The organism is Burkholderia sp. BCC1208 (genome assembly GCF_902833095.1).
Lineage (GTDB): Bacteria > Pseudomonadota > Gammaproteobacteria > Burkholderiales > Burkholderiaceae > Burkholderia.
In genome coordinates, this window is the sequence record NZ_CADFDY010000009.1 from 285,130 (window position 1) to 447,469 (window position 162,340).

Consider the following 162,340-nt stretch of genomic DNA (forward strand, 5'->3'; position numbering starts at 1 on the left):
CGCGCGCAACGAGGAAGCGCTGAACACGCTGTGCGAGGAAATCCGCCAGCACGGCGGCCTCGCGGTGCCGGTCGCCGGCGACGTCGGCAATATCGAGGACCTACAGCGCGCGGCCGCGAAGGCGGCCGACACGTACGGCGGCTTCGACACCTGGGTCAACAATGCGGGCGTGTCGATCTTCGGCACGGCCGCCGCGGTGCCGCTCGAGGATCAGCGCCGGCTGTTCGACACCAACTACTGGGGCGTCGTGCACGGCTCGCTCGTCGCGGCCGACCATTTCCGGCGCAAGAGCGATTTCCACGGCGGCGCGATCATCAACATGGGCAGCGAGGCGTCCGACGCGCCGGTGCCGCTGCAAAGCGCGTATGTCGCGTCGAAACACGCGGTGAAGGGCTTCACCGATTCGCTGCGGCTCGAGATGGAGGCGGATCACCTGCCGGTGTCCGTCACGCTGATCAAGCCGGCCGCGATCGACACGATGTTCGTGATGCACGCGAAGAACTACATGAACGTCGAGGCGAAGCTGCCGCCGCCGATCTACGACCCCGATCTGGTGGCCGACGCGATCCTGTTCGCGGCCGCGCACGCGCGCCGCACGCTGTTCGTCGGCGGTGCCGCCAAGTTCACGTCGGCGAGCGCGTACCACGCGCCTCGCCTGTTCGATCGCGTCGCGGCCACGCTGTTCTCGCGCGGCCAGCGCACGGTGCGTCCGGCGCGGCCGCGCGACGACAACGCACTGTACGACTCGCGCCACGCGCTGCACGAGCGCGAAGGCATGGAGGGGCCGGTGCTGCGCAGCTGTGCGTACAACACGGTGGTGCAGCGGCCCAAGGTCGCCGGCGCGGTCGCGCTGGGCGCGGCGGCGGTGGTGTTTGCCGCGTTCGCGCGGTCGCGCCGCTCGTCCGCGTGATTTCATCGATTTTCCAAGGAGGCTTTCATGACATCCCGACAACATACGGGCCACGAATACAGCCACTCGCGCGCGCACGAAGGCGAGCGCACGCAGCAGGACCACGACAAGGGCGGGCACCAGACCGGGCACGGCAAGCCGCCGAGCCCGGTCGACGTGCAGAAGGCGCTGAAGGGAATGGACTACCCCGCCAGCAAGTCCGACGTCGTGCAGTGCGCGGAACGCTCGCATGCGGACCGCCAGGTGCTCGACATGCTGCGCAAGATTCCCGAGCGCGAATACGACACGCCGGCGTCGGTATCGAAGGAACTCGGGCGGCTGATGTAAGCGCCGCCCCGTTGCGTCGCGCGCGCGAGCGCGCGGCGCACCCATCATGAGGAGCACGACCATGGCGATGATCGTCGCAGGCCGTTTCACGACGTTCGATGAAGCGGAAGGTGGGGCGCGTCACCTTTACGAGCGCGCGTTCGGGCCCGACGACGTGTCGATCTTCTTCCTGAACCCGGGCGGCCAGCATGCGCGCTTCCCGATCGGCGGCGACGTATATGCCGACACGGCGGCGAAGCCGGGCGGCCGGGGCGCGATGATCGGCGCGATCCGCGGGTTGCTGATCGGCGTCGTCATCGGTTTGATCGTGTACGCCGTCGGCTTGCGCTACTGGTTCGTGCCGGCCGCGGGCGCGCTGGCCGGCGCGTATCTCGGCGCCTTCGGCGGCGCGCTCGGCCGGATGCGCGGCCAGCAGGCCGAAGGCAAGGGCACGCTTGCGCAGAGCGAAACGGGCGTGATCCTCGCCGCGCGCGTGACGCCCGACACCGCGACGGCCGCGGAAGACGTGCTGCGTGCGACCGGAGCGAAGTCGATCGAGCGCGTCGAAGGCGAATGGCAGGACGGCGAATGGCGCGACTTCGATCCGGTGCGCCGGCCGGACGAAGCCGAATCCGGCGGCCCGCACTGAATACGCCCTTTTTTCCAAACGCTTGCAACGCCAGCCGTCGAAACACGGCGGCCGCGTGCGGGCCGGCGTGCGGCCCACGCGGCACGCCGCTTGCGCAGCCTCGGCGGCATCCGTTCAAGGAGGAACCCATGACCACCCCACAGACGCCGCCGCCGCAGAAACAGGCGCATCAGCCGGGCACCGAGCGCGACATGCATCCGAAGCCGCGCGACGAAGCGGCCGACTACGTCGGCAGCGGCAAGCTCGCCGGCAAGGTCGCGCTGGTGACGGGCGGCGACAGCGGGATCGGCCGCGCCGTCGCGGTCGGTTTCGCGAAGGAAGGCGCGGACGTCGCGATCGTCTACCTGAAGGAATCCGACGATGCCGCGCATACGAAGCAACTGATCGAGCAGGCCGGCCGGCGCTGCGAGGCGATCGCATGCGACGTCGGCGATCGCCGGCAGGCGCGCGACGCGGTCGCCCGCACGGTCGAACGGCTCGGCCGCCTCGACGTGCTCGTGAACAACGCGGGCGAGCAGCACCCGCAGCCGGGCATCGAGGACGTGTCCGAGGAACAGCTCGAGCGCACGTTCCGCACGAACGTGTACGGGATGTTCTTCTGCACGCAGGCCGCGCTGCCGCACATGAAGCAGGGCGGACGCATCGTCAACACGGCCTCGGTCACCGCCTATCACGGCAGCCCGAAACTGCCCGACTACTCGGCGACCAAGGGCGCGATCGTCGCGTTCACGCGGTCGCTGTCGATCGAGCTGGCCGAACGCGACATCCGCGTGAACGCGGTCGCGCCGGGGCCGATCTGGACGCCGCTGATTCCGTCGACGTTCACGCCCGAACAGGTCGAGAAATTCGGCTCGAACGTGCCGCTCAAGCGGCCGGGGCAACCGGACGAACTGATCGACTGCTACGTGCTGCTCGCGTCGGACGGCGCGAGCTACATGACCGGGCAGACGCTGCATCCGAACGGCGGCTCGATCGTCGGCGGCTGACGGCCGCGCTCACGCAAATACAAGGAGAAAGCAGATGAGACAACCCAACTGGACCATTGCGGCGCTCGCCGCCGGCGTGCTCGCCGTGTCGGGCCTCGCCCGCGCGCAGATGCCGAGCGAGCCGCCCGCGTCGAATTCGCATGTGCCGGGCGGCGTGATCAATCCGTCGTCGGGCGCGGGCGGCGCGGGTGACCCCGGCATCGCGAAAGCGCCGAAGGGCGCCGACGCGGAGTTCGTCGACAAGGCCGCGATGGCCGGCAAGGCGGAAGTGCAGGCAAGCCAGCTAGCGCTGAAGCAGGCGCAGTCGGCGGACGTGCGCGCTTTCGCGAAACGGATGGTCGCCGATCACGGCAAGGCGAACGCGAAGCTCGAGGAAATCGCCGCGCGCAAGGGCATGAAGCCGCAGGTCGACCAGATCTCGGACCCCGACGTCGAGGCGCTGCGCGGCAAGAGCGGGCACGACTTCGACACCGCGTATCTCGCGGCGGCCGGCCCCGATGCGCACAAGAAGGCGGTCGCGTTGTTCGAGGACGAAGCCCGCGACGGCAAGGACGCGCAACTGCGCGCGTTCGCCAAGTCCACGCTGCCGACGCTCAAGCATCACCTGAGCATGGCGGAGACGGTTGCACGCAAGGTGGGCGCGCAATAGTGCGTGCCCGGTTCACCTCCGGGCCGCACGTGCGGCCCGCTTTTTCGGAGAAGCAGTCATGGCCCAACGGCAATCGAAGCACGAAGGTATCCTCGAACTGCTCTGCCAGGCATACGAGACCGAGCTTGGCGGCGCGCAGATCTACGAGGCCGCACTCCAGTGCGCGACCGACGAGGACCTGCACAAGGAATGGGAGAAATACCACCGCGAGACGCTGCATCACCAGGAGGTGCTGCGCAAGGTATTCGAAACGCTCGGCCTCGATCCCGATGCGCAATCGCCGGGGCGCGCCGCGGTAGCGGCCACCGGCAAGTCGCTGGTGCAGGTGATCGAGCAGGCGAGGAAGCAGGCCGACCCGGCGGTCGCGCAGGTGGTGGCGGCCGAGTGCGTGGTGCTGGCCGAAACCAAGGATCACCTGAACTGGGAACTGATCGGCTACGCGGCCGACCAGTTGCCCGACAGTGACGCCGCGAAGGCGCTGAAGGCCGCGCACGACGAGGTCGAGGCCGACGAGGATCATCACCTGTATCACACGCGTGGCTGGGCGCGCGAGATGTGGATCGAGTCGATGGGCTTCAAGGCGGTGCTGCCGCCGCCGGAGGAAGTGAAGAAGGTGGAATCCGCCGCCGATGCGGCACGTGCCGAGCGCTCGCGCGGCAAGATGATGTAACGCCCGGGCGGGCGGCGTCGCGCGTGGCGCGGCGCCCGCCTGCTCGTCATGAAGGTTGCGTACGCAACTTACTGTACCCGGCCGTATCGATCCCTCACGTCAGCGCGTCGACGATCATCGTCACCACCGACGCCGCCATCAGCACCACCGCCAGCCAGCCGAACAGTTTCGATACCGGGCCGCTCCCGGGCTGGCCGGCAGCGTCGCGCTTCCCCGACAGCAACATCACGAGCACGAGCATCGGCACCGCGGCCACGCCGTTGAGCACGGCGCTCCAGTACAACGCCCGGATCGGGTCGATCGGGCTGAAGCAGATCGCGATGCCGACGATCACGCACAGCGCCAGCACCGTGTAGAAGGCGGGCGCGCGCCGCACGGGCTCGTTCAGCCCTTCGCGGAACCGCCAGGCTTCCGCGCAACCGTAGGCGGCGCTGCCCGCGAACGCGGGAATCGCGAGCAGGCCGCAGCCGACGATGCCGAACGCGAACACCAGGAACGCAGCTTCGCCGGCGATCGGCCGCAGCGCCTCGGCGGCCTGCGCGGTGCTGCCGATGTCGTGCCGGCCGTGCGCGAAGAAAACGGCCGCGCCGATCACCATGATGCAGAACGACACCGCGTTGGTGACGACCATGCCGGTCCACGTATCGACCGTGACGCGCTGCTCGGTCTCGCGGCGCGTGTCGCGTTCGCCGTCCTGTTGCTCGGCCGTGGTTTGCTCGACTTCGAGCGCGGCCTGCCACACGAACAGGTACGGGCTCAGCGTCGTGCCGAGCACGGCGACCGCGGTGGTCGCATACGCATGCGTGAACGCGATCTGCGGCAGCACGATCGCATGCAGCACGTTGCCCCAGTCGACGTGCACGAAGCCGAGTTCGAGCACGTACGCGATCAGGCCAAGCGTCATCCATTTCAGCCAGCGCGCGTAGCGCTCGTATGACAGCATCACCTGCAACGCGAGCGATGCGATCCCGTAGACCGGCGCATACCAGTAGCTGCGGCCGCCGACGACGAGCGCTGTCGCATCGCCCATCGCCGCAAGATCGGCGCCGACGTTCACGACGTTGACGATCACGACCATCACGATCAGCGTCTTCGCGACGCGATCGGAAAAGTGTTCGCGAATGCCGGCCACGAGACCTTCGCGATTGCGTCGCCCGATGAACGCCGCCGCGAGCTGCACGGCGACCATCATCGGCAGCGTGACGACGATCATCCACAGCATGTTGAAACCGAACTGGCTGCCGGCCTGCGCGTAGACGGCGACGTTGCTCGGATCGGCGTCCGACGCGCCCGCGAGCAGGCCGGGGCCGAGCCGCCGATACCACGGTTTCGCGGCGGGCGGCGGCGCCCCGGCCGCCGCCCGCGCGTCTTCGCCCAGTCGGCTCATCCGGCATCCCCGTGCGACGGGTGCCCGCCGCCGTGGCGTCGCTCGCGCGCGAGGCGCGACGCGGTGCGCAGCGCGTCGACCAGCGTGCGGTACGCGTGTTCGCGGGAATCGGCGCCGCGCGTGCGCAGCACGTACGACGGATGATAGGTGGCGACGACGAGCCGGCCGTCGTCGGTGCGCACCGGCGCGCGCGTGCGCTCGAGCGTCGCGTCGTTGTCCTGCAGCACCGCGCGCAACGCCGTCGCGCCGAGCGCGACCACCACGCGCGGCTGTACGGTTTCCAGTTCGCGTTCGAGCCAGTAGCGGCACGCGGCCACTTCGCGCTGCGCGGGCGTCTTGTGCAGCCGCCGCTTGCCGCGCGGTTCCCATTTGAAGTGCTTGACCGCGTTCGTCAGGTAGACGTGCGAGCGTTCGATTCCGGCTTCGTCGAGCGCGCGGTCCAGCATGCGGCCGGCCGCACCGACGAACGGCATGCCCGCGCGGTCTTCCTGGTCGCCCGGCTGCTCGCCGACCAGCATGATCGTCGCGTCGACCGGCCCTGCGCCCGGCACCGGCTGCGTCGCGTGTTCCCACAGCGCGCAGCGGCGGCACGCGTCGAGCGTGCGCGGGGCCTCGTCGTCGGGCGGCGAAGCCGGAGGGGCGGGCGCTTTGCGGGTCATGCGGCGCCTCCGGCGCAGGCCGACGCAGCAGCGCGCCGCGATCGGGCGGAACGCTTCGGCAATCGCGTGGTCGCACGCGCAGAGGGAGGCAATCGGGCCGATTGAAGCCGCATCGCACGCATGAAGGACTCCGGAGTCGACGATACGAACGAGACAGCAACCGGCATGCCGCATGCGGTCGGTATGGGCGCGCGCCTTGCGTGGCAAGCCCGGCCAACGACAGGAGAAGCAGATGCAACCCGACCCCGGCGACGATCCCGCCGCCGACGACGTGCTGCTGTGGCGCGCGCCCGACAGCGTGCCGCGCCGCCAGCGCCGCGTGCTGGTCGTCGACGACTATCGCGATGCGGCGGATGCGCTGCGCCTGCTGCTCGAGGCGCGCGGCTTCGAGTGCCGGGTCGCCGACGATCCGTTCGCCGTGTGCGACGTCGCGCGCGACTGGCAGCCGTTCGCGGTCGTGCTCGATATCGCGATGCCGGGCCTCGACGGACTGGAACTCGCGACGCGGCTGCGCGGCGATCCGCAGACATCGGACATGCTGCTGGTCGCGTGCAGCGGGCTGGCGTCGCGGCGGGATCGCGAACAGGCGAAGGAAGCCGGCTTCGATGCGCATTGCGCGAAGCCGCTGACGCCGCACCGCCTGCTGGGCTACCTCGAATCGGCGAGCGGCGGTGCGGTGACGCCGGACGAGGACGTTACACGACCCTTGTAAAAAGGCCGGCGGCGCGCAGGGCGCGGCCGGTCAGGCGACGGTGCGCGGCGCGGCACGGGCGCTCGACCGCCCCGCCGCGACGGCCAGCGCGCTGGCGAGCACGAGCAGCGCGGCGCTGAACGCGAAGGTCGCACGGTAGCCGTGCAGGTCGAACAGCAGGCCGCCCGTCGTCGCGCCGAGCGTGATCGCCAGTTGCACGACCGCCACCATCAGCCCGCCGCCGGCCTCCGCGTCGCGCGGCAACGTGCGCGCGAGCCAGGTCCACCAGCCTACCGGCGCCGCCGTACCGAGCAGGCCCCACAGCGCGAGCAGGCACGCGGTTGCCGCCGTCGACGCGCCGAAGCCCGTCAACGCGAGCGCGATCGCGGCCATCAGCAGCGGCGTGGCGACGAGTGCCCGGTACAGCCCGTATTTCAGGACGCCGCCGATCAGCGCCGTGCCCGCGACACCCGCGATGCCGATCCCGAGCAGCATCAGCGACAGCGCGGTCGTGCCGGCATGCGTGACGGTTTCGAGAAACGGGCGCAGGTAGGTGAACAGCGCGAACTGTCCCATGAAGAACACGCCCACCGCGGCCATGCCGACCGCGACCGGCGGCCGGGCCAGCAGCGTCGCCGCACCGACCCGCGTGCGCTGCGGCGCCGAGGGCATCGACGGCAGGCTGACGAGCTTCCAGCCGAGCGCGAGGGCGGCCACCGGCACGACGCAGAAGAATGCCCAGCGCCAGCCGACGATCGCGCCGAGGAAGCTGCCGAGCGGCGCGGCCACGACGGTCGCGAGCGCGTTGCCGCCATTCACGATCGCGAGCGCGCGCGGTACCTGCCGGTCCGGCACGAGGCGCATCGCGGTCGCGGCGGACATCGACCAGAAACCGCCGATCGCCACGCCGATCAGCGCGCGGCCGGCGATGAACGCCGCATAGTTCGGCGCGAACGCGACGACCGTGCCGGACACGATCGTCAGCAGCGTCAGCGACAGCAGCACGCGCTTGCGATCGCAGCGCCCGGCGAGCGACGCGATCAGCAGGCTCGTCACGAGCGCGAACGCGCCCGATACGGAGATCGCCTGGCCGGCCTGACCTTCGCTGACGTGCAGGTCGCCCGCGATCGGCGTGAGCAGGCTGACCGGCATGAATTCGGAGGCGACCAGCGCGAACGCGCCGAGCGACATCGCAAGGACGGCGCCCCATGCGGCGGTATGGCCGGCTGCGGCGCCGCGCTCGGGAGTGGAAACGGAGGGCATGACGGGAATCGATGCGGAAGGCGTCGGTCGTGCGCTCAGTCGCAATGCGCGGCCGTGTCGCGGCCGGCCAGATGCGTGCTCGCGTCGTCGTTGCGCGCGGCCTGCACCTTCACGGCGGCGGCCTGTGCGTCGTCGACCCACGTGCGCGGATTCATGCGGGCGGGATTGAAACCGGCCGATGCGTAGCGAACCATGTCCTCGCGGACCTGGTCGCGCGTGAGGCCAGGCGCGGATTGCGCGAGCAGCGGGGCGGAGCCGACCAGCGCGGCGACGGCGGTAACGAGGGGGAAAACGCGGATTTTCATGGCGTGTGGTTCCGAAAGGGGCGGCGTGTCGGCTGGGAGCGCGACGCGACGCGATGGGTCGATGGCTTCGCAGTCTAGCGAGCCGTCCGGCATCGATTAAGTAGCTCGCCGCGCTTGGACTTATTAGCCACGCCGATGAATTGGCGCGGGCGGTGCTAGGATTGACGTTCGTCCCGACCGGAGCCTGCCGACATGGCGCGCGAAAATTTCAACGACCTGCTCGTCTTTCTCGCGGTGGCCCGCGATCGCAGCTTCACGCGCGCGGCCGCGCGGCTCGGCGTGTCGCAATCGGCGCTGAGCCAGACCGTGCGCGATCTGGAAACGCGGCTTGGCGTGCGGCTGCTGGCGCGCACGACGCGCAGCGTGTCGACGACCGAGGCCGGCGAGGCGCTGTTCCAGGCGGTGGCGCCGCGCATCGACGAGATCTCGGCGCAACTGGCCGCGCTGTCCGATTTCAGGGACAAGCCGGCCGGCGTGGTGCGCATCACGGCCACCGAGCATCCGATCGACACGGTCGTCTGGCCGAAGCTCAGGAACGTGCTGCCCGACTATCCGGACATTCGCGTCGAGCTGTCGGTCGACTACGGGCTGTCGAACATCGTCGAGGAGCGCTACGACATCGGCGTGCGGTACGGCGACCAGGTGGCGCAGGACATGATCGCGGTGCGGATCAGCCCGGACATCCCGATGGCGATGGTCGCCGCGCCGTCCTATCTCGACGGCCGCAAGCCGCCGAGGAAGCCGCAGGATCTGCTCGACCACGACTGCGTCACGCTGCGGCTCGCGACCGCGAAGGGTATCTATGCGTGGGAATTGAAGAAGGGCAAGAACGCCATCCAGGCGCGCGTGAACGGCCGGATCACCTGCAATACGCAGCCACACATGGTGCAGGCGGCGCTCGACGGTTTCGGCATCGCGTTCGTCGCCGAGGATGTCGCGCACGCGCATCTGCGCAGCGGCGCGCTGCGCATCGTGATGCCGGACTGGTGCCCGGTGTTTCCGGGCTACCACGCGTACTATCCGAGCCGCCGCCAGGCGTCGCGCGCGTTTTCGGTCGTGATCGACGCGCTGCGGCACCGGCCGTAGCGCGCGGCGTTCGCCGCCGCGGCGCGGGCAAAAAAACGCCCCGCGGGCGGGGCGTGTCGAACCGATGCGCCGGCGAACCGGCGCCGCGTCATGGTGCGGTCAATGGCGGCCGCGCGTGCGCGGATCGTCGAGGTCTTCGGTCGGGTCGGTCAGCCCGAGCTCGTCGCCGGCACTCCAGTACGGGGTGCTGCCGTAGAACTCGTGCAGCGGCTCGGCCCATTGCGGATCGGCCATCGCCGGCCAATGGTCCTTGTCGAACCCCGGCGCGTTGCGAATCCGTTCCGACGATACCGACAGCAGGAAGCACTTGCGTTCGGTGTCGAGCGTCAGCGCGCTCCACGGAATCGCGTGGAGCTTGTCGCCGATGCCGAGGATGCCGCCGCTCGACAGCACCGCATACGCGATGCGGCCGGAGCGCACGTCGAGCATGATGTCCTTGATCTTGCCGACATCGTCGCCGTCCGTCGTATAGACCTTGTCGCCTTCCAGCGTATCGGCCGCCATCACGTCGGGGCCGGGGCCGGCCGCCGTCGCGGCGCCCTTGCCGATGATGCGGGTCTGACCTTGATCGGGAGTCTGCATGGTTTCCTCCAGGCTGCGTGGGGCGCGACCGTGCCCGGGGCGGGCCCTGCGGGTCGCGCGGGGTTGTCGAGGCGGGGCGGAAATCGCTCCGTCACGTCTGCTTCGGTTGCGACACGCCTTCCAGCGTGTTCGCCACGTCGTCGCGCTCGGGGCTGGCCGTGCGCGTCGCGATGTCGGCGAGCGACAGCATGCCGACCAATCGCTTGTCGTGATCGACGACGGGCAGCCGGCGCAGTTGCGCATCGGCCATGTAGTGCTGGATCTCGTCCAGCGAATCGTCGTCGAAGCACCATTCGATCGGGCCGGACGCGACCTCGTGGACCCGCGTCTCCGGCGGTTTGCCGGCCGAGATCGCGCGCACCGCGAGATCGCGGTCCGTCACCATCCCGATCAGCCGGTTGTTGTCGCACACGGGCAGCGCGCCGATGTCGTAGCGCTCCATCAGTTGGGCGGCGTGACGGATCGAGTCGGTCGGGGCGATCCGCACGACGTCCTGCGACATGATTTCGTTGACGCGATGCATGAAATTCTCCTTGGCGGTGGGTGAAGCAATGTGCCGATGCGGCCGCTCCGTCTCCAGCAAACCGCATGCCGTGCGCGGGCCGTCCTTGTCATTCGTCGTCGCGTTTGCGCTTGTCCTGCCACGGCCCGTCGTCGTGCGTCCCGGGCGGCGTGTCGGGCTCGATGCGCGTGACGCCGCCGGTCGCGGGCGGGTCGCTCGCCGGAAACGTGTCTTCGAGCTGCTTGTCGATATGACGCTCCGAGTGGCGCGTGTGCGTGCGGTCCTGATGCTTCAGCGGCGGTTGCGGATCGGGCTGCCGCTCGTGCGCCGGTGCGTCGTGGCCGTGCCGGGTCGAATCCTTCATGGCGGTGCTCCGTATCGGGGACGATGAGCCCGCTCTGCCGCAACCTGCGTTCCCGGCCCCCGCGCGCGGCACGCGACTTGCCGCCGCAGCGGCGATGACCACGACGACGACCATGACGACACGGCGCAGCAGGGTTGCCTGCTGCGCGCACATCGAGCAGGAGGCACGACGATGATTCCGAAACGACGACCAGGAGTGCGCTACGAGATCAACGTATGCGGCGGCGGATTCGATTCGGTGAAGAGCCATTTCGATACGTGGAAGCACGAACCGCTGATCTACCGGCCCGAGCGCCGGATGTTCGAAGGCAAGGCCGACGTGCGGCGGCTCGGCGACGAGACGTTCGGCGCGACCGAGCCGGCGCGCTTCGCGCTGCAGTGCGCGTGCGAGCCGTCCGATCCGTACGCGCTCGCCGCGCGCGTGCGGGACGACGGCCGCGAGCTGTGGCTGGTGATGGCGGCGTACGACGCATAGCGGTGCGCTTGCAAGTTTTGCAGCGAGCGGTGTAGCGAATGCATGGCGAAGGCATGGCGCTTCGTCCGCGGCCGCGCGGCGGCGCGGCGACTCCGTGTAAGGGCGATACGAACGGACGGCACGCGGTTTGCGAATCATTCGGTACGCGCCCGGCGCGCCGATATCGACCCGAACCCCGCAACGATGGAATGCCGATGACCCACGAACCCGTGCAATGGCTGCAACGGCCCGAACCGCCGATCCCCGACATCGAGCCGGACCCCGAGCCGCCCGATCCCGACGACGTACCGCCGGACATGCCCGAACCGTACCGGGAACCGGAGGGCGATCCGCCCGGGCATGCGCCGCCGGAACGCGATCCGCCGTCGCCGGAGCCGCCGGTGCGTGCCGGCTTGGCGGGGCCGGTGCGCGCAAGGCCGCGAACGAAAACGGAGGTGCTGCAATGAGCATTCGCGTGAACCCCGGCATGCTGCGCGACCTCGCCGAGACGTTCGGCCGCCATTTCGAGGCGCGCGAGATAGCGTTCCATGTGGAGGAACAGCCGCCCGGTGCGCTGCATATCGGTTTTCGCGTCGACGGCCATCCGGCGTCGCTGACCGTCACGTTCGACCCCGACGCCTTCGCCGCGCTCGAACGGGCCGACGTCGAACGGCAGCGCGGCACGCTCACGCGCGTCGCGGCCGAATTCGACGCGATGATGGCGCGCCGCGCACCGACCGCTTACGCGGGCGATTTCCATTTCAACCGGCTCTGAACGGTGCCGCCGCGGCGTGGCCCCGAGCCGTCGACTCCAGGGAGGGATTCGATGAACACGATCCAGACGATACGGGTGGGCGCCTGTGCGTTCGCCGCTGCGTGCGCGCTGGGCGCATGCACGCAACCGACCAGCGGCCCCTACGGCGCGCATCCGGCGCCGCCCGCGCCGCCCGACGGCCGTGGCGCGCAGTCGACCACGACGATGCCGGATGCGAATACGCGCTACGACCCGCGTCCGTCGCCGGGCAATACGATGCCGCCGGGCGCGACCGTCGGCGAACCGGTCGACGTGCCGCCGCCGGGGCCGAATGGCACGCAGGGCGACCAGCCGCTGCCGGGCACGCCGCCGCCGATGCAGTACTGACACGACGCGTTGCGGCGACGCGTCGCGGCGTTGCGGCACGGGCAACGCCGCACCGCGATGCCGCGGGAGGAATGCGATGGCGAATCAGCACGAACATCTGGAGGACTGGCTGCGCGATGCGTACGCGATGGAGCGCCAGGCCGAGATGATGATCGACGCGCAGATGAAGCGGGTCGGGCACTATCCGCAATTGCAGGATCGGCTTCGGCTGCATCTCGACGAGACGCTCGCGCAGCAGGCGCTCGTCGAAGCGTGCCTGATGCGGCTCGGTACGTCGCCGTCGGCGACCAAGGATCTCGCCGCGCGTGTCGCCGCGTACGGTCAGATCGCGAGCGGCATGCTGGCGGACGACGAAGTCGTGAAGACCGCGTTGGCCGGTTATGCGTTCGAGCAACTCGAAATCGCCGCGTACACGGCGCTCGTCGCGGCGGCGCACGCGGCCGGCGAGGAAGAGATCCGTGCGTGTTGCGAGCGGATCCTGCAGCAGGAGCGCGACATGGCCGCATGGTTGCTGCGCCATCTGCCCGAGTTGACGACCGCCTTTCTCGATCGTTCGGCCGGTCGACCGCATCGATGCGAAGCGGTGACGGGGCACTCCCCGAGCGAAATGCGTGCCCCAAACTTCCCCCGGCTTGTAAAAAAGCGGCCTCGGCGTCCGGCAAAATGGGGTGCGAACTCCCGAGAGCCGCGACATATCGCGCTTCGCGCGACTGGCACGGAAGCTGCATCACGTTCGGCAGAAGACATACCGCGAACCGAACCGTCAGGAGGCTTTCGATGCCCGTCTCGCTTGCGCTGCAGATGCGACAGCATCTGGCACTTACGCCGAGGCTTCAGCAGTCGCTGCGGCTGCTGCAGTTGTCCTCGCTCGAGTTTCAACAGGAATTGCGTCAGGCGCTCGACATGAACCCGTTTCTCGAAGACGGCCAGGGCGACGAGGAAACGGCTGCCGAGGCCCCCGAGCAACCGACCGAAGCGGCCGCGCCCGAAGCGGCGCCCGAGCGCGACGAAATCCGCCCGCCGGATGGCGAGGTGCCGTTTACCGCCGCGCCCGCGCCGCGCGGCACGAGCCGCCAGGGCGAGGACGGAGACGGCCTGTCGCCGGGCGAATGGATGGCCGCCGAGCCGTCGCTGCATCAGCAATTGCACGATGCACTCCGGCTCTATCCCCTCAACAAGCGCGACCGCGAAGCCGCGCGCCTCGTGATCGATGCGCTGGACGACGACGGCTACCTGCGTCAGGAGCTTCCCGAACTCCTGGTCGCCGCCGATCCGGCGTGGCTGCTGTCGGAGCAGGATCTCGCGGTCGCGCTGCGGCTCGTGCAGATGCTCGACCGGCCCGGGATCGCCGCCCGTTCGTTGTCCGAATGCCTGGTGTTGCAGCTCGATGCGATTCCGGCCGGCACGCCGGCGCTCGCGGAAGCGAAAGCGATCGCGCGCGAGCATCTGGAACGTCTTGCGCGCCGCGAGACGGCCGAGATCCAGCGGCGCCTCGGCTGCAACCAGCAGACGCTGCACGCGGCCTGCGCGCTGGTGCGCGGGCTGGACCCGCGCCCCGGCAATCACTACGGCAGCACGCGCGGCGATTACGTGGTGCCCGACGTGATCGTGCGCCAGGTGCGCGACGAGTGGATCGTCACGATCAATCCGGCCGTGCTGCCGCGTGCACGCTTGCACGAGCGCTACGCGACGCTGTTCGCGCAGTCGAGCGGCGAGCGCGATTCGCCGCTCGGCCAGCAGTTGCAGGAGGCGCGCTGGCTGATCCGCAACGTGCAGAAGCGCTTCGACACGATCCAGCGCGTGGGCGAATGCATCGTCGCGCGGCAGCGCGATTTCTTCCGCTACGGCGAGATCGCGATGAAGCCGCTCGTGCTGCGCGACATCGCGGAAGAGCTCGACCTGCACGAATCGACCGTCTCGCGCGCGACCGGCAACAAGTACATGGCCACGCCGCACGGCACGTTCGAGTTCAAGCATTTCTTCCCGCGCAAGCTCGAGGCGGCCGGCAAGGGCGTGTGTTCGGCGTCGGCCGCGAAGGTACTGATCCGCGACATGATCGCGGCCGAGCGGCATACCGATCCGCTGTCCGACGTCGCGCTCGCGGAGAACCTCGCGGGCCGCGGCATTCTTCTTGCGCGTCGCACGGTGACGAAGTATCGCCAGGCGATGAAGATTCCGCCGGCCGACTTGCGGCGTCGCGACGCCGCGTGACGGCCCGATTGTCCCAACCCGCGCGTGCCGCGCATGGCGTCGGCGCGCGCGCCAACGAGAGGAGCGCAACCATGCCAGCCAAATCCCAGGCCCAGCAGCGCGCCGCGGGGGCCGCGCTATCGGCCAAGCGCGGCGACACGAAAGTGAAGGATCTCAAGCCGCCGGCGAAATCGATGGCCAAGTCGATGAGCGAGAAAGAGCTCGAGAAAATGGCGTCCACATCCGCGCACGGCAAACCGAAACACAAGCACGATGCGTGACCGGCGCCGACGTTTAGTGACGACTGCTGTCATCCAGGAGGGTTCCATGCTTCGATACGCCATCATTTTCTTCGTCATCGCGATCATTGCCGCCGTGTTCGGCTTCGGCGGCATCGCCGCGGGCGCGGCCGAGATCGCGAAGATCCTGTTCTACATCTTCGTCGTGATCTTCCTGGTCACGCTGCTGCTGGGCGTCGTCCGACGATGAGCGTGACGCCCGACCGGTCGGAGCGCGTGAAGGAGCTCGAGCACGCGTTCGCGATCGGTTTTCCGTCGCAGTCGACCGTCGTCGTGCAGCCGGACGACGCATCGGGTCGGCTGACGATCCACGTGTCGTGGGTGCGCGTGCCGTCCGACGAGGACGCGCGCGAATGGCGCTGCACGGTCGACATGCGGTTCGATGCGGACGTGATCGAACGCTACGCGTTGCTCGATGACGCCGACCGGCTGCGCGTGCGCACGCAGCTATGCGACCGCGCGCGGCGCGCGGTGGACGAGCACAAGCCGCGCATCGAGGATGCCGCGATCGAATGCAACGTGGCGCTCGACGTGACGCGCACCCAATTCGACGCGGCGCTGCGCGCGCCCTGACGCCGCGGCCGGCCCGCGGTCGTTCGCGGCGCGCCGGGCCGGCTTTCCCTGCCGTCCGCACGCGTCGCGCCGCGGCGCGTCGCCGTGCGGCGGCTTCCTATCGAATGCCACGAGGACACCTAGCGATGACGAATCCCCCATCCGCCGGCAAGACCCCGCCGACGCAACCGCACGACAGCGTGAAGTCGCGCCAGCTCGAGGAGAACCGTGCGCGGCCCGACGGCGAGGCGCTGCGCACCAACCAGGGCGTGCGGATCGCCGACAACCAGAACACGCTGCGAGGCGGCGCGCGCGGCCCGTCGCTGCTCGAAGACTTCATCATGCGCGAGAAGATCACGCATTTCGATCACGAGCGCATTCCGGAGCGCGTGGTGCATGCGCGCGGGTCGGCCGCCCACGGCGTGTTCCGCGTGTACGAGCCGATGGCCGACTACACGAAGGCCGCGTTCCTGCAGGACCCGGCCGCCGAAACGCCGGTGTACGTGCGTTTCTCGACCGTGCAGGGGCCGCGCGGCTCGTCCGACACCGTGCGCGACGTGCGCGGCTTCGCGGTGAAGTTCTATACCGAGGAAGGCAACTACGACCTCGTCGGCAACAACATGCCGGTGTTCTTCATCCAGGACGCGATCAAGTTCCCCGACTTCGTGCACGCGGTGAAGCCGGAAGCGCCGAACGAGATGCCGACCGGCGCATCGGCGCACGACACGTTCTGGGATTTCGTGTCGCTGGTGCCGGAAACGACGCACACGGTGCTGTGGCTGATGTCGGACCGCGCGTTGCCGGCGAGCTATCGCGCGATGGACGGCTTCGGCGTGCACACGTTCCGCTTCGTGAACGCGGCCGGCGTCGAGCGTTTCGTGAAATTCCACTGGCGGCCCGTGAGCGGCGCGTATTCGCTGCTGTGGGACGAGGCGCAGCGAATCGCCGGCCACGACCCGGATTTCAATCGGCGCGACCTGTGGACGGCGATTGAGCGCGGCGACTATCCGGAGTTCGAGCTCGGTGTGCAGATGATCGATCCGGCCGACGCGGACAAATTCGACTTCGACCTGCTGGATGCGACCAAGCTCGTGCCGGAAGAGCTCGTGCCGGTGCGGCCGATCGGCCGGATGACGCTGAACCGCAACCCCGACAACTTCTTCGCGGAGACCGAGCAGGTCGCGTTTCACCCGGGCCACGTGGTGCCGGGCATCGACTTCACGAACGACCCGTTGTTGCAGGGGCGGCTGTTCTCGTACACCGATACGCAACTGAGCCGGCTCGGCGGCCCGAATTTCCACGAGATTCCGATCAACCGGCCGGTGTGTCCGTTCGCGAACAACCAGCGCGATGCGCTGCACCGGCAGACGATCAACGTCGGGCAGGCGTCGTACGAGCCGAACTCGACGAGCGGCGGCTGGCCGCGCGAGACGCCGCCCGCGCCGTCCGGCGGCGGTTTCGAGACCGTGCCCGAGCCGCTCGAAGGCAACAAGGTGCGCGTGCGCAGCGAATCGTTCGCGGACCATTTCTCGCAGCCCGCGCTGTTCTATCAGAGCATGACCGAGATCGAGCAGCGGCATATCCGCGACGCGTACTGCTTCGAGCTCGGCAAGGTCACGCAGCCGAAGATTCGCGAGCGGGTGGTCAACGAGATCATCGCGCGCTTCGACGCGGGGCTCGCCGCGCAGGTCGCCGAGCGGCTCGGGCTGCCCGCGCCGCAGGCGGCCGCGACGCCGGCCGTCGCGCAGCGCTCGCCCGCGCTGAGCCTGATCGGCCGCGCGAAGCCCGGCATCCGTTCGCGCAAGATCGCGCTGATTGCGACGCCCGGCGTGAATCAGGTGCTCGTCGAGCAGGTGCGCGACGCGCTGCAGGCCGCGCACGCGGTGCCGACGATCGTCGCGCCGACGCTCGCGCCGATCGGCGGCATCGTGCCGGAGGCGACGCTGGTCGGCATGCCGTCGGTGATGTTCGATGCGGTGTTCGTCTGCGGCGGCGACGGCGACGGGCGCGACCTCGCGCACAGCGCCGACGCCCGCCATTTCGTGCGCGAGGCGTTCAAGCACCTGAAGCCGATCGCGGCCGTCGGGTCGGGGCGGCAACTGCTCAGCGCCGCCCACCTGCCCGATCCGGCCGAAGGCGTGTGCGTCGGGCAGGCGGTCGATCTCGACAAGGTGCTGAACACGTTGTCGGATCACCTCGGCCAGCATCGCGTGTGGGCGCGCGAGCAGCAGGCGGCTGAACTGCCGGCATAGGGCCGGCTGCGGTTTGCGCCGGTCGGCGCGCCTGCCTTTGGGCGGGCGCGCTTTCGGCCAGGGCCTGTTCACGCTAATAACGGGCTTGCGCTGGCCCCCAGAAGGGCCGAGCGCAAGGATTGCGACGAAGCGAATACTCGACGTATTCGCGAGGAGCATGACGCGGCGATCGGCCCTTCTGGGGGCCAGCCCCGCGAATGCATTTTTCTAAACAGGGGAACGTGCCTTTCCGCCCGCATGGCGGCGTCGTTCGTCGTTGCAATAGCAACGGCTATTGCGCCTCCTCTCTTCTTGCCCTGCGGGCGGAAAGGCACGTTCGCAAGCCCGTTATTAGCGTGAACAGGCCCTAGGAGGAACACGCATGGCACCGCGGATGATATGGAAAGGCGCGATCAGCTTCGGGCTCGTGCACGTGCCCGTGCAGTTGTTCCCGGCGACGCGCACGGTGAAGCCGTCGTTCCGGATGCTCGACAAGCGCTCGATGGACCCGATCGGCTATCGGCAGATCAACAAGCGCACCGGCAAGGAGGTCACGCGCGAGGACATCGTGCGCGGCTACGAGTACGAGAAGGAGCGCTACGTCGTGCTCAGCGACGACGAAATCCGCGCGGCGAATCCGGAATCGACGCAGACGGTCGACATCCTGACCTTCGTCGACGAGGACGCCGTGTCGTTTCTCTATCTGGACACGCCTTACTACCTGGTACCCGACCGCAAGGGCGAGAAGGTCTACGCGCTGCTGCGCGACGCGCTGAAGGACAGCGGCAAGATCGGCATCGCGCTCGTGGTGATGCGCGACCGCCAGCATCTGGGCGCGCTGATTCCGGTCGGGCCGATGCTCGCGCTCGATACGCTGCGCTGGCAGGAGGAATTGCGGCCGCTCGCCGAATTGTCGGTGCCGGCCGACGACGCGAAGGGCGCCGGCGTCACCGCGCGCGAACTCGACATGGCGAAGAAGCTGATCGACGACATGTCCGGCAAATGGACGCCCGACGAATATCACGACACGTTCCGCGACGATATCCTCGAACTGGTCGAGCGCAAGGTGCGCGCGGGCAAGATCGAGGAGATCGAGGACCGGCCCGCGCAGACCGGGCGCGCGGCGAGCAACGTGGTCGATCTCACCGAGCTGCTCAAGCGCAGCCTGAAGGGCGGCGCCGGCGCGCGCGCGGCGGATCTGCGCGACGAGCGCGGCGAAGCGGAGGGCGAGGCGTCGTCGTCGCGGGGCGGCGCGCGCCGCAAGCCGGCGGCGAAATCCGCGGCGAAAGGCGCGGCGACGAAAACCGCGGCGAAGCGAACCGCCGCGAAACGCGGCGCGACGAGCGCACCTGCGGCGAAGAAGACCGCCGCGCGCCGCAAGCACGCGGCGTGATGCCGATGACGCCGATTCCGACTCCGATTCCGACGAGGTGACGCGATGGCCGGCAAGCTCGATCCGTACCGCCGCAAGCGCCATTTCGGCGCGACGCCCGAGCCCGAAGGGGCGCACGGGAAACGTCGCGCGAAAGCGCAGACGCAAGCGGACACGAAGCCGAAGGCGAAGCCTGCCGCGCGTGCACGCCATGCGCTGCGCTTCGTGATCCAGGAGCACCACGCGCGACGGCTGCACTACGACTTCCGGCTCGAACTCGACGGCACGCTCAAGTCGTGGGCCGTGCCGAAGGGGCCGAGCTTCGATCCGCGGGTGAAGCGGCTCGCCGTGCACGTCGAGGACCATCCGCTCGAATATGCGTCGTTCGAAGGCGAGATTCCGGCCGGGCATTACGGTGCGGGGTCGGTCGTCGTCTGGGACGAAGGCACGTGGACGCCCGATGGCGGCGTGGCGCACGCGCGCGAAGGCTATCGGGCGGGCAAGCTGACGTTCCGGCTCGACGGCCACAAGCTGCACGGCGGCTGGGCGCTCGTGCGCAGCGGGCGGCAGGAAGGGCGTCAGGAGCAGTGGCTGCTGATCAAGGAGCGCGATGACGACGCGCGCGGCGCCGATGAATTCGACGTCGTCGGCGAGCGGCCGGGAAGCGTGCATGACGGCGCGTCCAACGGCGCGGCGCGCAAGCGCGCGGCGTCTCGCCGCGAATCGGCTGGCGCGGACGGCGATGCACGCGACGCGCGACACGACAACCAGCGTCCCACCGAACCGTCGCAAGTCGAAGGCGCGGTGCGCGCGCCGCTGCCCGAGCGCGTCGCGCCGCAACTCGCGACGCTGGTCGACGCACCGCCGACCCAGGGCGGTTGGTGCTACGAACTGAAGTTCGACGGCTATCGGATCCTGGCGCGTATCGTGGGGAAGGGCGCGCGTCGGCGCGTCACGTTGATGACGCGCGAAGGCCGGGACTGGACCGCGAAGCTGCGCGCGCAGCGCGACGCGCTCGCGGCGCTCGACGTCGACGACGCATGGCTCGACGGCGAGGCCGTCGTGCTCGGCGAAAACGGCCTGCCCGATTTCCAGGCGTTGCAGAACGCGTTCGGCACCGGGCGAGCGGATGCGATCACTTTCTTCGTGTTCGATCTGCCTTATCTCGACGGATACGACCTGCGCGATGCGCCGCTCACGGCCCGCCGAGCGCTGCTCGAACCGCTGCTCGCGAACGGCGACCCGGCGCGCGTGCGCTTTTCGCCCGATCTCGGCGAGGACGTCGCGTCGCTGATCGCGAGCGCCTGCGACACCGGCCTCGAAGGGCTGATCGGCAAGCGTGCGGACTCGCGCTATCGCGCCGGCCGTTCGCCTGCCTGGATCAAGCTCAAGTGCCGGCGCCGGCAGGAGTTCGTGATCGGCGGCTTCACGGAGCCGTCGGGCAGCCGGCACGGCTTCGGTGCGCTGCTGCTCGGCGTGCACGAACCGGCGCCGGCCGGCAAGCGGCGGCGCGGGCCCGGGCCGCTGCGCTACGTCGGCCGTGTCGGCACCGGCTTCGACGCGCGGATGCTCGATCGTCTCGCCGCGATCCTGCGCCGGCACGAACGCGACACGATGCCGTTCGATGCACCGCCGCGCGAACGCACGCGCACGCGCGTGCACTGGGTCGAGCCGATACTCGTCGCCGAATGCGAATTCGCGGAATGGACCGGCGACGGCATCGTGCGGCAGGCCGCATTCATCGCGCTGCGAGAGGACAAGCCGGCGGAGCAGATCGTTCGCGAGATGCCGAAACACATGGAAACGGAGGGGGCGATGGATCAGCATTCGACCACGCAGGACAAGCCGCGGCGTGCGTCGCGCACCGATCGTCACGCGAGTACGGGCACGGCGCGCGGCGCGCGCGCCTCTGCCGACGCCGATACGCTCGGCCGCGTGCGCATCACGCATCCCGAGCGCGTGCTCGACCCGCAAGGCGGCACGCGCAAGATCGATCTCGCGCGGTACTGGCAATGGGTCGCGCCGTGGCTGTTGCCCGACCTGAAAGGGCGGCCCGTCTCGCTCGTGCGCGCACCGGGCGACATCGCCGGCGAACTGTTCTTTCAGAAGCATGCGGAGCGCCGCGAGATTCCGTTCGTCACGCAGCACGAAGGGCTCGATCCGGGCCACGGGCCGCTGCTGTCGCTCGATAGCGTCGATGCGCTGCTCGGCGCGGCGCAGATGGGCACGGTCGAACTGCACACGTGGAACGCGCATGCGTCGAACATCGAGCGACCCGACCGCATCGTGTTCGACCTCGATCCCGACCCGGCGCTGCCGTGGCGCACGATGATCGACGCCGCGCAACTCGTGCGCGGGCTGCTCGACGAACTCGGCCTCGTGTCGTTCTGCAAGACCAGCGGCGGCAAGGGGCTGCACGTCGTCGTGCCGCTCACGCGGCATGCGGGCTGGGACGACGTGAAGGACTTTTCGCGCGCGGTCGCGCAGCACGTCGCCGGCACGCTGCCCGACCGTTTCACCGCGACGATGGGGCCGCGCCACCGGCGCGGCAAGATCTTCGTCGACTACCTGCGCAACGGGCGCGGCGCGAGCACGATCGCCGCGTATTCGGTGCGCGCGCGCCCCGGCATGGGCGTGTCGGTGCCGCTCGACTGGGACGAAGTGCCCGACACGACGGGCGGCGCGCAATGGACGATCGATACGCTGCACGAACGTCTGGACACGTTGAAGCGCGATCCGTGGGACGGCTACGAGAAGGCGCGCCAGCGCATCACCGCGGCGATGCGGGCGCGGCTCGGCGCCGACGCGTGACCGTCAGCGCCGATGCTGCTGCAGCCGGTAATACCAGTTCATCAGCGGCGTCGCCGAAATCCCGTGCGCGACCACCGACGCGGACACGACCGCCAGCACCGGCGCCGCGAGCGGGCGTACGACCTCGGACGGACCATGCTCGAGCGCGAACAGCAGGTAGTAGAACGAACCGATCCCGCGGATGCCGAACCACGCCATCAGCCGCCGCTGCGCATGCGTCGCGCGCGACCCGGAAAGGGTGACCAGCACCGCGAGCGGACGCACCGCGACGAACAGCACGGCGGCCAGCGCGGCGGCACCCCACGTGATCAGCGGGCCGGGCAGCGTCGAGAGCACGCTGCCGATCATCGTCATCACGATCGCTTCCGCAATCCGTTCGAGCTCGATCGTGAAGCCGAGCACCGATTCGGCCATGAACGCATGTGCCTTCTCCGGATGCTTTTCGGTGGCGACGACGTCTTCCGAATCGATCTGGCCGATCACTTCGCGCGGCGGGCGGTCGCCGCTCGCGCGATGCTCGACGCGCCGCATCGCGACGCCGGCGGCGAACGTCGCGATGAAGCCGAACGTATGCGCGAGCTGCGCGGCGCCGAACGACAGCACGATCAGCGCCAGCGCGAAGAAGCCTTCGAGGCCGAGCGCCTGCGCGTGGCGCGTGCGCAGCCAGCCGATCGTCTTCGTCGTGACCCAGCCGAGGCCGCCGCCGATCGCGGCCGCGCCCGCGATGCCCCACAGCGCGACGAGCGCGAACGTGCCGGACAGCGGCGGGATGCCGTACGTCGCATCGGGTGCGCCGCACAGCGCGAGCCCCGCGAGCGCGAACGGCAGCGCGATGCCGTCGTTCATCCCGCCTTCGCCGGACAACGCGAAGCGCACCAGGTCGCGATCGCCGGGATCGTGCACCTGCACGTCGTGCGCAAGCACCGGGTCGGTCGGCGCGAGGATCGCCGCGAGCAGCAGCGCCGGCCCCCAGCCGAGGCCCAGCGCGAGCACCGCGCACACCGCGAGCAGCGGCACGGTCACGATCATCGCGAGCAGCCCGAGCCGGCACGGCACGAGCCACAGCTTGTCGGACAGCGGCACGCGCAGCCGCAGCCCGATCGCGAACAGCGACACGAGCAGCGCGACTTCGACGATCTCGCGCAGCAGGCGGCCGTCGCGTTCGAGATCGAGGTGCAGCAGGCCGGCGCCGGCCGGGCCGAGCGCGACGCCGAGCACCAGGTAAATCATGGCCGAGCTGCAGGGGAGGTGGCGCAGCGCGGACGTCACGACGCCCATGGTCAGCAGCACCGCGCCGATGATCAGATACCAGAGGGTTTCATGCATGCGTGTGATCGCGGCAGGTCGGTACGGGCGGCGCGCCCACCGTCAGGGCTTGCGGCCGAACGCCTCGCGCAGTTTCCGCTTCGCGCGTTCGAGCGTCGTGCGGCGCGTCTTGGGCAGGTTGCGGCCCGCGCGGTTCACGTAGAAATTCAGCATCGACATCGCCGACTGGAACGGCGACGCCTTGCGGCGGCGGCTGTGTTCGGCCGAGCGCTTCAGCGACGCAGCGATCGCGGCCGGATCGTCGGATTTGAAGATGTCGGGCTCGATGTCGAGCGCCTCGCTTTTTTGCGTGACTTCGCCGGACCAGCGCTTGCGGTGGGCCGGGTCGGCGCTGCGCGCGCGGCCCGGGCGGCGCGTGTGGCGCTTGCCGTGCGGATGGGAAGCAGAAGCGGAAGGCATGGGGCAGGGCTCCGTATGGGGTCAGAGGACAGGCGTGTGGAGAAAGGCGACGCAAAGCGCGTGCCGCACCACGAACGTTGCCCGCGACGGCATGGGCCTTGCTGACAGATCGGAGCAGGAATTCCCATCACGCAATCATCCACAAGGAGAAAACGCCATGAAGTCAGCATTCGAATCGAAGTTTGTCGCGCGGCGTGTGCTGGCCTGCGCGGCTGTCGCGCTCGTCGCGGCCGCGCCGGCCGCGTGGGCGCAGAACTCGCAGCGCTCGGACGAGGGCACCGGCGCGCCGAATCCGTCGATGGACATGTCGACGCCGGGCACCAACGGCAATACGGCCGCGCCGCCTCCGCCGGCGGGCACGCAGCGGCACGGCATGAAGCACGGGATGCGCTCGCACGGCGCGTCGGCCCGTCACGTGAAGCCGGGCGGCGGCCCGAACGGCGCGGGCGAGGGCGGTAGCGGCGCCACGGGCGGCGGTGTCGGCGGCGGCTCGGGCGGGGCCGGTGGCGGCTCGGGTGGCGCCGGCGGCGCCGGCAACGGCGGTGGGGCAGGCTCGACGGGCTCGGGCGGCGGCGGGGCCGCCGGCGGCGGTTCCAGCGGTAAGTGACGGTGTCGTGCCGGCGCGGCCGGCACGGCGCGATGGCGGCGCGGTTCCCGGCATGGGCGCGCCGCCACCACGCAGGAGGACATCATGCAATCGAATTCCCGGATTTTCCTGGAGCACGACGAGATCGACGACGATGCAGTCGACACGGACGATCTCGACACGACGGTCCACGTGGACGTCGAAACGGGCAGGGTCATGTTTCATGCGGCGTGGGCGAATGCCGTCGAGGCGCCGCCGGAAGCGGCCCGACATTCGGTCGTGCTTGCGCTCGAATGCTCGACGATGGAACGCTACGCGGATCTCGACGACGGCGCGCGGATGCGTGTGCACGCGATGCTGCACGACGCCGTGCAGCAGACGCTCGAGCAATTGCCCGATACCGACGAGAACCTGACGCTGACCATCGAGTTGACCGACTCGATGCTCGATGCGGCACGCCATCTGCAGTAATCGCGTCGGATCGACGCACGGCATCGCGTTACATCACGTTGAAATCTTTGCAGCCGGGCCGGTGTTGATACGGACTGACCGGGCCACGGGGCGCCTATCCCCCCGATCGCGGGTCGTTCCCCGATGGACGCCACGCTACACGCGGGCGGCCGGAACGGCGATTGCTGCATGACGGCACGACAGGCACGGCACACCGTGTACTCCCTTATTCCCTATCCACGGAGGCATTCATGAGCGGCAGGCTGGATCATTGCAAGGTAGCGATTCTCGCGGTCGACGGCTTCGAGGAAGCCGAGCTCGTCGAACCGCAGCGCGCGCTCGCGGCCGAAGGCGCGCAGGTGGACGTGATTTCGCAGAAGCGCGGCGAGATCCAGGGTTTCCGGCACGTCGACAAGGGCGAGCGCGTGAGGGTCGACCGCACCTTCGACGATGCGCGCGAAGGCGACTACGACGCGGTCGTGCTGCCGGGCGGCGTCGTGAACGGCGACGCGATCCGGATGCTGCCGGCCGCGCGCGAATTCGTGACGGCGGCCGTCGGCGCCGGCAAGCCGGTCGCGGCGATCTGCCACGGCGGCTGGCTGCTCGTGTCGGCCGGGCTCGTGGAGGGCAAGACGATGACGAGCTGGCCGAGCCTGCAGGACGATATCCGTCATGCGGGCGGCAAGTGGGTGGACGAGGAAGTCGTGCGCGACGGCAACCTCATCACGAGCCGCAAGCCGGCCGATCTGCCCGCGTTCAACGGCGCGCTGGTCGAGCGCCTCGCAGCGCGGGGGGCATGAGCCGATGCCGGCCGATTCCGCCCGCCCCGTGACGCTCACCGACGAACCGCCGACGTTCGACGGCGCGGCGCTGCAGTTGCGCTTCGTCGTCGACGTCGATGGCGCGCCGCAGACCTGCGCGATTACCGTCGAGGCGCTGGAGGATCATTTCGGTGCGCGGTCCGCGCTGGAAGCCGACCTGCGCGATGCGTTCGAGCGCGGCCGCGCGCGCATCGAAGCCGCATGCGCGGACGTGCTGGCCAGCGGCAACCACGACGTGGTGCTGCATAGCGGGTATTTCCGTGCGCCGGACGGGCGCGCGCGGGCGGGCTTGTTTCGCCAGCGGCAGTCGTGAGGGGATTGCATTTGCCGCAGCGTTTCTTCTGCCATCGTCGCTCGCCCGCCCTTACATGCCGTTGAAAACTTTGCAGCGGCTCGAACGCGCCGTCGGGTGCCACATCGCGCGGCGCGCGCACCGCACGGACGCCGCTCGCATCACGCGGATTGGCACGATCCGTGCGTGCTCGTAACGTCGCCGGCGCACGCTTCGCGCCGCCTGCCGATGCGACGCCGCTGTCGCGTCGTGCGTAGCCGCCAACGGGGAAACGAGCATGCTGACCGCCCATGAATTTGCCGCGCTGTTCCTGGTGCATCACGCACCGGAACAGATCCAGATCGACCGCGCCGACGTCGTCGCGCTCGTCGAACAACAATTGATCGTGATGCAGCGCGACGACGCATCGGGCGCGCACCGGCCCGCATTGACGGCCGACGGACTGTCGGTCCTGCGGTGCGTGCAGCGTCATGACGCCGACGAGCCCCGTGCGATCGACATCACCGACGCGTGACGCACGGGGCCGCGCGCGGCACTCACCGCGCGATCGCGACGGATGCGTTGACCTGCACGACCGGCGGCTGGCCTTCGAACGGCGGCGCGTGCAGGAAGCGGTCGATCACGCCGGCCTCGAACAGTAGACAGTAGGTCGAGCCGCCGAACTGGAAGTAGCCGATCTCGTCGCCCTTGTCGACGCGCTGGCCCGGCACGACCTCGATCACGCACGACGACACGTCGCCCATCCCGACGAACACGGCCGCCACGGTGCCGATGCCGGGATCGTCGCTCGAGATCGCGACCACCGCGCGCGCGGCGACCGCCGTCGTGTAGCCCTGCGAGTCGTTGAGCCCGGCCGGGTCCGGGCCTTCCGCTTCGGCGACCGAGTAATACGTGCCGTCCACCCGATACGCATGCGTGACGACGCCGCGCACCGGCGCATGCCAGCGATGGTAGTTGTACGCACTGAGGTAGGCCTGGTAGACGTCGCCGCCGACGAAACGCTCGGCGAGCGACAGCCATGCGGGCGTGAAGAGGTCGCGCAGCGAATACGGCTGCGCCTTGATCCAGAACGTGTCGCGCAGCTTCACGTTGGTTTCGGTGTGATAGGGCGCGGCTTCGCACGCGCTGACGATCACGTGCGGATCGTCGGGCGCCGCAACGGGCCGCGCGCCGTCGCGAAAGCGGCGCGTGAAGAAGTCGTTCCACGAATCGAAGCCCCAGTGCGGCTGGTCTTCGCGATACTGGAATTGCGACAGCCCCAGGCGCTTGCGCGCTGCGTCGCAGAACCAGCCGTCGGGCGCCGACGTGTCGAGATGCGCGCGCGAATGCGGGCCGCCGAGGAAGTCGCACCAGACGTTCAGCACGCGTTTCAACTGCGCGTTGACGGCCGCGTCGCGAAACACCGCGTGGCCGGACGGCATGCACATCGGCCAGTCGAAGAACGCGTTCAGCGGGCACACGATCAGGCTTTCCTCGCTGAACGGCGGCGTGTAGGTCATCAGATGGTCGAGCACGGTCATCAGCTCGCCGATCGACGCGTAGCCGAGCCGGTATCCCGATTCGCGCGCTTCGTCGATTGCGCGGGTCAGGCTCATGTGCAGCACGGCGTTGTCGTCGAACAGCCGCGCGAGTTCCTGCACGGCCGGCGTGCGCAGGCGCTCGCCGGCATGCGCGCGCGCTTCGCTCGCCATTTTTTCGCGGAACGCGGCCATGTGAGATTCCTCGGTGGCCATCCATCCGCCGAGACGGCGGCGTGTGGCGGGCGGCGTGTTGCGATTCGTCGGCATCGTCACCTCCGGAACGGTTGCGGTCGAATCGATGTAGCAAGACGCTTGCCCGACGGACGGCACCGAAATTGCTGCGTTCTGGACGACCGGTTTCCTTCGATGACTCAGGAGAGAAAAATGGCTACAGCTTCGAATGCACGACAGACGAACGACGCGGGCGCGACGGACGAACGCCGCCGCAACGGACAGCGAACCGTGACGCCGACGCGCACGCGAGCACGTCCGGCGGCGTCTCGCGACGGCGCGCGGCAAGCCGGGCGCGGTAACGACAGCGGGAACGGGCCGGTGACGCCGAGCCGCGGAGAAGAAGAGGCAAGGAAGCCGCTGTGGGAGGACGACAGCGGCGAGATGCCGCCGGAAGAGTGGTCGTGAGGGGGCCGTTACTGGCCGGCCGATCCGGGGGAGTGAACTACTGGCCGCGCGCGTGTCGGGGCCGATCCTGACCCGCCGCCGACGCCGCGACGAGCACCGCCACCGGTAACCCGCCCAGATAGCGATCGAGCGCCAGCGCACCTTCCGGCGCATCGATCGCATCCCCCGCATTCAACCAGTCGATCCACGGCCCTTCAACGCCGCGCGGCAGCACGACCGCCGTATCGCCCCATTCCCGAGGCTCCACGCGCGGCAACGCCGGCGCTTCGCCCAGCAACCGGCACGCGAGCCGCGTCGCGACCACCACCACGGTGGCCGCGTCGTCGCACCGCGCGAACGCCACCGCATGCCGCCCGAGCTTGCCGCGCACACGCAGCGGAACGTACGCACCGTCCGCGAACGTGGCCGGCCATCGCGCACGCAGCGCGAGCATGCGCTCGATCAGCGCGCGCTTCACGCGCGCATCGGGCCACGTCGGCAGATACGACGCGACCGGTCCGTCGACCGATTGCGCTGCCAGCGTCGCGAACGGCACGTCGCGCCGATTGTCCGGATCGACGAGCGAGTGATCCCATGACTCGGTACCCTGATACAGATCGGGCACGCCGGGCGACGCGATCCGCAGCGCGGTTTGCGTCAGGCTGTTGACGACGCCGGCCGGCGCGATCCGCGCGACGAACGCGTGCAGCCGATGCGGAAAATCGCCGGCGCCGCGCGGCGTCAGGATCGCGCGAACGAACGCTTCGCAGCCGCGCTCGTAATCCGGCTCGGGCGCGAGCCAGTCGGTGTATTGCTTCGCTTCGCGCAGCGCCTTCGTCTGCCATTGCACGACGCGCGTCGCGAGCGCGGCGAGCCCGGCCGCATCGTCGGGCGCGAGCGCCGGCAGCCAGCAGCCGACGAGCGTCTGGTACAGCATCGCCTCGGCGGCCGGCCCGGGCGTCCACGCGAGGTCGCGGTGCGCGCCGCCGCGATGCGGCAGGTTCAGCGCCGACCAGTCGAGCGACACCGCGCGCCACGCATCGGGCGTCTCGCTCAGCACCGCGAGCCGCGCCCGCGCGTCCTCGCCGCGCTTGTGGTCGTGCGTGGCCGTCGCGACGAGCCCGTGCGGCACGGTGCGCGCGCGGCGCCGGTTGCGCGCATGGAACGCGCCGCGCGACAGGCTGAAGTCGCCGGCGTCGGCGCCGACCTCGTTGCGCGACAGCAGCCGGCCATAGCGATAGTTGGCCGTATCCTCGACGCCCTTCGCGGCCAGCGGCGCGGTGAGCTGCGCGAACGCGACACGCGCCGCGACCAGCGCATCGGCGTTCGCGCGCGGCACGCGCACGACCGGCAAGCCGAGCCACGCGGCGACGCGCTCGAGCGCGAACCGGTCGGCCGGATCGAGCGCCGCGTACGCGCCGTCGTACGCGTGCGCGAGGACGCGACGGTCGGCGTCGGCGGGTTCGTCGCCCGGCGCCGGATACATCCGGTACACGGGCAGCCGCACCGCGAGTTCGCCGAGCATGCGCTGGATCGCGATTCGGCTGACGTCGCGCGTCGCGGGCGAGGCCCGCGCGATCCCGTGCAGCAACCGCGCGACCCGGGCATGCTCGACGGCGAGCTGACGCATCAGCACGCGCCGCTTGCCGTCGAGGGCTTCCTGCGCGAACGTGCGCGTGGACCCCGATACGGCCGCCCAGTGCGCGGCGAGCGGTTCGGCGCCGGCCGGGTCGTGCAGCAGCGCGCCGACGTCGTTCATGAAGTCGTAGCCGGTGGTGCCGTCGACGGCCCAGTCGGTGCGCAGCGCCTCGCCGGGCGCGAGGATCTTCTCAACGACGACGTAGGGCCGCGCGTCGCGCTGCGCGGCGAGCCGCGCGTGCAGCCGGCGGCAATACGCGCCGGGATCGGCGAGGCCGTCGACGTGATCGACGCGCACGCCGTCGACGAGCCCGGCCGCATGGAGGCGCAGCGGCAGCGCATGAACGGCGTCGAATACGGCGTCGTCGTCGACGCGCACGGCCGCGAGCGTCGCGATGTCGAAGAAGCGCCGCCAGTTCAGCTCGTCGGCGGCCGTGCGCCACCATGCGAGCCGGTAGTGCTGGCGTTCGAGCAGATGATGCAGGCACGCGCGCGAGCGCGCGCGGCGCGGGTCGGCGCCGCGCAATACCGCGTCGAGCGCGTGCGGGCCGTGCGCGCTCGCATGGTCGCGCAGCGCCGCGTGGGCGGCGGCGAGCCGCGCGCTGTCGCGTGGCGGCGCGGCGTCGAAGCGCTCGGCGAGCGCGTTCAGGTCCGCGCGGTTCGCGATGCGCAGGATCTCCGCGTAAGTGGCGACGGCAACCGGCAGCCGCCGCCCCGGGCACGCGATGGTGAAGCGGCCCGCGGCCGGATCGGCGCGCAGCGTGATGTCGCCGGCCGCGAGCGCATCGCCGTACGGCGCGCCGAGGCACGGCAGCAGCACCTTGCCGTCGAGCGCCGGGTCGGGCGGATGCCAGTCGATGTCGAAGGTGCGCGCGTACGGGCTCGCCGGTCCCCATTCGAGCACGTCGTTCCACCAGCCGTTCGACGACCCGCCGACGCCCATGTGGTTCGGCACGATGTCGACGATGATGCCGAGGCCGCGCGCGCGCAGCGCGTCGACGAGCCGCATGAAGCCGGCTTCGCCGCCGAGTTCCGCGCCGAGCGCGCCGTAGTCGACGGTGTCGTAGCCGTGCAGCGAGCCCGGTTCGGCCGTCGACACCGGCGACAGGTACAGATGGCTGACGCCGAGCCGCGCGAAGTAGTCGGCGTGCGCGGCCGCGTCGTCGAACGTGAAGCCCGCATGCAGCTGTAGCCGCAGCGTCGCGCGTGGGGTCATGGGCCGTGCCTCCGCGCGCGGCGCGCGTGCACGACGGCGGCGATACGGGTGCGCACGTCGGCGTCGAACAGCGTGTCGATCGTGCGCGGCAGCCGCTGTCGCCAGTTCGGATGGCCGCACGGCGGTCCCGGCAGGTTCGGCTGTGCGTCGAGCGCGAGCAGATCCTCGAGCGGCAGCAGCGCGAGCGGCGACGGGCTGCTCGCGACGTATCCGAGGATCGCGGTCACCGGCGGCATGTCGGCCGGCGGCATCGCGGCGCCGGCCGGCACGCAGCCGGCCTCCTGCAGCGCGTGCCACAGCGCCGCGCGCTCGGTGGCGCGTTCCGCATGAGCGGCGAGCAGCTCGGCAGACGAGGCCCGCGGAGGCGTCGGGGGGCCGGGTTCGGGGCGCTGCACGGTGTCGTGTCCGAACGCCATGCTTTGCACGATCTCGTCCGAATCGTGCGCGCTCGCGTCGTCCGGCGCCGGTGCGCCGACGTCGCCCGGCTGCGTTGCGTCGCGTCGTCTCGCGGCTTCGGCTTCGGCCTCGGCTGCAATGCGCCGCCATCCGAGATCGATGCCGCGCCACCAGCCGGCCACGGTCGGCAAATCGTGCGTCGAGGTCGTCGCGATCGCATGGCGATCCCACGCGGACGGCGGCCGGAACGCGCCATTCGCATCGCGCTCGAACCACAGCACGCGCATGCCCGCGACACCTTGCGTGCCGAGCCGTTCGCGCAATCCGGCCGGCACGGTGCCGAGATCCTCGCCGATCGCGATCGCGCGATGGCGGGCCGCCTCGAGCGCGACGAGCCGCACCAGATCGTCGAGCGGATAGCGCAGGTACGCGCCGCTGCGCGGCGAGCCGCCGTCCGGCACGATCCACATCCGCGCGAAGCCGAGCACGTGATCGATGCGGATGCCGCCCGCGTGCGCGAACGCGGCGCGCAGCAGCTCGATGAACGGCATGAAGCCGTCCGCGCGCAGCGCATCGGGCGTCCACGTCGTCACGCCCCACGCCTGGCCGGCCGCATTGAACAGGTCCGGCGGCGCGCCGAGCGACACGCCGCGCAGCAGCGTCGTGCCGTGCGCCCACGCGTCGCTCCCGGCGCGATCCGAGCCGACCGCGAGATCGGCGATCAGCCCGGTCGCCATGCCCGCGCCGCGCGCCGCGTGCTGCGCGTCGCCGAGCGCGCGCGACGCGCACCATTGCAGGAACGTGTGGAATGCGATCGTGTCGGCATGCGCGTGCGCGAACGCGTCGACTTCCGCCGATCCCGGCATGCGCCATGGCGCGGGCCACTGCCGCCAGTCCGCGCCGATCCCGTGCTCGATGCAGAACGCCTGCAGCGCATCGAAGCGCGCATGCGCGTCGAGCGCCGCGCCGCCCGCCGCGCGAAAACGCTGGTACGTGTCGCGCGACGGGTCGTCGCTGGCGCGCCACGCGTCGAAGCACGCACGCAGGCGGCGCAGCTTCGCCGGCAGCACGCGCGGCCAGTCGATCAACGCGGTATCGGCCGTGGCCGTGGATGCGCGAGGCGCGGCATCGGCGCCCGGTACCGCGTCGCAGTCGAGATACGCGACGTTGTGCCAGCGTCGCGACGACGGCGAATACGGGCTGTCGTGCGCGGGGAGCGCCGGATAGCCGGCATGCGTCGGGCTGATCGCCACCGCCTGCGCGCCGTGGCGCGCCGCCTGCGCGGCCAGCCGCGCGAGTGCCGTGTAGTCGCCCGCGCCGTCGTCGCCGGTGCGGCGCAGGCTGTAGAGCTGCGCGGCGATACCCCAGCGGCCCGCGTCGCGTCCGCGTGCGAACGCGTCGAAGGGCTGCACACGCGGCGGCGCGATCGCCAAGCCGATGCGCTGCTCGCCGACGTCGAGCGCGTGATAGCCCGGCATCGCGAGCGGCGGCAGCGTGCCGTGTTCGCCCGCGCCGCCCACGCGCCCGTCCACGTGCCCGCCGGTTTCGAGCGAGATCCGGAAGCGCGCGCCCGGCGACGCGACGGTCGCGGGCAGCGTCAGCGGCAGGCCGGCGTCGCCGGTCACGACGCGCGGCGGCGCCGCGTTCGCGTCGGCGAGCGCCGCCGCGCTGTCGACCCGCTGGATCGCGGTGCCGCACGGCCAGCCGAGCGCATCGACGAGCGCGACGAGCGCGTCGTCGTCCACGCGCCGAGCGACGCCGCCCGCGTCGGTCCATTCGGGTTCCAGCCCGGCCGCACGGGCGAGCGCCGTGATCGGAACGTCGGTCGTCATGATGCGCTCCGTCCGTTCGCGCGGTGCTGCCGCGCATCCTGGTTGACCGCGCCGTCGCGCCACGCGATGCACGCGCGCGGCGGCAATTGCCGGCCCGGCAGCCGGTCGCGTGCGCGCGGCGGCGTCTCGAACACGATCTTGCCGACCGGCAGCCCGGGCAGCGCCGCGTCGTGCGACCCGAGATTCAGCGCGATCGTCAGCGTGCTGCTGTCGCCGAGACGCCAGCGCGCGACGAGCGCCTGCGGGTCGCCGTCGCCCGCGAGCAGGTCGACGCCGAGCGACCGCACACCGGCCAGATGCGGGATCACGAGCGCCGCGCGCACGGCCAGCGCGCTGCGGTAGAAGCGGCGCCAGGCGGCCGCGTCGGGCCACGACTCGTCGGGCGGGTGGTGCGACGACGAACGCACGAACGTCGCGATGTCGTTCGGGTCGGGAATCGCGTCGCGGTGCGCGGCGTCGGCGAATGCGGGAAACGCGGCGAATTCGCGGCGCCGGCCGTCGCGCACCGCGTCGGCGAGCGCGCCGCGATAGTCGGTGAAGAACTGGAACGGCTGCGTGCTGCCGTCCTCCTCGCCCATGAACAGCAGCGGAATCGACGGTGCGAGCAGCATCAGCGCGGTCGCCGCGCGCACGGCGTCGTCGTTCGCGAGCGCGCGCAGCCGTTCGCCGAACGCACGGTTGCCGATCTGGTCGTGGTTCTGCAGGAACGCGACGAACGCGGTCGGCGGCAAATGCGTGCTCGGCTCGCCGCGTGCGGCGCCGTCGCGCAGCGGCGACGGCTCGCCCTGATACGCGAAGCCTTCGCCGAGCGTGCGCGCGAAATGGCGCAGCGGCGCGTCGGCGTACGCGCGGTAGTAGCCGTCGCGCTCGCCGGTCAACAGCACGTGCGCGCTGTTGTGGAAGTCGTCGTTCCATTGCGCGTCGAAGCCGCCGGGGCCGAGCAGGCTCGCGGTATTGCGCTCGTTCTCCAGCACGAGATGCACGTGGCGCGCGTCGCCCGCGTACGCGCGCACGCGGCGCGCGAGTTCGCGCAGCCACGCGTCGTCGTCGATCGCGTGCGCGGCGTCGATGCGCAGCCCGTCGAAACGGTATTCGTCGAGCCAGTACAGCGCGTTGTCGATGAAGAACGCGCTCGTTTGCGGCCGAGAGAAGTCGATCGCCGGCCCCCACGCGGTCTGCTGGTCCGCGCGGAAGAAATCGGGCGCGTAGCGCGGCAGCAGGTTGCCTTCGGGGCCGAAATGGTTGTACACGACGTCGAGGAACACCTGCAGCCCGAGCCCGTGCGCGGTGTCGACCAGCGATTTCAGCTCCTCGGGCCGCCCGTACGACGCATCGGGCGCGAACGGCAGCACGCCGTCGTAGCCCCAGTTGCGCGCCCCGGGGAACGCATTGACGGGCATCAGTTCGACCGCGGTCACGCCGAGTTCGGCGATCGACGGCAGCCGCCGCTCGACGGCCGCGTAGCCGCCGCATGCGCCGACGTGCAGCTCGTACAGCACCGTTTCGTGCCACGGGCGGCCGCGCCACCCGTCGTGGCGCCAGCGGTACGCGGCCGGATCGACGACCTGGCTCGGGCCCAGCACGTCGTAGGGCTGGAAGCGCGACGCGGGATCGGCCACCGCGAGCGCGTCGTCGAGCAGGTAGCGATATAGCGTGCCGGGGCCGCACGGCGCGACCGTCTCGAACCAGCCGTCGCCGGCCGGCGTCATCGGAATCGCTCGGCCGCCTTCGTCCTGCAGCTCGACGGCGGCCGTACGGCTCGCGGGCGCCCACAGCCGGAAGCGCGTGCGGTCGGCCTCGACGCAGGTCGCGCCGAACGACGATTCGAATGCATGCGTGCCGGTGGGGCGGGCGGAACGGGTGGTCATGGCGGTCCTCAGGAAGGATGATCGGGCGGCACGGCCGCGACCGCGATCACGGCCGTGTGCGCGGCGACGTCGAGCCCGGTTTCCGGCCACGAACGCGGGCCGGCGTCGGGTGTCGCGGTATCGACCAGGATGCGGTACTCGAGCACGGGCGCCGGCGGCTTGAACGTGATGGTCCCGGCCGATGCGTTCAGCATCACGAGCAATGCCTCGGTGCGGCCGGTGCGGCCGGTGCCGACACGCCGCATCGTCAGCGCGCGGCCTTCGCCGTCTTCCCATGCGGGCACGGTGAGCGCGTCGCCGCGTTCGTCGAACCAGCCGATCTCGCGCATGCCCGGCGCGCCGTCGCGGTCGCCCGACGGATAGCGCGGCGCCGACATCACCGGATACATGCGCCGCAGCGCGGCGAGCCGCGACACGAAGCGCGTCATCTGCACGCCGTCGTCGCTGCGCGCCAGCTCCCAGTCGAGCCAGGACAGTTCGTTGTCCTGGCAATACGCGTTGTTGTTGCCGTGCTGCGTGCGGCAGAATTCGTCGCCGGCCACGAGCATCGGCGTGCCGAGCGCGGTAAACAGCGTCGCGAGCATCGAGCGCGCGATGCGCCCTCGCACGGCGCGGATCGCCTTGTCGTCGGTCGGCCCTTCGGCGCCCCAGTTCGCGCTGCAGTTGTCGTCGCGGCCGTCGCGGTTGTCCTCGCCGTTCGCGTCGTTGTGCTTGCCCGCATACGACACGAGGTCGGCCAGCGTGAAGCCGTCGTGCGCGGTGATGAAATTGACCGACGCCCACGTGCGGCGCCGCCCGTGGTTGAACAGGTCGGCCGAGCCCGACAGCCGCGCGGCCAGTTCCGGGCGCTGTCCGGCGTCGCCGCGCCAGAAGCGCCGCACGGTGTCGCGGAACCGGTCGTTCCATTCGGCGAAGCCGGGCGGATGGCGGCCGAGCTGATAGCCGCCGGGGCCGAGATCCCACGGCTCGGTGATCAGCTTGCGCTGCGCGAGCACCGGGTCCTGCCGCAATGCGTCGAAAAACCCCGCGCCCGGCTCGAAGCCGTGATCCTCGCGGCCGAGCGTCACGCCGAGATCGAAGCGGAAGCCGTCGATGTTGAAGGCGGTCGCCCAGTAGCGCAGCGAGTCCATCACCATCTGCACGACGCGCGGATGCGACATGTTCAGCGTGTTGCCGCAGCCGGTTTCGTCGACGTGGTAACGCGGATCGTCGGGCCGCAGCCGGTAATAGCTCGCGTTGTCGAGGCCGCGCCACGACAGCGTCGGCCCGAGCTGATTGCCTTCGCACGTGTGGTTGTAGACGACGTCGAGCACCACTTCGATGCCGGCCGCATGCAGCTGGCGGATCGCGATGCGCATTTCGTCGAGCCGTCGCGTCGTGAGGTACGCGGGTTCCGGCGCGAAGAACGCGGCCGTGTCGTAGCCCCAGTAGTTGCGCAGCCCGCGATGCACGAGCGCGCGCTGCTGCAGGAATGCATGAACCGGCAGCAGCTCGACCGTCGTCACGCCGATCGACAGCAGATGATCGACGAACGCCGGATGCGCGAGCGATGCGAACGTGCCGCGCTCCGGCTGGCGCAGCCCGGCGCGGCGCATCGACGCGCCGCGCACGTGGGTCTCGTAGATCACGGTGCTGCGCCACGGCACGTTCGGCCGGCGGTCGGTGCTCCAGTCGAACGCCTCGTCGACGACCACGGCCTTCGGCATCGCGGGCGCCGAATCGCGGCGGTCGATCGACAGGTCCGCCCGGTTCGAATGCACGCGATAGCCGAACAGCGCGTCCGACCAGCGGAAATGGCCGACCAGCTTGCGCGCGTACGGGTCGAGCAGCAGCTTGGTCGGATTGAAGCGGTGGCCGTGTTGCGGCTGGTACGGGCCATCCGCGCGAAAGCCGTACACGGTGCCCGGATGCGCGTTGGGCAGGTAGCCGTGCCACACCTCGTCGGTGCATTCGGGCAGGTCGAGGCGCGCGAGCTCCTTGCGGCCGGTCGGATCGAACACGCACAGCTGGATGCGCTGCGCATGCGCGGAAAATACCGCGAAGTTGGTCCCGAGACCGTCCCAAGTGGCGCCGAGCGGGTAGCAGCGGCCAGGGTCGAGACGGGCAGGCAGGGCGGTCGGCATGGGGCGGATCTCCGTGTCGAAGGCGCGGGAAATCAGGCAGGTGTCAGCCACAGGGTCGCGAGCGGCGGCAGGCGCAAGGTTGCCGACCACGCCTCGCCGTGAGCGGGCACGGCTTCGGCCCACACGGCGCCGTCGTTGCCGGCGTTGGTGCCGCCGTACGTCGCGGCATCGGTGTTCATCAGTTCGCGCCACTGGCCGGCCGCGGGCAACCCGAGGCGATAGCCGGCGCGCGGCACGGGCGTGAAGTTGCAGACGGCGACGACCAGGCGCCCCGCATCGTCGCGGCGCACGAACGCGAACACGCTGTTGTCGCGGTCGTCGCCGATCAGCCAGGAGAATCCGGCCGCATGGCAGTCGAGCGCATGCAGCGCCGGTTCGGCCGCATACGCGCGGTTGAGGTCCCGCACGAGCCGCTGCACGCCGCGATGCGCGGGCGCGTCGAGCAAGTCCCAGTGCGGCGTCGCATCGTGCGCGAACTCGGCCCATTGCGCGAATTCGCTGCCCATGAACAACAGCTTCTTGCCGGGATGCGCCCACATGAAGCCGAAATACGCGCGCAGCGTCGCGAGCCGCTGCCATGCGTCGCCGGGCATCTTCGCGACGAGCGAACCCTTGCCGTGCACGACCTCGTCGTGCGACAGCGGCAGCACGAAGCGCTCGGAGAACGCGTACACGAGCCCGAACGTCATCCGGTCGTGGTGATAGCGGCGGTGGATCGGGTCTTCGTGCAGATACGCGAGCGTGTCGTGCATCCAGCCCATGTTCCACTTGAAGTCGAAGCCGAGCCCGCCGTCGCCGGTCGGCGCGGTGACGCCCGGCCACGCGGTCGATTCCTCCGCGACGGTGACGACGCCGGCCGGCGCGTCCGCACCGTGCAGCGTGTCGTTCAACCGGCGCAGGAACGCGACCGATTCGAGGTTTTCGCGGCCGCCGTACACGTTCGGCACCCATTCGCCTTCCTTGCGCGAATAGTCGCGGTACAGCATCGACGCGACCGCATCGACGCGGATGCCGTCGACGTGATAGCGGCGCGCCCACGCGAGCGCCGACGCGACGAGGAACGCGCCGACCTCCGTGCGCCCGACGTTGAACACGCAGGTGTTCCAGTCGGGATGCATCCCCTCGCGCGGATCGGCGTGCTCGTACAGCGCGCTGCCGTCGAATTGCGCGAGCCCGTGCGCGTCGTTCGGAAAATGCGCGGGCACCCAGTCGACGATCACGCCGATGCCGGCCGCATGCGCGCGATCGACGAACCGCGCGAAACCGTCCACCGGCCCGAAGCGCGCGGACGGCGCGAACTGCGCGAGCGGCTGGTAGCCCCACGAGCCGCCGAACGGGTATTCGGCGATCGGCATGAATTCGACGTGCGTGAAGCCCATTCCCTTGACGTAGGGAATCAGCCGCTCCGCCAGCTCGTCCCACGTCGCGCTGCGCTCCATTTCCTCGGGGATGCGTTGCCACGACTCCGGATGGACCTCGTAGATCGACCACGGCACGCGATAGCGATCGGTGCGCGGCCGCGCATGCATCCAGCCGTCGTCGTGCCACGCGAACGCGTCGAGCGCCGCGACGTCGGCGACCACCGACGCCGTGCGCGGCGGCGCCTCGGTCGCGCGCGCGCACGGATCGGCCTTGTGCGGCAGCACGCGCCCGTCGGCCGCGCGCAGCTCGTACTTGTAGCGCTCGCCCGCGCCGATGCCCGGCACGAACAGCTCCCACACGCCCGACGGCCGTCGCAGCCGCATCGGATGGCGGCGCCCGTCCCACCCGTTGAAATCGCCGACCACCGATACGCGCTGCGCGGTCGGCGCCCAGACCGCGAAGCGCACGCCGTCGGTATCGCCGACGCGCACGGGCGTCGCGCCGAGGCAGTCGAGCACGGCGGCCGGGTCGCCGGCCGAGAAGCGCGCGAGCGCCGCGTCGTCGAGCAGCGTGCCGAAGGCGTACGCGTCGTCGGTCACCTGGTGCGCGTTCGGCCAGTCGATCGCGAGCAGGTAATGGGGCCAGCCGCCGTCGTGCGCGATCGTCCCCGCGAAGCAGCCGGCGCGATCGATGCACGCGAGCGCGCCGAGTTCGGCGCCGTCCGGCGACAGCGCGCGTACTCGTTCGGCGCCGGGCAGCAGCGCCCGCACGACGATCCGGTCGGCCTGTTCGTGCGGCCCGAGGCACGCGAACGGGTCGGGATGGCGGCCGGCGAGCAGTGCATCGATATCGGCGCGTTCGAACAGCGTGTCGGTCATGGGTTTCCTCCGTCGTCGGGCAGCGCGCCGTCGCCGAGCAGGCGCTCGACCAGCGCCGCGAGCCCGCCGACCGGCACGCTCAGCCAGTCGGGCCGGTTCGAGGCCTCGTAGCACAGCTCGTACGACGCCTTGTCGATCAGGAACAGCGCGAGCAGGCGGTCCGCGTAGCGCGGGTCGACGAAGCGCGCGGGCGCGAGGTCCGCGGCCGCGCGATAGCATTCGACGAAGCGGTCGGCGGCGGCCTGGCCGAAGCGGTCGAACAGCGCGCGCTTGCGGCCGGCGGCTTGCGGCGGCGCTTTTTCGATCGCGAACTGCGCGGTCGCGCTCACGTACGACAGCGAGCGCAGCAGGCCGGCCACGTCGCGCAGCGGATGCGATTTCGCGCGACGCCGCTCGAGCGGGCGCGCCGGTTCGCCTTCGAAGTCGATCAGCAACGCGTCGCCCTGCACGTCGAGCACCTGGCCCAGATGAAAATCGCCGTGAATCCGCGTGCATTGCGCATCGAGCGTGCGCGGCACGAGTTCGCCGAGCGCCCGCACGGCCGCGTCGCGCGACGCGAGCAGCGCGTCGGCCGACGCCCGGGTGGCCGCATCGAGCGCGTCGAGCCGCGTGCGCAGCACGTCGAGCGCATGCTCGAACGACGCGATCGCGTCCACGCACCAGCCGTCGACGTGCTCGGGCGTCGCGCGCTCCGGCGCGAACGCGGGATCGTCCGACGGCTGCGCGAGCGCGACGTGCAACTGGCCGAGCCGCGTGCCGATGATGCCCGCGAACGCCGCGTAGCCGAGCAGCGCATCGGGCTCTTCCTCCGTCTCGGCGGCCTCGCCATCGCCCGCGGCCGGCAGCGCCAGCTCGTCGATCGCGCGACGCAGGAAGTCGAACGAACGCGTCCATGCGTCGCCCTGGTTGTCGACGTAGCGCTGCAGGATCGCGACCGTGTGCGGCGTGCCGTCCGGATCGACGTGCACGACTTCGCCGGCCAGCGTCGCGGTGTTCGCATAACCGATGCGCGTCAGGTGCCGGCTCATTTCCGCTTCCGGATGAATGCCGTGCGCGACCTTGCGCACGAGTTTCAGCACGATCGCGTCGCCGATCACGAGCGAGCTGTTGCTCTGCTCGGCCGCGAGCCAGCGCACTTCCGCGTCGTCGCCCGGGTCCAGCCCGACGAGTGCGTCTTCCGGAAGAAAGGTGAGCCGGCCGCTGTCGGACGTCGGCACCGTCGCGCCGTCGCGCAGCTTGCGCAGCATTCCGCGCGCGAACGCCGGCAGCGCGAACGCGTCGGTCAGGTAGCCGACCGTGTGGCCGCGCCGCACGCGCGCCAGGGCGAGCTGCGCGAACAACGGATGGGACGTCTCGCCGCCCCAGGCGGCCGCGAGCGGTACCACATAGCGTTCGACGCGGCCGTCGCTCGCGGACACCCACGCCTCCGCATACTGGAACGATTCATCCGGCACCGGCGTGACGACGTTCAGCCACGCGTCGCCGATCGCGCGATCCTTCGACGCGAACCAGCGCCGCCGCGCGAGCCACGACGCGAGCGCGTCGTGCGCGAGCGCGTGCAGCTGCGAGACGTCCGGCCGCGTATCGCCGCGCCGCATCACGAGCGTCACGTATTCGGGCAGCGGCTCCGCGTGCGGCTGCCGCCACGACGGCTCGCGGCCATGCTCGGCGAGCACGAACCACAGGAACCCGTACGGCGGGAAGGTGAGGAGATACGGGAGCTGGCCGACCGGCGGAAACGGCGAATCGGACGTCATCTCGATCGGCACGCGGCCCGCGAATTCGGACAGGTCGAGTTCGACCGCCTGCGACGCGCGCGACAGGTTCGCGACGCACAGCACCGGCTCGTGGCCGTCCAGCTCGCGCAGGTACGCGAGCACCTTGCGGTTCTCCGGCCGCAGGAAGCGGATCGTGCCGCGCCCGAACGCCTGCGATGCGCGGCGCGTCGCGAGGATGCGCCGCGTCCAGTTCAGCAGCGAATGCGGATCGCGCGTCTGCGCCTCGACATTGATCGCGTCATAGCCGTACAGCGAGCCCATTACCGGCGGCAGCACGAGCATTTCCGGGTCGGCGCGCGAGAAGCCGCCGTTGCGATCCGACGACCACTGCATCGGCGTGCGCACGCCGTCGCGGTCGCCGAGGTGGATGTTGTCGCCCATCCCGAGCTCGTCGCCGTAGTAGATCACCGGCGTGCCGGGCATCGACAGCAGCAGCGAATTGATCAGCTCGATGCGGCGCCGGTCGCGCTCCATCAGCGGCGCGAGCCGGCGCCGGATGCCGAGATTCAGCCGCGCGCGGCGGTCGCTCGCGTAGGTCTGCCACAGCAGGTCGCGCTCCGAATCGGTGACCATCTCGAGCGTCAGCTCGTCGTGGTTGCGCAGGAACACGGCCCACTGATTGCTCGGCGCGAGCGCCGGCGTCTGCCGCATGATGTCGAGGATCGGGAAGCGATCCTCGCTCGCGATCGACATGTAGATGCGCGGCATCAGCGGGAAGTGGAACGCCATGTGGCATTCGTCCTCGTTGCCGAAGTATTCCTGCACGTCTTCCGGCCACTGGTTCGCTTCCGCGAGCAGCATCCGGTTCGGATACTCGGCGTCGATCGTCGCGCGGATCCGTTTCAGGATCGCGTGCGTTTCCGGCAGGTTCTCGTTGTTCGTGCCTTCGCGCTCGACCAGGTACGGCACCGCGTCGAGCCGCAGCCCGTCGATGCCGAGGTCGAGCCAGAAGCGCATCACCTGGATCACTTCGCGCACGACCGCCGGGTTGTCGAAGTTCAGGTCCGGCTGGTGCGAATAGAAGCGGTGCCAGTAGTACTGGCCGGCCACCGGGTCGTGGGTCCAGTTCGACGTTTCGGTATCCAGAAAGATGATCCGCGTGCCCGCGTATTTCGTGTCGGTATCGGACCACACGTAGTAGTCGCGATGCGTGGAGCCCGGCTTCGCGCGGCGCGCGCGCTGGAACCACGGGTGCTGGTCCGACGTGTGGTTGATCACGAGCTCGGCGATCACGCGGATGCCGCGCGCGTGCGCCTCGCGGATGAAGCGCCGCACGTCGGCCAGCGTGCCGTAGTCGGGATGCACGTCGCGGTAGTCGGCGATGTCGTAGCCGTCGTCGCGGCGCGGCGACGGATAGAACGGCAGCAGCCAGATCGTGTCGACGCCGAGTTCGGCGATGTAGTCGAGCTTCGCGATCAGGCCGGGGAAATCGCCGATGCCGTCGTTGTTCGAGTCGTAGAACGACTTCACGTGCACCTGGTAGATGATCGCGTCCTTGTACCACAGCGGATCGTCCGCACAGAGCGCGGGTTCGCGGCGGCGCGCGCGGCGCCGGCGCGGCGTGCCGGCCGGCGCGAGCGACGGGAACTGCGCGCGCCGTACGTCGTCGAGGGAATCTTCGCGTTTCATCATCCGTGGGCTCCCGAGGAGTGTCGGGCGTCGTCCGGTGCGGGCGCCGCCGCCCGCGCGGCGCCCGGAGACGGCGCGAGCCGCCAGATTGCGTACGGCCGCACGTGCGGATCGAGCGAGACGTACTGGCGACGGCCGCGCCAGGTTTGCGCATGCGCGGCGTCCTGTTCGAGCGCATCGAGCGGTTCGCCGTCGACCAGCCCGAGGCCGCGCCACAGCGCCGCATCGAGCGTGAAGTTCGCGGCCTGCGGATGCCACGGGTCGAGGCTGATTGCAACGACCACCACGCTGTCGAACGCGGGCGTCGCCTTCATGAATACGAGCACCGAGTCGTTGTCGGCATCGACGAACGTGAGCCCGAGATGAGTCTGCAGCGCCGGGTGATCGCGCCGCGCGCGGTTCAGCCGTGCGATTTCCGTGCCGATGTGCGCGGCCTTGCTCCAGTCGCGCGCGCGCAGCTCGTATTTCTCGGCATTCGCGTATTCCTCGCTGTCCGGCAGCGGCGCCGATTCGCCGAGCTCGAAGCCCGAGTACAGGCCCCACGAGCCGGCCAGCGTCGCCGCGAGCGCCGCGCGGATCACGAACTGCGAGCGCGGCGCGTTCTGCAGGTGGCGCGGGTTGATGTCGGGCGTGTTGACGAAGAAGTTCGGCCGGAAGAATTCGCGCGCGGGGCCGGCCGTCAGTTCGGTCAGGTAGTCGATGAAGTCGCGCTTCGACTCGCGCCACGTGAAGTACGTGTACGACTGCGAGAAGCCGACCTTGGCGAGCCGGTACATCATCCCCGGCCGCGTAAACGCCTCGGACAGGAACACGACGTCCGGATGCCGGCCGCGCACGTCGGCGATCATCCATGCCCAGAACGGCAGCGGCTTCGTGTGCGGGTTGTCGACGCGGAAGATCCGCACGCCCGCGTCGACCCAGAACAGCACCGCGTCGCGCAGCGCGAGCCACAGGTCGGGCAGCGCGTCCGGCGCGTAGAAATCGGGGTTCACGATGTCCTGGTAGCGCTTGGGCGGATTCTCCGCGAAGCGCAGCGAGCCGTCGGGCCGCCACGCGAACCAGCCCGGATGCGCGGCGAGCCACGGATGGTCGGGCGAGCACTGGATCGCGAAATCGAGCGCGATGTCGAGCCCGTGCACGCGCGCGGCGTCGATCAGCGCGCGGAACGATTCGAGCGTGCCGAGCTCGGGATGCACGGCCGTGTGCCCGCCGTCGGGTGAGCCGATCGCGTACGGGCTGCCGACATCGTCGGGGCCGGCGGTCAGGCTGTTGTTGCGGCCCTTGCGGGCCGACGTGCCGATCGGGTGGATCGGCGGGAAATACAGCACGTCGAAACCCATGTCGCGGATGCGCGGCAAATGGCCGATCACGTCGTCGAACGTGCCGTGCCGGTGCGGATCGTCGCTCGCCGAGCGCGGAAACATCTCGTACCAGCTCGAGAAGCGCGCCTTGCGGCGTTCGACCTCGACCGGGTAGGTCGTCGCGTCGTGCGTGACGAACGGGCGGTAGCGCAGCGCCGCGAACGCATCGGCGAGCGCGGGCGCGCCGATCCGCGCGAGGCGCTCGTCGGGCGACGCGTCCTTGAGCTCGGCGGCGAGCCGCTCCATCTGCTTGACCGCGCGCGGATCGGCCGGCTCGGCGAGCTTCAGCGCGGTCGCGAGCAGCAGTTGCGCTTCGCGCACCTCCAGCGTCACGTCCTGGCCGGCCGCCCGCTTCTTCGCGATGTCGGTGACCAGCGACGCCCAGTCGTCGCGCCACGCGATCACCCGAAATTCATGGCGACCGAGCCGGTCGAGCATGACGCGCGCATGCCAACGGTCGTTCGGCTCGGCTTCGAACGGTATTTCGCGCCAGGTGTCCTCGTCGGCGGCGCGCCACTGGAGCATGGCCGCCAGATGCGCGTGCCCGTCCGTGAAGATCGACGCACGGACGACGAGCGGCTCGCCGATCACCCGCTTGATCGCGAAGCGGCCGTCGTCGACCGACGGCTCGACGCGCTCGATCGCGATCCGGTCGCCCGCGAGCGCCGCCGACAGCACGGTGCGCTCGCGCGCAGCGTCGGGGCGCGTCGTGACGGGCGGCGCCTGCCACGCGTGCAGCAGCGCATACGCGCCGGGCGCGAGCGTGAACGGCTCGAGCGCGGCCGGCGGATGCGTTCGCGCGCCGTCCTGCGTGACGACGCGCGTGAAGCCGCCGGGCACGCCGGGCAGGATCGTCGCGGGGTCGACCGTGGCCGGCGCGTCGAGATCGGGGTTCAACGCGATCAGCAACGCCGCGTCGTCGTGTTCGAGCAACGGCCCGGTGCCGCGCAGCAGCACGGTCGCATTCGCGCCCGGCGCGCTCAGTTGCGCGATTTCGCCGCGAGCCGCCACGACGGGCGTGGCGCGGCGCCATGCATTTGCGTTGGCGATCGCGCCCGACAGGTCGAAACGGGCGTGCTCGAATGCGGCGCGGTAGCGTTCGGCATCCGCGTCGCGGGCCATCAGCGGCACCGTCACGCCGCGCTCGAAGCCCATCGGCACGAGCCAGCCGGTGCCGACGGCGGCGGCCGTCCAGAGCGCGCGGCGATACGCGCGGGCAAGGGTGTCGTCCGATGCGTCGGGCCAGTCGTCGGCGAGACGCGGGCCGTCCGGCGCATCGGGAAACGCGATCGGCGCGCCGATGCGCCGCAGCAGCCGGTGTTCGTCCGCGAACCACGGCGCGTGCAGATCCCACCAGCGCACCGATGAAAACACCGCGTCGAACCCGGCGGTTTCGAACTGCGCGAGCGCGTCGCGCGCATGGCCGGGCACCCCGGCGAGCACGGCGACATCCGGGCGCGCACGGCGCAGCGCCGCGCGCCAGCCGGGCCACCATTCGGCCGGCAGATGATGGGGGGCGTCGATCAGGAAGCCGGCCGCGCCCCCGTCGGCGAACGTCGCGAGATGCGCGCACCACCATGCCGAGAGCGCGTCGCGCGCCGCTTCATCGCCGGCGTTCGCGTGCGCGATGTCCAGCGCGTGCGCGGTGCCGCGCGGATCGATCAGCGCGTCGTCGTGCGTGTGCTCGACGTACCAGTCGGGATGCTCGGCGCGCAGCGGGTTCTCGCGCGCGATGCGATCCGGCACGACTTCGAGCAGCAGGCGCAGCCCGTGGCCCTTCGCAAGCTGCGCGAGCCGCGAGAAGGTTTCGAGCGCGCTCGCACGCGTCGCGAACGACTGGGCCGGCCGCCGGAAATCGGCCACGTGGCGCGGAAAGCCGGCGACGCTCGCGGCCCAGAATGCACCGACGAGCACGTGATCGAAGCCCATGCCGGCGATATGCGCGAAGGTTCGCGGCCACGCGTCGAGCGGCCCCACGAGGCGGGCGTCGCAGAAGTAGAGGTGCGGAGCGAACGGCGGTGTGGAGTCCATGGCGTGGGGCGGGCGGGTGGCGGGAGCGGTAAAGCCGGTGCGTCGCAACGTGCGTGCCTGCCGCGCGACCACCGGCGGGGCGGGGCGTCCGCGGGAATGCGGTTTGAAGGGGACGAAGGGGACTGTCGTTTTTACATGACCGCCGGACCCGCGCCTGCACTCACATGCGCGGTATCGACCGAATATCCGAATGCTCGCCGATGGCCGGGTCGCCGGCCGCCGGATCGCCGTCCGTGTCCGGAATCGGCACACCCGGGTCATACCGCACCACCGTGCCGTGTTCGATCCGGTGCGGGAACGGCGGCGGCTCGTCCACCTCGTCGCCGAAGCGCGCGCGCACGAACGCGCGCAGCAGCGCTTCGCGCGCGGTGTGGCCCCGGGCGCCGCAGGTCGACGGACCGTCGACGAAGGTCGCGTCGCATTCGACGTCGGCGCCATGGCTGGCGATCCGCAGATCGGTCACGCGATCGAGCACCGCGCCCGCATCGGCCCACGAGGCCGAAGGCGCGAACGGCGCATCGAGGTGCCGGAGCGCGTCGCACGCGGCCGTCACGACGACGGTGGGCGCGACGGCCGTGAAGCGCAGCGTGTCTTCGTCATCCGCGCACAACGCGCGTGCGCACCAGTAATCGAGATCCTTTCCGTCGAGTGCGTCGGTTCGCATCTGCTGGCTCCGTCGGATCGAAAAAAGCTTACCGCGCAAGCGCCGTGCCCATCGCGGGCGTGGCGAGCGGCGCCCGCATCCGGGCCACCAGCGGGTAGTGGTCGGACGCGTGCCGCGCCCGCGCGCTGCGGTGCACGACCACGTCGACCAGCAGCTCGCCCGGATGGATCCAGATCCGGTCCAGCGAGAACACCGGCCATACGGTCGGGAACGTGCGCGGCGCAGGCGCGCGCCGGAACCGCGTGACGAGCGCCTGCAGCGCACGGCCGCGCACGAACCATTCGTTGATGTCGCCGAGCAGGATCACCGGCATCGCGCCCGTGTCGAACGCCGCGAGCAGCCGCTGCACCTGGGCGCTGCGCTCGCCGGCCGACAGCCCGAGGTGGGTTGCGACCACGCGGATCGTGCCGGCGCCGCAGTCGATGTCGGCATCGAGCGCGCCGCGCGGCTCGCGCGGGTGGAACGACAGGTCGAGCGTGCGCGCCGCGCGGATCGGGCAGCGCGACAGCACCGCGTTGCCGTAGCGGCGCTCCGGCGTGTCGATCGTCGGCCCGGCCGCCGCGTGCATGCCGGTCGCGTCGCGCAGGTGCGCGAGCACGTCCGGCGCACGCGTGCCGCCGAGCGGCACTTCCTGCAGCGCGATCACGTCCGCGTCGAGTTCGTCGATCACCGCCGCGATCCGGTCGGCCGCGCGCGCCGACCATACGCCGGCCCCGCCGCGGATGTTGTAGGTCGCGATGCGCAGGTCGCGCCCGCCCGGCGCGGCGGCGGGCGCCGCGTCGGCGGTGACGACGTGCGGCGGCGGGGCCGCGTGTGTGCTCAGCGCCATCGTCGCAGCACCCTCACGAGCAGGATCGACACGCCGACGAGCACGAGGCCGATCGCCGCGAGCCACGCGAATGCACCGGGCCCCGGATGGCTGAGCGCGGCGGTCAACTGGTGCGCGAACGTAACGGTCAGCACGATGCCGGGCAGCATCCCGAGCGCGGTGCCGATCAGGAAGTCGCGCAGCCCGATGTGCGACGCGCCGGCGACGAGGTTCACGACGGTGAACGGGGCGATCGGCAGCAGCCGCAGCACGGCCATCGCGACCACGCCGCGTCGGCCGATGTGCTCGCTCAGCCGGTTCGCGCGCGGGCCGGCGAGCCGGCGCACCGCGTCGCGCCCGAGCCAGCGGCCGAGCGCGTAGGTCGCGGCGGCGGCCGCCATCGAGCCGATGCCCGCATATGCGAAGCCCGGCCAGGCGCCGAACACGAGCCCCGTCGCGGCGATCAGCAGCGTGATCGGCACCGCGAAGGTCGCCGCGACCACGTAGGCCGCGAGCAGCAGCGCCGGCGCGGCCGGCAGCCGCGCGATGCCGGCCAGCGCGTGCGACAGCGACGCGACGTTCAGGTGCTCGCCCAGCGGCGTGAAGCGCCACGCGAGCGCCAGCGCGGCGATGGCGAGCACGATCGCCCCGAGCACGAAAAAGCGCGCGGTGAGCGAGCGATGCTGCTCGTGCGGCACGAATTCGCGGACGAACCGGTCCGGCTCGATCGGCTGCTCGGGGTCGAGCCGGGCGCTGACCGGCACGAGCGCCTCGAATTGCGGCGACACGGCCGGGTCGAGCGTGCGCAGCGTGCGGCCCGGCTTCGCGCGCAGCCGGTCGAGGACGACGTTCGGCCGCTCCCCGCACGCGAACGCGTCGGCCACCGCATCGGGCGTCGTGCCGAGATGCTCGGCCAGCAGCCGCTCGCGCATGCGGGCGATCGCGCCGCGAATGCGTGCGTCGCCGGCCGCGACGAGCGCGATGCAGCATTCGGTATCGAGCAGCATCGAGCGGTTGTTCAGGTTCGCGCTGCCGATCACGATGCATTCGTCGTCGACGATCGCGACCTTGCTGTGCACGTTCACGCACGCGTCGCCGAGCCCGTCGACGTGCGGATACAGCAGCCGGTAGCGGTCGAAGCGGTCGGCCGCCGCGAGCGTCGCGTGCAGCCGCGCGCGCAGCACGCCCATCGTCGCTTCCTGCAGCCAGCCGCTCTGCACGCGCGGGGCGACGACCGTCACGTCCGGCCCGTGCGCGTCGGCGAGTCGGGCGGACAACGCTTCGCGCACCACCGCCGCGGTGAAGTACTGGTTTTCGACATAGAGGTGCCGCTGCGCGGCGCGGATCGCGTCCTCGACGAGCGCGCGCACCTGCAGTACCGGCTCGCGGCCGCCGTGGCGCGGCGCCGTATAGGCGATGCCGAGCCGCACGTCGCGCACGTCGACGCGCGCGTCGGGCGGCCACGGATCCTCGTCGTCCGCCCGGTCGAGATGGCGCCGCGCGCGGATCGCGATCGGGCGCCCGCATGCCTGCAGCCAGCGAGCCCGCGCCTGTTCGCCGATCGCGGCGGCGGCGTCGCCGTCGAACATCGCGTGCACGTCGTGGAACGGCCCGTACGGCATGCCGTGCTCGTCGCGGCGGCGCGGGTCGTCGGCCGCATGCGCGGGCGTGTCCCAGCGGGCGCGCGTCAGATCGAGGCCGCCGACGAACGCGAGCCGGTCGTCGATCACGACCAGCTTCTGGTGATGCGACGCGCCGCGCGGGTGCGCATCGTCGAGCCGGAACCGGATGCCGCGATGCGCGCGCCAGCCGGCCCGATACACGGGCGGCCAGTCGCGCTCCAGCGCGTAGATCATCGCGAAGTCCCACGCGAGTACGTAGATGCGCAGGTTGTGGCGGGCGGACGCGAGCGCGTGCAGGAAGGCCGCGAGCGTGTCGGGCAACGTGTCGTCGGCGCCGCCCGGCGCGAGCCGCATCCGGCTGTCGACGTCCCAGCCGACGATGAACACCGTATGGCGCGCGCGCAGCAGCGCGGCGCGCAATGTCGAGAAGTACGCGTCGCCGTCGACCAGCATCGCGAAGCGGTCCGCGCCGCGGATCGTGTCGCAATTGCGCCCGCGTTCGAGCAGGCCGTGCCGCGGCGTCCCGTGCGCCGGCGCGGCGTCGAGCAGGCGGTCGTCGGCGTGGGTCGCGCGATCCGGCACGATCATCGGGCGCCGACGTCCCGGTCGCCGTCGATCCGCTGCAACAGCGCATCGCAGCGCGCGCGCAGCGCCTGCAGTTCCGGCGAATGCGCATCGAGCCGCACGCGTTCGCCGCTGTGCGGATCGCCGCGCGCGACCGCGAGTTCGTAGATCTCCTGCGCGATCGTCGCCGACGCTTGCGCGATCCTGATCCGGTCGAGCCAGTCGCATTCGGCGTGCCGGCACGCGAGCCACGCGCGCAACGCGCCGACCAGCTGGCTGGTCGTGAGCCACGCGCCGCCGCGCATGCGCGCGGCCAGCTGGCTCGTCACGAGGTAGGAGAGCAGGTCGGTCTGGGTCACACGAAACTCCTTGACGAGGTGTCGGGTTGACAGGTCCGTACGCACGCGATGTTTTGCAGCGTCTCGCAAATTGCCGCGAATTCCGGTCCGCTGGTGCGCGAGAACGACACGGAGATGTCGTCGGTGTCCGGATCGTCGTCCGACTGCTGGACGATGAATCGTTTCACGCGCACGCGGCCGGGGCCGAGCGCTTCGTGCAGCGTGCCGAGCGTCAGGCCGCCGCGCTCGGCCACGAGCAGCAGCGTGCGCTGCTGGCGCTGCGCGATGAAGCGGCGCTCGAGCGGCTTCACGCCCGCGAGGATCACGAGCACGATCGCGGTTGCACCGATCGACGCAACCACCATGCCGCCTCCCGCGGCGAGCCCGACGCCGGCCACGGCCCACAGGCTCGCGGCCGTCGTCAGCCCGCGCACCATTTCGCCGCGCAGCAGGATCGAGCCCGCGCCCAGAAAGCCGATGCCGGACACCACCTGCGCGGCGACCCGCGACGGATCGAGCACGACGCCGTTTTGCCCGCGCACGTCCTCGAAGCCGAACGTCGACACCAGCATCACGAGCGCGGAGCCCACGCACACGAGCATGTGCGTGCGCAGCCCTGCGGCCCAGTTCAGGCGCTCGCGTTCGAGCCCGATCACGCTGCCGAGCAGCGCGGCCAGCAGCAGGCGTCCCAGTAGTTCGAGGTGGCCGATCATGATGTGCATCCCTTCCGGCCCTGCACGATGCGGGCCCGGTAACGGTTCGATGCGGAAAAGGGACGCAAGCAGCGTGCCGGCCGGGCACGCCGCGTGCGCACGAGGCCGACGGCGTGCGCGGCGCCCAGGCGGCGCGCATTTTTTGCATCGCCATCGCAGATAAGACAGGAGGCCACCGTGGCACATCAAGAGGACGCACAGGTTCGGGACCCGTATCGCGGTCACGAAATCCTCGTATGGGCGCGACCCAACGAGCGAGGCGCATGGCGCGACGAGGTCCAGGTGTACGTCGCCGGCGAGCGCATCGAACTGCTTGTACCGGAGGCCGCCGGCCCCGAATGGCTGACCGAGGTCGAGGCGCTGCGCGCGGGCGTCGAGCGCGGCCGCTATCTGATCGACAAGCGCGTGGACGACGACTGACCGGTATGGCGCTTGCAACGCCGTGTGCCGCGACGGCACTCCGCCGCACCCCCGTGAACCCATGCCGGCCCGCGCCGGGAGGAACCGATGAGCGATCCGCGTACTCTGCATATCTACCGCTACGACCCCGACCGCGACGCGCGGCCGTACCTGCAGCGCTACGAGATCGACGTGGACCCGGCCGACCGCATGCTGCTCGACGTGCTCGGCCGCGTGAAGCGCGACGACGAGACGCTCGCGTACCGGCGCTCGTGCCGCGAGGGGATCTGCGGCTCGGACGCGATGAACATCAACGGCAAGAACGGCCTCGCGTGCCTGACCAACATGCAGACGCTGCCGCGCGAGATCGTGCTGCGGCCGTTGCCGGGGCTGCCGGTGGTGCGCGACCTGATCGTCGACATGACCGACTTCTTCAATCAGTACCACTCGATCCGGCCATACCTGATCAACGACACGACGCCGCCCGCACGCGAGCGGCTGCAGTCGCCGGAAGAGCGCGACCAGCTCGACGGGTTGTACGAATGCATCCTGTGCGCATGCTGTTCGACGTCGTGTCCGAGCTACTGGTGGAACCCGGACAAGTTCGTGGGGCCGGCCGGGCTGCTGCAGGCGTACCGCTTCATCGCCGATTCACGCGATCTGGCGACCGCCGAGCGGCTCGACGATCTCGAGGATCCGTACCGGCTGTTCCGTTGCCGGACGATCATGAACTGCACGGACGTGTGCCCGAAGGGGCTGAACCCGACGAAGGCGATTTCGGAGATCCGGACGATGCTGGTCAGGCGGACGGTGTAGCGGTTACGGCCGCGCGGCCACCTCGTCGAGGTGCCACAGCAGGTCCGCCGGATCGTCGTACACGCGCAACGCGCCCGCGCGTTCCAGTTCGTCGCTGCCGTAGCCGCCCGAGAGCAGGCCGACGCCGAGCGCGCGGCAGCGGGCGGCGGCGAGCATGTCCCAGATGCTGTCGCCGACCACCACCGTATGCTCGATCGGCACGTTCAGCTTCGCGGCGGCGGTCAGGAACAGGTCCGGGTCCGGCTTCGCGTACTTCACCTGATCGCGCGTGACGACCACGTTCTTCGCCGGATCGACGCCGAGCGCCTCGAGATTGATCGCCGCGGTTTCCATCCGCCCGCTGGTCGCGATCGCCCAGCGAATGCCCGCGTTCGACAGCGCGGCCAGCAGTTCGCGCGCGCCCGGCAGCGGCCGGACCTGCGCGCGCAGCCGCTGGTACGCGGCCGCATGCAGCCGGGCGAGCCGCTCGACGCGCTCGGCGTCGATGTCGCCGGCCGTCTCGCGCAGCAGCTGATTCAGGAACAGGCCGCCGCTCATCCCGATCTTGCGGTGGATGCGCCACACCGACAGTTCGATGCCTTCGGCATCGAGCGCTTCCTTCCACGCGAGCACGTGCTGATAGACGCTGTCGACGAGCGTGCCGTCGAGGTCGAACAGAAATGACGTTTCAATGCGCATGTGAATCTCCTGGCCCGATGGCGTTCGGGCAAATCAAATCGTCGGCAAAACCCGATTCGTCACATTATCGGCGCGCGGCCGTGTCACCGCCATGTCCCGCGTCGCACGCACCGCGCCCGGCGGCAGCGTGCCGAACGGCGCTGGTACAATCGCGCCGATGCGCCGGGCGGGCCGCCCGCGCGCGCCCAACCTTCGCCGAATTCCCGTATGGCAACCCCCGACGCCGTCAGTTCCGAACAATCGTGGTGGGGCGTGCTGGCCCTGGCACTCGCCGCCTTCATCTTCAATACCACCGAATTCGTGCCCGTCGCGCTGTTGAGCGCGATCGGCGACAGTCTGCAGATGCAGCCGACCGCGGTCGGCCTGATGCTGACGATCTACGCGTGGGCCGTTGCCGTCGTATCGCTGCCGCTGACGTTCGTCACGCGTCACGTCGAGCGCCGCAAGCTATTGAGCGTGGCGCTGCTGGTGTTCGTCGGCAGCCATGTCGTGACCGGCGTCGCGTGGAATTTCACGGTGCTGATGATCGGCCGGCTCGGCATCGCGTGCGCGCATGCGGTGTTCTGGTCGATTTCGGTCCCGCTCGCCGTGCGGCTCGCACCGAGCGACCGCAAGAGCCGTGCGCTCAGCCTGCTCGCGATGGGCTCGGCGATCGCGATGGTGGCCGGGATTCCGCTCGGCCGCGTGATCGGCGAGGCGTTCGGCTGGCGCGTCACGTTCCTGATCATCGCGGGCGCGGCGGGCGTCGCGTTGCTGTTGCTGCGCGCCACGTTGCCGTTGCTGCCGAGCCAGGGCGCCGGGTCGCTGAGCAGCATCGGCGTGTTCCTGCGCAAGCCGGCGCTGGTCGCGCTGTACGCGATCACCGTGCTCGTCGTGTCCGCGCATTTCACGTCGTACACGTACATCGAACCGTTCGTGCAGAGCGTCAACCATGCGAGCAGCAGCCGGATCACGTACGTGCTGATCCTGTTCGGCGTCGCCGGCCTGCCGGCCGCGATCTGCTTCAATCGGATCTATCCGCACCGGCCCGACGATTTCCTGCTGGCGTCGATCGTCGCGCTGTCGGGCTGCCTGCTGATCCTGTTCCCGAGCGCGCTGAACATCGTCACGCTGTCCGTGCACACACTGGTGTGGGGCGGCGCGATCGTCTGTTTCGGGCTGGCGATGCAGGCATGGGTGCTGAAGCTGGCGCCCGAGGCGACCGACCTGGCCGTATCGATCTACTCCGGGCTGTACAACGTCGGCATCGGCGCCGGCGCATTGCTCGGCAACCATATCGCGGGCGACTTCGGGCTGCCGTGGATCGGCACCTTCGGCGGCGTGGTCGGCGCGTTCGCGGCCGGGATCGCGTGGCTCGCGTTGCGGCTGCATGCGCGGCGGGGAGTGGCTTAAGGCCTCTTCCCGCTGATTGCGGGCTTGCGCTGGCCATCAGGGCCCGCTGCTGCATCCCGAATCGTCAATGCGACCCGTCGTGCCGGATCCCCGCCGCATCGAGCTGACGAAGTTTCGTGTACAGCGTCGTGCGTGAAATGCCGAGTTGCCGCGCGGCCGCCGACACATTGCCGTCGTGCTCGTCGAGCGCCCGGCGGATCGCATCGAGCGACTGTTCGTGCAGGCTCGCCTGCGGACCGGCGGCTGGCGCCATGTTGCATACGTCGGCGGCTTGTTCGAGCACATCGGCCTGACGCGCGGCCGTCGCCCGGTCGAGCGGCGCACGTACGGTGCGCACCCATACGTGGCTACCATCGTCGCGCGCGATCCGCTGCGGCGTGCGCGCCGGTGTCAGCAAACGGCGCTGCTGCGCGGGCGTCGCGCCGGGAAACAGTTGGCGGAGATCGCATGGCCCGAGCGGCCCTTCCGGCGCGAGATCGAGTATCCGGCGCGCCAGCCGGCTCACCGCGCGCACGCGGCCCGCTTCGTCGAGCGCAATGACGCCCGCGAGCGGCGTGCCGAGCCAGCGTGCGTCATGCTGCACCTGCAGCAGATGGCAGTCGCGCAGCATCGCATAGAGCCGCTGCTCGGCGGACAGCGACGCGTGCCGGAATTGCTCGCGCAGCTGCGCGACGTTGCGCCGGCCGATGCCGGTGATATCCAGTGCACCGATCACTTCGCCGTCGAAGCCGACCAGCGGCACCGCGAGACAGAACACCCGCGAAAACTCGTCGAGATAGTGCTGCGCGCCCGCGACGACGGTTTCGGCGCCGTCGTGAATCACGCAGCTCGGGGCGGTCGTTCCGATGTTCGGTTCGACGATCCGGCGTCCGGCGACGATCGGCGTGAGCAGCGCGTCGTCGCATTGCGGGCTGCGCCGCGCATGGACGATCGTGCCGTGCGGATTGACGCACATGATCGTCCATTCGCTGCCGCCGAATGCGGCCCACAGCGGCTCGATTTCCTGCGCGACGCAGCGGGTCAGCCGCCGGTCCGCGCGCGATTCGTCGAGTTCGCGCTGCATTTCATAGCGGGCGGTTTGCCAGGGCCGGAGCCCGGCGTCGCGCGAACGCAGCCACGAGCGCGCGACGCTGGCCGGCAACGCCGTGTCCGGCAGCGGCTCGCCCGCGGCGAAGCGGGCGCGGAGCCGGTCGAGGTCGACCGGCCGTGAAACGGATTCGGGGGCTGGGTTCACGCTGCGCTCCAGTTGGGTCGAGGTCCGGGCCGGGTGTGCCGGCCGGGCGTGTCGCGCGAATGCGTAATATAGCCCGGTGCCTGAAGCGGGGTATTTTTCCGGGAAGGGCGCCGCCGCGTGCGGCCGATCTGCATCGGCGGCCGGCGGCGCCCGTTGCGTTCAATGCGGCAAACGCAGGATCGGCTTGAGCGTGCTCCCGTCGCTGCTGTCCGCCGCCGCCTGGTTGATCTGGTCGAGCGGATAGAACTTCACCAGCCGGTCGAACGGAAACCGCCCTTGCAGGTGCAGTTGCACGAGCTGCGGGATGAACGTCTGCGGCACGCTGTCGCCTTCGACGATGCCGCGGATCGTGTGGCCGCCGAGCAGCAGGCTGTTCACGTCGAATTCGGCCTTCGTGCCGAGCTTCGGCGCGCCCACCACGCCCATCGTGCCGCGCGAGCCGAGCGCTTCGATTCCTTGCGACAGCACGGCCGGCAGCCCGGTCGATTCGAGCGCGAAATCGGCGCCGCCGCCGGTGATCTCGCGGATCGCGTCGACGACGTCGACTTCCCGGCTGTTGATCGCGTGTGTCGCGCCGAGCTCGAGCGCCAGCGCGAGCCGCGACGGCACGATGTCGACGGCGATGATCGTCGTCGCGCCCGCGATGCGCGCGGCCATCACGGCGCTCATGCCGACCGCGCCCGCGCCGAAGCTCGCGAAGCTGCTGCCCGGGCGCACCGCGAGCGAATGGATCACCGCGCCCGCGCCGGTCTGGATCCCGCAGCCGAGCGGGCCGAGCAGTTCGAGCGGCGCTTCCTTCGGCACCTTGATCGCGTTGTTCTCGCGCGCGAGCGCGTAGCTCGCGAACGACGACTGCGCGAAGAAATGATCGTGCAGCGGTTGCCCGGCTTCGTCCCGGATCGCGGTCTGCCCGTCGGCATCGGCGCCGCCGAAATTCAGCGCGAAGAACTGCCGGCAATACGCGCCGTGACCGCCGACGCACGACGCGCAGTGGCCGCACGCGCCGTAGGTCAGCACGACGTGATCGCCCGCGGCGAGCGTCTTCACGTTCGGGCCGACCGCCTCGACCACGCCGGCGCCTTCGTGACCGAGCACGGCCGGCAGCGGTACCGGATAGTACTGGTCGCGCACGATCAGGTCGGTGTGGCACAAGCCGGTCGCGACGACGCGCACCAGCACCTCGTCGCCGCGCGGCGCGCGGATCCGGGCCGCCTCGATCGAGAAGGGCGCGCCGGCGGTGCGCGCGACGGCCGCGGTGACGGCGCGTGTATCGTGTTCGGTGTACATGGTCGGTCTCCTCGTCAAATCGGATAGAGCGGCGCTTCGCCCTTGATCGTCAGCCACTGCCACTGCGTGAATTCTTCCCAGTTTGCCGCACCGCCGATGCTCGAGCCATTGCCCGACGCGCCGACGCCGCCGAACGGGTTGATCGCCTCGTCGTTGACGGTCTGGTCGTTGATGTGCAGCAGCCCGGTGTTCAAGCGCTCGCCGATCCGCAGTGCGCGGCCGACGTCGGCCGACAGGATCGCCATCGACAGCCCGTATTCGGTCCGGTTCGCGAGCGCGATCGCGTCTTCGTCGGTATCGAACGGCACGACGACTGCCACCGGCCCGAAGATTTCCTCGTCGAAGGCCGGATTGCCCGGCGCGACGCCGCTCAGTACCGTCGGCTCGAAGAACAGGCCGCGATGGCCGCCGCCCGTCTCGACGCGTGCGCCCGCGCGGCGCGCCGCGTCGACCAGGTTCGCGGCATGGTCGCGTTGCGCGGCGTTGATCAGCGGGCCGAGGCCCACGTCGCCGGCGGCGGGGTCGCCGACGCGCAGGCTTTGGGCCTTCTCGACGAGCTTCGCGACGAAGCGATCGTGAATCGCGCGCTGCACGAGCACGCGGCCGGTCGCCATGCAGATCTGGCCTTGGTGCAGGTACGCGCCCCATGCGGTGTTGGCGATCGCGCGGTCGAGATCGGCATCGTCGAGCACGATCAGCGAGTTCTTGCCGCCGAGTTCGAGCGACACCTTCTTCAGGTGGCGGCCCGCCGCTTCGCCGACCTTGCGCCCGGCCGCGGTGGAGCCGGTGAACTGGATCATCGCGACGTGCGGATCGGCGACCAGCGTCGCGCCGGCCGCGCCGTCGCCGGGCAGCACGTGCAGCACGCCTTCGGGCAAGCCGGCGAGCTCGAACACGCGCGCGATCGCGACGCCGCCGCACACGGCGGTGCGCGGATCGGGCTTCAGCACGACCGCGTTGCCGAGCGCGAGCGCGGGTGCCACCGCGCGCATCGCGAGGTACAGCGGGAAGTTGAACGGCGAAATCACGCCGACCACACCGCGCGGGCGGCGGCGCGCGAGCGACAGCCGGCCGGCTGCGGACGGGAGCACTTCGCCGGCTGCGCGTGATGGCAGGCTGGCTGCTTCGTGGAGCGCCTTGATCGTGACCGAGGTTTCGAACGCCGCCTTCGCGCGCGTCGAGCCGCTTTCGCGCACGAGCCAGTCGACGATCGCGTCGAAGTGCGTTTGCGCGACCGCTGCGGCGCGGCGCAGGACCGCTGCGCGCTCGTCGTAGGGGAGGGCGAACCATGCGGGCTGGGTGCGGTGTGCGGTGGCTGATGCTTCGGCGACGGCCGCGCCGTCGGCGAGGCCGACGCGGCCGAGCGTGTTGCCAGTCGCCGGTTCGATCACGTCGGCCGCGTGCGGGCTCGCGTGCCAGCTTCCGTTGAAGATCTTGCCGCGCCAGACGTCGGTGTCGAACAGTGCGGGGTTGCTGCTGCTATCCATGTGCGCTCCTGGGGAATTCGGATCGGCCGGGTCGGGGGTGTTGGTTGGCTTGGGCGTCGACCGGCATGCGCGGGAGGGTAGGCGGGGGTGGAGAAGCGGGGCTATCCGGGTTTCTTCCCACGCGCGAGGGGCGCGTGGATTGGGAGGTGTTTGCGATTCTGTGTGCGGAAACTGAACAGTTGCTGTGGGAGGCTTTGCCGCATGCCGTCGGATGACACGCAGATATCGTTGTGCGGTACCGCCTATGCTGCGTCCGAAGGCTCGGCGCGCTGATGCGCCGAGACGGACGTTCGCTCTTCATGCTTCTCGGGAGCGGCAGTTACCGAACTGAAGCGGACGCCGAAAGCCTCGCCATATCGACGACAGCTATCAAAGGTACAACCGCCATCCGTCCTGAGAGGCGGCTGACACCTTCGCGACCTGAGGCAGCCACTCGGCATCCAAAATATCAAGAGAAAGTCGGCGGTCGCACTGTCGCGTTGTCCATCAGGTGAGTACGCAGATGATAGCTACGCCATAAGCTCTTGCGCTCGCGCAACAAGCAGTTCTACACGAGCATTGATAAACTCATCGTAGCTCTTATTCTCCGTATCAGCGGGACAGTACGCGCTCGCAAGATACTCCGACTTTTTCTCCGGATCGAGCCGTGCCAAATACTCCGACGGGGCTTTCGCACGAATTGTATTGTTGTCGGCGCGCGTAAGGAAGCAAATGTTGGCCAAAACATTTATGCTTCGCTCGTCAGCACCCAATGTCTGCAAATATTTTTGCGGGAAAATATGGTGGAATTCGTGTTTGCTGGCTTTTTTTAAGACCTTATCTGGATCAACTTTAGCACCACTCAGAAACGAATACGCATTATCAGAACTCAACAGCAGAATTAAAACGCGCGAGTTTGCGTTGGCCGTCGAAAAAGTATCCTTGGCAAAATCTATTTTAAGCTCAGTTCGCGGCAATTTGAATCTGTGATCCTCGTCATCCGCAAGTTTTTTCATTTCCACAATATCCAGCGCCTGGCGTTCATTGACGTCAGCAGAAAAGCGCCGACTGAAAAGAGATCGCCAAAACCATCGAAGTAGCATATGCTTCTGCTTTTCCGTATAATTAAGACCTTCAACCTTTTCGGTCGCAAAGAAAACGCTTAACGGAACTAAGATGCCGGGAAACGGGAGCATCTTATAATGCTTCACGTTTGCCTCTCTACTCAAAAAATCCAGCGCGCCCAAAATCCCTCGCTCGATGATCGGAAACTTTGCTCGGATCTCTTCGCCGTTCAGTTCCAGAATTCGCTTTGGAGTGGTCTCTCCGCTGATGACTCCGGCACAGATTCTGAGCTGTAGATCACGGTCATCGCCGAGGTCATCAAATCCGTGGTCCGCAATAGCATCTTGAAGAGTGGAGAATTTTTCTACAAGATCGAATTCTTCAGACCAACTCCATGCAGAAAGTAGTTCGAAAACGTTAAGATCAGTTCCCGCGCGATTGATTCGTTCGAAAACGATCGCAACCTTGTTTCGATCGTCTGATTCGAATACTTCGTTTGGAACCAAATACTCTTTAAATCGCGCCTGCAAATCATCCAGACGTTCAAGCTTTTCATCTGAAAACGTACTTGTAGCCTTCCGGTATGCTACGGTGTCAAACAATGTCTTGACAGGAAAATGTCGATTGGCATCGACCTCTGCCGTTTCAAGCGCAACGAACAGTGATTCTTGCACTGTCTCTTGTGCAAGCATATCGAAATAAACGTCAACCCATTCGTCACTTTCTGGCTCTAAATCAGTCTGGAAAACGCTAAAAAGACTCGTTAATCGTTGCTGGCCATCAAGAACGTAGTTGACCGGATAATCTTTCTGCGGCTCGGGTAACGTGAAGTAACCCATGCGTTTTTCGGCCTTCAGGCGCGTATCTGTTTTCCACAAAATAATGGTGCCAATTGGAAATCCCTTATAAATGCTATCCAACAAGAAAGCAACTTGATCCGGCTCCCACACAAAATTTCTTTGGAATGCAGGTATGCGAATATCGCCAGACGAAATTCGATCTATCAGCTTTCTAATTGTGAGTGCATCACTCATAAGGTTCACCTTTCCCGAAAATTCGACGAATTATGCGTTATGTCCGGCGTCCGCGGCCCAGCGCGACAAGCTGGGGCACTGAATTCGCTACATCATAAACGCTTGTAAGCTTTTCCGTAAATCTTTCCGCTTCCACTTCCGTTTCCGCTTCCGCTTCCGGTTCGGCGGCGGCAATTCTTGCGTCGTTGGCAACAACCCTACAGGAAGGACCGGTTATCAATGATGGTCCAGGACCGACCTACATGGTCAGCTTGCGAAAGTCCGCTGTGTAGGCCAAGGCGACATTTGACCGTCCGCGTGAGAGCAGACGGCCGTAGATGGCGGATAGCTGCCGTCGACATTCTGATGAACAATCAAGATCGGCGACGGAGACCAATACCTGCCTTTCCACTTCCTTTCCGTCGTTCTCGGAAACCGAAGAAACCGAACGCCGGCGCGTCCCGCGCCACCGCTTTCTCCTCAGGAAAACCCTGACCGACTCCGGCCAGCCGCCGATTTCAGCCAATTTTCCCGCTGCAGAAAGCAACCGCGTCGCACCCCAGCCCACGCAATATCCCGCACCCGCCCGACCACGCTCCAGCAACCCTCCCAGCCCGCATATCTAGCTAAATCAGGTATGGTGCGACGCAATATTCCCCATCATGATCCAGATTTCCATACCCACCAGGTATCAAAAATCCCGACCAAAAGTATTGGACGCTCCATTTCCCCGCCGCGTATAAATCCCTCCCATGAACTCCCCCCACGCAGCGCACCCCATGTCCTCCGCCACCATCGAACGCATCGAAACCCGCCTCGTCGACCTGCCGACGATCCGCCCGCACAAGCTGTCGGTGGCCACCATGCACGGCCAGACGCTGATGCTCGTGAAGGTGTTCTGCAGCGACGGCGTGGCCGGTATCGGCGAAGGGACGACGATCGCCGGGATGGCCTACGGCCCGGAAAGCCCGGAAGCGATGAAGCTCGCGATCGACGCGTACCTCGCACCCGCGATCGTCGGCAAGGATGCGACGCGCGTCCAGACGCTCATGGCGTTCGTCGGCAAGCTCGCGAAGGTCAACCACTTCGCGAAGAGCGCGCTCGAAACCGCGCTGCTCGACGCGCACGGCAAGCGGCTCGGTGTGCCCGTCAGTGAACTGCTCGGCGGGCGCCGCCGGGATCGCCTGCCGGTTGCATGGACGCTCGCGTCGGGCGATACGTCCAGCGACATCGCGGAAGCCGAGCGGATGCTCGACCTGCGCCGCCACAACGTATTCAAGCTGAAGATCGGCGCGAAGGCGCCGAAAACGGATATCCGCCACGTGGCCGAGATCAAGAAGGCGCTCGGCGATCGCGCGTCGGTGCGCGTCGACGTGAACATGGCGTGGAGCGAAACGCAGGCCGCCCGCGCGATTCCGGCGCTGGCCGATGCGGGCTGCGAGCTGGTCGAGCAGCCGGTGGCTTCCGCCGCGGCGCTGGCGCGCCTGATGCGCCGCTTCCCCGTCGCGCTGATGGCCGATGAAATCCTGCAGGGCCCCGACAGCGCATTCGACATCGCGAAGCATCACGGCGCGGACGTGTTCGCGATCAAGATCGAACAGAGCGGCGGACTCTTCGCCGCGCAGCGCGTGGCCGCGATCGCGGACGCGGCCGGCATCGAACTGTACGGCGGCACGATGCTCGAAGGTGCGTTCAGCACGGTGGCGTCCGCGCACCTGTTCGCGAGTGTCGCGAACCTGCAGTGGGGCACCGAGCTGTTCGGGCCACTGCTGATCACCGAGGAAATCCTGACGCAGCCGCTGGATTACAGCGACTTCGAACTGACCGTGCCGGACGGCCCCGGTCTCGGCATCGCGCTCGACGAGGACAAGGTCAGGCGCTTCACCCGCGACGGGCTGACGAAAGTCGTGCGGTAATCGAGTCAGGCAAAGACCGTCATTCCCCCAAATACACGTGGAGACAGCATCATGAGCGTCAAAGTTTTCGATACCAAGGAAGTGCAGGACCTGCTGAAGGCCGCGTCGAACGCGGGCGCGAACGGCACGAAGGGCGACGCACGTACGCAGCAGATCGTGCTGCGCCTGCTCGGCGACCTGTTCAAGGCGATCGACGATCTCGACATCACGCCCGACGAAGTGTGGGCCGGCGTGAACTACCTGAACAAGCTTGGTCAGGATGGCGAAGCGGCGCTGCTCGCCGCCGGCCTCGGTCTCGAGAAATATCTCGACATCCGGATGGACGCCGAGGACGAAGCGATCGGCCTGAACGGCGGCACGCCGCGCACGATCGAAGGGCCGCTGTACGTGGCCGGCGCACCGGTGCGCGAAGGCGTCGCGAAGATCGACCTCGACGCGGACGACGGCGCGGGCCCGCTCGTGATCCACGGCACGGTCACGGGCCTCGACGGCAAGCCGGTGGCCGGCGCGCTGGTCGAGTGCTGGCACGCGAACTCGCACGGTTTCTACTCGCACTTCGACCCGACCGGCGCGCAGAGCGATTTCAATCTGCGCGGCGCGGTGAGGACGGGCGCGGACGGCAAATACGAATTCCGCACGCTGATGCCGGTCGGCTACGGCTGCCCGCCGCAGGGCGCGACGCAGCAACTGCTGAACCGCCTCGGCCGTCACGGCAACCGTCCCGCGCACGTGCACTTCTTCGTCGACGGTCCCGATCACCGCAAGCTGACGACGCAGTTCAACATCGACGGCGATCCGCTGATCTGGGACGACTTCGCGTATGCGACGCGCGAGGAGCTGATTCCACCCGTGGTCGCCAGGACCGGTGGCACGGCGCTCGGCATGAAGGCCGACGCGTACCAGGACATCGAGTTCAACGTCGTGCTGACGCCGCTGGTGCAAGGCCAGGACAACCAGATCGTCGAACGCCCGCGGGCTACCGCCGCGGCATAACCGCCGGCGGCACGGCGACGCGCCTGCGCCGCCGCTGCCGGCCGGTCCCCCGAGATTCAACCGATACCGATGCGAGCGTGCTTGCAGGACGCGGCACGCGCATGGGAGGAGCCATCATGTCCGCCACGATCGACCACACCGACACACTGGATCACCTGCTCGACACCGCCGTGCAGGATGACAAGGAGGCCGGCATCTTCCGCTGCCGCCGCGACATCTTCACGAACGCGGAACTGTACGAGCTCGAGATGAAGCACATCTTCGAGGGCAACTGGGTGTACCTGGCGCACGAAAGCCAGATTCCGGACAACAACGATTACTACACGACGTGGATCGGCCGCCAGCCGATCGTCATCACGCGCGACAAGACCGGCGAGCTGCATGCGGTCATCAACGCATGTGCGCACAAGGGCGCGATGCTGTGCCGCCGCAAGCACGGCAACAAGGGCAGCTTCACGTGCCCGTTCCACGGCTGGACCTTCTCGAACACCGGCAAGCTGCTGAAGGTGAAGGACGAGAAGACGACCGAGTACCCGGTGCAGTTCAACACGCACGGCTCGCACGACCTGAAGCAGGTCGCGCGCTTCGCGAACTATCGCGGCTTCCTGTTCGGTAGCCTCAACGCCGACGTGCTGCCGCTCGAGGACTACCTCGGCGAAGCGCGCGTGATCATCGACCAGATCGTCGACCAGGCGCCGAACGGGCTCGAAGTGCTGCGCGGCAACTCGTCCTACATCTACGAAGGCAACTGGAAGATGCAGATGGAGAATGGCTGCGACGGCTATCACGTCAGCACGGTGCACTGGAACTATGCGGCGACGATGGGCCGCCGCAAGGAAGACGGCACCAAGGCGGTCGACGCGAACAGCTGGAGCAAGTCGGTCGCGGGCGTGTACGGCTTCGATCACGGCCACATCCTGCTGTGGACCCGCACGATGAATCCGGAAGTGCGGCCCGTGTACCAGCACCGCGACGAAATCCGTGCGCGCGTCGGCGACGTGCAGGCCGACTTCATCGTGAACCAGACGCGCAATCTGTGCGTGTACCCGAACGTGTTCCTGATGGACCAGTTCAGCACGCAGATTCGCGTGGTGCGGCCGCTCGGCGTCGACAGGACCGAGGTCACGATCTTCTGTTTCGCGCCGAAGGGCGAGAGTGAAGCGGATCGCACGACACGGATTCGCCAGTACGAGGATTTCTTCAACGTGACCGGCATGGGCACGGCCGACGATCTCGAGGAGTTCCGCGCGTGCCAGGCCGGCTATGCGGGCATCACGGCGATGTGGAACGACCTGTCGCGCGGCGCGCCGCTGTGGATCGACGGGCCGGACGAGAACGCGAGAAAGATGGGGCTGAATCCGCGTATTTCGGGTGAGCGCAGCGAGGACGAAGGGCTGTTCGTGTGCCAGCACGAACACTGGGTGCACGTGATGCGCGATGCGCTGAAGAAGGAACGCGGGGAGGTGGCGGCATGAGCTTCGATTACCGGACGATTTGCGCGACGCTGTATCGCGAAGCGCGCCTGCTCGACGATCGCGAGTGGGACGAATGGCTGACCTGCTACACCGAGGACGTCACGTACTGGATGCCCGCGTGGGACGACGACGACCGTCCGACCGACGACCCGGCCAGCCAGATCTCGCTGATGTACTACGCGGATCGCGGCGGCCTCGAGGATCGCGTGTTCCGGATCAAGACCGAGCGCAGCGGCGCGTCGACGCCCGAGCCGCGCACCTGCCACAACGTGACGAACGTCGAGGTGCTGGCCGAACGCGACGGCGAGGTGGACGTGCGCTACAACTTTCACACGCTGAACCACCGTTACCGCGTGACCGATCACTTCTTCGGCACGATGTTCGTCACGTTGCGCAAGGTGAACGACGCGCTGCTGATCTCGCACAAGAAGATCGTGCTGAAGAACGATTACATCCGGCAGGTGCTCGACGTGTATCACGTCTGACGCCGATTGTTTCGACAGGAAGGAAAGGGAGGCGACGCCATGTCCACCTACAACATTGCACTGAATTTCGATGACGGGGTGACCCGCTTCATCGATTGCAAGGCCGGCGAGAAGGTGCTCGACGCGGCCTTTCGCGCGAAGATCAACCTTCCGATGGATTGTTCCGACGGCGTGTGCGGCACCTGCAAGTGCCGCGCCGAAAGCGGCCGCTACGACCTCGGCGACGATTACATCGGCGACGCGCTCACCGAGGACGAAAAGGCGGGCGGCCTCGTACTGACGTGCCAGATGGTGCCGCAAAGCGATTGCGTGATCGCGGTGCCGACGTCGTCGGTCGCCTGCAAGACCGGGCAGAGCAGCTTTGCCGCGACGGTCACGAAGGTCCAGCAGCACAACGATGCGGCCGTCGTGCTCGAACTCGACGTCGGCGCGGGTGCGCCGGTGTTCCTGCCGGGCCAGTACGTGAACATCGACGTGCCGGGCAGCGGTCAGCACCGCTCGTATTCGTTCTCGTCCGCGCCGGGCGACGCGAAGGTCGGCTTCCTGATCAAGAAGATTCCCGGCGGCGTGATGAGCACGTGGCTCGAATCGGCGCGGCCGGGCGACACGCTCGACCTGCACGGGCCGCTCGGCAGCTTCTACCTGCGCGACGTCGCGCGGCCGCTGCTGTTCCTCGCTGGCGGCACGGGTCTCGCGCCGTTCCTGTCGATGCTCGACGTGCTCGCGCGCAGCGGGTCGCGGCAGAAGGTGCACCTGGTATACGGCGTCACGCGCGATCTCGATCTCGTGCTGGTCGACGCGATCGAAGCGCTTGCGGCGAAACTGCCGAACTTCAGCTTCGCGACGGTCGTCGCGGACGCCGCGTCGAGCCATCCGCGCAAGGGCTGGGTCACGCAGCACATCCCGGCCGACGCGCTGAACGATGGCGACGTCGACGTGTATCTGTGCGGGCCGCCGCCGATGGTCGATGCGGTGCGCCAGTACTTCGACGACGCAGGCGTGAAGCCGAACAGCTTCCACTACGAGAAGTTCACCCCCAACGTCACGGCAAAGGCGGCATGACCATGCAACGATTCTCCGGCAAGGTCGTCGTCGTCACCGGCGCGGCGCAGGGCATCGGCCGCGGTGTCGCGCTGCGCGCGGCGGCCGAGGGCGGCAAGGTGCTGTTCGTCGATCGCGCGGAGTTCGTGGCCGAGGTGGCCGCGCAAGCGCCGGGCGGCGACACGGCGGGCTTCGTCGCTGATCTCGAGACGTACGACGGCGCGCATGCGGCGATCGCGTGCGCGGTGCAGGCCTTCGGCGGCATCGACATCCTGATCAACGGCGTCGGCGGCGCGATCCGCATGCGGCCGTTCGCCGAGTTCGAGCCGGCGCAGATCGACGCGGAAATCCGCCGCTCGCTGATGCCGACGCTCTATACGTGTCATGCCGTGCTGCCGCACCTGATCGCACGCGGCGGCGGCACGATCGTCAACATCTCGTCGAACGCGACGCGCGGCATTCGCCGCGTGCCGTACTCCGCGGCGAAGGGCGGCGTGAACGCGTTGACGTCGGCGCTCGCGATGGAATACGCGGAACACAACATCCGCGTCGTCGCCACCGCGCCGGGGGGCACCAGCGCGCCGCCGCGCCGCGTGCCGCGCAATGCGGCCGGCGATACCGAGCAGGAGCAGGCGTGGATGGGCGAGGCCGTGCGGCAGGTGACCGAATCGACGTACTTCAAGCGCTACGGCAGCCTCGACGAACAGATCGCGCCGATCCTGTTCCTCGCGTCGGACGAGGCGAGCTATATCACCGGTACGGTGCTGCCGGTCGCGGGTGGGGATACGGGTTGACGGGCGCGCCTGCCGATTTGCTTGCTGCACAGGTGCACGCGCCGCGGCCGGGCGCACGGCGACCATCACATAACCGGCCGGCGCGGCAAGCGCGGCCACGGAGACACTCATGAGCAAACGCGAAGCGATCATCCCGGCCGGCATGGAAGTCGTGTACGAAAAAATCGGCTATGCGCCGGCGATCAAGGTCGGCGATACCGTTTACGTGTCCGGCCAGATCGGCCGCGACGCGGCGATGCAGCTGGTCGAGGACCGCGAAGCCCAGATCGTGCAGGCGTTCGAGAACCTCAGGCGCGTGCTGGAGGCCGGCGGCGCGTCGCTCGACGACGTGGTCGACCTCACGACCTTCCATACCGACATGCGCGACCTGCCGTTGTTCATGCAGGTGCGCGACCGCTATTTCCATGCGCATCCGCGGCCGGCGTGGACCGCGATCGGCGCGCACATGCTCGGCGGCTCGCCCGGCTATATCGTGGAGATCAAGGCGGTGGCGGTGCTGCGGGCCTAGTCGCGGCGGCACGACGCCCGCGCCGGGGTAAAACCGGGTCGGCGGCCAGCCCGTATGCATGTATCCGATGAAGGCCGCGTACAACGGCTCGGGGTCGATCAGGGACGCGGCGAACTATTCGTGCAAGTGACGGCCGGGGCGCGCTGCGGCGTGTCGCGATGGCCGGTGCACGTCGATGACGGGCGGCCTCGGCACGGGCCGCTCGCGCCGCATCAAGCGAGCCGGAATTTCTTGCGCAGGCTCGAATCGACGGGCCCGGCCGGCATGAAGCGCCGCAGCTTGCTCAGGAGCGAGGCTTCGCCCCGCGGCGTGCGCCGCATGCGCCACGCGCCGAGCGCGGCTTCGACGATGGTATCGGCCACGCCGCCGGGGGGCGGGGCAGCTTTGACGCTGTCGACGACGGCGCGTGCGGCGAGCGCGCGTTCGCGGCCGTAATCGTCGATTCGTGCGCCGGTCTGCGGCGCATTGACGTCGAGGTTGGTCCGCGTAAACGACGGTTCGACCAGCGTCGCACGAATGCCGAACTGGCGCACCTCGTGATCCAGCGTTTCGGTCAATCCCTCGAGCGCATGCTTGGACGCCGCATAGAGGCCCATGTACGGCGCCGGCAGGAATCCGAGCACCGAGCTGACGTTGACGATGCGTCCGCCGCGTCGTGCGCGCATGTGCGGCAGCACCGCTTGCGCCGTGCGCAGGATGCTGAACACGTTGGTGTCGAACAAAGCGGCCGCTTCGATCACCGACGTTTCCTCCACCGCGCCGATCAGGCTCGTTCCCGCATTGTTGACGAGCACGTCGATCCGTGCGGCGCGATCGATGATCGTTTGGATTCCGGATCGAACGGACGCATCGTCACGCACGTCCATCTCGATCAACTCGACGCCGGCGACGGGTGCGGTGCCGGCAATGCTGCGTACGGTGCCGAACACCCGGCACCCGCGCCGGGCAAACTGCTCCGCGCTCGCGCACCCGATACCCGACGACACGCCGGTCACGACGACGACGGTGGAATTCGACATGGCTGCTTCCTTCGATACGGTGAATGGGGGAGTGTCAATCGCGGGCATCGAGCGCGGGCTGAAGCGCGCGCTCGCCCGGCGATGCCGGTTCATGCCGGCCGTGATGCGAGCCGGCGGCATGGCCCGGCCTGATCCTGAACCAGATCGCGTACATGGCCGGCAGGAACACCAGCGTCAGCACCGTGCCGGCGAACGTGCCGCCGATCAGCGTGTACGCGAGCGTTCCCCAGAACACCGAATGGGTCAGCGGAATGAACGCGAGCACCGCCGCCATGGCCGTCAGGATCACCGGGCGCGCACGCTGCACGGTCGCTTCGACGACCGCATGGAACGGATCCAGTCCCGCCTGTTCGTTCTGGTGAATCTGCCCGATCAGGATCAGCGTGTTGCGCATCAGGATGCCGGACAGTGCAACGAGCCCGACCAACGCGTTGATGCCGAACGGTTGCCGGAACAGAATCAGTGTCGGCACCACGCCGATCAATCCCAACGGGCTCGTCAGAAACACCATCACCATCGCGGAAATCGAGCGCACCTGGAAGATGATGATGATCAGCGTCACCGCCAGCATGATCGGGAACAGCGGCGCCATGGCCGTCGTCGCCTTGGCCGATTCCTCGATCGAGCCCGCCTGTTCGATGCGGTAGCCGCCCGGCAGCGTGTCCATGATCGGCTGAAGCTGCCTGGTGATGGCCGTCGAGACGTCCGGCGGCTGCAAGCCGTCGGCGATGTCGCCCTGTACCGTGATCGTCGGCACGCGGTCGCGCCAGCGCATGATCGGCTCCTCCATCCGCACGTCGACCTTGCCGACCTGCGATAGCGGAACCCGCTGCCCGTTCGCGCCGGCCAGCGTGAAGTCGCCGAGCCGCGCCGGATCGAGCCGCGCATCGCCGCCCGAACGCGCGATCACCTGCACGGTGCGGATATCCTCGCGCACCTCGGTCACGGGTACGCCGGTGAGCAGGAACTGCAGTTGCTGTGCGACGGCGCTCGAGGTCAGCCCCACCGCCTGCAGTCGGTCCTGCTGCAACGTGAAGTGCAGCGTCGGCGCGCGCGTGCCCCAGTCGGCGTTGACCGTGCGCATCATCGGGCTGCGGTTCATCACGCGTTCGATGGCGGCCGCGATGCCGCGCAGCTTGTCCGGATCGGGGCCCGTGATCCGATAGGCCACCGGGAACGGCGAGTACGGGCCGAACACGAGTTGCGTCACGCGCACGCGCGCTTCGGGCGCCAGGCCGTCCGCGATCGCGCGCCGCAGTCGTGCCTTCAGCGCATCGCGTGCGTCCTGGCTGTCCGTGCGAATCACGATCTTCGCGAACGACGGATCGGGCAGCTCGGGCCCCATCGCCAGATAGAAACGCGGCGCGCCTTGCCCGACGTACGCGGTGACGATCTCGGCCTCCTTCTGTTTGGCGAGCCACGCTTCCACCTTTTTCGTCGCGGCGCTCGTTTGCGAGATGGAGGTGCCATACGGCATCTGCACCTCGACGAGCACTTCGGGGCGATCGGAGATCGGAAAGAACTGTTTCTTGACGATCGCCATGCCGAGAATGGCGAGCACGAACAGGCCGACGACCGACCCGGCAACCAGCCATTTACGTGCGATCACGCGCGTCAGCAACCGACGGAAGCGGTTGTAGCGGGGCGTGTCGTAGATCGCGTCGTGCCCGCCTTCGACCTTCCTGAAGTCGGGCAGCATCTTCACGCCGAGATAGGGCGTGAAGACCACCGCGACGACCCACGATGCGATCAGCGCGATCCCGACGATCCAGAACATGTTGCTGGTGTATTCGCCGGCACTGGATCGCGCGAAACCGTTGGGCATGAAACCGACCGCGGTCACCAGCGTGCCGGCCAGCATCGGCGCGGCCGTATGGCTCCACGCATAGGCCGACGCCGCCACGCGGCCGTAGCCTTCCTCCATCTTCACGACCATCATTTCGATCGCGATGATCGCGTCGTCGACCAGCAGCCCGAGCGCGAGGATCAGCGAGCCGAGCGTGATGCGGTCGAAGTTCTTGCCCGTGGCGGCCATGACCACGAACACGATGGCCAGCGTCAGCGGCACGGCCGCGGCGACGACGAGGCCGACGCGCCAGCCCATGCTGACGAAGCTCACCAGCATCACCACCAGCAGCGCGGCGAAGAACTTGATCATGAATTCGTCGACCGCGGAGCTGATGTTGACCGCCTGATCGGTGACCTTGGTCAGACTCATGCCGAGCGGCAGCTCGCGATTGATCGCGCCGACTTCGCCGTCCAGTGCCCGACCGAGGTCGAGCCCGTTCCAGCCGTCGCGCATCACGACGCCGAGCAGCAGCGCCGGTTCGCCGTTGTTGCGGATCATGAAGGTCGCCGGATCTTCATAGCCGCGCTCGACGGTGGCGATGTCGGACAGCTTCAGCGTGCGGCCCTGCACGACGATCGGCGTGTCGCGAATCGTCTGCAGCTTGTCGAACGCGCCGTCCAGGCGGATGAAGATCTCCGGCCCGCGGGTCTCGACGGAGCCGGCCGGCGTCAGCGCGTTCTGGCCGTTGAGTGCCGCGAATACTTCCTGCGGGCTCACGCCGAGCGTCGCGAGCCGGTCGTGCGACAGCTGCACGTAGATGCGCTCGGCCTGCTCGCCGATGATGTTGATCTTCTTCACGCCCGCCACGTGCAGCAGCCGCTGGCGCAGCGTTTCGGCATCGCGCACCAGCAGCCGCTGCGGTTCGCCCTTGGCCTTCAACGCGAAGAGCGCGAAGGTGACGTCCGCGTATTCGTCGTTGACCATCGGCCCGATCACGCCCGACGGAAGATTGTTCGCCTCGTCGCCGATCTTTTTCCGTGCCTGATAGAACTGCTCCTGCACTTCCGACGGCGGGGTGCCGTCGAGCAGCGTCAACGTCGTGAACGCGAGGCCGGGCCGCGTATAGGTTTCGCTCCGGTCGTACCAGCGCAGCTCCTGCAGGCGCTTTTCGATCTTTTCGGCGACCTGGTCGTGCACTTCCTGCGCGGTGGCGCCCGGCCATGCGGTGACGATGGTCATCACCTTGACCGTGAATGCCGGGTCTTCCGCGCGGCCCAGCTTGAAGAACGACACGAGCCCGGCCAGCGAGATCAGGCAGATCAGGAACAGCGTGATCGCGCGCTCGCGCACGGCGAGCGCCGACAGATTGAATCGGCCTTCGCTCACGATCGTGCTCCTTCGCTCGCGATCTTGGCGGCCTGCGCCGATACACGGACCGGCTGGCCGTCGTGCAGCAATTGCGCGCCCAGCGCGACGACGCGCTCGCCCGGCTTCAGTGTGCCGGACACGCGCGCGCTGTCGTCGTCGAGATGCTCGACCTTGACGGGCCGCCACGCCACCTTGGCCGGTTCGCCGGCGACGACCCAGACACCGGGCCCGTTGCCCGCGTCCAGCAGCGCGCCGATCGGCACCTGCATGCCGCCTTGCGGCGCCGCGTGCGCGTCGTCCAGTATGCGGATCGTGACGGTCGCGCCCAGCGGGGCATCGGCCAGCGCGCCCTGCAGCACGTAGCGCGCTTCGAAGGTCCGCGTCCTGGCGTCGGCGGTGTCGGAAAGCTGGCGCAGCGTCGCGGGGACGCTGACGTCCGGCTTGCCGAACAGCCCGGCCTGCGCGACCGAGCCGAGCGTCGGGCGCAGGGTTTCGGGCAACGCGATCACGGCCTCGCGGCTGCCGGCGTGCGCGAGCCGCACCACGGGCTGGCCCGCGCTGACGACCTGACCGGGCTCCGCGAGCGTTTCCATCACCACGCCGTCGCCGTCCGCGACGAGTTGCGCATAGCCGGTCGCATTGCGCGCGACGTCGGCGTCGGCTTCGGCGGCGCTGAGCTGGGCTTTCGCGGCATCGGCGGCCGCCTTGACCTGGTCGTAGGCGGATGCCGATATCGCGCCGCTGCCGCGCAGGTCGCGGTAGCGGGCTTCGTCCTCGGCGGTCTGTCGCGCCCGGGCCCGTGCGGCGGCGACTGCCTCGTCGCGCGCGCGCGCCGCGAGCTTCAGGTCGATCGGGTCGAGCCGCATCAGCGGTTGGCCGCGCCGGACCGTTTGCCCGGTATCGACGAGCCGCTCCAGCACCTTGCCGGATACCCGGAACCCGAGATCGCTCTGCACGCGCGCGGCGACGGTTCCGGTGAACGAGCGCGACGCGGGAGCGGCCGTCTGCACGAGGGCGGTACGCACGAGCGGCGCCTCCGTGCGCGGATCCGAAGGCGTTTTTCCGCTGCAGGCGGCTAACGCGAGGGGCAGTGCGCAAGTGACTGCGAAGAAAGCGAGGCGATGCCGAACCATGAAAGACCCAGTGACGAAGTGATCGGGGCTTTCATTGTGTATCTAGTGACCAATATAGTCAATAGTCACAAACGGTGACGCATCACGGCGCGAGGCTGCGGAGGACGAGGCTGGACAGTTGGGCGGGCGCGGCGTCGGTCGTGTCGAGGTTGTATTGCAGCAGCAGCGGATTCAGGTACGGCCGCATCACGAGATAGATGGCCGTCGCGGTTTCGTCCAGCGGCGTCTTGCGCTCGAACTCGCCGCTTTGCCGGCCTTCCTGCAGCACCTCCTGCAGCAGCTTCTGCACGCGTGCCTCGTAGGCCTGCACCGACCGCCAGTTTTCGGTGGCGGCCGACGCCGCGATGTCGTACAGCTTGCGGTCGCGGAAGAAGAGCCGCAGGCTCGCTTCGGTAAAGACCCTGAACATCCGCCGCAGCTTTTCGGTGGGCAGTTCGGCCTCGGCGACGGCCGCGCGGACGTCCGTTTCGATCTCGTGCAGGCAGTTCGCGCAGATCATTTCGCCGATCGCCTGTTTCGACTCGAAGAACTTGTAGATATAGGCCTTCGAGAAGCCGATCGCCTTCGCGAGGTCCGACACGGTCGTCTTTTCATAGCCGTACCGGCTGAAGTGCTCGGTGGCGGCGGCCACGATCTGATCCCGGACGTCGTGGTCGGCCGGGCCGCGTGCGGGTGCTGCGGAAGGGAGGGTTTTTTTCATGGGCGACAGCGGACAGGAATGGACAACGAGTGACTATTTGGTATTATAGTCACTATCGGATTCTTGCTAAAGCCCTCATGCTACCCAAACCCATCATTGCCGCGGCGCTGGCCGCCACCTTGTCGGCGGGATGTGCCGTCGGTCCCGACTATGTGCGGCCGGACGTGGCGATGCCGCGGCAGTTCGAGGGCCAGCATGCCGTGGACCAGCGCCACGCGGCGGCCGCCGCCGAACTCGCGACGTGGTGGACGGGCTTCGGCGATCCGCAACTGACGCGATTCGTCACGCTGGCGCTCGCGCAGAATCTCGATCTTGCGCAGGCCGCGGCGCGCGTCGCGCAAGCGCGCGCAGGCCTCGGTGCGGCGAATGCGGCGCTGCTGCCGTCCGGCAATGTGACCGGTCAGGCGGCGCGCGTCTACCAGTCGGTCGAAACGCCGCTGGGGCGCGTGTTGAATTCGACGCCGGGTTTCGATCGACATGGCAGCGACTACGAGGCCGATTTCAACGCGAGCTGGGAGCTGGACGTATTCGGCGGATTGCGCCGCGGCCGCGAAGCGGCGCTCGCCGACTATCAGGCATCCGAAGCGGCGGCGGTCGCGACGCGGCTCGCCGTCGCCGCGCAAACCGCGGATACCTACATCACAATTCGCGGGTTGCAGGGCCGGCTCGACGTCGCTCGGCGCCAGGTGCGGACCGAGCAGGATTTGCTGTCGACCCTCAACCTGCTCTATGGAAAGGGCCTCGCGGCGGAGCTTCAGGTGAGGCAGGCCGAAGGCGCGCTCGCGCAGGTGCGCGCCACGGTGCCGGTGCTCGAAGCGGCGCTGGACGCGGCGATGAATGCGCTCGACGTGATGCTCGGCTCGCAGCCCGGCACGCACCGCGCGGAATTGCTCGCCGGCGGCGAGGTTCCGGCGGCGCCGCGGATCGCGGCGACGGGCACGCCCGGCGAACTGCTCCGGCGCCGGCCCGACCTGATCGTCGCCGAGCGGCGCGTGGCGGCGTCGAACGCGCGCATCGGCATGGCCATCGCCGAGTATTACCCGAAGTTCTCGTTGAGCGGGCTGATCGGCAGCGCGACGACGATGGGCGCGGGCAACCTGTTTGCCGGCGGCGCGAACCAGGCTGCGGGCGTGCTCGGCCTGCGCTGGCGCCTGTTCGACTTCGGCCGGATCAATGCGCAGATCGCGCAGGCCAAAGGGCAGGATGCCGAAATGCTGGCCGCGTATCGGCTCGCGGCGCTGCACGCCACCGAGGACGTCGAAAACGCGTTCTCGGCGCTCGTCAAGCGTGACGAGCAGGCGGCCATTCTGGGCGACGGCGTGAATTCGCTCGGCCGCGCGCGCGCGGCATCGTTCGCGGCCTACCAGAAAGGGGTGGTCAGCCTGATCGAGGTGTTGCAGGCCGACGAAAGCCTGTTGCGCGCATCGGATGAACGCGTGCAGGCACGAACCGAATCGGCGCGCGCGGCAGTGGCTGCGTTCAAGGCGCTTGGCGGTGGCTGGCAGGCGCCGCAAGCGCAGGCCGTCGCGAGCCGGTAGCGGTATCGTCGAAACCTGATCGGTCGGGCCGGACAAGCGCCGACCGATCGCGGTTCCGGGGGCCGTGAGCCGGGCGCGTTCACGGTGCCTACGGATCTGACGCACAACGCGTCCGCGGAAAGACGATCGTCGTGGTGTTGTGTGGCGGCGACGAGTCGACGCAGAACGGCCTGCATCGTCCGGGAAGCCCCGCGCGCAGCACGCCGCTACCGATGTATCGCCGCCCGCAACCGCCTCACGTCCTGCTCCGACACCGGCGCGGCCCGATTCCCCCACGCGCCGCGCACGTAGCTGACCACCGCGGCGATCTCGGCGCTCGTCAGCGCGCCGCGCATCGCCGGCATCCGCTGCACCGGCCCTGGCGTCCCGGGCGCGGGCCGCGCGCCTTCGACCACGATCCGGATCGCGCTGGTCGGATCGGCCGCCACGACGATCGAACTGCCCGCGAGCGGCGGCCCGTGGTCGCGCACGCCCGTCCCGTCCGCGCCGTGGCAACGCGCGCAGAACCCCGCGAACACGCCGGCTCCCGGCGCCTGCTGGCCGCCTTCCGGGCGAGGGCCGGCGGCCGTCAGCCGCGGGACGCCGACCCCCAGCGGATTCGTCGCGGCGGTCGGTTGCGCCGGCAACGACTTCAGGTACACGGCGATCGCATGGCGGTCGGCGTCCGTCAGCAACGCGGTGCTTTCGCCGACGACCGGCGCCATCGCGCCGAACACCGCGCCGCGCGCCGCATGGCCGCTGCGCAGGAACGTCGCGATGTCGTCGGCCGACCAGCGGCCGAGGCCGTCCGGGTCCGCGCCGGTCAGGTTCGGCGCGAACCAGTGATCGTTGATGCCGCCGGTGAGGAACGCAGGGCTGCGCTCGTTGTAACCGCGTTCGTTGTAGGCCGGCCCGCGCGGCGTATGACATGCGCCGCAATGGCCGAGCCCCTGCACGAGATATGCGCCGCGATTCCAGTCCGCCGATTGCGACGGCTGCGGCGTGAACCGGTCGCGGTTCGCGAATGCGAGGCTCCACAGCCCGAGCGCCCAGCGCTGGTTGAACGGAAACGGCAATTGCGTGAGCTTCGCCGCGTTCGGGGAAGGCGCGACGCCGCGCATGAAATACGCATACAACGCGCGCACGTCGTCGTCGCTCAGGTGCGCGAGCGACGGGTACGGCATGGCCGGATACAACCGGCTGCCGTCCGCGCGCACGCCGCGCCGCAATGCATCGTCGAACTGGTGCAGCGTGTAATGGCCGATCCCGTGCGTCGGGTCCGGTGTGATGTTCGGCGCATAGATCGGCCCGAATGGCGAATTCACCGGCTGGCCGCCCGCGTACGGCGTATGGTCGGCCGCGTCGTGGCACGCGGCGCAATCGCCCGCGAGCGCGAGGTAGCGGCCGCGCGCGAGCGTCGCGGCGTCGGCGCTCGCGGCCGCCGCGGCGATCACCGGGCGCCGGGCGGTCGACGCGGAAGCCGCATGGGGCGGCGGGGCGGCCGCGCTCGATGCGCCGGAATCCGCTGCGCTCGCATCCCGCGATCGGGAAAGCCGCGGATCGTCTCTCGCGCGAGCGGACATCGACGCGCCGGCATCGGCCGCCGACGTGCGGATCCGCACGAACCGCCAGCCCGACGCGGGCTCGGGCGCTTGCGCCGCCGATGCGGCGCCGGCCGTGTCGCTGGCGGCGGCCGCGTCGTCGTCGCGCTGCATGTCGCACGCGCAGAGCGCGGTGCATACCGCGAGCGCGATACCCGCGCGGCGGCCCGGTACGAAGCACGAAGCGAACGAGATCAGCGCCATGGGCTGCAAGGCCCCACGAAAGCGGTGACGATCCCCGTAAACACCAGACCGATCACGAAGCCGAGCGCGGCGAGCATGCCGCAGCGCGCGAGAAAGCGCGTACTGTCGTCGCGCGTCGCGGCCGGCGCATCGGCATCGTGCCGGTGTCGCCACGCACGCGCGAGCCACGTCGCGCAGGCCGCGGCCAGCGCGAACGCGCCCGCGGCGATCAGCGCGAGCCACACGCCGACGTGCGCCCAGCGCGGCGCGGCCTGCGCGACACCGAGCGGATAGCACGCGGTGGACGCGAGCGTCTCCGACACGAGCATCTGCGCGAACCACAGCGCGGGCGCGCCGACGAGGCCGGCCGCGATCGCGAGCAGCGGGGTCCACGCGCGGCGGGCGTCGTTCATCCGGTACTCCTCAGCCAGAATGGCGATACGTACAGCGCGGTGAAGATGAACAGCCACACGATGTCGACGAAGTGCCAGTAGAGCCCGCCGACGGTCAGCGCGACGCGTCGCTCGCGGCCGAAGAACCCGGCGGCCGTCCACCCGGCGAGCAGCGCGAGGATCGCGAGGCCGGCCACGACGTGCGCGAGGTGGAACCCGGTGATCGTGAAGTAGAGGCTGCCGTACAGATGCGCGGTCGGGCCGTACGGATGGTCGCGCCATTCGTGCAGCTGGACCAGCGCGAACGCGGTGCCGAGCACCAGCGCGACGACGAGCATCGCGACCGCGCGCGCCTGCCTGCCGGCGCGTACCGCGCGTTCCGCGAGCCACACGAACACGCTGCTCGACAGCAGCACGACCGTGTTGGCGGCCGCGAGCCCGATCTTCGGCATCCCTTCGGGCGGCCACGGGGCGGACCACTGCGACTGCAGGTAGAAGTAGCAGAACAGCAGGTAGCCGAACAGCCCGGCCTCGGTCACGATCAGCGTGAGCACGCCCCACCAGCCGCCCGCGCGCTCGCCGCAACTGCCAACCGGCAGCGGCTCGATGCACGCGGCCGGCGCGCCGGCCGGGGCCGTCGCCGACGGCGGCTCGTCCGGATGCGGCCCGGCCGCCGCGGCGGGCGCCTGCGTGTCGGCGCGGGCCGGCAGGCGCGCGCGCTGCCCGAGCGTGCGGCGCGGCCACAGCCAAGCGGCGGTGGCGATCGCGCAACCGGCGAGCGCCACGCAGACGAGGGTCGGCGAGCGCGCGAGCATCGCCGCGAACACGGCGGTCGCCAGCAGCGCGAGCACGAACGGCACGCAACTGTCTTCGGGCATCTTCAGGATCGCGCTGGGTGTCGCGGCGAGCGGCGTGACCGCGAGCGCCTCGCGCCCGTCCGCGAGCCGGTAGCCGACCCGCAGGCTGGTGCGCTTCGGATCGTCGCGCGTTTCCCACAGCGGATGCCGCGACGCGACGAGCGGCAGCACCGCGAAGTTGTACACGGGCGTCGGCGACGCGACCGACCATTCGAGGCCGGCCCCGCCCCACGGGTTGTCGCCGGCGCGCGCGCCGCGCCGCGCGCTCAGCAGCGCGTTGACGACGAACATCACGATGCCGATCCCGAACACGAACGAGCCGATCGTCGTCAGCAGGTTCGACGTGTCCCAGCCCATCCCGGACGGATAGGTATAGATGCGGCGCGGCATCCCGAGCAGCCCGGAGACGTGCATCGGGAAGAAGCCGAGATTGAAGCCCACCAGCACGACCCAGAAGGTCCAGCGGCCGAACCGCTCGTTCATCATCCGCCCGGTGAACTTCGGGAACCAGTACGTGACGCCGCCGAGCACCGGAAACACGTTGATGCCGAGCAGCACGTAATGCAGGTGCGCGACGACGAAGTACGTATCGGTGAGCTGCCAGTCGAGCGGCACGGCCGCGGTCATCACGCCCGACACGCCGCCGATCACGAACATCAGCACGAAGCCCGCGAAATACAGGAACGGCGTGCGGAACACGGGGCGGCCGGTCCAGATCGTCGCGATCCACGCGAACACCGCGACCGCGCTCGGGATCGAAATCAGCATGCTCGCGGCGCCGAAGAACGCCAGCGCGAGCGGCGCGATGCCCGTCGCGAACATGTGGTGGACCCACACCTCGAAGCCGATCAGCATCGTCGCCACGGTCGACACCGCGACGGCCTCGTATGCGACGAGCGGCCGCCGGCAGAAGGTCGGCAGCGCGTCGGACACGATCCCCATTGCCGGCAGCACGACCACGTACACCCACGGATGCGCGAACATCCAGAACAGGTGCTGCCACAACAGCGGCCGGCCGCCGTGCGCGACGTCGAAGAAATGCGTGCCGGCATTGCGGTCGAGCCACAGCAGCAGGAACGCGAGGCTCACCGACGGCACCGCGACCAGGTTCGCGACCGACGCGGTCAGCGTGCCCCACACGATGATCGGCAGCCGGTCGATCGACATGCCGTGCGCGCGCATCCGCAGCAGCGTGACGACGAAGTTCGCGGCGCCGCCCGTCGTCGAGATGCCGAGCAGGATCATCCCGAGCGCATAGATGTCGATGTTCGCGCCGGCGCTGTAGTCGAGCGACGTCAGCGGCACGTAGTTGAACCAGCCGCCGTCCGGCACCGCGCCGAGCGGAAAGCTCGCGTACAGGAACAGCCCGGCGAACAGGAACGCCCAGTACGAGAACGCGTTCAGCCGCGGGAACGCCATGTCGCGCGAGCCGAGCATCAGCGGCCACAGGTAGTTCGCGAAGCCGGACAGCACCGGCAGCGCGTAGAGGAAGATCATCGTGACGCCGTGCATCGTGAACAGCGAATCGTATTGCGCGGGCGTGAGCAGCGTCGCGTTCGGCCGCGCGAGCTGGATGCGCATCACGAGCGCCTCGACGCCGCCGAGCAGCAGGAACACGAACGCGGTGACGATGTAGCGCAGCCCGATGCGCTTGTGATCGACGGTGCCGAGCCAGCCGCGCCAGCCGGGTTCCGATTCCCACTGCTCGGCCAGCGCGCGCTCGTGCGCGGAACCGGGCGGCGCTTCGCCGAGGTCGGGTACGCGGCTGAGCGGGGTGGGCGTGTCGTGGGCAATGGCCATCGGCATCCTCGGTTCAGTGCAGCGTCGCGAGATACGCGGCGAGATCGTCGGCGTCGCGCGGCGCGAGCGCGATCGACGGCATCAGCGATTGCGGCTTGATCTGCTGCGCATGCGCGATCCACCGGCGCAGGTTGTCGGGCGTGTTGTCGAGCGTGCCGGCCGCGAGCAGCCGGCGCGTGCCGACGTGCGTGAGATCGGGGCCCGCGTCGCCCGTCGCGTCGGTGCCGCGCACCGCGTGGCAGCCCGCGCAGCGCGCGGCGAACACGCGCTGGCCGCGGCGCTCGACCCCGGCGCCCGCCGTGGGCGCCGGGGCCGGCTGGCGTTGCGCGGCGAGCCATGCACGGAACGCGGCCGGCGGCTCGGCCACGACTTCGAACGCCATGTGGGCATGCTGCGCGCCGCAGTATTGCGAGCACTGCCCGCGATAGATGCCCGGCCGGTCGGCCTGCAGCCATTGGCGATTGGTCTGGCCGGGAATCGTCTGGGTCTTGCCGGCGAGTTGCGGCACCCAGAACGCATGGATCACGTCGGCGCTCTTCAGTTCGATCGCGATCGGTTCGCCCACCGGAATATGGATTTCGTTCGCGGTGACGAAGGCCGGCCCGCCGGCATCGTCCGGATAACGAACGGCCCACCACCAGTCTTGCGCGGTCACCGTGATCGTCAGCGCGGGCGGGCGCGGCGGCGCCGCGATCGCGCCCAGCACGCGCAGCATGTAGACGAGCGCGCCGAACAGCAGCAGGATCGAGATCGCGGAGCCCACGGTCACGATCGTCAGCCCGCTGCCGTGGCCGCCGCCCGCCTGCGCGCGACGGCGAAACAGCGCGATCAGCAACAGCACGGCGATCGCGACGCAGACGAACGTGCACAGCGCGAGCAGCGCCCAGCCGAGCACGAGGACCGGCTGTGCCGCGGGGCCGGCTGCGTGCATGACGTAGGCGAGCGGCAGCGGTGCGGCCGGATTGCCGGGCTCCGCAGGCTCGGCGGCCGCGCGCGCGACCAGCGGCGCGACCGCCCACGCGAACGGTGCGATGCATGCGATATGACGCGTTTTCCTGGACAGCGGAACGAGCAACGCGACTCCTTGCCGAATGCGGCGGCATGACGAAAGCCGTTCGCGGCCGAGCAAGTTTCGTGCGCACGCGGCTCGCTCGTAGGCCGCCGTGGGGACGCGGGATTGCGCGCGCAACGGCCGGTGCGTTACAGCCGCTTTGTAAATTGGGTGACCGTTCACGGCACGCATCGGGGCAATACGGCCTCCGAGGGCCGGCGTGGCCGGCGCGGCATGTCGTTTGCTGCGCCGATCCCGTTCCGGCATGCTGCGGCGCGAAAGCCTCGTAGGCGTGCCGGCCCTCATCGGACAACGGGAGGAACCGACCGTGAAGACCGTCGCGATCACCGGCGCAAGCGCCGGCGTCGGCCGCGCGACCGCCCACGCATTCGCGCGGCGCGGCGCGAACGTCGCGCTGCTCGCGCGCGATCCGGGCGCACTGGATGACACCGCGTGCGAGGTGCGTGCGTACGGCGTCCGGGCGTTGCCGATCGCCGTCGACGTCAGCGATGCGGCCGCGCTCGACGCGGCAGCCGAGCGGATCGAACACGAGCTCGGGCCGCTCGACGTGTGGGTCAACAACGCGATGGTCACCGTGTTCGCGCCGTTCGACGCGATCTCGCCGGAAGACTATGCGCGCGTGACGGCCGTCACCTACCTCGGCTGCGTATACGGCACGCGGGCCGCGCTCGCACGGATGGCGCCGCGCAACCGCGGCACGATCGTGCAGGTCGGCTCCGCGCTCGCGTACCGGTCGATTCCGCTGCAAGCGCCGTACTGCGGCGCGAAACACGCGATCCGCGGCTTCACCGACGCGCTGCGCTGCGAGCTGCTGCATGCGCACAGCCGTGTGCGCGTGACGATGGTGCAATTGCCCGCGATCGACACGCCGCAGTTCGACTGGGCCGAATCCGTGCTGCCGCACGCACCGCGGCCGGTCGCGCCGGTCTATGCGCCGGAGGTGGCGGCCGACGCGATCGTGCACGCCGCGCGGTATCCGTGCCGCGAGCGCTGGGTCGGCTGGTCGTCGCTCGCGGCGATCGTTGCGAACGGTATCGCGCCCGGCTGCTTCGACCGCTATCTCGCACGCACGGCGGTGCGCGGCCAGCAGCGCGCCGAGCCGGCCGGCCCGCGCCCGTCGAACCTGTGGACGACCGTGCCCGGCGGGCATGCGACGCGCGGCGCGTTCACCGACGAAGCGCACCGCACGGGCGCCGAGGCCGGGCTCGGCGCGTCGCGTGCGCTCGCATTCGGCGCGGCGGTCGCCGTGCTCGCGACCGCGTTTGCCGTCACGCGCAAATGGAACCGGTGAGCGCGATGCGGATCGAGGATTACGCGCTCGTCGGCGACGGTCGCAGTGCGGCGCTCGTCGCCCGCGACGGCAGCATCGACTGGCTGTGCTGGCCGGATTTCGATTCGCCGCCGTGCTTTGCCGCACTCGTCGGTACGCCGGACAACGGCCGGTTCCGGATTGCGCCGAGCGAGCCGGATGCGCGCGTGACGCGGCGCTATCTGCCCGGCACCGCGATACTCGAAACGACGTTCGAAACACCGTCCGGCTGCGTCGTGATCACCGACTGGATGAGCTGGAACTCGGCCGATCCGTGTCTGATGCGCAGCGTGTGCGGCGAGCGCGGGACGGTCGACGTCGACGTCGATCTCGGCGTGCGCTTCGACTATGGCAGCGCGCTGCCGTGGTGCCGGCGTTTCGGCCGGCGCTGGCGGATGATGACGGGCGGCGATGCGATGTGGCTCGACACGGATGCCCGGCTCGACGTGCAGAGCGACCGGCTCGTCGGCACGCTCCGGATCTCGGCCGGCGAGCGGACGGATTTCTGCATCAGTTATGCGCGTTCGTTCGACGCGGCGCCGGCGGTGCCCGATGCGTATGCGTCGCTGCGCGACACGCAGGCATTCTGGCGCGCCTGGTCCGATTGCAACGCGGCCGACGGCCCGTATCGCGACGCGATCGAACGCGCGCTGATCACGATCAAACTGCTGTCGAGCCTGCGCACCGGCGGCATCGTCGCGGCACCGACCAGTTCGTTGCCCGAGCGCCTGGGCGGCGCGCGCAACTGGGACTACCGGTTCTGCTGGCTGCGCGATGCGAGCTTCACGCTGCGCGCGCTGGTGCGCTGCGGCTATCGCGACGAAGCCGCCCGCTGGCGCGACTGGCTCGTGCGCGCGATCGCCGATCACCCGTCGCAATTGCAGGTGCTGTATGCGGCCGACGGCGGCCGGCGCGCGGCCGAGTGGGAGGCCACGCATCTGGCCGGCTATGAAGGCGCGCGGCCGGTGCGTTTCGGCAACGCGGCGGCCGACCAGTTGCAGCTCGACGTGTACGGCGAGGTGCTCGGTGCGCTGTACCAGGCACGCCGGCATGGGCTGCCGCCCGACGACGACGCGTGGACGCTCGAGCGGCGCCTGCTCGAACATCTCGCGACGATCTGGCGCGAGCCGGACGAAGGTATCTGGGAGGTGCGCAGCGGGCGGCACCCATTCACGTCGTCGAAGGTGATGGTATGGGCCGCGGTCGAAAGCGCGTACCGGTCCGCACGCGCATTCGGCCATCACGCGCCGCTCGCCGTGTGGCGGCGCTGGGCCGACGCGGTGCGTGCGGAAGTGCTCGAGCACGGCTATCACGCGCGGCTCGGCCGCTTCGTCGATCGTTTCGACGGCGACGGCATCGACGTCAGCCTGCTGCTGATTCCGCTCACGGGGATGCTCGACGCGTCCGATCCGCGCGTCGTCGCGACGGTCGCCGCGATCGAGCGTGAGCTGGTCGACGACGGCCTGCCGTTCCGCTATCGGCCGCCGCGTTTCGGGGACGGCTGCGAAGGCGACGAAGGCGCGTTTCTCGCGGCCGGCTTCTGGCTCGTGCAGGTGTACCGGATGCAGCGGCGCGACGACGACGCGCACGCGCTGTTCGAGCGGCTGCTCGGCTTGCGCAACGACGTCGGGCTGCTGTCCGAGGAATACGACGTGAACGCGCGGCGCATGTGCGGGAATTTTCCGTTCACGCTCGCGCAGGTCGGGCTCGTGAATGCGGCGCTCGCGCTGCAGGGCGACGGGCGGGACGACGTCGACATCGACTAGGCGACTACGCTAACCAGGTGCCACGCCGTTCCGCGCCTGCCTTGCTTACGATTCGCCTTTCCCTCCCTTGTCGTCCTTGCCGCGCTTGTCGCCGTGCTCGCCGTTGCCGGGCAGCACGGCCGACAGCACCTGCCGCGCGGTCTCGACGATCACGTTGGCTTCGCGCGCGTCGCCTTTCACCAGCGTTTCGGCGAAATGCTTCGCCTGCTGCAGCGTCACGTGCGGCGGCAGCGGCGGCACCTCGGGGTCACTCTTCACCTCGAGCACGACCGGCCGGTCGGACGCGAGCGCCTCTTCCCACGCGGCGCCGAGCTGCTCCGGATCGTCGACGTAGATGCCCTTGAGGCCGAGCAGCGTCGCGAAGCGGTAGTAGGGCACGTTCGGGATCTGCTGCGACGCGTCGAACTTCGGGTCGCCTTCCATCACGCGCTGCTCCCACGTGACCTGGTTCAGGTCCTCGTTGTTCAGCACCATGCAGATCCAGCGCGGGTCGGGCCACTGGCGCCAGTATTTGGCGACCGTGATCAGCTCGGCCATGTTGTTCATCTGCATCGCGCCGTCGCCGACCATCGCGATCACCGGGCGCACCGGATACGCGAATTTCGCGGCGATCGCATAGGGCACCGCGGCGCCCATCGACGCGAGCCCGCCGGACAGCGAGCCCATCATCCCGCGCCGCATCATCAGGTCGCGCGCATACCAGTTCGCGCAGGAGCCCGAATCGCTCGTCAAGATCACGTCGTCGGGCAGGCGCGGCGACAGCTCGGTAAACGCGCGCTGCGGATTCACGCCGCGGCCCGGGCTGGCCTTCGCGGCCGCGCGGGCCGCGAGCGTGTCGTGCCAGTCGTGGTTCCATTTGGCGATCCGGTCGCGCCACGCGGTATCGCGCCGCTCGTTCAGCAGCGGCAGCAGCGCGCGCAGCGTCTCGGCGCTGTCGCCGACCAGATTGACTTCCATCGGGTAGCGCAGGCTCAGCATGTCGGCCTTCAGGTCGATCTGCACGCCGCGCGCCTGGCCTTCCTTCGGCAGGAATTCCGAATACGGAAAACCGGAGCCGACGACCAGCAGCGTGTCGCATTCGGTCATCAGCTCGTAGCTCGGCTTGGTGCCGAGCAGCCCGATCGAGCCGGTGACCCACGGCAGGTCGTCCGGCAGTGCGGCCTTGCCGAGCAGCGCTTTCGCGGCGCCCGCGCCGAGCCGGTCGGCCACCGCGATGACCTCGTCGGTCGCGCGCAGCGCGCCAGCGCCGACCAGCAGCGCGACTTTCGACCCCGCGTTGAGCACGTCGGCCGCGCGGCGCAGGTCGTCCGCATACGGCACGACTTTCGGCGCCGTATAGCCGACCCCCGAATGCACGGTGCCGTGCGCGCGTTTCGGCGGCGCGTAGTCGAGCTCCTGCAGGTCGTTCGGCAGCACGAGCGCGGTCACCGTGCGCGCGCCGAGCGCGGTGCGCACCGCGCGGTCGACCAGATGACGCACCTGGCCCGGCACCGTCGCAAGCTGGACGAATGCGCCCGCAACGTCCTTGTAAAGCGCCGGAAGATCCACTTCCTGCTGATAGTGGCCGCCGAGCGCGGCGCGCGCCTGCTGACCGACGATCGCGAGCACCGGCATGTGGTCGAGTCGCGCGTCGTACAGGCCGGTCACGAGGTGGGCGGCGCCGGGGCCCGACGTCGCGACGCATACGCCGAGCTCGCCTGTAAATTTTGCATGCGCGGACGCCATGAAGGCCGCCATCTCCTCGTGGCGCGCCTGGATGAATTCGATCTTGCCGTCCGCGCGGTTCAGCGCGCCGAAAAAGCCGTTGATGCCGTCGCCCGGGTAGCCGTAGATGCGGCGCACGCCCCACGCGTACAGCCGCTCGACGATGAAATCCGCCACTGTCGCCATGCCGTTTCTCCTTGGTTCGGAATGAGCCGATGCGAGGCTGCCGCGCAAGGCACGTGCCGCGCCGCGTGCGTCGGGCACAGCGGTTGCACGCGCTGTCCGCAAGCAAAAAGCAAGCTGACCGGAGCGTAACGATGGCGCTTTCCGCCGCACCGGCGATCGACGACGTGCGTGCTCGCGCGTATCGCGTGCCGACCGACCGACCCGAAGCCGACGGCACCTATGCATGGACCGCGACGACGGTCGTCGTCGTCGAGATCGACGCGGGGCCTGTGACGGGGCTCGGCTATACGTATACGGATGCGAGCGCCGTGCCGCTCGTGACGTCGCTGCTGGCCGGCGTGGTGCGCAACCGGCCGGTGGTGGACATCCCGGCCGCTGTCGATGCGTTGTGGCGCGCGGTGCGCAACCTCGGCCGCAGCGGGATCGCGGCCACCGCGATTTCGGCGCTCGATGCCGCGCTGTGGGACGCGAAGGCGAAACTCGCCGACGTGCCGCTCGCATTGCTGCTGGGCCGCCTGCGCGAACGCGTGCCGGTGTACGGCAGCGGCGGGTTCACGACTTACGATGCGCCGACGCTCGCCGCGCAACTCGAAGGATGGCGCGCCGAGCACGTGCACGCGTGCAAGATCAAGATCGGCGTGCAGGATGCGCGCGATCCGTCGCGCGTGCAGGCGGCGCGCGATGCGCTCGGGCCGGGCGTCGACCTGTTCGTCGATGCGAACGGCGCGTACGCGCCGCGCACCGCGCTCGCGTTCGCGCAGGCGGCCGCCGATTGCGACATTCGCTGGTTCGAGGAGCCCGTCAGCAGCGACGACGTCGCCGGGCTGCGCTTCGTGCGCGAGCAGGTCGGCGCGCGAGTCGACGTCGCGGCCGGCGAGTACGCGTATACGCCCGACGATTTCCGGCGATTGCTGGAAGGCCGGGCGGTCGACGTGCTGCAGGCCGACGCGACGCGCTGCGGCGGCGTCAGCGGCTTTCTCGCGGCCGCCGCGCTTGCCGATGCGCACCACGTCGACCTGTCCGCGCATTGCGCGCCCGCGCTGCACCGGCACATCGGATGCGCGGCGCCGCGCCTGCGCCACGTCGAATGGTTTCACGATCACGTCCGCATCGAGCGGATGCTGTTCGACGGCGCGCCGATGCTCGTCGACGGCGCACTGGAAATCGACGCGGCGCGCCCCGGGTTCGGCCTTGAATTGCGCACCGCCGACCTGCTGGATTTCGCGCTCTGACTGCCGAGGAGGAGGAACGATGCGACACCACCGACATCGCGCGGCCGAGCGCGACAGGTTGCTGGCCGACGCCGCGCGACTGCTGAACCGCAGCGCGTTGCTGCTGGCCGGCTCGGTGCTCGCCGACAGCGGCGTCGAACACTATCGCGGCACCTTTCACAATCGCGCGATGCTCACGCCGCTCGCGATGTCGACGCTGTCGGTGATCGCGAGCGTGCACGGCCACGCGGACGACACGCCCGCGCGCCACCGGCTGCGCGACGCGGTGCACGTCGCATCGGCCGCGGTCGGCGTCGCCGGTTCCGCGTTCCACCTGTACAACGTGACGAAGCGGCCGGGTGGTTTCAGCTGGCACAACCTGTTCTATGGCGCACCGCTCGGCGCGCCGTTCGCGCTGCTGCTGTCGGGCGCGCTGGGCGCGGCGGGCGAGCGGTTGCGCGAGAGTCCGGCCGATGCGCCGCGGCTCGCCGGACTGCCGGCCGGGCGCGCGCTGGCTGGCCTCGTCGCGGCGGGGCTCGTCGGCACGCTCGGCGAAGTCGGGTTGCTGCATTTTCGCGGCGCCTTCCAGCATCGCGCGATGTTCGCGCCGCTCGTCGTGCCGCCGCTTGCCGCGCTGGCGACTGCCCAGCTCGCGCTGTCGCGCCCGCGCGCCGACCGGCGGTTCTGCCGCGGGTGGCTGCGCGCGACGGCCGTGCTCGGGTTCGTCGGCGTCGCGTTCCATGCGCGCGGCGTCGCGCGGCAGATGGGCGGCTGGCGCAACTGGTCGCAGAACCTGCTGTCGGGGCCGCCGCTGCCGGCGCCACCGAGCTTCACCGCGCTCGCGATCGCCGGGTTGGCCGCGACCGCGCTCGCCGAACAGGAGGCGTCATGAGCGACGCGAACCGCAAACCGGTCGCGCTGCCGCGCTACCCCGGCTACGACGTGCTCGCCAAGCGCGATACGCCGTCGTGGAACGATGCGACGCGGCGTGCGATCGATGCGCGCCTGCGCGTGGCGGCGAATGCGCCGCGTCATCTGGATTCCGAACGATACGCGACGCTCGGCGCATTGTGCGCGCGCATCGTGCCGCAGCAGCCGGGCGGCGCCGGTGCGATTCCGACCGCCGCGCTGGTCGATGCGCGGCTCGCGGCCGACGACGGCGACGGCTATCGCGATGCGCGTCTTCCGCCGCTGCGTGCAGCCTGGCAGACGGGCCTCGCCGCGCTCGACGCGATGGCGCGGCACGCGCACGGCTGCGCGTTCGCGGCACTCGGTGCGCGCGACGCCGACGCGTTGCTGCACGCGGTGCAGAAAGGTGACGTCGACCGGAAGGTGGAACCGGCCTGGGACGGCATGGACCCGCGCACGTTCTTCGCGAAGCGCGTGCTGATGGATATCTGCGGCGCGTATTACGGCCATCCGTTCGCATGGAACGAGATCGGCTTCGGCGGCCCCGCGAGCCCGCGCGGCTACGTGCGGATGGACTTCAACCGCCGCGACCCGTGGGAAGCGGAACTGCGCGTGGAGGAGGGCGATCGCGATGGCCGCCGATGAACCGCTGTCCGCCCCCTCGCCGCGCGGCCGCGACGGCCGTGCGCCCGATCCGTTGCGGGTCGGCGGTTGGTCGCCGATGCGGATGTTCCGCGACGACGAGGCGGTCGACTTCGTGATCGTCGGCACCGGCGCCGGCGGCGGCACGCTCGCGTGCAAGCTCGCCGAATACGGCTTCTCGGTCGTCGCGCTCGACGCGGGCGCATGGTGGCGGCCGCTCGAGGAATTCGCGTCGGACGAGACGCATCAGCACAAGCTGTTCTGGACCGACGAGCGGATCTGCGACGGCGCCGATCCGCTCACGCTCGGCACCAACAACAGCGGTCGCGCGATCGGCGGCAGCACCGTGCACTTCGCGATGGTGTCGCTGCGGTTCCGGCCCGAGTGGTTTCGCTCGCGTACCGCGCTCGGCTACGGCGTCGACTGGCCGCTCGACTGGCGCGAGATGTGGCGCTACTACCGCGAGGTCGAGCTGGCGCTGAGGATCAGCGGGCCGGTGAACTACCCGTGGGGGCCGCCGCGCCCGCGCTATCCGTATCGCGCCCACGAACTGAACGCGGCCGCGCTCGTGCTTGCGCGCGGTGCCGAGGCCATGGGCATCGACTGGACGCCGACGCCGCTCGCGACGCTGTCCGCGCCGCGCGGCCGCGCGCATCCGTGCGTGTATCGCGGCTTCTGCATCGCCGGCTGCGCGACCAACGCGAAACAGAGCGCGCTCGTCACGTGGATTCCGCGCGCCGTCGCGGCCGGCGCCGAAGTCCGCGATCTCGCGATGGCGCTGCGCATCGAGGCCGACGGCGATCGCGTGACCGGCGTGCACTACGCGCGCGACGGCCACACGCGGTTCCAGCGCGCGCGCAACGTCGTCGTTGCCGGTTATGCGATCGAGACGCCGCGCCTGCTGCTGCTGTCCGCGAACGGGCGGCATCCGCAGGGGCTCGCGAACCGTTCTGGCCTCGTCGGCCGCTACCTGATGGCGCAGCTCAACCAGGCGTCGTGGGGGACGCTGGACGACGAAGTGCGCTGGTACAAGGGGCCGCCGTCGCTGTCGATCACCGAGCACTGGAACTACGCGGACGAAGGCAAGGATTTCTTCGGCGGCTACTGCTGGATGAGCCAGGGGCCGCTGCCGATCGAATGGGCGCGCAAGGTCGCCGCGCGCGGGTTGTGGGGCGACGCGCTGAAGCGCGAGATGGCGCGCTACAACTTCCAGGCCGGCCTGAAGATCGTCGGCGAGACGCTGCCGCGCGCGGACAACCGCGTGACGCTCGCCGACGAACGCGACGCGTTCGGGCTGCCGATCGCGCGCGTCACCTATTCGTACGACGACAACGACCGCCGGATGATCCGCCACGCGTTCGCGCAGATGGGGCGTTCGCTGGAGGCGGCCGGCGCGCGCGACATCTGGCACGAGGAGGACGACACATGCCATCTCGCCGGCACCGTGCGGATGGGCGACGACCCGGCGACGAGCGTCGTCGATGCCGACTGCCGCAGTTGGGACATCCCGAACCTGTGGGTGTGCGACGGCTCGGTGTTCCCGACCGTCGGCGGCGTGAATCCGTCGCTGACGATCCAGGCGATCGCGTGTCGCACCGCCGATCGCATTCGCGCACTGGTCGCGCGCGGCGACGCGCATGCGCGTGCGCGATGGCGGTGAATTCGCGGCGCGGCCCCAGCGGCAGCCGATACGACAGGTGCTTGCACGCGAGGATGCCGTAAGCGAAACCCGTTCACTTTCTTGTCGAGGAATCGTCTCATGCGTACATTCAACCGTTCATCCCTGCGCCGTTGCGCCGCCTGCGCACTGCTGACGGCGTGCGCGTCGGCGCTGCCCGCGGCCGGACAGTTGCGCCCGCCCAATCCGGTCAGCGCACCCGATACGTCCACCCAGGCGTTCAAGCGCGCCGACCGAAAAATGATGGAGGCGATGGAGAGCGCGCCGTACACGGGCGACGCCGACCGCGATTTCGTCGCGCACATGGCGCCGCATCACCAGGGTGCGATCGACATGGCGCAGGTCGAGCTCAAGTACGGCAAGGACCCGACGCTGCGGCAGCTCGCGAGCCGGATCGTCGCGGCGCAGCGCGACGAAATCGCGCTGATGGAGCGCTGGCAGAAGGAGCACGGCAAGACGCCGTGAACCGCGATGCGATACGGCGATACGCAGCGGGCCCTACCGGTAGCGCCGCATCCGGCAAGCGACGATATCGGACACGTGCCGATGCAATCGCCGCGAATATGGGCAGGCGAGACAGGAGGCGCGATGCATGGACGATGAACGCGACGCGGCAAGCCGCTCGATCGACAGCGTGGCCGACTACATGGCCGTGATCGGTGCGCAGCGCCGGACGATGGCGCTGCGGCTCTTTCGCGGCCAGTGCAACGCCGGCTGGCCGCTCGTGCCGGGCATCGCGCGGCAGTGCGCGTCGCCCGACGTCGAAGCGCGGATGCTCGACGAATTCACGCGGCGCGCGCTGCCGCATCTCGAACCCGGGCAGAACCTCGATGCGTGCGACTGGCTCGCGCTCGCGCAGCAGCACGGGATGCGCACGCGCCTGCTCGACTGGTCCGGCAACGCGCTGGCCGCGCTGTGGTTCGCGGTCAGGCGCGCGGGCGAATCGGGTGGAGACGGCGTGGTGTGGTGCCTGTCGCACGACGCCGACGACATCGCCACCGCCGCCGAACGGCGCGCCCCGCTGCAGGTCGCGCGCACCAAAGTGTTCCGGCCGCGCCACGTGATGCCGAGGATCACCGCGCAGGACGGCTGGTTCACGATTCACTGTTACGACGCCGGCGCCGAGCGTTTCGTGCCGCTCGACGAGGATGCGGACCTCGCCGGCCGTCTCATGCGCATCGTCGTGCCGGGCGCCCGGTTCGCGACGATCCGGCAGGAGCTGGCCGGGGTTGGCGTGAGCGTCGCGACGATCTTTCCGGATCTCGACGGCATCGCCCAGTTGACCGACACGCGCTATTTCCCGGACGACGAGGACACGCACGCGCCGCGGTGAGGCCGCGCTGCACGGGCGTGGGGGCCGGGCACGCACGATGCTCCCCTCGACGGCGCGCAGATGGGACCGAACCCCAGCGGCCAGCTTGCGTCCGGTTCGCGGCGGGTGGCGACGCGGTTCATGCGCATTCCAACAAACCATCGAATCCGGAGGCTTTCATGCGCGAACCCAACGAACCACCGAACGAGCGTCGCGACACGGCGTGCGAGCCCGGCGCCGGCTCCCGCCCGGCCGGGCACGGCGTCACCCGCGCATTCGAACGTTTTGCGTCGAGCGTGACCACCTGGGCCGGCTCGCCGGTGGCGTTCGGCAGCGCGGTCGCCATCACCGTGCTGTGGCTCGTGAGCGGGCCGGTGTTTCATTACTCCGACGCGTGGCAGCTCGTCATCAATACCGGCACCACGATCATCACGTTCCTGATGGTGTTCCTGCTGCAACGTAACCAGAACCGCGACAGCGTGGCGTTGCACCTGAAGCTCGACGAACTGCTCGCGGTCACGCGCGCGGCGAGCGACCGGCTGATCGGGATCGAGGATGCGTCGGAGGAAGAATTGCGCGCGCTGGCGCAGACCTACGTCGAAATGGCGCAGCGCGCGGCCGAACGCGGCGAGGACGAACCGGGCGCCAGGCGCGCGGAAACGGCCGACACGCCCGAAGCCTGATCCTCCTGTCTGCCGATCTTCCGGTCGAGCGATGCGCGGCCCGATGATTTTTCAAACGCTTGTCGTTTCCGGCGCCGCATTACCGCGCGACGGCTTGCGCGCGACGCTCGCACCGGGGAACGGCACGTGCTGCATACCGAAACGAAGCCCGGCTGTCCCGGGTATTGCCTACGGTGCCTCCATGAACTCCAGAACCCCTTCGAATCCGTTGCTGAATCTTGCGGTGGCCATTGCCTGCGGGGCGGCCGCGATGTACTTCCTCGATCCTTCGTCCGGCCGGCGGCGACGCGCTTATCTGCGCGACAAGGCGGTTGCGGGCCGGCACGGCGTCGCCGATTATGCGAATACGCAGGCGAAGCGGGCGGCCGACCATGCGCGTGGCGCGATCGCCGGCTTGCGGGCGGACTGGCTCGCGGGCGATGCGAGCGACGTGCAGGTCGCCGAACGCGTCCGTGCGGCGCTCGGCCGGCTCGTCGCTCGCCCGCGCGACATCGACGTGAGCGTCGAGCGCGGCGACGTGTGCCTGACCGGACAGGTCGAGGAGGCCGAACGGCAGGCATTGATCGACGGCGTCGCCGCCCTGCATGGCGTGCATCACGTCGAGGACGCGATGGGCGCGCGCAGCGAATACAAGGCGCCGCCCGGCGGTCGTTCTCACTGACGCGGCCGCGGTTGCCCGCCCCGGCGGGGGGCGGTGAACGAGTACGACACGCATTCGGCGCACGCACCGCTGCCGGCCGACGGCAGCCTGGCGCCCCAACCGGAGCAAGCCCATGACCGAACGCCAGTCCCCCGACACGACACCTCCGCATCCGGAGCCCGGCGCACACGACGCGCTCGAACACCTGCTGGGCAGTCTGCATCGGCACGGCTTCCTGCGCTTCGCGAACGAGGTGGTCAGCGCGAACGCGCGGCTGGCCGACACGTTCGTCGATGCGCTCGACAAGCCCGGCATGCAGAGCGGCATGCAGAATCTCGCGATGCTGGTGACGGCGCTGTCGCGCATTCCGCCGGAACAGTTCGGCCGCGCCGCGTTCGCGGCGGCCGACGCGCTGCATCACGTAGGCGCATGGCAGCCGGCGCAGCACGAGCACGTCGCGCCCGGCGTGCGCGGCGTCTACCGGCTGCTGCACGACGAGGCGTTGTGGGATGCGCTGACGCCGTTGCTGGAAGGACTGAAGGTTTTCGCGCAAGGGCTCGCGCGCGATCCGCAGCCGCCGATTGCCGGCCTCAACGAGACGACGAAAGACGCGTGACCGGCGCCGGCTGCAGGCCGCACGCGGCGCTCAGGTCCGCGAACTGGCGAATGATGCGCTGTGTCGGCGCGCTCGCCGGCCAGTGCGGCACCGCGTCGATTCGAACCCAGCGGCACAGCGCGATCTCCCGGCCCGGGCACGCGTGGGCGCCGCGCGGCAGGCTCGCGACGAATACGTGATGGCGTTTCACGCTGCCGTCCACGTAGAAGAAATACGCGAGGTCGAGATCGGCGAGCCCCGTTTCCTCCCGAAGTTCGCGATGCGCGGCGTCGAGCGCCGATTCCCCCCGGCGAATCACGCCGCCCGGTAGCGTCCAGCGCGACGACGGTCCGCGGGCGACGAGCAGCACGCGCTGGTTGCGATGGCAGACGATCGTTGCGCGTTCCTTCGCCAGCGGCGCCAGCGGCACCGCGCGCACAGGGAAATCGGACGGGTCGGGTAGCGTCATGAAGGGCAGGCGACGGGTGATTGAAAGATCCATGCCCCCGTGCCGCAACTTGCGTTCCTGCATCGCCACCGCGCCGGGCTTCGCGCGAGCGTTTCGGAGCCGCCTGCCGGTCGTCGTCCGCGATTTTTCAACGGCTTGTCATTTCTGCCGCCGCCTGTCGCGGCCAAGCGAGCGGCGATTCCGTGCGACGCGCGGCGCTCACGCGTCGCCGTGTTCCCCGGATGGCGTGCGATGCGGCGGTGTCCCGCCGTCCGGCTCGGCCGGCTTGCCTTCGGCCGGATCGTGGGCGCTGCGCGGCGGCGGCGTGGCCGTGCCGCGGCGCTTGCCTTCGGGGCCGGGCGTGCTGTCGCCGCGATCTTCGCCGCGTGTGTCGGTGTCGAGTGAGGTCGAGCGTGTCATGGTTCGCGAGTCCTGTCGGGGCCGTCCAAGCCTGCCTGTCGCGCATCGGGCGTACCGGGTGCGGGCGAAGCACGTCGCCGGGTCCGCTGTTTGCTTGATCGCGCGCTTGAGGTCGGCGCGGGCAATGACGCGCGCCGCCACCGTCTGGAGCCTCGTTTCATGCCCGATGCGATTCTGTGCCCGTTATCCGTTCGTGAGCGATTCGGCGTCGCGCTCCGGCGCGCGTCGACGGTCGGACGGTACGGCGCCGGCGCGCCGGACGCGTTCGCGCCGGCGAGGGCCGATGTCGTACCGTCGACGCCGCTGCACGCCCGCTGGCCGACCGCCGTCGCGCGTGCGGGCGACAGCCAGTCCGGCGGCGGCGGCTCGGGCGCCGCGCCGGACCGCGGCGGCGAGCGCCCGACCGACGCGCCGGGCGGCGGTGGCGGCGACCACCATCCGCACGACGATCGCGGCGGCCGCACCGGCGGCGACGGAGAGGGCGGCAACGGCAACGGCGACGGAGAACGCAAGCGGCCCGGCAAAAAGCCGCTGATCATCCTCGGTGCGGTGGTGTTCGTGCTGCTCGTCGCCGGGCTCGTCTGGTGGTTCGCGACGCGCAACCAGGAAAGCACCGACGATGCGTACACCGACGGCAACGCGGTCGCGGTCGCGCCGCACGTGTCCGGCTACGTGACGCGGCTGGCGGTCGACGACAACACGTTCGTGCGGCGCGGCGACGTGCTCGTCGAGATCGATCCGCGCGACTACCGTGCGCAGGTCGATGCGGCGCAGGCGCAGCTCGGTCTCGCGCAGGCGCAGCTCGACGCGGCGCGCGTGCAGCTCGATATCGCGCGCGTGCAGTATCCGGCCCAGTACCGGCAAGCGCGCGCGCAGATCGAATCCGCGGAAGCCGCGTACCGGCAGGCGCTCGCCGCGCAGACGCGGCAGCGCGCGGTCGATGCGCGCGCAACGTCGCAGCAGGCGATCGACGCGGCCGACGCGCAGCGCGCGACCGCCGATGCGAACGTCGCGATGGCCCAGGCGCAGGCGCGCACCGCGAGCCTCGTGCCGCAGCAGATCCGGCAGGCCGAGACGGCCGTCGAGGAACGCCGCCAGCAGGTGCTGCAGGCGCGCGCGCAGCTCGAGACGGCCAACCTGAACCTGTCGTACTGCGAGATGCGTGCGCCGTCCGACGGCTGGGTCACGCGACGCAACGTGCAACTGGGCTCGTTCCTGCAGCCGGGCACGTCGATCTTCTCGATCGTCACGCCGCGCGTGTGGATCACCGCGAATTTCAAGGAGTCGCAGCTCGAGCGGATGCGCATCGGCAACCGCGTCGACGTGTCGGTCGACGCGTATCCCGATCTCGACCTGCACGGCCACGTCGACAGCATCCAGCTCGGCAGCGGGTCGCGCTTCTCCGCGTTCCCGACCGAGAACGCGACCGGCAACTTCGTGAAAATCGTGCAGCGCGTGCCGGTGAAGATCGTGCTCGACGGCCCGCTGCCGACCCGTCCGCCGCTCGGTCTCGGCCTGTCGGTCGAGCCGACCGTCCACCTGAAATGACCGGCCGCCGTGCCGCGGCCGGTTTCGACCGGAGCGATCCGATGCCCGATACCCGCATGCCGTCCCTGCCTCACGAGGCCCGCCGATGAACCGGCCGCCCGACCGCGGCGGCGCGTCCGGCGGCACGTGGCGTCCCGCCGCGAACCCGTGGCTCGTCGCGATCGTCGTCACGCTCGCCGCGTTCATGGAAGTGCTCGACACGACGATCGTCAACGTCGCGCTGCCGCACATCGCCGGCACGATGTCGGCGAGCTACGACGAGGCGACCTGGACGCTCACGTCGTACCTCGTCGCGAACGGCATCGTGCTGCCGATCTCGGGGTTCCTCGGGCGCCTGCTTGGCCGCAAGCGCTACTTCATGCTGTGCATCGCCGCGTTTACCGTGTGCTCGTTCCTGTGCGGCGTCGCGACCAACCTCGGCGAACTGATCGTGTTCCGCGTGCTGCAGGGGCTATTCGGCGGCGGCCTGCAGCCGAACCAGCAGTCGATCATCCTCGATACGTTTCCGCCCGAGCAGCGCAACCGCGCGTTCTCGATCTCGGCCATCGCGATCGTCGTCGCGCCGGTGCTCGGACCGACGCTCGGCGGCTGGATCACCGACCATTTCTCGTGGCGCTGGGTGTTCCTGCTCAACGTGCCGATCGGCGCGCTGACCGTGCTCGCGGTGATGCAGCTCGTCGAGGATCCGCCGTGGCGGCGCGGCGCCGAACGCGGGATCTCCATCGACTACATCGGCATCGGTCTGATCGCGATCGGGCTCGGTTGCCTGCAGGTGATGCTCGATCGCGGCGAGGACGAGGACTGGTTCGGCTCGAACTTCATCCGCGTCTTTGCCGTGCTGTCCGCGCTCGGGCTGATCGGCGCGACGCTGTGGCTGCTGCGCACGAAGAAACCGGTGGTCGACCTGTCGTGCCTGCGCGATCGCAATTTCGCGCTGGGCTGCGTGACGATCGCGACGTTCGCGGCCGTGCTGTACGGCAGCGCGGTGATCGTGCCGCAGCTCGCGCAGCAGCACCTGGGCTACACGGCGACGCTCGCGGGGCTCGTGCTGTCGCCCGGCGCGCTGCTGATCACGCTCGAGATTCCGCTCGTGAGCCGGCTGATGCCGCACGTGCAGACGCGCTATCTCGTCGGGTTCGGTTTCGTGCTGTTGTGCGGCTCGCTGATCTATTCGCGCACGCTGGTGCCCGACATCGACTACAAGCACCTCGTGATGATCCGGTGTGCGCAGTCGCTCGCGATCGGCTTCATGTTCGTGCCGATCACGACGCTCGCGTATCTGACCGTGCCGCGGCGGCTCAACGACGACGCGTCCGCGCTGTTCACGATGTTCCGCAACGTCGCGGGCTCGATCGGCATCTCGGTGTCGACCGCATTGATCCGCGAGCGCACGCAGGCGCGCATGGCCCATCTGTCCACGCACATGTCGACGCTGTCGCAGAACTTCCAGGACGCGCTGCAGGAGAACGCACGCGCGATCGGCGCGCTGACGGGCGCGCCGCCGTCGGCCGCGCTGCAGACGGCGAGCGGGCGGCTGTACGAGACATTCATCGCGCAGGCGACGATCCTCGCGTATATCGACGTGTTCGCGATCCTCGCGGTGTTCTGCGCGTTCAGCATTCCGCTGACGTTCCTGTTCACGCCGGCGAAGGCCGCGGGCGGCGCGGGAGGGCATTGACATGCGCATGCATCGGGACAACCGCAACCGCCGCCCGGTTCGCACCATCGCGTGTCGCGCGGCGACGATATTCACGGGATGCGCCATTGTCGCGAGCTGCACCGTCGGGCCCGACTACCAGCCGCCGCACGCGGACGTTCCGGACACCTGGCACGCGATGCAGGCGCAAGGCCAGGCGGCAGCCCCTGCATCCGGCGTGGCCGCACGCTCTTCGCCGACGATCGATGCCGACCCCGATCCGCGCTGGTGGCGCGCGTTCGGCGATCCGCTGCTCGATCAGCTCGTCGAGCGCGCCGCGCACGACAACCTCGACGTGCAGGCCGCCGTGCTGCGCATCGCCCAGGCACGCGCGCAGGTTCGCGCCGCCGCCGCGCAGGGTTTGCCGGACGTGCGTGCGACCGCGAGCTACCAGCGCGAACAGCTCGGCCTGAAAGGCATCGTCGAGGAGCAGGGCATCGACCAGCGCGTCGATCGTCTCGGCGCGCCGGGCTCGCCGCTCGACCGGTTCGGGCCGGGAACCGGCGCGCGCGTGCAGCAAGGCGCGCGCGGCGCGCTCGATGCCCTCGAAGCGCCGGTCAACCTGTGGCAGGCCGGGTTCGACGCATCGTGGGAACTGGACCTGTTCGGGCGCGTGCGCCGCTCGGTCGAAGCGGCCGGCGCCGAGACGAGCGCGGCGGTCGCGAGCCGCGACGACGCGCTGCTGTCGCTCGAGGCCGAAGTCGCGCAGACCTATCTGCAATTGCGCGGCGCACAAGCGCAGCGCGCGCTGGCCGACGACCTGCAACGCGCGCAGCGCGACCTGCTCGACCTGACGCGCGAGCAGGCCGCGCATGGTCTCGCGAGCGATCTCGACGTGCGCAGCGCCGACGCGCGGCTCGCGCAGATCCGCGCGCAACTGCCGCAGTTCGACCAGCAGATCGTCCTGCTGCGCAACGGCCTCGCGTATCTGGTCGGCGGCGCGCCGGGCGCGCTCGACGACTGGCTTGACGCCCCGCGCGCGCTGCCGGACGTGCCGCCGACCGTACCCGTCGGCCTGCCGTCGACGCTCGCGCGCCGGCGCCCCGACATCCGCCGCGCGGAGGCCGAGCTGCATGCGGCCACCGCCGACGTGGGCGTCGCGGTCGCGCAGTTCTATCCGGACATTTCGCTGACGGGGCAGGTCGGCCTGCGCGCGTCGCACGTGCGCGAGCTCGCGCACTGGTCGCATCTGTTCTATGCGTTCGGGCCGGCCGTGTCGCTGCCGATCTTTTCCGGCGGCGCGCTCGTGTCGAACCTGCGGCTGTCGCAGGCGCGCCAGGCCGAAGCGGCGCTCGCCTACCGGCAAGCCGTGCTCGTCGCGCTGCGCGACGTCGACAATGCGCTGGCCGTGTACCGCACCGACCAGGCGCGCGCGGCCGCGCTCGACGATGCGGTGAAGGCCGAACAGGGCGCGCTGGACCTCGCGCGCGATCGCTACCGGAAGGGGTTGTCGCCGTTCCTCGACGTGCTGGACGCCGAGCGGCAATGGTCGGAAGGCCGGCAGCAGGCCGAGCAGGGTGCGTTGCAGAAGACGACCGATCTCGTCGCGCTTTACAAGGCGCTCGGCGGCGGATGGCAGGCCGGCGCGAGCACGAATACGAGCACGAATACGAATACGAATACGAATACGGATACCGGTACGGCTCGCCCGCAATAGCCGCGAGCGCGCGCCGCACCTCGCGGGCCGCGCGCGCGCACTGCCGCCCGTCGGCCCACGCGCGGCCTCATTCCCATCCGTGCTTGCTGAACTGATAGCCCTTGGAGCGGATGGTCTTGATCCGTTTCGGTTCGTTCGCATCGTCGCGCAGCTTGCGGCGCAGCTTCGAGATGCGGCCGTCGATCGAGCGATCGAGGCCGTCGAACGCGATGCCGCGCAGCAGCAGCGTCAGGTCTTCGCGGCTGACCACCTCGCCCGCGCGGCACACGAGGGCCCACAGCAGGTCGAATTCGGTCGACGTCAAACGCGGCATGCTGCCGTCGGGAAGATGCACGCGGCGATCGGCCCGGTCGATCGAGAACTTGCCGAACACGTATCGCTGCGGCGAATCCGGCACGGGGTCGCCCGCCGGCACGCGCGTGCGCCGCAACTGCGCCTTGATCCGCGCGAGCAGCAGGCGCGGATCGATCGGCTTGCGGAGAAAGTCGTCCGCACCGAGTTCCAGGCCGAGCAATTCGTCGAACGGCTCGTCGCGGCCCGTCACCATGATCACGATGCCGTCGTACTGCATGCGGGCCTCGCGGCAGATCTCGAAGCCGTCCTTGCCCGGCAGGTTGACGTCGAGCAGCACCAGATCGGGTCGGTTCGCGACGATCGCCGGCACCGCGCCGGCGCCGTCGAACAGCGTGTCCACCTGGTAATGATGCTTGCGCAGATACTCGGCGATCAGCGCGGACAGCGGGACGTCGTCTTCGACGAGCAGGATTCGGATGGGCATCGGTAAACGAAGAGGCAAAACGGGAAGGTGGCGAGCGGTCAGGCCCAGTCCGAACGCGTCGTAGCCGAAGCGACGTGGATGATACTGCGCAACATTCCGGCGGAATGTGACGAAATCTGGATCGTTCGGTGAACTGAGCGATGGGCAAATCGCTGCCGGAAGTAGAAAGCGCGGGCCGGGCGGCGCCGGGCCGTGTGTGACGTTGAAACGGGCCGATGCGAGCGCCGGCGCGGCGCTCGCGACGATGCGCGAGCAGGCATCCTTCAGACGAAAACGTTTGCGTCAACCGGGCGTCGCGAACCTCGCCACCACCGGCCGAACCCACGCCAGGCAAGGTTAGTCGACATATCATTACAAAATATTACCGACGTGGGCACGTTCCGCTCCCTACAATTCCCGGACCTGACTCACGCGCGTCGGATACTGCGGTGGCGTTCTGTTTCCCGGTCGCCTCGACTGCGTGCTTCTACGACACGTCGAGTCGTGCTGCGCGCGTGCGGAACCGGATGCGCGGGGTCGGCTCGACGCCGCGACGGCTGCCGACGGGCCGGCAAGCGGACAGTACGAATCATTCACGGGGAGGCGAAATGACGCCGTTGCAAGTCGTTCTGAGTCTCGAGTCGCTCACGCATGCGATCGAAGCAGCGGTGGCGCGTGCCGACTGGAGCGAGGCCGTCCGGGCTGCCGAGAGGCGTTCGGCGTTCATCGTTGCGCTCGCACCCGATCAACCGGACGAGGTCGTCTCGGCGCTGATGAAACTGCAGGAGATCGATGTCCGGATCTCCACCGCGGCGCGCGACACGCTGGAGGCGCTCATCGCGGAGGGCTGGACGGCGTTGCAGGCAACCCGCGCGGCAACGAACGCGCAGAGGGCGCGGCAGCGGTCGCTCGACACCGGTGCCGCGGCAACGCGACACTGAGATTCGTTTCCTTCGGTGGTGGTATGAAATTCAGAAAACGCGCCGGTCAGGTCGATGCGACACGATGGTTCGCCGACGGCGACCATGAACGGGTAGAGCGCCGTCACGGCAGGTGGGCCGTCGCGACGCCGGAAGGCTGGCGGCCGGTGAAGCCGGGCGACTGGATCCTGCGCGATGAATCCGGCAACTGCTGGCCGATGGACGACGGCCTCTTCATGCATTGCTACGAACCAGTCGCCGACTGACGCGGCCGCCGGTTCGCCGCACCTAGCGACACTTGCGCGAAAACATCAACGAATCGGCGTCGTTCAAGCGGATGCGCAGCGGCTCGCCGTAACCGGCTTTCTCCGCGACCCGAATCGACGCGACATTGGTCGGCGCGATCAGGCACACGCTGCGTTCGAAGCGCTGCTGCGCGTCGAGCCAGGCGAGCGCGGCCGCGAGCGCCTCGGTCGCATAGCCGTTGCCTTGCGCCCAGGTCGCCAGCGCCCAGCCGGCTTCCGGCACGCCGCGAATCGACGGCTCGATGTTTCGATGGAAATCGGCGAAGCCGAGATCGCCGACATAGCGGCCCGACGCCTTTTCGCGGATCGCCCAGTAGCCATGGCCGAGCAGCGGCCACAGCCCGCGATACGCGAGCATGCGCATCCACGAGTCGCGCGGCGTGGACGGCTCGCCGTTGAAGATATGGGCGACGACGCCGGGTTCCGCCCACATCGCGGCGAGTGCGTCGAAGTCGCCGAGCGGATGGCCTTCGAGAATCAGGCGCGGCGTATCGAGAACGGGCGGGGACGAGACGGAGGGCATCGCGGTATCCGGATGGGAATCGGGCGGCTAGACCGTCAGCACGTCGATGCCGCGCTGGCGCAGGTCGTCGACCACGGCCGCGTCGGCGCCCGTATCGGTGATCAGCATGTCGAGCTGCTCGACGCTCGCGATCACGGACAGGTTGCGTTTCATCAGCTTCGACGAATCGGCGACCGCGATCACCTGGCGCGAGATCTTCAGCATCTGCGCGTTGAGCTGCGCTTCGAGCAGGTGCGGCGTCATCAGGCCGATCTCGGGATCGAGGCTGTCGACGCCGAGGAACAGCCGGTCCGCGTACAGCCCCTGCAGCGCGACGACGGCCTGTGGCCCGGACAGCGAATAGGAGTTCGGCCGAAGCTGCCCGCCCGGCATGATCAGGTTGATGTGCGGCGCGGCCGCGAGCAGCACCGCCACGTTCAGCGCATTGGTGATGACGTTCAGCGATTGCAGCTTCATCGCGAGGATCTGCTTCGCGATTTCCTCGGTCGTGCTGCCGGAGTCGAGCAGGATCGTTTCGCCGTCGCCGATCAGCGCGGCGGCCGCCGCCGCGATCCGCACCTTCTCCGCGTGACGGAGCTTCTGCTTGACCGCGATCGGCACCTCGTCGCTCTCGCGCAGCACCAGCGCGCCGCCGTGGGTACGCAGCACCGCGCCGGCCGCCGCGAGCGCGTTCAGGTCGCTGCGCACCGTGACGAGCGAAATGCCGAACCGCTCGGCCAGCTCCTCGACGGTCACCTTCTCCCGTTCGCGCACCAGCTCGCAGATCAGGCGGCGACGTTCTTCGACAAGCAGCGGCGCGTGATCGACGGCGGGCGGCGGAGGCACTCGGTGAGCGGGCATGTCCATTTCGGCAAGACAGGGAGCCGAAATGATATCAAAACCCCTGCCCGGGCTGGAGCGCATGCAAGGCCGGCGTGTCGAGCGGCATGCCCGCCAGCCGGGCCGCGTGGACGGCCGCGCCGACGTGCGGCCCGAGCCGCGGCGCGGTGAGCACCGCATGCGGTACACGGCGCGCGAGCGCGTCGCGCAGCGGATCGAGCACGAGCGCACCGGCGTTGAACACGCCGCCGGAATACGACACCGGCAGCGGCTCGCCGGGCGGCCAGCCGAGGGCGCGCGCGACGCCCGCCGCGAGTTGCGCGAGTTCGTCCGTCGCGCGGTCGATCAGCGCGTGCGCTTCGCGGTCGCCCGCGTGCGCCGCATCGATCACGAGCCGCGACAATTGCGCGAAGCGGCTGCGCACCGCGCCGGAATTCACGGCCGCGCACACGTCGAGATCGTGTTCCAGCGCGAAGTGCGCGCGCACGATGTCGAACAGCGGCCCGCGTGCGGCGCGGCCGTCCGCCATCCGCGAAAACGCGGCTAGCCCTTCGCGCGCGAGCCAGTAGGCCGAGCCCTCGTCGCCGAAGATCTCGCCCCAGCCGCCGCAGCGCGCGGCGCGGCCTTCGAGCTGGCCGTACGCGATCGATCCCGTGCCGGCGACGATGCTGATGCCGTCGCCGCCCGCCAGCGTGCCGGCCCAGCTGCACACCATGTCGTTGCCGATCCGGTAGCGCTCGCGCGCGAACAGCGGCGCGAGCAGGCCGTCGAGTTCGGGCAGCAGGCGGCTGTCCTCGCCGTACGCGGGCAGGCCGGCGAACGCGAACGCGACGTCGTCGCGCGCGACGTTCGCCGCGGCCAGCACCGCGCGCACGCCGTCGGCGAGCAGCGTGCGCAGCGCGTCCATGCCGATCTCGAGGTAGTAGCTGGTGGTCGTTTCATGGCGTGCCCGCACGCGGCCTTGCCGGTCGATCACCATGAACGCGGTTTTCGTGCCGCCGCCGTCGATGCCGAGAAAAAGTGGAGTCATGTGGGCTGCCCCGCATACGGATGAATGGTGACGCCGGCCACGACGCGATTGACGGTGCCGGACGCGCTCGGGTTGTCGGGCGTCAGTCCGAGCCGCAGCGAGGCGAGCAGCGCGAAACACTGCGCGAGGATCAGCGCGACGGGCGCGAGCGCGAGATCGGGCAGGCCGGGCGGCAGCGGCACCGTCAGGTCGTCGTCGGACGGCGGCAACGTGCGGGCGTCGCCCGCGCCATCGGCCGGCGCGACGCCGATCGACAGTATGCCGGCCGCGCGGTTTTCGCGCCGCAGTTCGTGCAGCAGGTCGAGGTCGTAGCGATGCGTATGCGGATCGCCGGACAGCAGCACGACGACGAGCGTCCGTTCGTCGAGAAACGTTTTCGGGCCGTGCCGGAAACCGAGCGGCGATTCGGCCATCGCGACGATCTGCCCGTCGGTGAGTTCCAGCAGCTTCAGCGCGGCTTCGCGCGCGAGCCCGAGCAGCGTGCCGCTGCCGAGATACACGACGCGCTCGGGCAATTGCCGCACGTGCGCGGCGAGCCGCGACGCCTGTTCGCGCAGCATCGTGCGCGCGGCGTCGGCCAGCGGCCCGACCGGCATGCCGGCTACGCCGAACGCCCAGGCCGCGCCGAGCAGCATGCCGCTGAAACTGGACGTCATCGCGAACGCCTGATCGTGCGTGGCCTCGGGCAACAGCACGACGTGCGCGCGCGGATGGGCGCCGAGGCGGCGGTTCAGCATGCCGTCGGCCGCGCACGTGAACGCGAGGTGGTGGCAGCCGTCGACGAGGCGATCCGCCAGCTCGACGGCCGCGACGCTTTCGGGGCTGTTGCCGGAGCGCGCGAACGAGACCAGCAGCGTCGGCATGCCCGGCTCTAGCGTATCGGCGGGGTTCGCGACGATGTCGGTGGTGGCCACCGCTTCGACGCGGCCGCCGAAGCGGTGCCGCAGCGCGGGCACGAGGCACTGTCCGATGAACGCCGAGCTGCCGGCGCCGGTCAGGACGATGCGCAGCCGGGGATCGGCGAGCAGCGGCGCGAGAAACGCGTCGAGCGCCGTGCGCTGCGCGTCGACGACGGCATGCACGTCGGGCCAGACGTCGGGTTGCTGGGCGATTTCGCGTGCCGTGTGAGCGGCGTGGCGGCGGGTGAGGTCGGCGGGATCGAGGTCGAGAAATTCCATGAGCGGATCTGAGGAGAGTCGGTCACGCGGCACACGCGTGGAGATACGGACGGACGGCCGCGGCCGTACCGTCTTGCAACAGGGCGCCGGCGCGCAGCGCGAGCCGTCCTTCGCGGATGGCCTCGTACTGGCGCGGCAGATGCTGGCTGACCAGCGTGAGCGGCGGCGGCGACGCATCGAGGCGCGCGAGCAGGTCGGCGCACGCGCGCTGCACGGCGGGATGCGTCCAGTAATAGCGGATGCGGTCGCTCAGGCTGTACGCGAGGTCGAGTTCGAGTTGCGCGCCGCCCGGGTAGTAATCGCGCCAGTGCGCCGGTTCGCTGCGCATCACGCCGAGCACGGTCGCGATGAAACCGTCGTCGCCGCCGAGCCATTCGCGCTCGATCGCCGCGAGCGCCCACAGCGTTTCGCGCATCGCGAAGGTCACGCCGGGGCCAACCTTCAGGATCGCGAAGTGATCGCGTACGAGCTGCGCGAGGTTGTCGGGCGTCTGGTAATCGGTCGAATGCGCTTCGAACACGAGCGCGGGTTCCTTGGCGATGAATGCGCTCAGTTCACGCGCGTTGCCGGCGTCGTAGTCGATCACCTTGTGATGATCGAACTCGACACCCGGCTGCACGACCATCGCGATCACGCGCGCCCACGCATCGTCCAGGCCGGCGCGCGCGAACGCGTCGCGGTGCAGCGCGAGTGTCGAACCGGCTGCTTCGGGCGCGGTGACCGCCAGCGCGTCGAGCGTCTCGTGCGCACCGCCGGGCACCGGGACCTCGGTGCCGATTACATAGACGGGCGCGTCGCCGCGCGGCGAACCGGCCGCCCACGCGGCCTCGGCGGCGCGGCACAGGCGCACCGCACGCGCGGCGATCTCGGCTTCGGGCAACGGCGACGGATCGTCCGCGCACGACATCGAGCAGTCGAGATGCAGCTTGCGGAAGCCGGCCGCCACGTACTGCGCGACCATCGTCTCGGCCTTGTCCATCGCATGCGCGGCCGGCAGCCGGCGCCAGGCGTTCGGGCCGAGGTGGTCGCCGCCGAGCAGAATCGCATCGGGGCTCACCTGTTCGCGCGCGGCGATGTCGAATACGTGGCGGCGAAAGTCGTGCGGCGTCATGCCCGTGTAGCCGCCGTCCTGGTTGACCTGGTTGCAGGTCGCTTCGATCAGCGCGGGGCGTTCGCGCGCCGCGCATTCGCGCAGCGCGGCGGCGATCGCGACCGGATGCGCGGAGCACACGGACGGGATGCCGATCGCGGGCGTGCCGGGCGGCGCGTGACGAGACGACTGCTTGTGACGTCGGACGAGATCGAGCAGGTGGTTCATGCCGATTCCCCCGCCGCGTCGGTCGCCCCGGCGCCTTCCGGCTGCAGCGCGAGCAGCAGCGCGGCCAGCAGCGCCAGCGCGATGCCCGTCAGCTTGCTGCCGGTCGGCGTCGTACCGGTGACGGCCATCGAGATCACCGACGTCAGCAGCGGCGCGCCCGCGTTGACGAGCGGCGACACGACGATCGCCTTGCCGAAGCGGAACGCATAGACGAGCGTCAGCGCGCCGATCGCATTCAGCACCTGGATCACGGCGGCGAGGCCCGGGCCGTTGATCCCGTAGTTGATCGTGCGGCCGAAGTCGGTCATCCACAGCGCGAACGGCACGCAGAGCAGGCCCGTGAGCGCCATGTAGAAGAAGATCGATTCCGCGTCCATCGTCGCGTTCGCGATCTTGATGAAATACGCCTGCAGCCCCCATGCCACGAGCACCAGCAGCGCGAGCGCGAACCACAGCCCGAACCGCGCGGGCCCCTGGCCCGACTGGAAATCGAACAGCGGCAGCGAGCACAGCGCGAGCACGATGCCGGCCACGCCGAGCTTGCCCGTCCGTTCGCGCAGCAGCAGGAACGACAGCGCGATCGTCAGTGCCGGCGACAGCGACACGATCGGGAACACGAGATACGGCGGCCCCGATTCGACCGCGCGGAACAGCAGCATCTGACCGCCCGCGCCGAGCAGCCCGATGGCGAGCCCGAGCGCCAGCGAACGGCCGTCGTGCCGCACGCGCCAGCCGGCGCGTCCGAGCGCGACCAGCGCCGGCGGAATCATCGTGAACGCCCAGACCACGTAGATCAGCGTATCGGGGAAGCCATGCTCGGCGGGCAAGCCGGTGAATGCGCCCCACACGCCCCATAGCAGGGTGGTGACGAGCGCGTGAACGAGCCAGTTGTTTTGCATCGGTCGCGTCTTTCCAAGTGAGTTCTGATCCGTCGAATACTTTCGTTTGATGCCGTGCAAGGCGGAATCGGTCGCATTCGGCGGGCGGGCCCGACGACGTTTCATCGGAAAACGCCAGAATCATCCGTCGGGAGCCGCCAATCTACGGCCTTTCGTTTTCTTTCGTTATTAGTGTAAACCACAAACGAAAGAAAACGAAAGATCGACTAGATTGCCGATCTGCGCAAGGCGGATGTGTCGGCGCACGGCCCTTCTTCACGAGGAATTCGGTATGAACGCTTGCTTTTCCTTTCGATTTCCACTGCCTGTCCGGCTCGTCGGCAGGCCGGCGCGCCGCGTGCCGCTGCGTCGCGAGGTGCGCCCATGACCACCCGGCGCGCGTTCGTGCAGTGGCTGGCCGCCGGTGCGGCGAGCCCGATTCTGGTCGGTGTCGGCGTGCGCGATGCGCGCGGCGGCGAGCCGCAGCGCGTCGCGCTGCGTGACGACCGGCTCGTGATCGAGTTCGATCCGGCGATGCGCAGCCGGCTGGCCGTGCGTCGCGGCGGCGGCACGCGTGCGCTGACCCGCTTCGATGCGAGCGAGACGCTCGAACAGCTGGTCGGCCCGGCGCCGGCGCCGACCCCGGACGGCCCCGCGCCCGACACGCGGCCGGTGCGCACGATCGACCGCTTCGCGCTCGTCGACGCCGCGCATGCCGACGTCTCCACCGTATTCGGCGCGGGGCGGCAACTGCGGCTGGTGGGCCGGTCGGCGAACGGCTTCGAGAAGACGGTGCGCGTCACGTTGCTCGAAGCGCGGCCGGGCGTCGCGCTGATCGACACGCAGTTCCGCAACGTCGGCACGCAGGCGACCGACGTCCGCGCATGGAACGTCGCCGCGCACCGGCTGCTGCCGGCCGCGGCCGGCGCGGGCGGCTACTGGACCTATTCCGGCGCGAGCCACGCGGATCGGCGCGACTGGGTGCAGCCGGTGAAGACCGGCTTCGACCAGCGCAATTTCATGGGCATGAACGCGTCGGACTATGGCGGCGGCACGCCGGTCGTCGATGTGTGGCGGCGCGATCAGGGCATCGCGCTCGGGCATCTCGACACCGTGCCGCGCCTCGTATCGCTGCCGGTGAAGGCGGTGCGCGACGAAGTCTCGCTCGGCCTGCGCGGCGAGAAGACGATCACGCTCGCGCCGGGCGCGACGCTCGATACGCCGACCGCATTCGTGATGCTGCACGACGGCGATTATTTCGTCGCGCTCGACACGTATCGGCAGATGATGGGCGCGCAGGGTTTCCATTCGCCGCAGCCGCCGGCGAGCGCGTACGAGCCGATCTGGTGTGCGTGGGGCTACGAGCGCCAGTTCAGTCTCGACTACGTGCGTGCGACGTTGCCGAAGGTGCAGGCGCTCGGCTTCAAGTGGGCGGTGCTCGACGACGGCTGGCAACGGCGTACCGGCGACTGGGTGCCGGACCGCGCGAAATTCCCGGCCGGCGACGCGGACATGAAGGCGCTCGTCGACGACATCCATGCCAGCGGGCAGAAGGCGCGGCTGTGGATCGCGCCGCTCGCCGTCGCGCCGGGCAGCGACGAACTGCACGACCACACCGACATGCTGCTGCTCGACGCGGACGGCGCACCGCAGGCGATCACCTGGTGGAACAGCTTCTATCTGTGCCCGGCCTACGAAAAGACGCAGGCGCACGTCGCCGCACTCATGAAGAAGGTGATCGGCGAGTGGGGCTTCGACGGCGTGAAGATCGACGGCCAGCACCTGAACGGCGTCGCGCCGTGCTACAACCCCGCGCACCGGCATGCGCGGCCGGAGGATTCGGTCGAGCATCTCGCCGATTTCTACCGCGTGTTTCATGCCGCCGCGCATGCGGTCAAGCCGGACGCGGTCGTCGAAGTGTGCCCGTGCGGCACCGCATACGCGTTCCACAACATGCGCTACATCGATCAGGCGCCTGCATCCGATCCGCTGTCGAGCTGGCAGGTGCGCCACAAGGGCAAGACGTTGAAGGCGTTGATGGGCGCGTCGTCCGCGTATGCGGGCGACCACGTCGAACTGAGCGACGGCGGCCGCGATTTCGCGTCGGCGGTGGGCGTCGGCGCGGTCATCTCGACGAAGTTCACGTGGCCCGTCGATCCGAAGCCGAAGGATTCGTTCCTGCTGACGCCCGAGCACGAGCAGGTGTGGCGGCACTGGGTCGAGGTCTACGACGCGCACCGGCTCGCCGAGGGCCGCTATCGCGGCGAGCTGTACGACATCGCGTTCGACAAGCCCGAGGCACACGTCGTGGAAAAGGACGGCGTGCTGCATTACGCGTTCTACGCCGACCGCTGGAGCGGCCCGGTCGCCCTGCGCGGCCTGCAGCCCGGCCGGTCGTACCGGATCGTCGACTACGCGAACGGCAATCGCGAGGTCGGCCGCATCGCGCCGGGGCACGACGCGATCGCATTGCGCTTCGAGCATGCGGCGCTGCTGCGCGCCGAGCCGCTCGACGCGTGAGTGTCGCCTCGCAACACCGCGTACCACCGCCCGGCGCGCGTCTCGTCGCGCCTCACCGGGCAACCGGCAGTTCCGCAACGCGCAGTTCCATTCGTCATTCCGATCCCTCCACTGGAGATGCTTCGATGAAAAAAATTGCACGCAACCTTTCCGGTGTCGCGGCGCTCGCGCTGTGCGCCTCGATCCTGCAGGCCTGCGGCGACGGGTCGTCCGACCCGCTGTCGGCCAAGGCCTTTGCCGCACCGCCGCCGGCCGTGGCGGCGCCCGCGCGCGCCGCGTCGCACTGGACGCCGGTGGTTGCCGATACGTGGCAATGGCAGCTCAAGGGCAAGCTCAATACGTCGTACGACGTGGCCATCTACGATATCGACCTGTTCGATACCGATCCGGCGACGATCGCGGCGCTCAAGCAGGCCGGGCGCAAGGTCGTCTGTTATTTCTCGGCGGGGAGTTCGGAGAACTGGCGGCCCGATTTCTCGAAGTTCAAGGCGTCCGACCAGGGCAACAAGCTCGACGAGTGGGAAGGCGAGCGCTGGCTCGACATCCGTTCGAGCAACGTGCGCGACATCATGACGGCGCGTCTCGACCGCGCGGTGGAGAAGGGGTGCGACGGCGTCGAGCCCGACAACGTCGACGGCTATGCGAACGACACCGGTTTCCCGTTGCAGGACACCGATCAGTACGCGTTCAACGTGTTCATCGCGAACGAGGCGCACAAGCGCAATCTGGCGGTCGGGCTGAAGAACGACGTCGACCAGCTCGTGGCGCTCGAACCGTCGTTCGACTTCGCGGTGAACGAAGAGTGCAACGAGCAGAAGGAGTGCGACGGCTACACGGTATTCACCTCGAAGAACAAGCCGGTGCTGAACGCCGAGTATGCGGGCAAATACCGGACGCCGAGCGGGCAGCGCACGCTGTGCAATGCGGCGCGCGCGCTCAACATGCGCACGCTCGTGCTGGCGAAGAAGCTCGACGACAGCTACCGGTTCAGCTGCGACGCCTCCTGATCGAACCGCGCCCGTCGTGACGGGCGAACCCGTGTAACCGATGTCCGCGCGCGCACGCTCTGGGTCCGGGCGTGCGCGCCGCGAGTATCGCGATATCGCGAGCGGGTGCGCCATGCACGGCCGATGCCGCATCGATGTATGTCCAAATCGATTCGCACTACTTATCCATAAATACGATGAAAAATTGCATGCTGATTGCAGGCGCCGCCGTGGCGACCGCGTTGTCCGTCGCCGCGCGCGCGGAGGGTTCGGTCACGCTGTACGGCACGATCGACACGGGTATCGCGTATCTGAACCACGCGGAAGGCGGGAAGTCGCGCGTATCGATGTCGTCAGGCGCGTTGTCGGCGAACGAATGGGGATTGACCGGCAGCGAGGAACTCGGCGGCGGAATGAACGCGATCTTCACGCTCGAGAACAATTTCGACGTCGGGACCGGCCAGCTCGACGGCGGCCGGCTGTTCGGCTCGAAGGCGTTCGTCGGCATCGCGTCCGGTACGTGGGGCACGCTGACGCTCGGCCGGCAGAACGACCCGGTGACGGATCTCGTGCAGCCGATCACGGCCGATGCGTTCAGCGGGCTCTTCGCGCCGCCCGGCGACGTCGACAACTACGACAGCAGCGTGACGTTCAGCAACGCGGTCAAATGGACGAGCGCGGTGTGGCACGGCGTGACGGTTGCGGCGATGGTGTCGCCCGGCGGCGTGGCCGGCGCATCGGGGTCGGGGCTCGCGTATGCCGGCGCGCTCGGCTATGCGGACGGTCCGTTGAGCGCGGCGGCCGGCTACGTGCACGTCGACAACGGCAACGCGATCCGTTCGACGCGCGGCGTATCGTCGGCCGATTCGTTCTTCAACAGCGCGGTGAACCGCGCGTATGCGTCGGCGCGGTCGATCGAAATCGCGCGCGCCGGTGCGCAGTACGCGATCGGCAACGTGACGGTCGGCGCGGCGTTCAGCTTCAGCGAATACCGGCCCGACGCGTCATCGACGTTCGTGCATGCGCAGCGCTACCGGAACGGTTCCGCATTTGCGCAATGGCAGGCGCTGCCGTCGTTGCTGACGATCGTCGGCTACAACTTCACGTGGTCGGGCGGCGATTCGTCCGCGCGCTATCACCAGGTCAACGTCGGCGTCGACTATCTGCTGAGCAAGCGCACCGATCTCTACACGACGGTCGGCTACCAGCACGCGAACGGCTTCAACGGAACCGGGCCGGCCCAGGCCGTGATCGGGTCGTACAACGTCGATGCCGGCACGAATTCGCAGTTGCTCGCGATCGTCGGCATCCGGCACCGGTTCTGAGCCGGATGCTGGCGCGCGCGTTACTTCCGGCTTTTCAGGAAGGAGCGCCCTTCGGCCGTGATCGACGCGCCGGAGCGGCCGTGCGGGGGATGGCAGACGAAGCCGGCGCCGACGAGCTCTCGCGCGATCGACCAGCCGAGCGCCGGCGCGTCGCGACCGTAGCGAACATCGGCGAGGCGTTCGAGCGCCCAGATCGCGGAGGCCGACAGGTTGGGGGTGTTGGACGTCGGATTGTCGTTCATCGCTTCCTCGGGAAATGGCGTTTCGGGGTGGACGGCTCGCGGCCGCGGGATTGGCGACGCCAGGCGTCAGCTTGCCTGGAGCAACGGCAGCAGCGCGTGCAGCGCCGCTTCCTCGTCGGGGCCGGTGGCGAGCACCTGGGCCGACGTGCCGCCGTGAACCTGGAGCGACGCAATCGCGCCGCTGTCTTTTGCGTTGCTGCCGTGCCCGTTCGCGATCAGCTGGATGTCGCTGTGGAAGCGGCGCGCCGCTTCCACAGCCGCGTCGCGCGCGGCGCGACCCCGATTGCGGTTCCAGGCGGGGCCGATTTCAACGTACACAACGGTTGCCACGATGCTGGAAAGCCTCCGGACAGGTGGGCGGGGCGGCGCGCGACACGCATGCTTGCGCACATGTCGCGGACATCGGGCGGCCGGCATGTCACGATTTCCCGCAGGGTCGCGGAGCGCCGGCCGGGCGGATTGTACGCGCCATTCGGCGCGAACATGCCGACATCCGCTGCGAAGGCGCTTTCAAGTTCGCGGATTGTCGCAAGTGGGTGATTATAATGCATCGGCCTGCATCATGTGAATTGCATTATAATGCGGTGTGCGCCGACGCCGGCCCGCGGCGCTGCCGCGGGGCGATTCGCCGCGCGGCCGGGCGCGCAATCTGCTCGCCCGGCATCGTCGATCGACCCGAACTCCTCCCCGAATGGAAACCGCAATGAACGCCCCCGCCTGCCCGCAATGCGCGATGGAAAACACTTACCCGGACGGCGCGCTGACCGTGTGCGCGGACTGCGGCCATGAATGGTCGGCCGACGCCGGCGCCGAGGCCGGCGACGAGCCGGCAGGCGACGTCGTCAAGGACGCGAACGGCAACGTGCTGTCGGACGGCGATTCGGTCGTGCTGATCAAGGATCTGCGCGTGAAGGGTTCGTCGATCACGCTGAAGATGGGCACCAAGGTCAAGAGCATCCGGCTCGTCGGCGGCGATCACGAAGTCGACTGCAAGACCGACATGGGCGGCTTCATGCTGAAGGCGTGCTACCTGAAGAAGGTCTGAGCGCACGGTTCAGGCGACCGTCGCATCCGCGTTTTCATCCGCCGCGTTTTCACCCGAGTACCCGCACATGGCCGAGGATCGAATTTCCTACGACGCGTTCGTCAGGTTCCTGGCGACGCCGCTGAATGACGGCCGGCCATTCGTGCTGGAGACGCAGAACGCGGTCTCGCTGCACTTCGATCATCTCGGCACCCAGAGCTTCATGTCGCTGCGCGATCCGCTGCGGCTCACGCTCGGTTATACGCGCGTGATGATGGGTTTCCTGCTGCTGCAGGCCGAGCCCGCACACATCTGCATGCTCGGGCTCGGCGGCGGTTCGCTCGCGAAGTACTGCTACCGCCATCTGCCCGGCACGACGATCGAAGCGGTCGAGATCAATCCGGACGTGATCGCGCTGCGCAACGTGTTCAGGATTCCTGCCGACGACGCGCGCTTCAGCGTGGTATGCGCCGACGGCGCGGATCATCTGGAACGGGCGGACGTCCGCACGGACGTGATCCTGCACGATGCGTTCGTCGCCGACGGTATGCGCGGCCGCTGTACGGGCGGCACCTTCCTCGACGCGTGCCGCGCGCGCCTGAGCGAATCCGGCGTGCTCGCGATCAATTTCATGGACGACGATCCGGCATTGCCGCGCCACCTCGAGCAACTGCGATCGGTATTCGGTTCGTCGTATGCGCTGGTGCCGTGCGGCGACGACAACAACTTCGTTGCATTCGCATGGAAGGACGGCAGCCGGCTGCCGTCGTTGCGTATCCTGTTGGAGCGGGCGCTCGCCTGTCCGCAGGCCGGCGAACTGAAGCTGGCCGCCACCGCGAGGCGCATGAAGCACGGCGAGGGCATCGATCCGCGGCGGCTGGTCTGGCGCGCGCAGTCGCACGAACGCTGGGAGATCGGCGCGTAACGGTACTTCGGATACTTGAGGTGCCTGGGGTATCGCGGCGGCGCCGCGCGCGCCTTTGCGGCCGCGCTTACTTCACGCGCTTGCCGATCGCGCTCCGGGTTTTGTACGTGACGCCGTGCCGGTCGAGATATTCGCGGATCAACTGCCGCACGACTTGCGACGGCGTAAGATCCTGCTCCGCGCAGAGCATCTCGAAGGCTTCCTTCTTCGCGGGATCGATCAGGACGGTCAGGCGGGCGGTTTTCGTTTCCATGACGGGGCGAGGGTGGTCGGTATGTTAATCAAATTATAATCGATCCGCTTTCGGCGTTACCGCGCGCCAGCGCCGTCCGTGGTGCACGATCAGCGTTTGCCGCGCAGCAGCGCGAGCAGGTCGTCGATCACCGGCACGATGGCGAGCGTGACGAGCACCGCGGCGAGCGGCACGGTCGATATGTAGCCCACGTGCTTGAAACCAATCGCGCCGGCCAGGCCGCCGACGAGGAACGACGCGAGCATCGTCGCGTGAATCCTCAGTTTCGAACGGTTGGCGATCACCGCGTGCGCGTCGACGTCGATCGCCGAGCGGTTCCAGTAGAACAGCTTGCCGAGCTCGATGCCGAGGTCGGTCACGATGCCCGTCACGTGCGTCGTGCGGATCTCCGCGCCCGACAGCTTCGTGATCGTCGCGTTCTGCAGCCCCATGATGAAGCACAGCAGCGTCACGGTCACCGGCACGAAGAACGTTTCCCACAGCGCGAGGTGGCTGCCGAGCAGCCCGAACAGCAACAGCAGCGCGGCTTCGAGCAGCAGCGGCAGCATGAACTGGCTGTGCAGCCCGCGGCGGCGCCCCCAGTTGACGAGGATCGCCGAGCAACTGGCGCCGATCAGGAACGACCCCAGCGAGCTGATGCCGGCGAGCGCGAGCCGCACGTCGCCGAGCGCCGTCGTGTCGGCGATCGCCGACACGATGCCGCTCATGTGCGACGTGTACTGCTTGACCGCGAGAAATCCGCCGGCATTGGTCGCGCCGGCGACGAACGCGAGCGAAAACCCGAGCTGGCGGTTCGCGGTCGCGCTGCGGTGTTTTCCCGTCAGGGTTCGGAAGTACTGCGCTGGCATAAGGGTTTCGCTCAATCGTCGCGGATGCGCGGGTACGGGCGGAAAACCGGTGCGGGCGGCGTGACGGGCACGCTGCCCGCACCGGATGCCGGGGCCGTCGAATCATGTGATGAACATGATAATGTCATTATCATACTCTGTTGGCCGGATGGTGCTTTCAGTACAATGATGCGAGGCGCTGCCGGCCGGCTGTTCCGTTGCCGCGCGGCGCGTGCTTGCGATTACTTCTGCTCACCGCTTCATGACCCCGATCAAGTTCATCCTTCGCTACACGGCGATCCCGTTCACGGCCATCGTCGCCGTGGTGATCTGGACTGTCATACCATCGTCGAAAGAGATCGATGCGAGACAATATGCGGCGCTGTCGCGCGCGTACGCGAGTTTCCCGCTGCCGTTCCGGCGCGAGATCTCGGACACGATGGAGCACGGCACGATCAACGACCGGCGGTATCAGGCACTCGTGCGCGATTCGCTCGGCAATGGCGTCGCGCTGGACTGGCCGGCGTCGGGCGTCGGCGGCGTCGCCGACGAGCGGCAAAAACTGGCCGAACTGATTCAGGCCGATTCGGATCTTCAAAGGCAACGGCAATGAAAACCCTGCTGGTTTCCGTGGCATTCGCGATGATCATCGCGAGCCTTATCTTCGCGCTGTACTTCATGAATCACGATCGCGGCAAGTCCAAGCGGATGGCGTGGTCGCTTGCCGCGCGTGTCGGGTTGTCGATCACGCTGTTTCTGTCGCTGCTGATCGCGTACAAGCTCGGCTGGATCGAACCGACGGGCTTGCCGATCGGGCGGTAAGCCGGTGGACGCCTCGCGGCATGCGGGGCGTTTTCGCAAACGCAGGTTTGCGTGGCTGATGCGTCTATTGTGATAAGAATACTTATCCCGATGGTCGCGATGCGAATGCGTGGCGTCGACGGAATCGCAACATCGCGTGCCCGATGGACGCGGTAACGACGCTAGTTGCCCGACTCGTTCGTCACGTCATGACGATATGCGCGCGGCGAACGACCCACGATGCGTTTGAACGCATGGCCGAACGCGCTATCCGAGTCGTAGCCGAGCCGCTGCGCGATCGCCGATATCGACGCGTTCGAGCGGCGCAGTTCGCGCATCGCCACCTGTATCCGCCACCGCAGCACGTATTCGAGCGGCCCGAACCCGAGCCGCCGCTTGAAATGCAGTGCGAACGTGGAACGCGACACGTGGCAGCAGGCCGCGAGGGCGTCGACGGTCCAGCGTCGCTCGGGCGCGGCGTGAATCGCGGCCAGCGCCGCGCTGACCCGCGAATCCGCGAACCCGGCAAGCCAGCCGACGTCGCCGTTCGCGCCGGCGTCCACATAGCGCCGCAGGATCTGCACGAGCATCATGTGTCCGAGATGCCGAACCATCAGCGACCCGCCCGGCGACGACGCGCCGAATTCCCGCGCGAGCTGCTGCAGCGACCAACGCAACACCGCCGCCTGTTCGGAATCGCCGCTCACGATCACCACGGGCGGCAGGTTGCCGAGCAGCAGCGGCATGCCTTCCTCGTAGGCGAAGCGGCCGCCGATCAGAAAGCAGTCGGCCGGTTCGGCATAGTGCGCGATACCGTGCTCGACATGCCGGTACACGTCGGCGACCGGTACCGGCGCGACCGACGGATCGCTCGCCAGCGAAAATGCCCGCGGTGCGGCGAGCAGGAAGCAGTCCCCCGCGCGTAGCTGGACGGGCGGTCCCTCACCGTCGACGGTCAGCCAGCAACTGCCTTCGACCACCGCATTGAACTTGATCCCGCTGGGCGGGGGAAGGTCGACCGCCCATGGGCCGCCGGCGCGCAGGCCGGTGAAAAACGAGTCGCGCGTCTCCAGCAGCGACAGCACTTCCGATAGCGGGTCCACGCGCAATCCCCGGACGATCTCGACGAAAAACCGGATTCTATTGCATTCACAGTCCGGGGGTGCGGCCGGAGAATGATCTCGTGCAGTGACGCGGCCGATCGGCGGCCGCGTGCTTCGCGCACCCTTCCTGGAGCCTTCGATGACGAGCAGGCAGCACCCCCTTCATTCCGGATTCGACGCCGCGTCGACGGCGACCGACGTCCTGGCCGGCTTCGACCTGCGCGGCAAGACCGCCATCGTCACGGGCGGCCATTCGGGTCTCGGCCTCGAAACCACGCGTGCACTGGCGCAAGCCGGTGCGCACGTCGTCGTCGGCGCACGGAGCGCCGAGGCCGCGCGCGAGGCGACCCGCGGCATCGCCGGCGTGGAGATCGCGCCGCTCGAACTCGCCGACGCCGCGAGCGTGGCCGCATTCGCCGCGCGGTTCGTCGACGCGCGACGCAACGTGCATATCGTCATCAACAGCGCGGGCATCATGGCGTGCCCCGAGACGCGCGTCGGCGACGGCCGGGAAGCGCAGATGGCCGTCAATCACCTCGGTCACTACGCGCTCGTCAACCGGCTGTGGCCGGCGCTTGCGCACGGCGACGGCGCGCGCGTGGTCGCGGTGTCGTCGCTCGGCCACCGGCTGTCGCCGATCCGCTGGGACGATATCGGGTTCGCGCGCGGTTACGACAAATGGCTCGCGTACGGGCAGTCGAAAACCGCCAACGCATTGTTCGCGGTGCAGCTCGACGTGCTGGGCGCGCCGTTCGGTGTCCGAGCGTATTCGCTGCATCCCGGCAAGATCGCGACGCCGCTGCAGCGTCATCTGACGCGAGAAGAAATGATGGCGCAGGGCTGGGTCGACGAGCACGGCGTGCCGGTCGATCCGACGTTCAAGACGCCTGCGCAGGGGGCGGCAACCCAGGTATGGGCGGCGACGTCGCCGCGCATCGCCGATCTCGGCGGCGTCTATTGCGAGGATTGCGACGTTGCGGCGGTGACGCGCGGCGACGAGGAATCGGGCGTGCGGCCGCATGCGATCGATCCGGAGGAGGCGGCGCGGCTGTGGGCGTGGTCCGCGGCAGCGACGGGCGTCGATGCCTTTGCGGCGCGCCGCTGACGCTCAAGCATTCGCCGGGCGCGGGCGTCGTGCGCCGTGCGGGGTTCGGTGGCGGCACGACGCCCGCGCCCGGCAGCCTATCCGCGCGTCTGCCGCAGCACGCGCCCCATCTCCGCGATCGGCATGGCAACGATCGAATTCAGCAACCGCATTTCCCCGGCGTCCGGATGCGCGACGTTCCGCACTTCATCGAGCGTGCGCTCGACGTGACGATCGAGCGGTTCGAGAAAACGCTGCAATTCACTGGCGGCCGCTTTCTCCCTGAGGCCGAGCACCTGACCGAACGCGACCAGCGCGTCCACGTCGATATCGGCGAACCGCGTCGCATTCCCGAGTGGCATCGTCAGCTCGCAGTGCGGCCAGTGATCGCCGCGATGGTCGGGCCGGTGCGTCGGCGTGTGATACGCGACCGTGCTGACGATGTCGTAGAACGGCGCGAGCCGGTAGCCGCGCGCGTCGACGAAGAACGACAGGTTCTTCAGGTGCGCGTCGGCATTGCCGACCACCACGTTGAACACGGTCCAGCGGAACACCGACAGGCGTGTCAGCGCGCGCGTGCTGGTGCGGTCGATCGCGCGGGCGAGCTCCTGCGCATTGGCCCGCTGGTACTTGAAACCGCGGTCGTAGTTGAGCAACTGCATCGCGTCGATCGTATGCACGCGCCCGGCCGGTTCGGACGCGACGTCGCGGTCGAACCGGTCGATCACGTAGCAGGCGGACGGCGCGCGCAGGAAATGCACGTCGGGCACGTCGAGCCCCATCTTCTTCGCGAGCTGCATGCAGAAGAACTCGTTGATCGCCGAATGCGGATAGCCGGCCGCGCGCATGTCGGGTTTGAGCAGGTGCATCGACGGTTCGCTGCCGACCGGCTCGAACAGCGCGTAGTCGGGCGCGTCGCCCCGCAGCACCAGCAGCAGCTTCTGCTGTGCGCCGGCCGCCGACATGCGCTTGGGCGCCGTGGCCGTCAGCGCGCGCTCCGGCATTGCCTGAATCCGGCGCTCGAGCTCGTCGAGCGGCAGCGGTTGCAGGCCGCCGGCCGCCTCGTGCTCGCCGTCGGCCAGCAGCGTCAGCGCGCCGGCCGATTCGCGGCCGAAGTACGCGAGCAGGCCCCACGCGTCGGCCGCATCGACCTTCGCCTCGCGCGCGAGCGACGTGCGCATGCCTTCCTCGGGCAGCAGGTTGTCGAAGAACCATTGAACCGGGCGATCGGTCGACGTGTCGGTGAACACGCCCGCGCGGAGCGGGAACGCCGGCGACAGCGGGTAGGCGGCGGGTGACGCGAGCCAGTGCGCGTCGTACGCGAACGACCAGATGCCTTTGTCGTCGGTCAGCGTGCCCATGCGCACGCCGTTCGCGGACGCGATCAGCGTTCTAGCCGCCATGGCTGCTCCTGCGGCGTTGCGCGGCCTTCAGTGCGGTGGCTTCGGAAATCTCGATCGACGACTCGGCGTACAGCCGCACCCCCAGTTCGCCGAGCAGCAGCATGACCTTGCCGATTTGCGCGGTCGGCTTGCCGGCTTCCACCTGGCTGATGAATTTCGGCGACAGCCCGGTCGCGTTGGCGAGTTCGTCCCGCGTGAACCCCTGCTGGATCCGCGTCGCGCGAATGAGGTGGGCGAGCGCGCCGATCGTATCGACGGACTGCGACTCCGACATGACGTTCTCCGTGCTTCGTATCTGATCGGGAACAGTATTGCATAACTCGCCGCGACGGGCATTAATTCGTATTCGTACGGGAACGAATACAGGATCGCGACGGCCGGAACGTCATTTCGTACCCGATCGGGAACCGAATGTCGCGAAATGATTGCAGAGAGGAGGTCCGTATCTGATCGGATACGGAGAAGAATGGCGCGCGTCGCGCCTCAGCATGCGTGCTCGATCGGCCATGCCGGTGAGGCGGCCCGGAAGATGTCCGCGGGCGGCAGAGAGTCCGCCGCCGTCCCGCGCGACGAGCGGCGGCCCACGATCATTCGGCGAACAGATCCGGCCCGAACACCTCGTAGTGAATCCGCGTCTCGTGGATTCCGAGGTTCTTCAGCGCATCGTGCTGCATTCGCATGAACGGTACCGGGCCGCAGATGTAGTAATCGGCATCGGGCAAGAGGATCGCGCCCTTGATCGCGTTGACATCGACCAGACCCTTCAGGTCGTAATCCGTTCCTTCGATGTCCTGCGGTAGCGGATCGTCGTAGAACACGACGAGATTGAAGTTCGCATACGTGTTCGCGGTCTCGCGCAGCCGGTCGCGCATCGCATGCACGCCGCTGTTGCGCGCGCCGTGCACGAACACCACCTGCCGCTGCGGATCCTGGATCGCGCGCTTGAGCATGCTGATCATCGGCGTCAGCCCGACGCCGCCGCTGATCAGCACGATCGGCGTTTTCGCGTTGACGTCGATGTGGAAGCTGCCGTACGGCGCCGCCACCTTGATCTCGTCGCCGACGTTCACGTGGTCGTGCAGCAGGCACGAGACATAGCCAGGCGGATAGGTGCCGCCGCTTTCGCGCTTCACCGAAATCCGGTACGTATGTCCGTTCGGCATGTCCGACAGGCTGTACTGGCGAATCTGCTGCAGGCCGAGCTCGGGCACGTCGACCGCGACGCTGATGTACTGGCCCGGCTCGAAGTTCGCGACCGGCTTGCCGTCGGCCGGCTCCAGGATGAACGATGTGATCACGGTGCTCTCGGGCCGCTTCTCGCGCACGACGAAGCTGCGCCAGCCGGTCCAGCCGCCGAGCTGCCCCGACGACTGTTCGTACAAGCCGCTTTCCATGCCCATCAACACGTCGGCGAGGTTGCCGTAGGCCTGCGCCCACGCGGAGATGATGTCGTCGGTGGCCGCGTCGCCGAGCGTCTCCTTGATCGCCGCGAGCAGGTGTTCGCCGACGATCGGGTAGTGCTCGGGCCGCACGCCGAGGCTCGCATGCTTGTTCGCGATGTTCTTCAGCACGGCCGCGAGACTGCCCGGATCCTCGATGTTTTCCGCATAGGCATAGACGGCGCGCGCCAGCGCCTGCTGCTGCTGGCCCTGTTCCTGGTGCGCCATGTTGAACACGTTCTTCAGCTCCGGATGCGCGTTGAACAGGCGCGTATAGAAGCATTTGATGATGTCGTAGCCGTGTTGCGCGAGGACGGGGGCCGTGGCCTTGACGATGTCTTTCGTTTTCTGCGTGAGCATGGTCGAACTCCTTCGTAAGGGGGCGTATCGGGCGTATCGGGCGGGGCGAGCGTGGGCGGCGGTCGCCGCGGCATGGTCGGGCACGCGGTGCACGATTCGGGCCCGTGCAGCACGATCGACCGAACGCATATTGTCCGGTCGTCGCAAAGCGCGGGTCAAAACTGACGGCAGCCGTTCGCCACTCTGGCGCGGTGCTCGCGGAACGTTCCTTTCTACAATTCGGTCCGCCACGCTACACGCGTCGCCGCACCCCGAAGGCAGGCCCGATCCTTGCGACCGGCAAGCGTCATCGGCGGCGTTCGCGCCCCGACACATGACGATTTGCACGGGAGGCGCATATGGAGCCGATGCCGGTCGTACTGCAATGGAACGACGTTCTCGTCAGGATCGTGCTGGCGCTCGTCGCGGGCGGGCTGATCGGCTTCGATCGCAGCGAATCCGGCAAGACGGCCGGCCTGCGCACGACGATCCTCGTCTGTCTCGCCGCATGCCTGTCGATGCTGCAGGTCAATGCGCTGTTGCTGCAAGCGGGCAAACCGGAGGGCGCGTTCTCGGTGCTCGATCTGATGCGGCTGCCGCTCGGCATCCTGACCGGGATGGGCTTCATCGGCGGCGGCGCGATCCTTCATCGGGACGGCCTGGTGTCCGGTGTCACGACGGCCGCGACGCTGTGGTTCGTGACGGTCATCGGGCTGTGCATCGGCGGCGGCCAATTGTCGCTCGGCGCGCTCGGGCTGGTGCTCGCGCTGCTGGTCGTCTGGCCGCTGCGGTTTGTGGAGCAGCGCTTGCGGCGCGTCAGGACCGCGCTGGTCACGGTCGAATATCCGCTGGGGTCGGTTGCGCTTGAACAACTGACCGCGAAGCTGCACGACGCGGGTTTCACGTGCCGGACGAAGCGCTTTTGCGAAACGGCCGCACGCGCCGTGCGCGAGGAGGAACTGCTCGTGCAATGGCGCGAAGTGGCCGGCGCCGACGTGATGCTGAAGCAACTGATGCGGACCGTCGAATCGGTCGGCCTGACGTCGGTCCGCTGCTCGACGGAGGACTGACGCGCGCGCGGCCGCCGGAACGCTCGATGCTCGTGCTGCTGGCCGCCGTGGGCGGTTTATCAAGGAGCGAAACATGACATGTGTATCGGAAGTGATGACACGCGACGCCGCGACCATCGGCCCGACGCAGAGCCTGCGCGATGCGGCCAGGTTGATGAGCGACCTGAACGTCGGCGCGCTGCCCGTGTGCGACGGCACGCGGCTGATCGGCATGCTGACGGATCGGGACATCGTCGTGCGCGCGGTATCGATGGGCGTGCCGCCGGACGAGGCGGTCGAGGGCGTCGTCAGCGGACCCGCGAACTGGTGTTACGAGGACGACGACATTTCCGCGGTGCAAAAGAAGATGGAAGACGCGCAGATTCGTCGCGTGCCGGTGATCGACCGGCAGAAGCGGCTGGTCGGCATCGTCGCGCTGGGTGATCTTGCTACCGCCGCGGACGGCGGGATGTCGTCGACGCTCGGCGCGGTGTCGGCGCCATCGCGCCCGGATCGGTGATCGCCATGGCAGACACGGAGAACGACATGAACGTAGACAGGGAAACGCGGGTCCGCGAGCGCGCGTACCGGCTGTGGCAGGCGGACGGCGCGCCGGACGGCAAGGCCGACGAATACTGGCAACGGGCCGAGCAGCAGCTCGATGCAGAGGGCAGCAGCGCGGACGGGCGCGCCGGGCAGGCGACGGATTCGCCGGCCGATCAGTCCGCGAAGCGCCGCATCCCCGGCGAGCCGCTGCAGGACGTCGACGCGGTGCCGACCGGCGAGATCGCGCACGAAAGGCGGCGCACGCGGTGAAACGTGGCCGGCCGTGACCCAGCGACAGCCGCACAGGACGACGCATGCGGGACACGCGCGATGGCGGATCCCGTGCGGCGCGCGCGGTCGGCCCGACACCATCCGAACACGGAGATATTCATGACCCAGGACACTCAACCGAAGGACATCGCGTCGCCCGAGGCGCCGGACCGGCGCGGCCCGACACCCGGCGGCGAATCGACCGCGCGCCCCGGCCATGCGCCCGGCGGCGGCGAGCTCGGCACGATTCCGGACGATCAGGCGCGCAAGGTCGTGCCGGACGATCCGCGCCAGACCGAGGTGCACGATCCGGCCGGCAAGCCGTGGCCGGACGAGCACGACGCACCCGACGATTCGGGCAACCGGCCGCGACCGCTGTAGCGGTGCCGCCGCCCGACTCGCCGCGTCTCGTTCCATTCCGTCATCCACGCACCGGAGTCCATCATGTCATCAGACGAAGTTTCCGAATCCCGTCGCAAATGGGTGCAGGGCACGACGGCCGGACTGGTCGCCAGTGTCGCCCTGCCGACGATCGCGCAGACGGGCAGCCCGCCCGACGCCGGCGATACGGCGCCGCGCGATCCGCGCACGCTCTATCCGCATGCGCCGTTTCCGCAGCAACACCAGCCGTGGCCGGGCCTCGCGGGCCGCATGACGCCCCGCCCCGATCACGGCGAGCGTAGCTATCGGGGCAGCGGCAGGCTCGAGGGCCGCAAGGCGCTGATCACCGGCGGCGATTCGGGCATCGGCCGCGCGGTGGCGATCGCCTGCGCACGAGAAGGCGCAGACGTCGCGATCGTCTATCTGCCCGACGAAGAGCCCGATGCGCGCGAAGTCGTGGACATCGTCCGCAGCGCGGGGCGCAAGGCGGTGCCGCTGCCAGTCGATATCCGCAGCGAAGGCGCGTGCAACGGGCTCGTCGAGCGGGCGGTCGCCGCGCTCGGCGGGCTCGACATTCTCGTGAACAACGCGGCGCGCCAGCAGAGCCACGAATCGATCCTCGACATCAGCACGGAGCAGTTCGACTGGACGCTGCGCACCAACCTTTACGCGATGTTCTGGATCACGCGGGCCGCCATTGCGCACATGCCGCCCGGTTCGGCGATCGTCAATACGACGTCGGTCAATGCGTACGACCCGTCCGCGAACCTGCTGGACTACGCGATGACGAAAGCGGCGATCGCGAATTTCACGAAGGGGCTCGCGAAGCAGATGATCAAGCGCGGCATCCGCGTGAACGGCGTCGCGCCGGGGCCGTTCTGGACGCCGTTGCAGGTCAGCGGCGGACAGACGACGCACAACGTGGAGACGTTCGGCGAGCAGGTGCCGATGGGGCGGCCCGGACAACCGGCCGAGATCGCATCGATCTACGTCGAGCTGATGTCGTCGCGCGCGAGCTATGTGACCGGGCAGATCTATGGCGCGTCGGGTGGCGCCGGGCAGCCTTAGTTGGCTGGCGGCGCAGGATGCGGCTGGATACGGCCGCACCCCGGTCATCGCCCCGGTTGACGATTCCGCCCCGAATCGACGCCGTATGCGTGAGCAGCGATCTTTATCACCGCAGCAGATAAACGTATCCGAATCGCTTCGTTGACGCACGCCGGCACGCCCTCGTAGATTCGCGTTTTGACCGAATCAGGAGCCGTGCCGTGACGACTACCGCCATCCGCGACGCCGCAACGCTTTCCGCCGGGCATCCCGCCTTGCGGCCGGACGGCGCGGCGCAGCACTTCGACATCGTGCCGTTCGACGCGCCGCTCGGCGCCGAAGTGATCGGCCTCGACCTGTCGAAACCGCTCGACGCCGACGATTTCGCGCGCATCCATCGTGCGCATCTCGATCACCACGTGCTGGTATTTCGCGACCAGCGCATCACGCCGGACGAGCACATCGCGTTCAGCCGCCGCTTCGGACCGCTGCAGATTCACGTGCTGCACCAGTTCGCGCTGGCCGGCCACCCGGAAGTGCTGATCGTGTCGAACATCGTCGAGAACGGCAAACCGGTCGGGCTCGGCGACGCCGGCCATTTCTGGCATTCCGACCTGTCGTACAAGGAAAAGCCGAGCCTCGGCTCGCTGCTGCACGCGCAGGAACTGCCGGCGGAAGGCGGCGACACGCTGTTCGCGAACATGCATCTCGCGTGGGATACGCTGCCGGCCCATCTGCGCCGCGCGGTCGAAGGGCGGCGCGCGGAGCATACGTATCTCGCGCGCTATGCGGAATTGCAGGCGCGCAGCCCATGGCGGCCCAACCTGTCGCCCGAGCAGATCGCGCAGGTCGCGGCGGTCGTTCATCCGGTCGTGCGCACGCATCCGGAAACCGGCCGCAAGGCGCTCTTCGTCAGCGAGCATTTCACGACGCGCATCGTCGGGCTGCCGGACGACGAAAGCCGCGCGCTGCTCGACGAATTGTTCGCGCACAGCGTGCGCGCCGAGCACCTGTATCGACACGCATGGCGCGACCACGACCTGGTGTTCTGGGACAACCGTTCGCTGATGCATCTCGCCGCCGGCACGCCCGACCATCTGCGCCGCAAGCTGTACCGCACGACGATCGAAGGCGACGCGCCTTTCTGAGCCGCGCGCCGCGTCATTCTTTTTCGTCTCTTCCCGACCGGAGTTCCGATGTCGTTTTCGCTTTTGCCGGCGCGTCGCGCGCTGGCGGCCACGCTCACCGCCGCGCTCGCCTTCGCGGGCGCGGCGATCCCGCAAGCCGCGCACGCGGAGGGCCGCATCCGCATCGCCGAGCAGTTCGGCGTCGTCTATCTGATGCTGAACGTCGCGCGCGACCAGCAACTGATCGAGAAGGAAGGGCGCAAGGCGGGCCTCGACATCAAGGTCGACTGGGTGCGGCTGTCGGGCGGTGCGGCCGTGAACGATGCACTGCTGTCCGGCGCGGTGGACGTCGCGGGCGCGGGCGTCGGCCCGCTCTTGACCGTGTGGGACCGCACGCGCGGCCGGCAGAACGTGAAGGGCGTCGCGTCGCTCGGCAATTTTCCGTACTACCTCGTGAGCAGCAACCCGAACGTGAAGACGATCGCCGACCTGAGCGCGAAGGACCGGATCGCGGTGCCGGCGGTCGGCGTGTCGGTGCAGTCGCGCGTGCTGCAGTACGCGGCCGCGAAGCAGTGGGGCGACAAGCAGTTCGACAAGCTCGACGCGCTCACGCAGGCGATTCCGCATCCCGATGCGACGGCGGCGATTCTCGCGAACAGCAACGTGATCACCGGTCACTTCGGCAATCCGCCGTTCCAGGAACAGGAGCTCGCCGGCAATCCGAACGCGCACGTCGTGCTGAATTCGTACGACGTGCTCGGCGGCCCGAGCTCCGCGACGGTGCTGTACGCGACCGAGAAATTCCGCGACGACAACCCGAAGACCTACCGCGCGTTCGTCGCCGCGCTGGCCGACGCCGCCCGGCAGATCGCGGCCGATCCGGAGCGCGCGGCCGATACCTATATTCGTGTGAACGCGTCGAAGATCGATCGCGCGCTGCTGCTGAAGATCCTGCGCAATCCGCAGGTGCAGTTCAAGACAGCGCCGCAGAATACGCTGCCGCTCGCGCAGTTCATGCATCGCACCGGCGCGATCCGCAACGAACCGAAGTCGTGGCGCGACTACTTCTTCGACGATTCCGCGACGGCCGACGGCAGTTGAGCGGCGCCGATGCAGCGACGCCGCGATCGACGCTTATGCGTCGGCGCGGTTTCGATATGCGCAATCGATGGTTGGTCCGCACGATGCCCAGCCGTATGTTGACGCTTTTCCCGCAAGAGATTCGATCGTGAACGCCACTTCTCCCCGAACCTGGTTGCCGCCGTATGCGGCGCGTGGCGGCGCGACGCCGGCCGCATCCGCCGCACCCGATACACGTGCCGCCGGCCGGCCCGCGGCGAACGCCGCGCCCGCTGGCGCACACAGCGAACGCCTGCTGGCCATCGACCAGGTCAGCCTCGAATACCGCAGCGGCGCGCGGATCGTTCGCGCGACGCATCAGGTGAGCTTCGACGTGTACGGCAGCGACCGCTTCGTGCTGCTCGGCCCGTCGGGGTGCGGGAAGTCGACGCTGCTCAAGGCGATCGCCGGCTTCATCGAGCCCGTCTCGGGTTCGATCGCGCTCGACGGCCGGCCGGTACGCGGGCCGGGGCCCGACCGCATCGTCGTGTTCCAGGAATTCGACCAGTTGCCGCCGTGGAAGACGGTCGTCGAGAACGTTGCGTTTCCGTTGCGCGCCGCCGCGAAGCTGTCGCGCGCCGAAGCACGCGAGCGCGCGCTGCACTATCTCGACAAGGTTGGCCTCGGCACGTTTGCCGACGCCTATCCGCATACGCTGTCGGGCGGCATGAAACAGCGCGTCGCGATTGCACGGGCGCTTGCGATGCAGCCGCGCGTGCTGTTGATGGATGAGCCGTTCGCCGCGCTCGACGCGCTCACGCGCCGCAAGATGCAGGAGGAACTGCTGCGGCTGTGGGACGAATTCCGCTTCACGCTGCTGTTCGTCACGCATTCGATCGAGGAGGCGCTCGTGGTCGGCAACCGGATTCTGCTGCTGTCGCCGCATCCGGGCCGCGTGCGCGCGGAGCTCAACAGTCACGAGCATTCGCTCGACAACGTCGACACCGGCGACTTCCGCGACAACGTCGCGCGGATCCACCGCCTGCTGTTCGACACCGATACCGCCCACGTACCGACGACGGAGGACGCCGCATCATGAGTACGCTCGACCCGGTCCTGCCGCCGCTGCCGCCCGTGCGTGCCGAATACACGTGCACGCTCGACGCGCCGCCCGACGCCGAGCGCGCGGTGCCGCCGCCGCTGCCGCGCCGCATCGCCGGCGCCGCATGGTTTCGCCGCAGCGTCATCGCGCTCGTGCTGATCGCCGCATGGGAGATCGTCGCGCGCATCGTCGCGAACGATCTGCTCGTCCCGACCTTCGGCGCGACGCTGGCCGCGTTCGTGCAAGGCATCGAGTCGGGCGAACTGCTGGTCAAGACCGGCATCTCGATGTCGGTGCTGCTGCGCGGCTATGCGCTGGGCGTGCTGCTGGCGTTCGCGCTGACGTCGCTTGCGGTATCCACGCGCATCGGCCGCGATCTACTGACGATGCTCACGTCGATGTTCAATCCGCTGCCGTCGATCGCGTTGCTGCCGATCGCGCTGCTGTGGTTCGGGCTCGGCACCGGCAGCCTGCTGTTCGTGCTCGTGCATGCGGTGCTGTGGCCGCTCGCGCTCAGCATGTATACCGGCTTTGCCGGCGTGCCCGCCACGCTGAAAATGGCCGGGCGCAACTACGGGCTCACGGGGCTGCGCCAGATCGCGCTGATCCTCGTGCCGGCCGCGCTGCCGTCGATCCTGTCGGGCCTGCGCGTCGGCTGGGCCTTCGCATGGCGCACGCTGATCGCGGCCGAACTCGTGTTCGGCGCGAGTGCGGGGCAGGGCGGCCTCGGCTGGTATATCTTCCAGAACCGCAACGAGCTGTATACGGATCGCGTGTTCGCGGGCCTTGCGGCCGTCATCGTGATCGGGCTGCTGGTCGAGAACCTCGTGTTCGACACGCTCGAACGCGCGACCGTGCGACGCTGGGGCATCCAGCATTGACGCGCACGGGCGCGATACAGGTGCCGTCAGGACCCTTCAGAACTTCACGCGCAACCCGCTGACGAACGCAAGCTGGCGGTTCGTCGACGACGCGCTGCCGATGTTCGAGATCGACGCGATCTTGCGATAGCCGCCCGACGTTGCAGTGCTCGCGTCGCCGGCCGCGAGCTGGTAGATGCCCGACACATAGATATCGGTGCGCTTCGACAACGCATAGTCGAACCCGAGCGTGAACTGGTGCCAGCGCGGCTTCAGCGTCTGGCCGCTCGTGCCCGGCAGGTTGCTCGCGCGCCCGTCGGTAAACGTATAGACGCCGATCAACGTGGCCGCCGGCGTGATCTGGTAGCGCGCGTTCACGTCGTAGTTGTTGAACTTGCGCGACGAGCCGTCGAGATAGTCGAGCTGCGTGTGGCTCCATGCGAAGCCGAGCGTCGCGCGACCGAGCGCGTAGTTCGCGCCCACCGCGCCGATCTGCTGCTTCAGTACGCCGCCGTTCAGCCCGTAAAAGAATGCGCCGCTGTAGTCGTTGCCGGTGGTCGAGGTCGCGCCGCCCACCGCGCCGCTCGTATTCGACGTCGCATTCGGATGGTTGAATCGCACATAGCCGCCGCCGATCGACAGCGGGCCGCTCACGTAATTCGCCGATGCACCCCACGCGTTGTTGTTCGAGAATCCGGTGCCCGCGCCGCCATTGGCCTGGTTGCTGAATGCATAGAGCAGGTCGGCCGTGAAGCCGGCGATCGTGTCGCTGCGGAACTTCACCGCGTTGTTCAGCCGGAAGCTCTGGTTCATGTTGTCGTTGTCGCCCACGTGCGTGGCCGGCGACCAGAAGCCCGACCCCGAGTACTGCGCGACGAGATCGGTGATCGGCTCGTACTGACGGCCGAACGTCAGCGTGCCGAGGCCTTGCTTGCCGAGGCCCACGTAGGCGGACCGGCCGAACAGGCGGCCGCCCTGGCCGAGCCCGCCGTCGCTCGGCCGGAACCCGCTTTCGAGCGTGAAGACCGCCTGCAGGCCGCCGCCAAGATCCTCCGCGCCTTTGAGGCCCCAGCGGCTGCCGCTCAGCTTGCCGCTCGTCTGCTGGATGTTGCTCGCGCCGCCCTGGTTGTTCGTATATGCGATGCCGGCGTCGACCACGCCGTACAACGTCACCGAACTCTGCGCATGCGCGCTGACCGAACCGATCGAAACCAAACCCAGCGCCACCGTTTTTTTGATCATGACCATCCTCTGTTTTTGTCAGTACGTTGATGAGGATCACGATGCTATTGACGACGAACGCGCCGATGAACGGCCGATCCGTGGTTTGTAAATCGCTGTGCGGCCGATTTGCAATGTGCGTCGTCGCCGGCCCGACATGCGCGCCGCGACCGCGTCCGGCACGCCTGCTGCGGCGAACGCATCGCGCGGACCGCGAACGCCGCTCGCCGGAAATGCATCTGTGCGGTCATATCGATCGATGAAATCGTTCGATATGCGCAATACCCGTCGTCCGCATGACGATGCGTTTACGCAACAGCGTGGCGGCGCTGCTCGTCCATCTCGAAGCACGGGCTGCGCGCAAAGACGTTGTTCCTGACGAGACCGACGTCGAAAATTCCGGCGGCGGCATCCATAGTCGGATCGGTTGACGCTTGCCGGCGTCCGGTTTCACCGGGTTGTTCGGAGGCGCAGCGGCCCGAATTGGCTATCGCCACAGGCGGCCGGTGAACGACAGGGAACAATGGCAAGCCGACCGGAGAGGGGCCCGCCAAATGAACGTCGGTGCGGCTCGTCGCGTGACACGCGCGCGGAACGATCCGACCATGCGCTCTCGCCGCGAAAATCTTGTAGCATCACCAGCGTGCCGGTAGGCATGCCGCCATCCCCGCTGCATGCCCATTTTCTCGTTTGTCGCGGCGCCGCCGGTGCCCGCCGTCGGCGCCGATTCGCGTGAGGTCAGTATGCGTCGCATTGGGCTTGTCCTCGTCCCCCAGTTCCAGGTGATGAGCTTACTCGCGTTATCGGTGTTCGATATCGCCAATCTCCGGGCCGGGCGTTCTCTGTACGAAGTCAGCGTCATTTCGGAAGACGGCGGGCCGGTCGAAGCGTCGTTCGGCATGTACGCGTCGACCAAGCCGGCACAGACGTCGGATCTGCACACCGTATTCGTCGGCGCATCGCTGTCGAAGCCCCCGCTCACGGACGGGATGCGCGAGTTGTTGCTCGATCTGTCGGGAAAAGTCGAGCGGATGGCGTCGATTTGCCTCGGCGCGTTTCTGCTGGCCGAGGCGGGATTGCTCGATGGGCGTCGTGCCACGACTCACTGGGCGTTCGTCGACCGGTTCAGGGATGGCTATCCGGCAGTGACGGTGGAGAAGGATTGCATCTTCGTGCGCGACGGCAATGTATGGAGTTCCGCCGGCATGAGTACCGCCATCGACATGGCGCTTGCGATGCTCGAGGAAGACCTCGGACCGGATGCCGCGCTGGAGGTCGCAAGGGATCTTGTGCTCGAGCGCTGGCGGCGTTCGGGATCGCAGCCGCAAACATCGGTACTGCTCGAGCATCCCGCACGCACCAACCGGATCCACGACGTCATCACACACATTCGGGAGAATCTCGGCACCGAACTGAGTGTCGAAAAACTGGCCGACGTGGCGAGAATGAGCAAGCGCCAGTTTACGCGTCGCTTCAAGGATGAAACGGGCCTGACGCCGGCAAAGGCGGTCGAGCGCATCAGGCTGGAAACAGCGAGGGATTTCGTGACGAGTTCGTCATGGACGATCGATACGATCGCGCGCGAAACCGGATATGCGGACCCGGAACGCATGAGGCGGTCGTTCCTGCGCGCATTCGGGCAGCCGCCGCAGGCGATGCGGCGAGGGCGCAAGCTCGAACCCACGGGCGCCGACTGAAGCGTTCGCATGCGCAGCCGTGCCCAGCATGGCACGAAACGAGGGAACTGCGTCCCTCCGCGCGCATTTTTCCCCCCTAGAATGATCGCTGTCCGGATGGCATCGGTTCCGGGATGCGTCGGCCGAGGATGTCGGCTCAACGGAGCGTGTGCCACCAGCCGGCACGGATACCCATGCGCGCCGCGTACCGGTTCGCGTGCGGCGCTTCGTGCACCGCAGCCGTGCGTATCGAAGGTCGGTGACACGCCGCCTTGGGCGCACCCGGGTTCGGCATCCGTCGCGGAATTCGTCCGCGGCGATGAACCATAATTGAATGGACGGTTGAAACCCACGATATGTCAGTCGTAGCGACGAAAGACGATTCGACGCCCGTCGTGTACATCGTCGACGACGATTCCGCGATGCGCGCGTCGCTCGATACGCTGTTGCGCTCGATGGGCCTGCGCGTCGTGACGTTCGCGAGCACCGCGGAGTTGCGCGCGGCGCAATTGGAAGACACGTCGAGCTGCCTGCTGCTCGACGTGAGGCTGCGCGGAGAGAGCGGGCTGGTGTTCCAGCAGGCCACCGACCGGCCGCCGGTCCCGATCGTCGTCATCACCGGCTTCGCCGACGTCGACATGTGCCGCAAGGCGCTGAAGGGCGGGGCGGTCGATTTCCTGGTGAAGCCCTTCACGGATCAGGAATTGATCGACGCCGTGAACCTCGCGCTATCGCTCGATGCGGCACGGCGTACGCACGACTGCACGCGCCAGCGACTGCAACAGTCGTTCGAGCAGCTCACGCGCCGCGAGCGGGAAGTGCTCGCATACGTGGTGGGCGGCGCGTTGAACAAACAGATTGCTTCGCACCTCGGGTTGAGTCTGATCACGATCAAGCAGCATCGCGCGTCAGTGATGCGCAAGATGAATGCTTCATCGTTGGCGGACCTCGTGCGCAAGTCGCAAGCGATCGGCGTGCAGCTGTCGGCCGCCCGTTAGCGGCGCGCGGCGTGCGGTGCGCGTCCCACCGGCACGCCGATCCTCGCGAAATACTCGCGACGCGTCGGGCGGCGAGGTTCGCCGCGGCGTGTGCGGCGGTGTCGAGCCCTTCGTCGGAGCGGGAGTTCGTGACTTGATCCGGTCACGGCCTGCCGGCGTGCGATATGCGACGTTCGCACGCCGTTCCGCGATCGTCGCGCACGCCATGCTCGCAGCGTACTGAAGCGCTCGACCGGAGGCGTGACACATGCCCAGCGCGATCAAGCGGCCACGGCACCAGCGCCCCGGCGCGCGGGAAGGGCGAACGAGAAGGCGCACCCCGTTCCCGGTTCGCCGCGGGCCCAGATCCGGCCGTTGTGCGCGTCGACGATCGAGCGTGCGACGGTCAGGCCCATTCCCATGCCGTCGCGCTTGCTCGTGAAGAACGGCTGGAAAAGCTGTTCGATCGCTGCCTGTTCGACCCCCGGCCCTGTATCGCGCACGTCGAACACGACCTCTTCCGCGCTCGCGGTGACCGACACGGTCAGCGTACGCTCGCGCGACGGGCCGATATCGATTGCCTGGATGCCGTTCAGCAGCAGATTCGCGAGAACCTGCTGGATTTGAACCGGGTCGGCGAATACGCGCGCGTCCGGATCGATCTCAAGGTCGATGCGAACGCCCTTTGCACCGGCTTCGGGCGTGATCAGGAACAGCGCGGCATGCACGGCCTCCGACGCCGCGAATTCGACGAACTGGACAGGCGCTTTACCGATGAAGCCGCGAATCTTGCGGCATATCTCGGTCGCATCGCGCGCCCAGCGAGCGGCGCAGGCGATTGCGGCCTTGGCCTCGTCGATGTCGGGCTCGTCGCGTGCCAGCCAGCGCAACGCGGCCTCGGCCGATGAGCCCACGGCCGACAGCGGCTGACTGACCTCATGCAATATCGACGCCGACATCTCGCCGAACAGCGAAACGCGCGCCGCGCGCGCGGCCTCCGCCCGCAACGCGTCGAGCCTGTCGGCGTTTTCCTTCTGCTCGGTCACGTCGAACGCGTAGAAATGCAGCCGCCGGTAACCGTCCTCGTTCTTCGGCAGCGAACAGCGCCACACGATCGGCACACTGCGACCCTTGAGGGTCACCAACGTGTGTTCGCCCTGGCAGGTCGGGCGATCTTCGTAGATCGCGCGCAGCACCGCGTTGTTGCAGAGCCGGTCGGCCGGCAACAACACCGCCGCGTGTTCGAGGAAATGCGTTGTCGATTCCGCTTCCAGCAGCGTCACCACCGCATCGTTGGCGGCGACCAATGCGCGCAGCGCGTGAAGGTCGGAGACGGCCTGCGAATGCTCGTCGAAATAGCGGTCGATATCGACGACGCCCGACTTCCGCAATTCTTTCACCGCCCGATAAATGCGCGACCAGTCCTCGATCAGGATCGGTATCGGCGCCGACTGAAAAAGCTCGCTGTCCGCGGGATGGGCGCCCGGGAGTGGATCGAGCGCGAGGGCTGGGGACGTGGACATGGAGACCTGATGTTCGCGCTGAGGCTCGCGCACTGCGAGCGAAACCGGAGAGCCGGCGGTAAAGGAGCGGGGCGACGAACGAAGCGTTGCGTCCGCCCTCGAAGCAGTTGCAACTATAAGGCAGAACGTCGCGTCTCGCTTGGCGTGACAGGGGGCGCGGCCGAAGCGCATGGAGGGGCGACGTCGCGGTGCAAACCTTGGTATGGGGGAGCATCGACCACAGGCTGATGGATGGCGGGAAGTCGTTCGAATAGACTCGGTTTCAACGTGAGCGAAGCGTATCGCGCCGGAACTCGAACAGGCTCGACCTTCGCGGTTTCGACGGCGTGCGCACGTTGCGCGCACCACTGCGCGTCCGATGCGAGAGGAACGGTAGATATGGCACAGCCTGGGTTTGCTTACGACGATGTGTTCGAAGGTGCGCTGATGCGCTTGCTCGATCCGTCGAGACTGCCCGGCACGCGCGACGGTCCGGCAGGCGCGGCAGGCCGGCGGATGCGGCGCGTGCGTATTGCGCGCGGCGACGGTGCGAGCGGGGTGGCGGCGCCGGCGGCCGCCCGAGTCAGGATCGTCGAGATTTTGTCCGATACGTCGGTCAGTGTGCGCTGGAGCGATCCGAGATCCGGACATTTCGGCGAACAGGTTTGGCGGTGCGTGACCGCGCGAACCGCATCACGCTGCGTACTGACCGGCATGCCGATCCATTGCGGCGATCGCGTGTATCGGCCGCAAGGGCGCGGCCGCACCGTTCCGTGCAACTGGGACCGGATGATTCATGCGGCCGCCGTCGCTTCGAGGTCGTCGCACGATGCCAGCGACGAGTGAAGCGCGGGCGGGCGCGGTGGGTATGGGCGGAGCCATACCTCGGCATGATTGCCGGCACAGGGTGCGACGGATACGCTGTCCGGAATCCTGTTGCGTTCCCGGCGCCGCCGGCGAGCGTGGCATCACGCGAGACACGCTGTGCACGACAAGACGGTTTGCATCATCGACGATGAAATGGCGATGAGACAGTCGCTGGAATCGCTCGTGCGCTCGATGGGTGTCCGCGTGAGGCTGTACGCATCGGCCGAAGCGTTTCTCGAGCACGACGGGAGCGCGCCGTCCCACTGCATCGTGTGCGATATCCAGATGTCCGGCATGTCGGGCATCGAGTTGCTGGCCGTACTGCGCGCAGGGTGTTGCGACGTGCCGATCGTCTTCGTGACCGCGCACCCGAGCGCGCGCCGCATGCTCGAAGCGAGACGGCTCGGTGCATTGTGCGTGCTCGAGAAGCCGTTCGATCCGCGGGAACTCGTGCAGTGGGTGATGCGGGCGCTCACCGGATGCTGACGGCGCGGCATGGAGGCATACGCGTACGACAACGTCGCGTTTGGGACGCGTCATCGCGATTGCGCGTTTCCACCACAAGGTTTCGTTTTCAAACGACGGGAGAAGTTATGGCAAACGATACACCGAGCCTCGGCGCGAGAACGCAGTTCGTCGACGTCGACGGGCGACGCCTCGCGTACCGCACCTTCGGCAGCGGAACGCCGATCGTGCTGTGCGTGCGCTTTCGCGGAACCATGGACACGTGGGATCCGCTGTTCCTCGACAGCCTCGTCGAACAGGGGTTCCAGGTCACGATTTTCGACTACAGCGGGCTCGGGCAATCGACCGGCGAGCGCACTTACCACCCCGCGTCGCTCGCGAAGGACGCGATCGACCTGATCGTCGGTCTGAAGCTGGAGAACGTCGTCATCGGCGGATGGTCGGTCGGCGGAATGGCCGCTCAGATCGTGCTCGCGAAGGCGCCGCAGCTCGTCACGCATGCGGTTCTGATCGCGACCACGCCGCCGGGTCGACTGGTCAAGCCCGGCGAGCAGCTGTTCTACACGATGGCAAAGCGCGAAAACGACTTCGACGATTTCGTCACGCTGTTTTTCGAGCCGACCTCGCCCGCGAGCCGCGCGGCGGCCGAGCAGGCCGCGGCGCGGCTCGCGCAACGCACGGTCGATCAGAGCCCGGCCGTGCCGGTCGAATGGGCGGGGCAGCAGGTCGGCGACGGCCCGCGAAACCCGGCGTTCCCGGTCGACGCCGTGCTCGACGCGCTGAGGTCGACGTCGATACCGGTTCTTCATGTCGGCGGCGATCACGACATCGTGTTTCCGGTGGAGAACTGGTATGCGCTCAACGGTCAGCTTCCGACGCTGCATCTCGTGACGCTGCCGCGCACCGGGCACGGGCCGCAACTCGAGTATCCGGTGGTTTGCGCCAAACATATCGCGGCGTTCGTCGGCGCAGACGCCGGCTGATCGCACACGCGAAAGAGAAGGGGCGCGGCAGCACGCCGCCGATCGAACCCTGCTCTGAAGAATTGAAGAAGATATTGTCGAATTGATCAGGATTACAAATGGAAGATCTGGTTGAGTTTGCGATTCGCGCGGCAGGCGGCATGGAGCGCTTCATGAGCTTTCGCAGCGTATCCGCGCAGTTGCACCACACGGGCGTGATCTGGTCGCTGAAGCAGCGCGACGGCGTGCTGACCGATTCGCGCGTGACGGTGCAGTTGCACGAGCAACAGGTGTCGCACGCGCCGTTCGCGCCGACGACGGATCACTCGATCTATACGCCTTCACGTGTCGAGATCCGGCGGCCGGACGACAGCGTGGTCGATGCGCTCGACGCGCCTCGCGCATCGTTCGACGGCTACGAAATGGACACCCCGTGGTCGAATGCGCAGCTGGCCTACTTTGCCGGCTACACGATGTGGACGTATCTGACCTCGCCGTTTCTGCTGCGGCACAGCGGCGTGAAGAGCCGGGAAATCGAGCCGTGGGTCGTCGACGGATTGCCATGGCGGCGCTTGCGCGTCGAGTTTCCGGCGGAGATCGCGACGCACAGCGCGGTGCAGACGTTCTACTTCGACGCCGACGGACTGCTGCGCCGGCACGACTACGAGGTCGACATTCAGGGGCGCAACGCAGCGGCCCGATATCTCGGCGATTACGTCGAGGTGCAGGGCATCCGCATGCCGACGCGTTTTCGCATTTATCCGCGTACCGCGGAGAACCTGGCTCTGCCGGCGCCGCTGATCGTCGGCGTCGATCTGTCGAACTTCCGTTTCGAATAACGAGGACAACATGACACATTCAGCGACCTACCGCGCGGCGGTAGTCAAGGCGCCGGGGCAACTGGAACTGGTCGACCGGCCGATTCCCGAGCCGGCATTCGGGCAGGTCCGCATCCGCGTGGAAGCCTGCGGCGTATGCCACTCCGACAGCGCGACCGTCGAACGCCAGGCACCGGACGGCGCACCGCCGCGCGTGCCGGGCCACGAGGTCGTCGGGCGCATCGATGCGGTGGCCGATGGCGTCGAAGGCTGGCACGTCGGCCAGCGCGTCGGCGTCGGCTTCCTGGCTGGCGAAGACCGTACGTGTTCATCGTGCCGGCACGGCGATGTCGTGAACTGCGAGAACCCCGTGATCACCGGGATGACGACCGACGGCGGTTACGCGGAGATCATGCTGGCCGAAGCGCGCGGCCTCGTCCGTGTGCCTGACGATCTCGACGCGGCGGAAGCGGCGCCGCTGCTCTGTGCGGGGCTCACGACGTTCAATGCGCTGCGCAATGCCGACGCGCGGCCGGGCGACGTGGTGGCGATCCACGGCCTGGGCGGCCTCGGTCATCTTGCCGTGCAGTTCGCGAACAGGATGGGGTTCTACACCGTCGCGATCGCGCGCGGCGCCGACAAGGCCGCGCTTGCCGCGCAGCTCGGCGCGCATCGCTATATCGATGCTCGCACCGAGGACGTCGCCGCCGCGCTGCGTGCAATCGGCGGTGCGAAAGTCGTGCTCGGTACGGCGCCGACCGGTTCCGGGATGGCGGAAACCGTCGCGGGGCTGTCCGCGCGCGGCAAGCTGATCGTCGTCGCCGTGCCGGGCGAGCCGATCGCGGTGAATGCGGTCGACCTCGTGTTCGGCGGCCGTTCCGTCGTCGGCGCGCTGACCGGCACCGTGGCGGACAACGAAGAGACGCTCGCGTTCGCACGGCTGCAGAACGTGCGGCCGATGATCGAGACGTTTCCGCTCGAGCAGGCGCAGGCGGCATACGACCGCATGATGCGCGCCGACGTCCGGTTCCGCGCGGTACTGACGATGAATTCCACACCCACAGGAGTTACCGCATGAACGCAATCGCTCAATCCGTCATCGATGCCCACGGTGGGCTCGACCAGTGGCGCAAGTTTCGGCAGGTTCGCGCACGCCTCGTTCAGGGCGGCGCCCTGTGGGGCCTCAAAGGTCACGCCGGCGTGATGGACGACACGACCGTCACCGTCGCGACGGATCGTCAATGGGCGTCGCATGCGCCGGTCGGTGAATTGGCCGCGCGCAGCGAATTCACGGGCAAGCGCATCGCACTGCTCGATTCGTCCGGGCGGGTGCTGGCGGAGCGCGAGCAGCCGCGCCGGTCGTTCGACGGACATACGCTGGAAACGGGCTGGGACGCGCTGCAGCTCGCATTCTTTGCCGGATGCGCGATGTGGACGTATCTGAACGCACCGTTCGTGCTTGCGTGGGACGGCGTGAGCTGTGAAGAGGACGGCATCTGGAACGAGCAGGGCGAACCGTGGCGCAGGATTCGCGTCCACTACCCGGATACGCTCGAGGTGTTCAGCAAGACGCAGACGATCTACGTCGGGCCCGATGGCCTGATTCGCCGTCTCGACTACGACGTCGAAATCGCCGGCAACACGCCCGGCGCGCATTACGTCAGCGACTACACGACCGTGTCCGGCATCCGTTTCCCGACGAAGCGCCGCATTTATCCGCGAACGCCGGACGGGCACGCGCTACCGGAACCGCTCGTCGTATCGATCGACCTGCACGACATCGCGCTCGGCTGAGAGCGAACCGCGGCGCGCGGCGCGCGCCCACCGAGGATCCAACCATGACCGAAATCGCATCATCCATTGCTCCGACTCGCTACGTCGACGCATCCGGCGTGCGCTATGCGTATCGCCGTTTCGGCAACGAAGGTGGCGGGCGGCCGCTGCTCTGCCTGCAGCACTTCACCGGCACGCTCGACAACTGGGATCCCGCGATCGTCGATGCGCTCGCGCGGGATCGCGAAATCATCCTGTTCGAGAATGCCGGCGTCGGCCGTTCCGGCGGAGAGGTGCCTACCTCGATTGCGCAAATGGCGGAGCACGTGCTGCACTTCGTCGATGCGCTTTCGATCGGCAGGCTGCACATCCTGGGATTTTCCCTCGGCGGCTTTCTCGCACAGGACATCGCGATCGCGCGGCCCGAACTGGTCGAGCGGATGATCCTGTCCGGCACCGCGCCCGAAGGCGGCGAGGGCGCCGGGATGGACCGCCCGGAGCTGCTCGCGATCTATACGGACGGCGGGATGCCGATGAGCGACAAGCTCAAGCGCCTGTTTTTCCCGGCGACGCCGGTCGGCCAGGCAGCGGCGGCCGCGTTCGTCGATCGCCTCGACGCGCGCACCGCCGAGCGCGATTTGCCGGCCGGGCCGCAAGTCGCATCCGCGCAACTGCAGGCGATGATCGGGTGGGCCAACTGGAGCGGCGACGTGGCCGGCAAGTTGAGCGGGATCAAGCAGCCCGTTCTGGTCACCAACGGCGACGACGACCACATGATTCCGACCGCCAACAGTTTCGTGCTCGCAAAAGGCTTGCCCGATGCGACGTTGATCGTCTACCCGAATTCCGGTCACGGGGCGCTCTTCCAGTACGCGCCGGCGTATGTGTCGCACGTGCGGGAATTCCTGCGAGGCGCTTGAGCGCCTCGTGCACCCTGTCAAGGAGCCGAAGATGAAAGCCGTTGTTTATGCCAGGGCCGGCGTACCGATCCCGACACGCTCGATGCGATGCCGCTGAAGCGCAAATCCATTTCGCTCCATTGGAATTCATGTTCACGCGTTCGATGTCCCGGACGCAGGACAGGGACCGTCAGCATGCGCTGCTCGCGCGCGTGGCCGCGCTGATCGACGACGATGTACTCAAGGGCACCGCCGGCGAGCATTTCGGCAAGAGCGATGCGGCGAACGTGCGGCGCGCGCGCGCACTGACAGAAGCAGGGCGCGCGAAGGGCAAGATCGTGCTCGAAGGATTCCGAGCGTATCTCGACATCACTCCATTTGAACCAACATGACGACCATCACCACCCAAGACGGCACGCAGATTTTCTACAAGGACTGGGGCACCGGCCGCCCGGTCGTTTTCTCGCACGGCTGGCCGCTGAACGCCGATGCATGGGACGCGCAGATGCTGTTTCTCGTGCAGCACGGCTACCGCGTGATCGCACACGACCGGCGCGGCCACGGCCGCTCGGGGCAACCGTTCGCCGGCAACGACATGGACACGTATGCCGACGACCTTGCGTCGCTACTCGATGCACTCGACGTGCGCGACGCGACGCTGGTCGGCCATTCGACGGGCGGGGGCGAAGTCGCGCGCTACATCGGCCGTCACGGGACGAAGCGCGTCGCGAAAGCCGTTCTGATCGGCGCCGTGCCGCCGATCATGCTGAAAACCGACGCTTATCCGGGCGGTTTGCCGCGCGACGTGTTCGACGGAATCCGCAGCGGCGTGGCTGCGAACCGTTCGCAATTCTATCGCGATCTCGCGGTGCCGTTCTTCGGTTTCAACCGGCCGGACGCGAAAGTGTCGGCGGGCACCGTCGATGCGTTCTGGGCACAGGGCATGACGGGCGGCATCCATGGGCAGTACCAGTGCATTCGCGAATTCTCGGAAGTCGACTACACGGAGGATCTGAAGAAGATCGACGTGCCCACGCTGATCCTGCACGGCGACGACGACCAGATCGTGCCGATCGACAATACAGGCCGGCTGTCAGCGCGGATCGTGAAACATGCGACGTTGAAGGTCTACGAAGGCGCATCGCACGGCATGTGCGTCGTCGATGTCGATCGCGTCAATGCGGACCTGCTCGCGTTCCTGCAGTCGTGACGCGGGAACGCGCACGATTCGTATGCGCTGGGGATAACAAATGAAATCTGGAGAGCAGAATGGCAAACGTCAAACGGGTTGAATACCTGTTTCTGGGCGGCGGCAAGGGTGGAAAATCACTCGCGATGGACATGGCCCGGCAAGGCAAGCGCGTTGCGGTGATCGAGCGGGGGATGATCGGCGGGTCGTGCATCAATGTCGCGTGCATCCCGAGCAAGGCATTGATTCACCATGCGCGGGCGATGCACGCATGGCGGGAAGCGGCGCAACGGGCGGATGTCACCGCGGATATGGCCGCCGTTTCCTCGTACGTTGCGTCGGTCGTGGACGGGATGGTCGACGTCAATCGCCGCGCATTCGCGCAGTCGGGGCTCGAACTGGTGATCGGGACCGGACGGTTCGTCGCGCCGCGAGCCATCGCCGTACGCGCGGCCGACGGGACCGAAACGATCTACGAGGGCGAGAACGTCTACATCAACACCGGCACGGTCGCGTCGGTCCCGGACGTGCCGGGCCTGAGGGACGCGCAGCCGCTCACACACGTGGAGGCGTTGCGCCTCGCGACGCTTCCGGCGCACCTCGTCGTCATCGGCGGCGGCTATATCGGGCTCGAGATGGCGCAGGCATTTCGGCGGCTCGGCAGCGCTGTCACCCTCGTCAGCGATACGCCGCGCGTGGCGATGCGCGAAGACGACGATGTCAGTACGGTCATCCAGCAGGCGCTGACCGACGACGGCATCCGGCTCGAACTGGCTGCAAAACTCGTCGACGTGCGCGGGAAAAGCGGCGAGCGTGTCACGGCGAGGCTGGCCGACGGCCGCGTCGTCGAAGGCTCGCACCTGCTGGTCGCAACCGGGCGCACGCCGCAGACTACCGGCATCGGACTCGATCTTGCCGGCGTTGAGACGAACGAGCGAGGGTTCATCAAGGTCGACCATCAACTCGCGACGACCGCGGAACGTACGTGGGCGATCGGCGAAGTCGCGGGCACGCCGATGTTCACGCATGCATCGTTCGACGACTACCGCGTGCTGAAAGCCGGTATCGAAGGCCGACCGGCAAGCACCGCGGAGCGCATCATCCCTTATGCGCTGTTCATCGATCCGGAGCTCGGTCGAATCGGGCTGAACGAAACCGATGCGACTTCGCGAAACATCGATTTCCAGGTCGCGAAGCTTCCGATGGCGTCCGTACCGCGGGCACGCACCGACGGCAACACGCGGGGCTTCATGAAGGCACTCGTGGACCCGGGCACCGGTGCGATTCTGGGGTTCACGATGATCGGCACGGGCGCCGGAGACGTAACGACCGCCGTCCAGATGGCGATGCTCGGCGGGTTGCCGTATACGGCGGTGCGCGACGCGATCATCGGCCACCCGATCGTTTCGGAAGGACTGAACCTGCTGTTCGCGACGTTGCGTTGAGTGTGACGCTGCGGGGAGAAGGGGCCACCGTGCGGTGGCCCGCCGAAAGCGCGCCGGATGCTGCGTCGCGCATGCCGGATCAGCACAGCGCGGGATTGCGCAGGCGGTGGATGTGACTTTGCATAATTCGATCACATCTGCTTGAAGAGACCCGCACAAGCACGGCTAACCGGCAAAACGTCTCCACTTCCGCGCAAATGGATGCGCTGGCGACCAAGCAGGTCGCGTTCGATATGGTCGATCGCTGCATAGGCGACGATCACGCCGCGATGCACCTGCGCGAAACGCGCGCTATCGAGCCGCGGGAGCATTTCCTTGAGGGGAGTGCGGATGATGTGCCGGTCGCTCGCGGTCACGACCTCCGTGTATTTGTCCGCGGCCTGGAAATACAGCACCTCGTCCACCGAGACGAGCCGGGTCGTGTCCCGGAGGCCAACGGTCAGCCACCGGATGGGCGCGGTATCCCGCTGCTCCTGCGTGCTTGCCAGCAGCGCGGTGTCGGTCGGTGCGGGGCCGCCGCGCTGCAGTTTCACGATGCAGCGGAGCAGGCGGTCGTCGGTCACGGGTTTCAGCAGATAGTCGATCGCCGACTGGTCGAACGCCTGAACCGCGTACTCGTCGTAGGACGTCACGAATACAACGTGTACGTGCGGCACGAGACTCGCGATCTTCAGCCCGTCGATACCAGGCATCCGGATGTCGAGGAATGCGAAATCGGGGCGCTTTGCATTCAGCTCGGCGAGCGCGTCGACGCCGTTGCGCGGCATCCCGACGATCTCGAGTTCGGGCCACAGCGTACCGAGGCGCGCGGCGAGTTCGGCGGACAGGTTCGGTTCATCGTCGGCGATCAGGGCTGTCGGCATATCAGGCGATAGGGATCTGCAAGGTTGCGGTCACGCCCTGCATGGCGTCGGCATTCGTGCCGACCGACACGCGGCCGCGCTCGCCATAAAGGCTGATCATCCGGGCGCGGACGTTCGCGAGTCCCACGCCGCCGTGCAGCTTCGTGTTGCCGTTACCGAGCCCCACGCCGGTGTCGCTCACGCTCAGGACGAGGAGGTCGCCGTCGCGCGTCCCGCGAATGCACACTTCACCGCCGTCGACCGACGGCTCGATGCCGTGCAGCAATGCATTCTCGACGAGGGGCTGCAGCAGGAGGGGTGACAGAGGCAGAACCCGCAGTGCATCCGGCACGGCGATCGTATAACGCAGGCGATCCTGGCCGAGCCGGATCGTCGCGATCTTCAGCAGCGCCTCGACCAGTTCCAGTTCTTCCCCCAGGGTGGCGGTGGCCTTGCGCGTGCGCCCAAGGCTCGCGCGCAAATAGCGGTTCAGGCTGTCGAGCATCGTCGTGGCGCGGGCCGGATCGCGCTCGATCAGGCTCTGCACGTTGGCCAACGTATTGAACAGGAAATGCGGTTCGATCTGGGCCTGCAGCAGGGCGAGCCGCGCGGCCGTTTCGGCTTGCCGCGCCTCGGCGGCCTCGCGCCGCTGCGTCTCGAGCGACGTGCGCATGCGTGCGGCCTGTACGAACACCGAGACGAATGCGCAGGCGGCGCCGGCGACGATGAACGAGGAGCCGTACGCCAGCCAGACCTTGACGCCCGCATGTCCGATCAGGTGCGGGACGTGCCCGACCGTGGAGGCCGCGACCTCGAAACCGATGAATACGCTCGCCGGTGCGACGATCAGAATCTTCGGCACCAGCGCGAGTTTGCCGCGCACGAGCCTGTCGATCGCGATGCCGAGCAGCGTCGCGCTGAAACCGATGCCGTTCGCAACGACCAGGTAGGGCAGTAGCGCCTCGTTGCGCCGCGTCGCCCAGAAGATCAGTCCGACCGCCGAATTGAAACAGAAAAGACCCAGCAGCGAGCGGCCTCGATGCGCGGGGCCGACGTAGGGTTCGGACGACAGGAATGCGAGCAGCTTGCTTGACATGGCAGCGAGCGGGGGCGGATTGCGGAGATGTTAGCGCAATTCGCGACGGCGTAGCTATCGGCGGTCGGCCGGGACGCGCGTGCGGCGGCCCGCGCGGACGTTCGCCCGACCTGAGGGCAGTTCGTCGGTCGATTTCCACCGTTCATCGCAAAGCGCGGCGCGCGGTCCGGCCGGTCGCTATAGTCGCCGACATGTCCGCTGGTTGCGGCGCTCCCGGATAGGTACCCCCATGCCACATTTCCCTGCCTACGTTTATTTCTTGTTCTGCGTGCTCGTCTATATCGGCGTGAAGCGCTGCTTCGTGCGCGAAGTCCGGCCCGTCCGTCCGATCCTTTTTCCGGTCGTGTTCGTCGGTCTCGGCCTGTCCAGCCTCGACCACCTGTTTCCAGGGGCGGGCGCCGATACCTACGCGGCGGGCTTCGCGATGCTCGGGTTCGGCACGGCGGGCGGATGGTTCCACGCGAGCCGCTGGCGCCTGCAGTTCAGGACTGGTCCGGAAGGCATGCTCGTGCGCCTGCCGGGCGACGCGAGCCTGCTGGTCACGCTGCTCCTGACGTTCGTTGCCGAAACGTTCATTCATTACGCGATCGCGACCTCGCGGCCGTGGGCGGCGACCGGCGCCTTCGCGTCCCTGTCGTTCGCGGTCTGGGGCGGGCTCGTCGGCATGCCGCTCGGACGTGCGATCAACGTGGTGACGCGCTGCATCCGTCACGCAAACGGCGCGGCGGCGGACGGCGGCGGGTCTACGCTCGAGTCGCGCTGAGCGCGGCGGGGGCGGCGAGAGCGGACGGCGCGGTTCGTCGCGATTTCCGGCGGGCCGAGTGTTGTTCATGCCGTCCTTTCCCGAATGATAGAGGCCCGTCCGACGTCACACCATTTTCCGCGCCCGCCGCATCGCGCCGGGCGCGTCTGGCATGATGCGTGCCGGCGGCTACGCTTGCCCCGTTTCCCTGTTCAAAAGAAGAACGTCGCGATCGCCTGCACGATCTGGCTTTGCGCCTGTGCGCCGTAGACGCTGTGCGCCGAGCCGTGGTTGCTCTGCCATTGCACGGCGAAGTCGGTGCGGGGCCAGTGGTAGCGCGCTTCGAGCCACGTGAAGTAGCTATGGTCGTCGAGGTTGTAGCGCGCCATCGCGGTCAGCCCCAGATGCTGGACGAAGGCGTCCGGCATCGATGCGTAGACGAACAGCGAGCGCCGCGTCATCAGCTCCTGCGCGATGCTCGCCGTGTCGCGATAGCGCCAGTATCGCGACGGATCGCTTTGCAGCGCCCGCCACGCGGCGGCGCTCGCGCTGGCGCCGTCGTAGTCGTACTCGAGCGTCAGCGACAGTTTGTTCGCGAAGGTGTGGGTAACGCCCGTCGCGAGCTTCGAGGCCCAGGACGACTCGGCCTGCGAGAAATCGGCGACCGCGCTGCCGCGACCGATTGCGTATTCGAGGAACCCGACCGTTGCATCGTCGATCAGCGTGGTGGCGTTCACCCCCAGCTGCGGCGCAATGCCTTCGCCGCCATACAGCAGCCACTGCGGCGAGAAGTTGCCGAACAGCCGCTGCGACCCGCTCAGCATGTAGCGGGTGCGCGCGTTCGTCGCGCCGAGATCGGGATTGAAGGTTGCATCGTTCGGATGCGTGTCGAGCCGCGGCGACACCAGGGCGGTCATGGAGCCGCCGCTCCACAGCAGTTGCCCGCGCGCCATCACGCTGCCGAGCCGGTTCTCGCGCAGGCTCTCGGGATCGATCGACACGACCGAGCGCAGCGCGCCGGCCTTGAAGAAATCCGTGGGATTGAAGCCCGACGCAACCCCTTCGCGCAGGTTCACGCGGCCGACGTCGACGATCGCGTTCGGGCCCGCCTGCCAGCTCACGTAGGCCTGCTTGAGCGTGTCGACCGCGTTGTACTGCGACGTGCCCGCACGCCATCCCGCATCGAAGCGATTCGAAACGATCGCCCGCCAGTTGCCGGCCGTGCCGTCGTACGACAGCGTGTTCGATATACGCGCGTTGTCGTTGAGCACCACGGGCGCGGTCTGGCTTGCCGCCGTGTAGTTCGCCGCGGCGGCCTCGAACGTGCCGCGCCAGTTGCTCGGCATCACGGGCGCCGCCGTCGCCGTGTCGGCGAGCCGCAGCGCGTCGCCGTCCGCGTCGTCGGCCGCGAGCGCGGCCTGCGCGGCTGCGAGGCCCGCCGCGCAGACCAGCACCGCGACCCGGGATCGCGCCATCGTCTAGTCGGCCTTGAAGCGGGACAGGTACGCGCGCTGCAGCCATGCGTCAGGAATGTCGCGCCACGCGTAATCGGAGTAGCGCATCACCGTGACCCAGCCGGGATCGAGCCCGTCGATGATGACGGTTTCCGTCGGCCGCGCCGCGCCCAGCTGATCCTGGTAGTGCCGGTAGTACGCGATTTTCAGCACGCTGCCGCTCGCCGCGAAGAAGCGTGCCTTGACCGGCCGCTTCGTATCGCTCGCGATCCACAGATCGATCGCGTGGTACGTGACGTCCGGCGCGCGCGCCGTCAGGCGCAGCCGGTAGCAATGCCGAGTCTGGTGCTCGCCGTCCGCCACGTTTTCCTCGCCCGCGAGCGACGCATCGTAGTCGTTTGCCCAGTTGACGGTCACGACGTCGCCGTTCGCGGCCTGGCCGAGCAGGCGCTGCTGCGGCGAGATCCGTACGCTGGCCTGGCTCGACGGATCGTAGAACCACAGGTCGTTGCCGTTCTTCAGCATCAGCTTGTTCGCGTCGCGGGCCGGGGCGACGAACTGCACCAGCGTGCGGAACTGGCTGGTTGCCGGGTCCGCCTTCGAGTAGATCTTCAGCACCTCGGCGTCCGTCTGCTGTCCGTTGCGAAATTCGAGCAGCGTCGTCGTCAGGCCGAACGGTTTGTCGGGGTTGCGCACCGCGTCGCTTTGCGCGAGCAGCTGTTGCGCCGACGGATCCGCCGCCGCCGCTGCGGTAGCGGCGATCGCGAGCAGCATCGCGGCGGCGCGCACGATCCGGATGGGGAATCTCATGGTGGCGGCTCCTGGTCAGGCGAAGCGCAGCGCGTCGACGATCGGCAGGCGGGCAGCGCGGTGCGCGGGCAGCCAGGCCGAGAGCGTCGCGACCACCGTCACGCCGAGCGCGTAGCGCGCAATCATCCCGAACTCGCCCCACACGCGTACCGACAACGCGACGGGATCGGTCTGTCCGGGCGGCGTCCAGTGCAGGCCGGCACGGTTGATCGCGACACCGGCCGCGAGCGCGAGGACGGTGCCCGCAACCGCGCCGCACATGCCGAGCAGGCACCCTTCGCAGACGAACAGGCGGCGAATGCCGGCACCGCGCAGGCCGAGTGCGCGCAGCGTGCCGATCTCGTGCGTGCGCTCCATCACGGCCATGTTCATGGTGTTGCCGACCGTGAACAGCACGATCGTGGCGATCAATACCGCGATGAAGCCGAAAATCGCGCCGAACATGCCGGTGACCTGGCCATACTGCGGATTCAGCGTCGCGAAGCCGAGCACCTCGAGCGGCTCGCCCGCGAGCCGGGTGCGTAGCAGCGTCTGGATGCGTGCGCGTGCAGACGGCAGATCGACCGTGTGCTTCAACTGCACGACGATGGATGTCACCTTCGCATTCGGGCCGCTGCCGTAGACGAGCTGCTGCGCCTGCGGCAGATGCACCTGTACGAACATGTCGTCGATCTGCTTGACGCCTTGCTTCTGCGCCGCGATCACCGACAGTTCGGCGACGTTCGGTGCGCCGTACGCATTCGACGTCAACAGCTCGAGGCGGGCGAGCCCGTTGCGATGCGCGGGCTTCGCGGCGGCCTCGGCCTGCGAGAGCGACGCGATGTCGTCGGGCATGTCCGACGCGCCGGCCGGGGCGGCCGTCACCGGATCGCGGCAATCGGGTACCCGCAGCGCGTCGCACAGGCGCAGCACGCGCGCGACACCCGTGCCGATTACGGCAGCATTCGCCGCGCTGCCGGTCAGTGCAAGGGGAGTCGCCCGGTCGGCGAAGCCGTAGTCGTTCCACTGGCGCATCCGGTTCTGGTCGGCCACGACGATCCCGCTGCCCGAAACGGTGCGCGACACGCCCGCCGTGAAATTGCCGCCGATGCCGTTGATCGTCAGCACCGGCGTCACGACCGTCACCTCCCGTGCCAGCTCGGGATCGCCGAGCACGGTGTCGATGACCTTCCGGTAGTCGGCAATCCCGTACGAGACGGGGTCGCCGCTGCCGTACAGGAAATAGTCGCGGTGCTGGATCTGCAGATGACCGCCCTGGCGCACGTAGCTGGTCTGGAGTCCGTAATTGATGTTGCGCGCGTAGCCGCCGAACAGCAGGATCGCGGCCAGGCCGACGACCATCGCGAGCAGCGTGGTCGACGAGCGGCGGCGGTTGCGCAGCAGGTTGCGGAAGGCGAGAACCCAGAGGTTCATTGGCAGGCCTCCTCGTGCAGGGTAGCCGAGCGGGTCGTGACGACGCGCCCGTCGCAGATCGTCGCGACATCGTCCGCGGCGGCGATCACCTGCGGGTCGTGCGACGAAAATACGAACGACGTCGTGTGCTCGCGCTGCATCGTGCGCATCAGCGCGATGATGGTCGCGCCCGTCGCGCTGTCCAGATTGGCGGTCGGCTCGTCGGCCAGAACCAGCGCCGGCTCGGTGACGAGCGCGCGTGCGATCGCGACGCGCTGCTGCTGGCCGCCCGACAACTGGCCGGGCCGGCGATTCGCCTTGTCGCCCATGCCGACGGCATCGAGCAGCGCGAGCGCCCGTTCTCGTCGCCGCGCGCGGGCGACGCCCAGCAGGGTCAGCGGATATTCGACGTTCTCGAACGCGCTGAACACGGGCAGCAGGTTGAACGACTGAAACACGAAGCCGACGTGGCGTGCGCGGAAATCGGCTAGCGCATTCTCGCGCATCGCGTCGATTCGTTCGCCCGCGACCGTGATGGCGCCGTGCGTCGGGCGATCGATGCCGCCGAGCAGGTTGAGCAACGTCGTCTTGCCGCTGCCGGACGGCCCCGACAGTACCGTGAAGCGGTTCGCGAGAATCTCGAGCGACGCATCGTCGGCCGCGGCGACCGCGAGCGGGCCGGTTCCATAGTTTTTCGTGACATGACTCAAGCTGGCCGCCAACACGGACACCTCCCAAGGTATTCGATCGATGTCGCTACCTTAGCGGCACCCGCGGCTCCGTATTGCGCAGTGCGACGAACGGCGCAACGCGCGGACGAACGGCATTCCTCCCCGACGAACGGCGGCCGTCGGCAACGCCGTCGCACGCCGGCGCGGCGAGCGGGTCGCGGCCCGCCGTCGGCCGCACCCCCGCGTTGCATTCCATCGGCCCCATGCGCGGTTCGTCGCCCGTTTCTGCAATTGGTCGCATGATCGTTTCTTTCGGCGACGAATCGATACACTCGCAGCCGATCAGCACTTGATCCGCACGACATCGGCCGACGTGAGAGCAGTCACCGGGGTGCGAGAAGCCAAAACACAGACATAACAAGGCATAAAAATGAGACATACCAGGTTTGAGAGGGGGAGCGAGACGGCGCGGCCTGGCTTTCTTGCCCTTTGTCGCGTGATCCGCGATCCGTCCGATCCCGCGCGTTTCGCGGGCGATGCGGATCCGCGGCGGTATGGCGACTGGTCGAGCGCACGGCCGGGGCTGCTCGTCATCGAGGCGCTGCATCAGTTCGCGGTCAAGGCGGCGCGCACGATGCACGGCGAGCCGGCGCTGATGGTACCGGCGCAGCTGCGCGAGCTGACGCTGCACCGCGTCGACGGCCATCCGCGGCTGGCGCTGGCCGGCACCGTCGCGAGACACGGCGACGGGTACCGCGTCGAGGTGTCGGCGCGCGACGCCGATGCCGGCACGTTTCCAGCCGTCGCGTCGGGTACCGTGTTCGTCGCGCTGATGCCGGCTCACCTGCACGCGTCGGCCGCACCGGGAGACCGGCCATGATGCCCGCGATCGCAACGCCGGCGGCTACCATCACCGGCGATCAGTTCGGCGTGATCGACGTAGCGAGCGCCGCGCCGCTCTTCGACGAACACTTCGAGCAGTTTCCCGTGCTGCCCGGTTCGTTCAGCCTCAGCCTGGCGATCGCGATGCTGTTCGATGCACTCGGCCTCGCGGCGAACCGGCCGATTCCGGCGCTCACGCTCCGCAAGATCAGCTTCATCTGCCCGGTACGGCCGGGCGAGCGCCTGACCGCGCGCCTGCGGCGCCTGCAGCAGGACGGGGCGCGCACCACCGCGCACGTCGAGCTACGCAATGCGAATGGCCAGGGCGTGATGGACGGCATCCTCAGCTGGGAGCACGACGCATGACGAAGCTCGCCATCGTCACGGGCGGCACGCGCGGGATCGGGCGCGCGATCGTCGATGCGCTGGTCGCCGACGGCCACACCGTCTACTTCACCTACCGATCGAATCCTGAATTGGCCGACGCACTGGAGCGTGCGTACGACGGCGCGGTGCGCGGCTTTCGGGTCGACGGCGGCGACTGGGACGCCGTGCAGGCGTTCGCCGACCATGTGAACGCGGAAGCGGCCGTCGACGTGCTCGTGAACAACGCAGGCATCAACGACGACGCGCTGCTGATCGGCAGCCCGTTCGCCCGCTACTGGGAAACGTTACGGATCAACCTCGGCGCGACGATGGCGTTTTGCCATGCGTTCGGCGAAGGGATGCAGTCGCGCCGGCGCGGCGCGATCGTCAACGTGTCGTCGATCGCCGCGCGCAAGCCGAAGACCGGCAACGGCGCATACGGCGCGTCGAAGGCGGCGATCGAGCGCTTCACGAAAACGCTCGCGCTCGAGATGGCGCGCTTCGGCGTGCGCGTCAACGCGGTCGCGCCGGGGTTCGTGCGCTCCGACCTGTTCGAGCGCTTTCTCGCGTCGCAGGACGCGGCGGCGTTCTACCGCCAGATTCCGATGCGGAAGATCCTCGAGCCCGAGCAGGTCGCGCGCACGGTCCTGCTGCTCGCGAACGGCTCGCTCGAAACGACGGGAAGCGTCGTCGATCTCGGCAATGGCGAAAACATCAGTGGCTGACCCAGTGACTCAAGGAGAGTGGACCATGAAGGAAGACATCAAGAACATCGTCGCGCAAATCCTCTATCTGAGCGGTCCCGAGCAGGTGGCCGACTCCGCGTCGCTGTTCCGCGAGCTGAACATGAGCTCGATCGACTACGTCGACCTGTGCTACGAGCTCAAGGACAAGGTGGACAACCGCATCAGCCTCGAAAACCTGTGGCCGTTCAACCGGATGCTGCTCGATCCGCAATGCCACACCGGCACCGAGTGGACCGACGCAGGCTGGCAGCAGGTGTGCGACGTGATGCGCTGGAACGATCACGAGAAATGCAGCCTGCAGGATCTCTACGAGCACTTCTCGGTGAACTACATCGAGCGCCGCATCGCGCAGTTCAGCTGATCCGGGCGTTCCGTCCGTGTCGCAGGAACGCCGCACCGTGCGCCGCGGCATCGCGCGCCCGCCCGGTTTTCGACTCACGTGAATGGGGACTTGCCATGTCGTACATCACCGGCCTCGGCATCGCGACGGCCGCCTTTCCCGACATCGCGTCGCTGCTGGACGTCGACTTCGCCGCGCGCAAGCCGCTCGCACCGGCCGCGAAGCCTGGCGACTACACGCGCGCCAACCTGCCGTTTCCGCTCGTGCAGCGCATGGCGCGCGAGGATCGTTCGCTGCTGAACCCGGGGTCGCGTCTCGCGCTGCAGGTGGCCGCCGAGGCGTTTGACGCGGCATCGGCCGGCCGACCTTACACGGCCGAAGAGCGCGAGCGGTTTGCGGTATTCACGGGGGTCGAGGGCGAAGACGCGACGATGGCCGTGCTCACGCCGCTGCACGAGCGTCACGGCCTCGACGGCTGCCGCTACTTCGGCGAGGTCAAGGCGGACCTGAATCCGCTCGACATGCTGCGCCTGCTGACCACCAACGCGCTGTACCAGATATCGAAGCTGTTCGAACTGCGCGGCGAAGGCTATCCGTTGCAACGGATGTCGCTGACCAGCCTGTGTGCGCTCGAGGAAGCGCACCGGCAGATCGAGGGCGGCGCGATCGACCGGGCCGTCATCGCGGCCGTCGGCGATATGACGTCGGCCGACAACGTCGCGGCGTTCGAGAAGATGGGCCTGTTGCGAACGACGTCGCACCCGGTCGGCATCGTTCCCGCGTTCGGGGCCGTCGGCGCGGTCGTCGAACGCACGCCGCGCGACGGGCGCACGCCCTGCGCGCAGGTGCTCGACGTTCATTCGCTCTACAAGCCCGATACGTCCGTGTCGAGCGCCGACTGGTCGAGGCTGTTCGCCCGCTTTCCCGGCGAGGCCGCGCTCGGCGTGCCGCACGTCGTGCTGTACCAGAACGGAGAACCGTCGCTCGGCAAGGCGGAGCGCAATGCCGTGCAGCATGCGTGGCCGAATGCCGTCATGCACGCATACAAGCCGCATGTCGGCTATACCGGACGGGCTAACAACCTGATCGATCTGGTCCTCGCCATCGCGGATCCGGCCATTCCTGTCGGCGCACCCGTCCTGGTCAACGGCATCGGCGTGTCGTCGGGCCTCGGTGCGATCCTGGCACGCAAGCTGAGCGGGGTGGGGCGATGAAACCGCGATCGGACGCAATCGTCATCAGCGCATTCGGCGCCGTCACGCCGCTCGGCGGCAGCTACGACGAACTTCACGCCGCGCTGCGCGAAGGCCGCTCCGGCATTCGCCGGATCGAGAAATTCGACTGCTCGACCTATACGACCCAGCACGCGGGCGTTCCCGACGAAGGCAACGAGCGCGTGCGCTGGCCTTCCGCACGGCGGATCGCGACCGAGCAGCTGTACGGCGATCTCGCCGCCGCGCGGCTGCTCGCGCAGGCGCCGTTCGTCGTGCGCAACTACGCGCCGGAGCGCATCGGCTGTCTGGTCGGCGTCGACGTGCCGGCCACCGACGTGCAGAGCGCGCTCGAGCTCGTCGACAAGGTCAATGGCGACAAATCGCGCGACGCGCTGATCCGCGTGCTCGTGTCGCACATGCGCATGAGCGAGTTCGTGAGCGGCGACGCGACCGCCGTGTTCGGCGCGATTCATCGCCACATTCCGTTCAGCGGCTGCGCGCTCGCGCACGTGGGCCTGTGCTCCGCGTCGCTGCAGGCGATCGGCATGGGCCTGCTCGCGCTGCGCCAGGGGCGTGTCGACGCGGCCATCGTCGGCGGCGTGTCCGGCAAGGTCAATCCGCTCAATCTCGCGCGACTCGAATCGCTCGACGTGATCTCGACCGACCTGAATCTCGATCCCCGGCACCGTTCGCGGCCGTTCGACACGCGTCGCTCGGGCTTCGTGCTCGCGGAAGGCGCAGTGCTGTTCCTGATCGAGCGCGAATCGGCCGTGCGCGCCCGGGGCGATACGCCGCTCGCGCGCGTCGCCGGCTACGGGGCGAGCCTGGCCGCCGAGCACATCGTCATTCCGCACCAGCAGTCCCTCGAGATGCGGCTCGCGATGCAGCGTGCGCTCGACGACGCGGGATGCGCGCCGGCCGATATCGACTACGTCAACGCGCACGGGACGTCGACGGTGCTCAACGACAAGCACGAATCGGAGGCGATCCGCGCGATCTTTCCGACGCGGCCCGGGATGCCCGTCACCGCCAACAAGTCGCAGCACGGTCACCTGATCGCGACGGCGGGCGCGATGGAAGTGCTGAACACGGCGATCGGGCTGCGGGAGGGTTTCATTCCGGCGACCATCAACCTCGACGAGCAGGCGCAGGAGTGCCCCGTCAACGTGGTGCGCGCGCCGACGCCCAGCGATGCGCGGCGCGTGCTCAAGAATTCGTTCGGCATGGGGGGCCTCGCGGCCTCGCTCGTGCTGGAAGGAGCGGCCGCATGAAATTCGCGTCGCTGCTTGCCCGAGAGGCGAACTGGCAGATCGTGCTGCACGGGGCGCGCCTGACGGCGGAAGACCTGCGCGCGCGCCTGAGGGCGGCTCGGCGTGCGCTCGGCGCGCTGGAGCCGCACTTACTAGGGCGCGGTTGCCTGATCGCGGTCGGCTTCTCGGGGTTCGATTATTTCCTGTTCACGCTGCTCGCATCGACGCTCGGCTGCCGGATCGTCCTGTGCGATCCGAAGATGCTGTCCGCCGCGCGGCACCAGTACCGGCTCGATGCACTCGCGGTCGTCTCGACCCGGTCGATCGCGTGCGACGGGCTGCCGGTCGTCGTGCTCGACCCGGCCATGGCCGATGCCGAAGCGCCCGGGCACGACGCGTTCGCGTGGGCCGATGCCGGCGCGCCGCGCGCGCAGATCGTCTTCATGACCTCAGGCACGACGAGCGCGCCGAAGCTGGTCGTCTACGACGAAGCCCAACTCGTCGAGAATGCGCTGGCGGTCGGCCGCTATCTGGGCGTGCAGCCGGGCGACGGCGTCCTGTGCATGTTCCCCACGCACTACATGTACGGGTTCTCGACGATGATGAACGGCCTGCTGGCCGGCGCGACCGTCTGGCTTGAACGGGCATCGCTGACCGCGCACGAGGTGCTCGGCTACCTGGGCGGCGGCCGGATCCGCTTCGTGCCGCTGATCCGCAGTATTGCCGAGCGCGTGTGCGACCTGGCCGAAGCGACGGCGGGCATGAGGTTCGACGGAATCGTCGTGCTCAATGCATCCGACCGCATCTACGCGGCGCAGGTGCGCCGCCTGCTCGCGCTCGGTGCTTGCGTGTGGAACAACTTCGGCCAGACCGAATCCGGGCCGCGGATCTTCGCGCTGCCGCTCACGCCGGACGATTTGCCGCGCGTCGATTCGTATTGCTTCGAGGGTGTCCTCGCACCGGGCCGCCCGATCGATCCGCGCATCGAGCTGTCGATCGTCGACGCGCAGGGGCGGCCGTGCGCACCCGGCGAGCCCGGCCATCTGCTTTACCGAACGCCGTATGCGATGCACGGCTATCTGCTGCCCGACGGCAGCCTGCGGCGGTTCACGACGCTGGAATCCGGCGACCTGGTGTTCCGCCGCGACGACGGCGTCGTGTTCTGGGTCGGCCGCAGGGATGAAACGGTCAAGTGCAACGGCCGGCTCATCAACGTCAGCCTGCTGCACCAGCATTTCGATGCGTTCGACGACATCGCGAAGAGTTATTTTCTCGCCGATCCACAGACCGGCGCGCTGACGGTGTTCGTCGTGCCCGGCCTGGCGCCGGCCGGTGCGAACGTGGATTTCAAGGCGCGCATCCTGAGCCGCTACCGGGCAGCGTTCCCGCTGTATCCGCGCATCGCCGACGTGCTGTTCGTCGACGACCTTCCGGTCACGAGCACCGGAAAGATCTCTTTGCGTCTCCTGCGCGAAAGCGCGTGATCGCGGCCTGAACCTGGAGCCCACGATGTCCGACCGCACGACCCGCTTCGATTGCTCCGCCGTGAACGAAGCGCTTTCGTACGATGCCCGCTATGCGCATTTGCTGCCGGCGGGCGTGGCCAGCTACGCGGCCTTCCGCACGCTGATCGCGATCGAGACGGCCGACGACCTGAAGCGGCGCGTGCTGGACCGCCTCGACCACGACGGTCTCGCCGGCGCGACGTTCTACACCACGTCGGGCACGAGCGGCGAGGTCAAGCTGCTGCTCAATGCGCCGGCGCGCAAGCGGCCCGACACGACCTATGGCCGAGCGCTCGCGAACGTGCTGGCCGGGACGGCTATCGTGCCGACGGACCGGGTGGCGAACCTGTTTACCGCTGGCGGTTTTTCCACGCTGTACGACGGCGTGAACCGGCTGCTGGAAGCGATCGGCGCGAACGTACTCCCGATCGGGCGGCTGGACGCATACGGCGCCGATTTGCCCGCGATGCTGAACCTGATCGGCCGCGCCCGCCCCAACGTCCTGGTCGGAACGCCGACGAGCGTACTGCAATGTCTGCGGCTACTCGACGCGCACGGTGTCGATCTCGACGTGACGAAGATCCTTTACACCGGCGAGGCGTTCACCGAGCGCAAGCGGGCGATCGTGCGGCGGCGCTGGCGCGATGCCGCATTCTTCGGGCTGTACGGGGCCACCGAAACGGGCTTTCTCGGCTATCACACGCCGCGCTGCGCCGACGGGTATTACCACGTGCTCGACGACTGGTTCTTCCTCGAGGAGGAGGGCGGGCAACTCCTCGTGACAAGCCGCGCGAACCCGGGCCTCGCGATGCTGCGCTACCGGATCGGCGATCGCGTGCGCGTCGGGCCGTCGGTGCGCTGCACTTGCGGGGAGGGCGGCTCTGTCGTGGTGCTGCAGGGACGCACGGATCAGCGCTTCAAGTTCGCGGGCAACCTGGTCAGCACCGAGCTGCTCGTGCAGCGGCTGGTGGCGTGCGTCGGCCGGCCGCTCGATTGCCAGTTCCGCCTGGACGCGGACGCGCACGGGCGCGATTGCCTGACGGTCGCGCTGGACCTGGGCGACGACGAACTGGCGCCGCTCGTGTCACGACTCGCCGCCGCGCTGCTCGAGATCGAGGACGTGCGCGAATGCATCGACAAGGGCGAGGGCCGCCTCGATGTGCTCGGTCGCGACTCATTGCGCTTCTCCGCGCGCCAGAAGCTGCCGCGCCTGATCGACGAGAGGCACACCCATGTCTGACGATCGCGCTACCGTCGCGCCTGCCGCGACCGCCACGTTTGCTTCGACACGCGCGTCACGGGCCGATCGCACGCGGCAGTTCGCGGCCGAGGTGCGCGCGACCTGGCTGATGCTCTATCCGATGGTGCTGTCGTCGATTTTCGGCTACTGCATGACGCTGTTCGACTATCGCTGGATTCGTGACCTGCCGGCGGAGGACATGGCGCTGCTCGCGCTCATCAACGGCAGCGTGGCGACTTTCCTGTTCCTGCTCGGCAAGAGTTTCGAGGAGTCGTTCGTCGCGGTGTTCGCCAAGGCGCCCCGCGAGGACCAGGGCCGGCTGTTCGTGCAGAGCCTGGTGTTCGCGGGCGCGATCGGCGCACTGGTCGTGCTGGTGCTGATCGGCATGCGGGCGCCGCTGATGACGTTCATTTCCGGCGGCCAGTTTCGCGGCGAGCGCATGTTCGGCTATTACGCGCTCGTGATCGGCAGCTTTCCGCTCACGCTGCTCAGCACCGCGCTTTCCGCGGCGATGCGCACGTACGGCGACACCAAGTCGCCCGCCCGCATCAGCATCGCATGCGGCGTGGTCAACAACATCCTCGATCCGCTGCTCGTGTTCGGGCTGTTCGGCCAGCATCCGTCGCTGCAGCTGTTCGGCCTCGCGCTGACCTCGTGGATCACCAAGAGCCTGTATCTCGGCTGGTGCGTCCGGTGCATACGCCCGCGGCTACGCCGCGAGCAGGTCGTGCTGCCGCGTCCCGGCGTGGAATGGCCGACGCAGCGACGGCTGCTGCGCATCTTTCTGCCGTCGGCCGCGCTCGAAGCGCTGACCTTTCTTGCGAATACGGCCGTCTACTCGCTGATCGCCCGCTACGGCGTGCGTGCGATTGGCGGTTACGGCATCGGCTTCGAACTGATGACGATCGGATTCATCCTCATCAAGGGCCTGAGCATGGTCTTCATGATCCGGATCGGGCATCTCGTGCGCAGCCGCGCGCCATCCCGCGCGGCACTGCAGTCGGTGATGCTGCTGGGCGTGTTGTTCACCGCGGCGATCAGCATCGCGTTCTTCCTGATGCGCTCGCTTGCGCTGCACTTTCTCGCGTCCGACGCCGGCGTGATCGCGGTCGCGACCGCGCTGCTCGACTACGTGCCGCTGTTCGTCTTCAGCTATCTGCTGACGAATCTCGTGACGGGCTGCTTCCAGATTCTCGAACGCCCGGCGCGCGCGATGGCGCTCGGGCTGTTCTTTTCCTGGATCGTCACCCCGGGCGCGATCTATCTCGGCGTCACGCACCATCTCGCGCTCACTCAGCTGTTCGCACTACTCGCGGGCGTGAGCGTCGTACGCCAGGCCGTGTACCTGACGATTTTCCTGCGGCTCATGCGCAGGCTCGGCGCCGCGCCGGCCGCACCCCCGGCCGGCGCGCGTCCCGCAGCCGGATGATTCCACGACCGTTGTACCCCTAGACCTCACGACTGGAGACCTGCATGCGTACCAATACCCCCGCCGAAGTCAATGCCGACACCTACGACCACTACGTCGACACGTTCACGCTCGAATGGAACCGCAATCTGGTGCAGCGCGTCGAGCACGAGCTCGCGCAGCGACGCATCGCGTCGGGCCGGTTGCTCGACGTCGGCACCGGTACCGCGCGTACGCTGATCGAGCTGGCCCGCGTCCCGTCGCTCGCCCCGCTGGGCTTCGTCGGGGTCGATTACTACGACGACATGGTGCGGCGCGCCGAACAGAACGTGCGCGCGGAAGGGCTGGAAGGGCGTATCGAAATCCGCGCGGGCGACGTCCACGCTCTGCCGTTCGACGACGGGACGTTCGTCGCGGTGATCGGCCGTTCGGTCGTGCATCACTGGGCCGACCCCGTCGGCGCGTACCGGGAGATCTTCCGCACGCTGGCGCCCGGCGGTTTCGCGCTGATTCACGAACCCTGCAGCGATCCTGCGCCGGAAGCGCTCGCGTTCTTCAACGAGCGGCGCGCGGCCGCGGGCGTTCATCCACTCCATCTCGACGGCAAGTTCACGGTTGCGGAGTCGGTCGGGCACCTGCACGAAGCCGGCATCGGCGAATACGCCAGCGTATCGAAGGGGGCGGGGATGCTAGCGATCGGCTTCGAGGTGCTGATCGCCAAACCGGCGCGGCAGTAAGCGGGGCATCGCCGATGCGAACCGATCACGACCTGCCGACGCCGGACGCCGCCCGTCCGCGCGCCGCACGCGACGAAGGCGAGATCGATGCGGTCTCGATCTCGCCCGACCGGCTTTCGGTACGCGGCGTCGATCTGCTTCAGCTGATCGAGTCCGTCGATTTCACTGCCGCGATCCTGCACGTGCTCACGGGCCGGATGCCGGAAGAGGACGACGTGCGCGCACTCGATCGCGCACTGGCGGCGCGGCTTGCCGACGACGGGCCGCCTGACGATGGCCTGCTCGCCGCGCAACTGGCTCGCCGCCAGCGCCGGCCAGAGGTGTTCCTGGTCGCGGCGGTCGCGGCCGGGCTGGCTGCCGGGCCGCAAGCGCAGCCGGTTGCGTGGCCCGACGGGTTGTCGGGTATCGGGCAGGACGACGCGGTGGCGACCGGCCTGGGCATCGTCGCCGCGCTGCCGCGCCTGCTGGCGGTGTGGCGCACGATGGACGACGAGGCCCCGGCCTGGCCGCGGCCGACGGACGCCGCTCGCGGTTTCAGCGCATCGGTGCTGGACTGCCTGTGCGGTGGCGAATCGCGCGACGCCCAGGCCCGCCTGTTCGACGTTCTGCTGGTGGCGTTGCATGGCGGCTTCGGTCTCGTCGCGCCGACCATCGCACTGCCGCGGTTCTCGGCGAGCACCTATGCAAGCATCGACCTGAACCTGATCGCGGGCCTGACCGGCAGCGGTTCCGCGCACGTGGGCGCGTGCAGCGACGCGACGCGGTTTTTCGCGAACCTGGTCGGGCGGTCGCCTGCGGAGATTCGCGATCGCGTCGCGCAGCGCGTGCAGGCGGGCGACCGGATTCCCGGGTTCGGCCATCCACTGCTCGAGTGCGACCCGCGGCCGGCCGCGCTCGAGCGCCACGCGGTGCGGCTGGGCGTCGACGGCGCGGCGTTCGACGCGTATCGGGCGGTATGCGGTGCGATGCAGGACCTGCGTGGCCTGCCGCCGAACATCGATTCGGCCGCTGCGGCGATCCTGCTCGAACTGGGAGTGCCCGCCGTGCTGGCCACGCCGGTGTTCCTGTTTGCGCGGATGCCGACGATGCTCGCGCACGCGTTGCAGAAGAAAGCCTACCCGCCGTTCGGCCAGACCCGACCCGTCGCGCGCGAACGCCTCGCAGCGCTGCCGAAAGCCTGGATCTGATGCCGGCTCGCCGGCGCCCCTCAACCTGAAATTGGATCGACACCGACATGCTGACCAATCTGCCGCTTGCGCCGCATTGTGCGGCCAACGATACCCAGTGCCGCATCGACTTCGTGAAGACCCAGATCCATCGCTGGATCGACGAGATGTTCGTGTCACCCGACCGACACGATCTGCGAGCGTGTTTCGCCAAGACGCTGCTGATCCGCAACTACCTGCTGTCCCCGGTGCTCGATGCGAACGAGACCGGGCTATTCCTGCGCGACGGTACGGTGCGTGAGTACATGAAGCGATTTCAGGCGCTGTCGCTGGACAACGAGGTCCGCTTCGAGCGGCAGATGAGCGACGTGCTGCGCGCCGGGCCGGCGAGCGACGGGTTGCTCCTGATCATCAAGGAGTACTACGCGGAGATCTACCGGCTTCTCGCGCGAACCGAGATCTTCCTGTCGGACATGTCCACCGATTCGACGGTGGCGATGATCGGCTCCGGCGGGATGCCGCTGTCGCTCTTGTTCATGCAGTCGTTCAGCGGCGCCCGCATCGTCGGGCTTGATCTCAGCGAGGAATCGCTCAGGACCGGCGAGCGGTTCGTCGATCATCTGTGCGCATCGAACCCCGTACGCTATCGCCGCGCCGCGATCGAGATGGTTCATGCGGATGGCGCGGCGTACGACTACGGTGCGTGCGACATCATCATCCTGTCGATTCATATCGAGAACAAGGGGGAAATCGTCGAGCGGATCATCGAGACGGCGCCGCGAGACCGCCGCGTAATCGTGATCGAGCGGCAGGTGCAGGGCCTCGGCCAGTATTTCTATCCGAACCACGGATTCGATCCGGCCGGGCTGCCACTCGTGAAGCTGGCGACGCTGTGCTCGTCGCTGCTGGTGAGCACGGCTTATCAGCTCGACTGGTAGGAGGGCGGGATGACCACGTGCGAGATCCGTTCCGGTGGAATCGGCCTGTTCCATGCATGGGAGCGGCAGGTGCTCGCGCTTTACATGGACGCGTTTACGACGGGGCCGTATGCCGGCCACTACCTGGACGAGGCGGCGGAGTGCGGCTGGATCTACGGACTGTTCACCGAGCATGCCGCGCGCTGCCATCTGTGGGTGACCGGCGAAGTGCTCGTCGGTTTCCTGCTGTCCGCCGATTCGGACTACGATCATAAATTACCGATGCCGCTGCGCGCGACACTCGGCGACCGACCCGTGAGATCAATCGCCGAACTCGCGATCGCGCCGGACTGGCGCTCACGCGGGCTCGGCGAAGCGCTGGTGCGGCGTTGTGTCGGCGAGGCGACGACCGGCTACGGGAATGTCATCGTGCGCAGCAACGGGAACGCGCTCGCCGCACATCGGCTTTACCTGAGACTCGGGTTCGAGCCGTTCGGTTCGGTGCAGGTTCCAAATGACATGCTCATCAACGGGCGCCGTCGTGTCGAATGGGTCGACAAACAATATTTCCGGTACCGAATGGCCGACTGGAAGCGGGGGTAAAAATCGACCAAAGATGTTCGAGCGCACGAGAAACGCCGATGAAACCGCTGCTGGCGTTTCTTGGCTACGAACAGGCGCCAACCGAATGCGGCGGGCAGCCATCAGTTGCATTTCGCGAAGAGTGCTCCAGCCTTGCGAAACTCGTGGCTTTCCAGGATGGCTGCTCAAGGAAGCCGCGTTGTAGCGAATGGCCTCGCACGCGTCGACAGTGTCGCGACAGCGGGCTTCGGCAGGTGTCAGGCGGACCGGTGTCGCAGCTGGAAATTCAGTCATTGCAATCGTCATATGCTTTGAGCATCGACATAATTTAACATAATGCGTATTATCACCGGATTTGGTTGTAGCAGCCATATCCTAATGTCGTGTTCTGGCTATTTACAGATGTCGTGTTTTTGACTGCTGGCATGCTGGACGGCTCGTTGAGCAAGCACGGGAGC

General features: G+C 68.6%; 156 protein-coding genes and 2 pseudogenes (1 of these 158 cut by a window edge). 97 read left to right on the forward strand and 61 right to left on the reverse strand.

Going from position 1 to position 162,340, the window contains the following annotated elements:
• The 6 genes from HWX09_RS22720 to HWX09_RS22745 all read left to right on the forward strand — a co-directional run.
• Positions 1–910, forward strand: the 3' portion of a protein-coding gene (locus tag HWX09_RS22720; RefSeq protein WP_027786023.1) for an SDR family oxidoreductase. Its footprint begins 119 nt before the window's first position; only the last 910 of its 1,029 coding nucleotides appear in the window; its start codon lies off the left edge, out of view; the stop codon is at positions 908–910.
• A gap of 27 nt (positions 911–937) precedes the next feature.
• Positions 938–1,237 carry a DUF2795 domain-containing protein gene (locus HWX09_RS22725; protein ID WP_027786022.1) on the forward strand — a complete coding sequence of 100 codons (300 nt, stop codon included), beginning with the start codon at positions 938–940 and terminating at the stop codon, positions 1,235–1,237.
• Between the two features lie 61 nt (positions 1,238–1,298).
• Positions 1,299–1,865 carry a hypothetical protein gene (locus HWX09_RS22730; RefSeq protein ID WP_027786021.1) on the forward strand — a complete coding sequence of 189 codons (567 nt, stop codon included), beginning with the start codon at positions 1,299–1,301 and terminating at the stop codon, positions 1,863–1,865.
• A 128-nt stretch (positions 1,866–1,993) separates the two neighbouring features.
• Positions 1,994–2,851, forward strand: coding sequence for an SDR family oxidoreductase (locus tag HWX09_RS22735; protein ID WP_027786020.1), 858 nt, complete (start codon positions 1,994–1,996; stop codon positions 2,849–2,851).
• Between the two features lie 34 nt (positions 2,852–2,885).
• Positions 2,886–3,500, forward strand: coding sequence for a DUF4142 domain-containing protein (locus HWX09_RS22740; protein ID WP_027786019.1), 615 nt, complete (start codon positions 2,886–2,888; stop codon positions 3,498–3,500).
• Between the two features lie 58 nt (positions 3,501–3,558).
• Positions 3,559–4,170, forward strand: coding sequence for a hypothetical protein (locus HWX09_RS22745; RefSeq protein ID WP_027786018.1), 612 nt, complete (start codon positions 3,559–3,561; stop codon positions 4,168–4,170).
• A 94-nt stretch (positions 4,171–4,264) separates the two neighbouring features.
• Here the strand turns inward: HWX09_RS22745 and HWX09_RS22750 are convergent, their stop codons facing one another.
• Both HWX09_RS22750 and HWX09_RS22755 read right to left on the reverse strand, forming a co-directional pair.
• The gene (locus tag HWX09_RS22750; protein WP_027786017.1) at positions 4,265–5,557 is read right to left on the reverse strand and encodes an Nramp family divalent metal transporter; all 1,293 of its coding nucleotides are present in this window, start codon (positions 5,555–5,557) and stop codon (positions 4,265–4,267) included.
• A complete protein-coding gene (locus HWX09_RS22755) occupies positions 5,554–6,216 on the reverse strand; it encodes a UdgX family uracil-DNA binding protein (RefSeq protein WP_027786016.1) in 663 nt (220 codons plus the stop codon). The genes HWX09_RS22750 and HWX09_RS22755 overlap by 4 nt, the downstream gene beginning before the upstream one ends.
• Before the next feature lie 232 nt (positions 6,217–6,448).
• Between HWX09_RS22755 and HWX09_RS22760 the strand changes: the two genes are divergently transcribed.
• Positions 6,449–6,928, forward strand: coding sequence for a response regulator (locus HWX09_RS22760; RefSeq protein ID WP_027786015.1), 480 nt, complete (start codon positions 6,449–6,451; stop codon positions 6,926–6,928).
• Positions 6,929–6,958: 30 nt separating this feature from the next.
• On the opposite strand, the gene HWX09_RS22765 is transcribed toward HWX09_RS22760, so the two are convergent.
• Together HWX09_RS22765 and HWX09_RS22770 are read right to left on the reverse strand one after the other, a co-directional pair.
• Positions 6,959–8,170, reverse strand: a complete 1,212-nt coding sequence (locus tag HWX09_RS22765) for an MFS transporter (protein WP_027786014.1) — start codon at positions 8,168–8,170, stop codon at positions 6,959–6,961.
• A gap of 35 nt (positions 8,171–8,205) precedes the next feature.
• A complete protein-coding gene (locus HWX09_RS22770) occupies positions 8,206–8,475 on the reverse strand; it encodes a DUF4148 domain-containing protein (RefSeq protein ID WP_027786013.1) in 270 nt (89 codons plus the stop codon).
• Between the two features lie 192 nt (positions 8,476–8,667).
• On the opposite strand from HWX09_RS22770, the gene HWX09_RS22775 reads away from it, so the two are divergent.
• Positions 8,668–9,561, forward strand: a complete 894-nt coding sequence (locus tag HWX09_RS22775; RefSeq protein WP_027786012.1) for a LysR family transcriptional regulator — start codon at positions 8,668–8,670, stop codon at positions 9,559–9,561.
• Between the two features lie 99 nt (positions 9,562–9,660).
• On the opposite strand, the gene HWX09_RS22780 is transcribed toward HWX09_RS22775, so the two are convergent.
• From HWX09_RS22780 to HWX09_RS22790, 3 genes are all read right to left on the reverse strand, one after another.
• Positions 9,661–10,143, reverse strand: a complete 483-nt coding sequence (locus tag HWX09_RS22780; RefSeq protein WP_006498342.1) for a PRC-barrel domain-containing protein — start codon at positions 10,141–10,143, stop codon at positions 9,661–9,663.
• A 91-nt stretch (positions 10,144–10,234) separates the two neighbouring features.
• The gene (locus tag HWX09_RS22785; protein WP_027786011.1) at positions 10,235–10,666 is read right to left on the reverse strand and encodes a CBS domain-containing protein; all 432 of its coding nucleotides are present in this window, start codon (positions 10,664–10,666) and stop codon (positions 10,235–10,237) included.
• Between the two features lie 88 nt (positions 10,667–10,754).
• Positions 10,755–11,009 carry a hypothetical protein gene (locus tag HWX09_RS22790; protein ID WP_027786010.1) on the reverse strand — a complete coding sequence of 85 codons (255 nt, stop codon included), beginning with the start codon at positions 11,007–11,009 and terminating at the stop codon, positions 10,755–10,757.
• A 171-nt stretch (positions 11,010–11,180) separates the two neighbouring features.
• On the opposite strand from HWX09_RS22790, the gene HWX09_RS22795 reads away from it, so the two are divergent.
• The 12 genes and pseudogenes from HWX09_RS22795 (at position 11,181) to ligD (ending at position 22,058) form a co-directional block, all read left to right on the forward strand.
• A complete protein-coding gene (locus HWX09_RS22795; RefSeq protein WP_027786009.1) occupies positions 11,181–11,483 on the forward strand; it encodes a hypothetical protein in 303 nt (100 codons plus the stop codon).
• Between the two features lie 188 nt (positions 11,484–11,671).
• Positions 11,672–11,929 carry a hypothetical protein gene (locus tag HWX09_RS22800; RefSeq protein ID WP_080681402.1) on the forward strand — a complete coding sequence of 86 codons (258 nt, stop codon included), beginning with the start codon at positions 11,672–11,674 and terminating at the stop codon, positions 11,927–11,929.
• Positions 11,926–12,237 (forward strand): hypothetical protein, encoded by a 312-nt coding sequence (locus tag HWX09_RS22805; protein ID WP_027786007.1) that lies wholly within the window; start codon positions 11,926–11,928, stop codon positions 12,235–12,237. The genes HWX09_RS22800 and HWX09_RS22805 overlap by 4 nt, the downstream gene beginning before the upstream one ends.
• A 51-nt stretch (positions 12,238–12,288) precedes the next feature.
• Positions 12,289–12,603 carry a hypothetical protein gene (locus tag HWX09_RS22810; RefSeq protein ID WP_027786006.1) on the forward strand — a complete coding sequence of 105 codons (315 nt, stop codon included), beginning with the start codon at positions 12,289–12,291 and terminating at the stop codon, positions 12,601–12,603.
• 76 nt (positions 12,604–12,679) lie between these two features.
• Positions 12,680–13,190, forward strand: a pseudogene (locus tag HWX09_RS34000) (DUF892 family protein).
• 190 nt (positions 13,191–13,380) lie between these two features.
• The gene (locus HWX09_RS22820) at positions 13,381–14,814 is read left to right on the forward strand and encodes an RNA polymerase factor sigma-54 (RefSeq protein ID WP_027786005.1); all 1,434 of its coding nucleotides are present in this window, start codon (positions 13,381–13,383) and stop codon (positions 14,812–14,814) included.
• Between the two features lie 71 nt (positions 14,815–14,885).
• The gene (locus HWX09_RS22825; protein ID WP_027786004.1) at positions 14,886–15,074 is read left to right on the forward strand and encodes a DUF3008 family protein; all 189 of its coding nucleotides are present in this window, start codon (positions 14,886–14,888) and stop codon (positions 15,072–15,074) included.
• A 46-nt stretch (positions 15,075–15,120) separates the two neighbouring features.
• The gene (locus HWX09_RS22830) at positions 15,121–15,282 is read left to right on the forward strand and encodes a DUF1328 family protein (protein ID WP_006498332.1); all 162 of its coding nucleotides are present in this window, start codon (positions 15,121–15,123) and stop codon (positions 15,280–15,282) included.
• The gene (locus tag HWX09_RS22835; RefSeq protein ID WP_027786003.1) at positions 15,279–15,665 is read left to right on the forward strand and encodes a DUF3022 domain-containing protein; all 387 of its coding nucleotides are present in this window, start codon (positions 15,279–15,281) and stop codon (positions 15,663–15,665) included. Before HWX09_RS22830 ends, HWX09_RS22835 begins: the two co-directional genes overlap by 4 nt.
• Positions 15,666–15,790: 125 nt before the next feature.
• The gene (gene katE / locus HWX09_RS22840; RefSeq protein ID WP_027786002.1) at positions 15,791–17,896 is read left to right on the forward strand and encodes a catalase HPII; all 2,106 of its coding nucleotides are present in this window, start codon (positions 15,791–15,793) and stop codon (positions 17,894–17,896) included.
• 361 nt (positions 17,897–18,257) lie between these two features.
• Positions 18,258–19,268, forward strand: a complete 1,011-nt coding sequence (locus HWX09_RS22845) for a Ku protein (protein ID WP_027786001.1) — start codon at positions 18,258–18,260, stop codon at positions 19,266–19,268.
• Between the two features lie 45 nt (positions 19,269–19,313).
• Complete coding sequence (ligD, locus tag HWX09_RS22850) at positions 19,314–22,058, forward strand: DNA ligase D (RefSeq protein ID WP_027786000.1); 2,745 nt, start codon at positions 19,314–19,316, stop codon at positions 22,056–22,058.
• A 3-nt stretch (positions 22,059–22,061) separates the two neighbouring features.
• On the opposite strand, the gene HWX09_RS22855 is transcribed toward ligD, so the two are convergent.
• Positions 22,062–23,384 carry a cation:proton antiporter gene (locus tag HWX09_RS22855; RefSeq protein WP_027785999.1) on the reverse strand — a complete coding sequence of 441 codons (1,323 nt, stop codon included), beginning with the start codon at positions 23,382–23,384 and terminating at the stop codon, positions 22,062–22,064.
• A 42-nt stretch (positions 23,385–23,426) separates the two neighbouring features.
• Complete coding sequence (locus tag HWX09_RS22860; protein ID WP_027785998.1) at positions 23,427–23,783, reverse strand: DUF3175 domain-containing protein; 357 nt, start codon at positions 23,781–23,783, stop codon at positions 23,427–23,429.
• A 157-nt stretch (positions 23,784–23,940) separates the two neighbouring features.
• On the opposite strand from HWX09_RS22860, the gene HWX09_RS22865 reads away from it, so the two are divergent.
• The 5 genes from HWX09_RS22865 to HWX09_RS22885 all read left to right on the forward strand — a co-directional run bounded on the left by HWX09_RS22865 (position 23,941) and on the right by HWX09_RS22885 (position 26,446).
• Positions 23,941–24,390, forward strand: a complete 450-nt coding sequence (locus HWX09_RS22865) for a hypothetical protein (RefSeq protein ID WP_027785997.1) — start codon at positions 23,941–23,943, stop codon at positions 24,388–24,390.
• Positions 24,391–24,474: 84 nt separating this feature from the next.
• Complete coding sequence (locus tag HWX09_RS22870; protein ID WP_027785996.1) at positions 24,475–24,840, forward strand: DUF3022 domain-containing protein; 366 nt, start codon at positions 24,475–24,477, stop codon at positions 24,838–24,840.
• 230 nt (positions 24,841–25,070) lie between these two features.
• Positions 25,071–25,619 (forward strand): type 1 glutamine amidotransferase domain-containing protein, encoded by a 549-nt coding sequence (locus HWX09_RS22875; RefSeq protein WP_027785995.1) that lies wholly within the window; start codon positions 25,071–25,073, stop codon positions 25,617–25,619.
• Between the two features lie 4 nt (positions 25,620–25,623).
• On the forward strand, positions 25,624–25,953 hold the full coding sequence (locus HWX09_RS22880; protein WP_027785994.1) for a DUF1488 domain-containing protein: 330 nt from the start codon (positions 25,624–25,626) through the stop codon (positions 25,951–25,953).
• Between the two features lie 256 nt (positions 25,954–26,209).
• Positions 26,210–26,446, forward strand: coding sequence for a hypothetical protein (locus HWX09_RS22885; protein ID WP_027785992.1), 237 nt, complete (start codon positions 26,210–26,212; stop codon positions 26,444–26,446).
• Between the two features lie 22 nt (positions 26,447–26,468).
• Here the strand turns inward: HWX09_RS22885 and HWX09_RS22890 are convergent, their stop codons facing one another.
• The 13 genes from HWX09_RS22890 to HWX09_RS22950 all read right to left on the reverse strand — a co-directional run bounded on the left by HWX09_RS22890 (position 26,469) and on the right by HWX09_RS22950 (position 50,891).
• Positions 26,469–27,719 (reverse strand): phosphatidylserine decarboxylase family protein, encoded by a 1,251-nt coding sequence (locus HWX09_RS22890; protein ID WP_027785991.1) that lies wholly within the window; start codon positions 27,717–27,719, stop codon positions 26,469–26,471.
• Positions 27,720–28,128: 409 nt separating this feature from the next.
• On the reverse strand, positions 28,129–30,924 hold the full coding sequence (gene treY, locus HWX09_RS22895) for a malto-oligosyltrehalose synthase (RefSeq protein WP_051421427.1): 2,796 nt from the start codon (positions 30,922–30,924) through the stop codon (positions 28,129–28,131).
• Entirely contained in the window at positions 30,921–33,152 is a 2,232-nt protein-coding gene (gene malQ / locus HWX09_RS22900; RefSeq protein ID WP_027785990.1) for a 4-alpha-glucanotransferase, read from the reverse strand. Before malQ ends, treY begins: the two co-directional genes overlap by 4 nt.
• Positions 33,149–35,020 carry a malto-oligosyltrehalose trehalohydrolase gene (treZ, locus tag HWX09_RS22905; RefSeq protein ID WP_027785989.1) on the reverse strand — a complete coding sequence of 624 codons (1,872 nt, stop codon included), beginning with the start codon at positions 35,018–35,020 and terminating at the stop codon, positions 33,149–33,151. Before treZ ends, malQ begins: the two co-directional genes overlap by 4 nt.
• A gap of 8 nt (positions 35,021–35,028) precedes the next feature.
• Positions 35,029–37,143 carry a glycogen debranching protein GlgX gene (gene glgX, locus HWX09_RS22910; RefSeq protein ID WP_027785988.1) on the reverse strand — a complete coding sequence of 705 codons (2,115 nt, stop codon included), beginning with the start codon at positions 37,141–37,143 and terminating at the stop codon, positions 35,029–35,031.
• Positions 37,144–37,175: 32 nt separating this feature from the next.
• Positions 37,176–39,383 (reverse strand): 1,4-alpha-glucan branching protein GlgB, encoded by a 2,208-nt coding sequence (glgB, locus tag HWX09_RS22915; protein WP_027785987.1) that lies wholly within the window; start codon positions 39,381–39,383, stop codon positions 37,176–37,178.
• Positions 39,380–42,790 carry a maltose alpha-D-glucosyltransferase gene (gene treS / locus HWX09_RS22920; protein ID WP_027785986.1) on the reverse strand — a complete coding sequence of 1,137 codons (3,411 nt, stop codon included), beginning with the start codon at positions 42,788–42,790 and terminating at the stop codon, positions 39,380–39,382. The genes glgB and treS overlap by 4 nt, the downstream gene beginning before the upstream one ends.
• Positions 42,790–46,182, reverse strand: a complete 3,393-nt coding sequence (locus tag HWX09_RS22925; RefSeq protein ID WP_027785985.1) for a maltotransferase domain-containing protein — start codon at positions 46,180–46,182, stop codon at positions 42,790–42,792. Before HWX09_RS22925 ends, treS begins: the two co-directional genes overlap by 1 nt.
• A 160-nt stretch (positions 46,183–46,342) precedes the next feature.
• On the reverse strand, positions 46,343–46,846 hold the full coding sequence (locus HWX09_RS22930) for a phage protein NinX family protein (RefSeq protein ID WP_027785984.1): 504 nt from the start codon (positions 46,844–46,846) through the stop codon (positions 46,343–46,345).
• A gap of 28 nt (positions 46,847–46,874) precedes the next feature.
• The gene (locus HWX09_RS22935; RefSeq protein ID WP_027785983.1) at positions 46,875–47,675 is read right to left on the reverse strand and encodes an endonuclease/exonuclease/phosphatase family protein; all 801 of its coding nucleotides are present in this window, start codon (positions 47,673–47,675) and stop codon (positions 46,875–46,877) included.
• Positions 47,666–49,864: a VTT domain-containing protein gene (locus HWX09_RS22940; protein ID WP_027785982.1), complete on the reverse strand. Its 2,199-nt coding sequence runs from the start codon at positions 49,862–49,864 to the stop codon at positions 47,666–47,668. Before HWX09_RS22940 ends, HWX09_RS22935 begins: the two co-directional genes overlap by 10 nt.
• Positions 49,861–50,199 carry a hypothetical protein gene (locus tag HWX09_RS22945; RefSeq protein WP_027785981.1) on the reverse strand — a complete coding sequence of 113 codons (339 nt, stop codon included), beginning with the start codon at positions 50,197–50,199 and terminating at the stop codon, positions 49,861–49,863. The genes HWX09_RS22940 and HWX09_RS22945 overlap by 4 nt, the downstream gene beginning before the upstream one ends.
• Positions 50,196–50,891, reverse strand: coding sequence for an MgtC/SapB family protein (locus HWX09_RS22950; protein ID WP_027785980.1), 696 nt, complete (start codon positions 50,889–50,891; stop codon positions 50,196–50,198). The genes HWX09_RS22945 and HWX09_RS22950 overlap by 4 nt, the downstream gene beginning before the upstream one ends.
• 177 nt (positions 50,892–51,068) lie before the next feature.
• Between HWX09_RS22950 and HWX09_RS22955 the strand changes: the two genes are divergently transcribed.
• Together HWX09_RS22955 and HWX09_RS22960 are read left to right on the forward strand one after the other, a co-directional pair.
• Positions 51,069–51,311 (forward strand): DUF6566 family protein, encoded by a 243-nt coding sequence (locus HWX09_RS22955; RefSeq protein ID WP_027785979.1) that lies wholly within the window; start codon positions 51,069–51,071, stop codon positions 51,309–51,311.
• A gap of 87 nt (positions 51,312–51,398) precedes the next feature.
• Positions 51,399–52,106 carry a succinate dehydrogenase/fumarate reductase iron-sulfur subunit gene (locus HWX09_RS22960; RefSeq protein ID WP_027785978.1) on the forward strand — a complete coding sequence of 236 codons (708 nt, stop codon included), beginning with the start codon at positions 51,399–51,401 and terminating at the stop codon, positions 52,104–52,106.
• Positions 52,107–52,109: 3 nt separating this feature from the next.
• Here the strand turns inward: HWX09_RS22960 and HWX09_RS22965 are convergent, their stop codons facing one another.
• Positions 52,110–52,784, reverse strand: a complete 675-nt coding sequence (locus HWX09_RS22965; protein WP_027785977.1) for an HAD family hydrolase — start codon at positions 52,782–52,784, stop codon at positions 52,110–52,112.
• A gap of 207 nt (positions 52,785–52,991) precedes the next feature.
• Here HWX09_RS22965 and HWX09_RS22970 point away from each other — a divergent pair, with 207 nt between their 5' ends.
• A complete protein-coding gene (locus tag HWX09_RS22970; protein WP_027785976.1) occupies positions 52,992–54,176 on the forward strand; it encodes a sugar transporter in 1,185 nt (394 codons plus the stop codon).
• A gap of 64 nt (positions 54,177–54,240) precedes the next feature.
• On the opposite strand, the gene HWX09_RS22975 is transcribed toward HWX09_RS22970, so the two are convergent.
• The 4 genes from HWX09_RS22975 to HWX09_RS22990 all read right to left on the reverse strand — a co-directional run bounded on the left by HWX09_RS22975 (position 54,241) and on the right by HWX09_RS22990 (position 60,262).
• Entirely contained in the window at positions 54,241–55,410 is a 1,170-nt protein-coding gene (locus HWX09_RS22975) for a helix-turn-helix domain-containing protein (protein WP_230469153.1), read from the reverse strand.
• Between the two features lie 159 nt (positions 55,411–55,569).
• Entirely contained in the window at positions 55,570–56,697 is a 1,128-nt protein-coding gene (locus HWX09_RS22980) for an NAD(P)-dependent alcohol dehydrogenase (RefSeq protein WP_027785974.1), read from the reverse strand.
• A gap of 14 nt (positions 56,698–56,711) precedes the next feature.
• Positions 56,712–58,184, reverse strand: coding sequence for a benzaldehyde dehydrogenase (locus tag HWX09_RS22985; protein ID WP_027785973.1), 1,473 nt, complete (start codon positions 58,182–58,184; stop codon positions 56,712–56,714).
• A gap of 509 nt (positions 58,185–58,693) precedes the next feature.
• A complete protein-coding gene (locus HWX09_RS22990; RefSeq protein ID WP_080681401.1) occupies positions 58,694–60,262 on the reverse strand; it encodes a DUF262 domain-containing protein in 1,569 nt (522 codons plus the stop codon).
• Positions 60,263–61,020: 758 nt separating this feature from the next.
• Between HWX09_RS22990 and HWX09_RS22995 the strand changes: the two genes are divergently transcribed.
• The 7 genes from HWX09_RS22995 (at position 61,021) to HWX09_RS23025 (ending at position 67,453) form a co-directional block, all read left to right on the forward strand.
• Positions 61,021–62,157 carry a muconate/chloromuconate family cycloisomerase gene (locus HWX09_RS22995; RefSeq protein ID WP_027785972.1) on the forward strand — a complete coding sequence of 379 codons (1,137 nt, stop codon included), beginning with the start codon at positions 61,021–61,023 and terminating at the stop codon, positions 62,155–62,157.
• Between the two features lie 51 nt (positions 62,158–62,208).
• On the forward strand, positions 62,209–63,150 hold the full coding sequence (gene catA, locus HWX09_RS23000) for a catechol 1,2-dioxygenase (protein WP_027785971.1): 942 nt from the start codon (positions 62,209–62,211) through the stop codon (positions 63,148–63,150).
• 116 nt (positions 63,151–63,266) lie between these two features.
• Positions 63,267–64,625 (forward strand): Rieske 2Fe-2S domain-containing protein, encoded by a 1,359-nt coding sequence (locus HWX09_RS23005; RefSeq protein WP_027785970.1) that lies wholly within the window; start codon positions 63,267–63,269, stop codon positions 64,623–64,625.
• Positions 64,622–65,110 carry a benzoate 1,2-dioxygenase small subunit gene (gene benB / locus HWX09_RS23010; protein ID WP_027785969.1) on the forward strand — a complete coding sequence of 163 codons (489 nt, stop codon included), beginning with the start codon at positions 64,622–64,624 and terminating at the stop codon, positions 65,108–65,110. Before HWX09_RS23005 ends, benB begins: the two co-directional genes overlap by 4 nt.
• Before the next feature lie 39 nt (positions 65,111–65,149).
• On the forward strand, positions 65,150–66,172 hold the full coding sequence (benC, locus tag HWX09_RS23015; RefSeq protein ID WP_027785968.1) for a benzoate 1,2-dioxygenase electron transfer component BenC: 1,023 nt from the start codon (positions 65,150–65,152) through the stop codon (positions 66,170–66,172).
• Positions 66,169–66,945, forward strand: coding sequence for a 1,6-dihydroxycyclohexa-2,4-diene-1-carboxylate dehydrogenase (locus HWX09_RS23020; RefSeq protein ID WP_027785967.1), 777 nt, complete (start codon positions 66,169–66,171; stop codon positions 66,943–66,945). The genes benC and HWX09_RS23020 overlap by 4 nt, the downstream gene beginning before the upstream one ends.
• Before the next feature lie 109 nt (positions 66,946–67,054).
• Complete coding sequence (locus HWX09_RS23025; protein WP_027785966.1) at positions 67,055–67,453, forward strand: RidA family protein; 399 nt, start codon at positions 67,055–67,057, stop codon at positions 67,451–67,453.
• A gap of 212 nt (positions 67,454–67,665) precedes the next feature.
• Here HWX09_RS23025 and HWX09_RS23030 read toward each other — a convergent pair whose 3' ends face one another.
• The 4 genes from HWX09_RS23030 to HWX09_RS23045 all read right to left on the reverse strand — a co-directional run bounded on the left by HWX09_RS23030 (position 67,666) and on the right by HWX09_RS23045 (position 73,462).
• Positions 67,666–68,472 (reverse strand): oxidoreductase, encoded by an 807-nt coding sequence (locus tag HWX09_RS23030; RefSeq protein ID WP_027785965.1) that lies wholly within the window; start codon positions 68,470–68,472, stop codon positions 67,666–67,668.
• A gap of 34 nt (positions 68,473–68,506) precedes the next feature.
• Positions 68,507–71,647 carry an efflux RND transporter permease subunit gene (locus HWX09_RS23035; RefSeq protein ID WP_027785964.1) on the reverse strand — a complete coding sequence of 1,047 codons (3,141 nt, stop codon included), beginning with the start codon at positions 71,645–71,647 and terminating at the stop codon, positions 68,507–68,509.
• The gene (locus HWX09_RS23040) at positions 71,644–72,762 is read right to left on the reverse strand and encodes an efflux RND transporter periplasmic adaptor subunit (protein WP_027785963.1); all 1,119 of its coding nucleotides are present in this window, start codon (positions 72,760–72,762) and stop codon (positions 71,644–71,646) included. Before HWX09_RS23040 ends, HWX09_RS23035 begins: the two co-directional genes overlap by 4 nt.
• An 82-nt stretch (positions 72,763–72,844) precedes the next feature.
• Positions 72,845–73,462 carry a TetR/AcrR family transcriptional regulator gene (locus HWX09_RS23045; RefSeq protein ID WP_027785962.1) on the reverse strand — a complete coding sequence of 206 codons (618 nt, stop codon included), beginning with the start codon at positions 73,460–73,462 and terminating at the stop codon, positions 72,845–72,847.
• A gap of 77 nt (positions 73,463–73,539) precedes the next feature.
• Here HWX09_RS23045 and HWX09_RS23050 point away from each other — a divergent pair, with 77 nt between their 5' ends.
• Entirely contained in the window at positions 73,540–75,000 is a 1,461-nt protein-coding gene (locus HWX09_RS23050; RefSeq protein WP_027785961.1) for a TolC family protein, read from the forward strand.
• A 206-nt stretch (positions 75,001–75,206) separates the two neighbouring features.
• Here the strand turns inward: HWX09_RS23050 and HWX09_RS23055 are convergent, their stop codons facing one another.
• Genes HWX09_RS23055 through coxB form a run of 4 tightly spaced genes read right to left on the reverse strand, consistent with a single transcriptional unit; the run spans position 75,207 to position 80,887 of the window.
• Positions 75,207–76,784: a cytochrome c gene (locus tag HWX09_RS23055; RefSeq protein ID WP_027785960.1), complete on the reverse strand. Its 1,578-nt coding sequence runs from the start codon at positions 76,782–76,784 to the stop codon at positions 75,207–75,209.
• A complete protein-coding gene (locus tag HWX09_RS23060) occupies positions 76,775–77,176 on the reverse strand; it encodes a hypothetical protein (protein ID WP_027785959.1) in 402 nt (133 codons plus the stop codon). The genes HWX09_RS23055 and HWX09_RS23060 overlap by 10 nt, the downstream gene beginning before the upstream one ends.
• Positions 77,173–79,812, reverse strand: a complete 2,640-nt coding sequence (gene ctaD / locus HWX09_RS23065; RefSeq protein ID WP_027785958.1) for a cytochrome c oxidase subunit I — start codon at positions 79,810–79,812, stop codon at positions 77,173–77,175. Before ctaD ends, HWX09_RS23060 begins: the two co-directional genes overlap by 4 nt.
• 13 nt (positions 79,813–79,825) lie before the next feature.
• Complete coding sequence (gene coxB / locus HWX09_RS23070) at positions 79,826–80,887, reverse strand: cytochrome c oxidase subunit II (RefSeq protein WP_027785957.1); 1,062 nt, start codon at positions 80,885–80,887, stop codon at positions 79,826–79,828.
• A gap of 304 nt (positions 80,888–81,191) precedes the next feature.
• On the opposite strand from coxB, the gene HWX09_RS23075 reads away from it, so the two are divergent.
• Positions 81,192–82,175 (forward strand): SDR family oxidoreductase, encoded by a 984-nt coding sequence (locus HWX09_RS23075; protein WP_027785956.1) that lies wholly within the window; start codon positions 81,192–81,194, stop codon positions 82,173–82,175.
• 5 nt (positions 82,176–82,180) lie between these two features.
• The gene (locus HWX09_RS23080) at positions 82,181–83,959 is read left to right on the forward strand and encodes a glycoside hydrolase family 15 protein (protein ID WP_034185542.1); all 1,779 of its coding nucleotides are present in this window, start codon (positions 82,181–82,183) and stop codon (positions 83,957–83,959) included.
• Between the two features lie 45 nt (positions 83,960–84,004).
• On the opposite strand, the gene HWX09_RS23085 is transcribed toward HWX09_RS23080, so the two are convergent.
• Complete coding sequence (locus HWX09_RS23085; protein ID WP_027785954.1) at positions 84,005–85,849, reverse strand: thiamine pyrophosphate-requiring protein; 1,845 nt, start codon at positions 85,847–85,849, stop codon at positions 84,005–84,007.
• 131 nt (positions 85,850–85,980) lie between these two features.
• On the opposite strand from HWX09_RS23085, the gene HWX09_RS23090 reads away from it, so the two are divergent.
• The 9 genes from HWX09_RS23090 (at position 85,981) to HWX09_RS23130 (ending at position 93,540) form a co-directional block, all read left to right on the forward strand.
• A complete protein-coding gene (locus HWX09_RS23090) occupies positions 85,981–87,081 on the forward strand; it encodes an enolase C-terminal domain-like protein (protein ID WP_027785953.1) in 1,101 nt (366 codons plus the stop codon).
• 19 nt (positions 87,082–87,100) lie between these two features.
• Positions 87,101–87,952: a hypothetical protein gene (locus tag HWX09_RS23095; RefSeq protein WP_027785952.1), complete on the forward strand. Its 852-nt coding sequence runs from the start codon at positions 87,101–87,103 to the stop codon at positions 87,950–87,952.
• On the forward strand, positions 87,949–88,614 hold the full coding sequence (locus HWX09_RS23100) for a gluconate 2-dehydrogenase subunit 3 family protein (RefSeq protein ID WP_027785951.1): 666 nt from the start codon (positions 87,949–87,951) through the stop codon (positions 88,612–88,614). The genes HWX09_RS23095 and HWX09_RS23100 overlap by 4 nt, the downstream gene beginning before the upstream one ends.
• Positions 88,601–90,271 carry a GMC family oxidoreductase gene (locus HWX09_RS23105; RefSeq protein WP_027785950.1) on the forward strand — a complete coding sequence of 557 codons (1,671 nt, stop codon included), beginning with the start codon at positions 88,601–88,603 and terminating at the stop codon, positions 90,269–90,271. Before HWX09_RS23100 ends, HWX09_RS23105 begins: the two co-directional genes overlap by 14 nt.
• A gap of 99 nt (positions 90,272–90,370) precedes the next feature.
• Complete coding sequence (locus tag HWX09_RS23110) at positions 90,371–90,754, forward strand: DUF305 domain-containing protein (protein ID WP_034185502.1); 384 nt, start codon at positions 90,371–90,373, stop codon at positions 90,752–90,754.
• Positions 90,755–90,881: 127 nt separating this feature from the next.
• Positions 90,882–91,622, forward strand: coding sequence for an FRG domain-containing protein (locus HWX09_RS23115; protein WP_027785948.1), 741 nt, complete (start codon positions 90,882–90,884; stop codon positions 91,620–91,622).
• A gap of 158 nt (positions 91,623–91,780) precedes the next feature.
• Positions 91,781–92,284: a low affinity iron permease family protein gene (locus HWX09_RS23120; protein ID WP_027785947.1), complete on the forward strand. Its 504-nt coding sequence runs from the start codon at positions 91,781–91,783 to the stop codon at positions 92,282–92,284.
• Between the two features lie 181 nt (positions 92,285–92,465).
• Positions 92,466–92,945 carry a BON domain-containing protein gene (locus HWX09_RS23125; protein ID WP_027785946.1) on the forward strand — a complete coding sequence of 160 codons (480 nt, stop codon included), beginning with the start codon at positions 92,466–92,468 and terminating at the stop codon, positions 92,943–92,945.
• Between the two features lie 112 nt (positions 92,946–93,057).
• Entirely contained in the window at positions 93,058–93,540 is a 483-nt protein-coding gene (locus HWX09_RS23130) for a hypothetical protein (RefSeq protein ID WP_027785945.1), read from the forward strand.
• Here HWX09_RS23130 and HWX09_RS23135 read toward each other — a convergent pair.
• Entirely contained in the window at positions 93,515–93,988 is a 474-nt protein-coding gene (locus tag HWX09_RS23135; protein WP_051421426.1) for an NUDIX hydrolase, read from the reverse strand. The two genes, HWX09_RS23130 and HWX09_RS23135, sit on opposite strands and share 26 nt — an antisense overlap.
• Before the next feature lie 198 nt (positions 93,989–94,186).
• Entirely contained in the window at positions 94,187–94,387 is a 201-nt protein-coding gene (locus tag HWX09_RS23140) for a hypothetical protein (protein WP_027785943.1), read from the reverse strand.
• Positions 94,388–94,546: 159 nt separating this feature from the next.
• On the opposite strand from HWX09_RS23140, the gene HWX09_RS23145 reads away from it, so the two are divergent.
• From HWX09_RS23145 to HWX09_RS23155, 3 genes are all read left to right on the forward strand, one after another.
• Entirely contained in the window at positions 94,547–95,935 is a 1,389-nt protein-coding gene (locus tag HWX09_RS23145; RefSeq protein WP_027785942.1) for an HlyD family secretion protein, read from the forward strand.
• Between the two features lie 85 nt (positions 95,936–96,020).
• On the forward strand, positions 96,021–97,613 hold the full coding sequence (locus tag HWX09_RS23150; RefSeq protein ID WP_027785941.1) for a DHA2 family efflux MFS transporter permease subunit: 1,593 nt from the start codon (positions 96,021–96,023) through the stop codon (positions 97,611–97,613).
• A 1-nt stretch (position 97,614) separates the two neighbouring features.
• The gene (locus tag HWX09_RS23155; protein ID WP_051421425.1) at positions 97,615–99,288 is read left to right on the forward strand and encodes an efflux transporter outer membrane subunit; all 1,674 of its coding nucleotides are present in this window, start codon (positions 97,615–97,617) and stop codon (positions 99,286–99,288) included.
• 67 nt (positions 99,289–99,355) lie between these two features.
• Here HWX09_RS23155 and HWX09_RS23160 read toward each other — a convergent pair whose 3' ends face one another.
• Positions 99,356–100,066, reverse strand: a complete 711-nt coding sequence (locus HWX09_RS23160; RefSeq protein ID WP_027785940.1) for a response regulator — start codon at positions 100,064–100,066, stop codon at positions 99,356–99,358.
• A gap of 587 nt (positions 100,067–100,653) precedes the next feature.
• On the opposite strand from HWX09_RS23160, the gene HWX09_RS23165 reads away from it, so the two are divergent.
• Positions 100,654–100,986, forward strand: coding sequence for a hypothetical protein (locus HWX09_RS23165; RefSeq protein ID WP_027785939.1), 333 nt, complete (start codon positions 100,654–100,656; stop codon positions 100,984–100,986).
• A 23-nt stretch (positions 100,987–101,009) separates the two neighbouring features.
• Complete coding sequence (locus tag HWX09_RS23170; RefSeq protein WP_027785938.1) at positions 101,010–101,231, forward strand: hypothetical protein; 222 nt, start codon at positions 101,010–101,012, stop codon at positions 101,229–101,231.
• Positions 101,232–101,253: 22 nt separating this feature from the next.
• On the opposite strand, the gene HWX09_RS23175 is transcribed toward HWX09_RS23170, so the two are convergent.
• Genes HWX09_RS23175 through HWX09_RS23200 form a run of 6 tightly spaced genes read right to left on the reverse strand, consistent with a single transcriptional unit; the run spans position 101,254 to position 107,037 of the window.
• Positions 101,254–101,793, reverse strand: a complete 540-nt coding sequence (locus HWX09_RS23175) for a GNAT family N-acetyltransferase (protein ID WP_027785937.1) — start codon at positions 101,791–101,793, stop codon at positions 101,254–101,256.
• A gap of 27 nt (positions 101,794–101,820) precedes the next feature.
• Positions 101,821–102,633: a DeoR/GlpR family DNA-binding transcription regulator gene (locus HWX09_RS23180; protein ID WP_227789678.1), complete on the reverse strand. Its 813-nt coding sequence runs from the start codon at positions 102,631–102,633 to the stop codon at positions 101,821–101,823.
• Between the two features lie 34 nt (positions 102,634–102,667).
• The gene (locus HWX09_RS23185) at positions 102,668–103,642 is read right to left on the reverse strand and encodes a BadF/BadG/BcrA/BcrD ATPase family protein (protein WP_027785935.1); all 975 of its coding nucleotides are present in this window, start codon (positions 103,640–103,642) and stop codon (positions 102,668–102,670) included.
• Positions 103,639–104,820, reverse strand: coding sequence for an SIS domain-containing protein (locus HWX09_RS23190; protein WP_027785934.1), 1,182 nt, complete (start codon positions 104,818–104,820; stop codon positions 103,639–103,641). The genes HWX09_RS23185 and HWX09_RS23190 overlap by 4 nt, the downstream gene beginning before the upstream one ends.
• 22 nt (positions 104,821–104,842) lie before the next feature.
• Positions 104,843–106,138: a D-tagatose-bisphosphate aldolase, class II, non-catalytic subunit gene (locus HWX09_RS23195; RefSeq protein WP_027785933.1), complete on the reverse strand. Its 1,296-nt coding sequence runs from the start codon at positions 106,136–106,138 to the stop codon at positions 104,843–104,845.
• Positions 106,135–107,037: a DMT family transporter gene (locus HWX09_RS23200; protein ID WP_027785932.1), complete on the reverse strand. Its 903-nt coding sequence runs from the start codon at positions 107,035–107,037 to the stop codon at positions 106,135–106,137. Before HWX09_RS23200 ends, HWX09_RS23195 begins: the two co-directional genes overlap by 4 nt.
• Before the next feature lie 363 nt (positions 107,038–107,400).
• On the opposite strand from HWX09_RS23200, the gene HWX09_RS23205 reads away from it, so the two are divergent.
• The 3 genes from HWX09_RS23205 (at position 107,401) to HWX09_RS23215 (ending at position 111,847) form a co-directional block, all read left to right on the forward strand.
• The gene (locus tag HWX09_RS23205; protein ID WP_027785931.1) at positions 107,401–109,536 is read left to right on the forward strand and encodes a glycoside hydrolase family 36 protein; all 2,136 of its coding nucleotides are present in this window, start codon (positions 107,401–107,403) and stop codon (positions 109,534–109,536) included.
• 125 nt (positions 109,537–109,661) lie between these two features.
• The gene (locus HWX09_RS23210; protein ID WP_027785930.1) at positions 109,662–110,543 is read left to right on the forward strand and encodes an endo alpha-1,4 polygalactosaminidase; all 882 of its coding nucleotides are present in this window, start codon (positions 109,662–109,664) and stop codon (positions 110,541–110,543) included.
• Positions 110,544–110,719: 176 nt separating this feature from the next.
• Positions 110,720–111,847: a porin gene (locus HWX09_RS23215; protein WP_027785929.1), complete on the forward strand. Its 1,128-nt coding sequence runs from the start codon at positions 110,720–110,722 to the stop codon at positions 111,845–111,847.
• Positions 111,848–111,867: 20 nt separating this feature from the next.
• Here the strand turns inward: HWX09_RS23215 and HWX09_RS23220 are convergent, their stop codons facing one another.
• Both HWX09_RS23220 and HWX09_RS23225 read right to left on the reverse strand, forming a co-directional pair.
• Positions 111,868–112,089: a hypothetical protein gene (locus HWX09_RS23220; protein ID WP_027785928.1), complete on the reverse strand. Its 222-nt coding sequence runs from the start codon at positions 112,087–112,089 to the stop codon at positions 111,868–111,870.
• Positions 112,090–112,155: 66 nt separating this feature from the next.
• Positions 112,156–112,419 (reverse strand): HPr family phosphocarrier protein, encoded by a 264-nt coding sequence (locus HWX09_RS23225; RefSeq protein ID WP_027785927.1) that lies wholly within the window; start codon positions 112,417–112,419, stop codon positions 112,156–112,158.
• A gap of 373 nt (positions 112,420–112,792) precedes the next feature.
• On the opposite strand from HWX09_RS23225, the gene HWX09_RS23230 reads away from it, so the two are divergent.
• Both HWX09_RS23230 and HWX09_RS23235 read left to right on the forward strand, forming a co-directional pair.
• Positions 112,793–113,134: a zinc ribbon domain-containing protein YjdM gene (locus tag HWX09_RS23230; protein WP_006489167.1), complete on the forward strand. Its 342-nt coding sequence runs from the start codon at positions 112,793–112,795 to the stop codon at positions 113,132–113,134.
• Between the two features lie 67 nt (positions 113,135–113,201).
• Positions 113,202–114,038: a spermidine synthase gene (locus tag HWX09_RS23235; protein WP_027785926.1), complete on the forward strand. Its 837-nt coding sequence runs from the start codon at positions 113,202–113,204 to the stop codon at positions 114,036–114,038.
• 67 nt (positions 114,039–114,105) lie between these two features.
• Here the strand turns inward: HWX09_RS23235 and HWX09_RS23240 are convergent, their stop codons facing one another.
• Together HWX09_RS23240 and HWX09_RS23245 are read right to left on the reverse strand one after the other, a co-directional pair.
• Positions 114,106–114,291 (reverse strand): ribbon-helix-helix protein, CopG family, encoded by a 186-nt coding sequence (locus tag HWX09_RS23240; RefSeq protein ID WP_006489181.1) that lies wholly within the window; start codon positions 114,289–114,291, stop codon positions 114,106–114,108.
• A gap of 89 nt (positions 114,292–114,380) precedes the next feature.
• Complete coding sequence (locus HWX09_RS23245) at positions 114,381–115,139, reverse strand: YoaK family protein (RefSeq protein ID WP_027785925.1); 759 nt, start codon at positions 115,137–115,139, stop codon at positions 114,381–114,383.
• A 241-nt stretch (positions 115,140–115,380) separates the two neighbouring features.
• Here HWX09_RS23245 and HWX09_RS23250 point away from each other — a divergent pair, with 241 nt between their 5' ends.
• Complete coding sequence (locus HWX09_RS23250) at positions 115,381–115,731, forward strand: hypothetical protein (RefSeq protein ID WP_006489163.1); 351 nt, start codon at positions 115,381–115,383, stop codon at positions 115,729–115,731.
• Positions 115,728–115,940 carry a twin transmembrane helix small protein gene (locus HWX09_RS23255; RefSeq protein ID WP_027785924.1) on the forward strand — a complete coding sequence of 71 codons (213 nt, stop codon included), beginning with the start codon at positions 115,728–115,730 and terminating at the stop codon, positions 115,938–115,940. Before HWX09_RS23250 ends, HWX09_RS23255 begins: the two co-directional genes overlap by 4 nt.
• A 161-nt stretch (positions 115,941–116,101) precedes the next feature.
• On the opposite strand, the gene HWX09_RS23260 is transcribed toward HWX09_RS23255, so the two are convergent.
• Entirely contained in the window at positions 116,102–117,022 is a 921-nt protein-coding gene (locus HWX09_RS23260) for an AraC family transcriptional regulator (RefSeq protein WP_027785923.1), read from the reverse strand.
• A 139-nt stretch (positions 117,023–117,161) separates the two neighbouring features.
• Here HWX09_RS23260 and HWX09_RS23265 point away from each other — a divergent pair, with 139 nt between their 5' ends.
• On the forward strand, positions 117,162–118,127 hold the full coding sequence (locus HWX09_RS23265) for an SDR family NAD(P)-dependent oxidoreductase (RefSeq protein WP_027785922.1): 966 nt from the start codon (positions 117,162–117,164) through the stop codon (positions 118,125–118,127).
• Positions 118,128–118,204: 77 nt separating this feature from the next.
• Here the strand turns inward: HWX09_RS23265 and HWX09_RS23270 are convergent, their stop codons facing one another.
• From HWX09_RS23270 to hmpA, 3 genes are all read right to left on the reverse strand, one after another.
• A complete protein-coding gene (locus HWX09_RS23270) occupies positions 118,205–119,509 on the reverse strand; it encodes a HipA domain-containing protein (RefSeq protein ID WP_027785921.1) in 1,305 nt (434 codons plus the stop codon).
• Positions 119,499–119,783 (reverse strand): helix-turn-helix transcriptional regulator, encoded by a 285-nt coding sequence (locus HWX09_RS23275; RefSeq protein WP_027785920.1) that lies wholly within the window; start codon positions 119,781–119,783, stop codon positions 119,499–119,501. Before HWX09_RS23275 ends, HWX09_RS23270 begins: the two co-directional genes overlap by 11 nt.
• A gap of 313 nt (positions 119,784–120,096) precedes the next feature.
• Positions 120,097–121,308, reverse strand: coding sequence for an NO-inducible flavohemoprotein (hmpA, locus tag HWX09_RS23280; RefSeq protein WP_027785919.1), 1,212 nt, complete (start codon positions 121,306–121,308; stop codon positions 120,097–120,099).
• A 338-nt stretch (positions 121,309–121,646) separates the two neighbouring features.
• Here hmpA and HWX09_RS23285 point away from each other — a divergent pair, with 338 nt between their 5' ends.
• The 9 genes from HWX09_RS23285 (at position 121,647) to HWX09_RS23325 (ending at position 128,749) form a co-directional block, all read left to right on the forward strand.
• Entirely contained in the window at positions 121,647–122,357 is a 711-nt protein-coding gene (locus HWX09_RS23285) for an MgtC/SapB family protein (protein ID WP_027785918.1), read from the forward strand.
• A gap of 73 nt (positions 122,358–122,430) precedes the next feature.
• Positions 122,431–122,856 (forward strand): CBS domain-containing protein, encoded by a 426-nt coding sequence (locus HWX09_RS23290; RefSeq protein WP_027785917.1) that lies wholly within the window; start codon positions 122,431–122,433, stop codon positions 122,854–122,856.
• A gap of 26 nt (positions 122,857–122,882) precedes the next feature.
• Complete coding sequence (locus HWX09_RS23295; protein ID WP_027785916.1) at positions 122,883–123,152, forward strand: DUF2934 domain-containing protein; 270 nt, start codon at positions 122,883–122,885, stop codon at positions 123,150–123,152.
• A 120-nt stretch (positions 123,153–123,272) separates the two neighbouring features.
• Entirely contained in the window at positions 123,273–123,533 is a 261-nt protein-coding gene (locus HWX09_RS23300; RefSeq protein WP_027785915.1) for a hypothetical protein, read from the forward strand.
• Between the two features lie 63 nt (positions 123,534–123,596).
• Complete coding sequence (locus tag HWX09_RS23305; protein WP_027785914.1) at positions 123,597–124,601, forward strand: SDR family oxidoreductase; 1,005 nt, start codon at positions 123,597–123,599, stop codon at positions 124,599–124,601.
• Positions 124,602–124,801: 200 nt separating this feature from the next.
• Positions 124,802–125,728: a TauD/TfdA family dioxygenase gene (locus HWX09_RS23310; protein ID WP_027785913.1), complete on the forward strand. Its 927-nt coding sequence runs from the start codon at positions 124,802–124,804 to the stop codon at positions 125,726–125,728.
• 48 nt (positions 125,729–125,776) lie between these two features.
• On the forward strand, positions 125,777–126,808 hold the full coding sequence (locus HWX09_RS23315) for an ABC transporter substrate-binding protein (protein WP_027785912.1): 1,032 nt from the start codon (positions 125,777–125,779) through the stop codon (positions 126,806–126,808).
• Positions 126,809–126,875: 67 nt separating this feature from the next.
• A complete protein-coding gene (locus HWX09_RS23320; protein WP_027785911.1) occupies positions 126,876–127,865 on the forward strand; it encodes an ABC transporter ATP-binding protein in 990 nt (329 codons plus the stop codon).
• Entirely contained in the window at positions 127,862–128,749 is an 888-nt protein-coding gene (locus HWX09_RS23325) for an ABC transporter permease (protein ID WP_027785910.1), read from the forward strand. The genes HWX09_RS23320 and HWX09_RS23325 overlap by 4 nt, the downstream gene beginning before the upstream one ends.
• Positions 128,750–128,785: 36 nt before the next feature.
• Here HWX09_RS23325 and HWX09_RS23330 read toward each other — a convergent pair whose 3' ends face one another.
• Positions 128,786–129,970, reverse strand: a complete 1,185-nt coding sequence (locus HWX09_RS23330; protein WP_027785909.1) for a porin — start codon at positions 129,968–129,970, stop codon at positions 128,786–128,788.
• Positions 129,971–130,245: 275 nt separating this feature from the next.
• Here HWX09_RS23330 and HWX09_RS33885 point away from each other — a divergent pair, with 275 nt between their 5' ends.
• The 3 genes from HWX09_RS33885 to HWX09_RS23340 all read left to right on the forward strand — a co-directional run bounded on the left by HWX09_RS33885 (position 130,246) and on the right by HWX09_RS23340 (position 132,623).
• The gene (locus tag HWX09_RS33885; protein ID WP_256980710.1) at positions 130,246–130,380 is read left to right on the forward strand and encodes a hypothetical protein; all 135 of its coding nucleotides are present in this window, start codon (positions 130,246–130,248) and stop codon (positions 130,378–130,380) included.
• A gap of 312 nt (positions 130,381–130,692) precedes the next feature.
• On the forward strand, positions 130,693–131,646 hold the full coding sequence (locus HWX09_RS23335) for a GlxA family transcriptional regulator (RefSeq protein ID WP_027785908.1): 954 nt from the start codon (positions 130,693–130,695) through the stop codon (positions 131,644–131,646).
• 335 nt (positions 131,647–131,981) lie between these two features.
• Positions 131,982–132,623, forward strand: coding sequence for a response regulator (locus HWX09_RS23340; RefSeq protein WP_027785907.1), 642 nt, complete (start codon positions 131,982–131,984; stop codon positions 132,621–132,623).
• Positions 132,624–132,883: 260 nt separating this feature from the next.
• Here HWX09_RS23340 and HWX09_RS23345 read toward each other — a convergent pair whose 3' ends face one another.
• Positions 132,884–134,125: a sensor histidine kinase gene (locus tag HWX09_RS23345; RefSeq protein WP_080681400.1), complete on the reverse strand. Its 1,242-nt coding sequence runs from the start codon at positions 134,123–134,125 to the stop codon at positions 132,884–132,886.
• Positions 134,126–134,392: 267 nt separating this feature from the next.
• Between HWX09_RS23345 and HWX09_RS23350 the strand changes: the two genes are divergently transcribed.
• The 10 genes and pseudogenes from HWX09_RS23350 (at position 134,393) to HWX09_RS23395 (ending at position 142,522) form a co-directional block, all read left to right on the forward strand.
• Positions 134,393–134,950 carry a DUF3331 domain-containing protein gene (locus tag HWX09_RS23350; RefSeq protein ID WP_230469152.1) on the forward strand — a complete coding sequence of 186 codons (558 nt, stop codon included), beginning with the start codon at positions 134,393–134,395 and terminating at the stop codon, positions 134,948–134,950.
• A gap of 180 nt (positions 134,951–135,130) precedes the next feature.
• Entirely contained in the window at positions 135,131–135,457 is a 327-nt protein-coding gene (locus HWX09_RS23355) for a response regulator (RefSeq protein WP_230469151.1), read from the forward strand.
• A gap of 107 nt (positions 135,458–135,564) precedes the next feature.
• A complete protein-coding gene (locus tag HWX09_RS23360; protein ID WP_027785903.1) occupies positions 135,565–136,419 on the forward strand; it encodes an alpha/beta hydrolase in 855 nt (284 codons plus the stop codon).
• Between the two features lie 98 nt (positions 136,420–136,517).
• The gene (locus tag HWX09_RS23365) at positions 136,518–137,237 is read left to right on the forward strand and encodes a hypothetical protein (RefSeq protein ID WP_027785902.1); all 720 of its coding nucleotides are present in this window, start codon (positions 136,518–136,520) and stop codon (positions 137,235–137,237) included.
• Between the two features lie 10 nt (positions 137,238–137,247).
• Positions 137,248–138,294 (forward strand): alcohol dehydrogenase, encoded by a 1,047-nt coding sequence (locus HWX09_RS23370; RefSeq protein ID WP_027785901.1) that lies wholly within the window; start codon positions 137,248–137,250, stop codon positions 138,292–138,294.
• Complete coding sequence (locus tag HWX09_RS23375; RefSeq protein WP_027785900.1) at positions 138,291–139,010, forward strand: hypothetical protein; 720 nt, start codon at positions 138,291–138,293, stop codon at positions 139,008–139,010. Before HWX09_RS23370 ends, HWX09_RS23375 begins: the two co-directional genes overlap by 4 nt.
• A gap of 44 nt (positions 139,011–139,054) precedes the next feature.
• Positions 139,055–139,909, forward strand: a complete 855-nt coding sequence (locus tag HWX09_RS23380; RefSeq protein ID WP_027785899.1) for an alpha/beta hydrolase — start codon at positions 139,055–139,057, stop codon at positions 139,907–139,909.
• 66 nt (positions 139,910–139,975) lie between these two features.
• Positions 139,976–140,280 (forward strand): annotated as a pseudogene (locus tag HWX09_RS23385) (zinc-binding dehydrogenase); the annotation flags it as partial.
• A complete protein-coding gene (locus tag HWX09_RS23390) occupies positions 140,277–141,098 on the forward strand; it encodes an alpha/beta hydrolase (protein WP_027785897.1) in 822 nt (273 codons plus the stop codon). The pseudogene HWX09_RS23385 and the gene HWX09_RS23390, both read left to right, overlap by 4 nt.
• Before the next feature lie 59 nt (positions 141,099–141,157).
• Positions 141,158–142,522, forward strand: a complete 1,365-nt coding sequence (locus HWX09_RS23395; RefSeq protein WP_027785896.1) for an FAD-dependent oxidoreductase — start codon at positions 141,158–141,160, stop codon at positions 142,520–142,522.
• A gap of 131 nt (positions 142,523–142,653) precedes the next feature.
• Here HWX09_RS23395 and HWX09_RS23400 read toward each other — a convergent pair whose 3' ends face one another.
• Both HWX09_RS23400 and HWX09_RS23405 read right to left on the reverse strand, forming a co-directional pair.
• A complete protein-coding gene (locus HWX09_RS23400; protein ID WP_027785895.1) occupies positions 142,654–143,385 on the reverse strand; it encodes a LytTR family DNA-binding domain-containing protein in 732 nt (243 codons plus the stop codon).
• A gap of 1 nt (position 143,386) precedes the next feature.
• Positions 143,387–144,460 carry a histidine kinase gene (locus HWX09_RS23405; RefSeq protein WP_034185496.1) on the reverse strand — a complete coding sequence of 358 codons (1,074 nt, stop codon included), beginning with the start codon at positions 144,458–144,460 and terminating at the stop codon, positions 143,387–143,389.
• 229 nt (positions 144,461–144,689) lie between these two features.
• Between HWX09_RS23405 and HWX09_RS23410 the strand changes: the two genes are divergently transcribed.
• Complete coding sequence (locus HWX09_RS23410) at positions 144,690–145,223, forward strand: hypothetical protein (protein WP_027785893.1); 534 nt, start codon at positions 144,690–144,692, stop codon at positions 145,221–145,223.
• A gap of 191 nt (positions 145,224–145,414) precedes the next feature.
• On the opposite strand, the gene HWX09_RS23415 is transcribed toward HWX09_RS23410, so the two are convergent.
• Genes HWX09_RS23415 through HWX09_RS23430 form a run of 4 tightly spaced genes read right to left on the reverse strand, consistent with a single transcriptional unit; the run spans position 145,415 to position 149,580 of the window.
• Positions 145,415–146,677: a hypothetical protein gene (locus HWX09_RS23415; RefSeq protein WP_027785892.1), complete on the reverse strand. Its 1,263-nt coding sequence runs from the start codon at positions 146,675–146,677 to the stop codon at positions 145,415–145,417.
• A 3-nt stretch (positions 146,678–146,680) separates the two neighbouring features.
• On the reverse strand, positions 146,681–147,430 hold the full coding sequence (locus tag HWX09_RS23420; protein ID WP_227789682.1) for an outer membrane lipoprotein-sorting protein: 750 nt from the start codon (positions 147,428–147,430) through the stop codon (positions 146,681–146,683).
• A 51-nt stretch (positions 147,431–147,481) separates the two neighbouring features.
• The gene (locus HWX09_RS23425) at positions 147,482–148,879 is read right to left on the reverse strand and encodes an FtsX-like permease family protein (protein WP_027785890.1); all 1,398 of its coding nucleotides are present in this window, start codon (positions 148,877–148,879) and stop codon (positions 147,482–147,484) included.
• A complete protein-coding gene (locus tag HWX09_RS23430; protein ID WP_027785889.1) occupies positions 148,876–149,580 on the reverse strand; it encodes an ABC transporter ATP-binding protein in 705 nt (234 codons plus the stop codon). The genes HWX09_RS23425 and HWX09_RS23430 overlap by 4 nt, the downstream gene beginning before the upstream one ends.
• Before the next feature lie 445 nt (positions 149,581–150,025).
• On the opposite strand from HWX09_RS23430, the gene HWX09_RS23435 reads away from it, so the two are divergent.
• The 14 genes from HWX09_RS23435 (at position 150,026) to HWX09_RS23500 (ending at position 162,214) form a co-directional block, all read left to right on the forward strand.
• Complete coding sequence (locus HWX09_RS23435) at positions 150,026–150,409, forward strand: hypothetical protein (protein WP_230469150.1); 384 nt, start codon at positions 150,026–150,028, stop codon at positions 150,407–150,409.
• A complete protein-coding gene (locus HWX09_RS23440; RefSeq protein WP_027785887.1) occupies positions 150,406–150,777 on the forward strand; it encodes a hotdog fold domain-containing protein in 372 nt (123 codons plus the stop codon). The genes HWX09_RS23435 and HWX09_RS23440 overlap by 4 nt, the downstream gene beginning before the upstream one ends.
• Positions 150,774–151,502 carry an SDR family oxidoreductase gene (locus tag HWX09_RS23445; RefSeq protein ID WP_027785886.1) on the forward strand — a complete coding sequence of 243 codons (729 nt, stop codon included), beginning with the start codon at positions 150,774–150,776 and terminating at the stop codon, positions 151,500–151,502. Before HWX09_RS23440 ends, HWX09_RS23445 begins: the two co-directional genes overlap by 4 nt.
• A 25-nt stretch (positions 151,503–151,527) precedes the next feature.
• Positions 151,528–151,884: an acyl carrier protein gene (locus HWX09_RS23450; protein WP_027785885.1), complete on the forward strand. Its 357-nt coding sequence runs from the start codon at positions 151,528–151,530 to the stop codon at positions 151,882–151,884.
• A 95-nt stretch (positions 151,885–151,979) separates the two neighbouring features.
• The gene (locus HWX09_RS23455; RefSeq protein ID WP_027785884.1) at positions 151,980–153,077 is read left to right on the forward strand and encodes a beta-ketoacyl synthase N-terminal-like domain-containing protein; all 1,098 of its coding nucleotides are present in this window, start codon (positions 151,980–151,982) and stop codon (positions 153,075–153,077) included.
• Positions 153,074–154,348 (forward strand): beta-ketoacyl-[acyl-carrier-protein] synthase family protein, encoded by a 1,275-nt coding sequence (locus HWX09_RS23460; RefSeq protein ID WP_027785883.1) that lies wholly within the window; start codon positions 153,074–153,076, stop codon positions 154,346–154,348. The genes HWX09_RS23455 and HWX09_RS23460 overlap by 4 nt, the downstream gene beginning before the upstream one ends.
• Positions 154,345–155,811, forward strand: a complete 1,467-nt coding sequence (locus HWX09_RS23465) for an AMP-binding protein (protein ID WP_027785882.1) — start codon at positions 154,345–154,347, stop codon at positions 155,809–155,811. The genes HWX09_RS23460 and HWX09_RS23465 overlap by 4 nt, the downstream gene beginning before the upstream one ends.
• A gap of 25 nt (positions 155,812–155,836) precedes the next feature.
• Complete coding sequence (locus HWX09_RS23470) at positions 155,837–157,072, forward strand: hypothetical protein (protein ID WP_027785881.1); 1,236 nt, start codon at positions 155,837–155,839, stop codon at positions 157,070–157,072.
• Positions 157,065–158,501, forward strand: a complete 1,437-nt coding sequence (locus tag HWX09_RS23475) for an MATE family efflux transporter (RefSeq protein WP_027785880.1) — start codon at positions 157,065–157,067, stop codon at positions 158,499–158,501. The genes HWX09_RS23470 and HWX09_RS23475 overlap by 8 nt, the downstream gene beginning before the upstream one ends.
• 44 nt (positions 158,502–158,545) lie before the next feature.
• Positions 158,546–159,217: a class I SAM-dependent methyltransferase gene (locus HWX09_RS23480; protein WP_027785879.1), complete on the forward strand. Its 672-nt coding sequence runs from the start codon at positions 158,546–158,548 to the stop codon at positions 159,215–159,217.
• A gap of 14 nt (positions 159,218–159,231) precedes the next feature.
• Positions 159,232–160,404 carry a citrate/2-methylcitrate synthase gene (locus HWX09_RS23485; protein WP_027785878.1) on the forward strand — a complete coding sequence of 391 codons (1,173 nt, stop codon included), beginning with the start codon at positions 159,232–159,234 and terminating at the stop codon, positions 160,402–160,404.
• Positions 160,405–160,451: 47 nt separating this feature from the next.
• Complete coding sequence (locus tag HWX09_RS23490) at positions 160,452–161,321, forward strand: SAM-dependent methyltransferase (RefSeq protein WP_027785877.1); 870 nt, start codon at positions 160,452–160,454, stop codon at positions 161,319–161,321.
• A 9-nt stretch (positions 161,322–161,330) separates the two neighbouring features.
• Positions 161,331–161,903 carry a GNAT family N-acetyltransferase gene (locus HWX09_RS23495; protein WP_027785876.1) on the forward strand — a complete coding sequence of 191 codons (573 nt, stop codon included), beginning with the start codon at positions 161,331–161,333 and terminating at the stop codon, positions 161,901–161,903.
• 38 nt (positions 161,904–161,941) lie between these two features.
• Positions 161,942–162,214 carry a hypothetical protein gene (locus tag HWX09_RS23500; protein ID WP_143751680.1) on the forward strand — a complete coding sequence of 91 codons (273 nt, stop codon included), beginning with the start codon at positions 161,942–161,944 and terminating at the stop codon, positions 162,212–162,214.
• The last annotated feature ends 126 nt before the right edge of the window (positions 162,215–162,340 follow it).

Bases quoted from the DNA above. Each gene is read 5' to 3' on its own strand.
- HWX09_RS22790 (WP_027786010.1), bottom strand. From the start codon at position 11,009: ATGAAGGATTCGACCCGGCACGGCCACGACGCACCGGCGCACGAGCGG.
- HWX09_RS22935 (WP_027785983.1), bottom strand. From the start codon at position 47,675: ATGGCGCTGAGCACACACGCGGCCCCGCCGCCGCACGTCGTCACCGCC.
- HWX09_RS23490 (WP_027785877.1), top strand. From the start codon at position 160,452: ATGCTGACCAATCTGCCGCTTGCGCCGCATTGTGCGGCCAACGATACC.
- HWX09_RS23235 (WP_027785926.1), top strand. From the start codon at position 113,202: ATGGCCGAGGATCGAATTTCCTACGACGCGTTCGTCAGGTTCCTGGCG.
- HWX09_RS23255 (WP_027785924.1), top strand. From the start codon at position 115,728: ATGAAAACCCTGCTGGTTTCCGTGGCATTCGCGATGATCATCGCGAGC.
- HWX09_RS22990 (WP_080681401.1), bottom strand. From the start codon at position 60,262: ATGAGTGATGCACTCACAATTAGAAAGCTGATAGATCGAATTTCGTCT.
- HWX09_RS23380 (WP_027785899.1), top strand. From the start codon at position 139,055: ATGACCGAAATCGCATCATCCATTGCTCCGACTCGCTACGTCGACGCA.
- HWX09_RS23175 (WP_027785937.1), bottom strand. From the start codon at position 101,793: ATGCCCTCCGTCTCGTCCCCGCCCGTTCTCGATACGCCGCGCCTGATT.
- HWX09_RS23265 (WP_027785922.1), top strand. From the start codon at position 117,162: ATGACGAGCAGGCAGCACCCCCTTCATTCCGGATTCGACGCCGCGTCG.
- HWX09_RS23025 (WP_027785966.1), top strand. From the start codon at position 67,055: ATGAGCAAACGCGAAGCGATCATCCCGGCCGGCATGGAAGTCGTGTAC.
- HWX09_RS22890 (WP_027785991.1), bottom strand. From the start codon at position 27,719: ATGCCGACGAATCGCAACACGCCGCCCGCCACACGCCGCCGTCTCGGC.
- HWX09_RS23240 (WP_006489181.1), bottom strand. From the start codon at position 114,291: ATGGAAACGAAAACCGCCCGCCTGACCGTCCTGATCGATCCCGCGAAG.
- HWX09_RS22865 (WP_027785997.1), top strand. From the start codon at position 23,941: ATGAAGTCAGCATTCGAATCGAAGTTTGTCGCGCGGCGTGTGCTGGCC.
- HWX09_RS23270 (WP_027785921.1), bottom strand. From the start codon at position 119,509: ATGGCGGCTAGAACGCTGATCGCGTCCGCGAACGGCGTGCGCATGGGC.
- ligD (WP_027786000.1), top strand. From the start codon at position 19,314: ATGGCCGGCAAGCTCGATCCGTACCGCCGCAAGCGCCATTTCGGCGCG.
- HWX09_RS23140 (WP_027785943.1), bottom strand. From the start codon at position 94,387: ATGACACGCTCGACCTCACTCGACACCGACACACGCGGCGAAGATCGC.
- HWX09_RS22820 (WP_027786005.1), top strand. From the start codon at position 13,381: ATGCCCGTCTCGCTTGCGCTGCAGATGCGACAGCATCTGGCACTTACG.
- HWX09_RS23340 (WP_027785907.1), top strand. From the start codon at position 131,982: ATGTCAGTCGTAGCGACGAAAGACGATTCGACGCCCGTCGTGTACATC.
- HWX09_RS22795 (WP_027786009.1), top strand. From the start codon at position 11,181: ATGATTCCGAAACGACGACCAGGAGTGCGCTACGAGATCAACGTATGC.
- HWX09_RS23005 (WP_027785970.1), top strand. From the start codon at position 63,267: ATGTCCGCCACGATCGACCACACCGACACACTGGATCACCTGCTCGAC.
- HWX09_RS23335 (WP_027785908.1), top strand. From the start codon at position 130,693: ATGCGTCGCATTGGGCTTGTCCTCGTCCCCCAGTTCCAGGTGATGAGC.
- HWX09_RS23295 (WP_027785916.1), top strand. From the start codon at position 122,883: ATGAACGTAGACAGGGAAACGCGGGTCCGCGAGCGCGCGTACCGGCTG.
- HWX09_RS22835 (WP_027786003.1), top strand. From the start codon at position 15,279: ATGAGCGTGACGCCCGACCGGTCGGAGCGCGTGAAGGAGCTCGAGCAC.
- HWX09_RS23210 (WP_027785930.1), top strand. From the start codon at position 109,662: ATGAAAAAAATTGCACGCAACCTTTCCGGTGTCGCGGCGCTCGCGCTG.
- HWX09_RS22940 (WP_027785982.1), bottom strand. From the start codon at position 49,864: ATGATCGTGCCGGATCGCGCGACCCACGCCGACGACCGCCTGCTCGAC.
- HWX09_RS22845 (WP_027786001.1), top strand. From the start codon at position 18,258: ATGGCACCGCGGATGATATGGAAAGGCGCGATCAGCTTCGGGCTCGTG.
- HWX09_RS22775 (WP_027786012.1), top strand. From the start codon at position 8,668: ATGGCGCGCGAAAATTTCAACGACCTGCTCGTCTTTCTCGCGGTGGCC.
- HWX09_RS23360 (WP_027785903.1), top strand. From the start codon at position 135,565: ATGGCAAACGATACACCGAGCCTCGGCGCGAGAACGCAGTTCGTCGAC.
- HWX09_RS22950 (WP_027785980.1), bottom strand. From the start codon at position 50,891: ATGATCGGCCACCTCGAACTACTGGGACGCCTGCTGCTGGCCGCGCTG.
- HWX09_RS23125 (WP_027785946.1), top strand. From the start codon at position 92,466: ATGAACTCCAGAACCCCTTCGAATCCGTTGCTGAATCTTGCGGTGGCC.
- HWX09_RS23395 (WP_027785896.1), top strand. From the start codon at position 141,158: ATGGCAAACGTCAAACGGGTTGAATACCTGTTTCTGGGCGGCGGCAAG.
- HWX09_RS23090 (WP_027785953.1), top strand. From the start codon at position 85,981: ATGGCGCTTTCCGCCGCACCGGCGATCGACGACGTGCGTGCTCGCGCG.
- HWX09_RS23120 (WP_027785947.1), top strand. From the start codon at position 91,781: ATGCGCGAACCCAACGAACCACCGAACGAGCGTCGCGACACGGCGTGC.
- HWX09_RS22745 (WP_027786018.1), top strand. From the start codon at position 3,559: ATGGCCCAACGGCAATCGAAGCACGAAGGTATCCTCGAACTGCTCTGC.
- HWX09_RS23130 (WP_027785945.1), top strand. From the start codon at position 93,058: ATGACCGAACGCCAGTCCCCCGACACGACACCTCCGCATCCGGAGCCC.
- HWX09_RS33885 (WP_256980710.1), top strand. From the start codon at position 130,246: ATGACGATGCGTTTACGCAACAGCGTGGCGGCGCTGCTCGTCCATCTC.
- glgX (WP_027785988.1), bottom strand. From the start codon at position 37,143: ATGCCGACCGCCCTGCCTGCCCGTCTCGACCCTGGCCGCTGCTACCCG.
- HWX09_RS22855 (WP_027785999.1), bottom strand. From the start codon at position 23,384: ATGCATGAAACCCTCTGGTATCTGATCATCGGCGCGGTGCTGCTGACC.
- ctaD (WP_027785958.1), bottom strand. From the start codon at position 79,812: ATGGCCATTGCCCACGACACGCCCACCCCGCTCAGCCGCGTACCCGAC.
- HWX09_RS23470 (WP_027785881.1), top strand. From the start codon at position 155,837: ATGTCCGACCGCACGACCCGCTTCGATTGCTCCGCCGTGAACGAAGCG.
- HWX09_RS23135 (WP_051421426.1), bottom strand. From the start codon at position 93,988: ATGACGCTACCCGACCCGTCCGATTTCCCTGTGCGCGCGGTGCCGCTG.
- HWX09_RS23150 (WP_027785941.1), top strand. From the start codon at position 96,021: ATGAACCGGCCGCCCGACCGCGGCGGCGCGTCCGGCGGCACGTGGCGT.
- HWX09_RS23420 (WP_227789682.1), bottom strand. From the start codon at position 147,430: ATGCTGCTCGCGATCGCCGCTACCGCAGCGGCGGCGGCGGATCCGTCG.
- HWX09_RS22785 (WP_027786011.1), bottom strand. From the start codon at position 10,666: ATGCATCGCGTCAACGAAATCATGTCGCAGGACGTCGTGCGGATCGCC.
- HWX09_RS23460 (WP_027785883.1), top strand. From the start codon at position 153,074: ATGAAACCGCGATCGGACGCAATCGTCATCAGCGCATTCGGCGCCGTC.
- HWX09_RS22825 (WP_027786004.1), top strand. From the start codon at position 14,886: ATGCCAGCCAAATCCCAGGCCCAGCAGCGCGCCGCGGGGGCCGCGCTA.
- HWX09_RS23180 (WP_227789678.1), bottom strand. From the start codon at position 102,633: ATGCCCGCTCACCGAGTGCCTCCGCCGCCCGCCGTCGATCACGCGCCG.
- HWX09_RS23475 (WP_027785880.1), top strand. From the start codon at position 157,065: ATGTCTGACGATCGCGCTACCGTCGCGCCTGCCGCGACCGCCACGTTT.
- HWX09_RS23410 (WP_027785893.1), top strand. From the start codon at position 144,690: ATGCCACATTTCCCTGCCTACGTTTATTTCTTGTTCTGCGTGCTCGTC.
- HWX09_RS23275 (WP_027785920.1), bottom strand. From the start codon at position 119,783: ATGTCGGAGTCGCAGTCCGTCGATACGATCGGCGCGCTCGCCCACCTC.
- HWX09_RS23300 (WP_027785915.1), top strand. From the start codon at position 123,273: ATGACCCAGGACACTCAACCGAAGGACATCGCGTCGCCCGAGGCGCCG.
- HWX09_RS23405 (WP_034185496.1), bottom strand. From the start codon at position 144,460: ATGTCAAGCAAGCTGCTCGCATTCCTGTCGTCCGAACCCTACGTCGGC.
- HWX09_RS23085 (WP_027785954.1), bottom strand. From the start codon at position 85,849: ATGGCGACAGTGGCGGATTTCATCGTCGAGCGGCTGTACGCGTGGGGC.
- HWX09_RS23485 (WP_027785878.1), top strand. From the start codon at position 159,232: ATGCGAACCGATCACGACCTGCCGACGCCGGACGCCGCCCGTCCGCGC.
- HWX09_RS23500 (WP_143751680.1), top strand. From the start codon at position 161,942: ATGAAACCGCTGCTGGCGTTTCTTGGCTACGAACAGGCGCCAACCGAA.
- HWX09_RS23080 (WP_034185542.1), top strand. From the start codon at position 82,181: ATGCGGATCGAGGATTACGCGCTCGTCGGCGACGGTCGCAGTGCGGCG.
- HWX09_RS23045 (WP_027785962.1), bottom strand. From the start codon at position 73,462: ATGAAAAAAACCCTCCCTTCCGCAGCACCCGCACGCGGCCCGGCCGAC.
- HWX09_RS23285 (WP_027785918.1), top strand. From the start codon at position 121,647: ATGGAGCCGATGCCGGTCGTACTGCAATGGAACGACGTTCTCGTCAGG.
- HWX09_RS23170 (WP_027785938.1), top strand. From the start codon at position 101,010: ATGAAATTCAGAAAACGCGCCGGTCAGGTCGATGCGACACGATGGTTC.
- HWX09_RS22765 (WP_027786014.1), bottom strand. From the start codon at position 8,170: ATGCCCTCCGTTTCCACTCCCGAGCGCGGCGCCGCAGCCGGCCATACC.
- HWX09_RS22755 (WP_027786016.1), bottom strand. From the start codon at position 6,216: ATGACCCGCAAAGCGCCCGCCCCTCCGGCTTCGCCGCCCGACGACGAG.
- HWX09_RS22810 (WP_027786006.1), top strand. From the start codon at position 12,289: ATGAACACGATCCAGACGATACGGGTGGGCGCCTGTGCGTTCGCCGCT.
- HWX09_RS23375 (WP_027785900.1), top strand. From the start codon at position 138,291: ATGAACGCAATCGCTCAATCCGTCATCGATGCCCACGGTGGGCTCGAC.
- HWX09_RS23445 (WP_027785886.1), top strand. From the start codon at position 150,774: ATGACGAAGCTCGCCATCGTCACGGGCGGCACGCGCGGGATCGGGCGC.
- HWX09_RS22925 (WP_027785985.1), bottom strand. From the start codon at position 46,182: ATGGACTCCACACCGCCGTTCGCTCCGCACCTCTACTTCTGCGACGCC.
- HWX09_RS23325 (WP_027785910.1), top strand. From the start codon at position 127,862: ATGAGTACGCTCGACCCGGTCCTGCCGCCGCTGCCGCCCGTGCGTGCC.
- treY (WP_051421427.1), bottom strand. From the start codon at position 30,924: ATGACCCCACGCGCGACGCTGCGGCTACAGCTGCATGCGGGCTTCACG.
- HWX09_RS22930 (WP_027785984.1), bottom strand. From the start codon at position 46,846: ATGCGAACCGACGCACTCGACGGAAAGGATCTCGATTACTGGTGCGCA.
- HWX09_RS22750 (WP_027786017.1), bottom strand. From the start codon at position 5,557: ATGAGCCGACTGGGCGAAGACGCGCGGGCGGCGGCCGGGGCGCCGCCG.
- HWX09_RS22980 (WP_027785974.1), bottom strand. From the start codon at position 56,697: ATGTACACCGAACACGATACACGCGCCGTCACCGCGGCCGTCGCGCGC.
- glgB (WP_027785987.1), bottom strand. From the start codon at position 39,383: ATGACCGACACGCTGTTCGAACGCGCCGATATCGATGCACTGCTCGCC.
- HWX09_RS23110 (WP_034185502.1), top strand. From the start codon at position 90,371: ATGCGTACATTCAACCGTTCATCCCTGCGCCGTTGCGCCGCCTGCGCA.
- HWX09_RS23095 (WP_027785952.1), top strand. From the start codon at position 87,101: ATGCGACACCACCGACATCGCGCGGCCGAGCGCGACAGGTTGCTGGCC.
- HWX09_RS23160 (WP_027785940.1), bottom strand. From the start codon at position 100,066: ATGCCCATCCGAATCCTGCTCGTCGAAGACGACGTCCCGCTGTCCGCG.
- HWX09_RS23370 (WP_027785901.1), top strand. From the start codon at position 137,248: ATGACACATTCAGCGACCTACCGCGCGGCGGTAGTCAAGGCGCCGGGG.
- HWX09_RS23055 (WP_027785960.1), bottom strand. From the start codon at position 76,784: ATGGCGCTGATCTCGTTCGCTTCGTGCTTCGTACCGGGCCGCCGCGCG.
- HWX09_RS23185 (WP_027785935.1), bottom strand. From the start codon at position 103,642: ATGACTCCACTTTTTCTCGGCATCGACGGCGGCGGCACGAAAACCGCG.
- HWX09_RS22780 (WP_006498342.1), bottom strand. From the start codon at position 10,143: ATGCAGACTCCCGATCAAGGTCAGACCCGCATCATCGGCAAGGGCGCC.
- katE (WP_027786002.1), top strand. From the start codon at position 15,791: ATGACGAATCCCCCATCCGCCGGCAAGACCCCGCCGACGCAACCGCAC.
- HWX09_RS22800 (WP_080681402.1), top strand. From the start codon at position 11,672: ATGCCGATGACCCACGAACCCGTGCAATGGCTGCAACGGCCCGAACCG.
- HWX09_RS22860 (WP_027785998.1), bottom strand. From the start codon at position 23,783: ATGCCTTCCGCTTCTGCTTCCCATCCGCACGGCAAGCGCCACACGCGC.
- HWX09_RS22735 (WP_027786020.1), top strand. From the start codon at position 1,994: ATGACCACCCCACAGACGCCGCCGCCGCAGAAACAGGCGCATCAGCCG.
- HWX09_RS23400 (WP_027785895.1), bottom strand. From the start codon at position 143,385: ATGCCGACAGCCCTGATCGCCGACGATGAACCGAACCTGTCCGCCGAA.
- HWX09_RS23320 (WP_027785911.1), top strand. From the start codon at position 126,876: ATGGTTGGTCCGCACGATGCCCAGCCGTATGTTGACGCTTTTCCCGCA.
- HWX09_RS23040 (WP_027785963.1), bottom strand. From the start codon at position 72,762: ATGGTTCGGCATCGCCTCGCTTTCTTCGCAGTCACTTGCGCACTGCCC.
- HWX09_RS23145 (WP_027785942.1), top strand. From the start codon at position 94,547: ATGCCCGATGCGATTCTGTGCCCGTTATCCGTTCGTGAGCGATTCGGC.
- HWX09_RS23105 (WP_027785950.1), top strand. From the start codon at position 88,601: ATGGCCGCCGATGAACCGCTGTCCGCCCCCTCGCCGCGCGGCCGCGAC.
- treS (WP_027785986.1), bottom strand. From the start codon at position 42,790: ATGAAACGCGAAGATTCCCTCGACGACGTACGGCGCGCGCAGTTCCCG.
- treZ (WP_027785989.1), bottom strand. From the start codon at position 35,020: ATGACCACCCGTTCCGCCCGCCCCACCGGCACGCATGCATTCGAATCG.
- malQ (WP_027785990.1), bottom strand. From the start codon at position 33,152: ATGACGACCGACGTTCCGATCACGGCGCTCGCCCGTGCGGCCGGGCTG.
- HWX09_RS23220 (WP_027785928.1), bottom strand. From the start codon at position 112,089: ATGAACGACAATCCGACGTCCAACACCCCCAACCTGTCGGCCTCCGCG.
- benB (WP_027785969.1), top strand. From the start codon at position 64,622: ATGAGCTTCGATTACCGGACGATTTGCGCGACGCTGTATCGCGAAGCG.
- HWX09_RS23030 (WP_027785965.1), bottom strand. From the start codon at position 68,472: ATGTCGAATTCCACCGTCGTCGTCGTGACCGGCGTGTCGTCGGGTATC.
- HWX09_RS22805 (WP_027786007.1), top strand. From the start codon at position 11,926: ATGAGCATTCGCGTGAACCCCGGCATGCTGCGCGACCTCGCCGAGACG.
- HWX09_RS23215 (WP_027785929.1), top strand. From the start codon at position 110,720: ATGAAAAATTGCATGCTGATTGCAGGCGCCGCCGTGGCGACCGCGTTG.
- HWX09_RS22830 (WP_006498332.1), top strand. From the start codon at position 15,121: ATGCTTCGATACGCCATCATTTTCTTCGTCATCGCGATCATTGCCGCC.
- HWX09_RS23205 (WP_027785931.1), top strand. From the start codon at position 107,401: ATGACCACCCGGCGCGCGTTCGTGCAGTGGCTGGCCGCCGGTGCGGCG.
- HWX09_RS23230 (WP_006489167.1), top strand. From the start codon at position 112,793: ATGAACGCCCCCGCCTGCCCGCAATGCGCGATGGAAAACACTTACCCG.
- HWX09_RS22965 (WP_027785977.1), bottom strand. From the start codon at position 52,784: ATGCGCATTGAAACGTCATTTCTGTTCGACCTCGACGGCACGCTCGTC.
- HWX09_RS23100 (WP_027785951.1), top strand. From the start codon at position 87,949: ATGAGCGACGCGAACCGCAAACCGGTCGCGCTGCCGCGCTACCCCGGC.
- HWX09_RS23425 (WP_027785890.1), bottom strand. From the start codon at position 148,879: ATGAACCTCTGGGTTCTCGCCTTCCGCAACCTGCTGCGCAACCGCCGC.
- HWX09_RS23155 (WP_051421425.1), top strand. From the start codon at position 97,615: ATGCGCATGCATCGGGACAACCGCAACCGCCGCCCGGTTCGCACCATC.
- HWX09_RS23450 (WP_027785885.1), top strand. From the start codon at position 151,528: ATGAAGGAAGACATCAAGAACATCGTCGCGCAAATCCTCTATCTGAGC.
- catA (WP_027785971.1), top strand. From the start codon at position 62,209: ATGAGCGTCAAAGTTTTCGATACCAAGGAAGTGCAGGACCTGCTGAAG.
- HWX09_RS23415 (WP_027785892.1), bottom strand. From the start codon at position 146,677: ATGGCGCGATCCCGGGTCGCGGTGCTGGTCTGCGCGGCGGGCCTCGCA.
- HWX09_RS23355 (WP_230469151.1), top strand. From the start codon at position 135,131: ATGAGACAGTCGCTGGAATCGCTCGTGCGCTCGATGGGTGTCCGCGTG.
- HWX09_RS23250 (WP_006489163.1), top strand. From the start codon at position 115,381: ATGACCCCGATCAAGTTCATCCTTCGCTACACGGCGATCCCGTTCACG.
- HWX09_RS23465 (WP_027785882.1), top strand. From the start codon at position 154,345: ATGAAATTCGCGTCGCTGCTTGCCCGAGAGGCGAACTGGCAGATCGTG.
- HWX09_RS23305 (WP_027785914.1), top strand. From the start codon at position 123,597: ATGTCATCAGACGAAGTTTCCGAATCCCGTCGCAAATGGGTGCAGGGC.
- HWX09_RS23245 (WP_027785925.1), bottom strand. From the start codon at position 115,139: ATGCCAGCGCAGTACTTCCGAACCCTGACGGGAAAACACCGCAGCGCG.
- HWX09_RS23330 (WP_027785909.1), bottom strand. From the start codon at position 129,970: ATGATCAAAAAAACGGTGGCGCTGGGTTTGGTTTCGATCGGTTCGGTC.
- HWX09_RS22870 (WP_027785996.1), top strand. From the start codon at position 24,475: ATGCAATCGAATTCCCGGATTTTCCTGGAGCACGACGAGATCGACGAC.
- HWX09_RS23440 (WP_027785887.1), top strand. From the start codon at position 150,406: ATGATGCCCGCGATCGCAACGCCGGCGGCTACCATCACCGGCGATCAG.
- HWX09_RS23290 (WP_027785917.1), top strand. From the start codon at position 122,431: ATGACATGTGTATCGGAAGTGATGACACGCGACGCCGCGACCATCGGC.
- HWX09_RS23315 (WP_027785912.1), top strand. From the start codon at position 125,777: ATGTCGTTTTCGCTTTTGCCGGCGCGTCGCGCGCTGGCGGCCACGCTC.
- HWX09_RS22875 (WP_027785995.1), top strand. From the start codon at position 25,071: ATGAGCGGCAGGCTGGATCATTGCAAGGTAGCGATTCTCGCGGTCGAC.
- HWX09_RS22760 (WP_027786015.1), top strand. From the start codon at position 6,449: ATGCAACCCGACCCCGGCGACGATCCCGCCGCCGACGACGTGCTGCTG.
- HWX09_RS23365 (WP_027785902.1), top strand. From the start codon at position 136,518: ATGGAAGATCTGGTTGAGTTTGCGATTCGCGCGGCAGGCGGCATGGAG.
- HWX09_RS23495 (WP_027785876.1), top strand. From the start codon at position 161,331: ATGACCACGTGCGAGATCCGTTCCGGTGGAATCGGCCTGTTCCATGCA.
- HWX09_RS23390 (WP_027785897.1), top strand. From the start codon at position 140,277: ATGACGACCATCACCACCCAAGACGGCACGCAGATTTTCTACAAGGAC.
- HWX09_RS22995 (WP_027785972.1), top strand. From the start codon at position 61,021: ATGTCCTCCGCCACCATCGAACGCATCGAAACCCGCCTCGTCGACCTG.
- HWX09_RS22770 (WP_027786013.1), bottom strand. From the start codon at position 8,475: ATGAAAATCCGCGTTTTCCCCCTCGTTACCGCCGTCGCCGCGCTGGTC.
- HWX09_RS23200 (WP_027785932.1), bottom strand. From the start codon at position 107,037: ATGCAAAACAACTGGCTCGTTCACGCGCTCGTCACCACCCTGCTATGG.
- HWX09_RS22740 (WP_027786019.1), top strand. From the start codon at position 2,886: ATGAGACAACCCAACTGGACCATTGCGGCGCTCGCCGCCGGCGTGCTC.
- HWX09_RS22880 (WP_027785994.1), top strand. From the start codon at position 25,624: ATGCCGGCCGATTCCGCCCGCCCCGTGACGCTCACCGACGAACCGCCG.
- HWX09_RS23195 (WP_027785933.1), bottom strand. From the start codon at position 106,138: ATGAACCACCTGCTCGATCTCGTCCGACGTCACAAGCAGTCGTCTCGT.
- HWX09_RS23050 (WP_027785961.1), top strand. From the start codon at position 73,540: ATGCTACCCAAACCCATCATTGCCGCGGCGCTGGCCGCCACCTTGTCG.
- HWX09_RS23455 (WP_027785884.1), top strand. From the start codon at position 151,980: ATGTCGTACATCACCGGCCTCGGCATCGCGACGGCCGCCTTTCCCGAC.
- HWX09_RS23165 (WP_027785939.1), top strand. From the start codon at position 100,654: ATGACGCCGTTGCAAGTCGTTCTGAGTCTCGAGTCGCTCACGCATGCG.
- HWX09_RS23190 (WP_027785934.1), bottom strand. From the start codon at position 104,820: ATGGAATTTCTCGACCTCGATCCCGCCGACCTCACCCGCCGCCACGCC.
- HWX09_RS22885 (WP_027785992.1), top strand. From the start codon at position 26,210: ATGCTGACCGCCCATGAATTTGCCGCGCTGTTCCTGGTGCATCACGCA.
- HWX09_RS23115 (WP_027785948.1), top strand. From the start codon at position 90,882: ATGGACGATGAACGCGACGCGGCAAGCCGCTCGATCGACAGCGTGGCC.
- HWX09_RS23480 (WP_027785879.1), top strand. From the start codon at position 158,546: ATGCGTACCAATACCCCCGCCGAAGTCAATGCCGACACCTACGACCAC.
- HWX09_RS23345 (WP_080681400.1), bottom strand. From the start codon at position 134,125: ATGTCCACGTCCCCAGCCCTCGCGCTCGATCCACTCCCGGGCGCCCAT.
- HWX09_RS22970 (WP_027785976.1), top strand. From the start codon at position 52,992: ATGGCAACCCCCGACGCCGTCAGTTCCGAACAATCGTGGTGGGGCGTG.
- HWX09_RS23020 (WP_027785967.1), top strand. From the start codon at position 66,169: ATGACCATGCAACGATTCTCCGGCAAGGTCGTCGTCGTCACCGGCGCG.
- benC (WP_027785968.1), top strand. From the start codon at position 65,150: ATGTCCACCTACAACATTGCACTGAATTTCGATGACGGGGTGACCCGC.
- HWX09_RS22985 (WP_027785973.1), bottom strand. From the start codon at position 58,184: ATGGATAGCAGCAGCAACCCCGCACTGTTCGACACCGACGTCTGGCGC.
- HWX09_RS22725 (WP_027786022.1), top strand. From the start codon at position 938: ATGACATCCCGACAACATACGGGCCACGAATACAGCCACTCGCGCGCG.
- HWX09_RS22960 (WP_027785978.1), top strand. From the start codon at position 51,399: ATGAGCGATCCGCGTACTCTGCATATCTACCGCTACGACCCCGACCGC.
- HWX09_RS22730 (WP_027786021.1), top strand. From the start codon at position 1,299: ATGGCGATGATCGTCGCAGGCCGTTTCACGACGTTCGATGAAGCGGAA.
- HWX09_RS23060 (WP_027785959.1), bottom strand. From the start codon at position 77,176: ATGAACGACGCCCGCCGCGCGTGGACCCCGCTGCTCGCGATCGCGGCC.
- hmpA (WP_027785919.1), bottom strand. From the start codon at position 121,308: ATGCTCACGCAGAAAACGAAAGACATCGTCAAGGCCACGGCCCCCGTC.